Origin of the sequence: Streptomyces sp. enrichment culture (assembly GCF_964272855.1) — a bacterium.
Taxonomy (GTDB): domain Bacteria; phylum Actinomycetota; class Actinomycetes; order Streptomycetales; family Streptomycetaceae; genus Streptomyces.
In genome coordinates this window covers 4913442-5102500 of the sequence record NZ_OZ186847.1, presented here as the reverse complement: position 1 = coordinate 5102500, position 189059 = coordinate 4913442, and the positions used below count along the sequence as shown (strand labels likewise).

At 72.0% G+C, this 189059-nt stretch carries 162 protein-coding genes, 2 tRNA genes, 3 pseudogenes and 1 riboswitch; of the genes and pseudogenes, 74 read left to right on the top strand and 93 right to left on the bottom strand.

Annotated elements, in window-relative coordinates:
- Positions 1 to 18: 18 nt before the first annotated feature.
- Positions 19 to 978: an RDD family protein gene (locus ACSU6L_RS22475; protein ID WP_437059430.1), complete on the top strand. Its 960-nt coding sequence runs from the start codon at positions 19 to 21 to the stop codon at positions 976 to 978.
- A gap of 23 nt (positions 979 to 1001) precedes the next feature.
- On the opposite strand, the gene ACSU6L_RS22470 is transcribed toward ACSU6L_RS22475, so the two are convergent.
- Positions 1002 to 1616 (bottom strand): hypothetical protein, encoded by a 615-nt coding sequence (locus ACSU6L_RS22470; protein WP_437059428.1) that lies wholly within the window; start codon positions 1614 to 1616, stop codon positions 1002 to 1004.
- Between the two features lie 255 nt (positions 1617 to 1871).
- A complete protein-coding gene (gene ahcY, locus ACSU6L_RS22465) occupies positions 1872 to 3329 on the bottom strand; it encodes an adenosylhomocysteinase (RefSeq protein WP_073941304.1) in 1458 nt (485 codons plus the stop codon).
- Between the two features lie 377 nt (positions 3330 to 3706).
- On the opposite strand from ahcY, the gene lepB reads away from it, so the two are divergent.
- Positions 3707 to 4381, top strand: coding sequence for a signal peptidase I (gene lepB / locus ACSU6L_RS22460; RefSeq protein WP_437059425.1), 675 nt, complete (start codon positions 3707 to 3709; stop codon positions 4379 to 4381).
- A 75-nt stretch (positions 4382 to 4456) separates the two neighbouring features.
- Here the strand turns inward: lepB and ACSU6L_RS22455 are convergent, their stop codons facing one another.
- From ACSU6L_RS22455 to ACSU6L_RS22430, 6 genes are all read right to left on the bottom strand, one after another.
- Complete coding sequence (locus ACSU6L_RS22455; RefSeq protein WP_437059423.1) at positions 4457 to 5437, bottom strand: cation diffusion facilitator family transporter; 981 nt, start codon at positions 5435 to 5437, stop codon at positions 4457 to 4459.
- A gap of 132 nt (positions 5438 to 5569) precedes the next feature.
- Entirely contained in the window at positions 5570 to 6721 is a 1152-nt protein-coding gene (gene manA / locus ACSU6L_RS22450) for a mannose-6-phosphate isomerase, class I (RefSeq protein ID WP_437059421.1), read from the bottom strand.
- A gap of 94 nt (positions 6722 to 6815) precedes the next feature.
- The gene (locus ACSU6L_RS22445) at positions 6816 to 7943 is read right to left on the bottom strand and encodes an SIS domain-containing protein (RefSeq protein ID WP_437059419.1); all 1128 of its coding nucleotides are present in this window, start codon (positions 7941 to 7943) and stop codon (positions 6816 to 6818) included.
- Between the two features lie 89 nt (positions 7944 to 8032).
- The gene (locus ACSU6L_RS22440) at positions 8033 to 8203 is read right to left on the bottom strand and encodes a Trm112 family protein (RefSeq protein ID WP_020940431.1); all 171 of its coding nucleotides are present in this window, start codon (positions 8201 to 8203) and stop codon (positions 8033 to 8035) included.
- Between the two features lie 401 nt (positions 8204 to 8604).
- Positions 8605 to 9969, bottom strand: coding sequence for a phosphomannomutase/phosphoglucomutase (locus ACSU6L_RS22435; RefSeq protein ID WP_437059416.1), 1365 nt, complete (start codon positions 9967 to 9969; stop codon positions 8605 to 8607).
- A gap of 247 nt (positions 9970 to 10216) precedes the next feature.
- Positions 10217 to 10639, bottom strand: coding sequence for a DUF3499 domain-containing protein (locus ACSU6L_RS22430; RefSeq protein WP_437059414.1), 423 nt, complete (start codon positions 10637 to 10639; stop codon positions 10217 to 10219).
- A gap of 242 nt (positions 10640 to 10881) precedes the next feature.
- On the opposite strand from ACSU6L_RS22430, the gene ACSU6L_RS22425 reads away from it, so the two are divergent.
- On the top strand, positions 10882 to 11331 hold the full coding sequence (locus ACSU6L_RS22425) for a metallopeptidase family protein (protein ID WP_437065010.1): 450 nt from the start codon (positions 10882 to 10884) through the stop codon (positions 11329 to 11331).
- A gap of 220 nt (positions 11332 to 11551) precedes the next feature.
- On the opposite strand, the gene ACSU6L_RS22420 is transcribed toward ACSU6L_RS22425, so the two are convergent.
- The 3 genes from ACSU6L_RS22420 to ACSU6L_RS22410 all read right to left on the bottom strand — a co-directional run bounded on the left by ACSU6L_RS22420 (position 11552) and on the right by ACSU6L_RS22410 (position 17178).
- Positions 11552 to 13048, bottom strand: a complete 1497-nt coding sequence (locus ACSU6L_RS22420; protein WP_437059412.1) for a DUF5719 family protein — start codon at positions 13046 to 13048, stop codon at positions 11552 to 11554.
- Positions 13045 to 16734, bottom strand: a complete 3690-nt coding sequence (locus ACSU6L_RS22415) for a glycosyltransferase family 2 protein (RefSeq protein WP_437059410.1) — start codon at positions 16732 to 16734, stop codon at positions 13045 to 13047. The genes ACSU6L_RS22420 and ACSU6L_RS22415 overlap by 4 nt, the downstream gene beginning before the upstream one ends.
- A gap of 180 nt (positions 16735 to 16914) precedes the next feature.
- Positions 16915 to 17178, bottom strand: a complete 264-nt coding sequence (locus tag ACSU6L_RS22410) for a WhiB family transcriptional regulator (RefSeq protein ID WP_164338682.1) — start codon at positions 17176 to 17178, stop codon at positions 16915 to 16917.
- Between the two features lie 681 nt (positions 17179 to 17859).
- Here ACSU6L_RS22410 and ACSU6L_RS22405 point away from each other — a divergent pair.
- The 4 genes from ACSU6L_RS22405 to ACSU6L_RS22390 are packed head-to-tail and all read left to right on the top strand — an operon-like array spanning position 17860 to position 21797.
- The gene (locus ACSU6L_RS22405; RefSeq protein WP_437059408.1) at positions 17860 to 18399 is read left to right on the top strand and encodes a cysteine dioxygenase; all 540 of its coding nucleotides are present in this window, start codon (positions 17860 to 17862) and stop codon (positions 18397 to 18399) included.
- 34 nt (positions 18400 to 18433) lie between these two features.
- Positions 18434 to 19393: a 2-phospho-L-lactate transferase gene (gene cofD / locus ACSU6L_RS22400; RefSeq protein WP_437059406.1), complete on the top strand. Its 960-nt coding sequence runs from the start codon at positions 18434 to 18436 to the stop codon at positions 19391 to 19393.
- On the top strand, positions 19390 to 20745 hold the full coding sequence (locus tag ACSU6L_RS22395; RefSeq protein ID WP_437059404.1) for a coenzyme F420-0:L-glutamate ligase: 1356 nt from the start codon (positions 19390 to 19392) through the stop codon (positions 20743 to 20745). Before cofD ends, ACSU6L_RS22395 begins: the two co-directional genes overlap by 4 nt.
- A 50-nt stretch (positions 20746 to 20795) precedes the next feature.
- Entirely contained in the window at positions 20796 to 21797 is a 1002-nt protein-coding gene (locus ACSU6L_RS22390; RefSeq protein ID WP_437059402.1) for a DNA-3-methyladenine glycosylase family protein, read from the top strand.
- Between the two features lie 73 nt (positions 21798 to 21870).
- Here ACSU6L_RS22390 and ACSU6L_RS22385 read toward each other — a convergent pair whose 3' ends face one another.
- Both ACSU6L_RS22385 and ACSU6L_RS22380 read right to left on the bottom strand, forming a co-directional pair.
- Positions 21871 to 22953 carry a sugar phosphate nucleotidyltransferase gene (locus ACSU6L_RS22385; protein ID WP_437059400.1) on the bottom strand — a complete coding sequence of 361 codons (1083 nt, stop codon included), beginning with the start codon at positions 22951 to 22953 and terminating at the stop codon, positions 21871 to 21873.
- A 140-nt stretch (positions 22954 to 23093) separates the two neighbouring features.
- Positions 23094 to 24428 carry a peptidoglycan recognition protein family protein gene (locus ACSU6L_RS22380; RefSeq protein ID WP_437059398.1) on the bottom strand — a complete coding sequence of 445 codons (1335 nt, stop codon included), beginning with the start codon at positions 24426 to 24428 and terminating at the stop codon, positions 23094 to 23096.
- Between the two features lie 140 nt (positions 24429 to 24568).
- On the opposite strand from ACSU6L_RS22380, the gene ACSU6L_RS22375 reads away from it, so the two are divergent.
- The 4 genes from ACSU6L_RS22375 to ACSU6L_RS22360 all read left to right on the top strand — a co-directional run bounded on the left by ACSU6L_RS22375 (position 24569) and on the right by ACSU6L_RS22360 (position 30564).
- Positions 24569 to 25327, top strand: coding sequence for a TIGR03089 family protein (locus tag ACSU6L_RS22375; protein ID WP_437059396.1), 759 nt, complete (start codon positions 24569 to 24571; stop codon positions 25325 to 25327).
- 171 nt (positions 25328 to 25498) lie between these two features.
- Positions 25499 to 26689, top strand: coding sequence for an LCP family protein (locus ACSU6L_RS22370; RefSeq protein WP_437059394.1), 1191 nt, complete (start codon positions 25499 to 25501; stop codon positions 26687 to 26689).
- 273 nt (positions 26690 to 26962) lie between these two features.
- Positions 26963 to 28786, top strand: a complete 1824-nt coding sequence (locus ACSU6L_RS22365; protein WP_437059392.1) for an LCP family glycopolymer transferase — start codon at positions 26963 to 26965, stop codon at positions 28784 to 28786.
- Between the two features lie 104 nt (positions 28787 to 28890).
- Positions 28891 to 30564: an LCP family protein gene (locus ACSU6L_RS22360; protein WP_437059390.1), complete on the top strand. Its 1674-nt coding sequence runs from the start codon at positions 28891 to 28893 to the stop codon at positions 30562 to 30564.
- 21 nt (positions 30565 to 30585) lie between these two features.
- Here ACSU6L_RS22360 and ACSU6L_RS22355 read toward each other — a convergent pair whose 3' ends face one another.
- Entirely contained in the window at positions 30586 to 31635 is a 1050-nt protein-coding gene (locus ACSU6L_RS22355; RefSeq protein ID WP_437059388.1) for a glycosyltransferase family 2 protein, read from the bottom strand.
- Between the two features lie 128 nt (positions 31636 to 31763).
- Between ACSU6L_RS22355 and ACSU6L_RS22350 the strand changes: the two genes are divergently transcribed.
- Positions 31764 to 33233 (top strand): LCP family protein, encoded by a 1470-nt coding sequence (locus ACSU6L_RS22350; protein WP_437059386.1) that lies wholly within the window; start codon positions 31764 to 31766, stop codon positions 33231 to 33233.
- A gap of 51 nt (positions 33234 to 33284) precedes the next feature.
- Here ACSU6L_RS22350 and ACSU6L_RS22345 read toward each other — a convergent pair whose 3' ends face one another.
- A complete protein-coding gene (locus ACSU6L_RS22345; protein ID WP_437059384.1) occupies positions 33285 to 33851 on the bottom strand; it encodes an acyl-CoA thioesterase in 567 nt (188 codons plus the stop codon).
- A gap of 119 nt (positions 33852 to 33970) precedes the next feature.
- Between ACSU6L_RS22345 and ACSU6L_RS22340 the strand changes: the two genes are divergently transcribed.
- On the top strand, positions 33971 to 35266 hold the full coding sequence (locus ACSU6L_RS22340; RefSeq protein ID WP_437059382.1) for an LCP family protein: 1296 nt from the start codon (positions 33971 to 33973) through the stop codon (positions 35264 to 35266).
- 53 nt (positions 35267 to 35319) lie between these two features.
- Here the strand turns inward: ACSU6L_RS22340 and ACSU6L_RS22335 are convergent, their stop codons facing one another.
- The 5 genes from ACSU6L_RS22335 to ACSU6L_RS22315 are packed head-to-tail and all read right to left on the bottom strand — an operon-like array spanning position 35320 to position 40474.
- Positions 35320 to 36267: a hypothetical protein gene (locus ACSU6L_RS22335; protein ID WP_437059380.1), complete on the bottom strand. Its 948-nt coding sequence runs from the start codon at positions 36265 to 36267 to the stop codon at positions 35320 to 35322.
- Positions 36264 to 37886, bottom strand: coding sequence for a protein phosphatase 2C domain-containing protein (locus ACSU6L_RS22330; RefSeq protein ID WP_437059378.1), 1623 nt, complete (start codon positions 37884 to 37886; stop codon positions 36264 to 36266). The genes ACSU6L_RS22335 and ACSU6L_RS22330 overlap by 4 nt, the downstream gene beginning before the upstream one ends.
- Before the next feature lie 49 nt (positions 37887 to 37935).
- On the bottom strand, positions 37936 to 38601 hold the full coding sequence (locus ACSU6L_RS22325) for a vWA domain-containing protein (protein ID WP_437059376.1): 666 nt from the start codon (positions 38599 to 38601) through the stop codon (positions 37936 to 37938).
- A gap of 29 nt (positions 38602 to 38630) precedes the next feature.
- Entirely contained in the window at positions 38631 to 39119 is a 489-nt protein-coding gene (locus ACSU6L_RS22320; protein ID WP_437059374.1) for a hypothetical protein, read from the bottom strand.
- Entirely contained in the window at positions 39116 to 40474 is a 1359-nt protein-coding gene (locus ACSU6L_RS22315) for a methyl-accepting chemotaxis protein (RefSeq protein WP_437059372.1), read from the bottom strand. Before ACSU6L_RS22315 ends, ACSU6L_RS22320 begins: the two co-directional genes overlap by 4 nt.
- A gap of 203 nt (positions 40475 to 40677) precedes the next feature.
- On the opposite strand from ACSU6L_RS22315, the gene ACSU6L_RS22310 reads away from it, so the two are divergent.
- Positions 40678 to 41337 carry a tellurium resistance protein gene (locus tag ACSU6L_RS22310; protein ID WP_437059370.1) on the top strand — a complete coding sequence of 220 codons (660 nt, stop codon included), beginning with the start codon at positions 40678 to 40680 and terminating at the stop codon, positions 41335 to 41337.
- A 58-nt stretch (positions 41338 to 41395) separates the two neighbouring features.
- Here the strand turns inward: ACSU6L_RS22310 and ACSU6L_RS22305 are convergent, their stop codons facing one another.
- The gene (locus ACSU6L_RS22305; RefSeq protein WP_437059368.1) at positions 41396 to 42553 is read right to left on the bottom strand and encodes an acyl-CoA dehydrogenase; all 1158 of its coding nucleotides are present in this window, start codon (positions 42551 to 42553) and stop codon (positions 41396 to 41398) included.
- A gap of 203 nt (positions 42554 to 42756) precedes the next feature.
- Between ACSU6L_RS22305 and ACSU6L_RS22300 the strand changes: the two genes are divergently transcribed.
- Positions 42757 to 44100, top strand: a complete 1344-nt coding sequence (locus ACSU6L_RS22300; protein WP_437059366.1) for a UDP-glucose dehydrogenase family protein — start codon at positions 42757 to 42759, stop codon at positions 44098 to 44100.
- Positions 44101 to 44190: 90 nt separating this feature from the next.
- Here the strand turns inward: ACSU6L_RS22300 and ACSU6L_RS22295 are convergent, their stop codons facing one another.
- The gene (locus ACSU6L_RS22295) at positions 44191 to 44697 is read right to left on the bottom strand and encodes a CGNR zinc finger domain-containing protein (RefSeq protein ID WP_437059364.1); all 507 of its coding nucleotides are present in this window, start codon (positions 44695 to 44697) and stop codon (positions 44191 to 44193) included.
- A gap of 114 nt (positions 44698 to 44811) precedes the next feature.
- Here ACSU6L_RS22295 and ACSU6L_RS22290 point away from each other — a divergent pair, with 114 nt between their 5' ends.
- Positions 44812 to 45183: a VOC family protein gene (locus ACSU6L_RS22290; RefSeq protein WP_073941332.1), complete on the top strand. Its 372-nt coding sequence runs from the start codon at positions 44812 to 44814 to the stop codon at positions 45181 to 45183.
- 31 nt (positions 45184 to 45214) lie between these two features.
- On the top strand, positions 45215 to 45649 hold the full coding sequence (locus ACSU6L_RS22285; RefSeq protein WP_437065008.1) for a VOC family protein: 435 nt from the start codon (positions 45215 to 45217) through the stop codon (positions 45647 to 45649).
- On the opposite strand, the pseudogene ACSU6L_RS22280 reads toward ACSU6L_RS22285, so the two are convergent.
- Together ACSU6L_RS22280 and ACSU6L_RS22275 are read right to left on the bottom strand one after the other, a co-directional pair.
- A pseudogene (locus ACSU6L_RS22280) lies at positions 45630 to 46756 on the bottom strand (dipeptidase). The gene ACSU6L_RS22285 and the pseudogene ACSU6L_RS22280 sit on opposite strands and share 20 nt — an antisense overlap.
- A 135-nt stretch (positions 46757 to 46891) precedes the next feature.
- Positions 46892 to 47251 carry a MerR family transcriptional regulator gene (locus ACSU6L_RS22275; RefSeq protein WP_073941335.1) on the bottom strand — a complete coding sequence of 120 codons (360 nt, stop codon included), beginning with the start codon at positions 47249 to 47251 and terminating at the stop codon, positions 46892 to 46894.
- A 55-nt stretch (positions 47252 to 47306) separates the two neighbouring features.
- Here ACSU6L_RS22275 and ACSU6L_RS22270 point away from each other — a divergent pair.
- Positions 47307 to 48306, top strand: a pseudogene (locus tag ACSU6L_RS22270) (alkene reductase); the annotation flags it as partial.
- On the opposite strand, the gene ACSU6L_RS22265 reads toward ACSU6L_RS22270, so the two are convergent.
- Genes ACSU6L_RS22265 through ACSU6L_RS22255 form a run of 3 tightly spaced genes read right to left on the bottom strand, consistent with a single transcriptional unit; the run spans position 48237 to position 51152 of the window.
- Positions 48237 to 49433, bottom strand: a complete 1197-nt coding sequence (locus ACSU6L_RS22265; RefSeq protein WP_437059362.1) for a dipeptidase — start codon at positions 49431 to 49433, stop codon at positions 48237 to 48239. The pseudogene ACSU6L_RS22270 and the gene ACSU6L_RS22265 sit on opposite strands and share 70 nt — an antisense overlap.
- 58 nt (positions 49434 to 49491) lie before the next feature.
- On the bottom strand, positions 49492 to 50016 hold the full coding sequence (purE, locus tag ACSU6L_RS22260; protein WP_437059360.1) for a 5-(carboxyamino)imidazole ribonucleotide mutase: 525 nt from the start codon (positions 50014 to 50016) through the stop codon (positions 49492 to 49494).
- Entirely contained in the window at positions 50013 to 51152 is a 1140-nt protein-coding gene (locus tag ACSU6L_RS22255) for a 5-(carboxyamino)imidazole ribonucleotide synthase (protein WP_437059358.1), read from the bottom strand. Before ACSU6L_RS22255 ends, purE begins: the two co-directional genes overlap by 4 nt.
- 174 nt (positions 51153 to 51326) lie before the next feature.
- On the opposite strand from ACSU6L_RS22255, the gene ACSU6L_RS22250 reads away from it, so the two are divergent.
- Positions 51327 to 51875: a GtrA family protein gene (locus ACSU6L_RS22250; protein WP_437059356.1), complete on the top strand. Its 549-nt coding sequence runs from the start codon at positions 51327 to 51329 to the stop codon at positions 51873 to 51875.
- A 7-nt stretch (positions 51876 to 51882) separates the two neighbouring features.
- On the opposite strand, the gene ACSU6L_RS22245 is transcribed toward ACSU6L_RS22250, so the two are convergent.
- The gene (locus tag ACSU6L_RS22245; protein WP_365515040.1) at positions 51883 to 53151 is read right to left on the bottom strand and encodes an ATP-binding protein; all 1269 of its coding nucleotides are present in this window, start codon (positions 53149 to 53151) and stop codon (positions 51883 to 51885) included.
- Between the two features lie 28 nt (positions 53152 to 53179).
- A complete protein-coding gene (locus ACSU6L_RS22240) occupies positions 53180 to 53857 on the bottom strand; it encodes a response regulator transcription factor (protein ID WP_037628240.1) in 678 nt (225 codons plus the stop codon).
- Positions 53858 to 54371: 514 nt separating this feature from the next.
- On the opposite strand from ACSU6L_RS22240, the gene ACSU6L_RS22235 reads away from it, so the two are divergent.
- Entirely contained in the window at positions 54372 to 55865 is a 1494-nt protein-coding gene (locus tag ACSU6L_RS22235; protein WP_437059353.1) for an oligopeptide:H+ symporter, read from the top strand.
- Positions 55866 to 55961: 96 nt separating this feature from the next.
- Here ACSU6L_RS22235 and ACSU6L_RS22230 read toward each other — a convergent pair whose 3' ends face one another.
- From ACSU6L_RS22230 to ACSU6L_RS22215, 4 genes are all read right to left on the bottom strand, one after another.
- The gene (locus ACSU6L_RS22230) at positions 55962 to 56462 is read right to left on the bottom strand and encodes a hypothetical protein (protein ID WP_437059351.1); all 501 of its coding nucleotides are present in this window, start codon (positions 56460 to 56462) and stop codon (positions 55962 to 55964) included.
- Positions 56462 to 56689, bottom strand: a complete 228-nt coding sequence (locus tag ACSU6L_RS22225; RefSeq protein WP_437059349.1) for a hypothetical protein — start codon at positions 56687 to 56689, stop codon at positions 56462 to 56464. Before ACSU6L_RS22225 ends, ACSU6L_RS22230 begins: the two co-directional genes overlap by 1 nt.
- Before the next feature lie 136 nt (positions 56690 to 56825).
- A complete protein-coding gene (locus tag ACSU6L_RS22220; RefSeq protein WP_437059347.1) occupies positions 56826 to 57332 on the bottom strand; it encodes an ATP-binding protein in 507 nt (168 codons plus the stop codon).
- Positions 57333 to 57558: 226 nt separating this feature from the next.
- Positions 57559 to 57969: an STAS domain-containing protein gene (locus ACSU6L_RS22215; RefSeq protein ID WP_437059345.1), complete on the bottom strand. Its 411-nt coding sequence runs from the start codon at positions 57967 to 57969 to the stop codon at positions 57559 to 57561.
- A 238-nt stretch (positions 57970 to 58207) separates the two neighbouring features.
- Between ACSU6L_RS22215 and ACSU6L_RS22210 the strand changes: the two genes are divergently transcribed.
- Both ACSU6L_RS22210 and ACSU6L_RS22205 read left to right on the top strand, forming a co-directional pair.
- Complete coding sequence (locus ACSU6L_RS22210) at positions 58208 to 59125, top strand: RNA polymerase sigma factor SigF (RefSeq protein WP_437059343.1); 918 nt, start codon at positions 58208 to 58210, stop codon at positions 59123 to 59125.
- Positions 59126 to 59285: 160 nt separating this feature from the next.
- Complete coding sequence (locus ACSU6L_RS22205; protein WP_437059341.1) at positions 59286 to 60797, top strand: ricin-type beta-trefoil lectin domain protein; 1512 nt, start codon at positions 59286 to 59288, stop codon at positions 60795 to 60797.
- A gap of 45 nt (positions 60798 to 60842) precedes the next feature.
- Here the strand turns inward: ACSU6L_RS22205 and hutI are convergent, their stop codons facing one another.
- From hutI to hutU, 4 genes are all read right to left on the bottom strand, one after another.
- Positions 60843 to 62138, bottom strand: coding sequence for an imidazolonepropionase (hutI, locus tag ACSU6L_RS22200; protein WP_437059339.1), 1296 nt, complete (start codon positions 62136 to 62138; stop codon positions 60843 to 60845).
- Positions 62135 to 63472 (bottom strand): formimidoylglutamate deiminase, encoded by a 1338-nt coding sequence (locus ACSU6L_RS22195; protein ID WP_437059337.1) that lies wholly within the window; start codon positions 63470 to 63472, stop codon positions 62135 to 62137. Before ACSU6L_RS22195 ends, hutI begins: the two co-directional genes overlap by 4 nt.
- On the bottom strand, positions 63469 to 64671 hold the full coding sequence (locus tag ACSU6L_RS22190) for an allantoate amidohydrolase (protein ID WP_437065006.1): 1203 nt from the start codon (positions 64669 to 64671) through the stop codon (positions 63469 to 63471). Before ACSU6L_RS22190 ends, ACSU6L_RS22195 begins: the two co-directional genes overlap by 4 nt.
- Positions 64672 to 64733: 62 nt before the next feature.
- Entirely contained in the window at positions 64734 to 66398 is a 1665-nt protein-coding gene (gene hutU / locus ACSU6L_RS22185) for a urocanate hydratase (protein ID WP_437059335.1), read from the bottom strand.
- Between the two features lie 172 nt (positions 66399 to 66570).
- Here hutU and ACSU6L_RS22180 point away from each other — a divergent pair, with 172 nt between their 5' ends.
- From ACSU6L_RS22180 to ACSU6L_RS22160, 5 genes are all read left to right on the top strand, one after another.
- On the top strand, positions 66571 to 67971 hold the full coding sequence (locus ACSU6L_RS22180; RefSeq protein ID WP_437059333.1) for a diaminopimelate decarboxylase: 1401 nt from the start codon (positions 66571 to 66573) through the stop codon (positions 67969 to 67971).
- Positions 67972 to 68142: 171 nt separating this feature from the next.
- A complete protein-coding gene (locus ACSU6L_RS22175) occupies positions 68143 to 68538 on the top strand; it encodes a hypothetical protein (RefSeq protein ID WP_073941352.1) in 396 nt (131 codons plus the stop codon).
- A complete protein-coding gene (locus ACSU6L_RS22170; protein WP_437059331.1) occupies positions 68535 to 69512 on the top strand; it encodes a transcriptional regulator in 978 nt (325 codons plus the stop codon). The genes ACSU6L_RS22175 and ACSU6L_RS22170 overlap by 4 nt, the downstream gene beginning before the upstream one ends.
- Positions 69513 to 69555: 43 nt before the next feature.
- Entirely contained in the window at positions 69556 to 70062 is a 507-nt protein-coding gene (locus ACSU6L_RS22165; protein WP_437059329.1) for a roadblock/LC7 domain-containing protein, read from the top strand.
- A 14-nt stretch (positions 70063 to 70076) separates the two neighbouring features.
- Positions 70077 to 70451 carry a hypothetical protein gene (locus tag ACSU6L_RS22160; protein WP_437059327.1) on the top strand — a complete coding sequence of 125 codons (375 nt, stop codon included), beginning with the start codon at positions 70077 to 70079 and terminating at the stop codon, positions 70449 to 70451.
- A gap of 31 nt (positions 70452 to 70482) precedes the next feature.
- On the opposite strand, the gene ACSU6L_RS22155 is transcribed toward ACSU6L_RS22160, so the two are convergent.
- Positions 70483 to 71067: a hypothetical protein gene (locus ACSU6L_RS22155; RefSeq protein WP_437059325.1), complete on the bottom strand. Its 585-nt coding sequence runs from the start codon at positions 71065 to 71067 to the stop codon at positions 70483 to 70485.
- Between the two features lie 95 nt (positions 71068 to 71162).
- Positions 71163 to 72005, bottom strand: a complete 843-nt coding sequence (locus ACSU6L_RS22150; RefSeq protein ID WP_073941357.1) for a MurR/RpiR family transcriptional regulator — start codon at positions 72003 to 72005, stop codon at positions 71163 to 71165.
- A 134-nt stretch (positions 72006 to 72139) separates the two neighbouring features.
- Between ACSU6L_RS22150 and ACSU6L_RS22145 the strand changes: the two genes are divergently transcribed.
- On the top strand, positions 72140 to 72577 hold the full coding sequence (locus tag ACSU6L_RS22145; RefSeq protein WP_437059322.1) for a hypothetical protein: 438 nt from the start codon (positions 72140 to 72142) through the stop codon (positions 72575 to 72577).
- 346 nt (positions 72578 to 72923) lie between these two features.
- Here the strand turns inward: ACSU6L_RS22145 and ACSU6L_RS22140 are convergent, their stop codons facing one another.
- Complete coding sequence (locus ACSU6L_RS22140; protein WP_437059320.1) at positions 72924 to 74312, bottom strand: cystathionine beta-synthase; 1389 nt, start codon at positions 74310 to 74312, stop codon at positions 72924 to 72926.
- Between the two features lie 145 nt (positions 74313 to 74457).
- On the opposite strand from ACSU6L_RS22140, the gene ACSU6L_RS22135 reads away from it, so the two are divergent.
- The 3 genes from ACSU6L_RS22135 to ACSU6L_RS22125 all read left to right on the top strand — a co-directional run bounded on the left by ACSU6L_RS22135 (position 74458) and on the right by ACSU6L_RS22125 (position 77905).
- On the top strand, positions 74458 to 75498 hold the full coding sequence (locus tag ACSU6L_RS22135; protein WP_437059318.1) for an SGNH/GDSL hydrolase family protein: 1041 nt from the start codon (positions 74458 to 74460) through the stop codon (positions 75496 to 75498).
- Between the two features lie 148 nt (positions 75499 to 75646).
- Positions 75647 to 76867, top strand: coding sequence for an acetyl-CoA C-acetyltransferase (locus ACSU6L_RS22130; RefSeq protein ID WP_437059316.1), 1221 nt, complete (start codon positions 75647 to 75649; stop codon positions 76865 to 76867).
- Positions 76868 to 77140: 273 nt separating this feature from the next.
- Complete coding sequence (locus tag ACSU6L_RS22125) at positions 77141 to 77905, top strand: hypothetical protein (protein WP_437059314.1); 765 nt, start codon at positions 77141 to 77143, stop codon at positions 77903 to 77905.
- Between the two features lie 82 nt (positions 77906 to 77987).
- On the opposite strand, the gene ACSU6L_RS22120 is transcribed toward ACSU6L_RS22125, so the two are convergent.
- The gene (locus tag ACSU6L_RS22120; protein WP_437059312.1) at positions 77988 to 78299 is read right to left on the bottom strand and encodes a hypothetical protein; all 312 of its coding nucleotides are present in this window, start codon (positions 78297 to 78299) and stop codon (positions 77988 to 77990) included.
- 103 nt (positions 78300 to 78402) lie between these two features.
- Between ACSU6L_RS22120 and ACSU6L_RS22115 the strand changes: the two genes are divergently transcribed.
- Complete coding sequence (locus ACSU6L_RS22115) at positions 78403 to 78627, top strand: DUF4287 domain-containing protein (protein ID WP_073941781.1); 225 nt, start codon at positions 78403 to 78405, stop codon at positions 78625 to 78627.
- A gap of 77 nt (positions 78628 to 78704) precedes the next feature.
- Here the strand turns inward: ACSU6L_RS22115 and ACSU6L_RS22110 are convergent, their stop codons facing one another.
- Complete coding sequence (locus ACSU6L_RS22110) at positions 78705 to 79622, bottom strand: Bax inhibitor-1/YccA family membrane protein (protein ID WP_437059310.1); 918 nt, start codon at positions 79620 to 79622, stop codon at positions 78705 to 78707.
- Between the two features lie 239 nt (positions 79623 to 79861).
- A tRNA-Leu gene (locus tag ACSU6L_RS22105) sits at positions 79862 to 79944 on the bottom strand.
- Between the two features lie 421 nt (positions 79945 to 80365).
- Between ACSU6L_RS22105 and ACSU6L_RS22100 the strand changes: the two genes are divergently transcribed.
- Both ACSU6L_RS22100 and ACSU6L_RS22095 read left to right on the top strand, forming a co-directional pair.
- The gene (locus tag ACSU6L_RS22100; RefSeq protein ID WP_437059308.1) at positions 80366 to 81166 is read left to right on the top strand and encodes an ABC transporter ATP-binding protein; all 801 of its coding nucleotides are present in this window, start codon (positions 80366 to 80368) and stop codon (positions 81164 to 81166) included.
- Between the two features lie 47 nt (positions 81167 to 81213).
- Entirely contained in the window at positions 81214 to 83742 is a 2529-nt protein-coding gene (locus tag ACSU6L_RS22095; protein ID WP_437059306.1) for an ABC transporter permease, read from the top strand.
- Between the two features lie 74 nt (positions 83743 to 83816).
- Here the strand turns inward: ACSU6L_RS22095 and ACSU6L_RS22090 are convergent, their stop codons facing one another.
- From ACSU6L_RS22090 to ACSU6L_RS22020, 15 genes are all read right to left on the bottom strand, one after another.
- A complete protein-coding gene (locus ACSU6L_RS22090; protein ID WP_437059304.1) occupies positions 83817 to 85121 on the bottom strand; it encodes a class I SAM-dependent methyltransferase in 1305 nt (434 codons plus the stop codon).
- Positions 85122 to 85267: 146 nt separating this feature from the next.
- Complete coding sequence (locus ACSU6L_RS22085) at positions 85268 to 85939, bottom strand: hypothetical protein (protein WP_437059302.1); 672 nt, start codon at positions 85937 to 85939, stop codon at positions 85268 to 85270.
- Between the two features lie 106 nt (positions 85940 to 86045).
- Positions 86046 to 87440 carry an NAD(P)/FAD-dependent oxidoreductase gene (locus ACSU6L_RS22080; protein WP_073941368.1) on the bottom strand — a complete coding sequence of 465 codons (1395 nt, stop codon included), beginning with the start codon at positions 87438 to 87440 and terminating at the stop codon, positions 86046 to 86048.
- 445 nt (positions 87441 to 87885) lie between these two features.
- The gene (locus ACSU6L_RS22075) at positions 87886 to 88827 is read right to left on the bottom strand and encodes a Ppx/GppA phosphatase family protein (RefSeq protein WP_437059300.1); all 942 of its coding nucleotides are present in this window, start codon (positions 88825 to 88827) and stop codon (positions 87886 to 87888) included.
- Positions 88824 to 89369, bottom strand: a complete 546-nt coding sequence (locus ACSU6L_RS22070) for a DUF501 domain-containing protein (RefSeq protein WP_437059298.1) — start codon at positions 89367 to 89369, stop codon at positions 88824 to 88826. The genes ACSU6L_RS22075 and ACSU6L_RS22070 overlap by 4 nt, the downstream gene beginning before the upstream one ends.
- 21 nt (positions 89370 to 89390) lie before the next feature.
- Positions 89391 to 89876 carry an FtsB family cell division protein gene (locus ACSU6L_RS22065; RefSeq protein ID WP_437059296.1) on the bottom strand — a complete coding sequence of 162 codons (486 nt, stop codon included), beginning with the start codon at positions 89874 to 89876 and terminating at the stop codon, positions 89391 to 89393.
- A gap of 136 nt (positions 89877 to 90012) precedes the next feature.
- Positions 90013 to 91302 (bottom strand): phosphopyruvate hydratase, encoded by a 1290-nt coding sequence (gene eno, locus ACSU6L_RS22060; RefSeq protein WP_437059294.1) that lies wholly within the window; start codon positions 91300 to 91302, stop codon positions 90013 to 90015.
- Between the two features lie 236 nt (positions 91303 to 91538).
- A complete protein-coding gene (locus ACSU6L_RS22055; protein ID WP_437059292.1) occupies positions 91539 to 92237 on the bottom strand; it encodes a transglycosylase family protein in 699 nt (232 codons plus the stop codon).
- A 4-nt stretch (positions 92238 to 92241) separates the two neighbouring features.
- Positions 92242 to 92420, bottom strand: a riboswitch (cyclic di-AMP (ydaO/yuaA leader).
- Between the two features lie 182 nt (positions 92421 to 92602).
- Positions 92603 to 93646: a transglycosylase family protein gene (locus ACSU6L_RS22050; protein ID WP_437059290.1), complete on the bottom strand. Its 1044-nt coding sequence runs from the start codon at positions 93644 to 93646 to the stop codon at positions 92603 to 92605.
- A gap of 246 nt (positions 93647 to 93892) precedes the next feature.
- Positions 93893 to 95194: a cytochrome P450 family protein gene (locus tag ACSU6L_RS22045; RefSeq protein WP_437059288.1), complete on the bottom strand. Its 1302-nt coding sequence runs from the start codon at positions 95192 to 95194 to the stop codon at positions 93893 to 93895.
- The gene (locus tag ACSU6L_RS22040; protein WP_437059286.1) at positions 95191 to 96195 is read right to left on the bottom strand and encodes a nucleoside triphosphate pyrophosphohydrolase; all 1005 of its coding nucleotides are present in this window, start codon (positions 96193 to 96195) and stop codon (positions 95191 to 95193) included. The genes ACSU6L_RS22045 and ACSU6L_RS22040 overlap by 4 nt, the downstream gene beginning before the upstream one ends.
- A 136-nt stretch (positions 96196 to 96331) precedes the next feature.
- Complete coding sequence (locus ACSU6L_RS22035) at positions 96332 to 96973, bottom strand: SurA N-terminal domain-containing protein (protein ID WP_437059284.1); 642 nt, start codon at positions 96971 to 96973, stop codon at positions 96332 to 96334.
- A 144-nt stretch (positions 96974 to 97117) separates the two neighbouring features.
- A complete protein-coding gene (locus ACSU6L_RS22030) occupies positions 97118 to 98608 on the bottom strand; it encodes a protein kinase domain-containing protein (protein ID WP_437065004.1) in 1491 nt (496 codons plus the stop codon).
- A 38-nt stretch (positions 98609 to 98646) separates the two neighbouring features.
- On the bottom strand, positions 98647 to 99354 hold the full coding sequence (locus tag ACSU6L_RS22025; RefSeq protein WP_437059282.1) for a hypothetical protein: 708 nt from the start codon (positions 99352 to 99354) through the stop codon (positions 98647 to 98649).
- A 174-nt stretch (positions 99355 to 99528) separates the two neighbouring features.
- On the bottom strand, positions 99529 to 101709 hold the full coding sequence (locus tag ACSU6L_RS22020) for an N-6 DNA methylase (protein ID WP_437059280.1): 2181 nt from the start codon (positions 101707 to 101709) through the stop codon (positions 99529 to 99531).
- A 244-nt stretch (positions 101710 to 101953) separates the two neighbouring features.
- Between ACSU6L_RS22020 and ACSU6L_RS22015 the strand changes: the two genes are divergently transcribed.
- A complete protein-coding gene (locus ACSU6L_RS22015) occupies positions 101954 to 102640 on the top strand; it encodes a hypothetical protein (RefSeq protein WP_437059278.1) in 687 nt (228 codons plus the stop codon).
- 215 nt (positions 102641 to 102855) lie between these two features.
- Positions 102856 to 103602, top strand: coding sequence for a hypothetical protein (locus ACSU6L_RS22010; protein WP_437059276.1), 747 nt, complete (start codon positions 102856 to 102858; stop codon positions 103600 to 103602).
- Between the two features lie 36 nt (positions 103603 to 103638).
- On the opposite strand, the gene ACSU6L_RS22005 is transcribed toward ACSU6L_RS22010, so the two are convergent.
- Both ACSU6L_RS22005 and ACSU6L_RS22000 read right to left on the bottom strand, forming a co-directional pair.
- On the bottom strand, positions 103639 to 104391 hold the full coding sequence (locus tag ACSU6L_RS22005; protein ID WP_437059274.1) for an N-acetyltransferase: 753 nt from the start codon (positions 104389 to 104391) through the stop codon (positions 103639 to 103641).
- Positions 104392 to 104486: 95 nt separating this feature from the next.
- Positions 104487 to 105206, bottom strand: a complete 720-nt coding sequence (locus ACSU6L_RS22000; protein WP_437059272.1) for an HNH endonuclease family protein — start codon at positions 105204 to 105206, stop codon at positions 104487 to 104489.
- Positions 105207 to 105341: 135 nt separating this feature from the next.
- Between ACSU6L_RS22000 and ACSU6L_RS21995 the strand changes: the two genes are divergently transcribed.
- Complete coding sequence (locus ACSU6L_RS21995; protein WP_073941384.1) at positions 105342 to 105530, top strand: antitoxin; 189 nt, start codon at positions 105342 to 105344, stop codon at positions 105528 to 105530.
- 207 nt (positions 105531 to 105737) lie between these two features.
- Here the strand turns inward: ACSU6L_RS21995 and ACSU6L_RS21990 are convergent, their stop codons facing one another.
- A complete protein-coding gene (locus ACSU6L_RS21990) occupies positions 105738 to 106652 on the bottom strand; it encodes an SCO6745 family protein (RefSeq protein WP_437059270.1) in 915 nt (304 codons plus the stop codon).
- A 98-nt stretch (positions 106653 to 106750) separates the two neighbouring features.
- On the opposite strand from ACSU6L_RS21990, the gene ACSU6L_RS21985 reads away from it, so the two are divergent.
- Positions 106751 to 107371 carry a TetR/AcrR family transcriptional regulator gene (locus ACSU6L_RS21985; protein WP_437059268.1) on the top strand — a complete coding sequence of 207 codons (621 nt, stop codon included), beginning with the start codon at positions 106751 to 106753 and terminating at the stop codon, positions 107369 to 107371.
- A gap of 96 nt (positions 107372 to 107467) precedes the next feature.
- On the opposite strand, the gene mfd is transcribed toward ACSU6L_RS21985, so the two are convergent.
- The 3 genes from mfd to ACSU6L_RS21970 all read right to left on the bottom strand — a co-directional run bounded on the left by mfd (position 107468) and on the right by ACSU6L_RS21970 (position 114645).
- Positions 107468 to 111004, bottom strand: a complete 3537-nt coding sequence (gene mfd / locus ACSU6L_RS21980; protein WP_437059266.1) for a transcription-repair coupling factor — start codon at positions 111002 to 111004, stop codon at positions 107468 to 107470.
- A 276-nt stretch (positions 111005 to 111280) separates the two neighbouring features.
- A complete protein-coding gene (locus tag ACSU6L_RS21975) occupies positions 111281 to 113860 on the bottom strand; it encodes an ABC transporter permease (protein WP_437059264.1) in 2580 nt (859 codons plus the stop codon).
- Entirely contained in the window at positions 113857 to 114645 is a 789-nt protein-coding gene (locus ACSU6L_RS21970) for an ABC transporter ATP-binding protein (protein ID WP_437059262.1), read from the bottom strand. The genes ACSU6L_RS21975 and ACSU6L_RS21970 overlap by 4 nt, the downstream gene beginning before the upstream one ends.
- 435 nt (positions 114646 to 115080) lie before the next feature.
- On the opposite strand from ACSU6L_RS21970, the gene ACSU6L_RS21965 reads away from it, so the two are divergent.
- The 5 genes from ACSU6L_RS21965 (at position 115081) to ACSU6L_RS21945 (ending at position 120163) form a co-directional block, all read left to right on the top strand.
- Complete coding sequence (locus tag ACSU6L_RS21965; RefSeq protein ID WP_437065002.1) at positions 115081 to 116586, top strand: MFS transporter; 1506 nt, start codon at positions 115081 to 115083, stop codon at positions 116584 to 116586.
- A 63-nt stretch (positions 116587 to 116649) separates the two neighbouring features.
- Complete coding sequence (locus tag ACSU6L_RS21960; RefSeq protein ID WP_437059260.1) at positions 116650 to 117135, top strand: GNAT family N-acetyltransferase; 486 nt, start codon at positions 116650 to 116652, stop codon at positions 117133 to 117135.
- A gap of 11 nt (positions 117136 to 117146) precedes the next feature.
- Positions 117147 to 117962: a DUF3592 domain-containing protein gene (locus ACSU6L_RS21955; RefSeq protein WP_437059258.1), complete on the top strand. Its 816-nt coding sequence runs from the start codon at positions 117147 to 117149 to the stop codon at positions 117960 to 117962.
- Positions 117963 to 118115: 153 nt separating this feature from the next.
- Positions 118116 to 118556, top strand: coding sequence for a DUF485 domain-containing protein (locus ACSU6L_RS21950; protein WP_437059256.1), 441 nt, complete (start codon positions 118116 to 118118; stop codon positions 118554 to 118556).
- Positions 118553 to 120163: a cation acetate symporter gene (locus ACSU6L_RS21945; protein ID WP_437059254.1), complete on the top strand. Its 1611-nt coding sequence runs from the start codon at positions 118553 to 118555 to the stop codon at positions 120161 to 120163. The genes ACSU6L_RS21950 and ACSU6L_RS21945 overlap by 4 nt, the downstream gene beginning before the upstream one ends.
- Before the next feature lie 27 nt (positions 120164 to 120190).
- On the opposite strand, the gene ACSU6L_RS21940 is transcribed toward ACSU6L_RS21945, so the two are convergent.
- The 3 genes from ACSU6L_RS21940 to ACSU6L_RS21930 form a co-directional block, all read right to left on the bottom strand.
- A complete protein-coding gene (locus ACSU6L_RS21940) occupies positions 120191 to 121081 on the bottom strand; it encodes a cellulose-binding protein (protein ID WP_437059252.1) in 891 nt (296 codons plus the stop codon).
- 195 nt (positions 121082 to 121276) lie between these two features.
- A complete protein-coding gene (locus tag ACSU6L_RS21935; protein ID WP_437059250.1) occupies positions 121277 to 124237 on the bottom strand; it encodes an SUKH-4 family immunity protein in 2961 nt (986 codons plus the stop codon).
- A gap of 7 nt (positions 124238 to 124244) precedes the next feature.
- Positions 124245 to 125228, bottom strand: coding sequence for an SMI1/KNR4 family protein (locus ACSU6L_RS21930; RefSeq protein ID WP_437059249.1), 984 nt, complete (start codon positions 125226 to 125228; stop codon positions 124245 to 124247).
- 407 nt (positions 125229 to 125635) lie between these two features.
- Between ACSU6L_RS21930 and ACSU6L_RS21925 the strand changes: the two genes are divergently transcribed.
- Complete coding sequence (locus ACSU6L_RS21925) at positions 125636 to 126151, top strand: YwqJ-related putative deaminase (protein ID WP_437059247.1); 516 nt, start codon at positions 125636 to 125638, stop codon at positions 126149 to 126151.
- A gap of 45 nt (positions 126152 to 126196) precedes the next feature.
- A complete protein-coding gene (locus ACSU6L_RS21920; RefSeq protein WP_437059245.1) occupies positions 126197 to 126691 on the top strand; it encodes an SUKH-3 domain-containing protein in 495 nt (164 codons plus the stop codon).
- A 25-nt stretch (positions 126692 to 126716) separates the two neighbouring features.
- Here ACSU6L_RS21920 and ACSU6L_RS21915 read toward each other — a convergent pair whose 3' ends face one another.
- On the bottom strand, positions 126717 to 128033 hold the full coding sequence (locus ACSU6L_RS21915) for a histidine kinase (protein ID WP_437059243.1): 1317 nt from the start codon (positions 128031 to 128033) through the stop codon (positions 126717 to 126719).
- 166 nt (positions 128034 to 128199) lie between these two features.
- On the opposite strand from ACSU6L_RS21915, the pseudogene ACSU6L_RS21910 reads away from it, so the two are divergent.
- The 6 genes and pseudogenes from ACSU6L_RS21910 (at position 128200) to pth (ending at position 132974) form a co-directional block, all read left to right on the top strand.
- Positions 128200 to 128722, top strand: a pseudogene (locus ACSU6L_RS21910) (hypothetical protein).
- Between the two features lie 29 nt (positions 128723 to 128751).
- Positions 128752 to 128823: transfer RNA gene (locus tag ACSU6L_RS21905), tRNA-Gln, on the top strand.
- A gap of 108 nt (positions 128824 to 128931) precedes the next feature.
- Positions 128932 to 130380 (top strand): bifunctional UDP-N-acetylglucosamine diphosphorylase/glucosamine-1-phosphate N-acetyltransferase GlmU, encoded by a 1449-nt coding sequence (glmU, locus tag ACSU6L_RS21900; protein ID WP_437059241.1) that lies wholly within the window; start codon positions 128932 to 128934, stop codon positions 130378 to 130380.
- 136 nt (positions 130381 to 130516) lie between these two features.
- Positions 130517 to 131497, top strand: coding sequence for a ribose-phosphate diphosphokinase (locus ACSU6L_RS21895; RefSeq protein ID WP_073941400.1), 981 nt, complete (start codon positions 130517 to 130519; stop codon positions 131495 to 131497).
- A gap of 191 nt (positions 131498 to 131688) precedes the next feature.
- The gene (locus tag ACSU6L_RS21890) at positions 131689 to 132288 is read left to right on the top strand and encodes a 50S ribosomal protein L25/general stress protein Ctc (RefSeq protein WP_437059239.1); all 600 of its coding nucleotides are present in this window, start codon (positions 131689 to 131691) and stop codon (positions 132286 to 132288) included.
- Between the two features lie 83 nt (positions 132289 to 132371).
- Positions 132372 to 132974, top strand: coding sequence for an aminoacyl-tRNA hydrolase (pth, locus tag ACSU6L_RS21885; RefSeq protein WP_073941402.1), 603 nt, complete (start codon positions 132372 to 132374; stop codon positions 132972 to 132974).
- 12 nt (positions 132975 to 132986) lie between these two features.
- On the opposite strand, the gene ACSU6L_RS21880 is transcribed toward pth, so the two are convergent.
- Together ACSU6L_RS21880 and ACSU6L_RS21875 are read right to left on the bottom strand one after the other, a co-directional pair.
- Positions 132987 to 137360, bottom strand: a complete 4374-nt coding sequence (locus ACSU6L_RS21880) for a caspase family protein (protein ID WP_437059236.1) — start codon at positions 137358 to 137360, stop codon at positions 132987 to 132989.
- Entirely contained in the window at positions 137357 to 138565 is a 1209-nt protein-coding gene (locus ACSU6L_RS21875) for a hypothetical protein (protein WP_437059234.1), read from the bottom strand. The genes ACSU6L_RS21880 and ACSU6L_RS21875 overlap by 4 nt, the downstream gene beginning before the upstream one ends.
- 158 nt (positions 138566 to 138723) lie before the next feature.
- On the opposite strand from ACSU6L_RS21875, the gene ACSU6L_RS21870 reads away from it, so the two are divergent.
- Together ACSU6L_RS21870 and ACSU6L_RS21865 are read left to right on the top strand one after the other, a co-directional pair.
- Complete coding sequence (locus ACSU6L_RS21870; RefSeq protein ID WP_437059232.1) at positions 138724 to 139212, top strand: hypothetical protein; 489 nt, start codon at positions 138724 to 138726, stop codon at positions 139210 to 139212.
- Between the two features lie 189 nt (positions 139213 to 139401).
- Complete coding sequence (locus ACSU6L_RS21865) at positions 139402 to 140091, top strand: LPXTG cell wall anchor domain-containing protein (RefSeq protein WP_437059230.1); 690 nt, start codon at positions 139402 to 139404, stop codon at positions 140089 to 140091.
- A 96-nt stretch (positions 140092 to 140187) separates the two neighbouring features.
- Here ACSU6L_RS21865 and ppc read toward each other — a convergent pair whose 3' ends face one another.
- On the bottom strand, positions 140188 to 142920 hold the full coding sequence (gene ppc / locus ACSU6L_RS21860; protein WP_437059228.1) for a phosphoenolpyruvate carboxylase: 2733 nt from the start codon (positions 142918 to 142920) through the stop codon (positions 140188 to 140190).
- Positions 142921 to 143210: 290 nt separating this feature from the next.
- Here ppc and ACSU6L_RS21855 point away from each other — a divergent pair, with 290 nt between their 5' ends.
- Together ACSU6L_RS21855 and ACSU6L_RS21850 are read left to right on the top strand one after the other, a co-directional pair.
- A complete protein-coding gene (locus ACSU6L_RS21855) occupies positions 143211 to 144227 on the top strand; it encodes an acyl-CoA desaturase (protein WP_437059226.1) in 1017 nt (338 codons plus the stop codon).
- Positions 144224 to 144901, top strand: coding sequence for a TetR/AcrR family transcriptional regulator (locus ACSU6L_RS21850; RefSeq protein ID WP_073941408.1), 678 nt, complete (start codon positions 144224 to 144226; stop codon positions 144899 to 144901). The genes ACSU6L_RS21855 and ACSU6L_RS21850 overlap by 4 nt, the downstream gene beginning before the upstream one ends.
- Positions 144902 to 144925: 24 nt before the next feature.
- Here the strand turns inward: ACSU6L_RS21850 and ACSU6L_RS21845 are convergent, their stop codons facing one another.
- Positions 144926 to 145729, bottom strand: a complete 804-nt coding sequence (locus ACSU6L_RS21845) for a trans-aconitate 2-methyltransferase (protein WP_437059224.1) — start codon at positions 145727 to 145729, stop codon at positions 144926 to 144928.
- A gap of 95 nt (positions 145730 to 145824) precedes the next feature.
- Here ACSU6L_RS21845 and tamR point away from each other — a divergent pair, with 95 nt between their 5' ends.
- On the top strand, positions 145825 to 146322 hold the full coding sequence (tamR, locus tag ACSU6L_RS21840) for a MarR family transcriptional regulator TamR (RefSeq protein WP_019753616.1): 498 nt from the start codon (positions 145825 to 145827) through the stop codon (positions 146320 to 146322).
- Here the strand turns inward: tamR and ACSU6L_RS21835 are convergent.
- Positions 146281 to 147060, bottom strand: coding sequence for a LuxR C-terminal-related transcriptional regulator (locus ACSU6L_RS21835; RefSeq protein WP_437059222.1), 780 nt, complete (start codon positions 147058 to 147060; stop codon positions 146281 to 146283). The two genes, tamR and ACSU6L_RS21835, sit on opposite strands and share 42 nt — an antisense overlap.
- Before the next feature lie 248 nt (positions 147061 to 147308).
- Here ACSU6L_RS21835 and ACSU6L_RS21830 point away from each other — a divergent pair, with 248 nt between their 5' ends.
- Positions 147309 to 147761 (top strand): GNAT family N-acetyltransferase, encoded by a 453-nt coding sequence (locus ACSU6L_RS21830; protein WP_437059220.1) that lies wholly within the window; start codon positions 147309 to 147311, stop codon positions 147759 to 147761.
- Between the two features lie 6 nt (positions 147762 to 147767).
- Here the strand turns inward: ACSU6L_RS21830 and galK are convergent, their stop codons facing one another.
- From galK to galT, 3 genes are read right to left on the bottom strand one after another with little or no spacing between them, the layout of a single operon-like run.
- A complete protein-coding gene (gene galK / locus ACSU6L_RS21825; RefSeq protein WP_437059218.1) occupies positions 147768 to 148922 on the bottom strand; it encodes a galactokinase in 1155 nt (384 codons plus the stop codon).
- Positions 148923 to 148924: 2 nt separating this feature from the next.
- A complete protein-coding gene (gene galE / locus ACSU6L_RS21820) occupies positions 148925 to 149902 on the bottom strand; it encodes a UDP-glucose 4-epimerase GalE (protein ID WP_437059216.1) in 978 nt (325 codons plus the stop codon).
- On the bottom strand, positions 149902 to 150960 hold the full coding sequence (galT, locus tag ACSU6L_RS21815) for a galactose-1-phosphate uridylyltransferase (RefSeq protein ID WP_437059214.1): 1059 nt from the start codon (positions 150958 to 150960) through the stop codon (positions 149902 to 149904). Before galT ends, galE begins: the two co-directional genes overlap by 1 nt.
- A 121-nt stretch (positions 150961 to 151081) precedes the next feature.
- Between galT and ACSU6L_RS21810 the strand changes: the two genes are divergently transcribed.
- Together ACSU6L_RS21810 and ACSU6L_RS21805 are read left to right on the top strand one after the other, a co-directional pair.
- The gene (locus ACSU6L_RS21810; RefSeq protein WP_437059212.1) at positions 151082 to 152770 is read left to right on the top strand and encodes a sodium:solute symporter family protein; all 1689 of its coding nucleotides are present in this window, start codon (positions 151082 to 151084) and stop codon (positions 152768 to 152770) included.
- Positions 152771 to 152790: 20 nt separating this feature from the next.
- On the top strand, positions 152791 to 153126 hold the full coding sequence (locus ACSU6L_RS21805) for a hypothetical protein (protein WP_437059210.1): 336 nt from the start codon (positions 152791 to 152793) through the stop codon (positions 153124 to 153126).
- Positions 153127 to 153159: 33 nt separating this feature from the next.
- Here the strand turns inward: ACSU6L_RS21805 and ACSU6L_RS21800 are convergent, their stop codons facing one another.
- From ACSU6L_RS21800 to ACSU6L_RS21785, 4 genes are all read right to left on the bottom strand, one after another.
- Positions 153160 to 153873, bottom strand: coding sequence for a helix-turn-helix transcriptional regulator (locus ACSU6L_RS21800; RefSeq protein WP_437059208.1), 714 nt, complete (start codon positions 153871 to 153873; stop codon positions 153160 to 153162).
- A gap of 328 nt (positions 153874 to 154201) precedes the next feature.
- The gene (locus tag ACSU6L_RS21795) at positions 154202 to 156067 is read right to left on the bottom strand and encodes an outer membrane protein assembly factor BamB family protein (protein WP_437059206.1); all 1866 of its coding nucleotides are present in this window, start codon (positions 156065 to 156067) and stop codon (positions 154202 to 154204) included.
- Positions 156068 to 156164: 97 nt separating this feature from the next.
- On the bottom strand, positions 156165 to 158006 hold the full coding sequence (locus ACSU6L_RS21790; RefSeq protein ID WP_437059204.1) for an outer membrane protein assembly factor BamB family protein: 1842 nt from the start codon (positions 158004 to 158006) through the stop codon (positions 156165 to 156167).
- 208 nt (positions 158007 to 158214) lie between these two features.
- A complete protein-coding gene (locus ACSU6L_RS21785; protein ID WP_437059202.1) occupies positions 158215 to 160026 on the bottom strand; it encodes an ABC-F family ATP-binding cassette domain-containing protein in 1812 nt (603 codons plus the stop codon).
- A gap of 158 nt (positions 160027 to 160184) precedes the next feature.
- On the opposite strand from ACSU6L_RS21785, the gene ACSU6L_RS21780 reads away from it, so the two are divergent.
- Positions 160185 to 160778, top strand: coding sequence for a Uma2 family endonuclease (locus ACSU6L_RS21780; RefSeq protein WP_437059200.1), 594 nt, complete (start codon positions 160185 to 160187; stop codon positions 160776 to 160778).
- A 7-nt stretch (positions 160779 to 160785) separates the two neighbouring features.
- On the opposite strand, the gene ACSU6L_RS21775 is transcribed toward ACSU6L_RS21780, so the two are convergent.
- From ACSU6L_RS21775 to rsmI, 6 genes are all read right to left on the bottom strand, one after another.
- A complete protein-coding gene (locus ACSU6L_RS21775) occupies positions 160786 to 161682 on the bottom strand; it encodes a 4-(cytidine 5'-diphospho)-2-C-methyl-D-erythritol kinase (RefSeq protein WP_437059198.1) in 897 nt (298 codons plus the stop codon).
- Entirely contained in the window at positions 161679 to 162569 is an 891-nt protein-coding gene (gene rsmA, locus ACSU6L_RS21770; protein WP_437059196.1) for a 16S rRNA (adenine(1518)-N(6)/adenine(1519)-N(6))-dimethyltransferase RsmA, read from the bottom strand. The genes ACSU6L_RS21775 and rsmA overlap by 4 nt, the downstream gene beginning before the upstream one ends.
- 50 nt (positions 162570 to 162619) lie before the next feature.
- The gene (locus tag ACSU6L_RS21765) at positions 162620 to 163906 is read right to left on the bottom strand and encodes a ubiquitin-like domain-containing protein (protein ID WP_437059194.1); all 1287 of its coding nucleotides are present in this window, start codon (positions 163904 to 163906) and stop codon (positions 162620 to 162622) included.
- A gap of 120 nt (positions 163907 to 164026) precedes the next feature.
- Positions 164027 to 164896 (bottom strand): TatD family hydrolase, encoded by an 870-nt coding sequence (locus ACSU6L_RS21760; RefSeq protein ID WP_437059192.1) that lies wholly within the window; start codon positions 164894 to 164896, stop codon positions 164027 to 164029.
- Between the two features lie 27 nt (positions 164897 to 164923).
- Complete coding sequence (locus tag ACSU6L_RS21755) at positions 164924 to 165199, bottom strand: hypothetical protein (protein ID WP_073941424.1); 276 nt, start codon at positions 165197 to 165199, stop codon at positions 164924 to 164926.
- 217 nt (positions 165200 to 165416) lie between these two features.
- A complete protein-coding gene (gene rsmI / locus ACSU6L_RS21750) occupies positions 165417 to 166277 on the bottom strand; it encodes a 16S rRNA (cytidine(1402)-2'-O)-methyltransferase (RefSeq protein WP_365513095.1) in 861 nt (286 codons plus the stop codon).
- Between the two features lie 62 nt (positions 166278 to 166339).
- Here rsmI and ACSU6L_RS21745 point away from each other — a divergent pair, with 62 nt between their 5' ends.
- The 3 genes from ACSU6L_RS21745 (at position 166340) to ACSU6L_RS21735 (ending at position 171633) form a co-directional block, all read left to right on the top strand.
- On the top strand, positions 166340 to 168082 hold the full coding sequence (locus ACSU6L_RS21745) for a dolichyl-phosphate-mannose--protein mannosyltransferase (RefSeq protein WP_437059190.1): 1743 nt from the start codon (positions 166340 to 166342) through the stop codon (positions 168080 to 168082).
- Positions 168083 to 168171: 89 nt separating this feature from the next.
- Positions 168172 to 169797 (top strand): penicillin-binding transpeptidase domain-containing protein, encoded by a 1626-nt coding sequence (locus tag ACSU6L_RS21740; protein WP_437059188.1) that lies wholly within the window; start codon positions 168172 to 168174, stop codon positions 169795 to 169797.
- Positions 169798 to 169956: 159 nt separating this feature from the next.
- Positions 169957 to 171633 (top strand): penicillin-binding transpeptidase domain-containing protein, encoded by a 1677-nt coding sequence (locus tag ACSU6L_RS21735; protein ID WP_437059186.1) that lies wholly within the window; start codon positions 169957 to 169959, stop codon positions 171631 to 171633.
- Here ACSU6L_RS21735 and ACSU6L_RS21730 read toward each other — a convergent pair whose 3' ends face one another.
- On the bottom strand, positions 171634 to 172014 hold the full coding sequence (locus tag ACSU6L_RS21730) for an SsgA family sporulation/cell division regulator (protein WP_437059184.1): 381 nt from the start codon (positions 172012 to 172014) through the stop codon (positions 171634 to 171636).
- A 143-nt stretch (positions 172015 to 172157) separates the two neighbouring features.
- Here ACSU6L_RS21730 and ACSU6L_RS21725 point away from each other — a divergent pair, with 143 nt between their 5' ends.
- Genes ACSU6L_RS21725 through ACSU6L_RS21710 form a run of 4 tightly spaced genes read left to right on the top strand, consistent with a single transcriptional unit; the run spans position 172158 to position 175207 of the window.
- The gene (locus ACSU6L_RS21725; RefSeq protein ID WP_437059182.1) at positions 172158 to 173210 is read left to right on the top strand and encodes an energy-coupling factor ABC transporter permease; all 1053 of its coding nucleotides are present in this window, start codon (positions 172158 to 172160) and stop codon (positions 173208 to 173210) included.
- A 4-nt stretch (positions 173211 to 173214) separates the two neighbouring features.
- Positions 173215 to 173976 carry a cobalt ECF transporter T component CbiQ gene (cbiQ, locus tag ACSU6L_RS21720; protein WP_437059180.1) on the top strand — a complete coding sequence of 254 codons (762 nt, stop codon included), beginning with the start codon at positions 173215 to 173217 and terminating at the stop codon, positions 173974 to 173976.
- Entirely contained in the window at positions 173964 to 174722 is a 759-nt protein-coding gene (locus ACSU6L_RS21715) for an energy-coupling factor ABC transporter ATP-binding protein (RefSeq protein ID WP_073941432.1), read from the top strand. The genes cbiQ and ACSU6L_RS21715 overlap by 13 nt, the downstream gene beginning before the upstream one ends.
- Positions 174719 to 175207 (top strand): MarR family winged helix-turn-helix transcriptional regulator, encoded by a 489-nt coding sequence (locus tag ACSU6L_RS21710; protein ID WP_437059178.1) that lies wholly within the window; start codon positions 174719 to 174721, stop codon positions 175205 to 175207. The genes ACSU6L_RS21715 and ACSU6L_RS21710 overlap by 4 nt, the downstream gene beginning before the upstream one ends.
- A 5-nt stretch (positions 175208 to 175212) precedes the next feature.
- Here the strand turns inward: ACSU6L_RS21710 and ACSU6L_RS21705 are convergent, their stop codons facing one another.
- Positions 175213 to 175872, bottom strand: coding sequence for a DUF5701 family protein (locus tag ACSU6L_RS21705; protein ID WP_437059176.1), 660 nt, complete (start codon positions 175870 to 175872; stop codon positions 175213 to 175215).
- Between the two features lie 90 nt (positions 175873 to 175962).
- Here ACSU6L_RS21705 and ACSU6L_RS21700 point away from each other — a divergent pair, with 90 nt between their 5' ends.
- The 3 genes from ACSU6L_RS21700 (at position 175963) to ACSU6L_RS21690 (ending at position 178476) form a co-directional block, all read left to right on the top strand.
- Entirely contained in the window at positions 175963 to 176619 is a 657-nt protein-coding gene (locus tag ACSU6L_RS21700) for a TetR/AcrR family transcriptional regulator (protein WP_437059174.1), read from the top strand.
- 146 nt (positions 176620 to 176765) lie between these two features.
- Positions 176766 to 177212, top strand: a complete 447-nt coding sequence (locus ACSU6L_RS21695) for an organic hydroperoxide resistance protein (RefSeq protein ID WP_437059172.1) — start codon at positions 176766 to 176768, stop codon at positions 177210 to 177212.
- A 97-nt stretch (positions 177213 to 177309) separates the two neighbouring features.
- Positions 177310 to 178476, top strand: a complete 1167-nt coding sequence (locus ACSU6L_RS21690) for a serine hydrolase domain-containing protein (protein ID WP_437065000.1) — start codon at positions 177310 to 177312, stop codon at positions 178474 to 178476.
- Positions 178477 to 178488: 12 nt separating this feature from the next.
- Here the strand turns inward: ACSU6L_RS21690 and ACSU6L_RS21685 are convergent, their stop codons facing one another.
- The 3 genes from ACSU6L_RS21685 to ACSU6L_RS21675 all read right to left on the bottom strand — a co-directional run bounded on the left by ACSU6L_RS21685 (position 178489) and on the right by ACSU6L_RS21675 (position 180256).
- Positions 178489 to 178764 carry a DUF1876 domain-containing protein gene (locus ACSU6L_RS21685; RefSeq protein WP_073941788.1) on the bottom strand — a complete coding sequence of 92 codons (276 nt, stop codon included), beginning with the start codon at positions 178762 to 178764 and terminating at the stop codon, positions 178489 to 178491.
- A 98-nt stretch (positions 178765 to 178862) separates the two neighbouring features.
- Positions 178863 to 179708: an EamA family transporter gene (locus ACSU6L_RS21680; protein ID WP_437059170.1), complete on the bottom strand. Its 846-nt coding sequence runs from the start codon at positions 179706 to 179708 to the stop codon at positions 178863 to 178865.
- Positions 179705 to 180256 carry a YbaK/EbsC family protein gene (locus tag ACSU6L_RS21675; RefSeq protein ID WP_437059168.1) on the bottom strand — a complete coding sequence of 184 codons (552 nt, stop codon included), beginning with the start codon at positions 180254 to 180256 and terminating at the stop codon, positions 179705 to 179707. Before ACSU6L_RS21675 ends, ACSU6L_RS21680 begins: the two co-directional genes overlap by 4 nt.
- A 121-nt stretch (positions 180257 to 180377) precedes the next feature.
- Here ACSU6L_RS21675 and ACSU6L_RS21670 point away from each other — a divergent pair, with 121 nt between their 5' ends.
- From ACSU6L_RS21670 to ACSU6L_RS21660, 3 genes are read left to right on the top strand one after another with little or no spacing between them, the layout of a single operon-like run.
- Positions 180378 to 180926, top strand: a complete 549-nt coding sequence (locus ACSU6L_RS21670) for a hypothetical protein (RefSeq protein WP_437059167.1) — start codon at positions 180378 to 180380, stop codon at positions 180924 to 180926.
- Positions 180926 to 182065, top strand: a complete 1140-nt coding sequence (locus ACSU6L_RS21665) for a hypothetical protein (RefSeq protein WP_437059165.1) — start codon at positions 180926 to 180928, stop codon at positions 182063 to 182065. Before ACSU6L_RS21670 ends, ACSU6L_RS21665 begins: the two co-directional genes overlap by 1 nt.
- A gap of 4 nt (positions 182066 to 182069) precedes the next feature.
- A complete protein-coding gene (locus ACSU6L_RS21660; protein ID WP_437059163.1) occupies positions 182070 to 182558 on the top strand; it encodes a hypothetical protein in 489 nt (162 codons plus the stop codon).
- Between the two features lie 82 nt (positions 182559 to 182640).
- On the opposite strand, the gene ACSU6L_RS21655 is transcribed toward ACSU6L_RS21660, so the two are convergent.
- Together ACSU6L_RS21655 and ACSU6L_RS21650 are read right to left on the bottom strand one after the other, a co-directional pair.
- Positions 182641 to 184857 (bottom strand): MMPL family transporter, encoded by a 2217-nt coding sequence (locus tag ACSU6L_RS21655; RefSeq protein ID WP_437059161.1) that lies wholly within the window; start codon positions 184855 to 184857, stop codon positions 182641 to 182643.
- Positions 184858 to 184952: 95 nt separating this feature from the next.
- Positions 184953 to 185555, bottom strand: coding sequence for a TetR/AcrR family transcriptional regulator (locus tag ACSU6L_RS21650; RefSeq protein ID WP_437059159.1), 603 nt, complete (start codon positions 185553 to 185555; stop codon positions 184953 to 184955).
- A 226-nt stretch (positions 185556 to 185781) separates the two neighbouring features.
- On the opposite strand from ACSU6L_RS21650, the gene ACSU6L_RS21645 reads away from it, so the two are divergent.
- A complete protein-coding gene (locus tag ACSU6L_RS21645; protein WP_437059157.1) occupies positions 185782 to 189033 on the top strand; it encodes a S41 family peptidase in 3252 nt (1083 codons plus the stop codon).
- The last annotated feature ends 26 nt before the right edge of the window (positions 189034 to 189059 follow it).

The following is a 189059-nucleotide window of genomic DNA, read 5'->3' as shown; positions in this document are numbered from 1 at the left end:
AGGGAAGGACGGCGGGGCGTGAGTGAGCTGGTGACGGGTGAGGCGGTGGCGCTGGAGCTGCGCCCTGCGAGGCTGCCCAGCAGGGCGCTGGCCGTGCTGCTCGATCTGGTCGTGGCAGTGCTGGCCTATTTCGGCGTGTCGATCGTGCTGATCCTGACCACCGCTTCGCTGGACGTGGCCGCCCGGACGGCGTTGTCGGTCGCGGCGTTCGTTCTGGTGCTGGTGGGCGGGCCGATAGCGGTGGAGACGCTGAGCCACGGGCGGTCGCTCGGGAAACTGGCTCTCGGGCTGCGGGTGGTGCGGGACGACGGCGGGCCGATCCGGTTCCGGCACGCGCTGGTGCGCGGGGCGATCGGGGTCGTCGAGATTCTGATGACGTTCGGAGTCGTCGCCTGTATCGCCTCGCTGGTCTCGGAGCGGGGGCGGCGGCTGGGGGACGTGTTCGCGGGGACCCTTGTCGTGCGGGAGCGGGTGCCCGAGGCGCGGACGGCGTTCGTGCCGCCGCCTCCGCCCTGGCTGGCCGGGCGGTTCTCGGGACTTGACCTGTCCGCGGTTCCCGACGGGCTGTGGCTGGCCGTGCGCCAGTACCTGACGCGGATGCAGCAGCTCGATCCGCAGGTGGGCTGGGCGATGGCGGAACGTCTCGCCACCGACGTCGCGGCGCGGACGGATGCTCCGGTGCCGCAGGGGGTTCCTCCGGCCGCCTATCTGGCGGCCGTGGTGCAGGAGCGGCAGGCCCGGGAGGTCCGGCGGGTGTACGCCAACGGCGCGACGGCCGCCGGCGGCACCGTTCAGTCGGCGGGAGCGGGCTCCGACTCCCGTTCCGGTTCCGGCTCCGGCTCCGGCCCGGTCACTGGGGCATACGCCCCGCCGACCGGCCCCGGCCCTTTCTCGTCCGCGCCTGCATACGAGGGCGTGTCGAAGCAAGGCGGGGCGGCGGGCGAGCCGCCTGCCACCGGGTTCGTTCCCCCGGCCTGAATGCCCACCGCCTAGCCGGAACCTCACTCGAACACGGACGGCGGGGTTTCCAGGTCCTCCAGCTCGATGCCGGGGGCCGCGAGGACCACGTCGCCGGTGATGTGCACGGTGTGCTGCTCGCCCGTGTCCAGGGCTGTGACCTGGTATTCGTCCACCGTCAGGGGGGCGTTGTCAGTGGCGTGTGTTTCTCTGTTCACCAGGGCCCAGGACTGGTCGACGGTGAGCGGGGCGAGGACCGGATCCGTGAAGGCGACGAGGCGTACGCGGGTGGCGGTTCCGGAGGGGGTGAGGCGGAGCAGACGGGCGGTTGCGACGAGGAACGCCGGTGATGTGCCGGTGAAGGCGTGGGCGGGGACGTTGCCTTCCGTGGCGTGAGCGCCGGTGGGGTCCGTGCGGACCCAGGTGACGCCGTCGAGGGCGGCGCCGCGCACCTGCCAGCCGCCGGCGTGGAGTTCGAGGCGGATGGGGCGGCCGAGGTCGTCGAGGGCCAGGTCGACGGAGCCCAGGTGGTCGCCGGCGGGGGTCGTCAGCTGGGAGACGTAGCGCCAGCCGGAGGGGCCGGGGGCGCAGTGGAAGTGCTCTTGTGCGAGGGGGGTGTGATCGTGCGGATCGTGGAGCGAATAGCGGCCGCGGGGCATGGGGGTCCTGGGGTTGACGGGCTGGTCGGGTCACCTCGTTGAGTCGCCCGGGTTTCCGGTTGTCGAGTCGCCCGGGTTTCCGGTCGGCGGGCGCCGGTCGGATGCCGGACGCCGGTCCGGCCGAGTCGGCCGCCGACCGGTCCGGCCAAAGGGGCAGGCCCCCGACACGGGGGTGCGGGGGCCTGCCTCGGAGGACCTGCTGCCGGGACGGCGCGCCAGTGCACGGGCGCGCTTCCCGGCGGGCGGGGCCGCGACTCAGTAGCGGTAGTGGTCCGGCTTGAACGGGCCCTCGACCTTCACGCCGATGTACTCGGCCTGCTCGGGGCGGAGCGTGGTCAGCTTCACGCCGAGCGCGTCCAGGTGGAGGCGGGCGACCTTCTCGTCGAGGTGCTTGGGCAGCACGTAGACGTCGGTCGGGTACTCGTCGGGCTTGGTGAACAGCTCGATCTGCGCCAGCGTCTGGTCCGCGAAGGAGTTGGACATCACGAACGACGGGTGACCGGTGGCGTTGCCCAGGTTCAGCAGGCGGCCCTCGGACAGGACGATGATGACCTTGCCGTCGGGGAACGTCCAGGTGTGGACCTGCGGCTTGACCTCGTCCTTGACGATGCCGGGGACCTTGGCGAGGCCGGCCATGTCGATCTCGTTGTCGAAGTGGCCGATGTTGCCGACGATCGCCTGGTGCTTCATCTTGGCCATGTCCGAGGCCATGATGATGTCCTTGTTGCCGGTCGTGGTGACGAAGATGTCGGCCTTGTCGATGACCTCGTCGAGGGTCGTGACCTGGTAGCCGTCCATCGCGGCCTGGAGGGCGCAGATCGGGTCGATCTCGGTGACGATCACTCGGGCGCCCTGTCCGCGCAGGGACTCGGCGCAGCCCTTGCCCACGTCGCCGTAGCCGCAGACGACCGCGGTCTTGCCGCCGATCAGGGTGTCGGTGGCGCGGTTGATGCCGTCGATCAGGGAGTGGCGGCAGCCGTACTTGTTGTCGAACTTCGACTTGGTGACGGCGTCGTTGACGTTGATCGCCGGGAACAGGAGGGTGCCTTCGCGCTGCATCTCGTACAGGCGGTGGACACCGGTGGTGGTCTCCTCGGTGACGCCGCGGATCTCGGACGCCAGCTGGGTCCACTTCTGCGGGCTCTCGGCGACCGTGCGGGTGAGGAGCTCGAGGATGACGCGGTGCTCCTCGGACTCGGCGGTGTCGGGCGAGGGGACCTTGCCGTCCTTCTCGTACTCGACGCCCTTGTGGACGAGGAGGGTGGCGTCGCCACCGTCGTCCAGGATCATGTTCGGGCCGCCGGTGGGGGTGTTCGGCCAGGTCAGCGCCTGCTCCGTGCACCACCAGTACTCCTCCAGGGTCTCGCCCTTCCAGGCGAAGACCGGGATGCCCTGCGGGTTGTCGGGCGTGCCGTTCGGGCCCACGGCGATGGCGGCGGCCGCGTGGTCCTGGGTGGAGAAGATGTTGCAGGAGGCCCAGCGGACCTGGGCGCCCAGGGCGGCCAGCGTCTCGATGAGGACCGCGGTCTGCACGGTCATGTGCAGGGAGCCGGTGATGCGGGCGCCCTTGAGGGGCTGTGCCTCGGCGTATTCCTTGCGGATCGCCATCAGGCCCGGCATCTCGTGTTCGGCGAGGGTGATCTCCTTGCGGCCGAACTCGGCGAGGGAGAGGTCGGCGACCTTGAAGTCCTGTCGGTTGTCGACAGTCGTCATTACGAGCTGCTCCTCGGAGGTTGGGTCGAGGTGGGTACGGCTGATCTGCGCGGCGGCGGACACCGGGGTGCCCGAAGAGGACACAGGCATGCCCGCGTACGCGCAGCGCAGTCCGTCGGAGGCCCTCTCTCCCTCGGTCGGTCCGCGATGGGACCGCCCGACCGCCATCAGCAGCGACGTCTGGCTCCGTCCCAAGCTACACCGGTCGGCCCGCCGGTCCCCAGCCCACGGGCGAACACATCGCGCCGATCACATGGCGTTGCGGTGGTGTCTTTGCCCTCGCCGGTGGGCCCGGGAGCGGCTGCTGGGTGCGGCCGACGGCGGGGCGGCCGCTAGCCTCTGCGTCCGCGGATGTTCCTTGTGGGGAGGGTGGCGGGGTGGACGAGATACGCCGGGTCACGGTGGTGGCCTGGGTAGTGGGGATGCTGGGAGTGGCGTTGATGGTCACGGCCCTGGTGTCCCTGCGGGACGGGTACAAGCTGGTTACGGTGCGGGGCGAGAGCATGCGGCCCACGTACGAGGTCGGTGATCCCGTCGTCGTGGAGCGCGTCGGCGCGGACGAGGTGCGGAGGGGCGATGTGGTGCTCTACGGAGTGCCGGATCGCTACGGGGACGACTACGTCCTGCAGCGGGTGATCGGTATGGGCGGTGACCGGGTGGTGTGCTGCGTCGGGGCGACGGGGACCGCGAAGGAGAGGATCCTGCGCGACGGAGTGCCGCTGGTGGAGCCGTACGTCGACGGGGGTGTCGCGGACGGGCTGGGCCGTCCGTACGACGTGCGTGTGCCGGAGGGCCGGCTGTTCCTGCTCGGGGACCACCGGCTGAACTCGCGGGATTCACGCGCGTTCCCCGACGACCACGGCGGCACGGTCCCGGCCGAGGCGGTGGTCGGCAGGGTGACCGGCTCCTATACCGGGCCCGTGCTGCTGGCCCTGCTTCTGCTGTTCGGGCTGGTCCTGCTGGCCGGGGCGGTCCTGCTCGCGATCCGGGCCCGGAACGTGCGGCGGCGGCCGGCGGTCTTGGTGCAGTTCTGGCCGGATCACTTCAGATGACCGGACAGCAAGGCCTGCGCACGAGAAGGGCCCCGTCGCTCCTGTCGAGCGGCGGGGCCCTTCGGCCGTTCCGGATCAGTGGCCGTCGGCCTGCGGCGTCGGGCCGCCCGGGGTGGCCTCCGGGTCGGGGCCCTTGGCGGCCTCGGCCGCGCTGTAGATGTCCGGCTCGAGGTAGATGACGCGGGCGATCGGGACGGCCTCGCGGATGCGGGCCTCGGCGGCGTCGATGGCGGCGGCGATCTCGCCGGCCGTGTCCTCGTGGCGGACGGCGATCTTGGCGGCGACGAGCAGCTCCTCGGGGCCGAGGTGCAGCGTGCGCATGTGGATGATGCGGGTGACGGTCTCGCCGTCGACGGTCGCGGCCTCGATCTTCTGGACCTCTTCGAGGCCCGCGGACTCGCCGAGGAGCAGCGACTTGGTCTCGGCGGCCAGGACGAGCGCGATCAGGATGAGCAGCACGCCGATGCAGAGGGTGCCGATGCCGTCCCACACGCCGTCACCGGTGAGCAGGGCGAGGCCCACGCCGCCGAGGGCGAGGATCAGGCCGACGAGGGCTCCGAGGTCCTCCAGGAGGACGACCGGAAGCTCCGGCGCCTTGGCGTGGCGGACGAACTCCTTCCAGGACTTGCGGCCGCGCAGGACGTTGGACTCCTTGATGGCCGTGCGGAAGGAGAACGCCTCGGCGATGATCGCGAAGACCAGGACGCCGACCGGCCAGTACCAGTGCTCGATCTCGTGCGGGTGCTTGATCTTCTCGTAGCCCTCGTAGATGGCGAACATGCCACCGACCGAGAAGAGGACGATCGAGACGAGGAAGGCGTAGATGTAGCGCTCGCGGCCGTAGCCGAACGGGTGCTGCGGGGTGGCCTTGCGCTGGGCCTTCTTGCCGCCGAGGAGCAGCAGGCCCTGGTTGCCGGAGTCGGCGAGGGAGTGCACGGACTCGGCGAGCATCGAGGACGAGCCGCTGAAGAGGAACGCCACAAACTTGGATGCCGCGATCGCGAGGTTGGCGGCGAGTGCCGCCACGATCGCCTTGGTGCCGCCTGACGCGCTCATGTGTTCGCGTTGTCCCTTCTCACGTACGCCACTGCTGCTGCCGGGCTTTGCCCGCCCTTGACGGTGGGCCATTGTTGCAGTCCCCGCGTGGGCGGGGTCGATGGGCGTCCTTATGCAGCCTTTACGGGGCTGTCAGGCGATGACCGTGGCCCTGAAGAGCGTTCCGGAGCCGGACACTTCGGCCTTTTCGCCCGCCGGGACGAAGACGGACCGGCCCGGGCGCAGTTCGTGCTCGCCCGTCCGTACCGCGCCGGCAGTGCAGAGCAGGATCTGCGGGGTGCCGCGGGTGAGGTCGTGGTCGGCGCCGCCCTCGGGGAGGACGTACCGGGAGAGCCGGAACTCGTCGATGGGGGTCTCGTAGACCTCCTCCCCGTCGGGGGTCGCCTCCGGGCGCAGCACGCCGGGGTCGCTCGCCTCGAAGCGGACGATCCGCAGGAGTTCTGGGACGTCCACGTGCTTGGGGGTCAGGCCGCAGCGCAGGACGTTGTCGGAGTTGGCCATGATCTCGACGCCGAGGCCGTTGAGGTAGGCGTGCGGGATGCCGGCGCCGAGGAACAGGGCCTCGCCGGGCTGGAGCCGGACGTGGTTGAGCAGCATCGCGGCGATGACGCCCGGGTCGCCGGGGTAGTGGTGGGCGATGTCGGCGTAGGGCGCGTAGGCGCCACCGAGGCGGGCGCAGGCGGCGGTGGCCTCGACGACCGTGTGGGCCATCTCCTCGCGGTCCGCGGAGAGGACGGCGGTCAGGACCTCGCGCAGCGCCGCGTCCTCGGGGTGGGCGTGCAGCAGGTCGACGTACGGCTTGAGGGAGGCGACGCCCAGTCCGTCGAGGAGGTCGGCGGTCTGCACGGGGGCGCGGAAGCCGCACAGGCCGTCGAACTCGGTGAGGGCGCAGATCAGTTCGGGCTTGTGGTTGGCGTCCTTGTAGTTGCGGTGCGGGGCGTCCACCGGGACGCCGCGGCGCTCCTCGTCCTCGTAGCCCTCCTTCGCCTGGGCGAGGTCGGGGTGCACCTGGAGGGAGAGGGGGGCGCCGGCGGCGAGGATCTTGAGGAGGAACGGCAGCCGGGGGCCGAACCTGGCGACGGCGGCAGGGCCCAGCTCCTGCTCCGGGTCGGCGTCCAGGACCTCGGCCAGGGTGCCGCGCGGAGTGCGCGACGGGGCTCCCGGGTGGGCGCCCATCCACATCTCCGCCTGGGGTTCGCCGGTCGGCTCGACCCCGAGCAGCCGCGGGATCGCGGTGGTGGAGCCCCAGGCGTAGGGGCGGATGGTGTTGTCCAGGCGGTCCATGGGGCTCTGCGTTCCTTCTGCCGGTTTCTCGGTGCTTGCGACGCGTGCGCCGTGGCCCGGCGGGCCTACGGCGGTCAGGGCGTCCTGGGCAAGATCAGGCCCTCGATGCGAGCGCCAGGTAAACGGCGGCGAAATCCGTGATGGCGATCAGTTCGGCCAGGGTCTCCAGTTCGCCGCCGGCCTCCGGTTCCAGTTCGCTGATCGGCGTGTCGTGACTGAGGGCCAGGTCGCGGGCCGCGGGGGCCGCGGTGAGGCCGCCGATCGGGCGGTCGCGGAGCAGCACCACGCGCGCGTGCAGAGCGGGTGGCTCCTCCACGCGGTCGCGGAAGAAGTCGTCCGGGTCGGCGCTGGCGGCGAGCGGGCCCGCGAGGAGGGCGCTGTGCGCGCCGAGCGCCTCGGGCAGTTCGGCGACCAGGGCGGGCCGGCCGGACAGCTCGGCAAGGCCGGCGGCGAAGCGGCGGCCCGCGGGGCCGGCGGAGGTGCCCTCGGTCCAGATCACCGGGAGGGCGTCGGCCAGCTCGGCGGCGAGGGTCTTGGCGGGGTTGCTGTAGGTGGCGATGGCCGGGCCGCAGCGCTCGGCGATCTGGTCGAGGCGGTCGGCGACCTTCTCCAGCGCGTCGCCGGGGGCGCCGAGCAGTCCGACGCGGTCCAGCAGTGCGAGGAGGGGTGTGAGCAGCGCCCACAGCACTCCGGGGGCGGATCCGGCGAGGGGTTCGTCCTGCTCGTACGGGGCGGTGGCCAGCGGTACGAAGAGGCCGTGGGCGCCGGCGACGGCCTCGGCGATGGGGGTGCGGGGCGGGGCGACGGCGACGACCGTGCAGCCGCGGCGGTAGGCCTGCTCGGCGAGCAGGGACAGGCCGGGTTCGGTGCCGTCGGGGGTGGCGATGAGCAGGAGGTCGACGGAGCCGGCCCAGCCGGGGAGTTCCCAGCGCAGGGCTCCGGCGGCGGGGGCGACACCGGTGGGCGCCAGGCGGATGACCGGGCTGCCAGGGCCGGCAAGGGTGCCGAGGAGGTCGGCGGCGTGGGTTGGAGCGGCGCCGGGGCCGGCGATCAGGACCGCGCGGGGGCGGCCGTCCGGCTTGAGGTCGCCGATGCCGGCCTCGGCGGCGTGCCGGGCGGCGGTGCGGACGCGGGCGCCGGCCTCGGCGGCGCCGCGCAGCAGGCCGCGCCGGTCGGCCTCGGCCAGGGCCTCGGGGTTGTCGAGCAGCGATTCGTCCAGCATGGGCGGCAGCCTCCGAAGCCGGGTCGTCTGGTCGTCTGTGCGGGTCGCCTGTGTGCGGTGCTCCGCGGCGCGGGGCGCCGGGGTTCGCGTTACGCCGGGCGGCGGGCCTCGTCGACGAGGAGGACGGGGATGCCGTCGCGGACGGGGTACGCCAGGCCGCAGTCCTGGCCGGTGCAGATCAGCTCGGCGTCCTGCTCCTTGAGCGGGGCGTGGCAGGCCGGGCAGGCGAGGATCTCCAGGAGGCCGGCTTCGAGCGGCATGGGGGTTCCCTTCGGGGCGCGGATGTGTGGGGTGGGGCCGTGTGGCTGGTACGGCGCCGTATGCGGTCGTGCCTGGTCAGCGTACCGCCGTGGGGGGGTGGTGTGCCGGGGTTGGGCGGATGCCGTGGAGGTGCGGGGCGGGCGGGCGCCGAGGGCCTGTCTGACAATTCCCGTCGTTCGCCCGAAGGGCGGGCCCCGCGGCGTCTGGTGCGTGTGATCGCAAGGCGCCGGAGCGCCCTCGTGGCGGCGCCACGTGGGCGGTTCGGCAACGCGGCGAGCACGCGTGCCAGGTGTCGCGGGCAGGCGGGAATTGTCAGACAGGCCCCAGGGGGTTCGCCCCCCGGCGCCCTGGGCCGCTCGGCCGAGTACCCGCTCCCGCGTCGGCCGCTCCTGCCGGGGTGTCAGCCGCGGATGATCTCGAGGACCTCGTCGCGGACCTTGGCCATCGTCGCCTCGTCGCGGGCCTCGGCGTTGAGGCGCAGGAGGGGCTCGGTGTTGGAGGGGCGGACGTTGAACCACCAGTCGGCGGCGGTGACGGTGAGTCCGTCCAGCTCGTCGAGGGTGACGCCCTCCTGGGACTCGTACGCCGCCCTGATCGCGGCGAGGCGGGCGGCCTGGTCGTCGACCGTGGAGTTGATCTCGCCGGAGCCGGCGTAGCGGTCGTACTCGGCGACGAGGGCGGACAGGGTGCCTTCCTGGCCGCCGAGGGCCGCCAGGACGTGCAGGGCGGCGAGCATGCCTGTGTCGGCGTTCCAGAAGTCGCGGAAGTAGTAGTGCGCGGAGTGCTCGCCGCCGAAGATCGCGCCGGTCCTCGCCATCTCGGCCTTGATGAAGGAGTGGCCGACGCGGGTGCGGACCGTCGTGCCGCCGTTCTCCTTCACGACCTCCGGGACGGACCAGGAGGTGATCAGGTTGTGGATGATCGTGCCCTTGCCGCCGTGCTTGGCGAGCTCGCGGGCGGCGACGAGGGCCGTGATGGCGGACGGCGGCACGGGGTCGCCGTGCTCGTCGACGACGAAGCAGCGGTCGGCGTCGCCGTCGAAGGCGATGCCGAGGTCGGCGCCCTCCGCGCGGACCCGCTCCTGGAGGTCGACGATGTTGGCCGGGTCGAGCGGGTTGGCCTCGTGGTTGGGGAACGTGCCGTCCAGCTCGAAGTACATGGGGACGAGCTCCAGCGGCAGGCCTTCGAAGACCGTCGGCACGGTGTGGCCGCCCATGCCGTTGCCCGCGTCGACGACGACCTTCAGGGGGCGGATGGAGGTGAGGTCGACGAGGGAGCGGAGGTGGGCCGCGTAGTCCTCCAACGTGTCCCGCCGCGTGATGGTTCCCGGCGTCGCCGCCGGCTGCGGGGCGCCCGACTCGCTCCACTGCTCGACGAGTTCGCGGATCTCGGCGAGGCCGGTGTCCTGGCCGACGGGGGCGGCGCCCGCGCGGCACATCTTGATGCCGTTGTACTGGGCCGGGTTGTGCGAGGCGGTGAACATGGCGCCGGGCAGGTCCAGCGCGCCCGAGGCGTAGTACAGCTGGTCGGTGGAGCACAGACCGATCTCGGTGACGTCGACGCCGAGCGCCGCCGCCCCGCGCGCGAAGGCGCTGGACAGGCCCGGCGACGACGGCCGCATGTCGTGGCCGATCACGATCGCGTCCGCGCCGGTCACCTGTGCGAAGGCCGCACCGAAGAGCTCGGCCAGGGACTCGTCCCACTGGTCGGGGACGACTCCGCGCACGTCGTACGCCTTCACGAGCTGTGACAGATCAGCAGCCACGGCCAACCCTCCTGGAAGTCCTGTCGGTCACCACAAACTACCCGCCCGCGCCCGCATTCCGCTGTGTGGTCCGGCGACTGGATGCCGCGCCGTCGGCTCAGGTCAGGGCCTCAACTCGTGCCCTGCGGGGGTCAGTTTCACACCGGCACGCGCGCGGACCGGTTCGGGAAGCCGATGGGCCTGCGGTACGGCGATCAGGGCACCGCGCCGAGCGGGAAGGCGCGGACATCGGCGAGTTGACGCCCGCTCAGCTGTCGGGCGACCGCAGGACGCGCAGGTGACCGCGGCGCGCGACCTCCATCGGGTCCACCGCGCGACCGCCGCCGCCGGCCTGGGCGGCGCGCTCCTGCGGGCGGGCCGCCTCGCGGACCGCGTTGGCAAGCGCTTCCAGGTCGTCGCCGCTCGGGCGGGCGGGGGCCGAACCGTCGAGCAGCCGGACGACCTCCCAGCCGCGCGGGGCGGTGAGGCGCTCGGAGTGCTCGGCGCACAGGTCGTAGCAGTGGGGTTCGGCGTAGGTGGCGAGCGGGCCGAGGACCGCGGTCGAGTCGGCGTAGACGTACGTCAGCGTCGCGACGGCGGGTCGACCGCAGGCGGTTCGCGAACAGCGACGTACAGGGCTCACGACGTTGGACGGTACCGCACTCTTGAGCGGGCCGCGACGACTCTCCACCAGGTCACTCCCCCGTGTCGTGGTGTGAAACGTCCCACACACCCCCTCTGGCATACCCCACTGACCTGCACATACATGCATATTCGGGCGCTCGGACCGAGCCGGTTCCGGTCACCACTCGGTACAAACACCGTCATTTGCCTCGCGGTCTCCGGTCCCGGAGAGATACGTAATCGAGCTCAACCTTGGCCGGAATGGTCATCCGGCGACGCGCCGTGCGCGAGGACTACCCTTCACCAGTGATGGACAACCGAGTACCGCCCCGCGCCGCCGGCCCCGGTCCCCGCCGCCGTGATCGTCACGGCCGGGGTATGCGCGGCCCGATCGCGCCGCCGCAGGTCCCGCTCGCCGCGAGCCGCGCCGACGTGTTCGCGGACCTGGTCCAGGACTCCGTGGAACGGCTGGAGCGGCGGTGGCCACAGCTCGCCGACATCGACTTCCTGGTCCTGGAGGTGCCCCGGCTGGACGGGCCGGAGCAGGGCTGGAACGACGAGGCGGTGCCGCTCGGCGGGACGATCCCGGCGCGCGAGGGACGGCATGCGCGGGTCGTCGTCTACCGGCGGCCGGTCGAGATCCGCACGAAGGGCCGGGACGAGCGGGCGGCGCTGGTGCACGAGGTCGTCGTGGAGCAGGTCGCCGAACTGCTGGGGCTGACACCGGAGACCGTGGACCCGCGGTACGGGGAGGACTGAGCCGGCACGGCCCGGGTGGCTAGGGGGTGTCTCGTCGATCAGGCCGGATCAGGGAGCGGCGTCTGGTGCCGTGCATCGCAAGGCGGAGGAGGGAGCCGATGCGATGGGGGTCCCCCCTGCTCGAGCGGAGCCGAGAGCTTGGGGGAATCGGGGACCGACGACAACGCGGCGAGGCGCGGTGCCAGGCGCCGCGAGCCCGGCATGATCGGCGAGACGCCCCCTAGTCCTGGAGCACCGAGAGGTCCTCCTCAACTCGCGGCACCGCCACCGTCCCCCGGTCGTCCGGCAGCGTCTGGACCGTGAAGGCCGGCACGCCGTCCTGGTTCGCGGTGAGGGTGCGGGCGGCGTGGACCGGGCCGCCCGAGACAGGCTCCACGGTCAGGGCGTAGGTGCCCTTCAGACCGCTCGGGACCGGCACCTCGACGTCCTGCGTCGTGGCGGACTTGATCGTGTACGTCCGGGACACCGGCGTGCCGCCCTCGCTGCCCGCCGACGCCGTGACCTTGACCTTCGCCGTCTCGCCGGGGGCGGTCAGGGACAGGGTCGTGTCCTTCGCCCCGTTGCCGGCCACGCTGGCGCGGGTCTCCACCGCCTCGGTCGCCGGGATGAACGCCGTCTCCTGTCCGGCGCCCTTGCCGCGCAGCACGCGCACGGCGGCCGCCACCGGAACCGACCGGTCCGTGGGCGTCAGGACCAGGGAGCCGGCTTCCCCGCGGGTGACCTCACCTAGGTCGATCGCGGCCGTCATGCCCGCCTTGACGTGCAGCGTCTCGCTGCCGGCGGGGGTGATCAGACCCGACGGCGAGGCGAGCTGCACCTTCAGGTCGGCGTCCGTGTCGCCGGGCGAGAACGCGACGAGCCGGACGGCCGTGGCGTCCTTGGGGATGCCCGGCAGCACCAGGCTGCCCGTGGGGTCCGCGGACGCCGTCAGCCAGTCGCCGCCCAGCTTGTCGTCGAGGGCCTGGACCGCCGCGCCGACCCGTCCGCCGCGCACGATCACGTGCACGGTGAGGTTGGTCTGCTCCTCCTCGGTCAGCGTGGACAGCAGGATCGGCTCGGTGGAGTGCGGCGGGACCGTCATGCCCTCGCCCGCCGGGGACTCCAGCGCGCCGTCCTTGCCGTACAGCTCGATGTCCACGACGGCGGCCGAGTCGTCGGGGTTGGTGAGGTGGAGGTAGTCCGTGCGCCCCGCGCCCGTGCTCGCCCCCGGGAACCAGAACTCGGTGTCCGGCGCGGTGCAGTCGACGCCCTGCAGCCCTCGCCCGGTGCCGGCGGTGACCTCGGTGGTCTGCTGGACGGTCCAGCCCGGCGCGTACGCCCCCTCGGCGGTGCCGATCAGCGCGGGCGCGTCAGCTCCGGAGGCGTCGCCGGCGGCCGGCGTCCCCGGCTTCGCGGGCTTGAGCGCGGGCTCGGCGGGCTCGTCCTCCTGCTTCGCCCCGTCGTCCGTCGACTTCCGCGTGGCGGAGCCGAGTTCGGCCTTGCCGTCGCCGCCCGCGCCCTTGGTGACGGGCGTGAAGGACGTGTACGCCGTCTCCGCGAGGTCGGAGGAGCTGGGCGCCGGGCACGCCAGACTGGTGCGCTCGACGGGCAGTTGCGCGGCCGCGCGGGCGGTGTCCGCGTCCGTGCCCGTCGCGTCGGGGGCGGTGAGCGTGGCGACCGCGGTGACGGCGGCGAGCGCGGCCGTGCCGGCGAACAGGGACAGGGTGGTGCGGTTCACTGCTGGCTCCCGTCGGAACGCTCACTGCCGTGCGGCTGCCGCGCCGGGTCGTACGGCGCCTCGTAGCCCGCCTGGTAGGCCGTCTGGTCGTACGCCGCCTGCTCGTACGTCTGCTGCTCGTAGGCCCCGGGCTGGGCCGGACCGCCGTACGCGTACGGGTCGTACTGGCCGCCCTGGTAGGCGTCCGCCGGGTACGTCTGGCCGTATCCCTGGTACTGCTCGTACTCGGTGTGCGGCTGCGCCGGGGTCGCGGTGTCCGTCCCCCAGGCTCGGACGTCCTCGGCCGGGGGCATCACCACTCCGTAGGACGGCTGCTGCGGCACCGGTACCGGCGCCTCCTCCTGCGCAGGGGACGGGGACCCGTCGGGGGCGGTGCCCTCGGCCTCGGCCTGGGCGCGCAACCGGCGGGCGCGGCGGCCCTCGCCGGCGGCGGCCTGGGCGGGGACCGGGGTCTCCTCGGGGAGATCGTCGTCGATGTCGCGGCGGCGGCCGGGGAGGGCGAGGACGACCAGGACGACGGCGAGCGCGCCCTGGGCCCACAGCCACGCGGTGTGGGCGAACGGGTCGTCGTAGGTGACGTCCAGGCGGCCGCCGGAGGCGGGGAGTTCGAAGCCCTGGGCCCAGCCGTCGACCGTGGTGGCGGTGAGCGGCTTGCCGTCGAGGGTGGCGGTCCAGCCCTCGGCGGCGGAGTCGGCGAGGCGCAGCACGCGGCCGTCGGCGCCCGCCGGGATCGTCGTGTGGATCTCGACGGGTCCGGCGGCGACGGGCCGTGGCTCGCCGGAGCCGGAGGCCGGGACGATCGCCGCGCGGGAGACATCACGGATCACCCGCCACAGCGCGGTGCCGTCGTCCTGGCTGAGCCGCATCAGGCCCGGCGTGGTGTCCAGGACGCGGCTGACCTCGCGCGGTGCGCCCTTGTGGACCAGCACGTACCGCACGGCGAAGGCACCGAGCTGGTCGCCCTGGTCGGCGCCGGAGCCGGCGACGAGGTTGGCGACGACCTGGCCGAGCCGGTCGTTCTCGCCCTGCGCGGCGGCGAGTTCGGCGTCGCCGAGGCGGGCGCCGGAGCCGCGGACCAGGGTGTAGCGGACGTGGGCGGTGGAGTCGCTCTCGAGGACGAGGGTGCGGGCCTGGTCGCGGGTGCCGCTGTCCTCGGCGACGAACGCGGGCACCTGCACCGGCTCGCGCCGCTCCAGGGGTCCGTCGGCGCCGCGGATCATCCAGCCGGCGGCGACCAGCAGCGGGCCGGCGGCGGACGCGAAGGCGATCAGCGCGGCGACGGGCTGACGCCAGCCGAAGCTCTGCTCGGCCACCCGCGCGCGTGCCCCGTCGGCGCCGAGGACGGCGGCGGCAAGGAGGGCGAGGCCGTAGACGAGGGTGGCGGGACCGGCCCAGGCGGAGCCGTTGGACAGCGCCGCGAAGACGAGGCCGACCAGGGCGGCCGCCCAGGCCGTCCAGATGCCGGCCCGGCGCTCGGAGCGCAGCAGGGCGGCCAGCGCGGCGAGCACGATGCCGATCAGCATCAGCCCGTCGACCGTGCCGGATCCGCCGGGGCTGGCACCGAGCAGGTCGAGCGCGGAGGCGGCGGAGGCGCCGTACTCCAGGCCGGCTTCCCGGAAGAAGCCGAACGGCAGCAGCGACAGCGACCAGGGGGCGAGGACCAGCAGGGGGGTGCCGAGCTGGGCCAGGAAGCGCAGGCCGTAGGCGGTGATGTCGGTGCGGCGGACGGCGAGCACGCCGATGCCGAGGACGAGCGCGACCGGCCACACGATCGGGGTGAACGCGGTGGTGATCGTCAGCAGCAGGGCGTACGCCCAGGTGGCTCGCCAGCTGCCGCGGGCGCCGCCACGGTGGGTGAGGCCGCCGGCGGCGATGCCCGCGCGGGCCAGCAGCGGCAGCAGCACGGCGAGGACGGCGGTGCCGAGGCGGCCGCCGGCGAGGGCGCCGGTGGTGGCGGGCAGGAAGGCGTAGACGACGGCGGCCCAGGCGCGCAGCAGGCGGGACTCGACGAGCGGCCGGGAGGCGAAGTACGCGGTGAGTCCGGCCAGCGGCACCGAGCAGACCAGCAGGACGGTGACCGCGAGGCCGGTGGAGCCGAAGAGCACGGAGGCCAGCAGCGCGACGAACCCGAGGTAGGGCGGTGCGGCGGGGGCGCCGCCGGTGCCGACCGGGTGCCAGGCGTCGAGGTAGCGCGACCACAGCTCGCCGGAGTCGGCGGGGGCGGGCAGCAGCGCGCCGCCCGCGAGGGCGCCGCCGCCGAGCAGTGCGCGGCAGGCGGCCAGGGAGACGAGCAGCAGCACCAGGAAGAGCATCGGCGCGGGGTTGCGGGCGATGCGCTTGAGGCGGGCGAACTGCTCGATCTCCATGAAGTCGGCGTCGTCGCCGCCGGGTCCGGACTCGATCGCGCCGCCGTGCCGTCCCGCGCCGGCGGCGGTCTCGGAGTCGGAGCGGCCGACGACGTTGCTCGCGACCTGTTCGACGGTGGCCCGCACGGTCGCGCCGGGCGGCGGGAACAGCGCCCGCAGTTCGCCCTTGTCGATCTGCGGCTTGCCGCGCCGGCGGCGTCCGGCGACGATCCGCTCGGGCCGCAGCAGCACGCTCAGCAGGCCCCGGATCTCGTCGACGGCCTGTCCGGGGACCTTGCCGACGAGGTAGGCGAGGGTCCTGAGGAAGGTGCCGAGCACCAGCCGCAGCAGGACCCACGGCAGCGTGGCCGTACGGGTGTTGACGAGCAGGGTGTAGACGGCGCCGGCCTTGTCGACCTTGTGCGGGGAGGCGCTGGTGCGGCCCGCGCAGTCGACGGTGCGGCGCTCGCGGGATGCGGCCTCGGCGTGCCGGACGACCGCGTCGGGGGCGACGAGGACGCGGTGGCCGGCCGCGTGGGCGCGCCAGCACAGGTCGACGTCGTCGCGCATGAGGGGCAGCCGCCGGTCGAAGCCGCCGAGCTGTTCGAAGACGTCGCGGCGGATCAGCATGCCGGCGGTGGAGACGGAGAGCACGGGCCGGACGTGGTCGTGCTGTCCCTGGTCCTGTTCCCGGCGGTCCAGGCCGGTCCAGCGGCGGCCGGAGTTGGCGATGGAGACGCCGACCTCCAGGAGCTGCCGTTTGTCGTACCAGCCGCGCAGCTTGGGGCCGACGACGGCCACGTCGTCGCGGCCCAGCTCCAGTTCGTTCTCCACGACGCGCAGCAGCTGGGCGAGGGCGTCGGGTTCGGGGGCGCAGTCGTCGTGCAGCAGCCAGAGCCACTGGACGGGCTCGCCGTGCGGCAGTTCCGGCAGGTCGTAGGCGTCGTCGCGCCACTGGCGGGTGACGGGGTCCCAGCCGCTGGGCCGCTTCAGGTACGGCAGCTCCTCGGGGGTGAGGTGCGGGGCGGTGCGGTGGGCCTCGTCGACGGCCTGGCCGAAGCCGGTGCGCCGGGCGAGGTGCAGCACGCGATCGGGACCGAGGGCGTCGGTGACCAGCTGGGCGGAGTCGTCGGCGCTGCCGGTGTCGGCGGCCACGACGGACTGCACGGGGCGCTCCTGGCCGAGCAGCCCGGCCAGCGCGTCGGGCAGCCAGCGGGCGCCGTCGTGGGAGACGAGGACGGCTGTCACGACGTGACGCGGATACTCGGGCGGGCGGGCCGGATCAAACGCTGCGGTGGCAGAGAGGTCTTGGCCTGCTGCCGTGTGGCTGTGCACGGACATCGAGGTACGGGCCCCGGTTCGGTGGACTGCGGTGGACGCCTGTGCCCCGAGGGGGCAGCGGGGCGTCTCGGACGAGCGACCACACTATCGGCTGGGCATGACGGCGGCCCGCCGCCTGTGGACAACCCACCTGCGACGGGCCGTTCGCACCTTCTGTCCGTCTGGTGTGCGGGTGGCCGGTCAGACGGCCGCCTTCTTCAGCCGGCGGCGCTCACGCTCGGACAGGCCGCCCCAGATGCCGAACCGCTCGTCGTTGGCGAGGGCGTACTCGAGGCATTCGGAGCGGACCTCGCAGGCGAGACAGACCTTCTTGGCCTCGCGGGTGGAGCCGCCCTTCTCGGGAAAGAAGGACTCGGGGTCGGTCTGGGCGCACAGCGCGCGCTCCTGCCAGCCGAGTTCCTCGTCCGCGTCGTCGACCAGCAGTTCCTGCACCAGCTCGGTCATGTGCGCCCCTCGTCTGCCTTTCGCGTCCCCGTGATGTGGCCGTTACCGATCCCGGCTGAACGACACGAGTGAAATTACAAGTGTGCTGCTCCGGGCGAGTCAAGCCGAGATCTGCTATTGAGCCCCTTATTCACTCTGCGGAACCAAGGCCGTGCGGAAAGTGTTCAAATCACCATAAACCTTGATGACACGCAGACAGAGCCCACGGGGGTCCACCGCCCCGCACGTACCTGTACGGAGAAGGACGCCCCGGAGTTCGATCTCGTTCCGACACGCACGCCGAAGCGAACCGGATCACAGTCGGATCACAGGATCGCAACGAGCCTTGCGCACCCGGTTGGACGCCATGTGTCCCGGTGGACGGGTGGACAAACCTTTCATCTGGCAGATCGACCGGAAGAGGTGAAACAGATCCCACGATCCGGGCTTCGAGTTGACAGTGGAGGTGTGAGCCGCTGTCCTAGTGGGCATGCTTGCGAACTTGGCACTCACCTCGACCCGCACCGCCGGGTCCCTCGGTGCTGCCCGCTCGCGCTGTAGCTGTTGCTGTTCCTGCTGTTGAGCCCTACGCGCTCCGGCCCTGGCCGCGTCCCTTCCGACCCGGCCGTTGTTCCCCCCTCCCTCCGCCCTCGCGCGGGGCAACCACTCCGTTCGCTCCTCCGCCAAGGAACCACCGCACCCATGAACAGCGACAGCGACCTGCAGATCGCCGGCGACATCCTCGAAGTACCGCACCTGCTCCAGACCCCGCGCGAGCACCCGGCCACCGTGGCGGAGTTCGTCGGCCTGGCCCGCTCCATCGCCGCCGACCGCGCCCAGTGGGAGCACCTGGTGCGCTACGACGCCGTCTCCCGCTGGTACCACCGGTTGCGCACCGGGCCCGGCTACGAGGTCTGGCTGCTGTCCTGGGTGCCCGGTCAGGGCAGCGGGCGGCACGATCACGGCCAGTCCTCCGGAGTGCTGACCGTCCTGGACGGCACGCTCACCGAGCACTCCGGGCGCCGTACCCGCGCGCTGGCCGCGGGCGCCCAGCGGGTGTTCGCGCCGGAGTACGTGCACGAGGTCGTCAACGACAGCCTCGAACCGGCCGTGAGCCTGCACGTCTACTTCCCGGGCCTGACCGAGATGCCCATGCTCCCCCAGTCTCAGCTTCGTTCGACCGGGGGGACCCCCACGGCCCCGCACTGCGAGGCGGCACGGCCGCGTTCCCTGACTGTCTGACGCGTTGTCGCACCCGCCTGCAAGACTGAACCCCATGCGCATTGTGGTTCTGGCAGGCGGTATCGGCGGTGCCCGGTTCCTGCGCGGTCTCAAGCGGGCCGTGCCGGACGCGGACATCACCGTCATCGGTAACACCGGGGACGACATCCACCTCTTCGGGCTGAAGGTCTGCCCGGACCTCGACACGGTGATGTACACGCTCGGCGGCGGTATCAACGAGGAGCAGGGCTGGGGGCGAGCCGACGAGACCTTCCATCTGAAGGAGGAGCTGGCGGCGTACGGCGTGGGGCCCGAATGGTTCGGGCTGGGCGACCGGGACTTCGCCACGCACATCGTGCGGACGCAGATGATCGGCGCCGGGTATCCGCTCAGCGCGGTGACCGAGGCGCTGTGCGACCGCTGGAAGCCGGGCGTACGGCTCATCCCCATGACCGACGACCGGGTGGAGACCCATGTCGCGGTCGACCTGGACGGCGAACGCAGGGCGGTGCACTTCCAGGAGTACTGGGTACGGCTGCGGGCCTCCGTCCCCGCCCAGGCGATCGTGCCGGTCGGCGCCGAGCAGGCGAAGCCGGCACCCGGCGTCCTGGAGGCGATCGCCGAGGCGGACGTCGTCCTGTTCCCGCCCTCCAACCCTGTGGTGTCCGTCGGCACCATCCTCGCCGTGCCCGGCGTCCGTGAGGCCATCGCCGAGGCCGGGGTGCCGGTGGTGGGCCTGTCCCCCATCGTCGGGGACGCGCCGGTGCGCGGCATGGCCGACAAGGTGCTGGCCGCGGTCGGTGTCGAGGCCACGGCCGCCGCGGTGGCCGAGCACTACGGCTCCGGGCTGCTCGACGGCTGGCTGGTCGACACCGTCGACGCGGAGTCCGTCGCGCGGGTGGAGGCGGCCGGCATCCGCTGCAAGGCGGTGCCGCTGATGATGACCGACCTCGACGCGACCGCGCAGATGGCCCGCGAGGCGCTCTCACTGGCGGAGGAGGTGCGCGGGGCGTGAGCACCGAGCACAGCGCGTACGGCACCCCGGCGGACGGCGGCGCCGCGGAGGTTTCCCCCGGCTACCGGGTCTGGGCCGTGCCCGGCATCCCCGAGATCGCCGCCGGGGACGACCTGGCCAAGCTGATCGCCGCCGCCGAACCGGGACTGGCCGACGGGGACGTGGTCCTGGTCACCTCGAAGATCGTCTCCAAGGCGGAGGGCCGGATCGTCGAGGCCGCGGACCGCGAGGCCGCGATCGACGCGGAGACGGTCCGCGTGGTGGCCCGGCGCGGCACCCTGCGCATCGTCGAGAACCGGCACGGCCTGGTGATGGCGGCCGCCGGCGTCGACGCCTCCAACACGCCGGCCGGCACGGTACTGCTGCTCCCCGAGGACCCGGACGCCTCCGCGCGGGCCATCCGCGACGGGCTGCGCGACACACTCGGCGTCGACGTGGGAGTCGTCGTCACCGACACCTTCGGGCGGCCGTGGCGGTCGGGGCTCACCGACGTCGCGATCGGCGCCGCCGGGGTGCACGTCCTGGACGATCTGCGCGGTGGCACGGACGCCCACGGCAATCCGCTCAGCGCCACCGTCGTCGCCACCGCCGACGAACTCGCCGCCGCCGGCGACCTGGTCAAGGGCAAGGCGGCCGGGCTGCCCGTCGCCGTGGTGCGCGGGCTGCCGCACGTGGTCGCGGCCGGGCAGGACGGCGACGGCGCCCGGGCGCTGGTGCGCGACGCGCGCGACGACATGTTCCGGCTGGGCACGTCCGAGGCGGTACGGGAAGCGGTCACCCAGCGCCGCACGGTCCGCTCGTTCACGGACCAGCCCGTCGACCCGGGCGCGGTACGCCGCGCGGTGGCCGCCGCCGTGACCGCGCCCGCGCCGCACCACACCACACCCTGGCGTTTCGTCCTGCTGGAGTCGCAGGAGTCCCGCACCCGGCTGCTCGACGCGATGCGCGAGGCATGGATCGCGGACCTGCGCCGGGACGGCAAGAGCGAGGAGTCCATCGCCAAGCGGGTGCGGCGCGGCGACGTGTTGCGCGACGCGCCGTACCTCGCCGTGCCGTGCCTCGTCATGGACGGCTCGCACACCTACGGGGACGCGCGGCGCGACGGGGCCGAGCGGGAGATGTTCGTGGTCGCCACCGGCGCCGGGGTGCAGAACTTCCTCGTCGCGCTGGCCGGGGAGCGGCTCGGGTCCGCGTGGGTGTCGTCCACGATGTTCTGCCGGGACGTGGTCCGGGAGGTGCTGGGGCTGCCGGAGGACTGGGATCCGATGGGCGCCGTGGCGATCGGGCATCCGGCGGAGGCGCCGAGACCGCGGGGCGAGCGGGACGCGGGGGCGTTCATCGAGGTGCGGTGACCGTACGCTCGTAGAGTTCCTTCTGATCCCCATCCCTAGGACCTCATCTCGTGGCAGGACGTTTCGCTCCCCGGCCCACCCGTGCGACCGTGCGCGGTGGGCAGGTCGCCGTGCCCGGCGGGGTGCCGCGGCCGACGAGCGGGCCGGGGCGGGTGCGGACGTACGCGCCGGACGGGCCGCTGGATCTCGGGCTGGTGCTGGGGCCGCTGCGGCGCGGCCCCGGCGACCCGACGTTCCGGGCGACGCCGGACGGGTCCGTCTGGCGGACCAGCCGGACCCCCGCCGGGCCCGGAACGCTGCGGGTCACCGCGCACGGCACCGAAGTGCGCGGCGAGGCGTGGGGGCCGGGGGCGGAGTGGCTGCTCGACCGGCTGCCGGAGCTGCTGGGGGCGGCGGACGATCCGTCGGCCTTCACACCCCGGCACCGGCTGGTGGCGATGACGCGGCACCGGCGGCCGGGGCTGCGGCTGACGCGGACCGGGCTGGTGCTGGAGTCGTTGATCCCGTCGATCCTGGAGCAGAAGGTCACGACGGACGAGGCCTATCGGGCGTGGCGGTTGCTGGTACGGAAGTTCGGCGAGCCGGCGCCGGGGCCCGTGCCCGGGGGCATGTGTGTGATGCCGGAGCCCCGGACGTGGGCGCTGATCCCCTCCTGGGAATGGCATCGGGCCGGGGTCGACAACAAGCGGGCGTCGACGGTCCTGCGAGCCGTGCGGGTGGCCGCGCGGCTGGAGGAGGCCGTGCGGATGGATCCGGTCGCGGCGCGGGCGCGGCTGGAGGTCGTGCCGGGGATCGGGCCCTGGACGTCAGCGGAGGTCGTGCAGCGCAGTCATGGGGCGGCGGACGAGGTGACCGTCGGGGACGTGCATCTGCCGGGCATCGTGGGCTGGGCGCTGGCCGGGGACCGGGACGCCGACGACGCGGAGATGCTGCGGTTGCTGGAGCCGTACGCGGGGCAGCGGCACCGGGCGGCTCGGTTGATTCTGCTGAGCGGGAAGGTGCCGGCGCGGCGGGTGCCGAAGATGCCGGTGTGGGACATCGGACGCCTGTAGGCGCTGGGCGGGGGCGGGGGCGCGACCCGGTGTGGCGGGGTGCCGCCGCGCCCACCCCCTCTCCCGCTCGCCCCTACTGATCCGACGAGAAGCGCACCGCTCCCGCCGGGATGCGGGCGTCGCACCACACCCGCATGCCGTCGCGGAGTTCGTTGTCGGGGCCGACGACCGCGCCGTCGCCGATGACCGTGCCGGTGAGGACGGTGCGTTCGCCGACGCGGGCGCGGGTGCCGATGAGGGAGTCGGTGACGACCGCGCCGGGTTCGATGACGGCGCCGGGGAGGATCGTCGAGCCGAACACCCGCGCGCCCTCGGCCACGAACGCGCCCTCGCCGACCACCGTGCCGCCCGCCAGCTTCGCGTCCGGCGCGACCGTCGCCGTGGGCAGGACGAGCCGGTCGCCGCAGCGGCCCGGCACGGCCGGGGACGGGGCGCGGCCGAGGACCAGGTCCGCCGAGCCGCGTACGAACGCCGCCGGGGTGCCCAGGTCCAGCCAGTAGGTGGAGTCGACCATGCCCTGGAGGTGGGCGCCCGCCGAGAGCAGGTCGGGGAAGGTCTCGCGTTCCACCGACACCGGCCTGCCCGCCGGGATCGTGTCGATCACCGAGCGGCGGAAGACGTACGCCCCCGCGTTGATCTGGTCGGTGACGATCTCCTCCGGCGTCTGCGGCTTCTCCAGGAACGCCTGCACCCGTCCCGTCTCGTCCGTCGGGACCAGGCCGTACGCCCTCGGGTCCGTCACCTTGGTCAGGTGGAGGGAGACGTCCGCGCCGGTCGTCTCGTGGGTGCGGACCAGGGCCCGGATGTCCAGGCCGGTGAGGATGTCGCCGTTGAAGACGAGAATCGGGTCGTCCGGGCCCGAGTGCAGCCGGGACGCCACGTTGCGGATCGCGCCGCCCGTGCCGAGGGGTTCCTCCTCGGTGACGTACTCGATGTGCAGTCCGAGCGACGAACCGTCACCGAAGTACGGTTCGAAGACCTCCGCCAGATAGGACGTCGCGAGCACGATGTGCTCGACCCCCGCCGCCCGCGCCCGCGCCAGCTGGTGCGTGAGGAACGGCACCCCCGCCGCCCTGACCATGGGCTTGGGCGTGTGCACCGTGAGCGGGCGCAGCCGAGTGCCCTTGCCGCCGACCAGGAGGATCGCTTCTGTCACCTGTCGTCTCTGCTTCCTGCCGGGACCGGCCGAACTGTCTTTCGGCCGGTCAGTGTATGCAGACCGTCGTCCGGCAGCTTCGACGGCGTGCGGCGTCGCGTCGCGTTCTCATTCCCCCGCCCCCCTGCCGCTCGCCCGTCTCAGTCACGACCCTGGTAGTACGCCGCGTATCCGCGGACCGAGCCGAGCTTTGCGTAGAGCTGCCGTCCCGGGCACTGTGTGGCGAATCCGTCCCGGTGCCCGGAGATTACATTCAGTCGTACCTTCTTACCTTTTCGGTAGAGATTGCCACCGCCGGACTTCAGATATGTCTTGCCGCGCGGATTGCCACCGCGCAGGCCCAGCTTCCATGCCGTCAGCCGGCCCAGTGCCTTCACCGTGGCTTTCGAGGGTTTGGCCGTGTCAAAGGTGCCGAGCACGGCGATCCCCATGCTGTCGGTGTTGAAGCCGCGGGTGTGCGCGCCCATGACGGGCTTGGTCACGCCCCCTGCCCGGCCCTCGTAGATGTTTCCGCACTTGTCGACGACGAAGTTGTAGCCGATGTCCCGCCAGCCCATGCTCTTCACGTGGTAGCGGTAGATACCGCGAATGACGGAGGGCGCCTGTGAGCATCTGTAGTTGTTGCCGGTGGCGGAGTGGTGCACGAAGGCCACTTTCACCTCCTCGGTGTAGACGAACTCCTTCTCGCGCAGTTCCTCGTCCGCGCCCCAGCCGCGGCGAGTGACGATACGTGGGCGCGGGGCGGTCTTCGGCTCCGCCCGCAGGCCGTCCGCCAACCCGGCGGCGGAGAGCGACCCGAAGGCCCACGCGTCCAGGCCGGGGAACGCGGTGAGGGCGTCCTGGTCGGAGGTGTACTCGTCCGAGGTGTCCTCGGCGGAGGTGTACTCGGCCGAGGTGTACTCGGCGGAGGCATCCTCGCCGCCTCCGGGGTCGACGAGTTCCAGGCGGAGACCGGAGGGCAGCGAGGACCGCGCGGCGCGGTCGCCGTGTCCGTCGTCGGACTCCGCTTCCGCCCGCACCTTGACCTCCACGCCGTCCGAGTCCCCCACCCACAGCGGTGCCGTGGCGCCGCGGACGCGGTCCGAGGCGCGCTCGGAGGTGCCGGGATCAGCCGCGTGGTCGCCGGTGTGGCTCTCCAGGTCCTGCCATTCGGACCAGTCGCCGGAGTCCGCCGCGCGGGTGCGGACCTGGACACGGCCGTGGAGTTCGGTGTCCGGGTCCTCCCAGACGACGCCGACCAGCGAGAAGCGCCGTACGTCGCGACGGGGCAGGCCCTGCTCGTCGACGGAGCCGGGGGTGCGATCGGTGGCGAGCGGGGCGAGGGGCAGTGACTGGGTGCTGCCCGCGGCCTCCCGCGCCCCTGCCTCCCCGACCATGCCCGGTGCCGCGGCCGCCGGTGCCGCGGGGAGGGTAAGCGGGAGGGCGAGAGCGGCCGCACAGGTCACGCCGATTGAGGAAGCAAGGTATCCATGCATGCCCTCGATCCTGGACATAGCCAGACAATTCTGTCCATCGGGGACTTGAACTGAACTGACGGACCGTCGGGGTGCGGCTCGCCCGAACCGGTGGTGTCGTCTCCCGGATCCCGGCGGCGCGCCCGCGTACGCTTGCGCGGGTGACTGCCACCGATCGCACCCCTGCCGACCTGCTGCGTTCCGCGCTCGCCGCGGACCCCGCGCGTCCCCTCGTGACCTTCTACGACGACGCCACCGGAGAGCGCGTCGAACTGTCCGTGGCCACCTTCGCCAATTGGGTGGCCAAGACCGCGAACCTCCTCCAGGACGAGCTGTCCGCCGAGCCCGGGGACCGGGTCGCGCTGCTGCTGCCCGCGCACTGGCAGACGGCGGTGTGGCTGCTGGCGTGTTCGTCGGTGGGCGTGATCGCGGACGTGGAGGGCGATCCGGCGCGGGCGGACCACGTCGTGGCCGGGCCCGGGCGGTTCGAGGCGGGGCTGGCCTGCGACGGGGACCGGTACGCGCTGTCGCTGGCGCCGCTCGGGCGGCGGTTCGTCCCGAGTCCGCCGGCCGGGTACGCCGACTACGCCGTCGACGTGCCGAGTCACGGGGACCGGTTCACGCCGTACGCGCCGGTGGATCCGGAGGCGCCGGCGCTGATCGTCGCCGGGGCGGAGTTCACCGGGGCGGAGATCGTGGAGCGGGCCCGGGCGGACGCGGGGGCGCTGGGGCTCATCGGTCCGGGCACACGGATTCTGTCGGCGTTGCCGTACGACACCTGGGAGGGGCTGAGCGCCGGGCTGTACGGGCCGCTGGCTTCCGGCGGGTCCGTGGTGCTGTGCCGGAATCTGGAGCGGCTGGACGGGGAGGCGCTGGCCAAGCGGATCGAGAGCGAGCGGGTGACGGCGGTCTCCCGGTAGGCACGCGGGGCCGAGCGGCCGGGGCTGCGGCGAACCGCTGAACCTCTGAACCGCTGAACAGCTCCCTCACCCGTTCGGCCCACCCCACCCCGCACCCCCACCCCATCCACGCCATGGTCGTAGGAGCAAGCAGGACGACACGCTCGTACGCCATGAGGGGTGGAGTCAGTCGTGATCGGCACCGCAGGCACGCCTTCCGGGCGCACGAGCCGGGCCCTCGGGCCGGGGCTCGGGGTGTCTGCCTCCGGCGTCGGACTGATACGCCGCCGGCGGCGGCGCTGGATACGGCGCGGCACCTTGGGCGTCACCGCTTTCGTGGCGGTGGCCGTCGGGACCGCTTCCGTGATCTACGCGAAGCTCGACGGGAACATCACCCCCGACGAGGCCGCCGCCGCCGAGCTGGCGCGCTACGAGCGGGAGCGCCCCACCGCCCTGGTGCGGGACGCGCGGAACATCCTGGTCATCGGCTCGGACTCGCGCTCCGGCGACGACAACGGGCGCTACGGGCGGGACTCGGGGACCGAGCGCTCGGACACCGCCATACTGCTGCACCTCGCCGCGGGCCGCCGCAGCGCGACCGCGGTGTCCATACCCCGCGACCTGATGGTGGACGTACCGGACTGCCGCCGCCCGGACGGCAGCCGTACCGAGCCGGTGTTCGCGATGTTCAACTACGCCTTCGAATCGGGCGGCTCCGCCTGCTCGGTCCGCACCCTGGAGCAGTTGACGGGCATTCGCGTCGACCATCACATCGTCGTCGACTTCACCGGCTTCAAGAAAATGGTCGATGCCGTCGACGGGGTGCGTATCTGCCTCAAGAAACCAATTCATGACAAGGCAGCCAAACTTCACCTTCCCGCCGGCACGGTGACACTCGACGGGGAACAGGCCCTCGGTTACGTCCGCGCCCGCAAGTCGCTCGGCAATGGCAGCGACACCGACCGCATGGAGCGCCAGCAGCGCTTCCTCGCGGCCCTCGTCAACAAGGTGCGCGGCAACGACGTCCTGCTGAACCCGGTGAAGCTGTACCCCGTGCTGGACGCGGCGACCTCCGCCCTCACCACCGATCCGGGGCTGGCCAGTTTGCGTGGTTTGTACGAACTCGTCCGCGGGCTCCGCGACATCCCCACCGAACAGGTGCAGTTCCTGACGGTTCCGAGGGAGTCGTACGTCTACAACGCCAATCGCGACCAGCTCGTGGAGCCGGAGGCGGAGCGCCTCTTCGAGCAGCTGCGCGCGGACCGCCCGGTGGCGGTGACCCCGGACTCGGGCCGCGCCGAGGACTCCGGGGAGCCCGGATCGGACGCCTCCCCGGCCCCCACCTTCCGCGGGAACACCGCCGCGGACGACGGCTGCCGATGACGCCATCGAGCCACCGCGGGACCACCGCCGGTAAAGCGCGCACCAAAACGACGAACTCCCGTTCAAGGAAATGCGCCGGATTGCCCAGTTGTAGGGACGTGGAATTTGTCACCGCCGTCGCTTGACGCTGAACTGGGCGGATAGTGTGAGCGATCCGGTGCACCCGGCTCCCCGGCCACAAGTCCGTCAAGGGGTCGCGCACTGTATGTACGAGACCCGAGCGCCTCGGAGGGGGAAGGCGCCGCGTGGCCCCGACGGAGGATTCAGGCAACCGTGGACGCGCAAGGCCGTGGGCGGGCGGAGCACATCGACCCCGCAGACCAGTGGGTACTCAATCCGAACACCGGCGAATACGAACTGCGACTGAGCCCTTCCGCACCGCAGTCGGCCGTCCCGGGTCCGCGCAGAGCCGCCTCCCGGGGCCGCGGCGCTCCGCAGGGCCGGGAACGCCGTGAGCCCCGCCCCTCCCAGGGCGAGCGGAGCGGTGCGCGGGAGCCCCGCGAAGGCCGGGACAGCCGTGAGGGCCGGGGCGGCCGGGAAGGCCCGAGCGGCCGTGAGGGCCGGGGCAGCCGTGAGGTTCCCGGGCCGCGCCGCGGCCGGGGTGCCGCACCCGAGCCCGCGCCGGGGCGGCGCGGCAGACGCCCGGTGAAGAAGAAGCCGCGCGCCAAGAAGATACTGCTGTGGACGAGCGGCACCGTGGCGTTCCTGCTGGTGGCCGGGGCGGGGGCCGGGTACCTCTACATCCAGCACCTCAACGACAACATCACGTCCGTCGCCGACGACGGGGCGAGCACCGGTGGCTTCCGCAAGGACGAGGCCATCAACATCCTGCTGATCGGCACGGACAAGCGCACGGGCGCGGGCAACGAGTCCTACGGCGACAGCGGCAGCCCCGGACACGCCGACACAACGATCCTGCTGCACGTCTCCAAGGACCGCTCGAACGCGACGGCACTGAGCATCCCGCGCGACCTGATCGTGGACGTCCCGGACTGCCCGACCACGCAGGAGGACGGCAGCCAGAAGGTGATCCCCGGCTCGCCGGGCGCCCGCTTCAACACCAGCCTCGGCCAGAGCGGCCGTACGCCCAGCTGCACCATGCGCACGGTGACCGAGCTGACCGGGATCACGCCGGACAACTTCATGGTCGCCGACTTCAACGCGGTCAAGACGCTGACCACGGCGGTCGGCGGCGTCGAGGTGTGCCTGGCCAAGGACATCAACGACGAGGACTCCAAGCTCAACCTGCCCGCGGGCACCCACGAGATCGAGGGCGAGCAGGCGCTGGCCTTCGTCCGCACCCGGCACTCGGTGGGCAACGGCGGCGACCTGAGCCGGATCAACCTCCAGCAGCAGTTCCTGAGCGCGCTGATGCGCAAGCTGAAGTCGAACGACACGCTCACCGACCCGTCCAAGATGATCAAGCTGGCGGAGACGGGCACCAAGGCGCTCACCGTCGACTCCCAGCTGGACAGCATCGGCAAGCTGAAGGACCTCGGCCTCGAGCTGGGCAAGCTCAACGTCAAGAACCTGACGTTCACCACGGTGCCGGTGATCGACAACCCGGCCGAGACCGTCAAGGCCACCGTCGTGCCGCATCCGACGCAGGCGCAGGAGGTCTTCGACGCGATCGCGAACGACGTCTCCTTCACCGCCGTCAAGGAGAAGAAGGCCAAGGAGAAGGCGGCGGTCGCGGCCCGGCTGAAGGGCACGAAGGCGGACCCCTCGGAGGTCCGGGTGCAGGTCCTCAACGGCGGCGCTCCCGCCGGCAGCGCGCAGGAGACGCTCCAGTGGCTGCAGAACGACGAGGGCGTCACCAAGTCCGAGAACGCGGGCAACGCCGACGCCGCGCTGAGCAAGACCACGCTCGAGTACGCGCCCGAGCAGGCCGACCAGGCCCGCCGGCTGGCCGCCATCATGGGCCTGTCCGGGTCGGCGATGAAGCCGGGCGAGAGCGTGACCAACTCCCAGGGGCTGCCCACGATGACGCTGACCCTGGGCAAGGACTTCAAGGGCGCGGGGGTGTCCCTGACCGCTCCGTCGAAGGCGCCGGATGTGGAGAAGTCCACGGCAGACAAGGTCAAGTGCGCCAGCTAGCCGATCGGTCGGCGAAATTGGGGGGTAACCCCACGGGTCCGTCGTGCGTCTGACTTGACGCGGGGCGGACCCGTGTCAGGCGCAGGGCGGGGAGGGCAGGGGTTGTGGCGCAGAGCAGTGTGCGGGAGGACGGTCCCGCGGTGGAGGACACGATGTCCCTCGCCGCGCGGGACGAGGACCCGCGGAGCGGGGAACCGGGGGGCGAACCGGCGGAAGACCGCGGCAGACACGGCGGTGGCGGCGGTGGCCGGCGGCGCGGGGGCCGTCGCGGCGCCGAGCGCTCCCGGGGACGGCGGGTGCTGCGCTGGTCGGCGACGATGCTGGCGGTGGTCATAGCCGGCACCGCGGGAGCGGGCTACCTCTACTACCAGCACCTGAACGGCAACATAAAGAAGGACAAGCTCAACCTCGGCGACAACAAGGTCGCCGCCCCGACGCCGAACGCGGCGGGGCAGACCCCGCTGAACATCCTGCTGATCGGCTCCGACGCCCGGGACAGCAAGGAGAACCAGAAGCTCGGCGGCGCCCGGGAGACCTTCGGCGGCACCCCGCTCGCCGACGTCCAGATGCTGCTGCACCTGTCGGCGGATCGCAGCAACATGTCGGTGATCAGCATGCCGCGCGACACCCTGGTGCAGATCCCCAAGTGCACCGACCCGGACGACGGGAAGGTGTATCCCGCGAGCACCCGGCCGACGGCGACCAACGAGAGCCTGGGCCATGGCGGGCCCGGCTGCTCGGTGGCGACCTGGCAGGAGCTGACCGGCATCCACATCGACCACTTCATGATGATCGACTTCTCCGGAGTGGTGTCGATGGCGGACGCCATCGGCGGCGTCCCGGTCTGTGTGGACGCCAACGTCTACTCCCGCGACAGCCAGGGCCGCGGCTCCGGCCTCCGGCTGGAGGAGGGCACCACCAAGATCAAGGGCAAGCAGGCCCTCCAGTGGCTGCGGACCCGCTACGGCTTCGGCGACAACAGCGACCTGTACCGCGCCGAGGCGCAGCACATGTACATGAACTCGATGGTCCGCGAACTGCGCGCCAACGCCACCCTCAGCAATCCCAACAAGCTCCGCAAGCTCGCCGAGGCGGCGACCGAGGCGATCGTCGTCGACGAGGGCCTGGGCACCATCGCGAAGATGTACGACCTGGCCAACGAGCTGAAGAAGGTGCCGACCGACCGCATCACCATGACGACCATGCCGAACCGGCTCGTCGGCAACCGGGTGGAGCCCACCGACGACGCCGAGACGGTGTTCCGGATGGTGCGCGAGGACGTCGCGCTGGACGGCAAGGACAAGAAGAAGCCCAAGAAGGAGGAGAAGGAGTCCTCCGACCCGGCGGCCGCCGACGAGGAGATCGCCGTGCAGGTGCGCAACGGCACCGGGACGGACACGCTGGCGCCGGTCGGCGGCCGGGCCGGGGCGGTGACGCAGCTGCTCGCCGGTGAGGGCTTCACCCAGGCCGTGGCGGACAGCTCGTCCTCGGTCGCGCAGCCGACGACGGTGGTCCGCTTCCCGAGCGCCGACCTCGAGGGCGACGCCCAGCGGGTCGCCAAGGCCCTGGGCATACCGCTGAGCGCGGTGAAGAAGTCCACCGACGTGTCGGGGGTCACCCTGATCGTGGGCGCGGACTGGCGCGAGGGGACGAAGTACGAGGCGCCGAAGAAGGAGGAGGACAAGACGCCGGAGTCGGCGAACGCCCTCAACGCCTCGGACGACTCCAAGTGCATGGAAGTGAACCCGAACTACACCTGGGAGAAGGAGAAGGAGTAGTCCGGGTCACCTCGGCGGTGCTCAGCCGACCGTCACGTCCGGGTTGCCGGAGCCCGGCACGGCGGGCCGCCGCGACGCGATGACCTTCCTGGCCAGCGACTTCGGGCTGGTCAGGTAGCCGAAGCCCCAGGACATGTGCATGGTGGCGAGGGCGACGGGGATCTGCAGGCGGGCCTTGAGCGGCAGCCCCTTGCCCGCGGGCACCGACCCGGCGACGATCGCCGCGAGGTAGCCGCCGGGGATCACGAAGCCCCACGGGGTGAGCGCCGCGCCGACGACGATGCCGGCCGCGATCGCGCAGACGGCGGTCGGGGGGGCGAGGTAGCGCAGGTTGATCGACCCGGCGTGGTAGCGGGCGACGACGTGCCGCCAGCGGCCGTAGTCCTTGTACTGCTTGGCGAGGGCCTTCACCGACGGCCTCGGGCGGTACGACACCTTCAGCTCGGGCGAGAACCAGATGAGCCCGCCCGCCTCCCGGATCCGGAAGTTGAGCTCCCAGTCCTGGGCGCGGATGAACTCCTCGTTGTAGCCGCCCTGCTGTTCCAGTGCCTCGCGCCGGAAGACACCGAGGTAGACGGTCTCGGCCGCCTGCGCCTCGCCACCGGTGTGGAAGGCGGCGTTGCCCACGCCGATCCTCGAGGTCATCGCGGCGGCGACCGCGTGCTCCCAGTCGTTCTCGCCCTCGGCGTGCATGATGCCGCCGACGTTCTGCGCGCCGGTCTCCTCCAGGAGCCGGACCGCGGTGGCGATGTAGTCGGGCGAGAGCATGCCGTGGCCGTCGACGCGGACCACGATCGGGTGCCGGGAGGCCTTGATCGCCGCATTGAGGGCGGCGGGGGTGCGGCCGGTCGGGTTCGGCACGGTGTGCACCCGCGGGTCCTCGCGGACCAGCTCGGCGGCTATCTCGTCCGTGCGGTCCGTCGACGGACCGAGGGCGATCACGACCTCCATCTCGCCGGCGTACTCCTGGGCGAGGATCGCGTGGACGGCGCCGCGCAGATGCCGCTCCTCGTTGAGGACGGGCATGATCACAGACACGGCGGGGAGCTGCACGTCGGGCTTCGCGTTCATAGGGGGCTCACGTTACCGCGAACGGGGGACACCGGTGCGCCCCGCCGTGGACGGTGCACCGGACCGCAGATCGTATGGGCCTACGGTGCTCACGGTTCCGCGTACGGCCGTCGTCCGGAGGTGTCCCTTTGTCCGCACCGCCTCGGTCCCCGGGCCGACCCGAGCGCCGCCCGCAGCCGTCCCGCCGCGCGTCGCGTCCGCCCGTCCGGCGGAAACGGCCGCGCTGGGCCGTGCGGGCGGTGACCACCCTGTCGGTGGTGGTGCTCGCCTCGGCGGGGATCGGGCACGCGGTGCTCACCAGCCTGGAGACGGACATCGCCCGGGTCGACGCGTTCCGCGACATGAAGAACCGGCCCCGGGCCGGCCACGGGATGAACGTGCTGATGGTCGGCACCGACGGACGCGAGAAGATCAGCGAGGCCGAGCGGCGCCGGTACCGGCTGGGCGGGGCGCCCTGCCGCTGCACCGACACGATCATGATCGTGCACATCTCGGAGGACCGGGAGCGGGCGAGTGTGGTGAGCCTGCCGCGGGACTCGTACGCCGAGCTGCCGCCGCACACCGACGCGACCACGGGCGAACGGCACGCCGGTCATCCGGTCAAGCTGAACGCGGCGTACGCGGAGGGCGGACCGCAGCTGACCGTGCGCACGGTCGAGCACATGACCAAGGTGAAGATCGACCACTATCTGGAGCTCGACTTCACCAGCTTCATGAAGACCGTGGACGTCCTGGGCGGGGTGAAGATCTGCACGGCCCAGCCGCTGAAGGACCGTTACAGCGGCCTGGACCTGCCGGCCGGCACCCACACCCTGCACGGCGGCGAGGCCCTCCAGTACGTCCGCGCCCGCCATGTCGACGGGGCCTCCGACCTCGGCCGGATGCGGCGCCAGCAGCGGTTCCTGGCCGCGCTGATCGACCACGCCACCTCCTCCGGGGTGCTGCTGAACCCGATGAAGTTCCGGGACGTGGCCCAGGCCGTGCTCGGCTCGGTGCGGGCGGACAAGGGCTTCGGCACGGGCCAGCTGCTGGACCTGGGCCGGGCGATGCGGAACTTCTCACCGTCGTCGTCCGAGTTCACGACCGTCCCGATCGGGCGGATGGGATACGCCGTGAAGGGCGTCGGCTCGACCCTGAAGTGGGACCCGGTGAAGGCGGAGCGCCTCTTCCGGGCACTGCGCGACGACCGGCCGCTGGCCGCCCCGCGCCCGAGGAGCACGCCGGCGCGGGTGGTGGAGGTGGCCCCGAAGCAGATCCACGTCCAGGTGGAGAACGGCACGGACACGGCCGGGCTCGGCCGGCGCGCGGACGCGGCCCTCGCGGCGACCGGCTTCCGCACCACCGGCCGGCCGGTGAACGCGGCGGAGCGGTCCGTGCGGCGCACGGTGGTGGCGTACGACCCCCGCTGGGACCGCTCCGCGAAGTCCCTCGCGGCGGCGCTGCCCGGCAGCGAGCTGCGGCCGGTGAAGGGGCAGGGCCCGCTCCTGAAGGTGATCGTCGGCACGAACTACAAGGGCGTCACCCAGGTTCGCGCCGAGACACCGCGCCCGGCCGGGGAGTCGCCGGTGGTGCGGGGCGACGAGGTGGCCTGCACGTGACCGAGCGCATGTGACCGAGCGCGCACGGCCGGTCCGTATCGACCCGGCCGGTCAGTCCTCGATGCCCTCGGCCGCGCGCTTCTCGCGGAGGTCCATGATGGCCCGGCGGCGGGCCAGGCGGTGGGTGCGGCGGATCTGGGCCTCCTGGTAGCGGCGCCGGTCGCGTTCCGTCTCCGGGATGACCGGCGGGACCTGGCGGGGCTTGCCGTCGGCGTCGACCGCGGCGAAGACGAGGTAGGCGGAGCCGACCTGGGTGGGCGGGGTGGACTCGTTCCAGCGTTCGGCGAGGACGCGGACGCCGACCTCCATGGAGGTGCGGCCGGTCCAGTTGACCTGTGCCTTGACATGGACGAGGTCGCCCACGCGGACCGGCTCCAGGAAGGCCATCTCGTCCATGGACGCGGTGACGGCGGGACCGCCGCTGTGCCGGCCGGCGACGGCGCCCGCGGCGTCGTCGACCAGCTTCATGATCACTCCGCCGTGCACCGTACCCAGCAGGTTGGTGTCGTTGTGGGTCATGATGTGGCTGAGTGTGGTCCGGGAAGCGGAGGTGGGCTTGCCCGGGATGTCCGGGATGCCGGAAGTCTCCGGCTCCGCGGCGCTGGCCTGGTCTGTCATGTCCTCCACCTTATGCCGAACGGGCATCCGGCGAATTTGTGTCGTCTTGGCAACAGCATCGCCCCTGTTTTCCACAGGGCCTTGTAAAGCACACAGCCGCGACCGGCACACTGGGGCGCATGAATGACTGGCCCGAGGGATGGTCCGACGACAACCGCGGCTCGCGCTACGGACGCGGCAGCGCCGGCGCACAGCCGGAAGGTGCCCGCGTGATGCGCCAGGTGCGGCGCGGCGGCCCGGCGGTGCCGCCCGCCTCGGGCCCGGCCGCCCCGCCGTACAACCCGGGAGTGCCGCGGCAGCCGTCGTACGTCGACGGCGGCGAGGGCGACTTCGGCGGGTACGACAGCGGCTACAACACCGGGCAGGTCTACGGCACCCCCGGCGGCCAGGGGCCGTCCGGTCCCGACGGTCCCAGAGGGCGCGGGCCGCGTCCCGCGCCGAACTGGCGGCGCCGGATCAAGGTGACCGCGATCACCCTCGCCACCGTGCTGATCGTCACCACCGTCGGCACCTACTTCTGGGCCGACTCCAAGCTCAACCGTGACGTCGACCTGTCCACGGTGATCGACCGGCCCGAGAAGGGCGAGGGCACCAACTACCTCATCGTCGGCTCCGACAGCCGCGAGGGCATGACCGACGAGCAGAAGAAGGAACTGCACACCGGATCCGCCGAGGGCAAGCGCACGGACTCGATGATGATCCTGCACACCGGCGACAACGGTCCGACGCTGATCTCGCTGCCCCGTGACTCCAACGTCACGATCCCCGAGTTCCAGGGCTCCGAGTCCGGCAAGCGCCGGGCCGCGATGGGCGCGAACAAGCTGAACGCCGCGTACTCCATCGACGGGCCGACCCTGCTGGTGCGCACCGTCGAGTTCAACACCGGCCTGCACATCGACCACTACGTGGAGATCGGCTTCGCCGGCTTCGCGAACATCGTGGACGCGGTCGGCGGCGTCGAGATGGACATCCCGCAGGACATCAAGGACACCAAGTCCGGGGCGAACTTCGAGAAGGGCAAGCAGACCCTGAACGGCGAGGAGGCCCTCGCGTTCGTCCGCACCCGGTACGCGCTGGCCGGCTCCGACCTGGACCGCACCAAGAACCAGCAGAAGTTCCTCAACGCCCTCGCCAGCCAGGTGGCCACGCCGGGGACGATCCTCAACCCGTTCAAGCTCTACCCGACCATGGGCGCCGGCCTGGACTCCCTCGTCGTCGACAAGGACATGGGCCTGTACGACCTGGCGTCCATGTTCTGGGCGATGAAGGGCGTCAGCGGCGGCGACGGCAAGTCCATGAACATGCCGATCGCGGGCAACGCCGCCAACGGCAACCTCCAGTGGGACATGACGAAGGTCGAGACGCTGGTGGACCAGCTGAAGAACGACGAGAAGGTCACCGTCTCCGGCAACTGAGGCAACCGAGGCGACTGAGGCGACCGACCGGACGCCGGGCCGCGCGCGGCGGATCACTCACGGAGACTGATCCGCCCACGCTGCCGGGGCCCGTCGAACTTCGAGCGGTCCACCGCCGGTCTGGGGGCGGGCGCGGCGGCCATCAGCTTGATGGTCTCCCGTCCCGCCAGCGCGGTACGCCACTGCCCGAGGTGCGGTCGGGTCCCCCGTGGTCCCGCCGCCTGCTCCCACAGTGCCCGGACCGCGGTCTCCCGCCGCTCGTCGAGGACGCCGGGCAGCAGGTCCAGCGGCCTGCCGGGGGCGACGTAGGCGTCCTGGGCGAGCACCCGCCCCACCAGGAGAGCCGCCTTGTAGCGGTCGCTGTCCACCGTGACGGCGCCCGCCGGGGCGAGAGGGTCGTGCCAGTCGGGGGTGTCCGCCTGGTCCAGGACCGGTGGCCGCCCCGCCATCCGCACGCCGTCGCAGTCCAGCAGGTGCACGGCCGGTCCGGGCCGCACGGTCCACAGCACGTTCGCCTGCGACACGTCACCCACGACCAGGCCGAGGGCGTGCATCCAGCCGAGGAGCTCCACCACGGCCACGACCAGGGCGTGACGCTCGGCCGGCGACGGCTGCGGCACCGCCTGCCAGGCCGCCTTCGGCTCCCGGAGCAGGTACGACAGCTCGATCAGCCGGGTGTCCCCGCGCGTCGTGCGCCACGTCATGGAGTCCGGGGCGCGGCGCATCAGGAACCCCGTCGCCCGCCCGCCGTCCACGACCCGGCACAGCGGCCACGCCGTCTCCCGGTCCAGCCGGTCCCGTTCGGCGCCGCCGAGCTGCTGGCGCAGCGCCACCAGGTCCGCGAGCACACCGCCGTCGGCCTTGTGGGGCTCCCGGTAGCTCTTGTACAGGAGCCGTCCCGGCCCGGCGACGTCGAACACCTCACCCTGGCCGCCGTCCCCGATGCGGTCCTTCAGGTTCAGGCCGCCGAGCGGGACGTCGGCACCGTCGTCGGCGCTCATGACGGGGTCTCCGGGGTCTCCCACAGGACGACGGCGGTGCGGTCGTCGTCGTACGACTTCACCCGGTACTGGAACTGCCACAGGAAGTCCGCCGGAGCGGGCACCGGCCCGGAACCCCAGGCGCGGGCGAGGAAGTCGCGCATGCCGGCGTCGCCGGCCAGCGGGGTGGACAGGCCGTCGGTGCACAGCACCAGCACGTCGCCGGGCTGGGCCGGGCCGATGAGCTGCACCTGCGCGCGATGGCTGTGCGGCAGCGCGGCGGTACGGGTGTCGATCACCCCGGCTCCTTCCCCGTCGCCGTGCGGGTCCGGGTCCGTGATGCCCAGGTACCAGCGGCCGTCGCGCAGCAGCGCGGTGCCGCCGTCGCCCACGGCCAGGAAGCCGCGCACCCGGACCGCCGGGTCCAGCGGCACGAGCAGCATCCGGAGCGTGGTGGAGTACGCGCCCGGGTCCTCGCCCCGCTCCCGCGCCTGGTGCGCGAGCAGGGTGGCGACGTGCCGCAGCGCGGGGTCCGCCGCCCCGGCGAACCGGGCCGGGTCGGCATCGCGCAGCGCCGCGGCCAGCTCCGCCGCGACCGTGTCGAGGTAGAGCGCGGCGAGCCGGCAGGCCTGCTGGGAGCCGACGTGGGAGCGGGCCGCGGAGCCGACGCCGTCCGCCACCGCGAGCAGCAGCAGCTCGTCGGCGCCCTGCTCGCCGATCCGGGTCAGCGCGAGGGAGTCCTGGCGCGGCTCGGCGTGATACCGGTGCGAGTCTCCGCGCACGGAGGCCGCGCGCACCGTCAGCGCCTCGTGCGCGGCGCCGTCCACCACCATGTCCGGGATCAGCGCGGCACTCGGATCCACCCGCACCCTCGGCACCGCGCGCGGCTCCGCCGGGTACAGCGGCGGCTTGCTCCCGGAATGCCAGGGATCCCCGAGCCCGGGAATCCCGTCATCGGGCGCCTCCGGAGGGTCGGGCGGGGCGGGGGCTGCGGCGGTGGGGGGTTCTGGGGTAAGGGTGGGCGCGGGCTGTGAGGGTGCCGGTGGCAGGGGTACGTCGTGCGGGGGTGCGGCCGTGGGTACGTCCTGGGCCGGCGCCGGGGGTGCGGACGGGTGCTGCGCCGGTGCCGGCGGGGCGAGCGGGTGCTGCCCGGCAGCCGCGCTGCAGGACTGCGGGGGCGCCTCGGGCATGGGTGCGACCTGCGGTGGTGCCGGGGGCGCGGACGGGTGCGGCACCGGTGCCGGCGGGGCGAGCGGGTGCTGCCCGGCCACGGCGCCGTAGGACTGCGGAGGCGCCTCGGGCGCGGGTGCCACCTCCGGCGGTGCGGACGGGTGCTGCGGGGCGGCGACGCCGTAGGACTGCGGGGGTGCCGGGGGCGCGGATACGTCCTGCGTCGGTGTCGGCGTCGGCGGGTGCTGCACCAGTACCGGCGGCGTCGGCACGTGCTGCCCGGCAGCCGCGCCGTAGGGCTGCGGGTACGGGTCCGGTGCCGGTGGCGTGAGCCGGGCTTCGGCGGCGGGTGGCGGTACCCGGCCGGGGGCCGATCGGCCCTGGCTCGAGACGATCTGGTCGACGCTCTGCCAGGTCTCGGCCAGCGGGTCGTGCGCGCCCGGACGGGGTGGGGTGTCTTCGGCGTTCACGTGCACCGCGCTCCGTTCTCGTGTCGACCGCCGGCGTGGACGGCCGCGGTCACAGCTTGTCCAGGGAGACGGTGGAGAACCCCGGAACCGTGTCGTCCACGGCCAGCGTGAAGCCGCTGCCGCCGTCCGCCGAGATGCTGGCGGCGGACCGGACGATCGACCGGGTGAGGCTGGAGGCGAACTCCCGCAGTGCCTGGGCCGGGGAGACGCTGGAGTCCTGCTGCATGAAAGCCCGGAAGTTCGCGACCTGCCCGATCGTGGCCTCCTCCGCCTCGCCGATGCCGAACGCGATGATCTTCGGGCAGAACCGGGACTGGCTCAGCTCCTTGTACGCCTGCTCCCAGTTGTCGTCGGTCGGTATGCCGTCCGAGAGGAAGAACGCGACCGGGCGGTACACCTCGTGCCCCTGCGCCTTCAGCGCGGCCACGTCGGTCTCGATGCACTGCCTGAGCGTACGGAACGCCTCGCCGTACGAGGTGAGCCCGCCTGCGGCGAGAGCCGGCACCTCCTCGATGTCGCTGAGGTCCACGAGCGGTTGCAGGACGGTGGCGGTGTCGGAGAAGCCGATGAGGCAGAAGCGCGTCTTGTCGGCGACGGACGGGTTGGTGCTGATCTCGTGGTGCAGGTCCGGCAGCGCTCGATTGATGGAGTCGATCGACTCTCCGATCATCGAGCCGGATTCGTCGCAGAGCAGGTAGAAGGGAAGGATCTGCAAGGTCTGGTACCTCCGGCGGTGCGGGCGGGTCAGTACGTGTAGAAGTAGATTTCGAGGTCGGCGTGGCCCGTGGCGGCCCCGCCCTTCCAGAAGTCGCGGGTGGTGGCGTCCCGGAACATGTCGGGGCGTGCCTTCTTCAGCAGGCTGTTGATCTGGTGGGCGTAGTCGCCGCCCGCTCCCGGGTCGGGGTGGCGCCCGAAGGTCAGCACGAACGCGGCCTGCCGTCCCGTGTACCGCTCGGTCGCCTCGCGCAGGCCCCGCACCATGGCGTCCTTGTCGCCGGGGGCCGCGTCGACGGCCACCTTGACGGGGGTGCGGACCACGGCCCGGGGGCCCTTGTGCCGGGGCTTGCCGGGCTTCCCCGTCGCGGTGGCCGACGGGGACGGCGATGCGGAGTCGGCGGCCCGCGCGGCCTGGGGGTCGCCCTGGTCGCCCATGGCCACCAGCGCGAGCACCAGCAGCAGGTCGGCGAAGAGCCAGCCCGCGAGGTGCAGCGGCTGGAACCCGCGGCGCTTCATCGGGCCTTGGTCAGGGACGTCGGGACGTTCCGCCGCGGTTCACCGGGGTCCTCGGTGTCCGTCCCACCGGTCACCGGGGCGGCTGCACCGGCCGTCGGCACGGGTTCACCGGTCACCGGCATCGGCGTCGGCGTCGGCGCGCGGTCGGCGGGATGTCCGGCCGGCCGGTCGTCCCGGCCGCCGCCGGTCCGGTTCGCGAGCCGCATCTCGTCCGCGGCCCGCATCTCGTCCGCGAGCCGTGTGAAGCTCTCAGCCGCGCCGCGCAGGGCGCCGGTCTGGGCGCCCAGCTCGCGGGCCGCCCGCTGCGACTCCTCGACGGCACGTGCCGTGCTCTCGGTGATGTCGCCGAGCCGGCCGAGCAGCTGGGCCACGACGTCGGTGGTCACCTCCAGGCCCGTGGTGTACGCGCGCTGGGAGGCCGCCAGCACGGTCACCGACTCCTCCACCCGTTCCCCGACGCTCTCCACGGCGAGCCGTATCTCGCCGTGCGTGCCCTTGACGTCGCCGAGGGCGGTGCCGACCCGTGTCCCGTTCTCGCTGACCGCGGTCTCGATCCGGGCGACGGCGGCGGTCAGCGGCTGCACGGACTCGTCGACCTCGGCGAGCCTGCGTTCCGCCGCCTGGACGGCGTCGCCGACGATCCCGGCCGCCGAGGTGAGGTCCTTCTGGGCCCGGACGGCCTTGCCGCCCAGCTTGTTGAGGGTGGCGGCCGCCTGGGTGAGTTCGGCGGAGAACCGCTGCGGCGAGCTGAGCCGATGCCCGTTCAGGACCAGCTGGGCGCGGGTCAGTACGGGGACGAGCTGGGCCATGAGGTCCTCGTCGGCCCGCTCGGCTGCCTCCTCCCGCCGGGTGACGGCGGCCCGGCGAAGCCCGTGCACCAGGACGAGGGCGAACAGCACCCCGATGGCCGCCGTGGCGCTCATCGCGACGTGGCCGAACGTGAACGCGCCGGTGAGGTGTCCCTCGAAGCCGGACTGCCACAGCTGCAGGAACGGCCGGGCGGCCGCCTTCGGGTCGGCCCCGGTCAGGGCCTCGTAGGCGCTGGACGCCCGGGTCAGGCCGTACCAGGTCACCATCAGCGGCAGGAAGACGAGCGCGCCCAGTGCCGCCTCGACGTAGGTCCAGGCCTTGTGTTCCGTCTGCCGCGCGTCGGTCCGGCGCAGGCTCTCCGGCCGCGCGTAGGCGGTGATCAGGTCCAGTTCGGTCCAGGGTTCGAGCGCGGTGGGGTCCTGGTCCGCGAGGGCGTCCGCGAGCGCGGTCAGTTCGCCCCTGCGTGGTTCGAGACCCGGCCGTTCCGCCATCTCCCTGACGCTTCGCGCGACCACCTGGCGATCCAGCAGGACGTCAGCGGGCATTCCCACCCCCCATGACACGACGTGCACGGGGGCGCGTGACGGTGGCGGTCGCGGCTCCCCACCGTACGACCTGCCTGGCTCCCCCGACCGGTCACACGCACCCGACGTGTGACCAGGGCCACCGAGCGTACTCCAGACCCCCAGGGCTTCGCATAGACTCGAAGAACCGCATCGCGCGTCAAGTGGCGGATGAGGAGGGGGCGTTGGCCGACGACAACCGTCCGCGAGGCACCATCCGGCTGAAACCGGTGAGACCGGCGGCCGGCCCGGACCGCCCGGAGCGCGCCTCGGCCCGCCCGGACACCCTGCTGACCAGGGCGGCACCGCAGGCCCAGGTCGCGGGGCGCGGCATCCTCCAGGTGAACCTCAACTGGTCGGTGGCGACGGAGGCGGACCTTGATCTGGGGTGCCTGGTGTCGTTCGCCGACGGGTCGGGCATCGCCGTGCAGCCGCTGGGCAACGCGTTCGGCTCGCTGACCGGGTGGCCGTACGTGCAGCTCGACCAGGACGACCGCAGCGGCGCGTCCTCGGACGGGGAGACGGTCCGGGTCGACCTGGGACGGCGGGAGAGCTTCCGGCAGCTGCTGTTCTACGTGTACGTCTACGAGGGCGCGGTGGACTTCCGCCGGCTGGGCGCGGTCGCCACGGTCACCGCGCCTTCCGGGACCTTCCGCATCGCGCTCGACGACTCCCCGGGCGGCGCCACCGGCTGCGCGATCGCCCTGGCCACGTCGGGCCCGAAGGGGCTGACGGTCCGCAGGGAGGTGCGCTGGTTCTCCGGCACGGAGCAGCAGTCGGTGCAGGAGGCGATGGACCGCGCCTACGGTTTCGGTTTCCCCTGGGTGTGGGGGACCAAGGACTGAGACGTCCCGGGCCCGGCGCGGCGCGGGCCAGGGACGCTTCGTTCCGCCGGGGCGGTGACTACGGCAGGTTGCGCGCCATCACGATGCGCTGGACCTGGTTGGTGCCCTCATAAATCTGGGTGATCTTGGCGTCGCGCATCATGCGCTCCACCGGGTAGTCACGGGTGTAGCCGTAGCCGCCGAGGAGCTGGACGGCGTCCGTGGTGACCTCCATGGCCACGTCGGAGGCGAAGCACTTGGCCGCGGCGCCGAGGTAGGTGAGGTCGGCGTCGCCGCGCTCGGAGGCGGCGGCGGCCTGGTAGGTCAGGGCGCGGGCGGCCGAGATCTTCATGGCCATGTCGGCGAGCATGAACTGGATGCCCTGGAAGTCGGCGATCGGCTTGCCGAACTGCTTGCGCTCCTGGACGTAGCCCTTGGCGTAGTCGAGGGCGCCCTGGGCGATGCCGAGGGCCTGGGCGGCGATGGTGATGCGGGTGTGGTCCAGCGTCTTCATCGCCGTGGCGAAGCCGGTGCCCTCCTCGCCGATCATGCGGTCGGCGGGGATGCGGACGTTGTCGAGGTAGACCTCGCGGGTCGGGGAGCCCTTGATGCCGAGCTTCTTCTCGGGGGCGCCGAAGGAGACGCCCTCGTCGGACTTCTCGACGACGAACGCGGAGATGCCCTTCGAGCGCTTCGACGGGTCCGTCACGGCCATCACCGTGTAGTACTCCGACACGCCCGCGTTGGTGATCCAGCGCTTCACGCCGTTGAGGACCCAGTGGTCGCCGTCGCGGACCGCGCGGGTCTTCATGCCGGCCGCGTCGGAGCCCGCGTCGGGCTCGGAGAGGCAGTACGAGAACATGCCGTCGCCCTTGGCGAGCGGCGTCATGTACTTCTTCTTCAGCTCCTCGGAGCCGGAGAGGATCACGGGGAGCGAGCCCAGCTTGTTCACCGCGGGGATCAGCGAGGAGGACGCGCAGACGCGGGCCACCTCCTCGATCACGATGACGGTGGCCAGGGCGTCGGCGCCCGCGCCGCCGTACGACTCGGGTACGTGCACGGCGTGCAGATCGTTGGCGACCAGCGCGTCGTGCGCCTCCTGCGGGAACCGCGCGTCCTCGTCCACGGCGGCGGCGTGCGGCGCGATCTTCGCCTCGGCCAGCGAGCGGACGGCGTCGCGGAGCATGTCGTGCTCCTCGGACGGGCGGTACAGGTCGAAGTCAGCCGATCCGGCCAAGGTCACTCACGCTCCAAGGACGCTAATTACCGTTAAGTAACACAAATTTTAGGGCCCTGCCCACAGCAGGGGTACGTGAGCTTGGCGACAAGCGCCGAGACGGGCGAGGCACAGAGACAGACGAATAAGACACGGGAAAGGTGCCCGGCGAGCGGCCCGACTATGCTCGGGCTCCGCATCACCGCCGTACCCCAGGAGCACGCATGGCCCTCAAGATCACCGTGATCGGCACCGGCTATCTCGGCGCCACGCACGCCGCGGCCATGGCCGAGCTGGGGTTCGAGGTGTTGGGCCTGGACGTGGTGCCCGAGAAGATCGAGATGCTGAGGCGGGGCGAGACCCCGATGTACGAGCCGGGCCTCGACGAGCTGCTGCGCAAGCACGTCGCCGGGATCGAGGGCTCGACCGGGCGGCTGCGCTTCACCATGGACTGGGCCGAGGCCGGGGCCTTCGGCGATGTGCACTTCGTCTGCGTGAACACTCCGCAGCGGCACGGCGAGTACGCCTGCGACATGTCGTACGTCGACGCCGCCTTCGCCTCCCTCGCCCCGCACCTGACCGGGCCCGCCCTGGTCGTCGGCAAGTCCACGGTGCCGGTCGGCTCCGCGGACCGGCTCGCCGCCTACCTGGCCGAGCACGCGCCGGCCGGCGGGGACGCCGAGCTGGCCTGGAACCCGGAGTTCCTGCGTGAGGGCTTCGCCGTCGAGGACACCCTGCACCCCGACCGGATCGTGGTCGGCGTGCGCAGCGACCGGGCGGAGAAGCTGCTGCGCGAGGTGTACGCCACGCCGGTCGGCGAGGGCACGCCGTTCGTGGTCACCGACTTCCCGACCGCGGAGCTGGTGAAGACGTCGGCGAACTCCTTCCTCGCCACCAAGATCTCCTTCATCAACGCGATGGCGGAGGTCTGCGAGGCCGCGGGCGGCGACGTCGCCAAGCTGGCCGAGGCGATCGGCTACGACGAGCGGATCGGCCGCAAGTTCCTGCGCGCGGGCATCGGCTTCGGCGGCGGCTGTCTGCCGAAGGACATCCGCGCGTTCATGGCGCGCGCCGGCGAGCTGGGCGCCGACCAGGCGCTGACGTTCCTGCGCGAGATCGACTCGATCAACATGCGCCAGCGCGGCCAGATGGTGGAGCTGGCCCGGCAGGCGCTGGGCGGCGGCCCGTTCCTGGGCAAGCGGGTGGCGGTGCTGGGCGCGACCTTCAAGCCGGACTCGGACGACGTCCGGGACTCGCCCGCGCTGAACGTGGCCGGGCAGATCCACCTCCAGGGCGGCCAGGTCACGGTCTACGACCCGAAGGGCATGGAGAACGCCCGCCGGGTCTTCCCCACGCTCGGCTACGCCGAGTCCGCGGTGGAGGCGGCGCGCGGCGCGGACGTCGTCCTGCATCTGACCGAGTGGCGGGAGTTCCGCGAGCTGGACCCGGAGGCCCTCGGCGAGGTGGCGGCGGCCCGGGTGATCCTGGACGGCCGCAACGCCCTCGACCCGGATCTGTGGCGGCGGGCCGGGTGGACGTACCGGGCGATGGGCCGCCCGACCGCGTAAGCGCTCAGGACTCACCGGCGACGCCGGTTCGGCCGAGGCTCAGTCGGCCGAACCGGCGTCCTGTCGCATTCTGCACCAACTCTGCGTTTCTCACGCACCCTTCGCACGGTAGCGCCGCATCTTGACGCGCGCCCCGCACACCGACATGGAGCACCAGCGCCCGCGTCCGGCGGGGCTGCGGTCGTAGTACGCCCAGTGGCATTCGGGCAGTTCGCACGCCTTGAGCCGTTGCCAGGTGCCCTCGGTGAGCGACTGCGCCACGGCCGCGGCGATCCGGGAGAGCAGCGGGCCGTCGTCGGCGGGCGCGAGCCGGGCCGAGCCGTCCTGCGGGTCGACGGCGACGTACAGCGGCGCCCGCGCCAGCAGGTCCCCGAGCGGGGTGACCGGGCGGTGCGGCGGATGCCCGGCGTGCGCGAGACAGGTGGCGCGCAGCGACTCGCGCAGTTCCCGTACGGCGTCAAGATCGCCCTCCGCGATCCCGAACCGCTCCCGCACCTCGGCCGTGTCGAGGGCGTCCCGCCCCGACTCCAGGTCGATGGTGTTGACCAGGGCCTCGACCAGGGCGAGACCACCGGGCGCGGCCTGTCTCTCACTCATGCTTGCGACGTTACCCGCTATGCGGGAGCATGAGGTAACCGTTACCGGTTACCCGGCTCTACGGGTAACCGGGTGACCGGGTACACCACTCGTATCTCCGACGAGGAGGAAGTCATGGCCATCGCCAAGCTGGGTGTCGTCGTCCTGGACTGTCCGGACCCGCGCAAGCTGGCCGGTTTCTACGCCGAGGTGCTGGGCGGCACCGTGGAGGTGCAGCAGGACGGCGACGAGGAGTGGGTCGACCTGACGGTGCCGGACGGGCAGAAGCTGGCCTTCCAGGCCGCCCCCGGCTACGTACCGCCGAAGTGGCCGTCCCCGGACGCCTCGCAGCAGTTCCACCTGGACCTGGACGTCGAGGACCTGGACGCGGCCGAGCAGGCCGTGCTGGCGCTGGGCGCGACCGTGCTGGACGCGGAGGACCGCTCACGGACCTGGCGGGTGTACGCCGACCCGGTGGGGCACCCGTTCTGCCTCTGCGCCGGCTGATCCCGCTGACCGGCCGATTCCGGAGGTGACCGTGACGCCCGCCGCCCGTTTCCGTTCCGTCGTCCTCGACTGTCCCGGCCCGCGCGCGCTCGCCCGCTTCCACGCCGGGATCGTCGGCGGCGAACCGGAGGAGTCCGACCCGGACTGGGTGGTGCTCCAGGTCCCCGGCGGGCCGCGGCTGGCGTTCCAGACGGCGCCCGGCCTGCGGCCGCCGGAGTGGCCGCGCGCCGACCGCAACGCCCAGCAGTTCCACCTCGACCTCGACGCCGGATCCACCTGGGAGGAGGTCGACGCGGCCGAGAAGCGGGGGCTGGCCCTCGGCACCCGGGTCCTGGACTCGGAGGACTACGAGTCGAAGGACTTCCGGGTCTACGCCGACCCGGCGGGGCACCCGTTCTGCCTCTGCCGGATCGAGCACACCCAGGTCTCGAGGACGCCCTGGCCGCTCAGCCGTCCAGCTCCGTGATCCGTGCCGTCGCCGGCTCGCGGCGGGCCTGCTCGGTCCGTGCCGTGGAGTCCGCGGCGCGCAGCACCCGCTGGACGTTCCCCCAGGTCAGCAGGGACAGGTCGGGTTCGGTCCAGCCGCGCCGCAGCAGCTCGGCGATCAGGTGCGGGTAGCAGGAGGCGTCGCTCAGTTCCTGGGGGTGGGCGCAGCCCGCGTCGTAGGTGCCGGAGAGGCCGACGCACTCGGGGCCGGCCAGGGTGCGGACGTGGTCGAGGTGGTCGGCGACGTCGCGGATCGTCGGGCCGGTCTGCTCGGCGGTCAGCGGCACCATGCACAGCCCCTTCGCGGCGCCCAGCTCGACGAGCAGGTCGTCGGGCAGGTTGGCGGGGTGGGGGCGCAGGCGCGGGCGGCGGAGCGGGTGGCCAGCACGGGCGCGCGGGAGGTGGCGAGAACGCGGCGGACGGTGGCCTCCGAGGCCCCGGAGAGATCGGCGAGCACCCCTAGCCGGTTCATCTCGCGGACCACCGCGTCCCCGAACCGGGTCAGCCCGGCCTCGCTCGCCCAGGAGGTGCCCGTGAGGGTGAGCACTCTGAGGCCGAGCCCGTGCAGCACGCGCAGCAGGCCGAGGGAGTCGTCGAGGGCGGCGGCGGTGGCCGGGCCGAGCAGCACGGCGGCGCGGCCGCAGTGGTGGGCGTCGACGACCTCCCCGGCGGTGCGGGCCGGCCGCAGGTGCTCGGGATACCCGGCGACCACCGTGCGCACCAGGTCGAGCTGCTCCAGCGTCGCGGCCACCGCGCGGTTCGCGGCCAGCCCCTCGGGCAGGTGCAGGGAGCAGAACAGCGCCCCGACACGGCCCTTCCGCAGCCGGGGTACGTCGGTGTCGACGGCGCTCTCCCCCAGCTCCAGGTCGTACCAGGGCAGGTGGCGCAGGGCCCACGGCAGCCCGCTGTAGCCGTCCGCCACGGGGTGCGTCTCCAGCAGGGCGTACGCGCGTTCCAGCGGGGCGGCGTCGGGGTCCGGTTCCGGGAGCGGGGCGTACGGCTCGGGTGGGAACGGCGTGTCCAGCGGCAGGTCGCCGAGTTCGCCGGCCTCGGGGGCGGTGTGCAGGTCGTCCTGGAGTTCGGCCATGACGGGGCTCCGTACGTGCGCGGCGATGACTGTGCGGCCACCGTCGCACGGGCGGGTGGCCGCGACCCGGTGGACGGGGCGTTCGGGGGTACCCCGCCGCCCCGCAGACCGCGGCCCCGCGTCATCCCGCCCGGCTCACCGCCCCTGGGCCGCCTCGATGACCTCGTCGAGGGTCTCCCGGGACCGCAGCAGGTCGGCGATCATGCGGTCGATGCGGGCGCGTTCCGCGGTGAGGTCGTCGACCAGCCGGGGTGTGGCGATGGCGGACGGCCCGCCGTCGGCGTCCCGCATGCAGGGCAGCAGCTGGGCGATCCGGCTGCTGTGCAGACCGGCCGCGAACAGTTCCTGGATCCGGATCACCCGGTCCACGGCGGCCTCCGGGTAGTCCCGGTGCCCGCCGGGCGTCCGCTCGGCCTTCAGCAGTCCCTGGGTCTCGTAGTAGCGCAGGGAGCGCTCGCTGACCCCGGTCCGCCGTGCCAGTTCGCCGATCCGCATGGCCCCTCCGTCCATCACACGGGCTCGATTCTGACATCAGTGTCAGGTTCTAGCGTACGTCGCCCAGCGCGCCGCCGCCGGCCTGATCGTCGCCGAGGCCGCGACGCCCAACACGGTCGGGCAGACCTACCCGAACATCACCGCCATCCACACCCCGGCGCACGGGGCCGGCCGGCGGCGGGTCACCGACGCGGTGCGGGACGCGGGCGGGCGGATGTTCCTCCAGCTCCAGCACGGCGGCCGGATCGGCCACCCCGCGACCAGCGGCCACATACCGCTCGCCCCCTCGCCGGTCCCGCTGCCCGGCACGGTCTTCACCTCGGAAGGGCACCGGCCGGCCGTCGTGCCCCGCGAGATGACCGGCGACGACATCCGCGCCACCGTCGCCGGCTTCGCGGCCGCCGCCCGGCGCGCGCTCCACGCCGGGTTCCAGGGCGTCGAGGTGCACGCCGCGAACGGCTGTCTGCTGCACCAGTTCCTCGCCGGGAACACCAACCGCCGCACCGACGAGTACGGCGGTTCGGTCGCCGGGCGGATCCGGTTCGTGGTGGAGGTCGTCGAAGCGGTGGTCGCGGAGGTCGGGGCCGGCCACGTGGGCGTGCGGATCGCTCCGGGGCTCACCGTCAACGGCATCGAGGAAGGCGACACCGAGGCGCTTCATCCGGCCCTCGGGGCGGCGCTGCGGCCGCTCGGGCTCGCGTATCTGCACGTGGTGTACGCCGACCCCGACTCCCCGGTGTTCCGGCGGATCCGCGCCGACTGGCCGGGCACCCTCGTCGCCAATCCGGTCCTGGGAGAGCTGACCACCGGCGCCGTACGGCGGGCCGGTGAGCGGCTGCTGGCCGCCGGCGCGGACCTGGTCGCGCTCGGGCGGCCGTTCCTCGCCAACCCGGACCTCGTCGCCCGGCTGCGGCTGGGCGCGCCGCTCAACCCGGTGCGGGGACCGGTATGTGATGTACGTGGGCGGCGCGACCGGCTACACCGACTACCCCACGCTCGCGGAGTCGCCGTCCAGTTCCCCGATGGTGGCGTTGGATGCGGAGCGGGTCGCTTGAAGGTCCCGCGCCACGTCCTCGGCGGCGCCCAGCACCCGCACCGCGTTCTGCCAGGTCAGCTTGGCGAGGTCGGCCTTCGACCAGCCGCGGTCGAGCAGCTCGGCGATCAGGTTCGGGTAGCCGGAGACGTCGTCGAGGCCGTCGGGCGTGAAGGCGGTGCCGTCGTAGTCGCCGCCGATGCCGAGGTGGTCGACACCCGCGACCTCGCGCATGTGGTCGAGGTGGTCGGCGACCGTGGCGACGGTCGCGACCGGGCGCGGGTGGCTCTCCTCGAAGGCGCGGTGCACCTTCATCGCCTCGGCGGTGGTGTCGAGGTGGTGGAAGCCGTGGGCGCGCATGTTCTCGTCGGCGGCGGCCGTCCAGTCGACGGCGGCCTGGAGGACGAACTTCGGCACGAACGTCACCATGGCCATGCCGCCGTTGCCGGGGAGGCGTTCCAGCACGTCGTCCGGGACGTTGCGGGGGTGGTCGCAGACCGCGCGGGCGGAGGAGTGGGAGAAGATCACCGGCGCGGTGCTGGTGTCCAGCGCGTCCCGCATGGTGGTGGCGGCCACGTGCGAGAGGTCGACCAGCATGCCGAGGCGGTTCATCTCCCGGACCACCTCGCGGCCGAACGCCGACAGGCCGCCGACGCCGGGTGCGTCCGTCGCGGAGTCCGCCCAGGCCACGTTGTCGTTGTGGGTGAGCGTCAGGTACCGGACGCCGAGCGCGTACAGGCCGCGCAGGGTGCCGAGCGAGTTGTCGATCGAGTGGCCGCCCTCGGCCCCCATCAGGGAGGCGATCCGGCCCTCGGAGCGCGCCGCCCGAAGGTCCTCGGCGGTCAGCGCCGAGCGCAGCGCGTCGGGGTGACGGTCGATCAGCCGCCGTACGCAGTCGATCTGTTCCAGGGTCGCGGTGACCGGGTCGGGCAGGTCGGCGCGGACGTACACCGACCAGTACTGGGCGCCCACCCCGCCGGCCCGCAGGCGCGGGATGTCGGTGTGCAGATGGTCGCCCTGGGGGACGGCGATGTCCCGGGCCTCGAGGTCGTAGCGCACCTGCTCGCGCAGGGCCCAGGGCAGGTCGTTGTGCCCGTCGACCACCGGGAACTCGCGCAGCAGTTCCCGGGCCTCCTCCAGCGAGGTCATCGCCGTCCCCCTTCTCTCGACTCGTCCGTGCCTGCTCGGCCTACCTTGCCTGCTTCACCTACTTGCCGAAGCCGAAACCGTTGCCGGCGCCCTCGACCTTGGCGCGCAGCCGCTTGCCCTTCTCGGTGGCCTGGTCGTTGAGGTCCTGCTGGAACTCGCGCATCCGGCCCAGCAGCTCCTCGTCGTGCGCGGCGAGGATGCGGGCCGCGAGCAGACCGGCGTTGCGGGCACCGGCCACGGAGACGGTGGCGACCGGGACACCGGCCGGCATCTGCACGATCGACAGCAGGGAGTCCATGCCGTCGAGGTACTTCAGCGGCACCGGTACGCCGATCACCGGCAGCGGGGTGACGGAGGCGAGCATGCCGGGCAGGTGGGCGGCACCGCCCGCACCGGCGATGATCACCTTGAGCCCCCGGTCCGCGGCCTGCTCGCCGTACGAGATCATCTCGCGCGGCATCCGGTGGGCGGAGACCACGTCGACCTCGTAGTCGATCTCGAACTCGTCGAGGGCCTTGGCGGCGGCCTCCATGACGGGCCAGTCGGAGTCCGACCCCATGACGATGCCAACAACGGGGCTCATTCGGTGATCGTGCCTCTCAGATAGCCGGCTGCGTGACGGGCGCGCTCCAGCACGTCGTCCAGGTCGTCGCCGTAGGTGTTCACGTGACCGACCTTGCGGCCGGGCTTCACGTCCTTGCCGTACATGTGGATCTTGAGCTGCGGGTCGCGGGCCATGCAGTGCAGGTACGCCGAGTACATGTCCGGGTAGTCGCCGCCCAGGACGTTGACCATCACGGTCCACTTCGCGCGCGGGCGCGGGTCGCCGAGCGGCAGGTCGAGGACCGCGCGGACGTGGTTGGCGAACTGCGAGGTGATCGCGCCGTCCATCGACCAGTGGCCCGAGTTGTGCGGGCGCATCGCCAGCTCGTTGACGAGGATGCGGCCGTCGCGGGTCTGGAACAGCTCGACGGCGAGGTGGCCGACGACGCCGAGTTCCTTGGCGATCGTCAGGGCCATCTGCTCGGCCTTCAGCGCCAGCGCCTCGTCGAGGTCGGGCGCCGGGGCGATGACCGTGTCGCACACGCCGTTCACCTGGCGGGACTCCACCACCGGGTAGGCGACGGCCTGCCCGTGCGGGGAGCGGACCACGTTGGCGGCCAGCTCGCGGACGAAGTCGACCTTCTCCTCGGCGAGCACCGGGACACCGGCGCGGAACGGCTCGGCGGCCTCCTCGGCGGAGTCCACCACCCACACGCCCTTGCCGTCGTAGCCGCCGCGGACGGTCTTGAGGACGACCGGGAACCCGTCGCCCTCGGCGGCGAACGCCGCCACATCGTCGGGATCGCTCACGATCCGGTGCCGTGGGCACGGCACACCGATCGCGTCGAGCCTCGCCCGCATCACGCCCTTGTCCTGGGCGTGCACCAGCGCGTCTGGCCCCGGGCGCACGGGGATGCCGTCCGCCTCCAGGGCCCGCAGGTGCTCGGTGGGCACATGCTCGTGGTCGAAGGTGATCACATCGCACCCGCGCGCGAACTCGCGCAGCGTGTCGAGATCGCGGTAGTCGCCGATGACGACATCGCTCACGACCTGCGCCGCGGAATCCTGAGGGGTGTCACTGAGAAGCTTGAACTTGATGCCCAGCGGGATGCCCGACTCGTGTGTCATACGAGCGAGCTGGCCCCCGCCGACCATGCCGACTACCGGGAACGTCACGCCCCCAGGGTATCCGCCGCGCCACCGCGGCCGGATTCCGCTCCTGTCCGGTGCTCCGTACGGCCCCCTCGGCGATCTCCTCGTGAACCGCCAGCCCGTCCACAGGCGATCACGGAAGGGGGGTGGTTAGCATGACTGGGTTGACGAAACCGACGGACGGGGGCCTTCACGACCATGGGACGTGATTCCTCGGGGCACCCTCCGGCGCCCCCCACCACGCTCCGGCAGCGGCTCGGCCGGCTGACGCGTGAGGTCGCCAAGTTCGGCGCGGTGGGCGGTGCGGGTCTGCTCGTCAACCTCCTCGTGTTCAACCTGGTACGGCATGTGACCGACCTGCAGGTGGTGCGGGCCAGCGTCATCGCGACCATCGTGGCGATCGCCTTCAACTACGTCGGCTTCCGCTACTTCACCTACCGGGACCGCGACAAGAGCGGCCGCACCCGCGAGCTGACACTGTTCCTGCTGTTCAGCGTGGTCGGCCTGGTCATCGAGAACGGCGTGCTCTACGCCGCGACCTACGGCTTCGGCTGGGACACCCCGCTGCAGAGCAACATCTTCAAGTTCCTCGGCATCGGTGTCGCCACCCTGTTCCGCTTCTGGTCGTACCGCACCTGGGTCTTCCGGGCGCTGCCCGCGCGGCAGCCCGCCCCGGACCCCGAGTCGTTCCTGGAGACCGAGCGGCCCCGGGACCGCGAGCGGGTGCGGCAGCGGGCACGCGTGTAACCGCGCCTCAGCGGACCGTGCGCTCCTCGTCCTCCGGCTTCTTCACCGCCGTACGCGACAGGAACAGGCCGAACACCGGCGGCGACGCCTGGAGCATCTCCAGCCGGCCCCCGTCGGCCTCCGCCAGGTCGCGGGCGACGGCCAGGCCGATGCCCGTGGAGTTGTGGCCGCTGATGGCCCGCTCGAAGATGCGGGCGCCCAGGTCGGCCGGGACGCCGCGCCCCTCGTCGGTGACCTCGATGACGGCCTGGTTGCCGGTGACGCGGGTGCGCAGCGCGACGGTGCCGCCACCGTGCATCAGGGAGTTCTCGATCAGTGCCGCCAGCACCTGCGCCACGGCGCCCGGTGTGCCCACCGCCCGCAGATGCCGCTTGCCGGAGCTGACGATGGCGCGTCCGGCGCTGCGGTAGGCGGGGCGCCACTCGGCGAGCTGCTGCTGGATGACCTCGTCGAGGTCGAAGGTGACGGCGGAGCCGGTGCGCGGGTCGCGGGAGTTGGTCAGCAGCCGTTCCACCACGTCGGTCAGGCGTTCGACCTGGGTGAGCGCGATGGTCGCCTCCTCCTTCACCGTGTCCGGGTCGTCGGTGAGGGTGATCTCCTCCAGCCGCATGGACAGCGCGGTCAGCGGGGTGCGCAGCTGGTGGGAGGCGTCGGCGGCCAGCCGGCGCTCGGCGGTCAGCATCCGCGCGATGCGCTCGGCGGAGGCGTCCAGGACGTCGGCGACCCGGTCCAGCTCCGGGACGCCGTACCGCTTGCGCTTGGGCCGCGGGTCGCCGGAGCCGAGGCGTTCGGCGGTCTCGGCGAGGTCGGTGAGCGGCGAGGCGAGCCGGTCGGCCTGGCGCAGCGCCAGCAGCACGGCGGCGATCACGGCGAGCAGTGCCACCGCGCCGATGATCAGCAGGGTGCGGCCGACCTCCCCGTACACCGCCGAGCGCGGCTCCTGGACGGTGACCGTCTCGTGTTCCTCGCCGGTGCGGGTGGCCTGGATGACGTCGCCGTCCGGCTTCTCGCCGATCTCGATCGGCGCCTGGCCGGGGATGCGGATGACGGCGTACTGGTCGCCGTTGACCTGGTCGCCGAGGAGACCGGCGGAGATCTTCTCGGCGGCGAGGATCCGGCTGTCCACGATGCTGGCCAGCCGGACCGCCTCGGACTCCACCCGCTCCTGGGCGCTGTCGCTGATGGTCCGGGTCTCGACGATGACGAGGGAGACGCCGAACACGGCGATCACGACGAGCACCACGGCGAGCGTGGACTGGATCAGTCGGCGGCGCATGTCCTACTTCCAAGGCCCGGGGGCGGGCTCAGCTCTTCTCGAAGCGGAAGCCCACGCCACGGACCGTCGCGATGTACCGGGGGTTGGCGGCGTCGTCGCCGAGCTTCTTGCGCAGCCAGGAGATGTGCATGTCGAGGGTCTTGGTGGACGACCACCAGGTGGTGTCCCAGACCTCGCGCATCAGCTGGTCGCGGGTGACGACCCGCCCGGCGTCCCGGACCAGCACCCGCAGCAGGTCGAACTCCTTGGCGGTGAGCTGGAGCTCCTCGTCGCCCATCCAGGCCCGGTGGGACTCGACGTCGATGCGCACGCCGTGGGTGGCGGGCGGCTGCTGGGGCTCGGCGGAGCCGCGCCGCAGCAGGGCCCGGACGCGGGCCAGCAGCTCGGCGAGGCGGAAGGGCTTGGTGACGTAGTCGTCGGCGCCCGCGTCCAGGCCGACGACGGTGTCCACCTCGTCGGCCCGCGCGGTGAGGATCAGGATGGGCACGGTGTGCCCTTCGGCACGCAGCCGGCGGGCCACCTCCAAGCCGTCCATGCCGGGCAGGCCCAGGTCCAGCACGACCAGGTCGACACCGCCCTGCATTCCCGCGTCCAGCGCGGTGGGTCCGTCCTCACGCACCTCGACCTCGTAACCCTCCCGGCGCAGCGCGCGCGCCAGGGGCTCCGAGATGGACGCGTCGTCCTCGGCGAGCAGTACACGGGTCATGAGCTGATGGTAGTCCGACCGTGACAAGAGCCGGGGTGTGATCGCGACCTTGCCTCTTACCGGCCTCTTGAGCGCCTCTTACCTTCGAGGTCGCCGTGGTACAGACCACTATCCCCGAGGTGCGATCCTGGTAATGACCTTAGAAACCGTTGCCGCGGTTCCTCCGACACCTGTGATCCATCTCTCAAGTCCTTCCATATCCGGCGCTGTCCTGCCGTATGGTGATTTCACGCCTGTAGCACGCGGCGACCTTCGGCAGTCGGTTTGACGCTGAAGGTCTCTTTTATGTGCGGGCTGGTCTAGACCAGCCTGAAAGGAATGACCTGTGGCCGGGCCTCACGCGCAGTGACGCACGCGAGGCGTGGATCCCGGTGGACGCCGTCCACCGCTCCGTGACCCGGAGCGGAAACCCCCGTGGGCGTGGGGGCGGACGTGTTCGATCCCGCCGGTGCCGGCCGTCCCCCACCGGGCGCGCGACGCTCCAGCTGCGCGTCCCGACCAGCAAGGAACGACCATGGCGTCCAGCCTGACGAAGGACTCGGCCCGACCGGGCACCCCCGGTTCCGAGAAGACCTTCTTCGGCCACCCCCGCGGACTGGCCACCCTCTTCATGACCGAGATGTGGGAGCGTTTCTCCTACTACGGCATGAGGGCACTGCTCCCCCTCTACCTGGTCGCCCCCGCGGGGCTCGGCCTGGACGCCGGTACGGCGATCGCCATCTACTCCGTCTACGTCTCGACGGTGTACCTGCTCGCCATGCCCGGCGGCTGGTTCGGTGACCGCGTCTGGGGCCCCCGCAAGACGGTCGCGGTCGCGGGCTCGATCATCATGGCCGGCCACCTGGTCCTGGCGCTGCCCAGCTCGGGCACGTTCTACTTCGGTCTGCTGCTGGTGGCCATCGGCTCCGGCCTGCTGAAGTCCAACATCTCGACCATGGTGGGCCACCTATACGACGGCCCGAACGACCCGCGCCGCGACGGCGGCTTCACGGTCTTCTACATGGGCATCAACCTCGGTGCCTTCGCCGCGCCGCTGATCATCGGCACCATCGGCCAGAAGGTGAACTGGCACCTCGGCTTCGCGCTGGCCGCCCTCGGCATGGCGCTGGGTCTGGCCCAGTTCCTGCTCGGCAGCCGCCACCTGTCGGACCGCTCCAGCCTCGTCCCGAAGCCGCTGAGCGCCGAGGAGCGCAAGTCCACGCTGCGCAAGGCCATGATCTGGCTGCTGATCGCGGCCGTCGCCTACACGACCCTCGTCGTCACCGGCCACTACACCCTGCGCTGGGTGACGGTCCCGCTGATGGTCATCGGTCTGCTCATCCCGGTCGGCGTCCTGCTGCGGATCAAGGTCGACAAGGAGCTGAGCGCGACCGAGCAGTCGAAGGTCTCCGGCTACATCTGGTTCTTCGTCGCCGCGGCCGTCTTCTGGATGATCTACGACCAGGGCGGCTCGACCCTGTCGCTGTTCGCGGACGAGCACGTCGACACGCACGTCTTCGGCTGGGAGTTCCCGGTCTCCTGGTTCCAGTCGGTCAACCCGGTCCTGGTGATGGCGCTGGCCCCGGTCTTCGCCACGATCTGGCTGGCGCTCGCCCGCAGCGGCAAGGAGCCGAGCACGATCGTCAAGTTCGCGGGCGGTCTGGTCCTGGTCGGCATCTCCTTCTTCGTCTTCCTGCTGCCGCTGGCGGCGGCGGACGGCGGCAAGGTCTCGCCGTGGTGGATCGTGCTGATCTACTTCTGCCAGACGGCCGGTGAGCTGATGCTGTCCCCGGTGGGTCTGTCGGTGACCACGAAGATGGCCCCGGCCAAGTACGCCTCGCAGATGATGGGTGTCTGGTTCCTCGCGGTGACCGCGGGCGACGCCGTCACCGGTCTGCTGTCCGAGTTCGGCGTCGACCTCAACAAGACGGGCGTCGTGGCCGCCGAGGCCGGCCTGGCCGTGCTCGCCGGTTTCGCGGTCTGGATGTACCGCAAGAACGTCAAGGAACTCATGGGCGACGTCCGCTGACGCAGTTCCTACGCTCCTGGAGGGCCACCGCATCACGCGATGCGGTGGCCCTCCGGGTTTTCCGGGGGCGTTCCTCAGGGTGTACTCGGGCGTTCTTCAGGGCGTGCGGCGGCCCGGCAGGAACGTCAGCAGGGCCGTGCCCACCAGGGTGAGCGTGCCGGCCGCCAGGGCGAGGGCCTCGAGGGTGGCGTGGTCCTCGGAGCCGGCGCCGGCGAGGCCGCCGCCGCTGCGGCCCGCCGCCGAGCCGCCGGCCGTGGAACCGCCACCGGTCGTGGAACCCCCGCCCGACGAGCCGCCCGCGCCGCCCGGCCGGCCGGTGGTGTCCAGGGTCAGGGAGACCTCCGTCCTCTCCGGGGTGCAGGTCGTGGTCGCGCCCAGGGCCTCGATGGTGAGGACGCCCGGGGGGAGCGTGGACTGCCCGCTCGCGACCGGCTTGTAGGTGCCCTTCAGATCCGGGATCTCGATCGGCTCCCCCGCCTTGACCGGCTCGCTGTTCGCCGGGTTCTCCACGTGGACCGTGCCCTCGTCGGCGCCGCCCAGCACGACCTCCATCGACGGCTTGACGGAGTCCTCGGGGATGTCGGCCGGGCTGTCCATCACGGACTTCCCGAAGCGGACGGTGAGGTCGTGCTCCCGCTGTCCGCGCGGGCGTCGATCCGCACCGGCGAGGTCGCGTTCCGGTCGCCGATGGGCGTCTCGCAGGCGTAGTTCACCTCGACGACCTCGGCTCGGGCGGCCGGGGCGGTCACCAGGACGGCCGAGCCGGCCAGGGCCGCGGCGGACGCCGGCGCGGCGGTTCGCTTCCGGTGCGACACGGTCGACACCGCCCCCTCATTCCTGACGGCACATCAGATCGGGCCGTCAAGGACGCCAGGGGGCGTGGGGAAGGGAAGAGTGATGGTGTGTCAGAAATGTGCGGGGGCAGGGCCGGTCACGCGGAGCCGGCGACGCCCGGGCCGGTCACGCCGGAGCGCCCAGCTCCGCCCACACCGTCTTGCCGGACACGCCCGGCGTGCGCACGACCCCCCAGTCCAGGCAGAGCCGCTGCACGATGAACATCCCGTGCCCGCCGGGCCGCCCCGCCCGGTGCGGGGTACGCGGCGCGGGCTGGCCCGAGCCTCGGTCGGAGACCTCGATCCGGATCACCTTGTTGTCCTGGGCGATCCACATCTCGTCCGGCCCCTCGGCGTGCAGACAGGCGTTGGTGACCAGCTCGGACACGACCAGCAGGACGTCCTCCGCCGCCGCCCGCCGATCCGCCGTCGCGGCCGGCAGCCAGCCCCACGCGTACAGGGCCTGCCGGGCGAAATCCCGAGCCATCGGCACGACCCCGGTCGCGCCGTCCAGGCTGAGCCTGCGGACCTCACGCCCCTGCTTCGAGCCGGGCGCTCCCCCCTCGGGCCCCCCGGAAGCGCCGCTGGGCTCCGGGCCGCGGTCGCCCGGCGAGTAGGGCCGGGTGGTGCTCATCAGCGCTTCACCTCACCGATTCACCAGTTCACGATTCAAGAGTTCCTTCACGAGTGCCGGCCGTCCGGCACCCGGGCCGGCCGACGGTGACCGCTCCCCTGCCGTCCTCACCGTCTCAGCCGTCCGTGCCGTCCGTGCCACCGACGTGTTCAGGATGTCTCCTGCCCGACCGGGCGGGCGGGACACCCCCTCTTTTCGGCACGACCCGGGCACCGTCCCGCCCCGCTCAGCCGACGCCGCCCGAGCCGCCCTCGCCGCTCGCTCCGGGCTCGCCCGCCAGGGCCGCGTCAAGGGTGTCGTGGACGGTGAAGACCGCGTCGGCCCCGGTGATCTCGAAGACGCGGGCCACCACCGGCTGCATCGCGGCCAGGTGCACGCCGCCGCCCGCGGCCTCGGCCTTCAGGCGGGCGCCGAGCAGGACGTTCAGCCCCGTCGAGTCGCAGAACTCCAGTCGTGAACAGTCCACGACCAGTCGACTGAAACCCTTGGCGAGGCACTCCTCGAGTGGCTCGCGCAACAGATCGGCGGTGTGGTGATCGAGCTCACCCGCCGGAGTCACGACGGCGCTAGAACCCGCTTCCCGCACCTCCACCAGAAGCCGGCCCGACTGTGCGCTGCCGACCGTCCCGTGGTCCATGCCGTCTCTCTCCCGAGGTCGTGGCTGCTGACTTGTCGCCCTCGAACACTACGCCTTCCTTCACCACTCCAACAGCCGAACATCCGGGCAAAAACGGACATTCTAACATAGAACGCACTTGCGGTCTGCTCGGGGTAGCGGGTAGGGCTAGTAAGGACACGTACCCGACACGGCCGGCTTTGGAGGCGCCGCACACCGCAGTGCACGTACTGGCTTCGGCAGCCATATGCCGAGAACGATGGAGGACATCATGTCACCCCGGCTCGACGCCTCGCATACCCACCAGGCGACGTCGACACTCCCTCCGGAACATCTGGATCCCATCGCACAGGACGGCGTCGCGACCGACGCCCTCACGGGACTCCCGGAGATCCCCCCGTACGACGAAGTGGCCCCCGAGGACGCCCGGGCCCTGTCCAAGACCCTCTTCGAGCGGCTGGAGTCGCTGGAGGAAGGGACGCACGAGTACTCGTACGTCCGCAACACCCTCGTCGAACTGAACCTCGCCCTGGTCAAGTTCGCCGCCTCGCGGTTCCGCTCCCGCAGCGAGCCGATGGAGGACATCATCCAGGTCGGCACGATCGGCCTGATCAAGGCGATCGACCGTTTCGAACTCAGCCGCGGCGTCGAGTTCCCCACCTTCGCGATGCCAACCATCATCGGGGAGATCAAGCGCTTCTTCCGCGACACGTCGTGGTCGGTCCGCGTGCCCCGCCGGCTCCAGGAGCTCCGGCTCGACCTGGCCAAGGCCGGTGACGAGCTGGCCCAGCAGCTGGACCGCTCCCCGACCGTGGCCGAACTGGCCGAACGGCTCGGCATCTCGCACGAAGAGGTCGTCGAGGGCATGGCCGCGTCGAACGCCTACACGGCGAGCTCGCTCGACGCCCAGCCCGAGGAGGACGACAGCGAGGGCGCGCTCGCGGACCGCATCGGCTACGAGGACCACGGGCTCGAAGGCATCGAGTACGTCGAGTCGTTGAAGCCGCTGATCGCCGAACTGCCGCCCCGGGACCGCAGGATCCTCTCCCTGCGGTTCGTCGCCGGCATGACGCAGTCGGAGATCGGGGAAGAGCTGGGGATCTCCCAGATGCACGTGTCCCGGCTGCTGTCACGGACGCTGGGGCGGCTGCGCAAGGGGCTGACGGTCGAGGAGTGACCTCTCCCGCCCGGTGCGCCGGGTGCACGCGGGGCCGGGGGCCGCTCCCGGTTACCCGCGGAAACTCTTTCCCAGGCGGTCCCCGTCCTCCACTATGAGCCGTCATACCCGCCGGTAGGTCAGGACACCGGCGGGTGGCACGGCTGCGAGGAGGCGGGGGATGGGCCGGGGGCACGACCATGCGGGAGCGGCCGACGCACGGCTCGCGGAACTGCTCCGCGGCGACTCCGCGAGCGCGTACCCGGCCCTGCAGGAGCTGCGCGCCCGGCACCAGGAGTCCGCGCTCGCCTACGCCCGGCTCTGTGCGGCCGGCCAGTCGACGGCCCGTCAGCTGGCCGCCCAGGCCTTCACGGTCGCCGCGCGCGAGGCGGCCCGCGGCAACGGTCCCGCCCTGCCATGGCGGCACCGCATCCTGCTGCTGACCGCGCGGCTGGCCGCCGAGTGGGCCGCGGGCGAACGCTCCGCCGGGCTCGACCCCGGCCTGCTGCTGGTGCTGAACACGGCGGGCCCCGGCGGCCCGGTCCCACCCCTGCTCGACGCGTTCCGCTCGCTGCCGCCCCGTACCCGGGGCATCCTCTGGTACACGGTCGTCGAACAGGAGGACGACGAAACGACCGCGACCCTGCTCGGCGTCTCCCCCCAGGAGGTGACCTACGGCAGGGACGCGGCGCTCGACGAGATGGCGCGCGCCTGCCTGGACGTCCGTCTCGGCGCCTCCGACGACCCGAGCTGCCGGGCGTTCCGGCGGCTCATCGAGGAGTCCGCCCGGCCGCACGCGCCGCGCCGCAGCCGCGACCTGGACGCCCACCGGGCGGTGTGCGTGCACTGCGCGACGGCCCATGAGGAACTGTCCGACCTGCGCGACTCGCCCCGTACGGCGCTGGCGGAAGGCCTGCTGCCGTGGGCGGGCGCGGCCTACGCCACGCGCGGGCGGGAGCCCGGCGCCGCGGCCGCCGGGACGTCCTGGCCGCCGCAGCGCCGCCGGTACTCCCTGGTCACCGCCGCCCTCGGGGTGGCTCTGACGCCGCTGCTGGTCTTCCTGCTGACGCCGGACGAGCCGGGCACGGAGAACACGGCAGGCCCGGCGAGCCCGGTGTCGGTCCCGGCCGCTCCCCCGCCGGTGACGGTCACGGCGACCGCGACGAGGACGGTGTCTCCCACCCCCACCCCCACCCCCGTCACATCGCCTCCCGCCACCTCACGCAGTGCGACTCCGTCGCGCACGCCGAAGCCGTCCCCGAAGCCCACGCCGCCGCCGGTACGGCTCCCCGGCGGCTCCTACGCCCAGGTGGTGAACGCCGTCTCCGGGCTCTGCCTGGACATCCGCGACGGCGTCATGGACAACGGCACGGACGTCATCACGGTCCCCTGCGCGGCTTCCTCCATCACCCAGGTCTGGCGGGTCGACACCGGGCGGGGCGTGCTGCAGTCGGCCGCCGATCCGGCGTACTGCCTGGACAGCCGGGGCTCGGTGGACCGGGGCGTGGGCATCTGGACCTGCTCCTCGGTGGACGGGCGCAACGGCCGGAACCTGCGGTTCGCGGTGGACGGGCACGGCGTGATCCGCCCGGCGATCGCTCCGGGGCACGCGGTGACCCCGGTCGGCGGCGGGCGGCTGGCCCTGCTGCCGGAGGCGGGGCGGGCGGATCAGCGGTGGCGGGCCGCTTCCTGACGGTGTGACGCCTGGAACTCGCGGTGGGCCGACTGTTCCTGACGGTCAGACCACGCGGGTGCCGCGTCGCCAGACGCCGGTGACCAGGGGGACGCCGGGGCGGTAGGCCAGGTGGACGTGGCTCGGCGCGTCGAGGAGGGTCAGATCGGCGAAGGCGCCCGGGGTGAGGCGCCCGATGTCCGCGCGGCGCAGCGCCCGCGCCCCGCCGGCCGTGGCCGACCACACCGCCTCGTCCGGCGTCATGCCCATGTCCCGCACGGCGAGGGCGATGCAGAACGGCACGGACGAGGTGAAGGACGAGCCCGGGTTGCAGTCGGTGGACAGGGCGACGGTGACGCCGGCGTCCAGCAGCCGGCGGGCGTCGGGCCACTCGGCGCGGGTGGAGAACTCCGCGCCGGGCAGGAGGGTCGCGACCGTACGGCTGTTTGCGAGGGCGTCGACGTCCGCGTCGGTGAGGTGGGTGCAGTGGTCGGCGCTGGCGGCGTCCAGCTCGACGGCGAGCTGCACGCCGGGCCCGTACGACAGCTGGTTGGCGTGGACGCGCGGGTGCAGGCCCTTCGCCTTGCCCGCGGTGAGGACGGCGCGGGCCTGGTCGCCGTCGAAGGCGCCCTTCTCGCAGAAGACGTCGATCCAGCGGGCGTACGGTGCGCAGGCGTCCAGCATCTCGCCGGTGACCAGGGCGACATAGGCGGCCGGGTCGTCGGCGTAGTCCGGGGAGACGACGTGCGCGCCGAGGTAGGTGACCTCGTCGGTGTGGGCGGCGGCGATGCGCAGGGCGCGGGCCTCGTCCGCGACGGTCAGGCCGTAGCCGGACTTGGTCTCGAACGTCGTGGTGCCCTGGCGCAGGGCCTCCGCGAGGTAGCGGGTGAGGTTCGCCTCCAGCTCCGCGTCGGTGGCGGCGCGGGTGGCGGCGACGGTGGTGCGGATGCCGCCCGCGCTGTACGGCCGCCCCGACATCCGGGCGTTGAACTCCTGTGTGCGGTCGCCCGCGAAGACCAGGTGGGAGTGGGAGTCGACGAAGCCCGGGACGACCGCCCGGCCGCCGGCGTCGACCCGATTGTCAGTGGCGGGTGCTTTGCTTTGATCACCGGTCCACGCGACGCGGTCGCCTTCGATGACGACGGCCGCGTCCTGGATCAGTCCGAGGGGGGAACCGTCACCGAGGGAGGGGTCGTTGGTGACCAGGGTCGCGATGTTGGTGATGAGCGTGCTCGCGGTGCTCGCTGAGTGGGCGGGGCTGACGGTCGTCGCGTTGCTCATGGCGTCCTTGGTTGCCTGGTCGGCGGTGGGGTCGGGTTCGGGGGCGGAGGCGGGCCGCCCGGGTGGGCGGCCCGCCGTCATCCGCGCAGGGCTTCGACGGCGTGCGCGAGGGCCTGCGGCACATCGGGGACGAGACGGTGGACCCCGTCCCGTACAACGTGCCGGCCTCCCACGACCGTGTGCGACACGTCCGCTGCCGACGCGGCGAATACGGCCGTCTCGGCACCGAGCCGCGGAAGCGGCCCTGCCGTCCTGACCGAGTCGAGCGCGATCGTCGTGAAGTCGGCGAGCGCGCCGGGCTCCAGGACGCCCGCGTCGTCCCAGCCGAGGGCGGCGTGCCCGTCGGCGGTGGCGGCCCGCAGCAGGGCGGCGGCCGTCCAGTGGCCGCGGGTGCGGGTGCGCAGCCGCTCGTTCAGCTCCATCGCCCGCGCCTCCTCCAGCAGGTCGACGACGGCGTGGCTGTCGGAGCCGAGGGAGAGCGGGGAGCCCTCGTTCTGCAGGGCGACGGCGGGTCCGATGCCGTCGGCGAGGTCCCGCTCGGTCGTCGGGCACATACAGGTGCCGGTGCCGCTGCCGCCGATGAGGGAGATGTCCTCGGCGGTCAGGTGGGTGTTGTGGACGCCGGTGGTGCGCGGGCCGAGGACGCCGTGCAGGGCGAGCAGCTGTGTCGGGGTGCACCCGTGGACTTCCCGGCAGGCGTCGTTCTCGGCGGTCTGCTCGGACAGGTGCACATGGAGCGGGGCCCCGCGCTGCTCGGCCCAGCGTGCCACGGTCGCCAACTGGTCGGCGGGCACGGCCCGTACGGAGTGGATCGCCGCCCCGATCCGGGCGTGCTCGCGCTCCTTGAGCCCCGAACAGCGTTCGGCCCAGGCCTCGGCGGTCCCGTCCGAGAAGCGCAGCTGGTGGGCGGTGGGGGGCTGTCCGAAGCCGGAGGAGAGGTAGGCGGTGTCGAGGAGGGTGATGCGGATACCGGCTTCGGCGGCGGCCGCGAGGAGGGCCTCGCCCATCGCGTTGGGGTCGGCGTACGGGGTGCCGCCCGGTGCGTGGTGCACGTAGTGGAACTCCCCGACCGCGGTGATCCCCGCCAGTGCCATCTCGGCGTACACGGCGCGGGCGAGGGCGTGGTAGGTGTCCGGGGTCAGCCGCTCGGCGACGGAGTACATGACCTCGCGCCAGGTCCAGAAGGTTCCGGAGCCGACCTGGACGGTGCCGCGCAGGGCGCGGTGGAAGGCGTGGCTGTGCGCGTTGGCGAGGCCGGGCAGGGTCAGCCCGCGCAGGACCTCCGCGCCCGGCGGCGGGCTGTCAATACCGGTGCGGACGGCGGTGATCCGTCCGTCGCTCGTCTCCAGGAGCACGCCCGGCTCGACGTGAGTGCCGAGCCAGGCGTGTTCCGACCAGTAGGTCGCCTTGGTCACCTGCAGGCCAGTCCTTCCAGTACGTCGGCCAGGGCGAGCACCCCGGCCACGCAGTCGTCCTCGGCCGCGAACTCGGCCGGGGAGTGCGAGACGCCGGTGGGGTTGCGTACGAACAGCATGGCGGTCGGGACGGTCCCGGAGAGGATCCCGGCGTCGTGTCCGGCGCCGGTGCCGAGAACGGGGACCGTCAGGTCGCTCTCGGCGCCCAGTATGCGGGCGAGTTCGTCGCGCAGCGCGTGGTCGAACTCGACGACGGGCGTGAAGGACTCACGGACCACGTCGAGGTCGACGCCGTGGGCTTCGGCGTACTCGCGGGCCGCCTTCTCGATGCCGCCGACCACCGTGTCGAGGGTGTCCTGCCCGGGCGCGCGGGAGTCGAGCCAGCCGCGCACCAGGGAGGGGATCGCGTTGACGCCGTTCGGCTCCACGGCGATCTTCCCGAAGGTGGCGACGGCCCCGGCGAGCCGTGCCTCCCGGCGGGCGGCGAGCACCGTCTCGGCGTACGGCAGCATGGGGTCACGCCGGTCGGCGAGCCGGGTCGTGCCCGCGTGGTTGGCCTCGCCGTGGAAGTCGAACCGCCAGCGGCCGTGCGGCCAGATGGCGCTGGCGATGCCGACCCGGTCCCCGGACAGGTCCAGGGCACGGCCCTGTTCGACGTGCAGCTCGACGAAGGCGCCGATGCGGGCCAGCCGCTCCGGGTCGGCGCCGATGGTGCCGGGGTCGTGTCCGGCGGCCTCCATGGCCCGCGGAAGGGTGACGCCGTCGCCGTCGGTGAGCCGGTGCGCCTGCTCGACGGTGAGCTGTCCTGCGGCGAGCCGGGAGCCGACGCAGGCGAGGCCGAAGCGGGCGCCTTCCTCGTCGCCGAAGTTGACGATGCCGAGCGGCTTGGTGAGCCGTGCGCCGCGGCCGCGCAGTTCGTCGAGCGCGGCGAAGGCGGACACGACACCGAGGGGCCCGTCGAAGGCGCCGCCGTCGGGCACCGAGTCGAGATGCGACCCGGTGACGACGGCGTCCCCGGCGGCGGGGTCACCGAGCCAGGCCCACTGGTTGCCGTTGCGGTCCACCTCGTAGGCCAGTCCGCGTGCCCGGGCCTGCCCCTGGAACCAGTCCCGGCACTCGGCGTCCCGGCCCGTCCAGGCGAACCGCCGGTAGCCGCCGGAGCCGGCGTGCCGGCCGATGGGGAGCAGTTCGCGCCACATCTCGTGGAAGGACGGAGCCGTGGACGGTGACGATGGGCTCGCCCCGGCCGGACGGTCGCCGCTCACGCCTGTTCACCCTCGCGCATCGGCACCCGCACGCCCCGCTCGTCCGCCACCGACTCCGCGATGTCGTACCCGGCGTCCACGTGCCGGATGACGCCCATGCCCGGGTCGTTGGTCAGCACCCGGCGGATCTTCTCCCCGGCGAGCGCGGTGCCGTCGGCCACGGTCACCTGGCCCGCGTGGATGGACCGCCCCATGCCCACGCCACCGCCGTGGTGCAGGGACACCCAGGACGCGCCCGACGCCACGTTGACCATCGCGTTCAGCAGCGGCCAGTCGGCGATCGCGTCGGAGCCGTCCAGCATCGCCTCGGTCTCGCGGTACGGCGAGGCGACGGAGCCGCAGTCGAGGTGGTCGCGGCCGATGACGACCGGGGCGGACAGCTCGCCGCTCGCCACCATGTCGTTGAACCGCTCACCGGCCTTGTCCCGCTCGCCGTAGCCGAGCCAGCAGATACGGGCGGGCAGGCCCTGGAAGTGGACGCGTTCCCCGGCCATCTTGATCCAGCGGGCGAGGGACTCGTTCTCCGGGAAGAGCTCCAGGATGGCCTTGTCGGTCCTGGCGATGTCCGCCGGGTCGCCGGAGAGCGCGGCCCACCGGAAGGGGCCCTTGCCCTCGCAGAACAGCGGGCGGATGTAGGCCGGGACGAAGCCGGGGAAGGCGAACGCCCGGTCGTATCCGGCGAGCTGTGCCTCGCCGCGGATGGAGTTGCCGTAGTCGAACACCTCGGCGCCGGCGTCCATGAAGCCGACCATGGCCTCGACGTGCCGGGCCATGGACTCGCGGGCCCGGGTGGTGAACCCGGCGGGGTCCTTGGCGGCGGCGTCGGCCATGTCCTCGAAGGCGATGCCGACCGGCAGGTAGGACAGCGGGTCGTGGGCGGAGGTCTGGTCGGTGACGACGTCGATCGGGGCGCCCATGGCGAGCAGCTGCGGCACCAGTTCGGCGGCGTTGCCGAGGACGCCGATGGAGAGCGGCCGACGCGCGTCCCGCGCCTCCACGGCCAGCTGGAGGGCGTGGTCGAGGGAGTCGGCCTTGACGTCCAGGTACCGGTGCTCGATGCGCCGGTCGATCGCCCGCGGGTCGCAGTCGACGCAGATCGCGACGCCGTCGTTCATGGTGACGGCGAGCGGCTGGGCGCCGCCCATGCCGCCGAGGCCGGCGGTGAGGGTGATGGTCCCGGCGAGGGTGCCGCCGAACTTCTTCGCGGCGACGGCGGCGAAGGTCTCGTAGGTGCCCTGGAGGATGCCCTGGGTGCCGATGTAGATCCAGGAGCCGGCGGTCATCTGGCCGTACATGGTCAGGCCGAGCTGCTCCAGGCGGCGGAACTCCTCCCAGTTGGCCCAGTCGCCGACGAGGTTGGAGTTGGCGATGAGCACGCGCGGCGCCCATTCGTGGGTCTGCATGACGCCGACGGGGCGACCGGACTGGACGAGCATCGTCTCGTCCTGCTTGAGGCCGCGCAGGGTGCGGACCATCGCGTCGAAGGACCGCCAGTCGCGGGCGGCCTTGCCGGTGCCGCCGTACACGACGAGCTTGTCGGGGTGCTCGGCGACCTCGGGGTCGAGGTTGTTCTGGAGCATCCGGAGGGCGGCTTCCTGCTGCCATCCCAGGGCGCTCAGTTCCGTTCCGCGCGGCGATCGGACGGGGCGGGGTCCTGACATGGCGTGCCTCCTGACGGACGGGCCTTGCGATGGCTGTGACGGCTGCGCTTGTTCTGCTGTTATTCACATCCTGTCCTTCTGAATAGAGCTAGTCAATACGTCGGTGTGGGCGCGCGGGCGCGTCGCGGATGTTTGGCTGGATGCGGGGCCCGGCGCGGGGCCGGGCGACGACATGACGGGGGACGTTGTGGTCAACGCGAGTGACGGCAGGGGCGAACGGGGCGGCGCCGAGCGGGCGGCCCGCCGGGACGAGGCGGTCCGCGCGGCCGTGGAGCAAGGGCTGCTCGGTCCCGCCACGCCCATCGTCGGGCTGCTCGACGTCACCGGCATCCGGGAGTCGGCGGCCGGGCTGCGGGCCGCCTTCGACGCGGTGACGGCGCCGGGCACGCCGGTGCTGCACGCCTTCGCGGTGAAGGCGACCCCGCTGGTGCCGGTGCTGCGGCTGCTGCGCGAGGCGGGGATCGGCGCGGAGGTGGCGAGCCCCGGCGAGCTGGCCCTGGCGCGGGCGGCGGGCCTGCCGCCGGAGCGGACGGTGCTGGACTCGCCCGCGAAGACGCCGGCGGAGCTGCGGGAGGCGCTGGCGCTGGGCATCGCCGTCAACGCGGACAACCCGCAGGAGCTGGCCCGCATCGACGCCCTGATGGCGTCCGCCCCCAGCCGCTCCCCCCTGGGCCTGCGGGTGAACCCGCAGGTCGGAGGCGGTTCCATCGAGGCCCTCTCCACGGCGACGGCCACCTCCAAGTTCGGGGTGGCGCTGCGCGACGAGGGGGCGCGGGACTGGGTCGTCCAGGCGTATGCCGACCGCCCCTGGCTCACCCGGCTGCACGCCCACACCGGCTCGCAGGGCATCCCCCTGTCGCTGATGGCCCGGGGCGTCGCCGAGACCCATGCGCTCGCCGAGGAGATCAACCGGCGGATCGGCCGTCCGCAGATCGACACGATCGACATCGGCGGCGGCCTGCCGGTGAACTTCGCGTCGGAGGCCGCGGATCCGACCTACGCGCAGTACGCCCGGCTGCTGCGCGAGGCGGTGCCGGCGCTCTTCGACGGCCGCTACGGCCTGGTCACCGAGTTCGGCCGTTCCCTGCTGGCCAAGCACGGCACGGTGGTGGCGCGGGTCGAGTACACCAAGTCGGCGGGCGGGCGCCCGGTGGCGGTCACACACGCGGGCGTGCAGGTGGCCACCCGTACGGTCTACGCACCCACCGCCTGGCCGCTGCGCATCGCCGCCTACGACGCGAAGGGCCGCCCGAAGGAGGGCCCCGAGACGGTCCAGGACATCGCCGGTCCCGCCTGCTTCGCCGGTGACCTGCTGGCCGAGGCCCGCGCCCTGCCCCTGCTCGAACCCGGGGACTACGCGGCGGCCCTGGACACCGGCGCGTACTACTTCGCGCACCACTACGCCTACAACTCGCTGGCCCGCCCCGGCATCCACGGTTTCGTGCCCGACGGAGCCGGGGGCGTGGCCTTCGCGACCGTCCGCGAACAGCAGACGCCGGCGGAGATCGTGGCCGAGTCCGGAGGGGCGCACGCCGACGCGCTCACCACCCTGCGCCCGCCCGAGCGCCGTTGACGCACCCGGGCTGAGCTGATGTTCAACTGATCTGAACATCAGCCCAGTTGACCCACATTAGCGGGTCCGACGCATGTTCCAATGGAAAATGCCAGATCCCTCACCCGCCGTCCACACAGTGCGTAGTTTCGGCGTCACTCGACCGAACGCCAGGCGGGGAGGGGAGCCACGGTGCCCGGAATCGACGAGTGCCTGCTGGAAGCTATGCGATTGCCCGGTGCCAGGGGTGCCGCACTGGTCGACTGGACCAGCGGACTGGCGCTCGGCGTCGTCGGGGAGTTCCCGGCCGGCGACGCCGAGACGGCCGCCGCCGAGGCCGCGGAACTGGCCCGGCTGGCGGCGGAGCACAAGACGTTCGCCCCGCACGACGGCGGACCGGGCGAGGCGGATCCGCCGGTCGAGGACCTGCTGATCAGCAACCGGGACTCGTACCACGTGCTGCGGTTCGTGCCGACGTCGTTCGACAGCACGGTGTTCCTGCACGTGTGGCTGGGCCGGGCGGACGGCAACCTCGCCCTGGCCCGGATCCGCCTGGGCGAGCTGGCCGGACGGCTGGTCCTGGCATGACACCCGTCGGCACCACTCCGCCGCCCCCGCTGCCCGTCCGGGACAGAGCGGGCCCCCGGCCCCACACGGTGACCGGGCTGTCGCCGATGCTGTCCCGGCTCGCCGCCGAGCGCGCCACCGGCGTCCTGGTCCGCGAGCGCGGCACGATCCACCTCGCCGAGGGCCGCGTCGTGCACGCCGAGAGCCCGGCCGCACCCGGTCTCGACGTCCTCCTGACCGCGCACGGCACGCTGGACGCCGCCGCCTGGCGGGAGGCCGTGGACCGGGCGGGGCCGGGGCCGGACGCCGGCCGGCTGCTGGTCGACGGCGGGCGGCTCACGGCGGGCGCGCTGGAGCTGTGCCACCTCGGCGCGCTGTACGACGCGGCGTACTTCGCGCTCGCCCCGAGCAGCACCCCGGGCCGGTTCCGCTACGGCGACCCGCGCCCGCCGGGCCCACTGCACCCGGTGCCGGTGGCCGAGGTGGAGCGCGCGACCCTGCGCCGGCGCGAGCTGCTGCACCGCGTCTGGCCCGACCAGCGCGCCGACAACGCCCCGCTGACCCGGCCCGGCCCCGGTACCGTCCCGGCGCTCCCGCCCCGGCGGCGGGCCGTGCTGGACCTGGTCGACGGCGTCCGCACCGCGACGGACATCGCCCGCGAGCTGGGCCGGCCCGGCTTCCACACCCTGGTGGACATACGCCGCCTGGCAGCGGCCGGCCTGGTGGCACCCCGCCCCCAGCCCGAGCACCGACCCGAGCACCAGCCGCAGCCCCAGCCCGAGCACCGGCTCGGGTCCGACCCGGCCCCGCCACCGGTGCCGTACCCCCACACCCCCACCCCCACGGTCACGCCCCCACCCCCGCCCCCCGCCGAGTACGCCCCGCCGCCGCCCCCACACGGCGCCCCGCTCATCGCCGACGGCTTCCTGCCCGAGGTCACCGATCCCGACATCACCCTGCTGAAGAGGCTCAGGGATGCGCTGGAGGCCCTTTGAACGGCACCGATCGCACGCCGAGAGCGCCGAGAGGAGAGAACCGATGGCGGCCGAGCCCGACATCCTCGACGAACTGCACCGGCTGAGGGCCCGCGTGCCCCAGCTGACCGGTGCCCTCGCCGCCAGCGTGGACGGACTCGTCCTCGCCCACGACACCCCCGGCGTCGAGCCGGAGGGCCTGGCCGCGCTCACCGCCGCCTCGCTGGGCGTCGCCGTGCGGCTGGCGGACGCCACCGGCCGCGGCGGGCTGCGCGAGCTGCTCGTCCGCGGCGGCCAGGGCTACGTCGCGACCTACGCGGCGGGCCGCACCGCCGTGCTGACCCTGCTCGCGCAGGACCGCGTCAACGTCGGCCGCCTCCATCTGGAGGGCCGCCGGGCCGGGGCCCGCATCGGGGAGCTGGTGGACGCCGCGGTGGCCGCCCGCGCCGAAACCGTGGGCGAGACCTCCGCGCCGGCACCGGCACCGACCACCGCACTGCCCACCAGACCGACCGTCAGAACCCCGCGCACACCGAGCACCACCGCCAACGTGCGCACCACCGAGAACTGAGAGGACACGCCACCATGGCCAACACCGAGACCGCCCTGAAGGAAGCACTCGCCTCCATCGAGGGAGCCACCGGCGTCGCGCTCGTCGACTACACCAGCGGCATGGCGCTGGGCACGCTGGGCGGCGGCAAGAGCTTCGACCTCAACGTCGCCGCCGCGGGCAACACGGACGTGGTGCGCGCCAAGATGCGCACCATGGAGCACCTCGGCCTCAAGGCGGAGATCGAGGACATCCTGATCAGCCTGACCGACCAGTACCACCTGATCCGGCTGCTCAAGGGCCGCGGCGGCAACGGGCTCTTCCTCTACCTGGCCCTCGACAGCAAGCGGGCCAACCTGGCGATGGCCCGCCACCAGCTGAAGAAGATCGAGGAGGACCTGGAGGTCTGATTCCCCGGACCGACCCCGGACCCGGGGCCGGTCAGACCAGCGCCGCAGGGCGGCGGCGCGCCCCGCCCGGGGCCGCGTCGCCCGCCGCGATGCCGGTGCTGCGGTAGCCCTTGACCACCTTTCCGGCCGGGCGTCCGCCGTTTCCGGCGAGCCAGTCCACGCGCACCCACAACAGGCCTTCCTCCGCCCGCTCCCGGCGCCCGAGCCACGCGGCCTTCAGCCACAGTCCCGCCCCGCACCCGGCGAGCAGCAGCCCGCCGGCCGCCGGTACGGCGAAGTTCGCGCCCAGCGCGGCGAGAAACGCGAGCAGCAGCCACCCGCGGTGCCCGCGCCGCCAGTTGCGGACCGTCACGGCGCGGTCCTGGAGGACGTCGTACTTCCCGGCCCGGGCGGCGCCGCGGGTGAGCGCCGTGTAGCGCCTGCGGCGGGCGCAGGCCACCGCCGCCGCGGCGACGACGAACAGCGCCGCACCCGCGTACACCCCGATCCTGCGGCCCGTCAGACCCGGGATCAGCAGGCCGATCCCGGCCGTGCAGACACCCAGCCACCACAGCGGTGCGGCGCCCGCCCGTACGACGACGGCCACCCGAGCCAGTCCCTGACCTCCGCGTGCCACGTTCCGCCTCCTCGTCGTCCTGGCACATTGCTGTCGGCCGGGCAGATTAGCGGCGGAACCTGAGACGAGTCTGAGAACCCGGGCCGTGCCGCGCGCTACTCCACGAAGAGGCCCCGGGCCGCCGCCCGCGTGTCGAACTCCTCCAGCCGGGCCTGGGCCTCCGGCAGGTCGTCGCACATCGCCTCCAGCAGCACCCGGCCGAGCAGCATCGGCGCGCAGGCGGTGTCGAAGGCGAGGCCGGTGCCGACGGCGGCCGGCAGCAGCAGGTCGGAGACCTTGGCGACGGGCGCGAAGGCGGAGTCGGCGACGGTCACCACGGTCAGGCCCGCGTCCTTGGCGTAGCCGAGGGTGTCGACGACCTCGCGGGGGTGCCGGGGCAGCGCGAAGCAGAGCAGGGCGCTCGCACCGGCGCGTACGGCGCCGTCGATCCGGTCCTGGATCATCGTGCCGCCCTCGTTGAGCAGCCGTACGTCGGGGTGGACCTTGGCGGCGAAGTAGGCGAAGCCGTGCGCCTGGGCGGCGGCCGCGCGCAGGCCGAGGACGGGCAGGGGGCGGCTGGCGGCGAGGATCCGGCCCGCGCGCTGCACCGGCCGCGGGTCGGCCAGCGCCTCGGCGAGGTGTCTGAGGTTCTCGATCTCGGCCTCGACGGCCTGCTGGTACTCGTTGAACGCGCCGCCCTCCGCGGGCGGTTCGGCGGGCGCGACCTCGCGCAGGTGGCGGCGCAGCGCCGGGTAGCCGTCGAAGCCGAGGGCGACGGCGAAGCGGGTCACGGACGGCTGGCTGACGCCGGCCAGCTCGGCGAGTTCCACGCTGGACAGGAACGGCACGTCGGCGGCGCGGCGCACCATGCTGTGGGCGATCCGGCGCTGGGTCGGCGTGAGCCGGTGCCCCTCGAAGAGCGCCTGCAGGCGTGCGGCAGGGCTGTCGGTCGGGCTCATGCCGTGCTCCCCCTCGTCTGAAAGATCCGTTGCCCTATTCAGGTAACGAGAACTCTGCATGCTCCTATGCAGCCGGGCAACAGGGGGGCTGTCCCCAGTGCGCCAGGCGCGGCCCGCTTCCTACGGTGAGAGGCATGACAGGCATCGACGACGGGCGGGACACCGACCTGAAGAGGGAACTCGACGCCACCCTGCGGGCGCGCCGGGAACTGGGCGAGGAGTACGAGTCCGCGCTGGTCGACTCCTTCCTGGAGAAGGTCGACCAGCGCATCGACGGCGCGATCGAGCGCCGGGTGCGGCGGCGGCTGGCCGAGGAGCAGCTGGCGGCGGCCCGGGACACCCGGGCACCCGGCGACGCGGACTCCTGGGGCGAGCGCTACGGCTTCGGCATCGTCTCGCTGGTCCTGGCGATCCCGCTGTCCGCCATCGGCGGCGGCATCGGGGGTCTGCCCGGTCTGATCGCCGCGTGGGCGGGCGTCGTCGGCGTGAACGTCGTCCAGGCGGCCCGCACCAATCCGGGCCTGTTCCGCCGGGGCGGCAGGGAGGACGGCGACCCCGGCCCGAAGGACTGAGGCCGCCTCCGGGGCCCGGGAAGACATGCGCGGGGACCGCCGCACCCCCGTTTCCGGGGGGCGGGACGACGGCGGTCCCCGCGAGGGACGCGGGACGGGTCAGGCCCGTGGCGCGTCCGAGGCGTCGATGGAGGTCCGGGAGCCGCTCCGGAGGTCCTTGACGCCGCTGGTCGCCGGCCCGGGCGGGGAGCCTCCCCCCGCCCTGCCGACAACCCCACTCTCTCCGACCCGTGTTAAGCGGGTGCTGCGCGAACGTGACACCCTCGTACCACTTCCGCGCGGCCGAATCCCCCTCACGTCACCGCGAGTTCGCCGCCGACGCCCGCGGTTCACCGCGAGTTGGCCGCTACTTGGCGCTCTTGGCGAGGAAGGCGAGCAGGTCCTGCCGGCTGACCACACCGGTCGGCTTGCCCTCGACGAGCACGATGGCGGCGTCCGCCGTGCCGAGCACGGACATCAGGTCGCCGACCGGCTCACCGGAGCCGACCTGCGGCAGCGGGGCCGACATGTGCTTCTCCAGCGGGTCCTCGAGCGAGGCCCGCTTGGCGAACAGCGCGTCCAGCAGCTCGCGTTCGACGATGGAGCCGACGACCTCGGCGGCCATCACGTCCGGGTGACCGGCGCCCGGCTTCACCACCGGCATCTGCGAGACGCCGTACTCGCGCAGCACCTCGATGGCCTGCCCCACCGTCTCGTCCGGGTGCATGTGGACGAGGGACGGGATGGAGCCGCCCTCCTTGTCGTTCAGCACGTCCGCGACGCGGGCGCTCGGGCCGGCGTCCTCCAGGAAGCCGTAGTCGGCCATCCACTCGTCGTTGAAGATCTTGCTGAGGTAGCCGCGGCCGCTGTCCGGCAGCAGTACGACGACCACGTCGTCCTCGGTCAGCCGCTCGGCGACGCGCAGCGCGGCCACGACCGCCATGCCGCAGGAGCCGCCGACCAGCAGGCCCTCCTCCTTGGCGAGGCGGCGGGTCATCTGGAAGGAGTCCTTGTCGGAGACGGCGACGATCTCGTCGGCGATCTCACGGTCGTAGGCGGTGGGCCAGAAGTCCTCGCCGACGCCCTCGACGAGGTACGGCCGCCCCGAGCCGCCGGAGTACACGGACCCCTCCGGGTCGGCGCCGACGACCCGCACCCGGCCCTCGCTGGCCTCCTTCAGGTAGCGGCCGGTGCCGGAGATGGTGCCGCCGGTGCCGACGCCCGCCACGAAGTGGGTGATCCGGCCCTCGGTCTGCTCCCACAGCTCGGGGCCGGTGGAGTGGTAGTGGGAGAGCGGGTTGTTCGGGTTGGAGTACTGGTCCGGCTTCCACGCGCCCGGCGTCTCACGGACCAGCCGGTCGGAGACGTTGTAGTAGGAGTCCGGGTGCTCGGGGGCGACCGCGGTCGGGCACACGACCACCTCGGCGCCGTAGGCGCGCAGCACGTTGATCTTGTCGGTGCTCACCTTGTCGGGGCAGACGAAGATGCACTTGTAGCCCTTCTGCTGGGCCACGATCGCCAGCCCCACCCCGGTGTTGCCGCTGGTGGGCTCCACGATCGTGCCGCCGGGCTTGAGCTCGCCGCTCTGCTCCGCCGCCTCGATCATGCGCAGGGCGATGCGGTCCTTCACGGACCCGCCCGGGTTGAAGTACTCCACCTTGGCCAGGACGGTCGCCTTGATGCCCTTGGTCACGCTGTTGAGCCGCACCAGCGGGGTGTTGCCGACGAGGCTGATCATCGAGTCGTGGAACTGCACCGTTGTCTCCGGTTGCTGCAAAAGATGTGGTCGTGGTGCCGCCAGCCTACGGCCCAGGGGCGTCGTTCACTCACTGTTGCGATTGGCGGACGGCCGGTACGGGGCAAGGAGTGGATGTACGGCTACGAGGAGGTGGCGGCGACGCATGACCAGCATGTCGAGGGCGAGGGTGGCGCGGCGCATCGCGGCCGGCGCGGCGTACGGCGGCGGCGGCATCGGCCTGGCCGGGGCGGCGGTCGTCGGGCTGCTGCTGGCGGAGGCGCAGATGGCGAGGCGCCAGGTGCTGGCCAACGGTTCCTCCCCGTACGTGCCGAGGGCGGACGGACTGTACGGCGGCGGCTACGCCACACCCGGCGAGGAACCGGTCCGGCTGACCCTGCTGGGCGACTCCACCGCCGCCGGGCAGGGCGTCCACCGGGCCGGGCAGACCCCCGGCGCGCTGCTGGCCTCCGGCCTCGCCGCGGTCGCGGAGCGGCCGGTGCTGCTGCGCAACGTGGCCGTGCCGGGCGCCATGTCGGACGATCTCGACCGGCAGGTGGCGCTGGTCCTCTCCGGCCCGGCCCCGGTGCCCGACGTGTGCGTGATCATGGTCGGGGCGAACGACGTCACCAACCGGATGCCGCCCACCCGCTCGGTACGGCATCTGGCGGGGGCGGTCCGGCGGCTGCGCACGGCCGGCGCGGAGGTGGTCGTCGGCACCTGCCCGGACCTCGGCACCATCGAGCCGGTGCAGCAGCCGCTGCGCTGGCTGGCCCGCCGGGTCTCGCGCCAGCTGGCGGCCGCGCAGACCATCGGCGTGGTCGAGCAGGGCGGCCGTACGGTCTCGCTGGGCGATCTGCTGGGCCCCGAGTTCGCCGCGAACCCGCGCGAGCTGTTCGGCCCGGACAGCTACCACCCTTCGGCGGAGGGGTACGCGACCGCGGCGATGGCGGTGCTGCCGACGGTGTGCGCCGCGCTCGGCCTGTGGCCGGCCGAGGAGGAGCGCCCGGACGTCTCCCGCCGCGAGGGCTTCCTGCCGGTGGCCCGCGCCGCCGCGGAGGCGGCCTCCGAGGCGGGCACCGAGGTCACGGCCGCGATGCCGACCGGCCCGCGCGGCCCCTGGGCGCTGCTGAAGCGGCGGCGCAGGCGGCGGGTGCCGGAGGCGGAGCTGGACCCGCACTCCCCTGAGGCGCAGACCCGCGCCTGAGCCCCGGCGCGACTGCCAAGCAAGCGCTTAGAAAGTTGCGGCCCATGTCACACCGCCGACAGCGTGACCTCGTCCATACGTACGGGTAACTTCCCAACCAGCCCTTCTCAACCAGCCCTGCCAATTCCCGTACGCCAATGGAGCCGTGATGCCCGAAGCCGTGATCGTCTCTGCCGCCCGCTCCCCCATCGGCCGCGCCTTCAAGGGCTCCCTCAAGGACCTTCGCCCGGACGACCTCACCGCCACGATCATCCAGGCCGCCCTCGCCAAGGTCCCCGAGCTGGACCCGAAGGACATCGACGACCTGATGCTCGGCTGCGGTCTGCCCGGCGGCGAGCAGGGCCACAACCTCGGCCGGATCGTCGCCGTACAGATGGGCATGGACCACCTGCCGGGCTGCACCGTCACCCGCTACTGCTCCTCCTCCCTGCAGACCTCCCGGATGGCCCTGCACGCCATCAAGGCCGGCGAGGGCGACGTCTTCATCTCCGCGGGCGTGGAGACGGTGAGCCGCAGCGTCAAGGGCACCTCCGACGGCATGCCGGACACCCAGAACCCGCTCTTCGCCGACGCCGTGGCCCGCACCGCCGCCGTCGCCGAGTCCGAGGGCGCGACCTGGCACGACCCGCGCGAGGACGGCCTGCTGCCCGACCCGTACATCGCCATGGGCCAGACCGCCGAGAACCTGGCCCGCCACTGGGGCGTCAGCCGCCAGGAGATGGACGAGTTCGGCGTCCGCTCGCAGAACCTCGCCGAGGAAGCCATCAAGAACGGCTTCTGGGAGCGCGAGATCACCCCGGTCACGCTGCCCGACGGCACGGTCGTCTCCAAGGACGACGGCCCGCGCGCCGGCGTCACCGTGGAGGCCGTCTCCGGCCTGAAGCCGGTCTTCCGCCCCGACGGCCTGGTCACCGCCGGCAACTGCTGCCCGCTGAACGACGGCGCCGCGGCCCTGATCATCATGTCGGACACCAAGGCCCGCGAGCTGGGCCTGACCCCGCTGGCCCGGATCGTCTCCACCGGCGTCTCCGGCCTCTCCCCCGAGATCATGGGCTACGGCCCGGTGGAGGCCAGCAAGCAGGCGCTCCGGCGCGCCGGCCTGACGATCGACGACATCGACCTGGTCGAGATCAACGAGGCGTTCGCCGCGCAGGTGATCCCCTCCTACCGCGACCTGAACATCCCGCTGGAGAAGCTGAACGTCAACGGCGGCGCCATCGCCGTCGGCCACCCCTTCGGCATGACCGGCGCCCGCATCACCGGCACGCTCATCAACTCCCTCCAGTGGCACGACAAGCAGTTCGGCCTGGAGACCATGTGCGTCGGCGGCGGCCAGGGCATGGCGATGGTCATCGAGCGCCTGAGCTGACCCACCCCTGGGTGACCGCCGGGGCACCCACCGTCACCTGACGGCCCAGAACCCGAGAACCACCAGGGTTCTGGGCCGTTTTGTGATCCAATTTCCCTCAGGATGTGACCTATCTCCCTCGGTACAGGAACTGCCCAGGTCAGAGGCGCACCACCGGGCTCCCCAGACGCAAAGTCCTGTCCGTTTCGTGACGTTACGCACTGACAGCTGGTTAGTTCACCCATCAAGCTGATGTAGGAAGTCGGGGGCCGACCTTGAACCGGGAGTACGTCAGTGAGCGCCATGCCGATCGCCCTGCTGGTCACCACGGCCGCCACCGGCGCCGTGGGCGTCGCCGTCCTGCGCACCCTCATGCAGCTGCGCCGCCAGGTCGCGGCCCTGCACACCGAGCTGACCGAGGCCCGCGCGGCCCGCGTCCACGTCCCGGCCGCGCGGACCAACGCCGACACGGACGAGATACGCGCCGCCGTCGCCGAGGCACTGGCCGAGGAGCGTGAGCGGGAGCTGGCCGAGGCCCGCGCCTTCTGGGCCGCCCAGGAGGCCCGCGGCGCCTCCGACGCGCCGTCCCTGCTCTCCCTGAACGACAGCGACCTGTTCCTGCCGCGCCAGGCCGACTTCGTGGGCCTGGAGCCGGCCACCGAGGCCGACGAGTACGCCGGGGAGTCCCCGGAGCTGGCCGCCGCCCGCCGCCGTCACCCCTCCCACCCGGACTTCGTCCCCGTCGCGTCACCCGTCGTGAACGACCACGAGCGCACGGTCGCGACGCTGGAGGAGCTGGCCGCCTCGCGCACCGAACTCACCGACGTCCGCCCGGGCCCGCTGGGCACCCTCGACGTCTACGTCTTCGCCGACGGCACCACTCTCTGCATGACCCCCGGCCACCGCGAGACCGCCGAACGCCTCGCCGCCGCCCTCACCGCCGGCGAGACCCCGGTCCTCCTGGGCGGCTCCGGCGTCTCGGGCGCGTACACCCTGACGTTCGAGTGCGGCGAGGAGAACGTCTACATCCTGGCGGACAGGGTCATCGCGAGCCTGTAGCTCTGACGCGCCGGGGACCGCGACGCCCTGAAGGGGCGCGGGGAACCGCGCGATCGACCACAGACGCACCCGCCGCCGACGCTCAGATCCCCGCCCGCTTCTGCGCGTCCTCGACCAACCGCACGGCGTCAGCGACCTCGGCGTCACTCCGCAACACGACCGCGAGGTCATGCGCGGCGACAATCACTTGATCAGCCGCCGCGAACATCCCCGCGTCCGGCATCACCCGAGGCTCAACCCCCGGCGTCTCCAGCTCCTGCGCCCACCGGGCAAGCTCCCTGGCCAACTCCAAAGCCGCAGCGGCAGCGCTCCGCTGCAGGCGACTCTGCGGCGCGGCCCTCAGACGATCGGCGAAGTGATCCACCGCACGGGTCAAAGGCGTCGTATCAACCACGCCGCGACCCTACGCCCCGTACCGGGACTGTTGCCAACGGGCGAACGCTCAGGCACGGTGACTTGAAGGACCGGCTTACATCCCCTTGCGTATGGAGGCGCCGATGTCCCAAGTCTTCTCCGAGGAGACCCACCGCAATCTGCTCGCCCGCATCCCCCATTGCACCGGTCGTGAAGTCGCCGACTGGCTGCGCACCGTCGAGGACGGTCCCGCGCTCCGTTTCGAGGAGAAGGTCAGCTGGCTGCGCCACGAGTACGACCTGGCGTACGGCCACGCCAAAGCCCTCATCCACGAGTACGACCTGAGGAGGGCGGCGCGCAGGTTGTGAGTGCGCCGCGCACAGCGAAGGGCCCCGGGACGAACCCGGGGCCCTTCGTCGTGTCACTGCCTCACATCCTGGGCCGGTCAGTCGTCACCCGAGAAGATGGCGACCAGCCGCAGCATCTCGATGTAGATCCACACCAGGGTCATGGTCAGGCCGAACGCGGCCAGCCAGGACTCCTCGCGCGGCGCGCCGTACGCGATGCCGTCCTCGATCTGCTTGAAGTCGAGGGTCAGGAAGAACGCGCCGAGCACGATCGCGAGAATGCCGACGATCGCACCGAGCGGGCCCATGCTGCGCAGTCCGCCGTCCTCGGCGACGCCGAAGACGACCAGCAGCAGGTTGACCGCCATGACCAGGACGAACGCCAGGGCGATCGTCATGCCGATGCGGGCGTAGCGCGCGGTGACGCGGACCCAGCCGGCCTTGTAGACCAGCAGCGTGGCGCCGGAGACGGCCATGGTGCCGAGGACCGCCTGGAAGGGCGCGCCGGACCACTGGCTGTTGAACATCTCGCTGATCACGCCGAGGAAGACGCCCTCGAAGGCGGCGTACGACAGGATCAGCGCGGGGGACGCCTTGCGCTTGAACGACTGGACCATCGCCAGGACGAAGGCGACCAGCGCGGCGCCGATGGCCAGGCCGTAGCTGGTCGACGACACCGGCAGCAGGGCCCAGGCGAGGACCGCGCCGACGACGACGGTGCCGAGCGTCATGGCCGAGCGCATGACGACGTCGTCCATCGTCATCCGGTTGCCGGTGGCGACCGGGGCCTGCGGGGCGCCGTGCTGGACGTCCTGGCCGTACGGGTTCTGGGCGTAAGGGTTCTGCGCGTACGGGTTGCCGCCGGCGCCGGGCTGGGCGTAGGGGTTGCCCGTGGCGTACGGGTTGCCCTGCGTGCCTACCGCTGCGCCCCCGGCCTGCGGCGCGGTGTTGAAGCCCGCGTAGCCGTTGTCGCGGCTGAACCCCCGTCGCGAGAAGACCGGGTTGCTGCTCCTCATTTCACTCCTCCATGGCCACCCTGCGTAGCCTTGGCTCAAGAGTAATAGACAGGCAAAGGAATGACCCTAGTGCTTGGGGAGGATCTTTCCCCCCACATGCTGGGCAACACGCTACGCGTCCGGGTGATTCCCGGCACGTGAGGGACCGAACCGTGGCCCCACGGTGACGATCTCGTCACCGTGGGGCCGGTGCGGTGAAGACTTCAATGCATGCTGCACGCAGTGTGAAGGCGTCGGAGTGCCCGGAACCGGACTCGAACCGGTACGCCCGCGAGGGGCAGCGAGGTTTAAGCTCGCCGTGTCTGCATTCCACCATCCGGGCAGGCCATGGGCTCCGCATCGAGATCCCGAGCCTATCGGGGCAGGTCCCCCGAACAGCGGACCGACGGACCGATGTTGTCTTATTTTATTGACGTCTGAGGGTGCATCAGCACTCGGAACACGCCATCCTCACTTGCCAATAGCCTTACGTGCGCCGCCCGGCCGTGTACGCGGAATGACGGAATTTCACCGCCCGAAGAAGGGCGCACCACCTGTTCTCGGCCCGCTCACCCGTCGTGCGCGGCCGTCGCGCCGATCCGCCGGCGGCTCAGGGTCGGCCGTCATCCCCAGGTATGACACGGGCCCGCCCGGTCCGACCGAAGTCGCCCCCCGGAACCGGAACAGCGGCTGACTACACGGCGCCCCGTGACCGGAACGATGGATCACGTCCTCGATCCCCGTCCCGACAGGAGCGCCTTCCCGTGACCACGACTCCCCTCGCCGCCCGGACCACCGCGGTGGCCGCCCGTGCCACGGAGCTGTCGAAGATCTACGGACACGGCGAGACCCAGGTGGTCGCCCTGGACCGGGTCTCCGTCGAGTTCCGGCAGGCCGAGTTCACCGCGATCATGGGCCCCTCCGGTTCCGGCAAGTCCACCCTGATGCACTGCGTGGCCGGCCTGGACACCTTCTCCTCCGGTTCCGTGCGCATCGGCGACACCGAACTGGGCTCGCTGAAGGACAAGCAGCTCACCAAGCTGCGCCGGGACAAGATCGGCTTCATCTTCCAGGCCTTCAACCTGCTGCCGACCCTGACCGCGCTGGAGAACATCACCCTCCCGATGGACATCGCGGGCCGCAAGCCGGACAAGCAGTGGGTGGACACCGTGATCCGGATGGTCGGCCTGTCCGACCGGCTCAGCCACCGCCCCGCCCAGCTCTCCGGCGGCCAGCAGCAGCGCGTCGCGGTCGCCCGCGCCCTCGCCTCCAGGCCGGACATCATTTTCGGCGACGAGCCGACCGGAAACCTCGACTCCCGCTCGGGTGCCGAGGTGCTGGGCTTCCTGCGCAACTCGGTGCGCGAACTGCAGCAGACCGTGGTGATGGTGACCCACGACCCGGTGGCGGCGGCGTACGCGGACCGCGTGGTGTTCCTCGCGGACGGCCGGATCGTGGACGAGGTGTACGGGCCGACGGCGGAGTCGGTGCTGGACCGCATGCGGCATCTTCCCGGGGGGAACCCCCGGACCCCCGAGTTCGACGGCAAGGGCCGCACCAGCTGACGTGCCGGCGTCGATTCCCGCCACCCACCCTGGACTGAGAAGAAACCATGTTCCGTACCGCCTTGCGCAACGTACTCGCGCACAAGGCCCGGCTCCTGATGACCGTGCTCGCCGTGATGCTCGGCGTGGCCTTCGTGTCGGGGACCCTGGTCTTCACCAACACCATCTCCGACGCCTACCAGAAGAGCTCCGCCAAGGGCTTCGACCAGATCGACGTCGCCGTACAGCCGAAGTACCAGGACGCCGAGGGCGACAAGGTCGGCAAGCCGGCCGAGCTGAACCAGGCGGTGCTCGACGAGAGCGCCTCGGTGCCGGGCGCCGCCCGCGCCATCGGCGTCGTCCGCGGCTTCGCCGCGATCGCCGACAAGGACGGCAAGCTGGTCGGCGGCGGCTTCCAGTCGCAGGGCGGCAACTACTGGGGCACCGAGGACCCGCGCTACCCGCTCGTCGAGGGCCACGCCCCCAAGGGCCGCGGCGAGATCCTCATCGACTCCGAGACCGCCGAGCGCACCGGCTACCGGGTCGGCGACACCCTGCGCCTGTCGGTGGACGGCCCGGTGCTGACCCCGAAGATCTCCGGCGTCTTCACCACCGACGACGGCAACGTCGCCGCCGGCGGCAGCCTCGCCCTCTTCGACACGCAGACCGCGCAGCGGCTGTTCGGCAAGCCGGGCACCTACGACGAGATCGCCGTCACGGCGAAGGCCGGTGTCACCCAGGCCGCGCTCAAGGCGGAGCTGGACAAGGCGCTGCCGAAGGACGTCGCCGAGACCACCACCGGCAAGCGGCTCGCCGACGACCAGTCGGAGGCGATCGCCTCCTCGATGAGCGGGATGAAGCAGGGGCTGCTGGTCTTCGCCGGGATCGCGCTGTTCGTCGGCACGTTCATCATCGCCAACACCTTCACCATGCTGGTCGCCCAGCGCACCAAGGAACTGGCGCTGCTGCGCGCCGTCGGCGCCTCCCGCCGCCAGGTCACCCGGTCGGTGCTGATCGAGGCGTTCGTGGTGGGTGTGGTCGCCGCCGTGACCGGCCTCGTCGCGGGCATCGGCATCGGCGCCGGACTGCGCTCCCTGATGGGCTCGCTCGGTGAGACGGTGCCCGACGGGCCGCTGGTGATCACCCCAGGCACGGTCCTCGCCGCCCTCGCGGTCGGCGTCCTGATCACCATGCTCGCCGCCTGGCTGCCCAGCCGGCGCGCCGCGAAGATCCCGCCGGTGGCGGCGATGAGCAGCGTGCACGCCCAGGCGACGGTGAAGTCGCTGGTGCTGCGCAACACGATCGGCGCGCTGTTCGCCGCCGCGGGCGTCACCGTCGTCCTCGCAGCGACCACCATGGGCGGCTCGGACGGCCAGGCCCCGATGGGCCTCGGCGCCTGCCTGCTGATCATCGGCGTGTTCGTGCTGACCCCGCTGCTGTCCCGGCCACTGATCGCCGCCGCGGCGCCGGTGCTGCGGATCTTCGGGGTGTCGGGCAGGCTGGCCCGCCAGAACTCGGTGCGCAACCCGCGCCGTACGGCCGCCACCGCCTCCGCCCTGATGATCGGCCTGACCCTGATCACCGGCATGACGGTGATGGCGGGCAGCCTGCAGAAGTCGATCGACAAGATGGCCTCGGACGCGATCCGCGCGGACTACGTCGTCTCCATGGCGAACTACAACCCCCTCTCCCCGGACGTCGACAAGAAGCTGAAGGAGACCGAGGGCGTCACCGCCACCAGCCCGCTGCGCAACGCGCCGGCCCGGATCGACGGCGACACCGAGTACCTGACCGGTGTCACCGGCACCACCATCGGCGACCTGACCGAGCTGCCCGTCGACGACGGCGCGTTCGAGGTCGGCGGCGACCGGGTCGTCGTGGACGACGGCACCGCGAAGACGCACGGCTGGAAGGCGGGCTCGGTCTTCACCGCCTCGTTCGAGGACGGCGAGAAGGAGAAGCTGACCGTCGCCGGTGTCTACCAGGCCAACGAGATGATGCGCGGCATCATGCTCGATCTCTCCGTCCTCACCCCGCACCAGAGCGACCCGGTCGACATGCAGGTCATGGTGAAGACCGACGACGGCGCGTCCGAGGCGACGAAGGACCGCCTGGAGAAGGCCCTCGGCAGCAACCCGGCGATCAAGGTCCAGGACAAGAGGGACATCTCCAACGAGATCGCGAGCATGTTCACCCTGATGCTGAACATGCTGTACGGCCTGCTGGCCATGGCGGTGATCGTCGCCGTCCTCGGCGTCATCAACACCCTGGCGATGTCGGTCTTCGAGCGGTCCCAGGAGATCGGCATGCTCCGCGCGATCGGCCTGGACCGCAAGGGCATCAAGCGGATGGTCCGCCTGGAGTCCCTGGTCATCTCCCTCTTCGGCGGCGTGCTCGGCATCGGCCTCGGCGTGTTCTTCGGCTGGGCGGCCGGTGAGCTGCTGGCGAGCAGGATGGCGACGTACGAACTGGTCCTGCCCTGGGCGCGGATGGCGGTGTTCCTGCTGCTGGCGGCCACCGTGGGCGTCCTGGCCGCCCTGTGGCCGGCCCGGCGCGCGGCACGCCTGAACATGCTGGCGGCGATCAAGTCGGAGTAGCGGCGGCAGCCGTCACCACGACACCCAGGGCCCCGCTCCGCAAGGGAGCGGGGCCCTGACGCACTCCTCCTCGCTCAGGCGACGTTCCAGGTGCGCGCCCGCAGCGGCATCCCGGAAGCCCCCGGCTCCGGGGTGCGCACGGCGAGCACCTGGTTGACGCCGATGCGGTTGCGCTCGAAGGACAGCGCCGAGGCGGCCATGTACAGCCGCCAGACCCGGGCCCGGCCGGGGCTCGTCAGTCGCACGGCCCGCTCCCAGCCCTCCTCCAGACGTCTGACCCAGCTGCGCAGGGTGAGTGCGTAGTGCTCGCGGATCGACTCCACGTCCCGCACCTCGAACCCGGCGCGCTCCAGCTGGGTCACGGTGGTGCCGACGGGCGCCAGCTCCCCGTCGGGGAAGACGTAGGCGTCGATGAACTCGTCGACGTTGTACGCCGACTCGTCGCGCTGCGGCCGCCGCGCGATCTGGTGGTTGAGCAGCCGCCCGCCCGGCTTGAGCAGGGCGTACAGATGCTCGGCGTACTCCAGGTACCGCTCGGCCCCGACATGCTCGGCCATCCCGATCGACGAGATCGCGTCGTACGGCACGTCGGTGACGTCCCGGTAGTCCTGCACCCTGATCTCCACCCGGTCGGTCAGCCCCTCGTCGGCGACGCGCTTGCGGGCGTAGGTGGCCTGCTCCTGCGAGAGTGTGATGCCGACGACGCTCACCCCGTGCTCGCGGGCGGCGTGAATGGCCATGGAACCCCAGCCGCAGCCGACGTCGAGCAGCCGCTGACCGGGCTTCAGACCAAGCTTCCGTGCGACCAGTTCGAGCTTGTCCCGCTGGGCGTCCTCCAACGTGCCGCCCTCGGCCTCGGGGGCCTCCCAGTAGGCGCACGAGTACACCATGGACGGCCCGAGAACGAGCTCGTAGAAGTCGTTGCCCACGTCGTAGTGATGGCTGATGGCCCGCTTGTCGCTGCGCCGGGTGTGCTGGCCCCGCCGCCGCCGGACCTCCTCGCGGGGCGGGGCGGGCGGCAGCGCGGGCCCCGCCATCCGCAGCAGCCCGCGCACGGTGGCCCGCACCTCGGGGTCCCGCAGCGCCTGCGCGACCGTCCGGGCGTCCTCCCCCCGCTCCCAGAGGAGCCCCGCCATCAGACCGAGCGCGGTGTAGAGGTCGCCCTCGACCTCGAGGTCCCCCGCGACCCAGGCCCGGGCCAGCCCCAGCTCCCCCGGCTTCCACAACAGCCTGCGCAACGCCCGCCGATTGCGCACCACCAGCGCCGGCGCGCCCGGCGGCCCTGCCTGCGATCCGTCCCAGGCGCGGATACGCATAGGCAGCGGCGCCCCCAGCATCTGCTCGACGAGCCCCTTCAGCCGCGGCGCGGCGTCCGACATGGTGCACACCTCCGTGACAGCGATCCCGGAAAGTCCGACACCACGTAAACACCTACGGGGTCCCATCGCAGTCCCCCACGCGCGTCACGTCTGAGCAAAACCCCCGTATTGCCCGCCCGGTGAGCCCTCGGCGTGATCCGGTCGCCTCAGAGCACGGCGGCGCTCTCCAGCACCGCGTCCGCCGTCTCGTCCTCTGGGGCTGTGGCCGGCTGGACGACGGTGAGGAGGAACGCGGTCCGGGTGTCGTCGACGGCGATGACCGTCAGGCGGAGGTGGCCTGTTGAGCCCTCTTCGTCCGCCACCCGCAGGGCGACCGTGTGTGCGGGCCGGCCGTCGGTGGTGGTGGGCTCGGACCGGGTCACGGTCGAACCGCCGTCGGGGTAGAAGAACTCGGCGTTGGAGCGGGCCCACCGCTCGGTGTACATCTTCAGGCCGTCGTCCGGGACCGCGCCGCCCCGGCCGGCGAGGACGACACTGCCGCCTTCTCCGCCGGTGTGCTCGTGGGTGATCGAGGACGTGAAGCTGTCGATCAGGTCGCCGTCGCTGCGCTTCCAGCCCTCGGGGAGGGCGTACGACAGGCCGGCCGCCGTGTCCTTCACGCGGGGCCGTCCGGCCAGCGGACCGTCTTCGCCGTCGTGCGCCGCCCGCCAGAGGGCGAGACCTCCGGCGGCCAGGGCCAGGACCAGCGCCGGCACCACGGTGATCGCGAGCTTCGGGCGGCGCTTCGGGCCGGTGGGCGGCTGCTGGAGGACGGGGGTCATGGTCATGCCGTCAGCTTCGCCGAGCCGGCCGGGGCGGGCCTGAGCGGTCGTACTCATGCGCGTACTCAGCTTCGCCGGCCTCTTCGCGGCAACGCCGAAGGGGCCGCCCGCACCACGGATGGCGGGCGGCCCCTTCAGGGCGTGGACAGAGGTGACCGTGAGGTCAGGAGGCCTTGGCCTTCTCCTCCGACTTCGGCGCGGCGGCCGCGGGGGCCGGAGCCGGGGCCGGCTTGGCGGCCTCGTAGAACTCCTCGCGCGGGGACTCCAGGGCGCCGAGGGCGACGACCTCGCGCTTGAGGAACATGCCGAGCGTCCAGTCCGCGAAGACGCGGATCTTGCGGTTCCAGGTCGGCATGGCCAGACCGTGGTAGCCGCGGTGCATGTACCAGGCGAGACGGCCCTTGAGCTTGATCTTCATCTTGCCCATGACGATCATCGCGACGCCCTTGTGCAGGCCGAGGCCCGCGACCGCGCCCTTGTTGGCGTGGCTGTACTCCTTCTGCGGGAAGCCCCGCATGCCGGAGACCACGTTGTCGCCGAGGACCTTGGCCTGGCGCAGCGCGTGCTGGGCGTTCGGCGGGCACCAGGCGTTCTCGTTGCCCGCCTTGCGGCCGACGAGGTCTGGGACCTGGGCGTTGTCGCCGGCGGCCCAGATGTAGTCGGTGCCCTGCACCTGGAGGGTGGCGGCGGTGTCGACGTGACCGCGGGGGCCCAGCGGGAGGCCGTAGCGGGCGAGGACCGGGTTCGGCTTGACGCCGGCGGTCCAGACGATGGTGTTGGAGTCGACCTCGAGGCCGTTCTTCAGCACGACGTGGCCGTCCACGCAGGAGTCCATCGAGGTGGAGAGGTAGATCTCCACGCCGCGGCTCTCCAGGTGCTCCTTGCCGTACTGGCCGAGCTTGGGGCCGACCTCGGGAAGGATCTTGTCCGCCGCGTCGACGAGGATGAAGCGCATGTCCTCGCGGGACACGTTCTTGTAGTACTTGGCCGCGTCGCGGGCCATGTCCTCGACCTCGCCGATGGTCTCGGCGCCGGCGAAGCCACCGCCGATGAAGACGAAGGTGAGCGCCTTGCGGCGGATCTCCTCGTCCGTGGTGGAGTCGGCCTTGTCGAGCTGCTCCAGCACGTGGTTGCGCAGGCCGATGGCCTCCTCGATGCCCTTCATGCCGATGCCCTGCTCGGCGAGGCCGGGGATCGGGAAGGTGCGGGAGACGGCGCCGAGCGCGATGACCAGGTAGTCGAAGGGCAGCTCGTACGCCTCGCCGACCAGCGGGGCGATCGTGGCGACCTTGCGGTCCTGGTCGATGGTGGTGACCCGGCCGGTGAGGACCTCCGCCTTGGGGAGCACGCGCCGCAGCGGGACGACGACGTGACGCGGGGAGATGTTGCCGGCGGCGGTTTCGGGGAGGAAGGGCTGGTAGGTCATGTACGACCGGGGGTCGACGACCGTGACGGTCGCCTCTCCGTAGCGCATCTTCTTGAGGATGCGCCGAGCTGCGTACAGGCCTACGTACCCACCGCCTACTACGAGGATCCTGGGACGCTCCGTGGTGCTCATGCCATCGAGTATCCACCCGTCTGGAGGGGGTGGCTCGTGCGCCCCTTCACAAGCTCCGACAGGGCCCGTGTTACACTCCCCGGCTCGCGTGACTTAGATCATGTCCAAGTACGGGAACCGTCACGCGGGCGGACCCGTTGTCAATGCCGCGTGAGCTGCCTCTCTGGATAGTCGTTCGGGGTGTGAGCGGTCGGAAACACCCTCCCGGGCACGCGATCCGAAGGCACCCCGGGCGCCCCTTCTGAACATGTTCAAAGGCCGTTCAGGCCCCCGAAAGGGCCAACCGACCCCTTCCGACACCCCGGGAGGACCGAATTCCTTGTGAAGAACTTCACGAACTTTCCCGACGGTACGTCAACGAGGGGCCCGCGGAGGGCCCCTCGAGGTTGCTCATACGCTATCCGGGCTGCTCAACCGGCGGCTACTGGCAAGTAACAAAAGAGAGCTACGCCACCGACCAGGCGATGCCGTCCAGGATGTCGTGCTCGCTCACCACGACCTCCTCGGCGCCGATCCGCTCCATGATCGACAGAAGGACGAGGGCTCCCGCGGCGATCACGTCCACCCGCCCCGGGTGCATCGACGGCACGGCCGCGCGCTCGGCGTGCGTGGAGTGCAGCAGCCACTCGGTGATCTCCCGGACCTTGTCGTGGGAGATCCGGGAGTGGTGGATGGCCTGCGAGTCGTACTCCGGCAGCTCCTGCGCGATCGCCGACACCGTCGTCACCGAGCCGGCCAGGCCGACCAGGGTGTGCGCCTCGCGCAGCGGCACCGTCTCCTCGGCCAGGTCGAGCGCGGCCTCGATGTCGGCCCGCATCGCCGCGATCTGCTCCCCGGTGGGCGGGTCCGTGACCGCGCCCTCGTGCACCAGGTGCCGCTCGGTCATCCGGACGCAGCCGACGTCCACCGAGCGAGCGGCCCGCACCCGCCCGTCGCCGACGACGAACTCGGTGGAGCCGCCGCCGATGTCCACGACGAGGTAGGGGGTGGTGAGGTCGGTGCGGCCGCCCAGCTCCTTCGTGGCTCCCGTGAAGGAGAACTCCGCCTCCTGGTCGCCGCTGATCACCTCGGGCTCGACCCCCAGGATGTCCAGCACCCCGCGTACGAAGTCGTCCCGGTTCTCGGCGTCCCGGGAGGCCGAGGTGGCCACGAAACGCAGCCGCTCGGCGCCGTACTCCTTGATGACCTCGGCGTACTCGCGGCAGGCCGCGAAGGTCCGCTCCAGCGCCTCGGGTGCCAGCCGTCCGGTGCGGTCGACGCCCTGGCCGAGCCGCACGATCGTCATACGGCGGTCCAGTTCGACGAGTTCGCCGGTGTCCGGGTCGCAGTCGGCGACCAGCAGGCGGATGGAGTTCGTACCGCAGTCGATGGCGGCGACCCGGGTCACTGCGCGGCCTCCTCGGTGTCGGACGTCCCCGGCAGGGTCACGCAGGCACCCTTGCGCCACCACTCCGGCAGCATCGCGAGGGCCTCGTCGCCCAGCGGGTTCACACCGGGCCCGGCGGCCAGCGAGTGCGCGACCAGGACGTGCAGGCACTTGACCCGGTCCGGCATGCCGCCGGCGCTGGGGAAGCCCTTCAGCTCCTCGATCTCGTCCCGGCGCCGGACGTAGTCCTCGTGCGCGGCGCGGTAGGCGGCGGCCAGCTCCGGATCGCTCTCCAGCCGGGCCGTCATCTCCTTCATCACGCCGTCGGCCTCCAGCGTGCCGATGGCCGAGTTGGCCTTGGGGCACGTCAGGTAGTACAGCGTCGGGAAGGGCGTGCCGTCGGGCAGCCGCGGGGCCGTCTCCACGACGTCCGGCTGCCCGCAGGGGCAGCGGTGCGCGATCGCGCGCAGCCCGCGCGGCGGACGGCCGAGCTGCTGCTTGAAGGCCTCGACGTCCGCGTCGGTGGGCTCGGTGCGCGGGGTGGGCGGCGGGGGCGTTTCCATGCCTGTCTTTCTGTGTCCGTGTCAACTGTCCGGGACGTCGGCGGCGTCGGCCTTGTCGACGCCGTCCCAGACGTTCGAGTACCAGGGGCGGTCGGCCGCACCCGTGTCGGCGCGCGACTGCTTGACCGCGTCCGGGTCGATCACCACGTACCCGGTCTCCCCGGGCATCACATAGTGCAGCCGCTGCCGGATCTGCTGCTCGGCGTACGCGTCGTCCTGCCACCGCGCCTTCTGGTCGCGCAGCTGTTCGACGCGCTCCCGGGCCTGCTGCTGCTCCCGCTGCAGATCGGCGATCTCGGCGCGCTGGGCGACGTACTGCCTTATCGGGTAGGCCAGCGCCACGACCAGCGAGCAGACCACCAGCGCGAGCAGGGCGGCCCGGCCGGTCAGCCGGGAGCGGCGGGCCTGGCGCCGGGTCTGCGAGCGGTAGACCCGGGCGGCGGTCTGCTCGCCCAGCAGTCTGATCCTGGTCGCGGTGGAGAACCGGTCCCGGTCCTTCACGGCCATCGTCCCGCCTCCCCGTTCGCTTGCGCGTCTTCACCGGCGCGTGTACGTGCGTACGTCCCCGCACACGGTACGGGACCGAGTACGGGGACGTACGTACGACGCTTCCTACAGGCGCGTGCCTCAGCCCTTGCGGGGCTTACTGGTTCGCAGAGCGAAACCGCGGGAACGCGCTGCGGCCGGCGTACACCGCGGCGTCGTCGAGGATCTCCTCGATGCGCAGCAGCTGGTTGTACTTGGCGACGCGCTCGGAGCGGGCCGGGGCGCCCGTCTTGATCTGGCCGCAGTTGGTGGCGACGGCCAGGTCGGCGATGGTGACGTCCTCGGTCTCGCCGGAGCGGTGGGACATCATGCACTTGAAGCCGTTGCGCTGGGCCAGCTCGACGGCGTCCAGGGTCTCGGTGAGCGAGCCGATCTGGTTCACCTTCACCAGCAGGGCGTTGGCCGCGCCCTCCTCGATACCGCGGGCCAGGCGCTCCGGGTTGGTGACGAACAGGTCGTCGCCGACGAGCTGGACCTTGTCACCGAGCTTGGCGGTGATGGTCTTCCAGCCCTCCCAGTCGTCCTCGAACAGCGGGTCCTCGATGGAGACCAGCGGGTACGCGTCGACCAGCTCGGCGTAGTACTCGGTCATCTCGGCCGCCGAGCGCTCCTTGCCCTCGAAGGTGTAGACGCCGTCCTTGTAGAACTCGGACGCGGCCACGTCGAGGGCGAGGGCGATCTGCTCGCCGGGGGTGTAGCCGGCCTCCTTGATGGCCTCGAGGATGAGGTCGAGGGCCTCGCGGTTGGAGCCGAGGTTCGGGGCGAAGCCGCCCTCGTCGCCGAGGCCGGTGGCCAGGCCCTTGCCCTTCAGGACCTTCTTGAGGGTGTGGTAGACCTCGGCACCCCAGCGCAGCGCCTCGGAGAAGGACTCCGCGCCGATCGGGGCGATCATGAACTCCTGGATGTCCACGTTGGAGTCGGCGTGCGAGCCGCCGTTCAGGATGTTCATCATCGGCACCGGCAGCAGGTGCGCGTTCGGGCCGCCCAGGTAGCGGAAGAGCGGGAGGTCGCTGGCCTCGGAGGCGGCGTGGGCGACGGCGAGCGAGACGCCGAGGATGGCGTTGGCGCCGAGGGAGCCCTTGTTGTCGGTGGCGTCCAGGTCGAACATGGCCTGGTCGATCAGGCGCTGCTCGGTGGCGTCGTAGCCGACGAGCTCCGGGCCGATCTGCTCGATGACGGCCAGGACGGCCTTCTCGACACCCTTGCCGAGGTAGCGGTTCGAGTCGCCGTCGCGGAGCTCGATGGCCTCGAAGGCGCCGGTGGAGGCGCCGGACGGGACGGCGGCACGACCCGTGCTGCCGTCGTCGAGGCCGACCTCGACCTCGACCGTGGGGGTGCCTCGGGAGTCGAGGATTTCCCGGGCTACGACGACGTCGATGGACGGCACGAGCATCTCCTTCATGGATGTGACGCGGTTGGCAGGCCGCGGGTGTGGCTCTGCGAGACGAGCCTATCCGGCTCGGCGCGATCGGCCAGCCGACCGCCCACCCCGTGGACGGAACCGAGAGTAAATTGTTTCCGAACGGAACAAAGACCGTTTCGAAAAAACGACCATGAAAGAGAACCCCGCCCCGGCGCGTACGGGGGAACACGCACCGGGGCGGGGAGTCTGAAGGGCCCCTCTTACTTGAGGTGCAGCTGCTGGCCCGGGTAGATGACGTCGGCGTCGTCGACGATGTCCTTGTTCAGCTCGAACAGCCTCTGCCAGCCGCCCTCGACGCCGTGCTCCTCGGCGATCGTGCTGAGGGTGTCGCCCTTGACGACCTTGTACTCGCCGTCGCCCTTCTCGACCTTCTTGCCGGTCGGGGTGGTGACGGTCTTCTCGGCCTTCTCGGTCTGCTGCGAGGCGGCCGGGCGCTCGGCGGAGCGGGAGGCGCTCTGCTCCTCGGTCTCGCGGGCGGCGGTGCCGCTGCCGCTGTCGTTCGAGGCGGCGGCGCCACCGCCGTACGGGGTGCTGGACAGGTTGACGCCGCAGTGCGGCCAGGCGCCCTTGCCCTGGCCCGCGAGGACCTTCTCGGCGATGGCGATCTGCTGGTCCTTGCTGGCCTGGTCGGCGGTGGCGGCGTACTGGGTGCCGCCGTACGCGGCCCAGGTGGAGGCGGAGAACTGCAGACCGCCGTAGTAGCCGTTGCCGGTGTTGATGGACCAGTTGCCACCGGACTCGCACTGGGCGACGGCGTCCCACTCGGACGCGGTGGCGGCGGAGGCGGAGCCGGCCGCCATCAGCGGTGCGGCGACGGCGACGCCGGCCACACCGGCGACGGCGATGGCGCGGGTGGCCTTGGACGGACGACGGTGCTTGCCCTTGCCGGAAAACAGCATGGATCGATCCCCTCACCGACGCCTGCGAGGTGAGCTGTCGGGTTCGGGCCGGTTGAGTTGCCCGGCCGCGGCTCTCGCGAGCTGCGGCTCCACCCCTAGCCGGTTCCGGCGTCGAGTCTCCTCAACTGCCGGACCCGGCACTTACCTTGGGTCCCCCGCTCCTGCCTGCGGCGCTTGACGCGACGACTGTTCCCGTACGGCCGCTGGCAGGATTCGGCGTTGCGGCAGCCGGGGCTCGCGATGGCGAGCGATCCCGACCGTAGGCAGGCGATCCGCCGGATTTCAAAGAGGATCAGGGCTTCTGAGACCTATCTCTCACCGCATTCATAACGGACATTAGCCCCGAAGTGTGACGCGAACTCCGGCTACTTTTCGCCCGGTTCGACCCCTACCTCAAGGGTCTGACCGGGGATGATGAGGTTGGGGTCGGCGCCGACGGTCTTCTTGTTCTCGGCGTAGAGCGCGGTCCATCCGCCTTGCAGCTCAAGGGAGTCCGCGATGCCCGAGAGGCTGTCGCCGGAGCGGACGGTGTAGGAGCCGTCGGCCGCATCACGCGCCGCCGCGGCGTCACGGGAGGCGTGACGGCCGGAGGGCTCGGTCGTACGGGCGTCGGCGGCGTCCTCGTCGGCGCTCTCACCGCGGTGGCGGCCGGTGCCGGTGGAGAACTCCGAAGAGGAGTCGGCCTGTCCGGAGTTGTCCGAGTCGTCCCTCTTGGCGGTGGCCGCAGGGGAGTCGCCGGCACCCTCACCGTCCCTCTCGGAGGAACCGTCCGCCGGGGACGACGAAGCGTCAGACGACGGGCCATTCGTGGCAGATCCGGAATACTCAGAGCTTTCGGAGCTTTCAGACCCCTTGCCCTTTCCGCCCTTTCCGCCCTTTTCACCGGAATCCGCCGAAGTGGATGATTCCGTAGATTCCGACGAGTCGGACAAGCCGGACTCGCGGCTGTCCGAGGAGTCCTCGTCGTCCGGGGTGGCCGTCGCGCCCGACGCCGCGTCGGCGGCCAGGCCCGTGTCCACGCCCGGCGCGCCGGAGTCGCCGTCCAGGCCGGCGAGCAGTCCGCAGGTGAGCCAGGCGCCGACTCCCTGGTCGGCGAGGATTCTCTCGGCCACGGCTATCTGCTGCGAACGGCTCGCCATGTCGGGGCTCTCCGCGTAGTCCGAGCCGCCGTACTTCAGCCAGTCGTCCTGGGAGATCTGAAGACCGCCGTAGTAGCCGTTGCCGTTGTTCGCGCTCCAGGAGCCACCGCTCTCGCACTCCGCGACCCTGTCCCACGTCGTACCGCTGGCGGCGCTCGCGCCGGTGGCGCCGAGCAGCGGAATGGCGATCGCGGACCCGGTCACTCCGGCCGCGACGATGAGAGCCGGAGCCTGGCGGGGGCGACGGTGACGACCGTTCCCGGAGAGCATGCGGGGACCTTTCCCGAGACAGCAGTGACGGCACGACGGGGTGGTACTCGGCGCCGTGCTGATGGGTGAACGTATAGGCAGACGATCACTTGTCACAAGTTAATGCCGCGTAGATCACGTGTAGATCACAGAGGCGAAGGAGTGTCATGTTTGTGACGGGCACGCGAAGTAGCCGTGACATGAGGTGCACGGAGTTGCCGTCCGGCCGTCACAAGTCGGGCGGCACCGGCCAAACGGGGTCGGCTGTCAGGCCTCCGGCGTGAACTCCACCGGCAGCGTGCGCAGTCCGCGCATGATGAGGCCGCCGCGCCAGCGCAGGTCCGCGGGGTCCGCGGCGAGGCGGAGGTCCGGGAGGCGGGTGAGGAGGGTGGCGAGCGCGGTCTGGCCCTCCAGCCGGGCGAGCGGGGCGCCCAGGCAGTAGTGGATGCCGTGGCCGTACCCGAGGTGCTGGTTGTCGCGGCGGGCGAGATCGAGCGTGTCGGGGTCGGTGAACCGGGCCGGGTCGCGGTCGGCGGCGGCGAGGACGACGAGGACCGGGTCGCCGGGGGCGATGTCCTGTCCGCCGATGGTGAGCGGCCGGGTCGCGAAGCGCCAGGTGGCCAGCTCCACGGGGCCGTCGTAGCGCAGGAGTTCCTCCACGCCGGTCTCCAGCAGGGCGTGGTCGCCCGCCGCGAGGGACTGCTGGAGGCGGGAGCGCTGCTCGGGGTGGGTGAGCAGGGCGTAGGTGCCGTTGCCGATCAGGTTGACCGTGGTCTCGAAACCGGCGAACAGCAGGATGAACGCCATCGCCGCGGCCTCGTTCTCGGTCAGGTGCTCGCCGTGGTCGGAGGCCCGGATGAGAGCGGAGATCAGGTCCTCGCCGGGCGCGGGCTCGGCGGGCAGCGCCGCCCGCTTGCGGTGGATGAGGTCGGCGAGATAGCCGCGCATCTTCTTCACCGAACGCGCGACCCCGCCGCGCGGGCCGCCACCGTGGCGGATCATCATGCCCGCCCAGTCCCGGAAGTCGTCCTGGTCCTCGCGCGGCACGCCCAGCATGTCGCAGATGGCGTAGATGGGCAGCGGGAAGGCGAACTCGTGGATGAGGTCGGCGGAGCCCTCGCGGGCGAAGCCGTCGATGAGACGATCGGTCAGCTCCCGCACGCGCGGCGCGAACTCGGCCACACGCCGGGGTGTGAACGCCTTGGAGACGAGTCGGCGCAGCCGGGTGTGGTCCGGCGGGTCGATGTTGAGCAGATGCGTCATCAGCTCCGCCTTGCGCTCCCCCGGGATGCCTGTCTTGCCCTTGGCGTGCGCGGGTTCGTCGTGATGCGCCGGGTTCTTCGACAGCCGCTGGTCGGCCAGCGCCTGCCTGGCGTCGGCGTACCGGGTGACCAGCCAGGCCTCCACCCCGCTGGGCAGCCGGGTCCGGTGCACGGGGGCGTGCTCGCGGAGCCAGGCGTAGGCGGGGTAGGGGTCGGTGGCGAACTCCCAGGTGAAGAGTTCCGGCGCGGGAGGAGACGCGGGAGCGGGCGCCGGAGCGGGCGTCGCGGGGTGGGGCCGGCCGGTCACGTCGTCGGCTCCCCTGCCTCGTAGGCCCTGATCGCGTCCCGGTACGCGCGGGCCGCCGCGCGCAGGGCCGCCTCCGGGTCGGTGCCCTCGGCCTCGGCTCGCGCCGCCATGGCGAGGAGTTCGTAGCCGATGCCCTCGGTGGCCGGCAGGGGGACGTCCAGTCCCGCCGTCCGGGCGCGGGACGCCAGCTTCGCGGCGAGGGCGAGGCCGGGCTGGTGCAGGGGGATGCCCTCGGTCACGGAGGCCCGCTGCTTCTCCTGGGCCTTGGTGCGCAGCCAGTGCTCCTTGACCTCCTCCGGCGTGGCGGCCTGCGCGTCCCCGAAGACGTGCGGGTGCCGGTGGATCAGCTTGGCGACGATGCCGCCGGCCACGTCGTCGATGGAGAAGGGCTCCTCGATGTCCTCCTCGGCGATCCGGGCGTGGAAGACGACCTGCAGGAGGACGTCGCCCAGTTCCTCGCGGAGCTCGTCGCGGTCGCCGTCCTCGATCGCCTCGACGAGTTCGTACGCCTCCTCGATGCCGTACTTGGCCAGCCCCTTGTGGGTCTGCCGGGACGACCACGGGCACTCGGCGCGGATGCGGTCCATGACCTGCACGAGGTCGAGGAGCCGGGCGCCCGGCAGGTCGTAGGAGGCGGGCAGCAGCTCCAGCTCGGGCATCCGCACCCGGCCGGAGCCGGCGAGCCGCGCGAGCCCGTCCGTCAGGGCCGGCTCGCCCTCGCCGGTGGCGACGACGACCACGGTGTGTCCGCCGGCGCAGGCGTCGACCAGTTCCTCGGCGGTCGGCGCGGCCTCGTCGACCGCTATGCCCGCCTCCCGCAGATAGGGCAGCTGCGGGTGCGCCCCGTCCGCGCACAGCACGCGGTCGGCGGTGTGCAGGGCCTGCCAGGCGGGCCAGGAGAGCAGGCCGGGGGCGACGCGGTGGCTGGTGGTGAGCAGGACGACGCGGCCGGGGTGGGGGCCGACCGGGTCCTGGGCGCCTTCGAAGCTGGTTCCGTTCACGATCCGAACGTAACCCACGGCGCCGACATGCCTCCGCGGTTGTCCACAGGCACGGTGTGATCATCGGACCGGCGCCGCGCCGTACCGTTCCTTCTGCTCCTTCTGCTCCCTCTGGGCGCTCAGGCCGCGGAACGCGTCACGCCGGCTGCTGCGGCTGGGCCGTGACCTCCCGCACCCACGGCGTCCCGGCGTCGACGCGGCTGCTCTTCTCCACGTCCCAGCTGCCGTAGCGCGGGTTGACGGAGACGTCCAGGTCGGCGGAGGCCTTGGACAGGGCCTCCCAGAAGGCCGGCTGGCTGGTGTCGGTGCCGAGCTTCGCGGCGAGCTTCTGCGCCTCCAGCTGCAGGCGCAGGTTCTCGTCCAGGCGCTCCGGCGCCACGCTGTACTGCTGGAGCCATGCCGTCTGCAGCGCCCTCGACCCGCCGACCTGCTGCTCCAGACCGGACCGCATCTCCTGGATCTCCTTGCGGGTCACGGTGATGCCGGCGTCCTGGGCGGCGCGGTGCAGCACCCGGTCGAGGACCATGCCGTGCAGGGTGTCGCGGGTGAGGCTGCCGGACTTGGCGATGGCCTGCGCGTACTGCGCGTCGTCGGTGACCGCGGCCCGCTGGGCCGAGCGGACCTCGTCGACCCGGTTCTCCAGCTGCGCGACGGTGATCCGCTGATCGCCGACCACGGCCGCCGCGCCGGGACGCGCATCGTTTCCGCAGGCGGTGAGGAGGGGCGCCGCGGCGATCGCGGCGGACAGCAGGAGCGCGGTGCGACGGCGGCGGTGCAAGGAAACCTCCCGAGGAGATTGTGCGACGGTGCACAAAGTCTTGCGGTGATCGATGGTAGGCAGGGGACCGGCTCTGGCCAACCCATTCGACCAACGATTCACCGCCACTTCGGGCACCGCCGCGCCCGCGCGGCGCTCAGGGGGTCAGCGCACCTGCCCCAGCCACTGGAGGGTCCGCCGTACCTCCGCCGCCAGCGGATGACCGGGGCCGCCGGTCCGTTCCACGTCGTGCAGCAGCCGTACGAGGGTGTCGTGGGCGGCGGTGCGGTCGCCGAGGGCGAGCAGGAGGTGGCCGATGCGGCGGCGGACGTCGTGGGCGAGCTCGGGGTCGCCGGAGACGTACTGGTTCTCGTAGTACGGCAGCAGCGCCCGGTACTCGGCGAGCGCCGCCGCGGGTTCGCCGAGCTGTTCCAGGCACTGCGCGGCGTCGTACCGGAAGCGCAGCGACTGCGGGTCGGCCTGGCCGGCCTCGGCGGCGCGCTCGTCGGCGAGGCGGCGCAGTTCGGGCAGCGCGCGCCGGTACTGGCCGTCGTCCATGAGCGTCGCGGCGTACTGCTTGCGCAGGGTGCGCACGACCGGGGAGTGCTCGCCGTGCTGTTCGGCGGCGGCGGGCAGGATCGCCCCGAGGATGTCGACGGCCTGCGTGATGCGGCCCTCGCCGAGCAGCCGCTTGACCTCGTCGACGGCGCTCGCGACATCGGGTTTCTCGGCGACGCTGGGGACCGGTGCGACGGGGGCGGGCTGGGGCGCGGGCGTCCGCGGGCGGTCCGGCCACGGGGCGTGGGGGCGCACGAAGGGGCGCGTGGGGTCGAGGGGCGCCCCGGTGGGCGTGCCCCGCGCGGGCAGCAGCAGCGCCAGCTCCTCGTACACCTCCTGCGCGGACGCCGGCCGGTGCTGCGGGTCCTTGGCGAGCAGGCGCAGGACCAGGGTCTCCAGCGCCTCGGGCACCTCGGGCCGGATGCGGCGCACGGGCAGCGGCGGCTCGTACAGGTGCCGGTGCAGCACGCCGAGCGCCGTCGAGCCCACGAAGGGCACGTCTCCGCTGAGCAGTTCGTGCAGCAGGACGCCGAGTGCGTACAGGTCGGTGTACGGGCCGACCGCGCCGCCCATGGCCTGTTCGGGTGCCATGTAGGCGGGCGAGCCGATCGGGGAGCCGGTGTGCGTCAGCCGCGTGGTGTCGGTGTCCATGACGGACGCGACACCGAGGTCGAGGACGGTGACCGTGCCGTCCTGCTTGACCATCACGTTGCGCGGCTTGAGGTCGCGGTGCACGATCGGCACGGCGTGCACGGCGCTCAGCACGGCGCACAGCTGCGCGGCGACCGCCACCGCCCACTGCCACGGGTACGGGTCGTGCTCGGCGAGGTGGTCGGAGAGGTCGGCGCCGTCGACGTACTGCATGACGAGGAACAGTTCCTCGCCCTCGCTCCCCGCGTCGTGCACGGTCACCAGGCCGGGGTGGTCGACCTGCGCGGTCACCCGGCACTCGCGCACGAAGCGGCGGCGCAGCTCGTCGGCCTCCTGGCCGGCCACCTTGTCGGGGCGCAGCAGCTTCACTGCCACGCGCCGGTCCAGCCGCCGGTCGTAGGCCGTCCAGACCTGGCCCATGCCGCCCTGCCCGATGAGGGTGGCCAGTTCGTACCGGCCGGCGACGACGCGTCCTGTCGCCACGGTCACCGTCCGCCCTCGTGATCGCCGTCCTGCCTGCGCAGGTAGTCGCTGAGTTCGTCGAGTTCGGCACGCACCTGGTCGATGCGGGCCGGCGCGGGGCGCTGCGGCGGCGGGGTGTGCGCCGGGGACACGGGCACGCCGGTGCCGGGCGCCGGGGGCGGGGTGTGGGCCTGCGCGACGCCGGGAGCCTGCTGCGGCTGCGGCGCGACCGGTGCGGCGGGCGCGACCGGTGCGGGGGGCGCTGCCGGGGTCTGCGGCGTCCGCGCCATCGGCGGCGTCTGCGGGAGGGTGGTGGCCGTGCCCGTGGCGTACGGCGCCGGGGGCTGCGGGTAGCCGTACGCGGGCTGCGGGCCGTACGCGCCGTAGCGGAGCTGGTGGAAGTGGCGTACGTCCGCGGCGAGGTAGTACGCGATGACGATCACGAGCGTGCCCAGCAGCAGCCCGAGGCCGGTCCAGCCGCCCGCGGTGTGGATCTCCTCCCCGGGTTCGGTCCCCAGCAGCACCATGGCGAGGATGTCGACGGCCAGGACGGCCACGAACAGTCCCCAGTCCAGCGACCTGCGCGTGACGATCGCCAGGCGCAGCAGCATCGTCCAGGTCAGGAAGCCGAGGCTGAGGATGGAGATCACCACGAAGAGCACACGCAGGACGACAAGCCACGCCGTGGGAGGCGGCTGCTTCACCGGCTGCACGTAGCCGTGGCCATGCATGACTGCTCCTGATGCCTGAGGTGGGACGTACGGCGCCCGCCGGCGCCGGCAACGCCGGTCGCGCGATGGTCGCTTCGAGCGTATAGGCCGACACGGACAACCGGTCCTGGGTTGTACCGAACCGTTGTCGTGCTGATCACTTCCGTCGCGGTCCGCGTTCGGGGGCCCGTGTCCTCAGTCCGGTGTGACCGTGCCGTCCGTCAGGCCGTCGTACATTCCGCGCACGAGTTGCTCCCCGAGCCGGCTCGCGTGGCGAAGCGCCCGCTCGAACTCGTCGAGTGCGCGGAAGCGGGCGCCGTAGCGCCGCTGTTCCTCGAGCGGGAGCCGGGGCAGTTGCAGCCGGCGCACGTCGAGGCGGGTGGCGGTGGAGGCGTAGCTGCTGGCCTGGCGGTTGTTGGCGGTGCCGCGCAGGAAGCCGGCGAGGAACCAGGGGTCCAGTGCCGTGGGGTCGGGGCGCAGCAGCACGAGGTTGCGCCCCAGGGCGGCGCCCCCCGTCGCGTCGTCGATGACGCGCGCCACCGCACCGCCGCCGAGCACCGGCACGACGACGTCACCAGGCTCCGTCAGTACCGCCTCGTCCTCGCTCTCGGGCAGGCTCCCGGAGGGTGCCGTTCCGGCGAGGACGTCGTGGTCGGTGAGGACGGGCACGCGCGTGTGCCCGCCGTTTCCGCCGGTCCGCATCACCAGGGCGCCACCGCGCGCGAGTTCGCCGACGGTGGTGAGCGGCCAGCGCGCGGGCTCGGCGGAACGCGCCGGGGGCGGGGTGAGCTCGGTGGTCAGCCGCAGGGTCTCGCCGAGGCGGGTACGCACGTCCGTGAGCTGTTCGGCGCCGTCGGCCGCCGCGGGCGGCGGGAGGTGGCGGGCCGGGGAGAAGTCCACGTCGTCGTCGAGGAGTTCGATGACCGGCACGGAACGCGCCAGACCCGGCCGTTCCGCCAGGGTGCCCGCGCGGTCGAAGGCGCGCCAGGCGTCGAGGACGGCGTCCCGCACGGCCTGCCAGTCGGGCCCGCCCCGCCCCTCCGTGGCGAACTGCCCGGCGTCCGCGAGCAGCACCTCCGGCTGCGCGGGCGTCTTGTCGGGGCGGCGGAGCACCCACACGTGCAGGGGGATGTTGTACGGCGGTGCCGCGCCGACCGGCAGCGCGACGACGGCCCGCAGCGCGCCGCGGCGCAGCAGGTCGGCGCGGATACGGCGGCCGGAGCGGCGGGAGGCGGCGGCGGGCGGCATCAGCAGCACGGCCGTGCCGCCGTCCCGCAGCCGGGCCAGCGCGTGCTGCACCCAGGCCAGCTCGGACTCGGTGCGGGCCGGGAAGCCGTACTCCCAGCGCGGGTCGTAGGCCAGTTCGTCGTGGCCCCAGTTGCGCTCGTTGAACGGCGGGTGGCACAGGACGACGTCGGCGCGCAGCGCGGAGTGGGCGTCCGCGCGCAGGCTGTCGCCGTCGGCCGCACGCACGGCGGCCGGGGTGTGCAGGGCGAGCCGGAAGGCGGTGAGCGCGGCGAGGTCGGCCGCGCTGTCCTGGGCGTACAGCTCCTGGTCGGGCCGGGCGGGGACGGCGCGCAGCAGGGCGCCGGTGCCGCAGGCCGGGTCGAGGACGGTGCGGGCGGGGCCGGCGAGGTCGGCCATGAGGCGGGCCAGTTCGGCGGGGGTGAGCGTGTACTGGCGCGGGTTGGCGTCCAGGTGCCGCCCGAGCAGGAACTCGAACGTCTGCCGGGCGCCCATCTCGGCGGCCAGCTCGGCGGCGCCGCGCAGCAGGGGGGCGGAGGGGAGGAGTTCGGGGCCGCTGGGCACGTGGACGGCGAACGCGCTGTTCACAGTCTTCGACGGGTCACCGGGCCGGTCACCGGTGGACGGCGTGTGAACAGAGAGTGGCGTGTGAACTGACGGCGGCGTGTGAACTGACGGAGGAGTGGCCACAGACGCTCCGGCATTCACATGTCCGGGCCGTCGTGCTCGGGCCGCTCCACCGAATCGCGGCTTGATCACCTGCTCCAGCGCCGCGGGCAGCATCGCCGCGAGCCGTTCGTCGGACCCGGCGCTCAGCTCCAGCCACACCGTCGGCCGGTCGTGGATGAGCAGCAGCACGGACCCGGCGTGCGTGAGCGCGGTGACGGGTCCCTCCAGATGCCCGGCGAGTTGCTGCCAGACGCGTTCCCGGAGCGGGACTTCGGCGAGTTTTCCCTGGTGGCGCAGCCAGGCCTCGACCTCGGCGAGGGCGAAGGAGGGGCTGGTCTCCGTGCCGCCGACCGGCTTGGGGAAGTCGGCGTGCCGTCGCCGCCAGTTGCTCACGGCGGCCCGGCCGACGCCGGCGAGCCGGGCGATTCCGGCGGCGGTCACCTCTGTCGCGTTGTCCTGCACCCGCCCGCTCCCCTCGCCGCGTTTGTGGCTGCGCCGCCGGCGCGCCGTCTGGCGTTCCCGTGTGTGGCGCCTTGCTGTGTGTGCGTCGAGCATACCGACGCACGCAAGATCCCTCGATTCACGGCCGTGTACCCAGACCATTCCGTGAACCGTGTTGACTCGGTTCACAGGCCGTGCTCTTATTGACCCAGCGAACGAACGACTGCCGGACCGAGGCAGTCGACACGTCGGGGAGGGAACAGTCATGGGCATGAAGACGAAGGTCGCGCTGGGTGCCGTCGTGGGTGTCGTCGTCATCGGCGCCGTGTCGGCGAACGGCGGCGGCGACGACGGCGGCACCAAGGGCGGCGACAAGGGCTCTTCGGCGTCCGCCGGCCAGAAGCCGGGCACCGCCAAGGACTCCGGTGCCGAGGCCGCCGCCGAGAAGAAGGTCGCCTTCGAGGGGGACGGCGACTTCCAGGTCGGCTCCGACATCAAGCCCGGCACCTACCGCACCACCGGCAACACCGACGACATGTGCTACTGGGAGCGTGCCAAGGACGCCTCGGGCGAGATGGAGTCCCTGCTGGCCAACGACAACGTCAGCGGCACCAGCTACGTCACCATCAAGGCCACCGACAAGCTCTTCACGTCGAGCGGCTGCAACGACTGGGAGGCCGTCGACACCAAGGCCAAGGGCGGCTCCCCCGCCGACAAGATGGCCGGCAGCGGCGGCATGTACAGAGTCGGCGTGGACATCGTTCCGGGCACCTACAAGTCGACCGGCAACACCGACGACATGTGCTACTGGGAGCGGACCAAGGACTCCGAGCACTCGCTCGACTCGATCATCGCGAACAACAACGTGTCCGGCTCGGCGGTCGTCACGATCAGCGCCTCGGACGCCTACTTCAAGACGTCCGGCTGCCAGGACTGGAAGAAGGCCGGCTGAGCCGACGGCTCACCGGGCGGTCGGCCACCCGGGCCGGCCGCCGCGCGGGGCGCGGCCGACACGCCTGCCCTCCCGCGCGGCCACCCCATGCGGCATCACCCGCATCGCATCAGCCCCATCGCGTCAGCCGGATCGCATCATCCGCATCCGCATCCGCATCCGCTCCACCGCAACGCACCGAACAACCCCCACAGCTCACCCCCCGAGGAACTCCCATGCGCCGTACCGCCCTTGCCGCTCTCTGCCTCGCCGCCGCGACCACCGTCGGCCTCACCGGCTGTCTGCCGGGCGAGGACAAGGCGGACGACAAGCCGAAGGGGCCGTTCGCCGGACTGACCGGCGGAGAGATCGCCGACCGGGCCGTGAAGGCCACGACCGAGGCCTCGTCGCTGCGCCTGAAGGGTGACATCCCCGCGGACGAGTCGGGCGGCGCGATGACCTTCGACATGGCCCTGAACAAGAAGGGCGAGTGCGCCGGAACGCTCGGCGCCGGCGGCGGCAAGGCTGATCTGATCCGGACCGGCGACACCATCTACGTGCGCTACGACGAGGCGTTCCTGCGCGCCGACAGCGAGGGTCAGCCCGAGGAGGAGACCGACGCGGCGGTGGACCTGCTGGCCGGGAAGTGGACCAAGATGGCCGCGGAGGGCGCGGACGCCGAGGACATCGCGAGCTTCTGCGATCTGGACGAGGTGCTCGGCGGCGCCGAGGACGTGAACTCGGACGCGACCCGCGGCAAGACCACCACCGTCGACGGCACCCCGGCGATCGTCCTGCACGAGAAGGACGGCAAGGACCGCTACAAGCTGTACGTGGCCACCGAGGGCAAGCCGTACCTGCTGCGCATGGACAACACCAACGCCGGCGACCGCACCACGCTGACCCTCAGCGACTTCGGGAAGCCGGTCCCGGCGAAGAAGCCCAGCGGCGACATCCTGGACCTGGACGAGCTCGCCGGCTGAGCCGCCACCCCCTGCAGGGGCCTCACGCACAGGCCCCTACAGGGGGTGCCGCATCCACACGTTGGGCTCGACGTACACGGCGTACCCCCGCTCCGGCTCGCACCGCACCGGCACCAGCGCGCCGGGCACCTCCACGTCGCCCGCGGTGTCGAACGGCAGCCCGGTCCACTCCCGCCACTGCTCCAGCGACCCGGAGACGGTCATCGAGGCCGGTGCCACGGAGTGGACGACGGCGCCGGCCCGGACGTGGACGCGCATCCAGGGGTCGTGCGGAAGCCCGTCGGGGCGCACCCGGCGGACGTACTCGTCCATCGGCGTACGGGGTTCCAGGTGCTTGGCGTTGGGGCGTACGGGGGCGACGACCTCGCGGAAGCCGAGGGCGCGGGCGTTGTCCCGCATGGCGGTGAGCATCCGGCCGGACAGGCCGAGGCCCTGGGCGTGCGGGGCGACGGAGACGGAGATCGCGCTGACGGTGTCGGTACGGACCCCGCGCCGCAGGTCGGAGAAGGCCCACAGGAGGACCGCGTCCCAGCCGCGCGCGGGGAGTTCGCCGCGGCCGGCGGCGTCGAGGGCGAACGGCACGCTGTACGCGTTCGCGACGACCTCGCCCCGCTCGTCCTCGGCGAACAGCACGTACTGCGGCAGTTCGGCGGCTATCCGCGGGAAGTGGGCCCACCCCACCGGGTCCTGGAGCACGAACTCCGGCCAGCTGTCCGCCATTCCGTAGACCCGCTCCAGCATGTCGGGACGCTCGGCCAGGCTCGATATCTTCCAGTCGGTGGGGGCCATGGGGTCACCGTAGGCGGCCCGGCGGGCACCGGAAACCGGATTTCCGCACAGCCCGGCGCACAGCCCGGCGTCCGGCCCGACACGCAGCCCGACGCTCAGTCCGCGTGGAACCGCGGCGGCGCCTTCGTCGGGTTGCCGCCCGAGGGCAGTTCCTGGTCCGGGCAGCGGGAGAGCACGCGTCGCATCGCGGCCCGCTCCGCGGAGGTCACCCACAGCCCGTACTTCTTCTTCACGGCGACCTGCACGGCGACATACGTGCACCGGTAGGCCTTGTTCGGCGGCAGCCAGGTCGCCGTGTCGCCGTCTCCCTTGGCACGGTTGGTGCCCGCGTGCACGGCGAGGAGGTTGAGCGGGTCGTTGGCGAAGGCGATGCGCTTGCTGGGTTCCCATGTGCCCGCGCCCTTCTGCCAGGCGTCGGACAGGGCGACGACATGGTCTATGTCGACCTGGCTGCGGCCCCGTACGAAGGTGACGTCCTTGCCGGTATAGGGGTCGGGGTCCAGCGTGCCGGAGGCCACCTCGCAGTGTCCCTCGCGGAACCGGACGTCGGTGAGGTCCCGCTGGAGGATGTCGTCGCGGGTGTCGCAGTCATTGGAGTCGGTGTCCGCCCAGGGGCTGCCGAAGCGGTCCCGGTCGTAGCCGGTCCGGGGTGCGCGGCCCTTGACGGGCAGGGACTCCACGGCCGCGAGGGCCGGTCCGCCGCCGGCTGTCTCCTGCGGTCCGCCGGCTCCCGGGGTCGAGCCGGTGCAGCCGGTCAGGGTTCCCAGCAGTACGCCCACGGCGACGGCCGCCGTGCCACCCCCAAGACGCCTCACCGCGCGCCCCTTCCGTCGAGCCTGGTGCCACGGTAGCCGCCCACAGGTTCAGACCACACCGGGGCCCGACTCGGCATACGCGACATGCCGGGCGTATCGTCGGTTTTGAGTCATAGCCGGAAGGAGTAGCTCTGTATGGGCATCTTCGACAGGTTCAAGAGCCATCAGGCATCGCGGGACAAGGCCAAGCAGGCGTCCGACGCGGCCGAGCGCAAGGTCAACGAGAGGACGGGCGACAAGTACGAAGGTCAGGTCGACCAGGCCCAGCAGCGCATCGAGGGCCAGCTCGGCATGGACCGCGACAGGCCCGATCAGCAGCAGTAGACCATCGGACCGTCGGAGGACACCGGCCGGCTGCGGGGCGACCACCCGGCGGCAGCCCGCTGGAACACCACCTGGACCAGAACCGCCCGCGAAGGCCCGCCCTCGCGGGCGGTTTCCGTGAACCCGGGCCCTGCGCGCCTTGGCGCCAGCCCGACTTCAGACGTCGCCCCCCGTCACGCCTTGTCCGCCGTCACACCCCCGCCCACGTCACACCTTGCCTATCCCCAGGGTGTTCTCCGACGGCAGCAAGCCGGATGCCAGGACGCCGACCCAGTAGTCGCCGAGCAGTCCGGAGAGGCGCTCGACGCCCGCTTCACCCAGGGACCGCCAGGGGGCGGCGGCCAGTTGGTCGGTGTGCCGTTCCACGCGGTCGCGCAGTTCGCGGCCCGCGTCGGTGGCCGCCCCCTTCTCGTCGACCAGGCCACGGGCGGCCAGGCGGTCACGCGCGGACGACCACTCCTGCTCGCTCCAGCCCCGGCCGGCGAAGCGCTCGACGGGCGCGGCGCCGATCGCGGCGAAGGAGACCAGGGCCTCGACGGGGTCGAGCCCGGCCACCAGGAGGGCCGCGACATGGCCGTCGCCGCGGTGCTCGCGCAGGATCGTCGCCGCGTGCCAGAGCTGGAGGTGGGGCTCCTCGGGCCAGGCCAGCGCGGCGTTGGCCGCGGCCAGCGGGCGGCCCGCGGTGTTCGCCGCCTCGGCCGCGCGCCGGGCGAGGGCGGCTGCCTCCGTCAGGTCCTGGCCGTCGAGGCGGTCACCGAACAGCGCGCGGTACGTCCGGTCGACCGCGCGCCACCTCGCCGCCAGCACGTCCGCCGGGCTCGCGACCCGCCACGCGGGGTCGATGTGCTCGGCGACCGTGGCGGGCGCGAAGCTGTAGAAGGCGGAGGCCACCGCCCGGCCGCCGACCGGCCCCAAGGGCGCGGCGCGGAAGGGGAAGTAGCTCGGCCAGCGCTCCCGCGTGTCGAAGCCGAGCGCCGCCGCCTCCTCGAAGGCCTCCGGCGAGTAGTAGAGCACCGCGTGCAGCGGCTCCAGCAGATGCCAGAGCTGACGCGCCCGCCCCGGCTCGATCACCTCGGCGCCACCGACACCCTCGGCGCCCACCTCATCCACGTACTGCGACATGACACGACCCCCGTCACACCCTCGCATAACTTGACACTGTCTAGATTGCCGGGCCACCCAGAACTTGTCAATGCCTAGATCGGAGTACGCTGCATCCCATGAGCCCCGCACAGCAGCCCGCCGCCGGCCACGAGAGCACGGACGGCGCACCGGCCTCCCGCCGCCGCCCCTACCATCACGGCGACCTGCGCCGCGCCATCCTCACCGCCGCGCTGGACGTCATCGCCACCGACGGCCCGTCCGCGCTGAGCCTGCGTGATCTCGCCCGCCGGGCCGGTGTCTCGCACGCCGCGCCGGCCCACCACTTCAAGGACCGCACAGGGCTGCTCACGGCCATCGCGGCCGAGGGGTTCGGCCTGCTCGCGACGGCGATCCGGGAGGCGGGCGACCTCAAGGACGCGGGTGTGCGCTATGTGCGCTTCGCCCGCGAGCACCCCGCCCACTTCCAGGTGATGTTCGCGCCGGACCTGCTGCGCGCCGAGGACCTGGAGCTGACCACCGCCCGCACCCTGGCCGGGGACGCCCTGCGCGAGGCCGTCTCCGGTGTACGGCCCGAGCACCGCGGCGACGACGCCCGGCTCGCCGGCGTCGCCGCCTGGTCCCTGGCGCACGGGTTCGCCACGCTGCTCCTCGGCCACAACCTGGACGGCCCGGTGGGCGACCGGGACCCCGAGGAGGTGTTCCGCACGCTGGCGGCAATGCTGTTCCGCGCCCCCTGACGAGACGACCTCATCGATGTGCCGCGGGCGCGGCCCGGGACGGGACGGAAGTGACTTCGCCTCACGCCGCCCCGTCCCGGCGACCGCGAGAAGCCGCTACGACCCCAGCACCGACGTCAGGAACTCCCCGACCCAGGCCAGCAACTCCCGCCCGACCAGCGGCTTCCCGCCGACCTTCGCGGTCTTCGGCCGCGGCACCAGCACCTGGTGCGCCGCGGACTTGATGACCGTGCCCGGATACAGCCGCTTGAGCCGCAGCTCCTGCGACTCCCGCAACTCGACCGGCGCGAAGCGGATGTTGGTGCCCTGCAGGACGATCTCGCCGACACCGCACGCGCGGGCGAGCATCCGCAGCCCGGCCACCAGCAGCAGGTTCTCCACCGGCTCCGGCAGCTTGCCGTAGCGGTCGACGAGTTCCTCCCGTACGGCCTTGATGTCCTCCTCCGTGTTGGCGGAGGCGATGGCGCGGTACGCCTGGAGGCGCAGCCGCTCGCCCGGCGCGTAGTCGTGCGGGACGTGGGCGTCGACGGGCAGCTCGATCTTGACCTCGAGCGGTGCCTCCTCCTCGATCTCCCCGGTCTCCAGCTGCCGCCGGTAGTCGGCCACGGCCTCGCCGACCATGCGCACGTACAGGTCGAAGCCGACGCCCGCGATGTGACCGGACTGCTCGCCGCCGAGCAGGTTGCCCGCGCCGCGGATCTCCAGGTCCTTCATCGCCACGTACATGCCCGCGCCCATCTCGGTGTGCTGGGCGATGGTCGCCAGCCGCTCGTGCGCGGTCTCCGTCAGCGGCTTCTCCGGCGGGTACAGGAAGTACGCGTAGCCGCGCTCGCGGCCACGGCCGACCCGGCCGCGCAGCTGGTGCAGCTGGGAGAGACCGAAGGTGTCGCCGCGCTCCACGATCAGGGTGTTGGCGTTGGAGATGTCGATGCCGGACTCGACGATCGTCGTCGACACCAGCACGTCGAACTTCTTCTCCCAGAAGTCGACGACGACCTGCTCGAGCGCCGACTCCGACATCTGACCGTGCGCGGTGGCGATGCGCGCCTCGGGCACGATGTCCCGCAGCCGGGCCGCCGCGCGGTCGATCGACTCGACCCGGTTGTGGATGTAGAAGACCTGGCCCTCGCGCAGCAGCTCGCGGCGGATGGCCGCGCCGATCTGCTTCTCCTCGTACGGGCCGACGAAGGTGAGCACGGGGTGCCGCTCCTCCGGCGGGGTCGTGATCGTCGACATCTCGCGGATGCCGGTCACGGCCATCTCCAGGGTGCGCGGGATCGGCGTCGCCGACATCGTCAGCACGTCCACGTTGGCGCGCAGCTTCTTCAGCTGCTCCTTGTGCTCGACGCCGAAGCGCTGCTCCTCGTCGACGATGACCAGGCCGAGGTCCTTGAACTTGGTCTCGGAGGAGAACAGCCGGTGGGTGCCGATGACGACGTCCACCGAACCCTCGCGCAGTCCCTCCAGGACCGCCTTCGCCTCGGTGTCCGTCTGGAAGCGGGACAGCGCCTTCACGTTCACGGGGAACTGCGCGTACCGCTCGCTGAACGTGCCGAAGTGCTGCTGCACCAGCAGCGTCGTCGGCACGAGCACCGCGACCTGCTTGCCGTCCTGGACGGCCTTGAAGGCGGCGCGGACGGCGATCTCCGTCTTGCCGTAGCCGACGTCGCCGCAGATCAGGCGGTCCATGGGGACCGACTTCTCCATGTCCTCCTTGACCTCGGCGATGGTGGTGAGCTGGTCGGGGGTCTCCGCGTAGGGGAAGGCGTCCTCCAACTCGCGCTGCCACGGCGTGTCCGGCGCGAAGGTGTGGCCGGGGGCGGCCATGCGGGCGCTGTAGAGCTTGATCAGGTCGGCGGCGATCTCCTTGACCGCCTTCTTGGCGCGCGCCTTGGTCTTGGTCCAGTCGGCGCCGCCCAGCCGGTGCAGGGTGGGGGCCTCGCCGCCGACGTACTTGGTGATCTGCTCCAGCTGGTCGGTCGGGATGTACAGCCGGTCGCCGGGCTGGCCGCGCTTGGCGGGGGCGTACTCCACCACCAGGTACTCGCGGGTGGCGCCCTGCACGGTGCGCTGCACCATCTCGATGTACCGGCCGACGCCGTGCTGCTCGTGGACGATGTAGTCGCCCGGCTCCAGGGTGAGCGGGTCGATCGTCTTGCGGCGCCGCGCGGGCATGCGGGCGCCGTCCCGGCCGGCCGCCTTCTGCCCGGACAGGTCGGTCTCGGTGAGCACGGCCAGCTTGAGCGCCGGGTCGACGAAGCCGTTGTCGATCGAGCCGCATGCCACGTGCACGACCGACGGGGAGATCTCACCGAGGTCGGTCTCCAGCCGGGCCGCGATGCCCTCGCCGCCCAGCACCTCGGCGGTCCGCGCGGCGGGGCCGTGGCCCTCGGTGACGTAGACGGTGCGCCAGCCGTCGGCGAGCCAGCCCTTGGTGTCGGCGAGGGCCCTGGCGGTGTCCCCGCGGTAGGTCTCCGGGGCGTGCATGCCGAGCTTGAGGGTGTCGGCGTCCTCCAGGGCGTCGTCCGCGGCGAACGGCGACACCGACCACCACATCATGTCCAGCTCGCGCGCGCGGTCGCGGACGTCGGCGATGGACCACAGGGAGGCCGCGCCGACGTCGATGGGGGCCTCGCCGCCGCCGGCGGTGGCCGCCCAGGAGGCCTGGAGGAACTCCTGGGAGGTGGCGACGAGGTCCGACGCGCGCGTGCGGACCCGCTCCGGGTCGCAGACGACGGCCATGGCGCCCTCGGGCAGCACGTCGATCAGCAGCTCCATGTCGTCGACGAGGACCGGGGCCAGCGACTCCATGCCCTCGACGGCGATGCCCTCGGCGATCTTGCCGAGGAGTTCGCCCAGCTCGGGGTGCTGCTCGGCGAGAGCGGCGGCCCGCTCCCGCACCTGGTCCGTCAGCAGCAGCTCGCGGCACGGCGGCGCCCACAGGCCGTGCTCGGCGACCTCCAGGGAGCGCTGGTCGGCGACCTTGAAGTAGCGGATCTCCTCGACGTCGTCGCCCCAGAACTCGATGCGCAGGGGGTGTTCCTCGGTGGGCGGGAACACGTCGAGGATGCCGCCGCGCACGGCGAACTCGCCGCGCTTCTCGACCAGCTCCACGCGCGCGTACGCGGCGGCGGCGAGGGCTTCCACGACGTCGTTCAGGTCGGCAGTCTGCCCCGTCCTCAGGGCCACCGGCTCCAGGTCGCCGAGGCCCTTGACCTGCGGCTGCAGCACGGACCGCACGGGCGCGACGACGACGGACACCGGGCCGGTCTCCGGGTCGTCGGGGCTGGGGTGGGCCAGGCGGCGCAGCACCGCGAGGCGGCGGCCGACGGTGTCGCTGCGCGGGGAGAGCCGCTCGTGCGGCAGGGTCTCCCAGGAGGGGTACTCCGCCACGCCGTCGGGCGGCAGCAGCGTGCGCAGGGCCGCGGCCAGGTCCTCGGCCTCGCGGCCGGTGGCCGTGACCGCGAGCACGGGGCGGCCGGACTCGCGGGCCAGGGCGGCGATCGCGAAGGGGCGGGCCGCCGGGGGGCCGACCAGGTCGACGTGCATCCGGTTGCCGTCCGCGGCAGCCTTGATCGCTTCGGCTAGGGCGGCGTCCTTGACGACGGCGTCGAGCAGACCGTGCAGGCTCATGGATGGGCTTTCCGTCCGGTGATGGGCAACGCGAATGGCCCGACGCGTGATACGGCCGGGGGGTCTCCAGCGTACGACGGTGCGGCGACCGCCGCGGGGCCTGTGGACAACGCGCTCCCCTGTGGACGGCGCCGCCGCCCGAACGAGGCCCGCCGCACGCACGCCCTCCCCGGCCACCCCCGGTGCCCTGGAACATCCGCACGACGAAACACCCGGTGCCGGAGAGCGACCGCTCCCCGGCACCGGGCTCCGCCCCGCGACCCCCGTACGCGAGGGCTAGTCGGTGGCGATGGCGTTCAGGACGTTCATCCGGCCCGCGCGGAACGCCGGGACCAGCGCGGCGAACAGGCCCACGAAGGCCGAGCCGAGGAACACCCCGCCGATCGTCGGCCACGGGATGTCGAGGACCTTCAGGCCCTCCAGGGCGAGCAGCTGCTGGGCGGTGGCGCCCCAGCCCATCCCCAGCCCGAGACCGAGCAGCGCGCCGAACAGGGCGATCACGACCGACTCCAGGCGGATCATCCGGCGCAGCTGGCGGCGGGAGAGGCCGATGGCCCGCATCAGGCCGATCTCCCGGGTCCGCTCGACCACCGACAGCGCCAGGGTGTTCACCACGCCCAGGATCGCGACGATGATCGCGAGGCCCAGCAGGCCGTAGATCATGTTCAGGAGCTGCCCGATCTGGTCCTGCAGCGCCTCCTTGTAGTCCGTCTGGTCGCGGACGGTGTACTGCGGGTAGTCGTCCAGCGCGGTCTTCAGGGCCGCGTAGGCGGCGTCCTCCTGTCCGTCCTTCGCCGAGGCGAAGACGAGCGAGTCGAGCGGCATCCGGTCGGCCGGGATGTGCTTGGCGGCCGTGGCGATCGACGCGTACATCGCGCCCTTGTCGATCACCACGTCGTCACTGGTGATCGCGCGGACCGTGAGGGCCGCCGTGCCGCCGTCTCTGAAGTCGACCTCGACCTTGGAGCCGACCTTGAGCCCGTGCTCCTTCGCGAAGCCCTCGAAGACGGACATCGAGTCGGGCCGGTAGGCGTCGGCGAGGCTGCCGGCGACCGTCTCGGTGCGCAGGTCCTCGGCGTACGACGCGTCGGCCGCGTTGATCGTCTCGCCCTTGGACGTCTTCCCGTCGGGCGTGGTCAGTGTGACGTCGAGCAGCTTGTACTCGGTGACCCGCTCCAGCCCCCGGGTGTCCTTCACCGCCTGCACGGCCTGCGGCGTGATCAGCTGGCCCTGGTCGTTCTGGACGATGAAGTCGGTGCCGACGGTCTTGTCGAGCTGGTCGGTGGCGGAGGCCACCATGGAGGAGCCGACCACCGACAGGCACGCCACCAGCGCGAGCCCGATCATCAGCGCGGCCCCCGTGGCGCCGGTCCGGCGCGGGTTGCGCAGGGCGTTGCGTTCGGCCATGCGCCCGACCGGGCCGAAGGCCCGCAGCAGGACGACGCTCAGCACCCGCACGACACCACTGGCGAGCAGCGGTCCGACGACCACGAACCCGATCAGCGAGGCCACCACGCCGACGCCGAGCCACAGCGACCCGTCGCTCGCCTTGTCGGCGGAGCCCGCCAGGTAGAGGGCGTAGCCGCCCGCGCCGGTCAGCAGCAGGCCGATCACGGCCCGTACGGCACCGGCCCTGGCGTCGGCCGGGGCGCCCGCGTCGCGCAGCGCGGCCATCGGGGAGACCTTGCCCGCGCGGCGGGCCGGGAGGTAGGCGGCGAGGATCGTGACGACGACGCCGAGGACCAGGCCGAGCGCGGGGGTCGTCCAGGCGATCGTCAGGTCGTCGGTGGACAGTTCCATGCCCATCTGGCCCATGAGCTTCATGAGCCCGATCGCCAGTCCCACGCCGGCGGCGACGCCGAGCACCGAGCCGACCACGCCGAGCAGCAGTGCCTCGACCAGCACGGACCGGTTGACCTGCTTGCGGCTGGAGCCGATGGCCCGCATCAGGCCGATCTCGCGGGTGCGCTGGGCGACCAGCATGGAGAAGGTGTTGATGATCAGGAAGATGCCGACGAGGAAGGCGATCCCGGCGAAGCCGAGCATCGCGTACTTCATGACGCCCATGAAGTCGCCGACCTGCTCGGCGTTGGCGTCGGCGACCTCCTTGGCCGTCTGCACCTTGTAGCCGCCGTCGAGCGCGGCCGTGACGTTCTTCTTCAGCTGTGCGTCGGTGACACCGCTCGCGGCGGTGACGTTGACGTTGGTGTAGACGCCGCTCTCGCCGACGAGGGTCTGCTGGGCGGTCTCGGTGTCCAGGTAGAAGAGCGCGGCACCGGGGTTGGTGACGCTGAAGTCGGCGATGCCGGAGATCTTCGCGTGGTGCGTGCCGACGGCCGTGATGACGCCGATCTCGTCACCGAGCCTCAGGCCGTGCCTGTCGGCGGTGTCCGCGTCGACCATGATCTGGTCGGCGCCCTCGGGGGCCGCGCCGGAGGTGATCTCCATGGTGCGGGCGTCGTTGGTGTTCCAGTTGCCGACGATGGTCGGCGCCCCGCTGGACGGCGAAAGGCTGTCCTTGCCGCCGTCGACGACGGTCACCGAGGTCGAGAAGACGGTCCCCTCCGCCGACTTCACGCCCTGCGCGCCCCGTACGTCGTCGAGGACGGAGGCGGGCATCACGGGCGGCTTGCCGGTCCGGGAGGTGGTCTCGCCGGTGTCCGAGGAGCTCTTGGCGCTGACCGTGACGTCGGAGGCGGTGGCGGCGAACAGCTTGTCGAACGTGGTGTTCATGGTGTCCGTGAACACCAGCGTGCCGCACACGAACGCCACGGACAGCAGCACCGCCACGGCCGACAGCGCCATACGGCCCTTGTGCGCGAAGAAGTTGCGCATCGAGGTCTTCAGCACGGTCATGACGTACGCCCCCGGGCGTCGAAGTCCTTCATGCGGTCCAGGACCTGCTCGGCGGTGGGGTTGTACATCTCGTCGACGATCCGGCCGTCGGCGAGGTAGAGCACGCGGTCGGCGTACGAGGCGGCCACCGGGTCGTGCGTGACCATCACGATGGTCTGGCCCAGGTCGTCCACCGAGCGGCGCAGGAAGCCGAGGACTTCGGCGCCCGCGCGGGAGTCGAGGTTTCCGGTCGGCTCGTCACCGAAGATGATCTCGGGCCGCGCGGCCAGCGCCCGGGCCACGGCCACGCGCTGCTGCTGACCGCCGGACAGCTGGGTCGGCCGGTGCTTGAGCCGCCCGGCGAGGCCGACGGTGTCCACCACCCGCGCGAGCCACTCCTTGTCGGGCTTGCGGCCGGCGATGTCCATGGGGAGCGTGATGTTCTCGATCGCGTTCAGCGTCGGCAGCAGGTTGAACGCCTGGAAGATGAACCCGATCCGGTCCCGCCGCAACTGGGTGAGCTTCTTGTCCTTCAGACCGGTGATCTCGGTCTCGTCCAGGTGGATCTGACCGGCCGTCACGGTGTCGAGGCCGGCGAGGCAGTGCATCAGGGTGGACTTGCCGGACCCCGAGGGGCCCATGATCGCAGTGAACTGGCCCCGGGCGATGTCCACGTCGACATGGTCGAGGGCGACGACGCGGGTCTCCCCGGACCCATAGGCCTTGACGACCTGCCGCGCCCGCGCGGCAACGGCCGTACGCCCTCCAGTGCCCCCGTGCCTGGGAATGGTCACAGCCGATGTCACGGTATGTCTCCTATGTCGGTCAACTAGTGGTTCGCACCGAGCCGGTGGGACTCGTACGAAGTGGTTACGCGGATGAGTCTCGCGGCAGGAGGGGGTCCGGATCGATGGTGCTCAGCCCCGTCCTCTACGGGGGAAAACCCCACCCCCGAAGCTGCGGTACGCCGGTACCGACGGCGCCCTCAGCGGCGTAAAGCCAGGTTAAGGACGGTCCCGCCCCTCCTCGTCCTCCGCTGGGACGAAGCCTCCCCGAACAGTTCCATGGAGGAACCCCTAGGGGCTCTCCCCCGGCAGACGGACTCCGCCTCGGGGTCGTCGTCCATCCTTCGGACCACCCACCCTGCGCTCTCCCGCTACGTCAGGCGCAAGTGCCAAGCTGTCCTCCGGCAGATAGGTGCAAGGGGAAGGAATCCCGTGGGCCAGGGAAACACCGAGCCGGTGAGCCAGGGCGGCACCGGCACGCGCGAGGCCGCCGCCGGCCGGTCGCGGGGCACGCGCGGACGCGGCGCGGTCGTCGCCGCGCTGATGCTCTCCATGGCGCTCGCCGCGCTGGACTCCACCGTCGTCTCCACCGCCGTCCCGCAGATCGTCGGCGACCTCGGCGGCTTCTCCGTCTTCTCCTGGCTGTTCTCCGGGTACCTGCTCGCCGTCACCGTCACCCTGCCGGTCTACGGCAAGCTGTCCGACACCTTCGGCCGCAAGCCCGTGCTGATCGTCGGCGCGTCCGTCTTCCTGCTGGGTTCCCTGCTGTGCGCGCTCGCCTGGAGCATGGCCGCGCTCATCGCCTTCCGCGTCGTGCAGGGCCTGGGCGGCGGCGCCCTCCAGGGCACGGTGCAGACCCTCGCCGCCGACCTGTACCCGCTGGAGGAACGCCCGAAGATCCAGTCCAAGCTGTCCACCGTGTGGGCGGTGTCCGCGGTCGCGGGCCCCGGCGTGGGCGGACTGCTCGCCACCTACGCCGACTGGCGGTGGATCTTCCTCGTCAACCTGCCCGTCGGCGGACTCGCGCTCTGGCTGATCGTCCGCCACCTGCACGAGCCCGTACGGGAGAACGGGGCTCCACGCGCGCGTGTCGACTGGGCGGGCGCCCTCGCGGTGTTCGCCTGCGGCGGGGTGCTGCTCACCGCGCTGGTGCAGGGCGGGGTCGCCTGGCCGTGGCTGTCGGCGCCGTCGCTGGCGCTGCTGGGCACCGGCCTGGCGCTGCTGGTGGTCGTGGTGCTGGTGGAGCGCCGGGCGGCCGAGCCGATCATCCCCGGGTGGGTGTGGCGGCGCCGTACGATCGCCGCCGTCAACCTGGCTCTGGGCGCCCTGGGCCTGCTGATGGTGGCCCCCACGGTGTTCCTCCCGATGTACGCCCAGTCGGTGCTCGGCCTCGCCCCCGTCGCCGCCGGCTTCGTGCTCTCCGTGTGGACGCTCAGCTGGCCGGTGTCGGCGGCGTTCAGCCAGCACGTGTACCGCCGGATCGGCTTCCGCAACACGGCCATGCTGGGCATCGGCACGGCCGCGCTGTTCCTGTTCGCGTTCCCGTTCCTGCCGTACCCGGGCGAGGCCTGGCAGCCCACGCTGCTGATGCTGCTCCTGGGTGCCGCCCTGGGCCTGTTCCAGCTGCCGCTGATCGTCGGCGTCCAGTCGACGGTCGGCTGGGCGGAACGCGGCACCACCACCGCGTCGGTGCTGTTCTGCCGCCAGACCGGCCAGACGATCGGCGCCGCCGTCTTCGGCGCCATCGCCAACGGGGTGCTCGCCGCGCGGCTGGGCGGCGTCGGCGACCTCGACTCCGTCGCCCGCGGGCTGGACACCGGCGCCGCGTCGGAGACGACCAGGCGGGCGATCGCGGACGCGGTGCACGCCGTGTACCTGGGCGCGGCGGGCGCGGCGGCGCTCGCGTTCCTGGTGCTGCTGGTGCTGGCACCGCGCCGGTTCCCCGTCCTCGCGGAGAACTGAGGAGGACCGAGGCACCACGAAAAGCAGAGGCCCCGGGGTGACGCGCGGTCATACTCTGGGCGGATGGTGACCTTGGAGCGGCTGCGGGCCGACCACGCGGACGGGCTGCTGGCCTTCGAGCGCGAGAACCGGCGGTACTTCGCCCGCACGATTCCCGATCGCGGGGACGCCTACTTCGCCGAGTTCCCCGACCGGCACCGCGCGCTGCTCGCCGAACAGGACGCCGGGGTGTGCCACTTCCACGTCGTGCTGGACGAGGACGGCCACCTGGTCGGCCGGATCAACCTCGTCGACGTCGAGGACGGCTCGGCCGAACTCGGCTACCGCGTGGGGGAACGCGCCGCGGGCCGGGGCGTCGCCACGGCGGCGGTCCGGCTGGTGTGCCGGACGGCCGCCGCGACGTACGGACTGCGCGCGCTCACGGCGGTCACCACGCTGGACAACGCCGCCTCCAGGACCGTACTCGAACGCAACGGCTTCACCGTGGTGGGGAATCCGAGCGTCGACGGCCGCCCCGGAATCCGCTACCGGCGCGAACCCCTGCTCTAGGATCCGCCGTCATGGGGTGGGAGAGGCAGGTCGTGCTCAAGGGGCGTGGGGGCACTTTCCGGCTGGAGGGCGGGACGGTGCGGGTGGTGCGCGGGCGCGGGGTCGTGGAGATACCGCTGCGGGCCGTCGAGGCCGTCGAGCAGGGCGAGGACGAGCGGTCCGTCGGGCTGCGGATCAGCGGCGGCGGGCCCGGCGCGGCGTTCACCGTGCGCAGCGGCAACACGTCCGCGGTGCGGGCGTTCACCGAGGCGCTGGAGCGGGCACTGGCCGGGGTCACGCCGGTGGCGGACGGGCAGGCGCTGATCACCGCCCGCACGCGCCCGGTCGAACCGCCGCGACTGTCCACGCGCGCGTCCCGCGTGACGGCGCTGGTGGCGGGCTGGCTGACGGTGATCGTGGTGGCGGCGGTCACCGCGCGGGAGCCCGCCCAGCGGGCCCTCGTCCTCACCGCCGCGTTCACCGCCCCTCTCGGGTCCGGGCTGCTGGCCGTGGCATGGCGGTTCTTCCTGCGCGACCCGTGGATCCTGCGGCGGCGCGGGGTGACCGTGCCGGGCGAGATCGTCGACTACATCACCTCCCGCAAGCAGCAGGCCAAGTACCCCGTCTACCGGTTCACCACGGTCACCGGTGTGACCAGGACCCAGGAGTCCTCGGTGAGCGTGCTGACCCGCCGCGCGAATCCTCGGGTCGACGTCACCTACGACCCGCAGGACCCGGCACGGGTGCGCGGCGGACGCGCGATCGCGCACCTGGGCGCCGGTCTCTTCCTCGGCGTGCTCGGCACGGGTGCCGTTCTGGGGGCCCTCATGGCGCTCATCTCGTGGTGAACGGACACAGCAAGCGCATACCGACCACTCAGTTTGTCGAAACCGTCGCGCACTCCCGGTGCGCCGAGTAGCGTGCGTCCCCGCACCACGCCCCCGCTCACCCCCCACTCCCTGCGGTCCGCCCCGCACCCCAGCCACGCAAGGAGCACCGGGATGTCCTCCGACCCATTCCCACCGCCGTACCCGCACCGCTCGGGCGGCGCCTCGCCCGCGTACCCCACGTATCCCTGGCAGCCGGTCGCTCCGCAGCCCGAGCCCGCCGGCCCGCGCCGGCAGTTGCGCGCCCCCCTCGGCCACCACAGCGACCTGCGCGTCCTGCGCAGCGCCTACCGCTGGCAGCGGCGCGTGGCCACCCTCACGGCTCTCGGGTACTTCACCCTGTTCCTGATCCTGTCGGCGTACGCACCGTCGTTCATGACCTCCGACGTCACCGACGGACTGCCCGTCGGACTGCTGCTGGCACTCGTCCAACTGCCCGTCACCTGGCTGGCGATCGCCCTGTACGAGCACACCGCGCGGCGCTACGTCGACCCGCTCGCCGACCGCATCCGCAAGCAGTCCGAGCTGGACGCCAGACGGCGGGTCGCGCGATGACCGGCCTCAGCGGATCCGCGCAGACCATGACCCTGGTGGCGTTCACCGCCATCGCCACCATCACCCTGCTGCTGTGCGTGATGACCGGCCCGGACCGGGACGACCTCGACGAGTTCTACACCGGCTACGGCTCCCTGTCGCCGATGCGCAACGGCCTGGCCATCGCGGGCGACTACATCTCCGCCGCGACCGTGCTGGGCACCTGCGGGGTCATCGCGCTGTACGGCCACGACGGCATCGTCCTGGCACTGAGCACGGCCCTGTCGCTGATGCTGCTGATGTTCCTGCTCGCCGAACCCCTGCGCAACGCGGGCCGGTTCACGATGGGCGACGCCTTCGCCCGCCGTATGCCCGGCCGGGCCGTGCGCGTCACCGCCTGCCTGGTGACGCTCGCCGCGCTGCTGCCGCTGATGCTGGTGCAGCTCGCGGGCACCGGACAGCTGGTGGCGTTCATCCTTGGCTTCTCCGGCGACGAGGTGAAGACGGCCTGCGTCATCGGCCTGGGCGTCCTGATGATCTCCTACGCGGCGATCGGCGGCATGAAGGGCACCGCCCTCATCCAGATCCTGAAGATCGTGATCCTGCTCGGCTCGGGCGGCGCGGTCGCCGTGCTCGTCCTGAACAGGTTCGACTGGGACCCGACCGCCCTGTTCGACGCGGCGGCGGCACGCAGCGGAGTCGGCCCCGCCTTCCTCAACTCGGGACTGGAGTTCGCCGACGGCCCCCACCCGCGCCTCGACATGATCAGCGCCCAGCTGTGCGTGGTCCTCGGCGGGGCGTGCCTGCCGCACGTCACCATGCGCATGTACACCGCCTCCAGCGCCCCCCAGGTGCGGCGGTCGATGTCCTGGGCGGTGTCGATCGTGGCCGTGTTCGTGCTGGTCATCACGGTCGTCGGAATGGGCGCGACGGCCCTGGTCGGACGCGAGGCGATCGCGCTGGCCGACCCGCAGGGCAACTCCGCCTACCTGCTGGGCTCCCGGGCGGCGCTCGGGCCCGAGGTGACCACCGCGGAGACGCTGCTGTTCACGACCGTCGCGACGGCCGTGTTCCTGACGGTCCTCGCCTCCGTCGCCGGCATGATCCTCGCCTGCGCGAACTCCCTGGCCCACGACGTGTTCGCGGCCCGCGTGCAGGAGATGTCGGCGCGCCGCGAGATGACGCTCGCCCGGCTGTCCGCGCTGGCGGTCGGCGTCCCGGCGATCCTGCTCGCGACGCTGGTCCAGCACCGCAGCCTGCAACCGCTGGTGACGCTCTCCTTCAGCCTCGGCGCCTCCGCCATCGCCCCGGCCCTCGTGTACAGCCTCTTCTGGCGCCGCTACACCCGCACCGGTCTGCTCGCCACCCTCATCGGCGGCACCCTCGCGGTCCTCGCCCTCACCCCCGGCACCAGCCTGGTCTCCGGCTCCCCCGTCGCCGCCTTCCCCGAGGCCGACTTCACCTACTTCCCCTTCACCACGACCGGCCTCGTCTCCGTCCCCCTCGGCTTCGCCTTCGGCTGGCTGGGCACGGTGCTCTCCGGCCGGCGCAAGGCGGAGGAACAGCGACGGCAGTACGAGGCGGTGGAGGGGTGGATCCTGGCGGGCGCCGTGCGAAGGAGCGAATGACGACGCGGACGGGGACGCGAGCGGAACTCACTCTGCCGGAGCGCGCCCGCCCGTGAGCGCCGCCAGGCTGCTGCGCACCTGGTCGATGTGCGCCTGTACGTCGTCCCAGCGCTCCCCGTGCTCCCGCAGCACCCGCTCGGTCTCCCGCGCGATGCTCTCCTCCCGCAGGCGCGCGTCGGCGACGATCTCGGCGGCACGCGCGTGTGCCTCCTCCTGCCGGCTCCGGACGGACCGCTCGGCGTCGGCGAAGGCCTCCTTGGCCTCGCTCAGCGCGGCCTCCGCGCGTGCGACCAGTTCGGCGTGGCAGGCGTCCACCGCGGCGGCGCTCTGCGCGGCCTCACGCTCGGCGGCCGCCCACCGATCGGCGAACTCCCTCTCCTGGTCCGCGAGGAGCCCGGCGGTCCGCCGGCGCATCTCACGCAGGGCGGCGACCGCCTCCGTACGGCTCTCCTTGACCTCGCGCCGGGCCGCGACACGGATCTCGTCGGCCTCGGCGCGCGCCGCGAGCAGCCGGTGCCGGGCGCGGTCCTCGGCTTCCGCGCGGAGCACCTCGGCGTCGTCCTGCGCCTTCTGACGCAGGTTCAGGGCGTCCTCCTCCGCCCGCGCGACCCGCTCGTGCGCCTCGCGCCGCGCCCGCTCACGCACGGCCGCCGCCTCCTCCATCCCGAGGTGGAACAGCCGCCTCGCCCGCTCCCCCAGCGCCTCGTACGTCTGCGGCGCCAACTGGGCGACGGTCTCCCGCATCAGGTCCGCCTCCGCCTGCATCTCCTTGGCGAGCACGGTGAGCCGGGCGGCCCGCTCCCAGGCGGCGTCACGGTCCAGGCAGAGCGCCGTGGCGAACGCGTCGACCTGCTCGGGGCGGTAACCGCGCCCCCGGACGGGCACGAACCCATGTGGTGACACCGATGCGCTGCTCATCCGGGACCCCTCTCCACCGACCACACGAAACGACGTACGAACGAACGATTTCCATTTACGTTTCGCGCACATCTTGATGGATCGGCAGGAAGTGCACATAACGCGACACTCCGCGCGCACCGTACCCACAAAAGGGCCTGGCCCGGTCGTCCACGACCGGGCCAGGCCCTTTCCCCGCGTTCCGTCAGAGGGAAGTCACAGCAGTCCGTCCCACATCTGCTCCAGCAGCACCGACCACCAGCTCTCCGGCGAGCCGAGCGCCGCCGGGTCGAGAGCGGCCAGCTGCGCCTGGAAATCGACCGTCCAGCGCCCCGCCTGCTCCTGGTTCAGCCCGAACCGCAGCCGCCACATCCGGCCCAGCAGCGCCAGGCAGCGCACGAACTCCGGCAGACCGGTGTTCACGAACTGCGGCGGCACCGGCACACCGCCCGGCCCGGCCTCCACCGGAACGGCGACGATGTTCGCCGTCCCGTACTGCACACAGATCGCCCTGCCGAAGTCGCTGCCCATCACCAGGTACGAACCCGCGTCCGGAGCGGGCTGCACACCACGCTCCTGCGCCAGCTCCGCCAGCGTCGGCACCGGGCGCCCCGGCTGGGCCTGCGCCCAGAAGAACGGCCCCATGTCCAGCGGCAGACCGGCCACCACCAGGGTGTGCGCCACGATCGGCGGCACCCCCTGCCGGGACACCGCGGCCTGCTCGAACCGGAAGATCCCCGGCCCGAACGCCCCCGCCAGCTCCTGCGCCACACCCTCCGGCGGAATCGGCGGCACCGGCTGCACCGGCGGCAGCGGCGCGCGCACCGGCGCCGGGCGCGCAGGACCGTCCGCGACCTGGTGCAGCTCGCCCTGGTGGGCCAGCAGCTGCTGCATGCCCTGCTGCCGGCTCGCGTGATCCGTGCCGTACGGCGCGATGCTCGTGATCCTCGCCTGCGGCCACTGCTCCCGGATCATCCGCGCGCAGTAGGCACCCGGCAGCTCGCACGACTCCAGCTCGGTGTGCAGCTCCAGCACCTGGTCCGGCGGCACGTTCATCGCCCGCAGCTCGTGGAAGATCTGCCACTCGGGGTGCGGGGTGCCCGGCGCGGAACGCCGGATCAGCTGCTGCTCCGAACCGTCCTGGGCGCGGTAGCGCAACACGGCCTGGTAGCCCGGTCCGACCGTCGGCTGCCCCTGCGGCGGATAGCCGTAGGCCGGGGGCTGCGCACCGGGGACGGGCTGTCCCGGCGCGGGCGGCATCGGCTGAGGGGCGCCCGGGACGCCGGGAGCGCCGGGGACACCGGGAGCCGGCGGCGGAGGCGCGCCCGGGCCGCCCACCGGAGGCGCGGCCAGCATGGTCTCGGCGTGGTGCACGGCACCCCGCGCCCCGGGCGTGCCCGGGGCGCCCGGAGGCTGCGGCGCGCCGGGGGACACGGGAGTGCGCGGGGCACCCGGAGCGCCGGGCGGCTGGGGTGCGCCCGGGACACCCGGAGGACCCGGAGGCTGCGGCGCGCCGGGCCCCATCTGCGACGGGTCGGCCAGCATCGTGGCGGCATGGTGGACACCGCCCGGAGGCGTGCCGGGGGCACCCGGCGGGTTCGGCGCGGCAGGAGGCTGCGGCCCGCCGGGGCCCTCAGGGCCGTCGGGACCGAGGGCCGACACCAGCTGGGTGGGCACGTAGGCACCGCCCGCCGGCGCACCCGGCGTACCAGGGGCACCGGGCGGCGGGGGCGTGCCGCCCGGACGTACGCCGGGCACCCCCGGTGCTCCCGGCGGAGGCGGCGGCGTCGCACCTCCGGCCCCGCCGCGACGCGGCGGCGGCGCCGCCTTGCTGGTGGCGGCGTCGGCGATGTCACCGGCGTTCGGCGCGTGCGGCTGGGCGCCGCCGGCCTGGGGGTAGCCGTAGGAGGGCGCGGGCGGCGGAGTGCTGCCCGGCGGAGCGGGAGGCGGGGTGCTTCCGTGCGGCGGCGTGTTGCCGTGCGGCGCGGGCGGCGGAGTGCTCCCGTGCGGCGCGGGGGGCGGCGTGCTGCCCGGCGGCACCGGAGGCGGAGTGCTTCCGTGCGGGGCGGGGGGCGGCGTGCTTCCGTGCGGCGGCGTGTTGCCGTGCGGCGCGGGCGGCACGGACGGAGGCGGCGGCGGCGTACCCGGCGCACCCTGCATCCCCGCACCCGGCGCACCGGGCACCCCAGGAGCGCCCGGCACCCCAGGAGCGCCCGGCGCACCCGGCGCGCCCGGCGCATCCGGCCCACCATGCGCCCCCGGTCCGCCACCCAGCGGGCCCTGCGCATGGGGATCCAGCGCCGGCGCGATCGCCGTGGGCGGAAGCTGGCTGCCCCCCGACATCAGCGCCGTCTTCGCGTCCGGCACCACCACCGGCGGCGGCGTCTCGTCGTCGGCGCCACTCAGCGGCGGTGCGAACACCGTCTCCGGCAGCGGCACCGAACGGTCCTCACCGGCGTCCGCGTTGGTGTCGGTCCCGGCCCAGGGAGTCGCCCCCGCGGGCGCACCCGGCACCACACCCGGCACGCCCGGCGCACCCGGCGCACCCGGCGCACCCGGCGCACCCGGCGTCGGCGCACCGGCCGGAATCCCGGCCTGCGTCTCCGGCAGCGCCGCCCGGGCGGCCGGAGCCACCGGGCCGGGCGCCACATCCGCGGGGCGGGCGTCCACAGGCGCGGCGTCCGCAGGCCCGGCGGGCACGGCGTCCGCGGGCACGGCGTCCGCAGGCACGGCACCCGCAGGCACCGCGTCCGCAGGCGCCGCATCCTCCGACGCCCCGTCACGACCAGCCCGCCGATCCGGAATGCCCAACTTGTCCGCTGCGTCCTGCAACCACTCCGGCGGAGTCAGCAAGAACGACGTCTGATTCAGATCGACCCGAGCCGCAGGCGCCGACACCGGTTCGCCGGCCGCCTCCTCACGCCCGTACTCCTCCTCGTACCGGCGGATCACCTCACCCACCGGCAGCGACGGCCACAACGTGGCCTCCCCGCTGTCCCGGGCGATCACCAGCCGCTGCGCGCCCCCGTCCGACCGCGGCCCGTCGGCGCGGTCCTCGGCCCACACCACGAACCCCAGCTCGAACTCCCGCACCCGCACCTCACGATGCTGGTACGACGGCACGTCACCGTTGACCCACTCCTCCGCGCGCTCCTGCGCCTGCGCGAACGTCACCATCGTCAGCTCACTCCCCCCACACCGGCACGGACCGCGCGAACCCGCCGTCCACCATCAGATTCGCCACCGTCTCCAGCTCCGGCGGACTGCCCGCGAGCCGGGACAGGAACACGTCGAAGTCGTCCCCGCAGGGCAGCAGCAGCCGCTCCACCCGCTCGGCGGGCGGCATCGCCGGATCCACGTCCCGCGCGTCGTCGTACGCGCAGAACCACACCGACCCGATCCGCTCACCCTTCACCTTCACCGCGAGCAGACCGCCCTGCACGAACCCGACACCCAGATAGTCCTTGGTCAGATGGTCCCGCAGACACTTGTTGACGTACACGAGGTCGTTGACCGCCGCCTCGTCCCGCACCGTGAAGAACGGCTGGTCGATCAGCAGCCCCAGCTCCGCGTCCAGCGCGGTCCCCACCGGCGCGCAGCCACCCGCGGCCTTCAGGAAGGAACGGTAGGCGCCAGGCAGCCGGTACCCCAGATCCTCCTCGACCCCCAGCACCTGCGCCTCACTCACCGCCACACCCGACTTCGGCAGCCCGAAGTGCGCCGGACGCGTCTCCTGCAACGGCCGCGTGCCCCGCTTGCCCTGGTCCACCGCCGCCGTCGCGATACCGCCGTGATGCCGCAGCAACGCCTTCACCTCGACCGGCACCAGCTCCAGCCGCCGCGTCCCCGCCACGTGATGCCACGTCCAGCCGTGCGGCGTCGCCACCGCCGGCACCGTGTCCCACAACTCGTGCCCCGTCGCCGACAGCGCCGCGTTCGCCGACACATAGTCCGTCAGCCGCAACTCGTCGACACCGAAGCCCTCCGGCGGATCCGCGATCTCCGCGGCCGCCCGCGCATAGGGCGAGAAGTCGGGGTAGCCGTGCTCGTCCACCCGCACCCCTCTCGGGTGACGGGCCGCCCGGACCGGATCCGGGAAATGCACGACCTGCCCGGCGTAGGCCGCGTTCGGCGGCGCGGCTTGCTGCCCGAGCCGACCTGTCGTCATGGCGGTTGCCCCCTGCGGCACTCTGTACGACCCGTAACGACCGACTCCGGCCACTACGCCCCGTATCGACTTCTCTGCTCCGGCGCACCCGTCGCTCCGGCACACCGAACCGCGCGCGGCGCGGTGCCGACAGCCTATGCGGTACGGCGAAACCGGTCACCGGCGCCGGTCACGGCACCCCACACCACCGGACGGACACCTTCCACACCCCGCCGGACCACCACCACACCCGCGACCACACCCGCACCCCACCCCCACCCAACCCCTGACACACCGTCACCACCACGTCACCACCACGTGACAACCCACCCCCGACCGTGCGTGTCGCGCCGCCCCAGCTTCCACACCAGCCAGGGCATTTGGCACTCTGTGTCCGCCGGGGGACACCTGGGAGGGGAAACACGACCATGAACGCGACGCAAACAGGACCGCACATCAGCGCCTCCGGCGACCCCCGCGTCGGCTGGAGCGCCACCGACGACCGCCAGGCCCCCACCCTGCGTCACCGCCGTGACGGCATACTCCCCACCGTCGCCGCCGCCCTTTCCGTACGCGGCGCCACCCTCACCGGCACCGCCGCCCGCGCCGACCAGCCCCCCGCCCTCCACCCCCTCGTCCAGGACTTCCTCGACACCCTCACCAGCGCCCAACGCGACCGGTTCACCGGCCGCTGCGCCGAAACCATCCTCATCTCACGCCACCTCGCCGCCGCCGACGCCGCCCGCAGCAAACGCGCCGCACGCAAACCCATGACCAACGGCGAAGCCCGCAAAGCACTCAAACAGGCCAAACTCACCGCCCGCCGCATCCGCGAGGCCGGCGACCCCCTGCACGGCAGCTTCGCCGCCCCCTGCCGCGCCTGCACCGCCCTCAGCGCCCACTTCGGCGTCCGCGTCGTCGACCCCACGGCAACCGACGACTGACCGGCGACGACCCCCGGAACGACACCGCACCACGAACGAGGGCAGATGCACGCCGACCGCACCTCCACCACCCGCTTCTCCGTCCCCGTCGACGCCGCCCTGCGCGCCGCCGGCTGGCAACCCGGACGCTGGGACATCAAACAAGCCGAGATCTGGGCCGACGCCCTCCGCGAACACACCTCACCCAACGGCCACCGGCACGCCGTCTTCCCCGCCGCCGTCGAAGCCTGGGCCGAGTTCGGCGGCCTCCACATCAACCCCACCGGCCCCGGCCGCCAGCTCGCCCCCGCCGCCCTCCACCTCGACCCCCTGCACGGCCTGCACATGGCCCGCACCCTCGGCGACCTCGGCCGCGCCCTCGGCACCGAGATCAGCCCCCTCGGCGCCGAAACCGACACCCAGGCCCTCCTCGCCATCGACACCGAAGGCCGCGTCTACGCCATCGACCACACCGGCGACTGGTACCTCGGCCCCGACATCGACCACGCCCTCACCACGCTCGTCGCAGGCCTCGAACCCGTACGCCTCACCGCCGGCTGACGCCCCAGCCACCCACCGGGACGCCCTACGACGCCGGTATCACCGCCGACACCCGAAAACCTCCCGCGTCCGTCGGCCCCGACACGAACACCCCGCCCAGACCCACGACCCGCTCCTTCATCCCCACCAGGCCATTGCCCCCCGACGGCAACCGCGCCGACGACGCCGACCCCACCTCCGGCGGCGGCTCGTTCTCCACCTGCATCGCGATCTCCGACACCCGATGCGCCAACCGCACATACGTCTTCGCCCCGGCCGCGTGCTTGTGAACGTTCGTCAACGCCTCCTGCACCACCCGGTACGCCGTTTGCTCCACCTCCGGCGCATACCCCCGCGCCTCCCCCTCCACCGACAGATCCACGACCATCCCCGCCGCCGCCGACTGCCCCACCAACTCGTCCAGCTCCGACAGACAGGGGCCCTCCCCCGTCTCGACAGCGGCCCGCGACGCCGCCGCGGCCGCCGCCGCACCCACCGCCGCCAACGGCACCGACGCCCGCTCACCGCGCCCCGCACCGTCACCGGTCCGCAGCACGCCCAGCATCTCCCGCAACTCCGTCAGTGCCTGCCGCCCCATGTCCCCCACCAGCGCGGCGTTCTTCACCGCCTTCTCCGGATCCTTCCGCGCCACCGCCTGCAGCGCCGCCGCATGCACCACCATCAGACTCACCCGATGCGCGACGACGTCATGCATCTCGCGCGCGATTCGCGTCCGCTCCTCGTTGCGCGCCCACTCGGCCCGCTCCTCCGCCCGCTCCGCGAGCAGCTGAAGCTCCCGCTCCAGACTGTCCGCCCGCTCCCGCAGACTCTCCATGAGCCGCCGCCGCGCACCCACGTACAACCCCAGCAGCAACGGCGGCGCCGTCACCCCCAGCGACGCCGTGATCGAGATGAACGGGACGAACCAGTCCCCGAAACTCAGCCCGATCTCCCCGTGCGTCATGTCCTGCCGCGCCCGCACGAACGTCACCACCAGCGTCCCCACCAGCGACATGCCCGCCAGCGCGGCGATGATCCGACGCGGCAGCTCCGACGCGGCCATCGTGTACAGGCCCACCACCGTCAGCAGCAGACCCATCTGCGCCGGCGAGATCGCGATCGACACCAGCACCACCGCGACCGGCCACATACGACGCAACAGCAGCGTCGAACCGGCCACCACCCCGAAGACGACCCCCGCCGCCGTCGGAATCCCCGCGTCCTGCGCGAAGGGATACCCCTCCACCCCGCACTCCAGCGCGGACACCAGCGCGAGGCTCCAGTCGAGCACCGCGCCACGCCGTCTCTCCCACCACCACGGCCCCGAACGGGCCTCCGTGTGGTCATCCCCCGTCGTGGTCATGTCTCCAGCCTACGGGCGGCGGGCTGCGCTTTTCCGGCGAGTTTCCACGACTGGCCTACACCACACTCCGTAATCGAATAACAGCGAAACCACCCGGAATCCCTCGAACTGCTGAACCAGACCCGTTCGACCCCGGAACACACCATTCCGGCCGGACGGCATGCAGGTGGCACATTCCAAAGGCAAGTACGCCGACATCGAGACCCTCCACGAACAGGCGATCACCCTGCGCCGCCGGGGCTACAGCCTCCGGCGGATCCGCGACGAACTGAAGATCTTCAACAACGACCTGCTCAACCAACTGGTGAAGGGCGAGCCGCCGCCGGCATGGCCGAAGCGCCCCCGCGCGAAGGACGACCTCCGCTATCCACGGCCGGCGTCGCGCTTTACTGGGCCGAGGGACAAAAGAGCAAGTCGTACAGCCGCCGCGAAGCAGTCATCTTCGTCAACAGCGACACGCAGGGGATCCAGGTCCATCCGGCCTGGCTCGACTTGCTCGGAGTGGATCGCGAGCGACTGCGCTGCAGCGCACAACCCTCAAGAAGCACAACCCGAAGACAGTCCGCAAAAACGTCGGCGAGGCTTATCACGGCCGCCTCGTCATTCGAGTCCTGCAAGGAGCCGAGTTGTACCGTCGCATTGAAGGCTGGTGGTACGGCATAGTAGGTGCCGCGACCTCGACGGACTAGCAAAGTGTCCGTTTTGGCCGTCTATACACTCCCCTGTGGTGTAATTGGCAACACGGGTCACTTTGGATGATTTGTTCCAGGTTCGAGTCCTGGCAGGGGAGCTCCTTGTGGGCCCTGACAGCTGCGTCAGGGCCCGCTCTCATGTCCCCCCAGAACCCCCCCGGTATCCTGCGGTTGTCCACACCCCCTCCCCAGCCGAAGGGCATCCCGTGAGCGCCATTCGCCCGGCAGCCGTCGTCGTTCTCGCAGCGGGTGAGGGCACCCGTATGAAGTCGGCCACACCGAAGGTCCTGCACGAGATCTGCGGCCGCAGTCTCGTCGGCCATGTGCTGGCCGCCGCCGGTGTGTTGGAGCCGGAGAACCTGGTCGTCGTGGTCGGGCACGCGCGGGAGCAGGTCACCGAGCACCTGGGCGCCGTCGCGCCCGGCGTCCGTACCGCCGTGCAGGACCGGCAGAAGGGGACCGGGCACGCCGTGCGGATGGCCCTGGAGGAGCTGGGCGGCGGCCCCGACGGGACCGTGGTCGTGGTCTGCGGCGACACCCCGCTGCTGACCGCCGACACGCTGAGGCAGCTCACGGCCGCCCACGCCGCCGACGGCAACGCCGTCACCGTGCTCACCGCGGAGGTGCCGGACGCGACCGGCTACGGCCGGATCATCCGGGACGAGGCCACCGGCGCCGTCACCGCGATCGTCGAGCACAAGGACGCGACGGAGACGCAGCGCGTCATCCGGGAGATCAACTCCGGTGTGTTCGCCTTCGACGGGCGGCTGCTCGCGCAGGCGCTGGGGAAGGTCCGTACGAACAACAGCCAGGGCGAGGAGTATCTGACCGACGTCCTCGGGATCCTGCGCGAGGCGGGGCACCGAGTCGGCGCGTCGGTGGCCGCGGATCACCGGGAGATCGCCGGGATCAACAACCGTGTGCAGCTCGCCGAGGCCCGTCGGATCCTCAACGAGCGGCTGCTGAACGACGCGATGCTCGCCGGGGTGACCGTGGTGGACCCGGCGACGACGTGGGTCGACGTCACCGTCACCTTCGAGCAGGACGTGATCGTCCACCCGGGCACCCAGCTGCAGGGCACCACGCGTCTGGCCGAGGGCTGCGAGGTCGGTCCGAACAGCCGGCTGAAGGACACCAGGGTGGGCGCGGGGGCGCGGGTGGACAACACCGTGGCCGAGGGGGCGACCGTCGGCGCGGAGGCGACCGTGGGGCCGTTCGCGTATCTGCGTCCGGGGACGCGTCTCGGGCGGAAGGGCAAGATCGGGACGTACGTCGAGACGAAGAACGCGTCGATCGGTGAGGGGACGAAGGTGCCTCACCTGTCGTATGTCGGTGACGCGACGATCGGCGAGTACAGCAACATCGGTGCGGCGAGTGTGTTCGTGAACTACGACGGTCAGGAGAAGCACCACACGACCGTGGGTTCGCACTGCCGTACCGGTTCGGACAACATGTTTGTGGCGCCTGTCACGATCGGGGACGGCGCCTACACGGCCGCCGGCTCTGTGATCACGAAGGATGTGCCGCCCGGCTCGCTGGCCGTGGCCCGTGGTCAGCAGCGGAATATCGAGGGCTGGGTGGCTCGTAAGCGTCCGGGGAGCGCGGCGGCGAAGGCGGCCGAGGCGGCGTCCCGGAAGCCGGATGGCGAAGGCTGACCGGAAACAGGTGCGTCTGGGACGGCGTACCGTGATAAGTGCACATCCGCACCCCACCAGCTGAGACGACGCTCTCGCCCGGCTGCCGAGACGTCGTGCCGACACCCAGCTGAGACACCTCTGAGGAGAAAGTGCTGTGACCGGGATCAAGACGACCGGCGAGAAGAAGATGATGTTCTTCTCCGGCCGCGCCCACCCCGAGCTTGCCGAGGAGGTCGCCCACCAGCTGGGTGTCGGGGTTGTCCCGACGAAGGCCTTCGACTTCGCCAATGGCGAGATCTATGTGCGTTATCAGGAGTCGGCGCGTGGCGCGGACTGCTTCCTGATCCAGAGCCACACGGCTCCGATCAACAAGTGGATCATGGAGCAGCTGATCATGATCGACGCGCTGAAGCGCGCGTCGGCCCGCTCCATCACGGTGATCGTGCCGTTCTACGGTTACGCGCGGCAGGACAAGAAGCACCGGGGTCGTGAACCGATCTCGGCGCGTCTGATCGCGGACCTGATGAAGACGGCGGGTGCGGATCGCATCCTGACGGTGGATCTGCACACGGACCAGATCCAGGGCTTCTTCGACGGTCCGGTGGACCACCTGTTCGCGCTGCCGCTGCTGGCGGACTACGTGGGCAAGAAGGTGGACCGGGAGAAGCTGACGGTGGTCTCGCCGGACGCGGGCCGGGTTCGGGTCGCGGACCGCTGGTGTGACCGGCTGGGCGCGCCGCTGGCGATCGTGCACAAGCGGCGTGACAAGGACGTGGCGAACCAGGTGACCGTCCACGAGGTCGTGGGTGAGGTCAAGGGCCGGGTGTGCGTGCTGGTCGACGACATGATCGACACGGGTGGCACGATCTGTGCCGCGGCGGACGCGCTGTTCGCGCACGGTGCGGAGGATGTCATCGTGACGGCGACGCACGGTGTGCTGTCGGGTCCGGCGGCGGACCGGCTGAAGAACTCCCGGGTGAGCGAGTTCGTGTTCACGAACACGCTGCCGACGCCGGGTGAGCTGAGCCAGGACCTGGACAAGCTGACGGTGCTGTCGATCGCGCCGACGATCGCCCGTGCGGTGCGTGAGGTGTTCGAGGACGGTTCGGTGACGAGCCTGTTCGACGAGCAGTAGGCCTTTCGGGCTTTCCGCTTCTGCTTGATCGATTTTTCTGTGGCCTTCCTCGCCGAGTATTCTGTTGCAGTTGCTCGGCGAGGGAGGCCGCACCCGTGTGTGCGGCGGTCCGTTATCGACGCGCTCTTCGTAGCAGGCCGTTCGTGGCCGGGTGACCCCGTCCGTTCCGCTTTCTACGAGGAGTGATCATCATGTCCGAGGTGAAGCTCACCGCCGAGACCCGTACCGAGTTCGGCAAGGGCGCTGCCCGCCGTATCCGCCGTGACCACAAGGTCCCGGGTGTGCTGTACGGCCACGGCTCCGACCCGCTGCACCTGACCTTCCCGGGTCACGACCTGCTGCTGGCGCTGCGTACGCCGAACGTCCTGATCTCGCTGGACATCGACGGCAAGTCCCAGGAGCTGGCGATCCCGAAGGCCGTGCAGCGTGACCCGCTGAAGGGCTTCCTGGAGCACGTCGACCTGCTGCTGGTCAAGCGTGGCGAGAAGGTCACGGTCGAGATTCCGGTCGTCGCCGAGGGCGAGCTGGCCGCCGGTGGCAACCTGCTGGAGCACGTGCTGAACGCGCTTCCGGTCGAGGCCGAGGCCACGCACATCCCGGAGCAGCTGACCGTCTCGGTCGAGGGTCTGGAGGCCGGTGCCTCGATCCACGCCAAGGACATCGCGCTGCCGAACGGCGTGACTCTGGCCGTCGAGGAGGACGCTGTCGTGCTGCAGGTCCTGGCCGCGCAGGCCGAGGAGGCCGCGGGCGAGGAGGCCACCGAGGGTGGCGAAGAGGCCGCCGAGGCCTGATCCTCAGCGTCGTCGTTTTCGTCAGCCGCTGTTCCCCGGGGGTTTCTCCGTGGGGGCAGCGGCTGGCGCGTATCTAAGGAGACATGGACGTGACGACGGATGCGGGTGCGCCCTGGCTGGTCGTGGGGCTGGGGAATCCGGGGCCGGAGTACGCGATGAACCGGCACAACGTCGGTTTCATGGTGGCCGATCTGCTGGCGGAGCGGATCGGGGGCAGGTTCAAGCGGGCGGGCAAGGCGCAGGCGCAGGTGGTGGAGGGCCGGATCGGTCCGCCGGGGCCGGCGAACCGGCGGGTGATTCTGGCGAAGCCGATGTCGTACATGAATCTGTCGGGTGGTCCGGTGAACGCGCTGCGGGACTTCTACAAGGTTCCGGTGGCGAACATCGTGGCGGTGCACGACGAGCTGGACATCGACTACGGGACGCTGCGGCTGAAGCTGGGTGGTGGTGACAACGGGCACAACGGGCTGAAGTCGATGACGAAGGCGATGGGTTCGGACTATCACCGGGTGCGGTTCGGGATCGGGCGGCCGCCGGGGCGGATGCAGGTGGCGGATTTCGTGCTGAAGGATTTCGCCTCGGCGGAGCGCAAGGAGCTGGACTACTTCGTGGACCGGGCGGCGGACGCGGTGGAGTGTCTGGTGATCGAGGGGTTGGAGCGGGCCCAGAGCACGTACAACTCGTAGGGGCGGGTGCCGTTACCGGTCGCGGCCGGGGAGGTACGGCGTGAGGTAGGTCCGGATGTCGTCGGTGGCGTCGGGATGGAGTGTGAGCCAGCGGGCGGCGTGGGCTTCGATCTCGTCGCGGTGGGGGGCGGCGGGCGGGTGGTCGGCGAGGGCGCGCAGCAGGTGTTTGGCGGCTGCCAGATGTCCGTTGAGCCGAAGCCAGTTCAGGGCTGTGGGAATGACGTCCGGGTGCGGGGGCGGGGTGCTCCGGAGAGTTGTGATCAGGTGCGCGAGGATCAGGGCTCCGGGTTGGCGGAGGCCGTGGGCTGACATGAGCCAGTTCACGGCCTGCCCGATGATCGTCGATTGGATGTCGCCGGACGGGTTCTCCAGCTTGAGGAGGATCGAGTGCAGCTGGTTGTCCGTTTTGGTGGGGCCGTGTGCGGTCAGCCAGTCGAGGGTCGCTCGTACCAGTTCGGGATCCGGGTTCCCTGATATCACTCCTTCGAGGAGGAGCACGCGGAGCACTTTGTCGTCGGTTGGGGCCGGGTTGTCCAGGTCGAGTCTGTCTCTGGCGTATCGAGCGGCTTCGGCGCGCACGTCGGTGCCTGGGGTGAGAGCGGTCAGCAGGGCGCTGAGGACGTGGTTTTCCGCTGCGGCGGTCTCCGGGGTCCGGTGCCGGGCGGCGAGCCATGTGCGTACGGCGTCGAGGGCATGTCGCGGGCCGTCGTCACCGAGCTCTTCGGGGTGGCCGACCGCGTAGGCGAGGAATTTCGCCCCGTTCCTGTCTGTGGGGAAGGCCTTGACCCAGCGCAGGACGTGGTCCCAGAAGAGGCGCGTGACGGTCGATGGCTCGTGGTCGTCTGTGCCGGTGTGCCGGGCGTTGCGGAGGTTTTGGATCACGTAGGCGGCGTCTGCGGTGTCGCCGTGGGCTTCCAGCCAGTGGAGGGCCTGGGTGACGCCGGTTTTGAGGGCGTTCTCGTTCTTGGTGAGGCCTGCCTGGAGCAGGTAGGGGGAGAGGACGAAGGACGCCAGGGGCTGGTCGGCGTGGATCTGTAGCCAGGCGTGTGCCCGCTGCAGGGCTTCTTCGATCAGGGCGTCGGGGAGGTCGTTGATCGGGAGCAGCCGGCGGAAGACGTAGCTGTCCCGTAGCTCTGTGAAGGGCACCTTCCGCATGCGTTCGAGTGCCGTCTGCACAGCTTCGATCCGTTGCTCGGGGGTCATTTCGCGCTGGCGGGCGAGGAGTGCCTGGAGGAGGTGGCGTTCCCAGGGGGTCTCGTGTGAGGAGAGCCAGGCCAGGGCTTTGGTGATGGCGGTGTTCGTGACGTCGGCGCGGTCGGGGTCGGTGGGGGCGTGGTCCTGGTATCTCAGCAGATCGATGAGGACGAAGCTGGCTTCGGGCAGGTCGGGATGTTCTTCGAGCCAGGTGAGGGCGGCGGTCGCGCTGGCGGCGCCGGATTCGGGGGCGGCCTCGACGTTGGTCTTGTAGAGCAGGGGTGCCAGGACGAATGAGGCCGTGACGGCCGACGCGTTTCTCTCTTCGGCGAGCCAGGTGTGAGCGGCTGCCACTGCTCTGCGGGCGAGTTGGGGGGAGAGGGATGGGGACTTGAGCAGGTTGTGCAGGACATAGCTGGCGATGGGTTTGGCGCCGTGGTGGTGGAGCCATTCGAGGGCGAAGGTGGCGATGGGGGTGGTGTCGGCGAGCTGCGGGCTGTCGAGGGCTGCTCTCAGCAGGTAGTTGGCCTGTTCGTAGGCGGCGTATCTGACGAGCCAGTCGTGGGTGGCTTCGGCGAGCCGGAGGCGGTGGTCGGCGGGGATGGAGGGGGCGCGCAGGAGGGTGCTGAGGAGGCGTTCGTCGGCGAGTTCCCGGCGGAATTGGTGGGCGACCTCGACGGCGGTGTGCACGGCGAGGGTGACGATGTCGGAGCGGTGGCCGGTGTGGCGCAGGAGGGTGTGGATGCGGATGCGGCCCTGGCGGGTGAGGCCGTGGTGGTGGAGCCAGTCGCGGGTGGGGCCGGCGACGTACTGCTCGTAGTGGTCGGGGTGGCCTGTGGTGGCGGCGTGGGCCAGGGCGTTGATGAGGTGGACGGCGTCGGGGTCGTCGGGGATGTGCTGGGTGAGCCAGTCGTGGGCGGCCTGCAGGAGTGCGGCGGGGGCGGCTGCGGAGTTGAGGGCGGCGTCGGTGAGGAAGGCGCGGATGTGGGCGGGGTCGGCTCCGGCGAGCCAGGGGGTGACGACGGTGTGCCAGTGGTCGACGACGGCTCGGCGCCAGGGGAGGGCGGAGATCATCGTGATGAGGGTGCGTGCGCCTTCGTCGGGGGTGGCGCGCAGCAGCGTGAGGATGTCGGCTTGGCGCGTGCTGAGCCAGGTGGAGCAGGCTCGGGCGAGTTCGTCGGCCGCGTCGCCTTCGAGGTCGGTGCCCCAGCGGTTGAGGTGGCCGACGGCTCTGCGCAGGGTGCGCAGGTCGGGGTGGAGGGCGTCGAGGAGTTCGCCGGGCCGGTCGGGGTCGAGGGTGTAGCCGTCCAGGAGGCAGGTCTCGCCGAGGAAGAGGTCGGTGACGATGTCGTGGATGGTGTCGAGGAGGTCGGCGTCGGGGTTGTCGGGGTCCTCGGCGGTGAGGAGCCAGCCGTGTGACTTGAGGCGGGCGACGACTTTGGCGCCGTTGACGGCGGTGCGCGCGAGGGTGCCGGTGGTGCCGTCGGCTGTGGTGGCGAGACGGCCGCGCAGGACGGTGTCGGCGGATTTCTCGACGGCGTCGCGGGTGTGGACGCAGGTGAGGGCGGCCGCGGTGGCGGCGAGGCGTTCGGCGACGTCGTCGGCGGGGCCGAGGTCCTCTCGGGTGCGGCGGTCGAACCAGTCGATGAGGGCGCCGGGGCGGGGGACGTCGGGGTTGGCGGGGTCGAGGGTGCCGTCCGCGGCGAGTTGTTCCAGTTCGAGGGAGAGGAGCAGGGCGAGGACGGGGTGGGTGGTGCACAGGTCGGCCATGGTGTCGCCGAGTGCGGTCCAGGCTTTGGGGGCGACGGTCTGGAAGATGTGCCGGGCGAGGGTTTGCCGGCGGGTCTCGTCGGTGCGGAGGTCGACGACGGCGAAGAGGGTGCGTGAGCCGCGGCTCTCCAGGTCTCTGCGGGCGCCGGGGCGGACGGCGGCGACGCAGGCGATGTGCAGGCCTTCCTCGGCTTCGGCGTGCAGGAGGGTGGCGAGGTCGCGCAGGTCGAGGCTGTGGTAGCGGTCGAGGTAGTCGAGGACGAGGAGGACGCGGCTGCCGCGCCGGTGTGCGACGGCTTCCCGGACGCTGTCGAGGAGTTGTTCGGCGCGCAGTCCCTCGTCCTGCCGGGGGTGGAACACCTGCCAGCCGCGGTCGAGGGCGTGCCGGGCGACTTCGAGGCAGGTGCGGGTCTTGCCGGTGCCGGCGGGTCCGGTGAGGAGGATGCCGCGCAGGGCGTCCTGGTAGCCGGTGGAGTCGGCGGGGTTGGTGAGCCGGGCGAGGATGCGGGCCGGTGAGGTCTCGTGGTGGGCGTCGGGCGGGAGGTAGGGCAGGCGGGTGTCGGTGAGGAACTTGCCTTTGGCGCCGAGCCGGGTGAGGGCCTCGGTGTGGGTGGGCAGTGAGTCGGGCCGGTGGACGGGCGGGGTGGGGCGGAAGGGGGCGCCGCTCCAGTGGTCGGTGTCGGCGGTGAGGCGTTGGCCCTGGAGTTCGTCGCGGAGTGAGTGGGCGATGGCGGCCGGGTCGGGCAGCCACCCTGGCGCGGCGTCGAGTTTGGCGAGGAAGGCGCGGGTGAACAGGCCGCCGCCGTCGGGGTGGCTGTAGGCGGCGCTGCCGGACTGGGTGGCGTGCAGGCTGAGCAGTTCGGTTCGCCGTCTGGGTTTGTGGGCGGTGCCGGGGAACGTGACCCAGCCGTAGGTGTGGGGGCGGGGGTCGGTGAGGCGGCAGGCGTCGTAGACGAGGACCTTGCGGGCGATGTGGTCGTAGGCCTGGTTGTGCAGGAGGTAGTCGCGCAGGCTGTCGGTGGACATGGCCATCAGGCCGTCGGCGAAGGGGAGGAGTTCGCCTTTCTGGTCGGGTGGCAGCAGGCCGTGGCCGCTCCAGGTGAGCCAGAGCAGGTCGGCCTGCGGCACGGCCGGCAGGTGCTGTGCGAGGACTTCCCGGATGTCCCGTTCGGTGGCGGCGTGGTGGTGGCTGATGCCGAGCCGGTCGGCCGCTCGGCGGACGTGGTCGCGGTTGGTGTCCAGGGGGGAGACGCACAGCCGGATGTGGTCGGGCGGTACGTCGTTGTCGATCAGCCACTGGGCGTGGCCGAGGGCGTCGGCGGCGGCTCCGGGCAGTGGTTTCAGGCCGGTGTCGTACTGCTCGATCCCGACGAGCAGGGCGTACGTCCGCTCGGGCGTGACGTCGGGCAGGATCTCGGTCACGCGCTGCCGTCCCGGGCGATGCGGGCGAGGAGACCGAGGACTTCGGGGTTGCGGAAGTAGGCGCTGTGGGAGGCCTTGAACGGCTGGCCGGAGGTGAGGTCGATGTCCTGGACGCGCTGGGGGAAGACGGGTTCGGCGAGGAAGGCGAGCAGGTCGCGCCGGTCGTAGACGTTGGTCCACCGCGGGAAATGCCCGGGCAGGGGGGCGTCGGGGTCGAGGGCGGGCAGTGCGCCGAGTTCGTGGAGGTGGGCGGCCTGGGAGCCGATGGTGACGAGGTGGCGTACGGCGGGCAGTTCCTGCTCGGCGAGGAGGTCGACGGCGGCTGTGCCGCCCAGGCTGTGTGCGAGCAGGACGATCGGGCCGTGCTCTGCGGCGACTTCGGTGACGCGCTGTCTGATGTGGTGGCGCAGGGCGGCGCCACGGGCCAGGTATTTGAGGATGTCGCCGGCTCGGGGGTGGGTGCGGTCCATGAGGGCGGCGCGTTTCCACATGAGGTAGCGCATGCCGCCGAGGGGGGCGAGCACCTTCCAGGTGCCGCCGAGGACGCCGCGGGCGTCGCCGTCGCCCAGGTCCCGGGCGATGAGGCGGACGGCTTCGTCACGGCGGGCGGGTGACCAGCGCAGGACTCCTCCCCGGTGGTCGACGGCCACGAGGAGGTGGGCGACGACGGCGGTCGCGACGGCGGTGGGCAGTTGCCCAGGAGGCATTCCGTGTTCGAGGGCGTCGCGGCCGACGGGGCTGTCGAGGACGGTGGTGACGGCCTCGGGGAAGTCCCGGAGGACGCCGGCTTCATCGAGGAGTGCGGCCAGTGCGGCGGGGGGTGTGGCGGCGAGGGCGCGGGCGGTGGCTTCGAGGGCGGGGTCGGGGGGTTCGTCGTAGGGTGCGTCTGTTTCCGTGGTGGTGCGGCGCAGGGGTGCCAGGGGGTCTTCGTAGAGCAGTTCCCAGGCGAGGGCTTCCGCTTCCGCGTCGGACGGCTCGCTCCGGGAGGGGTCGGTCCTGGACGGCTCGGTCCTGGACGGCTTGTGTCCGGACGGCTCGGGCGGGACCGGTTCCGCCGGTGCGCCGGGCAGTGTGGCGGTGCCGGTGCCCGAGGGGACGCCGAAGACGTCGCCCCAGTAGCAGTCGTGCACGCGCAGGGCCGGGTCGATGTCCGCGAGGCCCTTGCGCAGTTCGTCCGCGGTCTCGTCGTACGCGGCGCGTCTCACACCCGTTCCGTGAACGAACAGCAGCCCGGCCATGCCGCCCCCTCGCGTGCTTCGCGTCCTCGTCTCCCGTTCACCTTAAGAACGTCGGGCTCCCCCGTCCCCGGTTCCCGAGCGAGCGAAGTTGACTTTCGGCAAACCGATGGCCAAGGATCGCGGCCATGCCTTCTGCGGTCGTCTCCAGTCAGGGTGCGGACGCCGTGCTGCGGTTCGGTCGTTCCGCGGCGACGGGTGTGCTCACGGCGCTGATCCTGATCGCCGGTGTGTGGGCCTCGTGGGGTTCCGCCCAGTACACGATGCTCACCAAGGGGCGTGAGAGCGGGACGATCGTGGTGAACCGGTGTGACGACGGCACCTGTGCCGGGCCGTTCACGCCGCTGTCGCAGGGCGCGCGGCCGCGTGAGCGGGTGGTCATCGAGGAGTCGGCCGCCGTGCGGGAGGGGCAGACGTACACGGTCGTCCTGAAGCCCGACGGTGACGAGGTGGTGCGGTCGGGGCCCGCCGGGGTCCTCCATTCCTGGGTGCCGCTCGGCGGTGCGCTGCTGCTCGCCTCGGTCGTGGTGGCGGGCGGGCTGAGCCGGACGCGGGTGGCGTGGGTGATGGGCGGGTCGGGGCTGGCGCTGATCACGGCGGCGTTCCTGGTCGTCTGAGCCGGTCCGGGCCCGGGGTCGCGCAACGATTTTCGCATCAGCCGACACTCCGACCCGATATCGGCGTTCTTCACACTGTGGAGAGTTCGAGCGTTGCCGGTTCGTGCTTGTTCCGTCATCGCGCGAGGCCGGAAGCTGAGCCGCCCCCTCCACATCTTCCCCGTTCGTCACTCGAAGATGGACTGCTTCATGCGAACCCTTACTCGCGCCGGCGCCGTGTCCGCCGTCGCCGCGGCAGCGCTGCTCCTGTCCCCCGCCGCCCACGCCACCCCGCCGGCCGGCGACAACGGCACCGTCAAGATCCACGACTCGGCCACCGGCGAGGAGCTGCGCAAGAACGAGCCGCACGTCTGCACGTTCTACCTGGACGCCTTCGGCTTCGACGCCGGTCAGCAGGTCGACTGGCACATCGAGGCCTGGGCGCCGACGGCCGGCGTCAAGGGCGAGACGGTGAAGTCCGGCTCGCTCGCCCTGGACGCCGAGGGCCACGGCCGTACGGAGGACCTGTCGCTGCCCGACGGTCACTACAAGCTGTTCTGGAACTTCGACGGCGAGAAGGGCTCCGCGAAGCACAAGGTCTTCTGGACGGACTGCGAGGAGAAGGACGGGGGCGATCAGCCCGGTACGACGCCGTCCGCCACGCCGTCCGCGTCGTCGGGTGCCTCCGGGGCCCCCAGCGCCTCCCCGGGCACGTCCGAGGGCGGCGAGACCGTTCCGGCCGCCTCCTCCTCCCCGTCCGCGCAGGGCGGTGGCGGCGGAGGTGACCTCGCCGAGACCGGCAGCAGCGCCCCGGTCGGTCTGCTGGCCGGTGCCGCCGCCGCGCTGGTCGCCGCGGGCGGCTGGCTGGTGCTGCGGCGGCGGACGGGCCGGCAGGGCTGACCCGGTCCCATGACGCGGAACGGCGGCGCCCCCGCCTCGTACGTCGCGAGCGAGTACGAGGACGGGGGCGCCGCCGTGTGCCGGGCGGGGCCGGGGTCAGCCGGTGTTGCGCAGGCCGGCCGCGACGCCGTTGACGGTGAGCAGCAGGGCCCGGGACAGCAGCGGGTCGGGCTGTTCGCCGGCGGCGACCGCGTCGCGCTGGCGCTTGAGGAGCGCGACCTGGAGGTAGGAGATCGGGTCCAGGTAGGCGTCGCGGATGGCGAAGGTCTGCCGCAGGACCGGCTGGGCGTCCAGCAGCTCCTGTTCGCCGGTGACCCGCAGGACCTCGCGGACGGTCAGCTCGTGCTCGGCCTCGATGGTGTCGAAGACGTGCTTCAGCTCGTCGGGGACGAGGGTGTCGACGTAGTGGCGGGCGATCCGCAGATCGGTCTTGGCGAGGGTCATCTCGACGTTGGAGATGAAGTTCCGGAAGAAGTGCCACTGCTCGTACATCTCGTCGAGCACGGTGTCCAGGCCGGCTTCGCGCAGCGCCTTCAGGCCGGAGCCGACGCCGAACCAGCCGGGGACGATCTGCCGGGACTGGGTCCAGCCGAACACCCACGGGATGGCGCGCAGGCCGTCGAGCGAGACGCCGGAGCCGGGGCGGCGGGAGGGCCGCGAGCCCAGGTGCAGGTCGGCGAGCTGGTCCACGGGCGTCGAGGCGAGGAAGTACGTCGGCAGGTCGGGGTCCTCGACCAGGTGCCGGTAGGCCGCGTGGGCCGCGTCGCTGACGACGTCCATGGCGGCGTCCCAGCGGGCCAGTGCCTCGTCGGACTGGCGGGGCGCGGTGTGCAGGGCGGAAGCCTGGAGGGTGGCGGCGACCGTCAGCTCAAGGTTCTCCCTGGCCAGGGACGGGATGAGGTACTTGTCGGAGATGACCTCGCCCTGCTCGGTGACCTTGATCTCGCCCTCCAGGGTGCCCCAGGGCTGGGCGAGGATGGCGTCGTGGGTGGGGCCGCCGCCGCGGCCGACGGTGCCGCCGCGGCCGTGGAAGAGGCGCAGCCGGACGCCGTAGCGGTGGGCGACGTCGCGCAGGCGGCGCTGGGCGCGGTGGATCTCCCACTGGCTGGTGGTGATGCCGCCGAACTTGGAGGAGTCGGAGTAGCCGAGCATGACCTCCTGGACGTCGCCGCGCAGGGCCACGAGCCTGCGGTATGACGGGTCGGAGAGCATGTCCTCCAGGATGGTGTCGGCGGCCTTGAGCTCGTCGGTGGTCTCCAGCAGCGGCACGATGCCGATCTTCGCCCAGCCGGCGTGCAGGTCGATCAGGCCGGCCTCGCGGGCGAGGACGGCGGCGGCGAAGACGTCGTCGGCGCCCTGGCACATGGAGATGATGTACGACTCGATGACCTCGGGTCCGAAGACCTCCAGGGCCCGCTTGACGGTCTGGAAGACGCCGAGGGTCTTCTCGCCGGCCGCGTCGACGGGTGCCGGGGTGGGGGCGAGGGGCCGCCGGGAGCGGAGTTCCTTGGCGAGCAGCCTGGCGCGGTAGTCGCGCGGCATGTCCGCGTACCGCCAGGACTCCTCACCGAGCCGGTCGAACAGCTGACCGAGGGCGTGGTGGTGGGCGTCGGCGTGCTCGCGGACGTCCATGGTGGCGAGCTGGAGGCCGAAGGCGGCCAGGGTGCGGATGGTGCGGTTCATCCGGCCCTCGGCGAACAGGGCGCCGCGGTGCTCGCGCAGGGAGCTCTGGATCAGGGTGAGGTCGCCGAGCAGCTGGGCGGTGCCGAGGTAGTCGCGGCCGGGCTCGTGCGGGGTGCCCTTGGCGAGGCGCTGCTTGGTGTTCTCCAGCTTCTGCCGGATGCAGGTGGCCTTGAGCCGGTAGGGCTCCTCGGCGTTGAGGCGCTTGTAGCGGGGGCTGATCTCGGGGAGGTTGTCGAGGTCGGCCTGGAGGGATTCCAGGAGCTCGGGCGTCGCGCCGGTGTAACGGATGGAGTTGGAAAGGAAGCCGCGCAGCTCGTCGATCATCTCCAGGGCGTCGTTGATGCCGTGCTCGTGCTGGAGGATGAGGACGTCCCAGGTGACCTGGGGGGTCACGTTGGGGTTGCCGTCGCGGTCGCCGCCGATCCAGGTGCCGAAGGTGAGGGGGCGGGTGTCCTCGGGGAGGGTGACGCCGACGCGCTCCAGTTCGGCGGTGAGGTCCTCCAGGACGTCGCCGACGGCGCCCGCGTGCAGCTCGTCGAGGTAGTAGATCGCGTTGCGGGCCTCGTCGGCGGGTTCGGGGCGCACGACGCGCAGCTCGTCGGTCTGCCAGACGAGGTCGATGTTCTCGGCGAGGCGGGTGTCGTGGCGGCGCCGGTCGGAGTCGAGGACGGGGGTGTCCAGGAGGGCGGCGATGCGCCGGAGCTTGTTGAGGACCGAGCGCCGGGCGGCCTCGGTGGGGTGTGCGGTGAAGACGGGGCGGACGTTGAGGTTCCGCACGGTCTCGCGCAGGTGCTCGGGGTCGGCGTCCTTCAGCCGGTCGGCGGTGCGCGAGAGCAGTCCGCCCTCGGCGGCGCGCTTGGCGCGCAGCTCGCGGCCGCGGTGCACCTGCTCGGTGACGTTGGCCAGGTGGAAGTAGGTGGAGAAGGCGCGGACCAGCTTGGCCGCGGTCTCCAGTTCCGTGCCGCGCAGCAGCTCGGCGGCGGCCTCGCCGTCCTCTCGGGTGAGGCGGCGTACCTTCTCCACGAGCTCGAGCAGCTCGGGGCCCTCCTGCCGCACCAGGGTCTCACCGAGGAGATCACCCAGCCGGCGGATGTCGGCGCGCAGCGCGCTGCTGTTCGTCGTGGTCTGGTCGTCGGCACTGCTCACAGGTGCGGCTCCTTGCAGTGTTGAAGCTCGTCTGGGAGGGGAACCCGGACGGCGTCTCGCGCGGCGGCTGCCGCATACGGGCCGGACATCCGGGAAGTAAACAGAGCGGACCGCGCTGTCCGACCGAGTCCAAGGATAGGTGTCCACTCGGACGCGCAGACTCTCGGGCTCTTGCCGCCGGGCGAGGCGCTGCCATACTTACGACGCCGTAGGTTACGGAACCGTAGGGAAGCCCGCGCGGTCTCCGGCCCGGCACACTGCCACAACCCTCGACCCCACAGGGGACGCCCATGACCACAAGCTCGGACGTGATCGACGACGCCCCGAAGTCGACATCCGAGGCCGCCGCGCCGCTGCCGTCCGCCACTCTGGGCGGCGAGCAGAAGCGGTCCGTCGAGCAGATCACGCTGCTGCTCTTCATCACCGTCCCGTTCCTCGCGCTGATCGCGGCCGTGCCGCTGGCGTGGGGATGGGGGGTGAGCTGGCTGGACCTCGGCCTGCTGGTCTTCTTCTACTACCTCGGCTGTCACGGCATCACGATCGGTTTCCACCGTCACTTCACCCACGGTTCCTTCAAGGCCAAGCGCCCGCTGAAGATCGCGCTGGCGATCGCCGGGTCGATGGCGGTTGAGGGCCCGCTCGTGCGCTGGGTCGCCGACCACCGCAGGCACCACAAGTTCTCCGACGCGGAGGGCGACCCGCACTCCCCGTGGAAGTACGGCGAGACGGTGCCGGCGCTGATCAAGGGCCTGTGGTGGGCGCACATCGGGTGGATGTTCGACGAGGAGCAGACGCCGCAGGACAAGTACGCGCCGGACCTGATCAAGGACCGGACACTGCGGGCGATCTCCCGCCAGTTCGTGCTGTGGACGGCCCTGTCGCTGGCGCTGCCGGCGGTGATCGGCGGTCTGGTGACGATGTCCTGGTGGGGAGCGTTCACCGGGTTCTTCTGGGGTTCGCTCGTCCGGGTGGCGCTGCTGCACCACGTGACGTGGTCGATCAACTCGATCTGCCACGCGGTGGGCAAGCGGCCGTTCAAGTCGCGGGACCGTTCGGGGAACGTGTGGTGGCTGGCGGTGCTGTCCTGCGGTGAGTCCTGGCACAACCTGCACCACGCCGACCCGACGTCCGCGCGGCACGGGGTGGAGCGCGGCCAGCTGGATTCGTCGGCCCGGCTGATCCGCTGGTTCGAACAGCTGGGCTGGGCGTACGACGTGCGCTGGCCGTCACGCTCGCGTATCGATTCGCGTCGCAACAGCGGTGAAGACGGCTCCCGGCGCCGGAAGGAGACCGCCGAGGCGGCATGATGGAGGCCGTGCCGACCGACTCCAGCAGTACCTCGAACAGTGACAAGCCGCGGCGTACCCGCCGTACCCGTATGACCGGTGCGGAGCGCCGCCAGCAGTTGCTGGAGATCGGTCGCACCCTCTTCGCCGCGAAGGGCTTCGAGGGCACGTCGGTGGAGGAGATCGCCGCGAAAGCGGGGGTTTCCAAGCCGGTGGTGTACGAGCACTTCGGCGGCAAGGAGGGCCTGTACGCGGTGGTGGTGGACCGCGAGATGCGGCGCCTGCTGGACATGGTGACGGGGTCGCTGACCGCCGGGCACCCGCGGGAGCTGCTCGAGCAGGCCGCGTTCGCCCTTCTGGACTACATCGAGGAGTACACGGACGGCTTCCGGATCCTCGTCCGCGACTCCCCCATCCCCCAGTCGACGGGGTCCTTCGCGTCCCTCATCTCGGACATCGCCACCCAGGTGGAGGACATCCTCGGCAAGGAGTTCAAGAGCCGCGGTTTCGACCCGAAGCTCGCTCCCCTGTACGCCCAGGCCCTGGTCGGCATGGTCGCGCTGACCGGCCAGTGGTGGCTGGAGGTGCGCCGCCCGAAGAAGGCGGAGGTGGCGGCGCATCTGGTGAACCTGGCGTGGCACGGGCTGGACGGACTGGAGCAGAAGCCGCGGCTGATAGGGCACCGCAAGAGCTAGTCCCCGGGCCTGACGGCCGGACGGTCAGGCCTCTTTGTGCGCCACCGCGAACACCCTGCGGAACGGGAACGGCGTGCCGTGGCCGGTCGCCGGGTACGCCTCGCGCAGGGCTTCGCGGTAGGCGTGGACGAATTCCTCCCGGGCCCGCGGATCGTCGGCGAGGGCGGTGAGGACGGGCCGCAGGGCGGTTCCGTTGACCCAGTCGAGGACGGGGTCCTCTCCGGTGAGCAGATGGACGTACGTCGTCTCCCAGACGTCGGCGGTGCAGCCGAGGGCGGTGAGGCGGCGCAGGTAGTCGGCGGGTGTGTGGACGGCGTCCTCGTGGCGCAGGGTTGCGGCGAGGCGGTCGCGCCAGGGCGGGGAGCCGGCGAGGTCGCGCAGCAGGCGGTGGCTGGGGGCGTCGAAGTTGCCGGGGACCTGGAAGGCGAGGGTGCCGCCGGGGGCGAGGGCGGAGATCCAGTCGGGGAAGCGGTCGGCGTGGCCGGGGACCCACTGGAGGGTGGCGTTGCTGACGATCAGGTCGTGCGGCTCGGCGGGCGTCCAGGTGCGGACGTCGGCGCGGGCGAAGTCGAGGCGGCCGCCGCCGGCGGTGGGCCCCGGCCGCGCCTGCGCCAGCATCTCGGGTGAGTTGTCGTAGCCGGTGATGTGCGCGCCGGGCCAGCGGTCGGCGAGGAGCGCCGTGACGTTGCCGGGGCCGCAGCCCAGGTCGGCGATGCGGGGCCGGTCGCCGGGGAGACCGGGGACGCGGGCGAGGAGGTCGGTGAAGGGGCGGGCGCGGTGGCCGGCGTGGCGCAGGTACTGGGCCGGGTCCCAGACGGGGGTGGGCATGAGAGGCCTCCTGTCTCTGGCAGTGTCCAGCCTGCCCCCGTCGATATCTTGACGTCAAGAGACTTCATGTCGACACAACCACTACACTGATCGTCATGGAGGACGAGGTCGATCGGCTGGTCGCAGCGTGGCGCCGGGAGCGCCCGGACCTCGACGTGGAACCACTCGAGGTGCTCAGCCGGGTGAGCAGGCTCGCCCGGCATCTGGACCGCGCGCGTCGGCTGGCCTTCTCCGAGCACAGCCTGGAGCCCTGGGAGTTCGACGTGCTGACCGCGCTGCGGCGCGCGGGCACGCCCTACCAGCTCTCCCCGGGGCAGCTGCTGACCCAGACCCTGGTGACGTCCGGCACCATGACCAACCGCATCGACCGGCTGGCCAAGAAGGGCCTGGTCGAGCGGCTGCCCGACCCCAGCGACCGGCGCGGCGTGCTGGTCCGGCTCACCGACGAGGGCCGTGACCGTGCCGACCAGGCCCTCGCCGGACTGCTGGACCAGGAGCGCGCCATCCTCGCCGAGCTGTCCCGCGCCCAGCGCGGCGAACTGGCGGCGCTGCTACGCCAGTTGACCGCCCCGTTCGACAACATCCCCGGCTAGGTCGACCGGCCCCACCCCGGCCCGCCGGGCCAGCGCGACGGCGGCGAGGGTGGAGTGCACGCCCAGTTTGCCGAGCACGTTCTGCATGTGGGTGCGGACGGTGTGCGGGCTGAGGAACAGCCGCTCGGCGACCGCCTTGCGGCCCAGTCCCGCCACCATGCAGCGCAGCACCTCCCGCTCGCGCGGGGTCAGCGACTCCACCAGCCGCTCGCTCTCGGTGCGGTGCTTGCGCGCGGCAGTCAGCTCCCGCAGCACCCCGGTGAGCAGCGCGGGCGGCAGATGGGTCTCGTCCCGCAGCACCCCGCGCACCACGGTGAGCAGCCGGGACAGCGAGCAGTCCTTGGCGACCCAGCCGGAGGCGCCCGCCTGCAGCGCCAGCGCGGCGCGCCGCGGATCGTCCTTCTCCGCCAGCACCACGACCCGCACCCCGGGCTGCGCCGAGCGCACGCCGGCGACCAGGGAGATCCCGTCGACGACGCCCTCCTCGCCGCTCTCCCGCTGCGCCGGTACGGCGGCCACCGCGGGCCGTATCCCGGGCGCGGCGCCGCCCAGGTCGGCGTCGACGAGCAGCACGTCGAAGCGCCGGCCCTCGGCCGCCGCCCGCTCCATGCTGCGCAGCGCGGCCGGGCCGCTGCCCGCGGCGGACACCTCGACGTCGGGCTCGGCCGCCAGGGCCGCCGCCAGCGACTCGGCGAAGATGCGGTGGTCGTCGACGACCAGGACACGGATGCGAACCACTGAAAACCCCCACTGGTCCGGAAAGACCCGGAGAAGGAGACACCGGCGCGGGTACGACGCCCTAGGGTTGCGGCAACCACAACCGCACGGCCGCCGCCGTGCCATGACTGCTACCCCCGCTTCGGGCGCCGTACCCGACCTTGTCTCGCCCCCTGAACAGCACCGGCCCCCACCGGCGCTGTTCATCAGGGTACGGGTGGGGGCCTGCGGCGGAAGGCTATTTGCAGAACTGGCAGTCCGACGCGTTTATGGTGAGCCGCATGTTTCGTCTTGAGACAGAAGTCGACAAGACCCGGCGCGATCTTCTCCGTTCGCGGCTGCGCGCCGCCAACACCGCCGCCTCACCGGTCCTGGCCGCGTTGCGCGGCACGCCGGCGGAACGCGAAGTCCCGCTGCACGTCTGGGTGTCGGACGCGGCGGGCGGACTGGCGGGCGGACTGGTCGGCCACACCTGGGCGACCTGGCTGCACGTGACGTATCTCTGGGTGGACGAACGCCACCGGGGTGCCGGGCTGGGCGGGCGGCTGCTGGCCGAGGCGGAGCGCGTGGCCCACGTGGAGCGCGGCTGCGGGGCCGCGCGGCTGGAGACGTGGGACTTCCAGGCCCCGGAGTTCTACCGGAAACGGGGCTACGAGGTGGTGTGTGTGATCCCCGACTATCCGCCGGGGATCACCGAGTACACCCTGACCAAGAAGCTCTAGCCTGCCCTAGGCGATCCGCCGGGCCCCCGGCGACGGCACCGCCTCGAACACGCGCGGGGCCGTGAAGCCGGCCGCGGCGAAGGCCTCCTCGACGGCCTTGGTGATGGTGTCGACGTCGGTGGCCTCCGCCAGGACGATCGCCGAGCCGCCGAAGCCGCCGCCGGTCATCCGCGCGCCGAGCGCGCCGGTGGCCAGCGCGGTGTCGACGACCAGGTCGAGCTCGGGGCAGGAGACGCGGAAGTCGTCCCGCAGCGAGGCGTGGCCCTCCGCCAGCACCGGGCCGATGGCCCGGGTGTCGCCGGACTCCAGCAGGGCGACGACCCGCTCGACACGCGCGTCCTCGGTCACCACGTGGCGGACCAGGCGGCGGACCTCCTCCTCGTCCCCGAGGCGCTCCAGGGCCGCGTCCAGCTCCCCGTACGGGATGTCCCGCAGGGCGTCCACGCCGAGCAGCGCGGCGCCCTTCTCGCAGCCCGCGCGGCGCTTGCCGTACTCGCCGGTGCTGTGCTCGTGCTTGACCTGGGTGTCGACGACCAGCAGCCGCATGCCCTCGGCCGCGAGGTCGAAGGGGATCTGCTTCTGGGAGAGGTCCCGGGTGTCGAGGAACAGCGCGTGGCCGTCGGTGCAGCACGCGGAGGCCGTCTGGTCCATGATGCCGACCGGGGCGCCGACGTAGACGTTCTCGGCGCGCTGGCACAGGCGGGCCAGCTGCCAGCCCTTCAGGCCCAGTTCGTACAGGTCGTTCAGGGCGAGGGCGACCACGACCTCCAGGGCCGCCGACGAGGACAGGCCCGCGCCCGCCGGGACGGTGGAGGCGAGGTGGACGTCCGCGCCGGTCACCGCGTGGCCGGCCTCGCGCAGCGCCCAGACCACGCCCGCCGGGTAGGCCGTCCAGCTCTTGTCGGACTCGGGGACCAGGTCCTCCGTCCGCAGCTCCACGACACCGCCCTCGACATCGGCGGAGTGCAGCCGCAGCACGCCGTCCGTGCGCCGCGAGACCGCCGCGAGCGCGGTGTGCGGCAGCGCGAAGGGCATCACGAAGCCGTCGTTGTAGTCGGTGTGCTCACCGATGAGGTTGACGCGCCCGGGCGCTGCCCAGACGCCCTCGGGCTCGGCCCCGTACAGCTCGGCGAAGCCCTCCCGCACCTGCTGTGCGCCCACTCTCAGCTCTCCCTTGCGATGCTTGCGCGGTTCTGTGCGAACTCCCACGCGTCCGCCACGATGCCCGCGAGGTCCGCGCGGGACGGGTTCCAGCCCAGTTTCTCGCGGGCCGTGTCGGCGGAGGCCACCAGGACCGCGGGGTCGCCGCCCCGGCGCGGGGCCGTGACCTCGGGGACGGGGTGGCCGGTGACCTGGCGGACCGTCTCGATGACCTCGCGGACGGAGAAGCCGTTGCCGTTGCCGAGGTTGCAGATCAGGTGCTCGCCGCGGCGGGCGGCCGTCAGCGCCAGCAGGTGGGCCTCGGCGAGGTCGGCGACGTGGATGTAGTCGCGGACGCAGGTGCCGTCCGGGGTCGGGTAGTCGTCGCCGTAGACGGAGATGGCGTCGCGGCGGCCCTGGGCGACCTGGAGGACCAGCGGGATGAGGTGCGACTCGGGGTCGTGGCGCTCGCCGTACGCGCCGTAGGCGCCGGCCACGTTGAAGTAGCGCAGCGAGACCGCGCCGAGGCCGTGGGCCTTCGCCTCGCCGGTGATCATGTGGTCGACGGCGAGCTTGGACGCGCCGTACGGGGAGGTCGGGGCGGTGGGGTCGGTCTCGGTGATCGGCGTGCTGACGGGCTCGCCGTAGGTCGCCGCGGTGGAGGAGAACACCAGCTTGCGCACGCCCGCCTCGCGCATCGCGGCGAGCAGGGCCATGGTGCCGCCGACGTTGTTGTCCCAGTACTTCTCCGGCTTCACCACCGACTCGCCGACCTGGGAGAAGGCGGCGAAGTGCAGTACGGCGTCGTAGGAGGAGTCGAGCCACTTGGCGGCGTCGCGGATGTCGCCCTCGACGAAGGCGGCTCCGGCGGGGACGCCCTCGCGGAAGCCGGTGGAGAGGTTGTCGAGGACGGTGACCTCGTGCCCCGCCTCCAGCAGGTGCTGGGCGACGACACTGCCGACGTATCCGGCGCCGCCCGTGACCAGGTACTTACCGCTCATCAACTCGCTACCTCTCGCAGTCGCTCGGCCGCGCGCTCCGGCGGCACGTCGTTGATGAACACGCTCATGCCGGACTCGGAACCCGCGAGAAACTTCAGCTTGCCGGAAGTCCTTCGGATGGTGAAAAGCTCCAGGTGGAGCGCGAAGTCGTCACGGGTGACGCCCTCGAACTCCTCCAGTTGGCCGAACGGGGCCTGGTGCCAGGCCGCGATGTACGGCGTCGGCGGCTCCCCCTCGCCGAAGATCCGGTCGAAGCGCCTCAAGAGTTCCAGATAAACCTTGGGGAACTCTGAGCGCGCGCCCTCGTCGAGCGCGAGCAGATCGGGCACCCGGCGCTTCGGGTACAGGTGGACCTCGTACGGCCAGTGCGCGGCGTACGGCACGAAGGCCACCCAGTGTTCACCCTCAAGGACGACCCGCTCGCCGGCCAGCTCGCGCTCCAGGACCGCGTCGAACAGGTTCTCCCCGCCGGTCGCGTCCTTGTGGGCGGCGAGCGAACGCAGCATCAGGGCGGTGCGCGGGGTGGTGAACGGGTAGGCGTAGATCTGCCCGTGCGGGTGCTGGAGGGTGACCCCGATCTCGGCCCCGCGATTCTCGAAGCAGAACACCTGTTCCACGGAGGGCAGATGGGACAGCTCGGACGTCCGGTCGGTCCACGCGTCCAGCACCAGCCGCGCCTGCTCCTCGCCGAGGTCGGCGAAGGACGAGGTGTGGTCCGAGGTGAAGCAGACGACCTCGCAGCGGCCGGAGTCGCCGGCGAGCGAGGGGAAACGATTCTCGAAGACGACGACGTCGTACGACGAGTCGGGGATCTCGCTCAGCCGCTCGCCCTCGGAGGGGCACAGCGGACACTCGTCGGCCGGCGGGTGGTAGGTGCGCCCCTGCCGGTGCGAGGCGATGGCGACGGAGTCGCCGAGGAGCGGATCCCGGCGTACCTCCGAAGCGGTGACCGTGGGCTCCAGCGGGCGGCGGTCCACCGCGTCGCGCACGGCGTCGTCCCGCAGGTCGTAGTAGATGAGCTCACGACCGTCGGCCAAGCGGGTCGAGGTCTTCTTCACCGCCACTCTCCATCCGTACACCCAGCAAAGCTTTAAACAGAACCGAACACATCAAAGCACAAATCCCCACGCCGGTCACCATCACAACCGAACAAAGAACCCCAAGCAAGGTGAGGCCCGGATGCAGATCCCCCCACAGAACGTCCACCTCGCGGCCGAGCTGCGGCTCCCCACGAACTGGCTCGACTACACGATCCTGGCGATCTACTTCGTCGTCGTGCTGGGCATCGGCTTCGCCGCCCGCCGGTCGGTGAAGACCAGCCTCGACTTCTTCCTCTCCGGCCGTTCCCTGCCCGCCTGGGTCACCGGTCTCGCCTTCATCGCCGCCAACCTCGGCGCCACCGAGATCCTGGGCATGGCCGCCAACAGCGCGCAGTACGGCGTCTACACCACGCACTGGTACTGGATCGGCGCCATCCCGGCCATGGTCTTCCTCGGCCTGGTGATGATGCCCTTCTACTACGGCTCCAAGGTCCGCTCGGTCCCCGAGTTCCTGCTGCTGCGCTTCGACCGGGGCGCGCACCTGCTCAGCGCGATCCTGTTCGCGTTCGCCGCCATCCTGATCGCCGGCGTCAACCTGTACGCCCTCGCCATCGTCGTCGAGGCGCTGCTGGGCTGGCCCGAATGGGTGGCGATCGTGGTCGCCGGGTTCTTCGTGCTGGCGTACATCACCCTGGGCGGCCTGTCCTCGGCGATCTACAACGAGGTGCTGCAGTTCTTCGTGATCCTCGCCGCGCTGATCCCGATCACGGTGCTCGGCCTGAGGAGCGTCGGCGGCTGGGACGGGCTGTCGGACAAGCTCACCGAGCAGCACGGCGCCGACTTCATGACCGCCTGGGGCGGCACCGGCATCGGCAGCGAGAACCCGCTCGGCGCCAACTGGCTGACGATCGTGCTCGGCCTCGGCTTCGTGCTGTCCTTCGGCTACTGGACGACGAACTTCGCCGAGGTGCAGCGCGCGCTGTCCGCGAAGAACCTGTCGGCCGCCCAGCGCACCCCGCTGATCGCCGCGTTCCCGAAGATCTTCATCGTCTTCCTGGTGATGATCCCCGGCCTGGTCGCCGCCGTGCTGGTCCCGCAGATCGGCACGCCCGAATCCGACCTCCAGTACAACGACGCCATCCCCTACCTCATGCAGTCACTGCTGCCCAACGGCGTGCTCGGCATCGCCGTGACCGGGCTGCTGGCCGCGTTCATGGCGGGCATGGCGGCCAACGTCTCGTCCTTCAACACCGTCTTCACCAACGACATCTGGGCGAAGTACGTGGTGCGGGACCGCGAGGACGCGTACTATGTACGGTTCGGGCGGCTGATCACCGCGCTCGGTGTGTTCGCCTCGATCGGCACGGCGTTCCTGGCGAGGTCGTTCTCGAACATCATGGCCTACCTCCAGGCGCTGTTCTCCTTCTTCAACGTGCCGATGTTCGTGGTCTTCATCATCGGCATGTTCTGGAAGCGGGCGTCGATGAAGTCCGGCTTCTGGGGCCTGCTCGCGGGCACCGCGGCCGCGATGGTCAACTACTTCGTCATCTACAAGCAGGGCATCATCGACATCCCCTCCGACCAGGGCGCCAACTTCGTCTCCGCGATCGCGGGCTTCGTCGCGGGCGCAGTCGTCATGGTGGCCGTCTCCCTGTTCACCAGGCCGAAGCCCGTGGAGGAGCTGCAGGGCCTGGTCTACGGCACCACGTCCCCCGGCATGGCCGAGCCGCCGGCGCCCGGCGACGAGGCCTGGTACCGCAAGCCGGCGCTGCTGGGCTGGGGAGCGATCGTCCTGGCCGCCGTCTGCTACATCCCGTTCTCGTTCTGACGCGGGAGGATTGAGAGAGCATGTCTGAGCACCCCGAGCACGGCTTCAGCGAACAGGACGTCCAGCGCGAGGTCACCGATCTGGAGGGCAAGTCGGCGACGGCCGCCCAGCTCTTCGACATCCGCCGCATCATCGGCGGCCTGTTCGTGATCTACGGCGTCATCGTCACGATCATCGGCCTGACCGACGACGACGCCGCGATCGACAAGGCCCAGGGCGTCAACATCAACCTGTGGACCGGCGTGGGCATGCTGCTCCTCGGCCTGTTCTTCCTGGCCTGGCTGAAGCTCCGCCCCGCGGCTCCCCCGCCCCCGCGTCCCGTCCCGGAGGCGGAGGACCGGCCCACCACCGAGTGACACCCGGGTGAGCCCCCACGGGGCCGGAGCCGGCTACGGTTCCGACCCCGTCGCCGTCTCCCGGACCGGACCGTGCGTCCGCAGCGGCCCCGCGCGGTCCAGCAGGCCCGTGCGGGCCGCGAGGGCCGCCGCCTCCAGGCGGGAGCCGACGCCCAGTTTCATCAGGACCCGCTGGACGTGGGTGCGGGCGGTCGAGGGGGCGATGCCCATCCCGGCGGCGATGAGGCGGGTGTCCTCGCCGTCGGCGACCCGGACCAGGACCTCTACCTCGCGCGGGGTGAGCATCTGCAGCAGGCGCTGGCCCTCGTCGTCGGGCTGGGCCGCAGGGTTGAGGAGTTCACCGAAGGCGCCCTGGAGCAGTTGCGGGGCGACGGCCGCCTCGCCCGCCCGTGCCTTCATGATGGCCCGCTCCACGCCCTCGATGCGCTCGTCGTGCCGTACGTAGCCGGAGGCCCCGGCCGCGAAGGCCGCCGCGATACCGCGCGGGGACGGCACGGGCCCCAGCACCAGGACCGCCACCTGCGGCCGCTCCCTCTTGATCCGCAGCACCGGGTCGAAGGTACCCGGCTCCGCCGGGGCCGCCGTCCCCAGCAGGCACACCTCCGGTGCCCGTGCGATCACCAGCTCCGCGGCACCCGCCGCGGGCGCGGCGGCGGCCAGCACCCGGTGCCCGCGCAGCTTCAGCGCGGAGGCCAGCGCCTCCGCGAGCAGACGGTGGTCGTCGACCACCATGAGCCGCACTCCCATCGAGCAACCCCCCAAGTCCCCCCGGTGGACGCCCCTATGGATGCCCACGGGATCACACGGACAGACCCCGGACCGCGGCGGCTCTTCGGTCCCGCTCCGCCCCGGCCACGCCCCCGGCGCGGGGCCCCCCGGCACCCACGCCCTTCATGCCCCCGGAAGCTACACGCTTGTTCGACGTTGCGCTGCCCTCTCCTGGTGAGAACTGCCCCGGATCGCCGAAATTCCGCTCTTTCGAGGGTGTTGACGGGGTTGAGCGGTACGCGCGCGGCCCCGTCCCTGAGCTGGGACGGGGCCGCGTGCGCTCCGGCGCGTGCGCCGGGTGGGGGAATCAGCCGGTGGCGCCGAAGGCGATCGCCAGGTACTCCCGGCCGCCGTACGAGGACCCGCTGGCGTACACGTCGGCCATGTACAGCTGCCCCTGCGAGTACAGCAGTTCCGCGGAGCCGGGCTGCATGCTGGTCTCCGCGTCGCGGACCGTCTCGTCGGACGGGTTCTCCAGCAGCTTGGTCTCCTTGAAGGTGCCGCCGTCGATGCTGACGACCTGGCCGCCCTTGTCGTAGGGCGGCGACTTGTACGCGATCACGTTGCCGCCGTCCATGCGCAGCGGGGTGATCGTGTAGTCGTCGCCGGCGTCGGCGCGCTGGCCGGTCTGCTTGCCGGTGGCCAGGTCGAAGACGACGATCTCGTTGGTCTGGCCGTAGTCGCTGCCGGCGCTGTCGTGCTCCTCGGTCGGGATGTACAGCCGGTCGTTGCCGACCGCGAGGCCGGCGCAGTCCTCGATCCGGGAGATGCCGTCGCACTTGGCGGCGTAGGCGTCGCCCGGCGCGGAGATACGGGTGCGCAGCTTGCCGGTCTTGTTGTCGACCGAGAAGAAGTCCGAGATGCCGGAGCCGTCGCCCGCGGCGTCGCCGACGTCGGCGGCCACCACCAGCGGCTCGGTCGACACCACGCTGGCGTACTCGATGCCCCTGGTCATCTTGTACTCGGAGATCACCTTCCCGGACTTCGGGTCGATGGTCTGGATGTGCAGCTCGCGCTCGCCGTACTGGCCGCACTTGCGCACCGCGACCAGCTTGGCGCCGCCGCCGTAGCCCGCGTCGTAGCAGGTGTCGGTCGGCTTCGGGCTCCACAGCGACTTGCCGGTCGTCACGTCGAACGCGGCGCCGCCGCTGGTGCCGCCGACGGCGACGGTGTTCCCGCTGACGGTTACGTTGTCGAAGGTGATCAGCCGGTCACCGGTCTTGGCGCTCTTCGTCCACAGCGTCTTGCCCGCCGCGAGGTCGATCGCCGCGACCTGGCTGCACCCCTCGTGGGAGTCCTTCGCCGGCATCTTCGGCTGGAAGACGACCGCGGCCTTGTCGTCGTCGGTGATGTGCTTGCTGGCGGAGCAGACCGGGCCGGGCAGCTTGATCGTCCAGGTCTTGGTGCCCTTCGCGCGGTCGTAGCCGACGATCTGGGCGACGCCGCTCTTGGCGTACACCTCGTCGGTGAGCCAGGAGCCCTCGACGACGACGGTCTCGTCCTCCGCCACCTTCGGCATCGGGACCTGGAACAGCACCTTGGACGCGGTGTTGCCGGGAACCTTCTCCGAGCCCTTGGTGGAGGCGCCGCCGGAGCCGCCCTTGTCGTCACCGCCGCCGGTGCCGCCGCTGGAGCTCGCGGTGTCGTTCTTGCCGTCGTCGTCGCCGGAGGAGGCGTACCAGACACCGCCGCCGACGATCAGCGCGATCGCCACGACCGCGGCGACGATGATCGCCAGCTGCGCGTTGATCTTCCGCCCGCCGCCGGCCGGCGGGTCCGCCTGCGCCTGCATCGGCATCGTCGGCTGCTGATAGCCGTAGCCGGGCTGCTGGCCGTACGCGCCCGGCTGCTGGCCGGAGTACGGGCCGGGCGCCGGGGTCGCCGGGGCGCCGTACGGGCCGGGCGGGGTGGCCGGGCCGCCGTACGGGCCGGGCTGCTGGCCCGGGTAGCCGTAACCGCCGGGCGGGGTCTGCGGCGGGCCCTGCGGCGACTGGGGCGCCTGGGGGTAGCCGTAGCCCGGCTGCGGGGCGGGGGCGGGCGGGGTGGGCGGCGTCTGCGGGGCGCCGAAGCCACCCGGCTGCTGCGGCGGCTGGCCCTGGGGCTGGCCTTGGGGCGCGCCGAACCCTCCCCCCTGCGGGGGCTGGTTGGGCGGCGGAGGGGGCGGCTGGGTCATGGCGTGGATACCTCGGGGACGGATCGACTCGCGGATCGGCTCACGGATCGGCTCAGGGACCGACTCGGGGAGAACGGGAGAAGGAAGTGAGAGCGCGTCACTTGCCGAAGGCCAGCATCAGCTTCTCCTTGGTTTCGTCGTTGCCGGTCAGCCGCGTGGTGGAGATGTACAGCCGCCCGTCCGCCCAGTCGATGTCCCGGGAGAAGAAGCTGCCCTCGACGTCCGCGGCGCCCTGCGGGTTCTGCAGCAGCTTGGCCGGCTTGTGGCTGCTGCCGGTGGCCGCGATGGACACGACCTGGCCGCCCGCGTCGTACGACGGCTCGACGTAGGCGATCAGCTTGCCGCCCTCGGCCCGCAGCGGCAGCATCGGCTCGTCGGCCGGGGACTTCACCCGCCACTTCTCCTTGCCGTCGGCCAGGGAGATCGCGATGACGTCGTTGGCGCCGGCGTCGCCGTCCGTGGGCAGGAAGAGGGTGTCCGCGGTGGCCACGACTCCCGTGCAGCCCGTCAGTTCACGCTGGAGGATGCCGATGCCGCACTCGGGGGCGATGCCGTCCTTGATGTCGACCTGGGAGCGGATCTTGCCGCTGCCGGTGAACGTGGCGACGTTCCACTTGTCGGTGTCCTCGTTGGTGCTGTAGACGACCAGCGGGTCCACGGAGAAGGTACGGGTGATCCGCCAGCCCTTCTCGTACGCGAACGTCCACTTGACCTTGCCGGTCTTCGGGTCCAGCTCCGAGATCTCCTCGTGCTCCTTGTCCGTGGCGGCCCCGCAGGAGGCGACCTGGATCAGCCGGGAGCCGCCCGCGAACGCGGCGGGGAAGCAGGCGTCGCCGTACTTCTTCTTGTCGTAGAGCTTCTTGCCCGTGTTGACGTCGTACGCCGTGCCGGACTGCGAGCGGCCCACCATCAGGGTGTCGCCGGCCAGGGAGAGTTCGACGGTGATCGTGCTGTCGAACAGGTCGCCGTCACCGATCTCGCCGCTCCAGCCCTTCTCGCCGGTGGCGAGATCGATCTGCTGGAGCTGGTTGCACTCGGCGCGGTCGCTGGAACCGCTCATGTACGCCACGACGATCTTGTCGTCGGCCGACTTCTGCGGGGTGGCCGCGCAGATCTCCTGCGGGAAGGTGATCGCGTCCCAGGTCGGCTTGCCGTCGCCCACGTTGTACGCGAAGACCTGCTGGTACGCCGCCTTCACCGCCGTCTTGTCGGTGATCCACATGCCGGGGGCGTCGGCGCCGGAACCGGGCGCGTCGGGCGCCTCCTTGTACCAGAGCACCTTCGACTCGCCCGCCTTGCGGCCCTCGTTGAGGTTGTCCGGGTCGGCGCCGCCGTCGCCGCTGCCGTCGCCCGGGTTGACCGGGGCGTCGGTGGCGGTGGGCTTGGCGTCGTCGCTCTTGCCCGCGACCGGCTCCTTCTTGCCGCCCTCGTCACCACCGGCGACCGCGTACACGGTGCCGCCGATCACCAGCAGTGCCGCGACCGCCGCGCCGATCGCCAGCGCGGGCTTGCCCTTGAAGGGGTTGCGGGAGCCGGACCCGGCGGGCGGCGGGGTGCCGGGGCCGCCCGGGAACTGGGTCTGCGGGTAGCCGTAGCCGGGCTGGGCCGGCTGGCCGTACGGTCCGGGCTGCTGGGGCTGGCCGTAGGGGCCGGGCTGCTGACCGTAAGGGCCGGGCTGGCCGTACGGCCCCGGCTGCTGGGCGGTGCCGTACGGGCCGGGCTGCTGGGGCTGGCCGTACGGGCCGGGCTGCTGCGGGTAGCCGTAGCCCGGCTGCGGGGCGCCCTGCGCGGGCGGCGGGGTCTGCGGGGGCTGCGCCGGGGGCGGGGGAGTGCCCTGCCGGGGGTCCTGCGGAGCTCCGAAACCGCCCTGCGGCGGCTGGCTCTGCGGCGCGCCGGAGCCGCCCGGTTGCTGCGGTGGCTGGTTGGGCGGCTGGGTCATCTGCGGTTCCCCCTCGTGACCGATGTGGCGCCGCGCCCCTGTGGCGCTGCGTTTCCGCCACACCCGTGTTTCTCAGACGTATTCAGACGGTTCTCAGACGGCCCTTTCTATCACCCGCCGCCGACAGCACAGCGGGCCGGAGCCTCCCCTGTTCCCAAGGGAGGACCGGCCCGTGATGCCGTCGTTACGCGCCTTCACGCGCCCTTCACTACCCTTGCGCGTCCTCGGCGAGTTCGAGCCAGCGCAGCTCCAGCTCCTCCCGCTGCCCCGCCAGATCCCGGAGTTCGGCGTCGAGTTCGGCCACCTTCGCGAAGTCCGTGGCGTTATCGGCGATCCGCGCGTGCAGCTTGGTCTCCTTCTCGGAGATCTTGTCCAACTGCCGCTCGATCTTCTGCAGTTCCTTCTTCGCGGCGCGCTGGTCGGCGGCGCTCTTCTCCGTCGTCGCGGGCTTCTGCGCCACGGGCGAGGCGGCCGCGGCCGCCTCCTCCATGCGCTGCCGCCGCTCCAGGTACTCGTCGATGCCGCGCGGCAGCATCCGCAGGGTGCCGTCGCCGAGCAGGGCGAACACCCGGTCGGTGGTGCGCTCGATGAAGAACCGGTCGTGGGAGATGACGATCATCGAGCCGGGCCAGCCGTCGAGGACGTCCTCCAGCTGGGTCAGGGTCTCGATGTCGAGGTCGTTGGTGGGCTCGTCGAGGAAGAGGACGTTGGGCTCGTCCATGAGGAGGCGCAGCAGCTGGAGCCGGCGCCGCTCACCGCCGGACAGGTCGCCGACGGGCGTCCACTGCTTCTCCTTGCCGAACCCGAACGTCTCGCACAGCTGACCCGCGGTCATCTCGCGGCCCTTGCCGAGGTCGACGCGCTCACGCACCCGCTGCACGGCCTCCAGGACCCGCCAGGTGGGGTCGAGTTCGGCTACCTCCTGCGAGAGGTAGGCCAGCTTGACCGTCTTGCCCACGTTGATCCGGCCGGCGGCGGGCTGGGCCTCGCCCTCGGTCCGCGCGGCCTGGGCCATCGCCCGCAGCAGGGAGGTCTTGCCGGCGCCGTTGACACCGACCAGGGCGATGCGGTCGCCGGGGCCGAGCTGCCACGTCACGTGCTTCATCAGCACCTTGGGGCCGGCCTGGACGGTGATGTCCTCCAGGTCGAACACCGTCTTCCCGAGCCGCGAGGAGGCGAACTTCATCAGCTCGCTGCTGTCCCGGGGCGGCGGCACGTCCTTGATCAGCTCGTTGGCGGCCTCCACGCGGAAGCGCGGCTTGGACGTGCGGGCGGGGGCGCCGCGGCGCAGCCAGGCCAGCTCCTTGCGGATCAGGTTCTGCCGCTTGGCCTCCTCCGTGGCCGCGATCCGCTCACGCTCCGCGCGGGCGAAGACGTAGTCGGAGTAGCCGCCCTCGTACTCGTAGACGTCGCCGCGCTGCACGTCCCACATGCGGGTGCAGACCTGGTCGAGGAACCAGCGGTCGTGGGTGACGCAGACCAGCGCGGAGCGGCGCTCGCGCAGATGCCTCGCCAGCCAGGCGATGCCCTCGACGTCCAGGTGGTTGGTCGGCTCGTCGAGGACGATGAGGTCCTGCTCCTCGATGAGCAGCTTGGCCAGCGCGATACGGCGGCGCTCACCGCCGGAGAGCGGCCCGATGACCGTGTCCAGGCCCTGCGGGAACCCCGGCAGGTCCAGCCCGCCGAACAGGCCGGTCAGCACGTCCCGGATCTTGGCGTTGCCCGCCCACTCGTGGTCGGCGAGGTCGCGGATGACCTCGTGCCGGACGGTCGCCTCGGGGTCCAGGGAGTCGTGCTGCGTGAGCACGCCCAGGCGCAGCCCGCCGGAGTGCGTGACCCGCCCGGAGTCCGCCTCCTCCAGCTTGGCGAGCATCCGGATCAGCGTCGTCTTGCCGTCGCCGTTGCGGCCCACGACACCGATGCGGTCCCCTTCCGAGACGCCGAGGGAGATGCCGTCGAGCAGGGCACGGGTGCCGTACACCTTGCTGACGTTCTCGACATTGACCAGGTTGACGGCCATTTCTCTCCTGCGTACGGGGGACCGGTCAGCCTTCAAGCCTAGGGCCTCGGAGGTGGGGGGCGGCGCGCGAGGGGGTGGTCACTCGCTGTGATGACGTGATCGGGACGCGGCGGCTACCGTGGAGGGCAGGCGCCAGGATGCCGTCCATGGGAGGAACCATGACTGCCGAGCCCGTCGAGCACCGCGTCCAGTGGCCGGTGCCGCCGCCGGACGGTTACACCGTGGACGACCTGTTCACCCTGCCGGATCTCCCGCCGCACACCGAGCTGATCGACGGGAGTCTGGTCTTCGTGAGCCCGCAGCGCCGTTTCCACGGCAACGTGATCTACCTGCTCCTCCTCGGCCTGCGCAGCAGCGTGCCGGACAAGTACAGGGTGAGCCAGGAAATGACAGTAGTTCTTGACGAACACAACGGCCCCGAGCCCGATGTCTGCGTGATCCGGCGAGAGGGGGTCACCGGACCGACCCAGACCAGTTACCGGGCGAGCGACGTGGTCCTCGCTGTCGAGGTGGTCTCCCCCGACTCCGCATCCCGCGACCGCACGACCAAGCCGCAGAAGTACGCCGCCGCAGGGATCGGGAACTTCTGGCGGGTGGAGATGAACGATGCGGACGGCCGCCCGGTCGTCCACGTGTACGAGCTCGACCCACTGACCAAGGCCTACGTCCACACCGGCATGTACCGCGACCGCGTGAAGGTCGACCAGCCCTACCCCGTCGACATCGACCTGACGGAGATCGACACCCTCTGAGCGCGGCTCAGACGATCGTCGCCCCCGGCACCGGACCCGCCGTCACCCGTACGGAGCGGCAGGTGCCGGACGCGCTCAGTGTCTTCGCGACCTTCTCCGCCGCCGCGGCCGACTCGCACAGGAACGCCGTCGTCGGGCCCGAGCCCGAGACCAGCGCGGCCAGGGCTCCCGCAGCGGTTCCCGCGGCGAGGGTGTCGGCCAGGGAGGGGCGCAGGGAGAGGGCGGCGGGCTGGAGGTCGTTGACGAGGGTCGCGGCGAGGGCGTGGGCGTCGCCCTTGGCGAGGGCCGTCAGGAGCTCGGGGGAGGCGACCGGCTCGGAAACGTCGGTGCCCTCCGTCAGGCGGTCGAACTCCCGGAACACCGCCGGCGTCGACAGCCCGCCGTCAGCGAGCGCGAACACCCAGTGGAAGGTGCCCCCGACCTCCAGTTCCGTCAGCATCTCGCCGCGGCCCGTGCCCAGCGCCGCCCCGCCGACCATGCTGAACGGCACGTCGCTGCCCAGTTCGGCGCAGATCTCCAGCAGCTCCGGGCGGGAGGCGCCGGTCTGCCACAGCGCGTCGCACGCCAGCAGTGCCGCCGCGCCGTCCGCGCTGCCGCCCGCCATGCCGCCCGCGACGGGGATGTCCTTGGCGATGTGCAGGTGGACGTCGGGCGTACGGCCGTACCGCGCGGCCAGCGCCTCCGCCGCGCGGGCGGCCAGGTTCGTCCGGTCGAGCGGGACCTGGTCGGCGTCGGGCCCGGAGCAGGTGACGCGCAGTCCGCCGGGCGACGGGGTGGCGGTGACCTCGTCGTACAGGCCGACCGCCAGGAAGACGTTCGCCAGGTCGTGGAACCCGTCGGGGCGGGCGGCGCCGACCGCGAGCTGGACGTTGACCTTGGCCGGGACGCGGACGGTGACGCTCACTGCTGCACGGGCTCCTCGGTCTGGGCGGATGCCTTGTTCTCGGCGATGCGGGCGAACTCCTCGACGGTCAGCGACTCGCCGCGCGCCTGAGGGGAGACGCCCGCGGCGACCAGGGCGGCCTCCGCGGCGGCCGCGGAGCCGGCCCAGCCGGCGAGCGCGGCCCGCAAGGTCTTGCGCCGCTGGGCGAACGCCGCGTCGACGACGGCGAACACCTCCCGCTTGGAGGCGGCGGTCTTGATCGGCTCGGTGCGGCGGGTGAGCGCGACCAGGCCGCTGTCCACGTTCGGCGCCGGCCAGAACACGTTGCGGCCGATGGCACCGGCCCGCTTCACCTCGGCGTACCAGTTGGCCTTCACCGAGGGCACCCCGTACACCTTCGAGCCGGGCGCCGCGGCCAGCCGGTCGGCGACCTCCGCCTGCACCATGACCAGGGTGCGCTCGATGCTCGGGAACGTGTCGAGCATGTGCAGCAGCACCGGCACGGCGACGTTGTACGGCAGGTTCGCGACCAGCGCGGTCGGGGCGGGACCCGGCAGCTCGCCGACGTGCATCGCGTCGGAGTGCACCAGCGCGAACCGGTCGGCGCGCTCCGGCATCCGCGCGGCGATCGTGGCGGGCAGCGCGGCGGCCAGCACGTCGTCGATCTCCACGGCGGTTACCCGGTCGGCCACCTCCAGCAGGGCCAGCGTGAGCGAGCCGAGCCCCGGGCCGACTTCGACGACCACGTCGTCGGGCCGCACCTCGGCGGTGCGGACGATACGGCGGACCGTGTTCGCGTCGATCACGAAGTTCTGGCCGCGCTGCTTGGTGGGGCGTACGCCGAGGGCTGCCGCCAGTTCACGGACGTCGGCGGGGCCCAGCAGGGCGTCGGGGGTGGGGCTGCTCACGGCACAAGGGTACGGGGGCGCGGGGACGGCTCGGTCCGTGGCGGCCCCGCTCAGCCGTTCAGCCGCGCCCCGCAGTGCGGCCAGGGGCTCGCCCCGTGCCGCAGGTACAGCTTCTTCGCCCGGAACGTCTGCTCCTCCGCCGGGGCGTCCTGCGGGCGGCCGGAGCCGCCGAGGTCGTGCCAGGTGGTGGTGTCGAACTGGTACAGGCCGCCGTACGTCCCGGAGGGGTCGACGGCGTCGGGCCGCCCGCCCGACTCGCACTCCGCGAGTCCCCGCCAGTTCAGGTGGTCGGCGCCCCGCACGGACATCGGCAGCGGCCTCGTGCCGACCTTCACCACCTGCGCCCGCGGTTCGCGCACCAGCTCGCTGCGCAGTCGGCGCGGCTTCTGCCGGACCCCGTTGACGGTGCGCAGGGAGTAGGTGACCCGGCGCAGCCCGGGCAGCCCGGCCTGCTCGACGACCTCCGTGCCCCGGAACACCGTGGGGTCCTGGACGCGCCGCACCCGGAACGGGATCTGCTCCTCGCGGACCTCCTTGCCGCCGGTGATCCGCAGGACGGTGACCGTCTGCCCGTCGCGCGGGAAGCTGTCGGGCGGGACGGAGGTGGTGTCCTCGCCGCGCAGGGTGATGCCGGCCTGTTCGACGGCCTCGCGGACGGTCGCCGCGTTGGTGCGGACGGTGCGGGAGCGGCCGTCGGCCATGATCGTGACGGAGCGCTCGGTGCGGACGTCCAGGGTGAGGCCGGCCCGGCCGATGCGCCGGGAGCGTGCGGTGGAGAGGTACGCGCCCTCCGCGCGCACCCCCCATTGTCTGAGCGCCCCTTCCACCGTGCGCGCCGTCGTCCACACCTCGCGCCGGTGTCCGTCGAGGGTGAGCCGCACAGGGCGTCCGTAGCTCACCGTCACCTCGTCGCCGCTGGTGAGGGGGGTGCCGGGGGCGGGCTCGACCATGTCGTGCGCGCCCAGTTCGACGCCCTGGTCGGCGAGGAGTTCGGTGACGTCGTCGGCGAAGGTGTGCAGGGCGCGCGGTCTGCCGTCGACGCTCAGCTCGACCGCCTTGTCCTCGGCGACGAAGGCGGTGGTGCCGCCGGCGAGGAAGGCGACGACCAGCGCCTGCGGGAGCAGTCGGCGCATGGAGCCGTCCGGCCGCTCGGCGTAGCGCGGCTTGCGCCGGCGCGCGGCCCGCCGGTTCACCGTGGTGCGCGTCCCGGGCGCCTGCGCGGGAGACACCACCCCGTACGTCAGGGTCTCCGCGGTGTGCGGATCGATGCGGGTGTCCGTGTCGTACGCCCCGTGATCGGGGCCGTACCCGTACCGCGCGTACTGCGAACTGCTCACGCCGACACACTCCAGGAGGCCAGAGGGTCCGAAGAGGGGGCCCGGGGGTCCGATCGGGCCCCCAGAACCTAGCGGAGCGTTCGTCACTCTCCAAAGCGACGCGACTACGGAGTGTGGCGATCAGTAGCCGAAGGCGCGTGCCGTGTTCGCCGCGACGGCCGTCGCCATCGCGTCCTCGTCGATGCCGCGCACGGCGGCCATCGCGCGCACGGTGATCGGGATGAGGTAGGGCGCGTTGGGCCGTCCGCGGTACGGCGCCGGCGTCAGGAAGGGCGCGTCGGTCTCCACCAGCAGCAGCTCCGGCGGGGCCACCGCCACCGCGTCGCGGAGATTCTGGGCGTTCTTGAAGGTGACGTTGCCGGCGAAGGACATGAAGTAGCCGGCGCGGGCGCAGATCTCGGCCATCTCGGCATCCCCGGAGTAGCAGTGGAACACCGTGCGCTCCGGCGCGCCCTCCTCCTTCAGGATGCGCAGGACGTCCGCGTGGGCCTCGCGGTCGTGGATGACCAGCGCCTTGCCGTGCCGCTTGGCGATCTCTATGTGGGCGCGGAAGGACGTCTCCTGCGCCTCCTTGCCCTCGGGCCCGGTGCGGAAATAGTCGAGGCCGGTCTCCCCGACGCCCTTCACCTGGGGCAGCGCGGCCAGCCGGTCGATCTCGGCCAGGGCCGCGTCGAGCCCCGCCTGCCCGCCGGGCTCGCGCGCGCCCTGCCGGGACCAGCCGTCGGGGTCGCCGTGCACGATCCGCGGGGCCTCGTTGGGGTGCAGGGCGACGGCGGCGTGCACGTTCTGGTACGCGGCGGCGGTCTCGGCCGCCCACTGCGAGCCGCGCACGTCACAGCCGACCTGCACCAGGGTCGTGACGCCCACGGACTCGGCCGTCAGCAGCGCCTCGGCGACCGTGCCGGACTGCATGTCGAGGTGGGTGTGGGAGTCGGCGACCGGCACCCGGAGGGGCTCGGGCATCGGCGGGGCTTCGTCGTGGGAGGACATGCCCCGATCCTACGAAAGGCGCGGACCTCAGCCGGCCCGGCGCTGGAGGGGCGGGTGCAGCGCGCTGAGCGCCGACGACACCTGGCCGGCCCGCATGATCCGGACGACGTGCCCCTCACAGTTGCGGCACTCGGGCCGCCGCAGCGGCGACGGCACGACCCGCCCGTCCGCCACGTACAGGACGAACTCCCGGCCCTCGGCGTCGACGTGGTGCTCTATCTCGTACGACTGCTCCCACGCGTGCCCGCAGCGCATGCAGGCGAAGGAGTACGACTCGTGAACGACGGCGGTCGGCTCGCTCATGCCAGCTCCCGGTGTCCGCTGGAGTGGGGACAGCTCCTGCCCCGCCTCCAGTGGACTCCCGTACAGTGCCGAAAGCACGCCAACTGTCCACTGTTGAAGGGGTTTTGACGCCCTCTTGCAGAAACGCCCGGACTGCTTTACCGGCGGATGAGAAACAGACTCAGGGGCGCGAGGCGCTGTCCGATATGCGGCGCCACCGCACGGGCGAGAACCCCCGTCAGCCCGCGGACGACCGCTTGTCGGCGACCACCGCGTCGAAGACCACCCGCTTCGGCACGCCCGCCTCCACGGCCACCGCCGCGATCGCCTCCTTGCGCCGCTCCCCCGCCTCCTCACGCACCCGCACCCGGCGCACGAGCTCCGCCGCGTCCAGCTCCTGCGGCGCGGCCTCCGGCGCGCCCTCGACGACGACGGTGATCTCCCCGCGGACGCCCTCCGCCGCCCACGCCGCCAGCTCGGCCAGCGGACCGCGCCGGACCTCCTCGTAGGTCTTGGTCAGTTCGCGGCAGACGGCGGCCCGCCGCTCGCCGCCGAACACCTCGGCCATCGCGGCGAGGGTGTCGTCGAGCCGGTGCGGGGCCTCGAAGTAGACGAGGGTGCGCCTCTCCTCGGCGACCTCGCGCAGCCGGCCCAGCCGTTCGCCGGCCTTGCGCGGCAGGAACCCCTCGAAGCAGAAGCGGTCCACCGGCAGCCCGGACAGCGCGAGCGCGGTCAGCACCGCGGACGGCCCCGGCACGGCGGTCACCCGGATGTCCTGCTCGACGGCCGCCGCGACCAGCCGGTACCCGGGGTCGGACACCGACGGCATGCCCGCGTCCGTGACGAGCAGCACGCGCGCGCCGCCGAGCAGGGCCTCGACGAGTTCGGGCGTACGGGCGGACTCGTTGCCCTCGAAGTACGACACGACACGCCCCTTGGGGGTCACGCCGAGCGCCTGGGTGAGGCGGCGCAGCCGGCGGGTGTCCTCCGCGGCGACCACGTCGGCCCCGGCCAGCTCCTCGGCGAGCCGGGGCGGGGCGTCGGAGATGTCGCCGATGGGAGTGCCGGCGAGGACCAGGGTTCCGGGAGTGTCTGTCACGGTTCCATCCTCGCAGGGGCCATGCACGGGACTCACACAGCACGGTTCCCTACGATGGCGCGGTGACCAGTACCGCGTCCTCCACGGACACCCGGCAGGACCAGGCAGCCCTCGACGCGCAGCCGTCGTGGCAGCGGCGGCTGCGCCGTTTCGGCTACCGCGCGGGAACCCGCGGTGACGTCCGCGACCGGCTGGTGCCGCCGTACGCCGAGCCGAGCCCGCGGCTGTGGGCGGCGCTCGGGGTGCCGCACGGGCTCGCCCGGTGGCTGGTGCGCTGGTCGGGCTGGCTCGGGCCGCTGCTGGTGACGCTGTTCGCGGGTGTGCTGCGGTTCTGGAACCTGGGCAGCCCGAAGGCGGTGATATTCGACGAGACGTACTACGCCAAGGACGCGTGGGCGCTCGTCCACCGCGGTTTCGAGGTCAACTGGGACAAGAACGTCAACGATCTGGTCCTGTCGTCGGGCGGTCATGTCCCCATCCCGTCCGACGCGGCCTATGTGGTGCATCCGCCGGTCGGCAAGTACGTCATCGGGCTCGGCGAGCTGATCTTCGGGTTCGACCCGTTCGGCTGGCGGTTCATGACGGCGCTGCTCGGCACCCTGTCGGTGCTGCTGCTGTGCCGGATCGGCCGCCGGCTGTTCCGCTCCACCTTCCTCGGCTGCCTGGCCGGCGCGCTGCTGGCGGTGGACGGGCTGCACTTCGTGATGAGCCGTACCGCGCTGCTCGACGGCGTGCTGATGTTCTTCGTGCTGGCCGCGTTCGGCTGCCTGGTGGTGGACCGTGACAAGGCGCGCGCGAAGCTGGCCGCCGCACTCCCGGCGGACGCCGACGGCCGGGTCCGGCCGGACGCGTACACGGCGGAGCACACCCGCCTGGGATGGCGGCCGTGGCGGCTGCTGGCCGGTCTGATGCTGGGACTGGCGTTCGGCGTCAAGTGGAACGGCCTGTACATCCTGGCCGCGTTCGGCCTGATGACGGTCCTGTGGGACGTGGCGTCCCGCCGGGTGGCGGGCGCGCGGCAGCCGTACCAGGCGGTGATCCGGCGGGATCTGGGCTGGGCGTTCCTGTCGACGGTGCCGGTCGCGCTCGTCACGTACCTCGCGAGCTGGACCGGCTGGATCCTCTCCCCGAGCGACGGCAGCGGCGGCTACTACCGCGACTGGGCCGCGACCGACGGCAAGGACAGCAGCTGGTCGTGGCTGTTCCCGGACTGGTGGCGCAGCCTGTGGCACTACGAGACCCAGGTGTACGAGTTCCACGTCGGCCTGTCGTCGCCGCACACGTACCAGTCGAATCCGTGGAGCTGGATCGTCGACGGGCGCCCGGTGTCGTACTTCTACGAGTCCCCGGCACCCGGCACGGACGGCTGTCCCGCGGACGCGGGCGAGAAGTGCGCCCGCGAGGTGCTGGCGCTGGGCACGCCGATGCTGTGGTGGGTGGCCTGTTTCGCGCTGCTGTACGTGCTGTGGCGCTGGTTCTTCCGCCGCGACTGGCGCGCGGGCGCGATCGCCTGCGCCGTCGTCGCCGGTTACCTGCCCTGGTTCCTGTACCAGGAGCGGACGATCTTCTTCTTCTACGCCGTCGTGTTCGTGCCGTTCCTGTGCCTGGCGGTGGCGATGCTGGTCGGCGCACTGGTCGGCCCGCCCGGCGCGAACGACACCCGCCGGGTGGCGGGGGCGACGGGCGCGGGCGTGCTGGTGCTGCTGATCGCGTGGAACTTCATCTACTTCTGGCCGATCTACACCGGCCAGGCGATTCCGATCGACGACTGGCGTTCACGGATGTGGCTGGATACCTGGGTGTAGCGGCAGCTAACGATCGGAAAAACATCCATCCCTGTTGTCACACCTCGCACTTACAGTGCGGGTGACCACAACGGGGAGGGGAACGCGCAATGCGCAAGGGGGTCAAGGGGGCCATCGTCGGCGCGGTGTTCGCCGCGATGGTCGGGGGCGCCGGGTACGGGGCGTTCAACATCGTGTCCGCGCTGAACGGTGACGGCGGCGGGGGCGGCGGGACCGGGACCGTGAAGAGCGGTCCGCCGAGCGGCGACGAGGTCGAGGAGACCATGCGGAAGTTCTTCGCCGCGTGGGAGAAGGGCCAGGGTCCGACCGCGGCGTCGTACACCAACGACGCCGAGGCGGCCGGGCCGCTGCTGACGGCCTTCGGCGAGGACGCGCACATCACCGACGTGCGGATCACGCCGGGCGCCGCCCAGGGCACCACGGTGCCGTTCTCGGTGAAGGCGACGGTGTCGTACGAGGGGAAGAAGAAGCCGCTGGCGTACGACAGCCGGCTCAGCGTCGTCCGCGGGGTCACCACGGGCCGGGCGCTGGTCGACTGGGAGCCGTCCGTCGTCCATCCCCGGCTGAAGGACGGCGACACGCTCGTCACGGAGGAGTCGGCGAGCCCGCCCATCGAGGCGGTCGACCGCGACGGCGCGGTACTGACCCCGGAGAGGTACCCCTCCCTCGCCCCCATCCTCGACGAGCTGCGCAAGCGGTACGGCGACAAGGCCGGCGGCACCCCGGGCGTCGAGCTGGTGGTCCGGCACGCCGAGGGGTCCGGCGCCGCCGACACCTCGCTGCTGACCCTCGCCGAGGGCAAGGCGGGCAAGCTGCCGACGACGCTCAGCGCGAGCGCGCAGGCCGCCGCCGAGCGAGCGGTGGAGCAGTACGCGGAGTCGTCCGTGGTCGCCGTGAAGCCGAGCACCGGGGAGGTGCTGGCGGTCGCCAACAACCGCTCGGACGGCTGGAACGCGGCGTTCCTCGGGCAGGTGGCACCCGGCTCCACGATGAAGATCGTCAGCGCGGCCATGCTGATCGACAGCGGGCTGACCAGCATGAACGGTCCGGCACCCTGCCCCGATTCGGCGGTCTCGGAGAGCCAGACCTTCGGCAACCTGCCGGGCCTCGCCCCCAACGAGAACGCCACCCTCTCCGACAGCTTCGCCGTCTCCTGCAACACGGCCTTCATCAAGTTCGCCGACGAGGTGCGGGTCGACTCCCTGACCCGGGAGGCCGAGGACCGCTTCGGCATCGGCCGCACCTGGGAGGTCGGCGTGCCCTCCTTCGACGGCTCGGTCCCCGCCGCCGGCGGCCCGGACACCGCGGCCGGTCTGATCGGCCAGGGCCAGGTCCAGTTGAGCCCGCTGAACATGGCGTCGGTGACGGCCACCGTGAAGTCCGGGGTGTTCCGCCAGCCGGTGATCGTGCCGCAGAGCCTCGACGACCGGGAACTGGCCACCGCGCGGGGGCTGCCGTCGGGCACGGCCGAGCAGCTGCGGGCGATGATGAACCGCACCGCCACCAGCGGCACCGCGGCTCCCGTGATGTCGAAGCTGGGCGGCGCCATCGGCGCGAAGACGGGGTCCGCCGAGGTGGACAACCAGGACAAGGCCAACAGCTGGTTCACCGGCTACCGCGACGACATCGCGGCGGCGGCGATGGCCCAGCAGGGCGGCCGCGGCGGCGAGTCGGCGGGGCCGATCGTGGCGGCGGTACTCCTCGCGGGCGGCTGACGGCGCCCGGGTACGGGCGGGTGGCTGATCTCACGCCCGCCGGAGGGGACTCTAGTGTGGTGTCGTCGTTGCAGACGGTGAAGGCTGTGGGGCCGTAGAGGCCATGAGGGTGCCGGCACTCCGGAGAGTCCGGGGACGCCGCGGAGGATCGGAAGAGCAGTGGGCAACAGAAGGCACGTCGCCGAGCGACGGAAGACGAGACCCGTCGTCATCGGCGGGGTGATCGCCGCGGTCGTCGGCGGCGCCGGGATCGGCGCCTACGCGTTGCTGAGCGGCGGCGCCGCGGCCGAGAACGGTACGGCGGCCTCGACCTCGGGCCCGAAGACGAAGTCCGTACGGACCGGCCCGCTGTCCGCGACCGAGGTCACCACCGCGGCCCAGCGCTTCCTCACCGCCTGGCAGCGGGGGGAGGTCCGGGAGGCCGCCGCCGCCACGGACGACGGCGCGGCCGCCACCGCCCTGCTCACCGGCTACACCAAGACCGCCCACGTCGAGGACGTCACCCTCACCCCCGGCACCCGCGCCGGTGACAAGGTGCCGTTCACCGTGAAGGGCACGGTGACCCACAAGGGCGTCAGCAAGCCGCTGACGTACGGCAGCACGCTGACCGTGGTGCGCCGCGCCTCGGACGGGGAGCCGCTGGTCGACTGGACGCCCGCCGTCGTCCACCCCGATCTGCGCGAGGGCGACAAGCTCGTCACCGGTGAGGCCGGCACCCCGCCGGTGAGGGCCCTCGACCGGGACGGCGGCGAGCTGACCACGAAGAAGTACCCCTCGCTGCGGCCGGTCCTCGACGGGCTGCGCGAGAAGTACGGCAAGACGGCGGGCGGCACGGCGGGCGTCGAGCTGCGGGTGGTCCGCGGCAAGGCGTCCGAGGCGAAGAAGCTGTCCGACAAGACGCTGGTGGAGCTGAGCGAGGGCACGCCCGGCACGGTGAGGACGACGCTCAGCCCGCGGTTCCAGGCGGCCGCGGAGAAGCAGGTCGCCGCCAGGTCGCGCGCCTCGGTGGTGGTCCTGAAGCCGTCGACCGGCGAGATCCTGGCCGTGGCGAACTCCTCGCCGAACTTCAACACCGCCTTCCAGGGCTCGCTGGCGCCCGGCTCCACGATGAAGGTCATCACTTCCTCGATGCTGATCGAGAAGGGGCTGGCCTCCGCCGACAAGGCGCATCCGTGCCCGAAGTACTACACCTACGGCGGCTGGAAGTTCCAGAACGACGACAAGTTCGAGATCAAGGGCGGCACGTTCAAGGCGAGCTTCGCGCGGTCCTGCAACACGGCGTTCATCAGCCAGGCCCCGGAGCTCGCGGACGACGATCTGACCAAGCAGGCCCAGCAGGTGTTCGGTCTGTCGCTGGACAACTGGGCGGTCGGCGTGCCCACCTTCGACGGCTCGGTGCCGGTGCAGTCGAAGGCGCAGATGGGGGCGGCGCTGATCGGTCAGGCCGGGGTGCGGATGAACCCGCTGAACATGGCGTCGGTGTCGGCCACGGTGAAGTCGGGCGTGTTCCGTCAGCCGTATCTGGTGGCCCCGTCGGTGGACGGGCGGGCCGTCGCCAAGGCCTCGCGCACGATGTCCGGCTCGACGCTGGCGCAGCTGCGGGACCTGATGTCCTACACGGCGGCGTACGGCACGGCGGCCGAGGCGATGGCCGGGGTCGGCGGTGACACCGGGGCGAAGACCGGCTCGGCCGAGGTCGACGGCCAGAAGAAGCCCAACGGCTGGTTCACGGCGTACCGGAACGATCTGGCGGCCGCGGGTGTCGTCCAGGCCGCCGGGCACGGCGGGGAGACGGCGGGGCCGATCGTGGCGGCGCTGCTGAAGCTCGGCGGCTGATCAGCGGGCCGACGGCGCGGTGCGGGCGGTCTCCATGGAGGCCGCCAGATAGGTGCGGCGCAGGAAGCGGATCAGCGCCTTGGAGTCGAACTGCACGACGGAGACGCTGCCCTGCGGGTCGTGGAACTCCACCACGGCCTGCACCCGGCCGCACGGCCACACCCGGACGCTGCCGGACCCGGCCGGCGCGCGCAGTCCCTGTTCGAGGAGCGCGCGGGAGAAGGTCCACTCGTGGGCGCCGGGCAGACCGACGCGGACCGCGCGGGGGTCGCTGTCGGGGTCGTACCGGAGGATGACCGGAACCGCTTCCCGGTCGTCGGTCGTCCGGACGTCCGCGTCCGTGACGATGTGGGCTCGCGCGTACTGTTCGACTACGGACATCGGAACGGCCCCTAACGCTGAGTGACCTAGGCGGAAACTGTGGATCCGCTTCCACTCCAATGTCCCATACTTTCCGCCTTACACCTCATGGCGAAATCCGCTCGCTCTTGCAAACCGTTCGCATCAAGCCACATCATCGGACGGTGCATGTACCCGACGGATTCATCAACGCCCCCACCTCCGTGGCCACCGGAGTCGTCGCCGCAGGCGCCGTCGCCGTGAGCCTGCGCGGCGCGCGCCGCGAGCTCGACGAGCGCACCGCGCCGCTCGCGGGCCTCGTGGCGGCGTTCGTCTTCGCCGTCCAGATGCTGAACTTCCCGGTCGCCGCGGGAACCAGCGGGCACCTCCTCGGCGGGGCGCTCGCCGCGATACTCGTCGGCCCCTACACCGGTGTGCTCTGCATATCCGTCGTGCTGCTCATGCAGGGCATCCTCTTCGCCGACGGCGGCCTCACCGCGCTCGGCGTGAACATCACCGACATGGCGGTGGTCACGGTCGTCGTCGCCTACGCCGTCTTCCGCGGCCTGGTGAAGGTGCTGCCCCGCACCCGCCGCTCCGTCACGGCCGCCTCCTTCGCCGCCTCGCTGCTCTCCGTGCCCGCCGCGGCGCTGGCCTTCACCCTCCTGTACTGGATCGGCGGCACCACGGACGTCTCCATCGGCAAGGTCGCCACGGCCATGGTCGGCGTGCACGTCCTGATCGGCATCGGCGAGGCCGCGATCACCGCGCTGACCGTCGGCGCCGTAATCGCCGTACGGCCCGACCTCGTGTACGGCGCCCGGGACCTGCGCAATCCGCTGAAGCTGCGGGTCGGCGGCGAGCTGGTCGACGCGCCCGCGCCGGAGGCCGCCGCCCCGGCCCGCGCCTCGCACCGCAAGGTGTGGCTCGGCGGCCTCGCCGCCTCCCTGGTGCTCGCCGGGTTCGTCAGCTTCTACGCCTCCGCGGACCCCGACGGCCTGGAGAAGGTCGCCGCCGACCACGGCATCGACGAGAAGGCGCGGGAGCACGCTGCCGCCGGCTCGCCGCTGGCCGACTACGGCGTCAAGGCCGTCGACGACGCCCGGCTCTCCGGCGGCCTCGCGGGTGCGATCGGCGTGGGCGTGACCGTCGTGGCGGGCAGCGCGGTGTTCTGGGCGGTGCGCCGCCGGCGCGGCGCCGGGACGTCGCCGTCGTCCACCACGGTCGAGAACGTCTGACGTCATGGGCGCAGGGCACGCACACCGGCTCTACCGGCACGGGCACTCCCCCGTGCACGGGCTGCCGCCGCACACCAAACTCGCCGCCGTCTTCGCGTTCGTGCTGGTGGTGGTCTCCACCCCGCGCGAGGCGATGTGGGCGTTCGCGGTCTACGCGACGCTGCTGGCCGTCGTCGCGTACCACGCGCGCGTGCCCGCCGGTTTCCTGCTCAAGCGGCTGCTGATCGAGGTCCCGTTCGTCGCGTTCGCGGTCCTGATGCCGTTCGTGGCGGAGGGCGAGCGGGTCGACGTGCTCGGCCTCTCGCTGAGCGTCAGCGGGCTGTGGGGCGCCTGGAACGTGCTCGCCAAGGGCACCCTCGGCGTCGCCGCGTCCGTCCTGCTGGCCGCCACCACCGAACTGCGCGAACTGCTGCTCGGGCTCCAGCGGCTGAAACTGCCGCCGCTGCTCGTGCAGATCGCCTCCTTCATGATCCGCTACGGCGATGTCATCACCGACGAGATGCGGCGCATGCGCATCGCGCGGGAGTCACGCGGCTTCGAGGCGCGCGGCCTCAGGCACTGGGGGGTGCTCGCCAAGTCCGCCGGCGCCCTGTTCATCCGCTCCTACGAGCGCGGGGAACGCGTGCACCTGGCAATGGTGAGCCGGGGGTACGCGGGTGCCATGCCCGTCATCGACGAGGTGACCGCCTCCCGCGCGCAGTGGTCGTACGCCCTCACCCTGCCGTGTGCCGCGCTCGTCGTCTGTCTGCTGGGATGGATGCTGTGACAGCTTCTCTGGAGGTCTCCGGCCTCGCCTTCGCCTACCCCGACGGGCACCAGGCCCTGTTCGGCGTCGACTTCTCCATCGAGCGGGGCCAGCGGGTCGCGCTGCTCGGCCCGAACGGCGCCGGCAAGACGACGCTCGTCCTGCACCTCAACGGCATCCTGACCGGCGGGGCGGGCACCGTGACGGTCGCCGGGCTGCCGGTGGGCAAGCGGCACATGGCGGAGATCCGGCGCAAGGTCGGCATCGTCTTCCAGGACCCCGACGACCAGCTGTTCATGCCGACGGTCCGTGAGGACGTGGCGTTCGGGCCGGCGGCGGCCGGGCTGAAGGGGGCGGAGCTGGAGGCGCGGGTGGACCGCGCGCTGGAGCAGGTCGGCATGGCCGCGTTCAAGGACCGCCCGCCGCATCACCTGTCGTTCGGGCAGCGGCGCCGGGTGGCCGTCGCGACCGTGCTGGCGATGGAGCCGGAGATCCTCGTCCTGGACGAGCCGTCGTCCAATCTGGACCCCGCGTCCCGCCGGGAGCTCGCCGACATCCTGCGCTCCCTGGACGTGACCGTGCTGATGGTCACCCACGATCTGCCGTACGCGCTGGAGCTGTGCCCGCGCTCCCTGATCCTCAGCGAGGGCGTCATCGCGGCGGACGGCCCGACCGGCGAACTGCTGTCCGACGACGCCCTGATGCGCGCCCACCGGCTGGAGCTGCCGTTCGGCTTCGACCCGCGGTCCGTGACAATGGGCGCGTGACGCGCCAGAACGACGAGGAAGTCGAGGGGGCGGTGGAGGCCGCCGGGCCGCCGCTCCTCGACCAGCAGCTGTGCTTCGCGCTGTACGCCGCCCAGCGCGCGGTGACGGCCGCGTACCGCCCGCTCCTCGACGAGCTGGGCCTCACCTACCCCCAGTACCTGGTGCTGCTGGTCCTCTGGGAGCGCGGCGAGACGACGGTGAAGCAGCTGGCGGGCGCACTGCGACTGGACTACGGCACGGTGTCTCCGTTGCTGAAGCGGCTGGAGGGCGCCGGTCTCGTACGCCGGGAGCGCGCCCCGCACGACGAGCGCTCGGTGCTCGTCGCGTGCACGGGGCGCGCGGAGGAACTGCGGGAGCGCGCGGCGCGTGTACCCGGCGCCCTCCTCACGGCGACGGGGCTCGGCCCGGCGGACGTCGCCCGCCTGCGCGAGGAGCTGTGGCGGATCGCGCTGCGCGCGGAGGAGGCGGCGGACCGCGCCCGCTGAACGGGTCACCCGTCGGCGCCGGCCCGTCGGCCCGCCGACGCCATCCCCAGCCAGGTGTGCGGGTTGCCCTCCCAGCACCAGCCCAGCTTGGGCGTCCGCTGACTGATCCAGATCGCCGGGACCCGGCGGTCGCCGGAGCGGGAGCCGCCGAGCGAGAAGCACTTGTTCTTCACGAGGACCTGGGGGAAGTGCGTGATCAGGGCGATCCCCTCCTCGATGGTGAGCAGCGTCCGTCCGCGCCCGGCGATGGCCTCCATGGCGTCCTTCGGCACGGCCCCGCAGAACTCCTCGCCGCGCTCGACGTCGAACACCAGGTGGACGCGGTGACCGGGCAGCGCGGCCGAGGGTACGGCGACGAACCGCTCCAGCGCGCCCGGCTCGAAGCTGCGGTCGACGAAACCGGGCTTCTTCCCGCCGCGCAGCGTGGTGAGCGGCATGGTCCGCTCGACCGGCGCGGTCTCCCGGTCGACCACCAGCAGGAACGGCACCCGCCCGGTCTCCACCGGGTCGGACAGGGCCCCGGACGCCGCCGCGCGCAGCGGGGCGCACATCTCCTCGAAACGCGCCGGGTCGAGCCCGGACAGGGACGGATAGCCGAGGTCGATGAGGTTGCGTACCTGCCGGTCGAACTCGGCACCGGTGTCGAAGGAGGTCTCAGCGGTCATGGGTTCCTTTCGTCGTGAGCGCACAAACTTAGGTCGGACCTAGAATTGTGTCAAGCATATTTTTAGGCTGTACCTAGATAGACTGGACGCGTGAGCGAACCGACAACCGGACCGACGGCCGGCCTCAGGGCCCTGAAGAAGCGCCGGACCAGGGAGAAGATCTCGCACGAGGCCACCCGCCTCTTCCTGGAGCGGGGCTTCGACAAGGTGACGATCGCGGACGTGGCCGCCGCCGCCCAGGTGGCGAAGATGACCGTCACCAACTACTTCCCGCGCAAGGAGGACCTGGCCCTCGACATGGCCGACGTCTTCGTCGGAATGCCGGCCGCCACCGTCCGGGACCGCGCCCCCGGCGAGTCCGCGCTGGCCGCGCTCCGCCGCGCCTTCCTCGCCGCCGCGGCCGAACACGACCCGGTGATCGGCTTCTCCGGCCTGCCCTTCGCCCGGATGATCACCGACAGCCCCGCCCTGGTCGCCCGGCTGCGCGAGTTCCACGACGCCCGCGAGAAGGCTCTCGCCCGCGCCCTCGCCGAGGAGACCGGTGTGCCCCCGGACGACATCCGGCCCCGCGTGGCCGCGACGCTGCTGGGCGGCGTCCACCGGCTGCTGTTCGAGGAGACGCTGCGGCTGACGCTGGACGGCCGCGACAACGACGAGATCGCCCGGATCGTCACCGACCAGGCCCGCACGGCCTTCGCCGCCCTGGAGCCGTCCCTCGCCGACTACGCGGTACGCCCGGCCGTGTGACCGCCCCCCCGGCCGCCCCCTGACCGGCCACACGTGTTACCCGCGGTTGCCACCCCCTGGCCCGGACCAGAAACCTACTCATCGGTACCTTGTGCACGATGCAACTGCACGGGTCGCTTCCGTGCCGCCCTGGGGGAGGTCCCGCCGTGTTCGAAGACACCACCGTCGACGCCCGCCCGACGAAGATCATGTACGTCGCCGAGGCCACCGCGCACGGCGGCCGGGACGGCTATGTGACCAGCCAGGACGGCCACATCGACCTCAGGGTCGCGATGCCGCCCGAGCTGGGCGGCGACGGCAACGGCACCAACCCGGAGCAGTTGTTTGCGGCCGGCTACAGCTCCTGCTTCCACAGCGCGCTGGTCCTCGTCGGCCGGCGGGAGGGCTACGACCTGAGCGGCTCCACGGTCGCCGCGAAGGTCGGCATCGGCCCCAACCGGCAGCGCGGCTACGGCCTCGCCGTCGCCCTCAGCGTCTCCCTGCCGGTCCTCGACGCGGACATCGCGTCGAAGCTGGTGGACGCGGCGCACGAGGTCTGCCCGTACTCGAACGCCACCCGGGGCAACATCGACGTCACGATTCTGCTCGGCTAGCCGGAAGGCGCCGACGGCGAGGAATCGCAGGCCGCACGTTCGCGTTGCACCCACTGTCGCAGGTGAGTCACCGGAACGGAGTACGGACGTGACGGACGTGGATGTGAACGGCACGGTAGCGGAGGGGTTCGAGCCGGTCAGGGACGCGTTCGTACGGAACTTCGAGACGCTGGGCGACCGGGGCGCCGCCGTCACCGTCTACCGGGACGGGCACAAGGTCGTCGACCTGTGGGGCGGCACGCGGGACGTCGACGGCACCGAGCCCTGGCGGTCCGGCACCGCGCAGATCGTCCGCTCCGCCACCAAGGGCGTCGCCGCAGCCGTACTCCTGCTGCTGCACCAGCGCGGCGAGCTGGACCTGGACGCGCCGGTCGGCGAGTGGTGGCCGGAGTACAAGGCGGCGGGCAAGGAGCACACCCTCGTACGGCATCTGCTCGCGCACCGCGCGGGCGTGCCGGTGCTGGACCGGCCGCTGACGGTCGCGGAGGCCGCCGACCCCGTGCTCGGCGCGGAGGCGGTCGCGGCGCAGGCACCGGTGTGGGAGCCGGGCACGGACCACGGCTACCACGCGCAGACGTACAGCTGGCTCACCGCCGAGCTGGTGCGCCGGGTCACCGGCCGGCCGATCGGCGCGTGGATCGCGGACGAGATCACCGGCCCGGTCGGCGCGGACTTCTGGCTGGGGCTGCCGCAGGCCGAGGCCGCGCGAGTGGGGCGGGTCGGCCAGGTGGCGGTCACGGAGACGGCGGGCACCCTGCGGACCCGCCCGAAGCGCGCGGTCTCCGACGCGTACGCCGACCCGGACTCGCTGACCCGCCGCGCGTTCGCGGCGATCACCCCGCAGCCCGACGAGAACGACCCGGTCTACCGCGCGGCCGCCCTGCCCGCCTCGAACGGGATCGCCACCGCGGACGGCCTGGCCCGCTTCTACGCGTCCCTGATCGGCGACGTGGACGGCGGCATCCGGCTGTTCGAGCCGGAGACGGTGGAGCTGGCGCGCGGCGAGCGGTCCGCCGGGCCGGACCGGGTCCTGGTCGTCGGCACCCGCTTCGGCCTCGGCTACATGCTGCACGGCAGCGCGTCCCCGCTGCTGTCCCCGGGCTCCTTCGGCCACCCGGGCCGCGGCGGCTCGCTCGGTTTCGCCGACCCCGAGTCGGGGATCGCCTTCGGCTATGTGACGAACGGTTTCCGCAAGAGCGTCACGGCGGATCCGCGGGCCCAGTCACTGGTGAGGGCGGTCCGCACCGCCCTCACCGGCCCATGACATGTCACGGATTCATACGTGGATGGCGTGCGAGGTCCGCCCCGACGCCGAGTCGATCTCGTCGTGCGCCTTGGTCAGCAGCTGCATGGCGAGTTCGTTGAGCGCCCGGGCCCCGGCGATCTCCTCGCCGACCCTGGGCTGATTCGCGTCGGTGTGGTGCCTGCTGGCGTGGCCATGGGACCGTACCTCGGTACCGTCCGGCAGACGCACCAGTGCGGCGGCCTCCGTGTGCTGGGTGTCCTCCTTGAATTCGAGCTCGACGTGCCATCCCACTGCGGTGTGCATCATGACGATCACCTCCGGAAGACCTGATTCCAGGGTGCGCCAGATGGCGTACGGACGCATCCATTCGGGGCCTCCGATCAGCCGGGAGCCGCGGTCCGGGCTCAGCCCGCGCGCAGCATCAGGGAGATCCCGGCCACCAGCAGCCCGGCCGCCATGATCCGCGGCACGCCGAACCGCTCCTTGAAGACCACCGCCCCGATCGCCGCGCCCACGATGATCGACGACTCCCGCAGGGCGGCGATGGGCGCCAGCTCCGCGCGGGTCTGCGCCCACAGGACGAGCGCGTACGCGGCGACGGACATCAGCGCGCCGAGCAGCCCGAGCCCGGCGAAGGGGCGCACGGTGGCGAGGAACGCGCCCCGCCAGCGGTACAGGGCGTACGCCGGGATGACCGTCCCCTGGACCAGCATCAGCCAGGCGATGTACCCGAGCGAGGAGCCGGAGGCGCGCACGCCGAGCCCGTCGACCAGCGTGTACGCGGCGATGGTCAGGCCGGTCGCCAGCGCGGCCCCGATCGCGGCCCAGTCCGGGCGCCGCCCGCGCAGCCCCCACAGCGCGACGCCGGTCAGCCCGGCGCAGGACAGCGCGATGCCCGCGGCGGCCCAGCCGTCCGGCACCTCGTCGGCGAAGACGGCGGCCAGCACGGTGACGACGAGCGGCGCGCTGCCGCGGGCGATGGGGTAGGCCTGCCCGAAGTCGCCGAGCCGGAAGGACCGCATGAGCAGGGCGTAGTACGCGATGTGGATGGCGGCGGAGCCGAGCAGGTACGGCCAGGCGGCGGCCGCGGGCACCGCCGTGAACGGCACCAGGAGCAGGCCGATCAGGGCCCCGCCGCCGGATATCAGGGCGAACCCGACCAGCTTGTCCGTGATGCGGTGGGCGATGGCGTTCCAGCCGGCGTGGGTGACCGCGGCCGCCAGGACGGCCGCGGTGACCAGCGGGGTCACACCTGCTGCTCGCGGACGTCCACCAGGGTGCCGCCGGCGTGCGCGACGAGCGACTTGGGCTCCATCGGGAAGACGGTGTGCGGGTCACCGGCGGCGGCCCACACCACGTCGTTGTCGAGCAGGCCCCGGTCGGCGAGGACCCGCGTCTTGGTGCGGTGCCCGAACGGCGGCACGCCCCCGATGGCGTACCCCGTGGTCTCCCGTACGACGTCTGCCTTGGCCCGGGTGACCTCGGTGGCGCCGAGCGCCTGCCGGACCAGCTCCACGTCGACCCGTGAGGCGCCGTCCATCAGGACCAGCACCGGGACGCCTCCCCCAAGCTCTCGGCTTCGCTCGAGCAGGGGGGACCCCCACGCGGCGAAGATCAGCGACTTGCAGATCTGGCTCAGCTCGCAGCCGATCGCGGCGGCGGCCTCGGCGGCGGTACGGGTCTCGTCCGGGAACCTCCGGACGCGTCCCAGCACCTCCGCCAGCCCCATCTGCGTCAGGGCCTCGGCGAATCGGGGGTGGGCTCCGGATCCTCCGGCGTCAGTGGCGGCTGTCGTCATGCACGGCACGCTACGACATGCCCCGACCAGCGCTCATCGGGTTTTGCACATCCTGGATGTGATCATCCGACCGTCATCATGATTTCCTGACGGGTGATACACGCAGAACGGGGGATCACTCATGAGCGACGGCAGCAAAGCCACAGGGGACGACAAGCTTCCGGAGCCGGACGGGGCGAAGCTTCCGCTCAGCCCGGACGAGATCGAACGGCACAAGGTGATGCCGGGCTGGGAGGGCCACTACACCGCGCCGCCCGCCGACAGCACCGCGGACCCGCTGTACCGGCCGCCACTGAGCCCGAATCCTCCCGGGCTCCTCCAGCCACCGGGACCCTCCGGCGGGCGGTCGGTGGACCTGAACATCGCACCGGGTGTGCTCAAGAAGGCCGCCGGGCAGCTGGACGACATCCGCGACCGCTTCTACAAGCCGGCGGCGTCGCTGGAGGAGCCCGCGACGAAGGCGGTGGGCGCGCTGGAGGGGCTGGAGTCGGCACGGGCGATCCGGCTCGCTCACCGGCAGTGGGAGCGGCAGGCCGGCACGGTCACGGGATGGCTCGCCCACATATCCGAGAGCCTGCGCTCGAGCGACGGCACCTACACGAAGGCCGACGTCGCCGTGGGTCAGACGACCGGCCAGGTACGCCTCCGCTCGGTGCTGGAGGACTTCTGATGGCGGAGACGTTCTACCTTTCTCTGCTGGCCGTGGACCTGTCCACCCTGGACAACCTGGCGGACCGCTGGGAGACCATCCACCGTGAGATCAAGGGTCTCGCCAAGCGCGTGCACGACGAGGCGCTCAGCCCCTTGCGCGACAAGGGCTACTGGGAAGGCGCCGCGGCACCGTACGCCTGGAAGATGATCGACGACATCGAACGCCAGCTGGAGAGTGCCACGAAGGTGGCGGACGCGGCTCGGCGCGTCGTCGAGGACGGGGTGGGCGACCTGAAGTCCGCTCAGAAGGACCTGAAGGACGCCGTCCGGCGGGCCGGGGAGAAGGGCCTCCACATCAACTCGGACGGCACGCTGTCCCCCGACGTCATCGGCAACGTCTGCAAGGTCGATCTCACCGACGAGGAGAAGAAGACCATCAAGGCGGCGGATCTCGAGATCGCGCAGATCCTCAAGCGAGGCGTCACGGCCGACCGCAACCTCGCCTACAGCCTGATGGCGGACATCGGCCTGGGCCAGTGGTTCAACAGCGACCCGCTGCTCACGGACATCGACTCCACCAAGAAGATCGGCGAGGCCGAGTACAACGCGCTGAACCTCGCCTTCCAGGGCAAGGACCCCTATCCGGCGCTCAGTTCGGACGATCCGTACTCGCTGGGCTGGGACTGGGTGACCGGTGACGGCTCCCGGCACCGCGAGTACTACTACGGCGACGAGATGACCGAGCTGATCCGGTCCAGCGAGAGCATGGAGCAGCTGCGCCTGGACACGCTGGAGCAGTGGCGGGCCACCGGGCAGCCCGAGGGCAGCGTGGCGTACTCGATCTCCGAGAGCGGCAAGCTGGGGGCGTTCAAGAAGCTGATCACCACGGACCTGCCGGCGATCGTCACCGGGGACGAGGACCATCTGGGCGAGGCGTTCACCGGCTCGTACAACCTGAACTACACGGTCAAGGGCCAGGACCCCGACGGCTCCGTCGTCGTCGAGTACACCCTGAAGAACAACACCAGCAACGAATCGTTCCTGCACTATGTCGGCTACTACGACTGGCTGGAGAAGTTCAACCGTGACGAGGGCGTCTTCTCGTCCGTGGACCAGAAGATCGTCTGGACCGAACGCATTCCGGCGAAGGGGAAGTGAACCAGTGTCCCGAGTACGTCCGCCGGCGGCCGCCGCCGTGCTGGGTCTGCTGACCTGCCTGGCCGGCTGCTCGTCCGCGTCCACCGCGGTCGAGGGCTGCATGGGGGAGCAGGCGGTCGGCGCCACCTCCGGCGAACTCGCCGGCACCTACGTGGGCGAAGGCGACGCCAAGGGCACGACGATCACCCTCAAGGTGTCGGAGAGCGGGTCCGGCGGCAAGGTCACCGTCCGCGGCTGGCCGACCGGTGACTGGCACAGAAGCGAACTCGGCGACTCCTTCGACGGGTCCGGCACCTGGTCCGTGGTGCCGGGAGGCACCTCGGCCACCGAGTTCGCGCACGTGACCCTCTCCCTGACCGCACCGGAGCGCTTCCTGCCGGGCGACACCCTCGACAGCCTGTCGATCGCCGAGGACGCCGGGCGCACGTACCTCTACGAGGACGGCGACCCGGACGTCTGCCCCGCCTTCCGCCTGCGCCTCCAGGGCGGCTGAGCCCGCCGCGGCAGGAAGAAGCCGGTGAGGGCGCCCCGTCCCCACGGAGCCCTCACCGGCTGGTCTCACCCGGTGCGCGCGGTCAGGCGCGGACCAGTTCGCGGTCCTCGTCCGGGTCCTTGCGGCCGTCGGACCCGGTGCGCAGGCCCTCGCCCTCGACGTCGACGTTGGGCAGCGCGCGGTCCAGCCACTTCGGCAGCCACCAGGCCTTGCCGCCGAGCAGCGCGAGCACCGCCGGGACGATCGCCATGCGGACGACGAACGCGTCGAAGAGGACGGCGATCGCGAGGCCGAAGCCGATCATCTTGACCATGGACTCGCTGGAGCCGATGAAGCCCGCGAAAACGGCCATCATGATCACCGCGGCGGCGGTGACGACCCGCGCCCCGTACCGGAAGCCGGTCACGACCGCCTGGCTGGGCTTCTCGCCGTGGACGTACGCCTCCCGCATCCGGGTCACGAGGAACACCTCGTAGTCCATCGCGAGACCGAAGACCACACCGACCATGAAGATCGGCATCATCGACATGACCGGGCCGGTCTCCTCGACGCCCATCAGACCGGACAGCCAGCCCCACTGGAAGACCGCGACCACCGCGCCGAGCGCCGCCAGCACGCTGAGCAGGAAGCCGAGGGCCGCCTTCAGCGGGACGAGGATCGAGCGGAAGACCACGATCAGGAGCAGGAAGGCGAGGCCGACGACCAGGGCGAGGTAGGGCAGCAGCGCGTCGTTCAGCTTCTCGGAGACGTCGATGTTCATCGCCGTGGCGCCGGTGACGAGGACCTGTCCGTCCGTGCCGGCGGTCACGTCGGCGCCGGTGTCGCGGATCGCGTGGACCAGGTCCTCGGTGGTGGCCGAGGACGGCTTGGCGTCCGGGATGACGGTGATCGTCGCGGTGTCGCCGGCCTTGTTCGGCGCCGGCGGGGTCACCGTCACCACGTTGTCCAGGCCCTTGACCTCGTCGGCCACGTCACCGAACAGCGCCTGCGGGTCCTCGGCGCCCTTGCCGTCGACGACGACCATCAGCGGCCCGTTGAAGCCGGGCCCGAAGCCCTCGGACAGCAGGTCGTAGGCGCGGCGCTGGGTGGTGGACGTCGGCTGGGAGCCGTCGTCGGGCAGACCCAGTTCGAGCGAGGACGCCGGGACGGCGGCGGCACCGAGGCCGAGGACACCGAGCAGCAGGACGGCCACCGGACGGCGTACGACGAAGCTGGCCCAGCGGGTGCCCATGTTCGGGCGGTCCGGGTTCTTCGGGGCGCGGCCACCGCCGAGCAGCTTGCTCTTCTCGCCGGCCGGGCGGACCTTGCGGCCCGCGTAGCCGAGCAGCGCGGGGATCATCGTGAGGGCGATCAGGACGGCGATGACGACCGTGCCGGCCGCGGCGACGCCCATCTTGGTCAGCATCGGGATGTTGACGACCGACAGGCCGACCAGGGCGATCACGACGGTGAGACCGGCGAAGACCACCGCGGAGCCCGCGGTGCCGGCGGCCCGTCCGGCGGCCTCCTCGCGGTCGCGGCCCTCGGCGAGTTCCGCGCGGTAGCGGGAGACGATGAACAGGGCGTAGTCGATGCCGACCGCGAGGCCGATCATCGTGGCGAGGGTGGAGGTGGTGGAGCCCAGGTCGAGGGGGCTGGCCAGCGCGGAGATCGTCGCCACGCCGATGCCGACGCCGACGATGGCGGTGAGCAGCGGCAGTCCGGCCGCGAGCAGCGAGCCGAAGGTGATGACGAGGACGACCGCGGCGACCGCGATACCGATGATCTCGGAGCTGCCGGTGTGCGGTACGGCCTGCAGGGCGTCACCGCCGACCTCGACGGTCAGCCCGGCGTCCCGCGCGTCCTCGGCGGCGTCCTCCAGGGCGTCCTTGCTGGCGTCCTCCAGCTCCATGCCGGAGACCTTGTAGCTGATCTGCGCGTAGGCGATCCTGCCGTCCTGGCTGACGGACTTCGCCTGGTAGGGGTCGACGGCGGAGGCGACCTCGGAGCCGTCGGCCAGCTCCCGCACGGTCTTCTGGACGGTCGCCTTGTGCTCGGCGTCGGTCATCTTCTCGCCGTCGGGCGCCTTGAAGACGACCCGCGCGGTGGCGCCGTCGGCACTCATGCCGGGGAAGCGCTCCTCCAGCAGGTCGAAGGCCTTCTGGGCCTCGGTGCCGGGGATCGAGAAGGAGGTGGAGCCCGGAGTGGGGGCGCTGGCGGCGCCGACGCCCGCGAGCGTCAGCAGCGCCACCCATATCAGGGCGACGAAGTGCCTTCGCCGGAACGAGAACCGGCCGAGTCGGTAGAGGAACGTGGCCACGAGGGCGTTCTCCCGGTCAGTCGTGGGGTTGTCAGGGCAGGGGTCTTGAGCCCGACGACGTGAGCGGTCGCGTCAGGTGGTCCGAGCCAGGTCGCTCAGGTGGTGGTGGGGACGCCGAGGGCGGGGAGGACCACGGCGTCGATGTACGAGGTGAGGAAGGCCTGCGTCGGTGGCAGATCGTCGATCAGCGCCCGGGTGACGAAGGCGCCCAGCAGCATGTGCAGCACGAATCCCGTCGCCGGGTTGTCCTCGCGGACCTCGCCCCGGTCGACGGCGCGTTGCAGTACCCGCCCGAACTCCTCCAGCTCCGGTTCGATGATGAGTTCCTTGAACGCCCGCAGGAGGTCGGGGTTCGTGTGGACCGCCATGGCCAGACCCCGCATCAGGGCGGTGTTCTGTTCCATCGCGCAGTCGTCCTCGCGGGTCACGAGGGCGTGGAGGTCGCTCTGCAGCGACCCGGTGTCCACGTCGGCGACACCGCCCGGTTTCATGTGCCGCATCGCCGTCGCCACCAGCTCGGCCTTGCCGCCCCACTGGCGGTAGAGGGTGGCCTTGCTGGAGTGGGTGCGCGTGGCCACGGCGTCCATGGTCAGGGCGTCGTAGCCGACTTCACGGAGCAGGTCGAGCACGGCCGTGTACAGCTCGGCCTCCCGTTCGGGTGTGAGGCGGCTGCGGCGCGCGGTGGCGGCCTCTGCCATGGTCCTCACCTCTCTCACGGGTCTCCGGCTGTCTCTCACGGGTTCCGAACGACACGGTTCGTAAACGACGGCCCGCGACCGGGCGGTTGGTGAACGACACCGTTTCGTACAGGAGCACTGTAGCGCGGGCAGCTTACGAAACGAAACCGTTTCGTACGTGTGCTGGGTCACGTCTGTCAAAGCCGCATAAGTTGCCCGGCCTCCGGCCCGGGAAAAGCATGAAGAGATGACCTATTTGCGCCTGCCCCACCTCCATGGCGACCTGCTGTGCTTCGTGGCCGAGGACGACCTCTGGCTCGCCCCCCTCGACGCCCCCGGCCGGGCCTGGCGGCTCACCGCCGACCGCACCAAGACCGGCCACCCCCGCTTCTCCCCCGACGGCCGCCACATCGCGTACACGAGCTGGCGCAGCCTCGTCCCCGAGATCCATCTGATCCCGGTGGAGGGCGGCCAGGCGCGGCAGCTCACCTACTGGGGCAGCCCCGACACCCAGGTCCGCGGCTGGACGCCCCCCGAACAGGACGGCGCCGCCGACATCCTCGCCGTCGCCTCCCACGGCGAGCCCTTCTCGTACTTCACCTGGGCCTACAAGGTCTCCCCCGAGGGCGACCCCGGCCGCAAACTGCCCTGGGGACCGGTCTCCGACATCCAGGTCGCCGACCTCACCGACGGCCACCGGACCCTCCTGCTCACCGGCACCCCACCGCACGAACCCGCCTCCTGGAAGCGGTACCGCGGCGGCGCCATGGGCCGCCTCTGGCTGCACGGGCAGCGGCTCCTCGCCGACCTGGAGGGCCATCTGCACTCCCCCATGTTCGTCGGCGAACGCATCGCCTTCCTCTCCGACCACGAAGGCGTCGGCAACCTCTACTCCTGCGCCCACGACGGCTCCGACCTGCGCCGGCACACCGACCACGACGCCTTCTACGCCCGGCACGCCGCGAGCGACGGCACCCGCGTGGTGTACCAGTGCGCCGGCGACCTCTGGCTCGTCGACGACCTCGCGCCCGGCTCCGTCCCGCGCCGCCTCGACATCCGGCTCAGCGGGCCGCGCACCGGACGGCGCCCCTACCAGGTCCCGGCCGCGCAGCACGTGAACGGCCTCTCCGTCGACGACACCGGCCGGGCCAGCGCCGTCGTCGTCCGCGGCAGCCTCTACTGGCTCACCCACCGCGACGGCCCCGCCCGCACCATCGCCGACACCCCCGGCGTCCGCGTCCGGCTCCCCGAGATGCTCGGCCCCGGCGGCCGGGTCGCCTACGTCACGGACGCGGAGGGCGCCGACGCCGTCGAGATCGCCTACCTGCCCCGCGCCACCGGCGACGTCGCGCCCCGGCGGCTCGCCTCCGGCGAACTCGGCCGGGTCCACGAAATGGTCTCCGACCCACAGGGCGAACGCCTCGCCATCGCCTCCCACGACGGCCGGCTGCTGCTGCTCGACACGACGGAGGACGCCGAGGGCGAGGTAACGGAACTGATCCGCTCCGTCAACGGCCCCGTCCGCGACCTCGCCTTCTCCCCCGACGGCGCCTGGCTGACCTGGTCCCACCCCGGCATCGGCCGCAGCCTCCGGCAGATCAAGATGGCCCGGATCAAGGACCGCTTCGTCGTCGACGTCACCAACGGCCGCTTCGAGGACGAGAATCCCGTCTTCACCCGCGACGGCCGCTACCTCGCCTTCCTCTCCTGGCGCGGCTTCGACCCGGTCTACGACGTCCACACCGGCGACCTCTCCTTCCCCCTCGGCTGCCGCCCCTACCTCGTCCCGCTCTCCTCCGCGACCCCCTCCCCCTTCGCACTCGACCCCGACGGCCGCACCGCCGCCGGCGGCCTCGGCCAGACCGCCGACGAGGAGGGCGGCGAGAGCACCGCGGTCACCGTGGAGGCCGAGGGCCTGGAGAGCAGGGTCACCCCGTTCCCCGTCGCCGCCTCCAAGTACTCGGCGCTGTTCCCCGTCGCGGGCGGCGGACTGGTCTGGCTGCGCTGGCCGATCTCCGGCGCGCTCGGCGAGACCTTCGTCAACCCGGACGACACCAGCGGGCGCCCCACCCTGGAGTACTTCAACATCAACAAGGCCAAGCGGTCCGAACTCGTCGGACACCTCGACTGGTTCGCCGTCAGCGGCGACGGCAGCCGGCTGGTCGTCGTCGACGAGGGCGACCTGCGCGCCGTCCCCGCCACCGAGCCCGGCGACAGCGACAGCACCACCTGGATCGACCTGCGCCGCATCCTCCACGAGGCCGACCCCGCCGCCGAATGGCGCCAGTCCTACGAAGAGGCCGGCCGGCTGATCCGCGCCTACTTCTGGGACCCCGGCATGTCCGGCATCGACTGGGACGCCGTCCTCGCCCAGTACCGCCCGCTCGTCGACCGGGTCGCCTCACCCGACGAGTTCGCCGACCTCCTGCGCGAAGTCCTCGGCGAACTCGGCACCTCCCACGCCTACGTCACCGCCGCCCGCCGCAACGAGGGCCCGCCCCAATACCACCGCTGGCAGGGCCTGCTGGGCGCCAACCTGGTCCGCCGCGACGGCGGCTGGACGGTCCGCCGCATCCTCCCCGGCGACTCCTCCGACTCCAAGGCCCGCTCCCCGCTGGCCGGTTCCGGCATCCGCGAGGGCGCGATCCTCACCCATGTCGACGGCCGCCCCGTGGACCCCGACACGGGCCCCTACCCGCTGCTCGCCGGAGCGGGCGGTACGACCGTGGAACTGACCTTCACCCCCGCCGAGGGCGAGGGCCGCTCCCGGCGCGTCGCCGTCGTCCCCCTCATCGACGAGCGGCCCCTGCGCTACCAGGACTGGGTCGCCAAACGCCGCGCAGTCGTCCGCGAGTTGAGCGGCGGCCACTGCGGCTATCTGCACATCCCCGACATGGGCGGCTCCGGCTGGGCCCAGTTCAACCGCGACCTGCGCAAGGAGGTCTCCCGGCCCGCCCTCATCGTCGACGTACGCGGCAACGCCGGCGGCCACATCAGCGAACTCGTCATCGAGAAACTGACCCGCACCATCCTCGGCTGGGACCTCACCCGCGACGCCCAGCCGGTGTCCTACGCCTCCAACGCCCCGCGCGGACCCGTGGTGGCACTCGCCGACGAGGCGACCTCGTCCGACGGCGACATGATCACCGCCGCGTTCAAACTCCTGAGGCTGGGCCCGGTCGTCGGCCAGCGCACCTGGGGCGGAGTCGTCGGCATGACCGGCCGCCACCGCCTCGGCGACGGCACCGTGATCACCGTGCCGATGAACGCGGCCTGGTTCGACGCGTACGGCTGGTCCATCGAGAACAAGGGCGTCACCCCCGACGTGGAAGCCCTGCGCACCCCCCTCGACTGGGCGGAAGGCCGCCACGCCCAACTCGACGACGCCGTCCACCTGGCCCTCGACCTCCTGAAGACCAACCCCCCGGCAGACCCCCCGGACTACACGAACGTCCCGGACAGAACCCGCCCGAAACTCCCGCCGAGGACTGCTCTTTAGGGGCGCGGGGAACTGCGCGAGAACCC

Coding starts and splice junctions, on each gene's coding strand:
- ACSU6L_RS22470 (WP_437059428.1), bottom strand. CDS start 1,616: ATGCCCCGCGGCCGCTATTCGCTCCACGATCCGCACGATCACACCCCC.
- ahcY (WP_073941304.1), bottom strand. CDS start 3,329: ATGACGACTGTCGACAACCGACAGGACTTCAAGGTCGCCGACCTCTCC.
- ACSU6L_RS22455 (WP_437059423.1), bottom strand. CDS start 5,437: ATGAGCGCGTCAGGCGGCACCAAGGCGATCGTGGCGGCACTCGCCGCC.
- manA (WP_437059421.1), bottom strand. CDS start 6,721: ATGGACCGCCTGGACAACACCATCCGCCCCTACGCCTGGGGCTCCACC.
- ACSU6L_RS22445 (WP_437059419.1), bottom strand. CDS start 7,943: ATGCTGGACGAATCGCTGCTCGACAACCCCGAGGCCCTGGCCGAGGCC.
- ACSU6L_RS22440 (WP_020940431.1), bottom strand. CDS start 8,203: ATGCCGCTCGAAGCCGGCCTCCTGGAGATCCTCGCCTGCCCGGCCTGC.
- ACSU6L_RS22425 (WP_437065010.1), top strand. CDS start 10,882: ATGGACAACCGAGTACCGCCCCGCGCCGCCGGCCCCGGTCCCCGCCGC.
- ACSU6L_RS22415 (WP_437059410.1), bottom strand. CDS start 16,734: ATGTCCGTGCACAGCCACACGGCAGCAGGCCAAGACCTCTCTGCCACC.
- ACSU6L_RS22410 (WP_164338682.1), bottom strand. CDS start 17,178: ATGACCGAGCTGGTGCAGGAACTGCTGGTCGACGACGCGGACGAGGAA.
- ACSU6L_RS22405 (WP_437059408.1), top strand. CDS start 17,860: ATGAACAGCGACAGCGACCTGCAGATCGCCGGCGACATCCTCGAAGTA.
- cofD (WP_437059406.1), top strand. CDS start 18,434: ATGCGCATTGTGGTTCTGGCAGGCGGTATCGGCGGTGCCCGGTTCCTG.
- ACSU6L_RS22380 (WP_437059398.1), bottom strand. CDS start 24,428: ATGCATGGATACCTTGCTTCCTCAATCGGCGTGACCTGTGCGGCCGCT.
- ACSU6L_RS22355 (WP_437059388.1), bottom strand. CDS start 31,635: ATGAACGCGAAGCCCGACGTGCAGCTCCCCGCCGTGTCTGTGATCATG.
- ACSU6L_RS22345 (WP_437059384.1), bottom strand. CDS start 33,851: ATGACAGACCAGGCCAGCGCCGCGGAGCCGGAGACTTCCGGCATCCCG.
- ACSU6L_RS22340 (WP_437059382.1), top strand. CDS start 33,971: ATGAATGACTGGCCCGAGGGATGGTCCGACGACAACCGCGGCTCGCGC.
- ACSU6L_RS22335 (WP_437059380.1), bottom strand. CDS start 36,267: ATGAGCGCCGACGACGGTGCCGACGTCCCGCTCGGCGGCCTGAACCTG.
- ACSU6L_RS22320 (WP_437059374.1), bottom strand. CDS start 39,119: ATGAAGCGCCGCGGGTTCCAGCCGCTGCACCTCGCGGGCTGGCTCTTC.
- ACSU6L_RS22315 (WP_437059372.1), bottom strand. CDS start 40,474: ATGCCCGCTGACGTCCTGCTGGATCGCCAGGTGGTCGCGCGAAGCGTC.
- ACSU6L_RS22300 (WP_437059366.1), top strand. CDS start 42,757: ATGGCCCTCAAGATCACCGTGATCGGCACCGGCTATCTCGGCGCCACG.
- ACSU6L_RS22295 (WP_437059364.1), bottom strand. CDS start 44,697: ATGAGTGAGAGACAGGCCGCGCCCGGTGGTCTCGCCCTGGTCGAGGCC.
- ACSU6L_RS22290 (WP_073941332.1), top strand. CDS start 44,812: ATGGCCATCGCCAAGCTGGGTGTCGTCGTCCTGGACTGTCCGGACCCG.
- ACSU6L_RS22275 (WP_073941335.1), bottom strand. CDS start 47,251: ATGCGGATCGGCGAACTGGCACGGCGGACCGGGGTCAGCGAGCGCTCC.
- ACSU6L_RS22265 (WP_437059362.1), bottom strand. CDS start 49,433: ATGACCTCGCTGGAGGAGGCCCGGGAACTGCTGCGCGAGTTCCCGGTG.
- purE (WP_437059360.1), bottom strand. CDS start 50,016: ATGAGCCCCGTTGTTGGCATCGTCATGGGGTCGGACTCCGACTGGCCC.
- ACSU6L_RS22250 (WP_437059356.1), top strand. CDS start 51,327: ATGGGACGTGATTCCTCGGGGCACCCTCCGGCGCCCCCCACCACGCTC.
- ACSU6L_RS22245 (WP_365515040.1), bottom strand. CDS start 53,151: ATGCGCCGCCGACTGATCCAGTCCACGCTCGCCGTGGTGCTCGTCGTG.
- ACSU6L_RS22240 (WP_037628240.1), bottom strand. CDS start 53,857: ATGACCCGTGTACTGCTCGCCGAGGACGACGCGTCCATCTCGGAGCCC.
- ACSU6L_RS22235 (WP_437059353.1), top strand. CDS start 54,372: ATGGCGTCCAGCCTGACGAAGGACTCGGCCCGACCGGGCACCCCCGGT.
- ACSU6L_RS22230 (WP_437059351.1), bottom strand. CDS start 56,462: ATGGACAGCCCGGCCGACATCCCCGAGGACTCCGTCAAGCCGTCGATG.
- ACSU6L_RS22220 (WP_437059347.1), bottom strand. CDS start 57,332: ATGAGCACCACCCGGCCCTACTCGCCGGGCGACCGCGGCCCGGAGCCC.
- ACSU6L_RS22215 (WP_437059345.1), bottom strand. CDS start 57,969: ATGGACCACGGGACGGTCGGCAGCGCACAGTCGGGCCGGCTTCTGGTG.
- ACSU6L_RS22210 (WP_437059343.1), top strand. CDS start 58,208: ATGGAGGACATCATGTCACCCCGGCTCGACGCCTCGCATACCCACCAG.
- ACSU6L_RS22205 (WP_437059341.1), top strand. CDS start 59,286: ATGGGCCGGGGGCACGACCATGCGGGAGCGGCCGACGCACGGCTCGCG.
- hutI (WP_437059339.1), bottom strand. CDS start 62,138: ATGACGGCGGGCCGCCCACCCGGGCGGCCCGCCTCCGCCCCCGAACCC.
- ACSU6L_RS22190 (WP_437065006.1), bottom strand. CDS start 64,671: ATGTGGCGCGAACTGCTCCCCATCGGCCGGCACGCCGGCTCCGGCGGC.
- hutU (WP_437059335.1), bottom strand. CDS start 66,398: ATGTCAGGACCCCGCCCCGTCCGATCGCCGCGCGGAACGGAACTGAGC.
- ACSU6L_RS22180 (WP_437059333.1), top strand. CDS start 66,571: ATGACGGGGGACGTTGTGGTCAACGCGAGTGACGGCAGGGGCGAACGG.
- ACSU6L_RS22170 (WP_437059331.1), top strand. CDS start 68,535: ATGACACCCGTCGGCACCACTCCGCCGCCCCCGCTGCCCGTCCGGGAC.
- ACSU6L_RS22165 (WP_437059329.1), top strand. CDS start 69,556: ATGGCGGCCGAGCCCGACATCCTCGACGAACTGCACCGGCTGAGGGCC.
- ACSU6L_RS22160 (WP_437059327.1), top strand. CDS start 70,077: ATGGCCAACACCGAGACCGCCCTGAAGGAAGCACTCGCCTCCATCGAG.
- ACSU6L_RS22150 (WP_073941357.1), bottom strand. CDS start 72,005: ATGAGCCCGACCGACAGCCCTGCCGCACGCCTGCAGGCGCTCTTCGAG.
- ACSU6L_RS22145 (WP_437059322.1), top strand. CDS start 72,140: ATGACAGGCATCGACGACGGGCGGGACACCGACCTGAAGAGGGAACTC.
- ACSU6L_RS22135 (WP_437059318.1), top strand. CDS start 74,458: ATGACCAGCATGTCGAGGGCGAGGGTGGCGCGGCGCATCGCGGCCGGC.
- ACSU6L_RS22130 (WP_437059316.1), top strand. CDS start 75,647: ATGCCCGAAGCCGTGATCGTCTCTGCCGCCCGCTCCCCCATCGGCCGC.
- ACSU6L_RS22115 (WP_073941781.1), top strand. CDS start 78,403: ATGTCCCAAGTCTTCTCCGAGGAGACCCACCGCAATCTGCTCGCCCGC.
- ACSU6L_RS22110 (WP_437059310.1), bottom strand. CDS start 79,622: ATGAGGAGCAGCAACCCGGTCTTCTCGCGACGGGGGTTCAGCCGCGAC.
- ACSU6L_RS22095 (WP_437059306.1), top strand. CDS start 81,214: ATGTTCCGTACCGCCTTGCGCAACGTACTCGCGCACAAGGCCCGGCTC.
- ACSU6L_RS22090 (WP_437059304.1), bottom strand. CDS start 85,121: ATGTCGGACGCCGCGCCGCGGCTGAAGGGGCTCGTCGAGCAGATGCTG.
- ACSU6L_RS22085 (WP_437059302.1), bottom strand. CDS start 85,939: ATGAGTACGACCGCTCAGGCCCGCCCCGGCCGGCTCGGCGAAGCTGAC.
- ACSU6L_RS22080 (WP_073941368.1), bottom strand. CDS start 87,440: ATGAGCACCACGGAGCGTCCCAGGATCCTCGTAGTAGGCGGTGGGTAC.
- ACSU6L_RS22070 (WP_437059298.1), bottom strand. CDS start 89,369: ATGGAAACGCCCCCGCCGCCCACCCCGCGCACCGAGCCCACCGACGCG.
- ACSU6L_RS22065 (WP_437059296.1), bottom strand. CDS start 89,876: ATGGCCGTGAAGGACCGGGACCGGTTCTCCACCGCGACCAGGATCAGA.
- ACSU6L_RS22055 (WP_437059292.1), bottom strand. CDS start 92,237: ATGCTGTTTTCCGGCAAGGGCAAGCACCGTCGTCCGTCCAAGGCCACC.
- ACSU6L_RS22050 (WP_437059290.1), bottom strand. CDS start 93,646: ATGCTCTCCGGGAACGGTCGTCACCGTCGCCCCCGCCAGGCTCCGGCT.
- ACSU6L_RS22025 (WP_437059282.1), bottom strand. CDS start 99,354: ATGCATGGCCACGGCTACGTGCAGCCGGTGAAGCAGCCGCCTCCCACG.
- ACSU6L_RS22015 (WP_437059278.1), top strand. CDS start 101,954: ATGGGCATGAAGACGAAGGTCGCGCTGGGTGCCGTCGTGGGTGTCGTC.
- ACSU6L_RS22010 (WP_437059276.1), top strand. CDS start 102,856: ATGCGCCGTACCGCCCTTGCCGCTCTCTGCCTCGCCGCCGCGACCACC.
- ACSU6L_RS22005 (WP_437059274.1), bottom strand. CDS start 104,391: ATGGCCCCCACCGACTGGAAGATATCGAGCCTGGCCGAGCGTCCCGAC.
- ACSU6L_RS21995 (WP_073941384.1), top strand. CDS start 105,342: ATGGGCATCTTCGACAGGTTCAAGAGCCATCAGGCATCGCGGGACAAG.
- ACSU6L_RS21990 (WP_437059270.1), bottom strand. CDS start 106,652: ATGTCGCAGTACGTGGATGAGGTGGGCGCCGAGGGTGTCGGTGGCGCC.
- ACSU6L_RS21985 (WP_437059268.1), top strand. CDS start 106,751: ATGAGCCCCGCACAGCAGCCCGCCGCCGGCCACGAGAGCACGGACGGC.
- mfd (WP_437059266.1), bottom strand. CDS start 111,004: ATGAGCCTGCACGGTCTGCTCGACGCCGTCGTCAAGGACGCCGCCCTA.
- ACSU6L_RS21975 (WP_437059264.1), bottom strand. CDS start 113,860: ATGACCGTGCTGAAGACCTCGATGCGCAACTTCTTCGCGCACAAGGGC.
- ACSU6L_RS21960 (WP_437059260.1), top strand. CDS start 116,650: ATGGTGACCTTGGAGCGGCTGCGGGCCGACCACGCGGACGGGCTGCTG.
- ACSU6L_RS21955 (WP_437059258.1), top strand. CDS start 117,147: ATGGGGTGGGAGAGGCAGGTCGTGCTCAAGGGGCGTGGGGGCACTTTC.
- ACSU6L_RS21950 (WP_437059256.1), top strand. CDS start 118,116: ATGTCCTCCGACCCATTCCCACCGCCGTACCCGCACCGCTCGGGCGGC.
- ACSU6L_RS21945 (WP_437059254.1), top strand. CDS start 118,553: ATGACCGGCCTCAGCGGATCCGCGCAGACCATGACCCTGGTGGCGTTC.
- ACSU6L_RS21940 (WP_437059252.1), bottom strand. CDS start 121,081: ATGAGCAGCGCATCGGTGTCACCACATGGGTTCGTGCCCGTCCGGGGG.
- ACSU6L_RS21935 (WP_437059250.1), bottom strand. CDS start 124,237: ATGGTGACGTTCGCGCAGGCGCAGGAGCGCGCGGAGGAGTGGGTCAAC.
- ACSU6L_RS21930 (WP_437059249.1), bottom strand. CDS start 125,228: ATGACGACAGGTCGGCTCGGGCAGCAAGCCGCGCCGCCGAACGCGGCC.
- ACSU6L_RS21925 (WP_437059247.1), top strand. CDS start 125,636: ATGAACGCGACGCAAACAGGACCGCACATCAGCGCCTCCGGCGACCCC.
- ACSU6L_RS21920 (WP_437059245.1), top strand. CDS start 126,197: ATGCACGCCGACCGCACCTCCACCACCCGCTTCTCCGTCCCCGTCGAC.
- ACSU6L_RS21915 (WP_437059243.1), bottom strand. CDS start 128,033: ATGACCACGACGGGGGATGACCACACGGAGGCCCGTTCGGGGCCGTGG.
- ACSU6L_RS21890 (WP_437059239.1), top strand. CDS start 131,689: ATGTCCGAGGTGAAGCTCACCGCCGAGACCCGTACCGAGTTCGGCAAG.
- pth (WP_073941402.1), top strand. CDS start 132,372: ATGGACGTGACGACGGATGCGGGTGCGCCCTGGCTGGTCGTGGGGCTG.
- ACSU6L_RS21870 (WP_437059232.1), top strand. CDS start 138,724: ATGCCTTCTGCGGTCGTCTCCAGTCAGGGTGCGGACGCCGTGCTGCGG.
- ACSU6L_RS21865 (WP_437059230.1), top strand. CDS start 139,402: ATGCGAACCCTTACTCGCGCCGGCGCCGTGTCCGCCGTCGCCGCGGCA.
- ACSU6L_RS21855 (WP_437059226.1), top strand. CDS start 143,211: ATGACCACAAGCTCGGACGTGATCGACGACGCCCCGAAGTCGACATCC.
- ACSU6L_RS21850 (WP_073941408.1), top strand. CDS start 144,224: ATGATGGAGGCCGTGCCGACCGACTCCAGCAGTACCTCGAACAGTGAC.
- ACSU6L_RS21845 (WP_437059224.1), bottom strand. CDS start 145,729: ATGCCCACCCCCGTCTGGGACCCGGCCCAGTACCTGCGCCACGCCGGC.
- tamR (WP_019753616.1), top strand. CDS start 145,825: ATGGAGGACGAGGTCGATCGGCTGGTCGCAGCGTGGCGCCGGGAGCGC.
- ACSU6L_RS21830 (WP_437059220.1), top strand. CDS start 147,309: ATGGTGAGCCGCATGTTTCGTCTTGAGACAGAAGTCGACAAGACCCGG.
- galE (WP_437059216.1), bottom strand. CDS start 149,902: ATGAGCGGTAAGTACCTGGTCACGGGCGGCGCCGGATACGTCGGCAGT.
- ACSU6L_RS21810 (WP_437059212.1), top strand. CDS start 151,082: ATGCAGATCCCCCCACAGAACGTCCACCTCGCGGCCGAGCTGCGGCTC.
- ACSU6L_RS21805 (WP_437059210.1), top strand. CDS start 152,791: ATGTCTGAGCACCCCGAGCACGGCTTCAGCGAACAGGACGTCCAGCGC.
- ACSU6L_RS21800 (WP_437059208.1), bottom strand. CDS start 153,873: ATGGGAGTGCGGCTCATGGTGGTCGACGACCACCGTCTGCTCGCGGAG.
- ACSU6L_RS21795 (WP_437059206.1), bottom strand. CDS start 156,067: ATGACCCAGCCGCCCCCTCCGCCGCCCAACCAGCCCCCGCAGGGGGGA.
- ACSU6L_RS21790 (WP_437059204.1), bottom strand. CDS start 158,006: ATGACCCAGCCGCCCAACCAGCCACCGCAGCAACCGGGCGGCTCCGGC.
- ACSU6L_RS21785 (WP_437059202.1), bottom strand. CDS start 160,026: ATGGCCGTCAACCTGGTCAATGTCGAGAACGTCAGCAAGGTGTACGGC.
- ACSU6L_RS21780 (WP_437059200.1), top strand. CDS start 160,185: ATGACTGCCGAGCCCGTCGAGCACCGCGTCCAGTGGCCGGTGCCGCCG.
- ACSU6L_RS21760 (WP_437059192.1), bottom strand. CDS start 164,896: ATGTCCTCCCACGACGAAGCCCCGCCGATGCCCGAGCCCCTCCGGGTG.
- ACSU6L_RS21755 (WP_073941424.1), bottom strand. CDS start 165,199: ATGAGCGAGCCGACCGCCGTCGTTCACGAGTCGTACTCCTTCGCCTGC.
- ACSU6L_RS21740 (WP_437059188.1), top strand. CDS start 168,172: ATGCGCAAGGGGGTCAAGGGGGCCATCGTCGGCGCGGTGTTCGCCGCG.
- ACSU6L_RS21730 (WP_437059184.1), bottom strand. CDS start 172,014: ATGTCCGTAGTCGAACAGTACGCGCGAGCCCACATCGTCACGGACGCG.
- cbiQ (WP_437059180.1), top strand. CDS start 173,215: ATGGGCGCAGGGCACGCACACCGGCTCTACCGGCACGGGCACTCCCCC.
- ACSU6L_RS21715 (WP_073941432.1), top strand. CDS start 173,964: ATGGATGCTGTGACAGCTTCTCTGGAGGTCTCCGGCCTCGCCTTCGCC.
- ACSU6L_RS21705 (WP_437059176.1), bottom strand. CDS start 175,872: ATGACCGCTGAGACCTCCTTCGACACCGGTGCCGAGTTCGACCGGCAG.
- ACSU6L_RS21685 (WP_073941788.1), bottom strand. CDS start 178,764: ATGATGCACACCGCAGTGGGATGGCACGTCGAGCTCGAATTCAAGGAG.
- ACSU6L_RS21675 (WP_437059168.1), bottom strand. CDS start 180,256: ATGACGACAGCCGCCACTGACGCCGGAGGATCCGGAGCCCACCCCCGA.
- ACSU6L_RS21670 (WP_437059167.1), top strand. CDS start 180,378: ATGAGCGACGGCAGCAAAGCCACAGGGGACGACAAGCTTCCGGAGCCG.
- ACSU6L_RS21665 (WP_437059165.1), top strand. CDS start 180,926: ATGGCGGAGACGTTCTACCTTTCTCTGCTGGCCGTGGACCTGTCCACC.
- ACSU6L_RS21650 (WP_437059159.1), bottom strand. CDS start 185,555: ATGGCAGAGGCCGCCACCGCGCGCCGCAGCCGCCTCACACCCGAACGG.
- ACSU6L_RS21645 (WP_437059157.1), top strand. CDS start 185,782: ATGACCTATTTGCGCCTGCCCCACCTCCATGGCGACCTGCTGTGCTTC.